We start from the raw sequence: 230,686 nt of genomic DNA, 5'->3' as shown, positions 1-230,686 counted from the left end.
TTCGCTCTGGTCATCGACGGTGTCGGTGTCGGAATCGGGACCCGAGTCGGGCCCGTTGTCGTCACTCTGCTCACCGCGACCACGACCACGTCCACGGCGGCCCCTGCGGCGCCGGCGCGCGGCGGGACGATCCGCCTGCTCGTCGTCGCTGTCGGAATCGGCATCGATGGTGTCGTCATCGTCGCCGTCGTCTTCGTCTTCGTCGTCATCCTCATCGACGTGCACTGGCACGAAGCTGACGGGCTGCGGCGCCACGAACAGCGGCAGGTAATCGGCACGCTCGGTGTGCGCCTCCCGCACCGAGGGAATGTTCGCCGTCTCCAGGATCAACCGGGACTCGGGTTCGTCGCCGACCAGGACGGCCTCGGCGTCGGCCTGCGGGGCATCGACCGCAACGGGTTCAGATTCAGCCGGAGCAGCCTGCGGAGCCTCGGCCGAACTCTCGACCGGAGCCGCGACGGACTCGGCCTCGGTGACGGCCTCGACCTGTTCTGCCGGCACAACCTCTGCCTGCGCAACAGGAGCAGCGTCGGTCGACCCTGCGGCCAGTGCGTCACGGACCCGCTCTGCGTCGACCTTGTCGATCGTGGAATGCGCACTGCGCCGACGCCCGTCGAACTCCGCCAGGGCATCGAGCACGCGCCTGCTGGTGGTGCCGAGTACCCGCGCCAGGGAGTGGACTCTCAGCCGCTCGGGCAGTCCCTCCTGTTGCGGAGTCTGGGTTGATAGGTCGTCATTCTGGGCATCTTCGGCCACGAATTCTCCTCAAGCCCCCGGGCGCGTCGTATCGACGCGGCCACGCGAGGGCTTCCGCTATTGGCCCGGGACACTTTCCCCGGACTTGTTGTGGTCTCGCTCCGGGCGGTTCGCTACCGAACCCACCCGGTGCCTGGCTGAATGATGGCTGGACGGCCCGCGCCGCACCGGATTGCGGTGGTCGCGCTCGTCGAAGTCTTCATTCGGGTGTTCAGCCCCGGTTGAGGCTGGCTACCCGCAACCAGTATCCCACATCACTGACGCGGTACTGACCAGACTGCGAGAAGGTTTATCGACCGGAGGCTTCGCCAGGGAACCACAGGGCGATCTCGCGGGCCGCCGACTCCGGCGAATCCGACCCGTGCACGAGGTTGTCCTGGGTCACAAGCGCCAGGTCACCACGGATGGTGCCGGGCACAGCCTTCTCCACCGGGTCGGTGCCGCCGGCGATCTGACGGAACGCCGCGATGGCGCGCGGTCCCTCCACGATGGCCGCGACAACAGGTCCGGAGGTGATGAACTCCAGCAGCGAATCGAAGAACGGCTTGCCGTCATGCTCGGCGTAGTGCTGCTTGGCCAGCTCAACGCTGACGTTCTTCAGTTCCAGCGCCGCCAGGGTCAGGCCCTTGCGCTCGATCCGGCCGAGGATCTCCCCGACCAGGTGGCGCTGCACGCCGTCGGGCTTGATCAGGACAAGGGTCTGCTCAGTCACGGCTGAGAGCGTACCGGTCGGTAACAGCGCCCCGCCATCGCGGGGCCCCGACCGAGCCCGCACTGTGGCCCAGCTATCACCGCGCTATTCGCTGGGCGGTTGCTGGCCAGGCAGGAGGCCACGATCCTGCCTGCGTTTGACCTCACCCCGCAGATACACGATCAGCAGCCAGACCACGGCGAAGATCACGCCGATGAAGCCGATTGCCCCATGAATGAGCGCACCGGCGATCACCACCAGCTGGATGCCCAGGTTCGCCCAGATGGCCCAGGGCCTGCCCTGGATCCCCGACATCAGGATCAGCACGATGGCCAGCCCGACCACGAATCCGCCCGAGGTCCAGGTCAGCCCGGCGCCGCTGACACCCACCACCGGCAGGGCCAGCAATACGACGATGGCTTCGAGGATCAGCGTCCCCGCCATCACCCCGCGGAAACTCTTCCACGGGTCCGGGGGTGCCGGCTTGTCACCTGGCGTCTGATCATCAGGGGTCTGATTGCTCACTGTGGGTCCCGTCCGAACAGGGTCCGGGCCTCGCCGGCGGTCACCACCGAACCGGTGATCACCATGCCGGACCCGGACAGTCCTTCGTCGGCCCCGGACTCCTCGACCAGGGCGGTGGCGGTCTCGATGGCATCCGGCAGCGTCACGGCGGTGATCACGCGATCCTGCCCGAAACGCTCTTCGGCCAGCGATGCCAGCGACTCGACGTCCATCGCCCGCGGTGAACCGTTATGGGTGACCACGATCTGATCGAACACGGGCTCCAGGGCGGTCAGGATGCCGCCGGCGTCCTTGTCCCCCATCACCGACACCACTCCGACCAGGTAGCGGAAGTCGAACTCCTGCTGCAGGGTCTGCGCCAGCGCCGCGGCTCCGGCCGGATTATGTGCTGCATCAATGAAAACCGTTGGTGCACTTCGCATACGCTCCATGCGGCCCGGGCTGCTCACTGCCGCGAAGCCGGCCCGGATCGCGTCGACATCGAGCTGCCGGTCCGCTCCCGCACCGAAGAACGCCTCGACCGCGGCCAGGGCGAGAACGGCGTTGTGGGCCTGATGTTCACCGTGCAGCGGCAGGAAGATTTCGGGGTACACGCCGCTCAGGCCCTGCAGCTCCAGCACCTGGCCGCCGATGGCGACCTGCCTGCTGAGCACCGCGAACTCGGAGTCCTCGCGGGCCACCGCCGCGTCGGCGCGCACCGCCTCCGCCAGCAGGACCTCCATGGCCTCGGGAGCCTGCTTCCCGATGACCGCAACGGTGTCGGTTTGCACCAGGTCCTCGGGCTGCCGGGTGATGATGCCCGCCTTCTCCCCCGCGATCTCGGCGATCGTGTCACCGAGATAGTCGGTGTGGTCGATGCCGACCGGGGTGATCACCGCGACCGGGGCGTTGACGACGTTGGTGGCGTCCCAGCGTCCACCCATCCCCACCTCGATTACCGCGACGTCGATGGGCACGTCGGCGAAGGCTGCGAAGGCCATCGCGGTGAGGACCTCGAACTTGCTCATCTTCGGCCCACCGGCAGCCTCGGACTGCCGGTCCACCAGTTCCACGAACGGTTCGATCTCGGTATACGTATTCACGTATTGCGCTGGCGTGACGGGCTTTCCGTCAATCGAGATGCGCTCCACCGCGGACTGCAGATGCGGGCTGGTGGTGCGTCCCGTCCGCCGGTGCAGGGCGATCAGCAACGCGTCGATGATGCGCGCCACCGACGTCTTGCCGTTGGTCCCCGCGACATGGATGGACGGGTAGGCCCGCTGCGGTGAGCCCAACAGCTCCAGTAGGGCGGAGATCCGCGCCGTGCTGGGGTCCAGCTTGGTCTCGGGCCATCGCTGATCGAGCAGGTGCTCGACCTGCAGCAGTGCGGCGATCTCGTCCGGGGAGGGAATCGGGTTGTTCACCTGGATTCTCGGCTCTTCGCGCAAGCGCTCATCACAGCGCTGCCAGGCGTGCGGTGATGCGCTCGACCTCTTCGCCGGCCAACTGCTGACGACCGCGGATCTTGTCGACGACGTTCTCGGGCGCCTTGGCCAGGAAAGCCTCGTTGCCGAGCTTGGCCGTCGTGGTGGCCAGCTCCTTTTGCGCCGCGGCCAGATCCTTCTCCAGCCGGCGCCGCTCGGCCGCGACATCGACGGTGCCCGAGGTGTCCACCTCGACGAGGACCGTCGCCTGCGTCAGACGCACCTCGACCGAGGCCGACGGGGTGAACCCGTCACCGGCGTCCGTCAGCCAGGCCAGCGCGGTAACCGCGGGCAGCTGTTCGGTCAGACCGGCCTCGGTGACCGCGGACAACCGGGCCGGAACCCGCTGCCGGTCGGCCAGGCCCTGGTCGCTGCGGAAGCGGCGCACCTCGGTGATCAGCTTCTGCATGTCGGCAATGTGTTGTGCCGCAATCTGATCCAGCGCGATGCCGGATGCCTGCGGCCAATGCGCGATGACGATCGACTCGCCGTTGGTCAGCGCCTTCCACAGCGTCTCGGTGACGAACGGCATCACCGGATGCAGCAACTTGAGCAGAGCGTCGAGGACGAAGGCCAGCACTCCCGTGGTGTGAGCCACACCCTCGCCGAGCTGAACCTTGGCCAATTCCACGTACCAGTCGCAGAACTCGTCCCAGGCGAAGTGGTACAGCGATTCGCAGGCCCGGCTGAACTCATAGCTGTCGAGTGCCGCATCCACTTCGGCGCGAACCTCTTCGAGGCGGCCGAGGATCCAGCGGTCGGCGTCGGTGAGTTCGGCCGCGGCGGGCAGCGGGGCGGGGGCCGCACCGTTCATCAGCGCGAAGCGGGTCGCGTTGAACAGCTTGGTGGCGAAGTTACGCGAGGCCCTGGCGTGGTCCTCACCGATGGACAGGTCACCGCCGGGGCTGGCGCCGCGCGCCAACGTAAATCGCAGCGCGTCGGCACCGAACTTCTCCACCCAGTCCAACGGATCGATGCCGTTGCCGCGCGACTTGCTCATCTTTCGGCCGAACTCGTCGCGGATCAGGCCGTGCAGGAAGACGTTTTTGAAGGGAACCTGCGGACCGCGGGCGCCGTCGAACGTGATCGCCGGATCGTCGCCGACGAAGGTACCGAACATCATCATCCGCGCCACCCAGAAGAACAGGATGTCGTAGCCGGTGACCAGGACCGAGGTCGGATAGAACTTCGCCAGGTCCGGAGTGTGGTCGGGCCAGCCCATGGTGGAGAACGGCCACAGTGCCGAGGAGAACCAGGTGTCGAGGACGTCGGAGTCCTGCTCCCAACCGGCCGGCGGGGTCTCGTCGGGACCGACGCACACCGTCTCGCCGCCCGGACCGTGCCAGATCGGGATCCGGTGGCCCCACCACAGCTGCCGGGAAATGCACCAGTCGTGCATGTTGTCCACCCAGTCGAACCACCGCGGCTCCAGGCTCGGCGGGTGAATCACGGTGTCGCCGTTGCGCACCGCATCACCGGCGGCCTTGGCCAGGCCGTCCACCTTGACCCACCACTGTAGGGACAGGCGCGGCTCGATGGGCTCGCCACTGCGCTCGGAGTGCCCGACGCTGTGCAGGTAGGGCCGCTTCTCGGCGACGATCCGGCCCTGCTCGGCCAGCGCCTCCCGCACCTTGACCCGGGCCTCGAACCGGTCCATGCCGTCGAATTGCGTTCCGGTTTCGGCGATCCGACCCTTGGTGTCCATGATCGTGGGCATCGGAAGCTGATGACGCAGCCCGATCTCGAAGTCGTTCGGGTCGTGCGCGGGCGTGACTTTGACTGCGCCGGTACCGAATTCGGGGTCGACGTGAGTGTCGGCGACGATGATCATCTCGTGCTCGACGAACGGGTGCGGCAGCGTTGTGCCGACCAGGTGGCGGTATCGCTCGTCGTCGGGATGCACCGCGATCGCGGTGTCACCCAGCATGGTCTCCACCCGGGTGGTGGCCACGATGATGTGGGGCTCGTCGTCCTTCATCGAGCCGTAGCGGAACGAGACCAGCTCGCCTTCGACGTCCTCGTATTTGACCTCGAGGTCGCTGATCGCGGTCTCCAGCACCGGTGACCAGTTGACCAGCCGCTCGGCCTGGTAGATCAGGCCCGCATCGAAGAGTCGCTTGAAGATGGTGCGCACCGCCCGCGACAGGCCCTCGTCCATGGTGAAGCGGTCGCGGCTCCAGTCCACGCCGTCACCGAGGCGGCGCATCTGCCCGCCGATGGTGCCGCCGGATTCGCGCTTCCAGTCCCACACCTTCTCGACGAACAGCTCGCGACCGAAGTCTTCCTTGGTCTTGCCGTCGACGGCGAGCTGCTTTTCCACCACGGTCTGGGTGGCGATGCCGGCGTGGTCCATACCGGGCAGCCACAGCACCTCATAGCCCTGCATGCGCTTGCGGCGGGTGAGGGCGTCCATCAGGGTGTGGTCGAGCGCGTGGCCCATGTGCAGGCTGCCGGTCACGTTGGGCGGGGGCAGCACGATCGAGTACGGCGGCTTTTCGCTGGCCGGATCGGCGGTGAAGTATCCGGCATCCACCCAGCCCTGGTACAGGTCGGCTTCTACCGCAGCGGGATCCCAGGATTTGGGGAGGGCATCGGCGCGATTGTCAGGGGTGGGGGTCACCGAGCCATTCTAAGAAGGACGTGCCCGAATACGCGAAAGCCCCCGATGCCCGGTGCGTTCGCTGGGCGTCGGAGGCTTTCGAGCAGGGGTATGCGGGGAGCTACTTCTTGCCGCCGAGCAGGCCGCCGAGGATCTCGCCGATGGCATTGCCCTGGCTGCCACCGCCGCCGAGCACGCTGCCCAGAATGCTGCCCAGCGGGTTGTTGGCGGCAGCACCGCCACCTGCCGCGCCGCCGAGGATGCTGCCGAGGATGTCCCCGAGCCCGCCGCCTCCGGAAGCCTGAGCCTGGGCCTCGCCCGCGGGTGCGGCGTTCTTCTGGGCGAACTGCTTGCCGATGTAGGCCAGCACGATCGGCGCCAGGATCGGCAGCAGCTTCTTGACCAGATCACCGCCACCGGCGCCCGTCCCCGCCAACGCCGAGGCGACCTGATTGCTGTCGTTGCCGCCGAAGATCTTCGCGACGTACTGGTTGCCCTCGCTCGGGTCGACCTGGTCGACGCTCACGCCACCGTCGAGCAGGCCGCTGGCGCCCTGCGCCGCGACCGCGGACTCGAGGTCACTCGAATCGATGTTGTCCGCTTGTACGTTCTCCGCCACACCGCCGACCAGGGCCGGAACCAGGGTCTTGATGGCGGCGTTCACCTCGCCTTCATCTGCGCCGAGCTTGCTTGCGATATCCGCCACCGGGATCTGCGCGAACAGATCATCGAGACCGGCCATTTTCATCCCACCTTCGTTGCTGGCGTACTGGAAGTCCTCGGCATCGACACTAGTCGAATCTGATCTTGTCCCACAGGTGTTCGACGCACGCCGATCGACTCATGCCACGCCGGCTCAGCTCAGGGCGGTGGTTTCCAGCGACACCCCGGCAGCTGGTAGCCGGGTGAGCAGTACATCCCCCATCGCGGCCACCGGTGTCAGCACGCCGCGTCGTTCCGACAGCGCGTCACGGTCGGTTGCCAGCGCGAGCCCGCACTCGCCGAGCAATACCGCGGTCGACTTGTATCCGGGATCGCCTTGCTGGGCCATGCTTGTCACGTACCGCGCGCCTGTTGTCGTGGTGGTGTACGTCTCGACGCGGTAGTGCCCCCGCTCGCGGGCTCGCTCGCTGGGGCCGGTTCCCGGCTTTGGGGCCAACTTCGCTACCAGGCCGCCGGGCAGCCGGTTGAAATAGCGGCCGCCGACACCGAGCGTGAAGGCGTTGACTCCGGTCACCGCGGCTGCCGCCAACGGCGCCGCGGGCGAGCGGCCCAGGCTCATCTGCTCGGCGTACTCGAAGCGCCGTCCATAGGCGTAGTTCAGTAATGCGTTGCTGCGCCGCACGATTCGAGTGTTCGGCGCGGCCATGGCAAACGCGCCGGTCCAGAGGCCGGCCAGCTCGGGAGCGATCTCACCGCCGCGGCGCCACCGCACGTCGGGCTGAGCGCCGAGTTCGGGCTCGGCCCCGCGGTCGGGGCTGAGCGTGTACGGATCGTTCATCAGTGCTCGTGCCTCTGGATCCGAGGACAGCGTGTCCAGCAGTTCCAGCATCGAGGCGACGGTGCCGCCAGACACGCCACCGGCGAAACTGCGCACCACCAGGTTGGTGTCACCGAGTTCCCCGGCGCCGTCTGCGAGCGCCCGCTGGTACAGCGCGTACACCGTGAGATCGGATGGCACCGAATCGAATCCGCACGAATGTACGATCCGCGCACCGGTGTCGACCGCCTGCTTGTGGTGCAGGTCGATGCTGTCCCGGATGAATGTCGTCTCACCCGTGAGGTCGGCGTAGTCGGTGCCTGCCGCGGCACACGCCGCGACCAACGGCATGCCGTAGCGGGCGTAGGGACCCACCGTCGTCACCACCACCTGGGTGCGTGCGGCCATCGCATCGAGAGAGGTCGGGGCGGTGGCGTCAGCGGTCACCAGCGGCCACGACTGCGCGCCGGGCGCCAGACCGTCACGAATGGCCCGCAAGCGCTCCTCGGAACGACCGGCCAGGGCGATCCGGGCCGATCCCCCGGCCCTGGCCAAGTACTCGGCAGTCAGTTTTCCGGCGAATCCCGTCGCGCCGTACAGCACCAGATCGAACTCACGCTGCGTCACGATCTCGACGCTACCCGAGCAGTTCGGGCAACTGCACCGGTTCGCCTCGCAGGTGATCTCCCAGGAATGCCGTGACCACCTGGTACCAGATCTTGGCGTGCTGCGGCGACAGCACCCAGTGGTTCTCCGTCGGGTAGTACAGGAACCGGTGCGGGCTTTCGCCGTTCGCGTCGGCGGGCAGCCCCGAATCGCTGAGTAGCTCGTACCACAGCCGCAGCGCCTCGCCGATCGGTACGCGATAGTCCTTGTCGCCGTGGATGACCAACATCGGGGTGGCGATGTCGGCGACGAACCGGTGTGGTGAATTGCGCTGGGCCATCTCGGGCGTCATCTCCCGGGCCCACCAGTACGCACCGTCGGTGGTGGGGCCGAACTGGTCCAGCGCCCACAGGCTGGCATGCGTGACGATGGCGCCGAACCGATCGGTGTGCCCGGCGATCCAATTGGCCATGTAGCCGCCGAACGACCCGCCCATCGCAGCGGTGCGCGAGGCATCGACGCGTGGATGCGCGCATGCGGCATCTGTCGCCGCCATCAGGTCGGTGTACGGATCGCCGCCCCAGGCGCCCCAACCGCGTGCGATGAAGTCCTGGCCGTAGCCGGTGGACAGCCCCGGGTCCGGCATCAACACGGCATACCCGCGGGCCGTGAGCAGCCACGGGTTCCACCGCCAGTGCCAGCTGTTCCAGCTGCCCAACGGGCCGCCGTGAATCCACAGCACGAGCGGGGCCGGCTCGTCACCTTCGGGCAGGGTGAGCCAGGACCGGATCGGCGTGCCGTCGGCGGCGGTCGCCGTCACCTCTGTCACCGTGCCGGGCAGTTCGGGTGCCTCGAGGCACGGCAGCGCGGTGACGGTGCCGTCCCGGTCGATCCGGACCGGATGCGGCGGCGCGGCATACGAGCTGCGCAACGCATAGATCACCCCGCCGGGCACGGGACACACATCGGTGTAGGTGAAGTCATCGTCGGTCAGCTGGGTGACCGCACCGGATACGGGGTCGACGGAGAAGATCGGGCCACGGCCGCCGTCGTCGGCCGTCACGATCAGCGCCGACGAATCCGGTGCCCAGGCCACCGAGGACGGCCAGCGGTCCCAGTCGCCGGTCAACTCCACGGGATCCTCACCGAACTGCATGCAGCACAACGTGATCCGCGGCGGCGCGGCGGGAGTGGAATGGGTTTCCCTGGTGAAGGCCACCGCGCTGCCGTCCGGAGCGATCGCGGGGCGTTCCAGGTCCGCGCCGGGTTCCTGGACGATGGTGGTGCGTTCGCCGGTGACCCGGTCGATGCGCACCAAGACCACCCGCAGGGCGGTGCCCGGGCCCGGCTCCTGCCAGGACGTCACCACGAATCCGCCGTCGGCGCTGAGATCGAAGGTCGTCTCGCGCAGCGCCGCGCCCGGGTCGGCGGTCAGGTCCTGTTGTCCGTCGGCGTCGAAGAGGTGGGGTTGGTCCGGGCCGAGGTCGTGATCCCAGTGCCGGACCGGGTAGCCGGTGTGCAGGATCGCCGACACCTTGGTGTCCTTGCGCGCGTCGCGCTTGGCCTTGTCGTCGTCGACTCCGGCCGACGACGGCAACAGGGGTGCGGACACCACGGTGGCGTCGGCTGCCCGGGCGCTTGCCGCGCCCGCGACACCACCGGGCATCGTCAGCACCTCGTATGCCTCACCGCCGGTCGCGGGAAGGCGCCACAGTGCCGCCGGCGGTTTGTCCTCGCCGTCCCCGGGGCGCACCGCGAGGAACAACACGTCGCCCCCAGCGGTGAACACCGGCGCGGACTCCCCCTTGACCCCATGGGTCAGCCGGCGCGCAGGTTGGGCTCCGGTGGGATCCAATTCCCATATGGCGCTGAGGAATTCGGTTTTCTTCTCGTTGAGAGTGCTGACCGTCGTGACCAGCCGCGAGCCGTCGGGCGAAACCGCGAGACCAGATACCCGGGGCAAGGCGAGGTAGTCGTCGAGATCGTCAAACACCGTCATGGCTCCCCACCGTAACGGCGCAGCCCGTACCGGAGTCCGGTACGGGCCGCTTGTTCTGCTCATCCCAGTCTGGTTCAGGACACCTTGATGACCTGGCCGGTGACGTCGGTGCGTACCTGCTTGCTGCTGCGCTCACCCTTGACGTTGATGAAGATGACGACGTTCGCGTCGAACGGGATGTTGCGCTTGATGCTCACCGTCTGGACCTCACCATCCTTGATCTCGCTTGCCGCCACCGCGCCGTCGATCGCCGTGGCGATCGCGCTCGTGGGCACGTCGGTGATGGCGAACAGATTCTGCTGCAGCGCCTCGGTGTCCTCGTCGTAGTCGATCGGCCGAGACGGCCCGACCGTACCGGAGGTGTAGCTCCACTGATTGAGTTCGGTCGGGGCATTCGGGTCGATGGCCTCGACGCTGAGCACACCCGGCGCGATGCTGACCTCGACGACCTGCATCGGGTTCGCACCGACCTTGTCCGCGATCGCCGCATACGCGTTGTCGATGCCCTCGGCGGTGAACAGGTTGCCCGACACCGCTTCGGTGATCTTCTCCGTGCCCGAGGTGACCACCTTCTCGGCCGCACCGGCGGCCGCATCCCTGATCTCGGTGACCTTCGAGCAACCGCTCAATGCGGACACGGCAAAGACCGCTGCGCCCAGCGCGATACCGAAGCGGTTGAGTTTCATGGGACCTCTCATTCATTCCATCCGGGCACCTTCGGCACCGGGAACCTGTGCAAAGACTGTGCAGACGCTGGAAGGCTACCGATCCCAACTCCGATCACGGCGAGCCACCTCACCTGGCCCCGGCTAGATTCGAGCGATGGCACAGTCCGTCCTCGTCATCGGCGCGGGTATCACCGGCCTGGCTACCGCAGTCGCATTGCAGCAGCAAGGGTTCGACGTCCGCGTGGCCGAGGCACGCCGGGACGTCACCCCCGGTGCGGGAATCAGCCTCTGGCCCAACGCGTTGGCCGCACTCGATGAGATCGGGCTCGGCGATCAGGTGCGCGATGCGGGCGGCCGGGTGACCACGGGAGCGCTGCGTCGGTCCGGCGGAGCCTGGTTGCGCCGGCCGGCGGCGCAACGGTTCACCCGGGCGCTGGGCGAACCGCTGGTGGTGATCAGACGCGCAGCCCTGACCGAGATCCTCGCCGGCGCGCTGGCTCCGGGCACGGTCCATTACGAGCTCACCGCCGACACGATCGACATCGGCGGCTCGGACGTGCGGGTCACGTTCACCGACGGCACGGTCCGCGAGGCGGCCGGTCTGGTCGGCGCCGACGGTGTCGACTCCGTGGTGGCCCGACATCTGAATGGGCCTCTGCCCCGTCGCTACACCGGCTACACCGCGTGGCGCGCGGTGGCCGCCTGCCCGCTCGATCCCGATCTGTCAGGCGAAACACTGGGCGCCGGCTCACAGGTCGGGCACGTGCCGCTCGGCGACGACCACACGTATTGGTTCGCCACCCAGCGCGTACCACGCGGACAGACCACACCCGATGGGGAGTTGGCCCACCTGAAACGGCACTTCTCATCATGGTCGGAGCCGATCCCGACGCTACTGGCCACGACCGATGCCGATCAGGTGCTCCGAAACGACCTCTACGACCGCGCCCCCGCCCGCACCTGGGCCCGCGGTCCCGTAGTGATCGCCGGGGACGCCGCCCATCCGATGCGCCCACATCTGGGCCAGGGCGGCTGCCAGGGACTCGAAGACGCGGCCATCCTGTCCGCCCTCGCGGCCAGAGGCCCGGATCTGGGGCGCGCGTTCTCCCGGTTCGCGGCCCTGCGCCGCAAGAGGGTCATGACGATCGTGCGGGAGGCACAGTTGGTCGGCCGGGTGGTGAACCTACGTCCGCCGGCACTCGGTGCCGCGGCCACCCGGGCTTCCGTACTGGTGCCCGAGTACGTGTTGACCCGGCACCTGGCCTCGATCGCCGGGCGCGGGGCTTTCACCCCGGTGCGCTGAGCTCAGTGCGGCACGCCGAAGGCTCCCAGCGGGTCCAGGAAGGTCGTGCAGATCCGGCGTAGGTCGAAAATGCCCAGCACCGCGCCGGGACGTACGGCCTGGCAACCGGTCGGTGCACCGGGCGCCGCCCAACCTGCCGGCATCCCACCTCGGACGCCGCACTTGGGCCAGGCCCCGATCCCCTGGGTGGCCAGGACGTTCTCGGCCACCCGTATCTGCTCCTCACGGGAGGCCGAGGCGGGCGATCCGATGCCGCCGTGCGAGGCCCAGGTGGTGGGCTTGAACTGAAGACCGCCGTACTGGCCGTTGCCGGTATCGGTGGACCAGTTGCCACCCGATTCGCAGTCCGCGATCGCATCCCAGTTCACCGTGTCCGCACCGGCGGTCGCCGTGACGGCGAACGTGGGTGCCAGCATGAGGCCCGCCGACGTCGCAGCAAGCCAGAAAGCCCTGGTTAACGCCATTCGTATGGTCATCTCACGGCCCTTCCCCGACCTTTGACACCAAGGACCACTGCAGATGCCGATCACGTTCATGCAACTGTGCGGTCACTAATGGGTTCGTGTGACCAACGTCACCCGTTACAGGGGAGGCTGAAGTTTTTTCGGAGGTTGTCGGGGCGGGAGTAACCGGAGGGCCTTCTGATGAAACAGAAGCGGTGCCGGGCAGAGGCCCGGCACCGCTTCGTATCAAGTTGTCAATCGCTCACATGGTGAGCAGCCCGGTACTAGCCGCGCTTGCCGCACACCGGCCAGGCACCGATGCCCTGGCTGCGCAGCACGTTCTCGGCAACCCGGATCTGCTCCGAGCGCGAGGCCTGATGCGGCGAACCCGAGCCGCCGTTGGCGCGCCAGGTGCCCATGTTGAACTGCAGGCCACCGTAGTACCCGTTACCGGTGTTGATCGCCCAGTTGCCACCCGACTCGCAGGCTGCGACGGCGTCCCAGTTAACGCTGTCCGCATTGGCGGTACCGGCACCCAGTGCCACGGGAGCCACAGCCAGTGCTCCAGCAATGATGCCCAGCCCAAACGTCTTGCGGATGTTCTTCACTTGATTCCTCTCGCCAAGCGCGCACCATCAACACCCGCAGAGGCGGGTGCGGAAGCCTGAATCCAGGCTGGAGGGGTTGGTTCGCGCCGTCTCGGTCAGGCACGAAAGGGAGGGCCACAGTGCCCGGCCCGGGATCAGACCCAGGCCCCCGCGTCGGGCGTAATCGCCACCGCGGCCCCACTCACACGCAGGTTCTTGGTGTTGAAATTATTTGCTCCGTGTCGGAGACGCTTTGGACCGTACAAAGGTCTCGAAGAGAAGTCATCCCGATGTAGAAGCGATCGCGGAAAGATCACGGACAGATAACGAGACACTGAACGAATCGTTTGTGCAGGTCAACGCCGGGCTACCACCGTTACCGTTTCGTGATCGGCATAAACGGAACGTGAGCGAGATCACGCATTTTTTGTGAGCTGGCCCACTTGATTTGGGTACAGCAACACCGTCACCAATGGTCGGCGATGACAAAAAGCGCTGGTAGATGCCATCGGCGAGTGTCATCAGCACCGCAGCGCGCGAATCCGTTCGCTACAGTTCCCCGCCGCCCCGAAACCAGAACATGCTCCAAATACACTGGAATACAACGACTATCGCGCATGTCAGGCGCTGCAACCAGGCTGGGCCGCAGTGGGTCCAACGCCTACGATGTCGACGCGGCGGAGTCCAAAATGACTCCGCCACAACCAATCTCACCAGGCCGCCGAGAAGCGTCAGACCGCCCAGCCAACCCGGCTCCGTCTCAGGTAGTCCATAGGTTTCGGCAAAGCATGCGGTCAGGGGAATTTCGTCGGGAATTCAGCACGGCCGGGCGCACGCATCAGCGAATAGCGCGCAGCATTTCGACATCCGATGCGAGACCGAATCATCCTGGACACCAGTGGATTTCGCGCGCCAGTCGGGCTCCTCCATCGCTGACGGTTCCCCAATTCACCCCGCTTCCAGGGCCTTGAATAGGGGGAAATAATCGATCAATTATCTCGAAACGAGAAATTTGGCTCAGTTCGCGCGTTAATTCACAATTTGCTGTGCCCGAGATGACCGAATAGGCCGGCGCTCAAGGCAGGTCGGCCGCGGTGTTGATGTTGGTCAGTGCGCGCTGCGGCGCCACCACGATCCGTTGCGTGTCGACAGACTCGGCCAGCGACCGCATGCTGCGCCGGCCGTCGCGCACCAGGGCGGCAATCCGTTCAGTGAGCGAGCTGCGGTAGATCCCCGCCAGATAGTGGTCCCTACCGTCCCACGGCAGCACGATATCGGCAGGTAACCGCTCTGCGGAGGCCGCCAGGGTGTCGATCAGATCCGCCGACAGATACGGCATGTCCACCGCGCACACGAAGGCGCGGTCGAGGCCGGCCTCCGCGACGGCACGCAGCCCGCGACCCGTCGCCACCAGCGGCCCGACACCAAGCACCTCGTCGCGCAGTATCTCGGCGCTCAGTGCGGGTAGCGGCTGACCGGGCGCGGCGATGACGAAAACCGGTGAGCAGCGCGTGCTCACCGCGGCGACCACATGCTCGACCATCGTCGAGCCTTCGAACGGCAGCGTCGCCTTGTCACGCCCCATACGACGCGAAGCCCCGCCCGCCAGAACTACCGCGGCGAGCGGGGCTGTACTCAGGTTGCTTCTGTGAGCAGGGTCAGTGCGATTAGCGCAACTAGTCGACGGTCCACGTGTCTTTGCCACGCAGCAAGGATTGCAGAGCTGCGGTGTCGTGGGGCTTGGATTCGATGGCCGTGTTGACCTGCTGACGCGCGGCGTCGTCGTAGGTGGGTCGGCTGACCTTGCGGAAGATACCCATCACCATGTGATCGAGGTTCTGCTCGCTCAACCGCGACAGCGCGAATGCGTAGGCAGGGTCATCGATCTCGGCGTTGTGCACCACGATGTCGTCGGCCGCGACGTCTGCGGTCTTGGCGACCTCCAGGCCGTACCCGGACTTGACCACGCAGTACTCGCCATCGACACCGAACTTGATCGGCTCCCCGTGGCTGACGTTGATCAGCCGCTCCTCGGCGCCTTCCTTGCGGAGCGCGTCGAACGATCCGTCGTTGAAGATCGGGCAGTCCTGCATGATCTCCACCAGTGCGGCACCGCGGTGCTCGGCTGCGCCGCGCAGCACCTCGGACAGACCCTTGCGGTCGGAGTCCAGCGCACGGCCGACGAACGTGGCCTCGGCACCCAGCGCCAGCGACACCGGGTTGAACGGGTAGTCCAGTGAGCCCATCGGGGTCGACTTGGTGACCTTGCCGACCTCGGAGGTGGGCGAGTACTGACCCTTCGTCAGGCCGTAGATCCGGTTGTTGAACAGCAGGATCGTGATGTTGATGTTGCGGCGCAGCGCGTGGATCAGGTGGTTGCCACCGATCGACAGCGAGTCACCGTCACCGGTGACGACCCACACCGACAGGTCCGGACGGGCCAGCGCGAGTCCGGTGGCGATGGTCGGGGCGCGACCGTGGATCGAGTGGAAGCCGTAGGTCTCCAGGTAGTAGGGGAACCGGCTGGAGCAGCCGATGCCGCTGATGAACGCGATGTTCTCGCGCTTGAGACCCAACTCCGGCAGGAAGTTGCGGATGGTGTTGAGGATGACGTAGTCACCGCAACCCGGGCACCAGCGGACCTCCTGGTCACTGGTGAAGTCCTTGCCCTTCTGCGGCTGGTCGGTGGTGGGGACCAGGGCGTTCTTGGTCAGAGGAGTCAGGCCCAGGTCTTGATGGTCTGTGCCGATCAGATCAGTCATGCGTTCGCTCCCACACCGCTCGCGTCAGATGCTTCAACCTCGATGGTGGCCGCCGCCAACCGGGCGAATTTGGCCTTGTCGTTTTCCTTCTCACCGAGCGTGCCGTCAAGGGCCGCGTCGATGATGCCCTCCACCTCGTCGGCGAGGAAGGCCATGCCCTCCACCTTGGTCACCGACTGAACGTCGACCAGGTACATGCCGCGCAGCAGCAGCGCCAACTGTCCGAGGTTCATCTCCGGTACCACCACCTTCGGGTAGCGGCGCAGCACCTCCCCGAGGTTGGCCGGGAAGGGGTTGAGGTGGCGCAGATGGGCCTGGGCGACCTTGATGCCCTTGCGCCGGGCCCGCCGGCAAGCCTCACCGATCGGTCCGTAGCTGCTACCCCAACCCAGCATCAGCAGTTCGGCATCGCCGTTGGGGTCGTCGACCTCCAGATCGGGCACCTTGATACCGCCGATCTTCTCCTGGCGCAGCCGCACCATGAGGTCGTGGTTCTTGGGCTCGTAGGAGATGTTGCCCGAACCGTTGGCGGCCTCAAGGCCACCGATCCGGTGCTCCAGGCCCGGCGTGCCGGGCACCGCGAACTGGCGGGCCAGGGTCTCGGGATCGCGCGCGTAGGGAGCGAACGGCTCGCCGGACTTGGCGAACTTGTGCTCGATCGGCGGGTAGGTGCTGATGTCCGGGATCTGCCAGGGCTCAGAGCCGTTCGCGACCGCACCGTCGGACAGGATGATGACCGGGGTGTGGTAATCGACCGCGATGCGCGAGGCCTCCACGGCGATGTCGAAGCAGTCCGACGGCGACTTCGGCGCCAGGATCGCGACCGGTGACTCGCCGTTGCGGCCGAACAGCGCCTGCAACAGGTCGGCCTGCTCGGTCTTGGTCGGCAGACCAGTCGACGGGCCGCCACGCTGCACGTCGATGATGAGCAGCGGCAACTCGGTCATCACCGCCAGGCCGATGGCCTCGGACTTGAGCGAGACACCGGGACCGGAGGTGCTGGTGACGCCCAGCGCGCCGCCGTAGGAGGCGCCGATAGCCGCGCCGATACCGGCGATCTCGTCCTCGGCCTGGAAGGTCAGGACGTTAAAGTTCTTGTGCTTGGACAGCTCGTGGAGGATGTCCGACGCCGGGGTGATCGGGTAGGTACCCAGCACCACCTGGATCTGGGCCAGATGTCCGGCGGCCACGATGCCGTAGGCCAGCGCGGTGTTACCCGAGATCTGACGGTATTCACCCGACTTCAGCTTGGCCGGCGACACCTCGTAGGTGGTGGCGAATGCCTCGGTGGTCTCGCCGTAGTTCCAGCCGGCCTTGAGCGCCAGGACGTTGGCCTCGGCCACGTCGGGCTTGCGGGAGAACTTCTCCCGGATGAACGCCTCGCTGTGCTCGAGCTCGCGGCCGTACATCCACGAGAGCAGACCGAGGGCGAACATGTTCTTGGCGCGCTGGCCGTCCTTCTTGGTGGCACCGATCGCCTCGACGGCGCCCAGGGTCAGCGTCGTCATCGCGACGGACGTCACCACGTAGTCGGACAACGTGTCATCCTCTAGCGGATTGTTGTCGTATCCGACCTTGGCGAGGTTGCGCTTGGTGAACTCATCGGAGTTGGCGATGATCAGACCGCCGCGGGGCAGATCCGAGACGTTGGCCTTGAGCGCTGCCGGGTTCATCGCCACGAGCACGTCGGGACGGTCACCGGCGGTGAGGATGTCGTAGTCGGCGATCTGGATCTGGAACGACGAGACCCCGGGCAGGGTGCCCTGTGGCGCGCGGATCTCGGCGGGATAGTTCGGCTGGGTAGCCAGGTCGTTGCCGAACAGCGCAGCTTCAGAAGTGAAGCGGTCGCCGGTCAACTGCATACCGTCGCCGGAGTCGCCGGCGAAGCGGATGACTACCTTCTCGAGCTTCTGCCGCGGCGCGGCGCCATTGCCGTTGCCGTTCTCACCCACGGCTACCGCCTTTCACACGTACTTTGACCACGTCTTTCCGGGCCGCTGCCATGTGACGCGCTGCCGGATCGAACGTCCACCGAATTTTGATGTCACTACCAGTACCGATTATTGCACTGCTCTTAGGCTGCACTTCACCGCGCCGTCCCTCGACACGCGGGTGGGTTCTCGATGAAGGTGCTGTTCGTGGGCGTGAAGAAGCCCCTTTTGAGACAAAACTGTGGTTTTCGTCACGTTTAGGAGAACGTCATTCTCTAAGGAAAATGCTACCGGCCGGTAGCTCTCTGCTAGCACCGGCAAGCGCGTACTTGACACTTGTCGAGTTTAGGCCCCGACGTGCGCTTACGCCCGGTCGGGTGTCCCGGCGTGAACCCGCTTGTCCAATTCCCTGGCTACCAGTTCGCTGGCCGATTCCGCGGCGCGGTGCGGATCGCGGCCTGCCGCACGGTGCGCGACATAGCAGGCGGTGAACATGTCCCCCGCCCCGGTGGTCTGGACATCCAGAACCCGCCAGGCGGCCGGCACGCGCTCCACCGCACCCTCGATATATATGTCGCACCCCTCTGAGCCGTAGGTCACCAGGATCTCCGCGACGCCGAGTCGCTCCGCCGTCGACGCGTCGAACGCGCCGTCGGCCACGATCACTGCCTCGTCCTCGGCAAGCTTGAGGATGTCGACATCGGCCAGCAGGTCCGCGGGAAAGTGACGATCCTCGACCAGCGGCCCCAAGCGGTCGGCGCGCACCAGCCCCTGCCCGTCGTAGGCGACCCGGTGACCTCGTGCCGACAGCGCGGCCAGCGTGCCGGCCGGGAAATCGGTGCGCAGCAACGGGGCCAGGTGCACCCACGTCGTCGCCGGATCAGCAGCTTCGACGTCCGCGGCGGTCCACACCGGGCCGATCGCCTGCACCCCCATGTGCCGGTGATCAGTGTCGTCGTAGTCGAGGCTGAACGAACTCGTCACGTCCGAGGGCAGGATCTGCACCAGCGACCCGAACCGCGCGCGCAGCCCGTCGAACAGGGCGTGATCGCGTTCGGCGCCCATCGCGATGATCCGACCGGGCCCGCCCGCCGCCTGCAGCGCCACTCCGGCGAACGACGCGCATCCCCCCGGGCTCGGCGGCGCCCCGTTGATGATGTCGATCGCGAGGTTGCCGAGCACGGTTACCCCAGGGACTAGCTCTCGTGGCATGGATGAAGTCTCCCGGTCTGGGCGATCGCCGCGCGCCCCGACCCCGCCCGATCCCGCACCCGTCATCTAAATGTGATGCATGTCACACATCGATATGTGGAATGCCACGGCCCGGATCCGCCTTCAAATCACATAGATAGTCAATGTTGTGACGAAGGGTTTTGCGAAATGCGTGTGGATTCGAGAACGAGACTTCTCCTCTGTACCGCCGGCTCGGCAGCCGCGGCAATCATGGCGGTACTGGGGCTCCAAACGAACCAGATCGACAACACACTCGACATGTCCGTGCCCGCGGCCGAACCCACCATGCACTTCGGCGAGACCGTGACCCAATCCGCACCGCCATCACAGCCCGATACTCCTGCTGCCACACCGCCGGTCAAGGCCACGCCGGCCCCCACCGCCGAGCCCGGATAAACCGAAGTGCTCACGCCGGCAGGTTGTACGGCGTGATCACCTGAATGGGTACGGGGCGGACCGGCTCCCCCGGCAATGCACCGTGCTGCTGCAGGATCAACCGCATGGCGAGTCGCGCGTCGGCCCGCAGGTCGTTGTGCAGCACCACCGAGATCCTGCCTTCCCGCAGCAATCTGCGGTTGTCGGCATCGAGATCGTGGGCGACGAAGACCCGACACTGTCGTCCGAGTTTCTCGAACGCCGCGACCGTGGCCGCGTTGCCGCCGCCTGGCGAATAGACCGCCTCCACCGACGGGTGACGCTCCAGCGCGTCGAGCACCAGCCGTTCGTTGGTCGCGTCGATGCCGTCGCTGTCGGTGACCTCGACGACCACACGGCCCGAGCCGCGCAGCCTCGACCGGAATCCGACCTCGCGCTCGCCCTCACCACGAAACACCGTGCGGCTCAGGGTGATCAATACCGCCGAGGGGGTGGGGCCCAACCATTGCTCGATCAGGTAGGCCGCGGTCGCACCGGCTCCGTGGTTGTCGATACCGACGTACGCACTGCGGGCGCTGGCGGGAATGTCGGTCGTGTAGGTCACCACCGGAACCCCGGCGGCGACGAGGTGGTCCACAGCCTCGGCCACCTCGGGTTCGTCGGCCGCCTTGAGCACCACCCCGTGGCTGCCGCGAATGCCCGCCAAGGTGTCGACCATCTGAGCGGTCGACCCGGATTCCCAGAGGTGGAAGCGGGCCCGCAACATGGCCGGCGCGAACGTGGGCAACTCGGCCTCGACAGCCGCCCGGAACGCGTCGGAGAACCGCCGGGGGGTCTGCATGACCACGTCGATCAGATAGCGACGCCCGTTGAGCCGCAACTGTGCCCGTTGCTTGTCCAGGTCGGCGATCGCTTGGCGCACCTCGGCTCGGGTGTTCTCACGCACACCCGGGCGGTCGTTGAGCACCCGGTCCACCGTGGCCTCACTCAAGCCACACTGCTGAGCGATCTCACGGACCTTGTATCGGTGCGCCACCTGCGACCTCCCGCGCCTGCTGATGGTTTTTTGATGGCTTTTTGCCGTTGATTGTGCCACAAGACACAGCAAGACTAGCTGCCATGACCACGACATTGCGGACATCGCGCACCGGGCACCGGGCCTGGATCGAGGAGGCGGACTGCTCACTCGACGACTTCCGCGCCCGGGTGTCCCGCACCACCGACCCCGCCGACTACCCGCTGGCCGCTGATATCCGGCACAACGTCCCGGTGTACTCGGCCGCGACCATCGCCGACGCCGACCGCCGTGGGCTGCAGGCCGAGTTGATCAGCGTGTTGGCCGACGGCCCGGGCGTCGTGGTGTTCGAGGGTGCCTTCGATGAGGACGTCGTCGACCGGGCCGGCGCCGCGTTCGCCGCGCTGATCCAAGCCCAACGCGCCGAAGGCGCCGCCGCAGGCGACCATTTCGGCAAGGCCGGCGCCAACGACCGCATCTGGAACGCCGCCCAGAAGCTGGCCCTGCACTCCCCCGACGTGTACGCCCACTACTACGCCAACGACGCGCTCGCACTCGTCTCACAGGCCTGGCTGGGCCCGCGCTACCAGGTCACCTCCCAGGTCAACGTCGTCAATCCCGGTGGCGCCGCGCAAGTTCCGCACCGCGACTACCATCTCGGTTTCGTCACCCTGGACCAGCTGGCCGACTACCCCGCACACCTGCACCGGCTGTCGCCGGCGATGACGCTGCAGGGCGCGGTCGCGCACTGTGACATGCCGCCGGCCAGTGGGCCGACCATGCTGTTGCCCTACTCGCAGACGTTCGAGGCCGGGTACATCGCGTTCTACCGGCCGGAGTTCATCGAGTTCTTCGCCACTCACCAGGTTCAGGTGCCGCTGGCCAAGGGTGACGCGGTCTTCTTCAATCCGGCGCTCTATCACGGCGCGGGCACCAACACCTCGACCGATATCCGGCGGATGGCCAACCTGCTGCAGATCTCCTCGCCGTTCGGACGCGCGATGGAAGCACTCGACCGCACCTCCATGGTTCGCGCCGTGTACCCCGCCCTCCTGGCGATGAAGGCCGCGGGCCGCTCCGAGCGAGAGCTGGCCAACGCCGTCAACGCCACCGCCGAGGGTTACGCGTTCCCGACGAATCTCGACCGGGACCAACCCATCGGCAGCCTGGCCCCGCCCAGCCAGGTCGACACCGTGCTGGCCGCACTGGCCGGCGACCTGACCCCCGAACAACTCGACACCATCCTCGATCAGCAGCAAGAACGGAGAACCCCATGACCACACTCGGCGTTATCGGACTGGGCCGCATCGGCGCGTTCCACACCGAAACACTTTCCGCCCTCGATGGTTTGGACGGGCTGGTGATCACCGACGAGCGCACTGACGTAGCCGCCGCGGTGGCCGCCAAGCACGGCGCCAAGGCCGTCGACACCGTCGAGGAACTGTTGTCCTCGGGCGTGGACGGAGTGGTGGTGGCCGCCGCCACACCGGCGCACGCCGAGCTGACATTGGCCGCCGTCGAGCGCGGCATCCCGACCTTCTGCGAAAAGCCGATCGCCTCCACCGCCGTGGAGAGCGCGCGGGTGGCCGAGACCATCGCGCGATCCGGTGTGCCCGTGCAGGTCGGATACCAGCGCCGCTTCGATGCCGCCTTCGCCGCGGCCAAGCGTGCGGTCGACGACGGGTCGCTGGGCATCCTGCACACGGTGCGCAGCACCACGATGGACCCGGCTCCCCCGCCGCTGGACTACATCAAGGGCTCCGGCGGAATCTTCCGTGACTGCGCCGTACACGATTTCGACATCATTCGCTGGATCACCGGCCAGAACGCGGTCGAGGTGTACGCCACCGGATCCGTTCAGGGCGACCCCCTGTTCGCCGAGTACGGCGACGTCGACACCGCCGCGGTGATCGTGCGGTTCGACGGGGGCGCACTGGGCGTCGTGTCGAATGCCCGCTACAACGCCCGCGGATACGACTGCCGCCTTGAGGTGCACGGGTTCAACGACAGTGTGGCCGCCGGCTGGGACCAGGGTGTGCCGATCCGAAATGTGGATCCGGCCAACACATTCCCGGCCGGTCCCGCGCACAATTTCTTCATGGACCGCTTCACCGAAGCGTTCCGCACGGAGCTGGCCGGCTTCGTGGAAGTAGCCAAGGGCGCACCGGTCGCCGGCGCCACCGTGGCCGACGCCGTCGAGGTGGCCTGGCTGGCCGAGGCCGCCACCGAGTCCCTGCGCCGGGGCGCCCCGGTGCGCATCGAGGAGGTTCGCAACGCATGAGCGCCACCATCAAAATCGCCGGAGCGCCGATCTCGTGGGGCGTGTGCGAGGTTCCCGGCTGGGGTCATCAACTCGATCCCGAACGCGTGCTCACCGAGATGCGCGACACCGGCCTGACCGCCACCGAACTGGGCCCGGAGGGCTTCCTGCCCGCCGACACCGCCGAACTTCAATCCGTGCTGACCCGGCACGGGCTGGCCTGCGTGGGCGGGTTCGTCCCGGTGGTGCTGCACAACGCCGATCACGATCCCGCCGATGACCTTGCCGGACCGCTGGATTCGCTGGTGGCGGCCGGCGCCGGGGTCGTGGTGCTGGCCGCGGCCACCGGATCCGACGGCTACGACTCCCGGCCAGTGCTCGACGATGACCAGTGGGCGATACTGCTGTCCAACCTGGACCGGCTGGCCGCGATCGTCGCCGCGCGCGGCCTGCTCGCGGTGCTGCATCCGCATGTGGGAACCATGGTCGAAACCCGCGACGACGTCGACCGGGTGCTGGCCGGCTCGGCGATCCCACTGTGTCTGGACACCGGGCACCTGTTGATCGGCGGCACCGATCCGCTCGAGCTGGCCAAGGCCGTGCCGAACCGGATCAAGCACACCCACCTGAAGGACGTGGATGCCGTCCTCGCCGCGAAGGTGCAGTCCGGTGAGATCAGCTACACCGATGCCGTAAGGGCCGGGATGTACACGCCCTTGGGCACTGGCGATGTTGACATCGCGGGCATCGTCTCGGTATTGCGGGACAACGGTTTCGACGGATGGTTCGTGATGGAGCAGGACACCATCCTGGATGGCGCACCGGCCGGTGATGGTCCGGTCGCCGACGTGCGCACCAGCGTGGCGTACCTGAAGTCTGTGACCTCGTGACCGGATTGCGCATCGGTGTTCTGGGCGCTTCCCGGATCGCCGAGAAGGCCATCGTCGGACCGGCGTACGAACTCGGCCATCGCTTGGTGGCCGTGGCCGCCCGTGATCCGCAGCGCGCGGCGGCTTTTGCCGAGAAGTACGGCGTGGAACGCGCCGTGGACTCTTACACCGACGTGATCGACGATGCCGAAGTGGACGTCGTCTACAACCCCCTGGCCAACGGATTGCATGCACCGTGGAATCTGGCGGCGATCGCGGCGGGGAAGCCTGTGCTCAGCGAGAAACCTTTCGCGCGCAACAGATCCGAGGCTGCCACGGTTGCCCGGGCCGCCGAAACCGCAGGGGTCACGGTCCTGGAGGGGTTTCATTACTTCTTCCACCCGGTGACACAGCGGGCCTTCAGACTGGCCGCCAGCGGCGAGATCGGCCGACTCACCCGGGTCGAGGTGCGGATGGCGATGCCCGCCCCGGACGACGATGACCCCCGCTGGTCACTGGAACTGGCCGGCGGCGCCCTGATGGACCTCGGCTGCTACGGCATGCACGTCCTGCGGTCGCTGGGCCGTCTGGACGTCGACGGGCTTCGCGGTGCACCGTCCATCCTCGCTGCCCGCGCCGAGCAACGCTCGGCCGATGTCGATGCGACGTGCGATGTGGAGGTGGACTACCCGGGTGGCGCGACCGGGTTGAGCACCAATTCGATGGTGGCACCAGAGTATTCGTTCACCATCAGAATCGTCGGCAGTGAGGGTGAGGTGCTGGTTCACGACTTCATCCGGCCCAACGACGACGACCGGGTCACTGTGCGGACGGCCGCCGGTGAACGCGTCGAGCGACTCGGCACCCGGGCCAGCTACACGTATCAGCTGGAGGCGTTCACCGACCACGTGCAGAACGGCGCGGCACTGCCATTCGGGCTCACCGATGCGGTGACCAACATGGCCTATGTCGACGCCGCGTACCAGGCCGCGGGACTACCGACGCGTTAGTGCCGCGGCGCCGACCGCATTGGTTTTGTCAGACCTGGAACGTTCTAGTGAATCAGGAGTCCTCATGTCGGATCAGCTGATCTGCGGCCACATCGGCACCGGTGCACCGGTCTCGCTCGCGGATGCGGTGCGGTCATGACCTTCGAACTGGCAGTGTGTGCCGAGATGGTGTTCACGGACCTCGACATCATCGAGCGGGCCCGATGCATCTCCGATCTGGGCTTCTCGGTGGAGATCTGGAGTTTTCACGATAAGGACCTCGGTGCACTGGCCGCCACCGGAGCCCGGTTCTCGTCGATGACCGGATACCTGCATGGCGACCTCTACGCTCCCGACGGTGCCCGCGAGGTGGTGCGTACCGCACAGGAGGCCATCAAAGCGGCTGAGATCCTTGGTGTTCCGCGGCTGGTCGTGCATCCCGGCGAGCTGGTCGACGGCCAGGCAGCCCGCCCGCAGTACCGGGCCACCGGCGAGATGTGGTTCTCGGCGATGCGGGGTCTGGAGGCTCTGGGCGAACTCGGCGCCGAGGCCGGCGTCACGTTCTGCCTGGAGAACCTCAACACCATCGTCGACCATCCCGGGGTGCCGCTGGCCCGCGCCAAGGACACCCTGGCACTGATCGAGGCAGTGGGGCATCCCAACGTGAAGATGATGCTCGACCTCTACCACGCCCAGATCGGTGAAGGGAACCTGGTCGAGCTGGTGCGCCGAGCCGGATCGGCGATCGGTGAGATCCAGGTCGCCGATGTTCCCGGCCGCTGCGAGCCCGGCACCGGCGAGATCCACTATCCGGCGGTGGCAAAGGCATTGCGGGACAGCGGCTACACCGGACCGATCGGTATGGAGGCGTACGCCGCCGGCGACAGTGTGGCCGCGCTGGAGGCCTTCCGCGCCGCATTTTCCTGACGCCCCCTCACCAGCTCACCAGCACCGCGAGCGCGCGTGTCGGTTTTGGCGATGCGCCGCATTCCCGGGTGCGCCGTGCGCACAATTGCGGCATGTCCGAGGCATCCTTTCCACACGGCAACTGGGGGCGTGACGACGTCTCATCGTTGTTCAAGCCGGTGTTCGCGTTCGCCGCATCCTCATTCGGCTCCAAGGTGATCCGCGCGATGGTGCCACTCGACAGGCGGGTGGTCGACCGCACCAAGGGCCGCTTCTCGTTGTTCGGTCCGCTGTCGATGCCCGAACTGCTGTTGACAGCGAAGGGCCGAAGATCAGGCCTGCCGCGCACCTCCGTGCTCAGCTATGTGCACGAAGGTGACCGCCTACTGGTGATGGGCAGCAACTTCGGCCAGCAGCACCATCCCTCGTGGTCGACCAATCTCGTCGCCGAACCGCAGGCTTCGATATCGATGGCAGGCCAGGACATCCCGGTCGTCGCGGCCGTGCTCTCCGGCGTCGAGCGCGACGCCGCTCTGCAGCGGTTTCTGGCCTACCCGATGTACCGGGCCTACCGGACGCGCACCAACCGGGACATGCGGGTGTTCGCACTGACCCGTAGATAGCGCAGTGCCCCGCCGGCCGGACAGCCGACGGGGCACTGCTGCACTGATCAGCGGCGGAGTTCGTGGCTGAGCGCCTCCAGCTCGTTACCGCCGGCCATCTCCTGGGTGAGATGTTCCAGCGTGATCTCGTCGTAGGTGCAGTCCAACTTCTGCCGCCCGCGGTTCAGCAGCACGAAATGGTCACCGACCATGTGCGCGTGGTGCGGGTTGTGGGTGATGAAGATGACCCCGAACCCCTGTTCCTTGGCGGCCGTGATGTAGCGCAGCACCATGCCGGACTGCTTGACGCCGAGCGCCGCCGTCGGCTCATCGAGGATCAGCACGCGGGCGCCGAAGAAGATCGCCCGCGCGATCGCCACACACTGGCGCTGACCACCCGACAGCGAGCCGATCGGCGCGTCGACATCGGGCAGGTCGATACCCATCTTGTTCAGCTCGGAAATGGTGGTCGCGCGCATCGCGGAAATGTCCAGCGACGGCAGGATGCCCTTCTTGCGCAACTCGTTGCCGAGAAAGAAGTTGCGCCACACCGGCATCAGCGAGACCACCGCGAGGTCCTGGTACACGGTCGCGATTCCGGCCTTGAGCGAATCCTTGGGTGAGTTGAACACCGTCGGCGTGCCGTCAATCAGCAACTCACCCTCGGTGGGCTTGTGCAGGCCGGCGATGATCTTGATCAAGGTGGACTTGCCTGCACCGTTGTCACCCAGCACGCCGGTCACCTCGCCGGCACCCACCCGAAGGTTGATGTCCTTGAGCGCGATGATGTTTCCGTAGCTCTTGCCGACGTGTTTGAGTTCGACCAGCGGCACCGCGCCGCCCGACGGTGTCTCCGCGATCGGGGCTTCAGCAGTTGTGCTCATCTACTTACCTTTTCGCTGCGTAGTTACGGACGACGTTGTTGGCGATCACCGCGAACAGCAGCATCCCGCCGAGGAAGAACTTGAACCAGTCGGGGTTCCACCCGGCATAGACGATGCCCTGGTTGGTCATGCCGAAGATGAAGGCACCGATCAGCGTGCCGACCGCGGTGCCGTAGCCGCCGGTGAGCAGGCAGCCGCCGACGACCGCGGCGATGATGTAGAAGAACTCGTTGCCGATGCCCTGACCGGACTGCACGGTGTTGAACGCGAACAACAGGTGCATGCCGACGAACCAGGCGCAGAAGCTCACCACCATGAAGAGGCCGATCTTCACCTTCGTGACCGGCACACCGACCGCACGGGCGCTGTCCTGGTTGCCTCCGACGGCGAAGATCCAGTTGCCGATCTTGGTCTTGAACAGCACGTAGGTGGCGATGAGGACGAACAGGATCCACCACAACACGGTGACGCGAACCGACACCCCGAAAATGCTGAACGACGAGGCGAATACGGCTCGGCCGGAATCGAATCCCTCCATATCCGACACGCTCGGGGTCGCGACCTGGCCGGACAGCAGCTTGGTCACCGCCAGGTTGATGCCGGCGAGCATGAAGAAGGTGCTCAGCGTGATCAGGAACGACGGGATCTTGGTCTTCATCACCATGTAGCCGTTGAAGAAGCCGATCGCCAGGGCCATCACCAGCGCCAGGACCGCGCCCGTCCACAGATTCAGATGCAGGTTGTACGACAACATCGATGCCGCCAAAGAAGCGGTGGTGACTGCGACACCCGACGACAGATCGAACTCACCGCCGATCATCAGCACGCCCACCCCGACAGCCATGATGCCGATCGTCGAACTGGCATAGAGCACCGTGGCCAGGGCCTCCGGCGTCCGGAACGGCGGAGCCACGATCAGGAACAGCACGAAGATGCCGATCGCACCGATCGCCGCACCCATCTCGGGGCGGATCAGTAAGCGCTGCAGCTTGTTCTGTTCCTTGACCCGCTCGTCCCGGACGACTTTGTGCGTTTCGAGATTGAGGTCTGCCTGGGTACTCATGTCTAGCGCGTTCCGTTCTTCGCGTACTCGGCGATCGCATCGATGTTCGTCTTGTCGATGAACGACGGACCGGTCAGCGTCGGCTGATTGCCGCCGATGACGTTGCCGTTGTTGAGGTAGAGCCACAGTGAGTCGACGGCGAGGTAACCCTGCAGGAACGGTTGCTGATCGACGGCCCATTGGACGTCGCCGTTCTTGATCGCGTCGACGAGTGCGGCGTTCGTGTCGAACGTGCCCACCTTGGCAGAGCTACCGGAATTGCGTACGGACTGCACGGCGGTCGGCGCGAACGGCGCACCGAGCGTCACCACGTAGTCGATCGACCGGTCCTGCTGCAGCTTGGCGGTGATGGTCGACTCGACCGACGGCATGTCCTTGCCGTTGACGTTGAGCGTCTCGGTCGCGGGGAAGGTGTTCTTGACGCCGGCGCAGCGGGCCTCGAGGTCGACGTGGCCTTGTTCCTGGATGACGCACAGAACCTTCTTGGCGCCTTCCTCGGTGAGCCGCCGGCCGGCCTCCTGTCCCGCGATGTATCCGTCCTGACCGAAGTACTCCTTGACACCGACCTTCTGCCAGGAATCGAGACCGGCGTTGAACGCGACCGTGGGAATGCCCTTGCCCGTGGCATTTTCGATGGCGGCCTTCATGGCGTCCGGCTTGGCCAGCGTTACCGCGATGCCCTGCACGCCGCTGTCCACGGCGGTCTGTACCAGGTTGGCCTGATTGGGCGCCTCCGGGTCCGAGGAGTACCGCAGTTCGATGTTGTCTTTCTTGGCAGCGGTCTCGGCGCCCTTGCGCACCAGATCCCAGAAGGAGTCACCCGGCACCTCGTGGGTGATCATCGCGATGGTGGCCCGCGGGGTGTCGACGGTTCCGGCGCCCATTCCGCCACCATTGCTCTGCGGCTTTCCGCCGGTGCTGGAGCACGCGCCGGCGCCCATTACCAGCACACCCGCCGCAGCTACCGCCGCGAGCCGACTGAACCTCATTGCTTCTCCTTGCCATCGACGTCACCGCGGTGCTTGTACGTCTGGTGACAAGCGACACGGCCTCGCAGTCGATGTAATACCGCTCACATCCGAATGTCAAGACTTTGTTCGGACATTAGGACTGCATATCAAACGTCCGGCAGCATCGCGGCGACACCCATACGACGGGACAAGTGCCACGGCAAGCCACCGAAACCTGCAGGGAGAAAATACTTTTGGGAGCGCTAACGATCCACGAGGGTGGTATCGAAGTAATACCGCGACGCGCGGTAGGCATGGCTCCCGTACTCGACTACGCGTCCGGAATCGTCGAACGCCGTCCGCTCCATCACCAGCAGCGGGGCCTTCGGCTTCTCGTCGAGCAGTTTGGCCTCATCTCGCTCGGCAGCCCTGGCGCCGATGCGCTGCTGGGCCAACCGAATGTGCACCCCGCGGGCGCGCAACGACTGATACAGGCCGATACGCTCGAGGTCATCGCGATCCGGTGCGATCGCCGCAGGAAGATAGTTCGTCATCAACGCCAACGGCTGACCGCCGGACGTACGCAGCCGGCGCATCATCACCACCTCACTGCCCGCTTCCAGGTTGAGCCGTTCGGCAATCTCGCCGGACGCCGGACCCAGCGCGTACTCCAGAACTCTGGTGCCCGGCTCCTGACCGGCCCGTGCAAGATCGTCGAACAGACTGGTGAGCTTGACGGGGCGATGGACCGGGGTCTGCACCACCTGAGTGCCCACACCGCGTTTGCGGACCAGCAGCCCCTTGTCGACCAGTTCCTGAATCGCACGGCGCGTTGTCGGCCGAGACAGACTGAGCCGGCTCGCCAGCGCCAACTCGTTCTCGAAACGGTCCCCCGGCTTGAGTTGCCCGTCCAGGATTGCCTTTTCGAAGACCTGCGCCACCTGGAAATACAGCGGAACCGGACTCGAACGATCGAGCTCCACGGACAACGTCGGGGTCACGCGCACTCCAATCCTCGTGTCCTCCGCGCGCAGTTCGCCGGGAGTGATTGTTCAGAATACCTGCTTATGACTGAAAGTAAGAATGTCCGAACAAAGTCTTGACAGCACATGGTGACGGGGAGCACAGTCGACACCGACACCAGGCGCGCTCGTCGTCGCCGGAACGCACATACGCACATCGCACTCGGGAGTCAGTCGTGACCGATAACGCCAGCCAGCCATTCGACGTCATCGCTATCGGACGTAGCGGCGTCGACGTGTACCCGCTGCAGGTCGGGGTGGGGCTTGACCAGGTGGAATCGTTCGGAAAATTCCTCGGCGGCAGCGCCGCCAACGTGGCCGTCGCCGCGGCGCGCCTGGGCAATCGCACCGCGCTGATCTCCGGGGCCGGCGACGACCCCTTCGGCCGGTTCGTCCGCGACGAGCTCGCCCGGCTCGGTGTCGACAACCGCTTTGTCCGCACCCACGGCGAGTATCCGACTCCCGTGACATTCTGCGAGATATTCCCACCCGACGATTTCCCGCTGTACTTCTACCGCAAGCCGTCAGCGCCGGATCTGCAGATCAGTCCTGCCGAACTGGACCTGGACGCCATCCGCGCCGCGCGCCTGTACTGGTCGACGGTGACGGGCCTGTCCGAGGAGCCCAGCCGCAGTGCGCATTTTGCTGCGTGGGGGGCCCGCTCGGGAGCCCCTTTGACGGTTCTCGATCTCGACTACCGGCCGATGTTCTGGGAAACCCCGGCAGCGGCCACCGAACAGGTGCAACGCGCCCTGCAGCATGTCACCGTCGCCGTGGGCAACCGTGAGGAATGCGAGATCGCCGTCGGCGAGTCCAACCCGCACAAGGCCGCCGACGCCCTGCTCGAGCTCGGAGTCGAGTTGGCGATCGTCAAACAGGGTCCACGCGGCGTGCTGGGCAAGACCAAGCACAGCTCGGTCACCGTTCCGCCCAACGAGGTTGACGTGGTCAACGGGCTCGGTGCCGGAGATGCCTTCGGCGGCAGCCTGATTCACGGCCTGCTGCACGACTGGCCGTTGGAGAAGACCCTGCGCTACGCCAATGCGGCGGGAGCCATCGTCGCAGGCCGTCTCGAATGCTCGACCGCCATGCCGACCGCCGCCGAGGTCTCCGATCTCGCCGAACAGACCGCTGTGGAGGCTGCAAATGTCTAGCGCACTTGGCTCGAACTCCGCGATGTGCAAAACCTATGCGGAGATCACCGAACTGCGGGCCGGCGAACCCGCAGCGGTCGCGACGGCCTGGCGCAACCGGACCACCCGTCCGACGGTGCGCGGAGACGGCAAGCTGATGATCGTCGCCGCCGACCATCCCGCCCGCGGCGCGCTGGCCGTCGGATCACGGCCGACCGCGATGAACAATCGCATCGATCTGCTGGACCGGCTGCGCACGGCACTCGCCGATCCAGGGGTGGACGGGGTGCTGGCGACCGCCGACATCCTCGACGACCTTGTCCTGCTCGGCGCACTGGACGACAAGGTGGTGTTCTCGTCGTTCAACCGGGGCGGGCTGGCCGGCTCGTCGTTCGAGCTCGACGACCGGATGACCGGCGCCACCGCGGCTTCGACCGCGGCCGCGCGGATGAACGGCGGGAAGATGCTGTGCCGCATCGATCTTGGCGATCCGGGTACGGTGTCCACCCTCGCCGCGTGCGCGCGGGCCGTCGATGAACTCGCCGCCAACGGGCTGATCGCCATGCTGGAGCCGTTCCTGTCCACCCGCGTCGACGGCAAGGTCCGCAACGACCTGTCCCCCGATGCCGTGATCAAGTCTGTGCACATCAGCCAGGGACTGGGCTCGACGTCGGCCTACACCTGGATGAAGCTGCCCGTCGTCGCTGAGATGGACCGGGTGATGGAGTCCACCACGATGCCGACGTTGCTGCTCGGCGGTGATCCGACCGATCCCGACGAGGCGTTCGCGTCGTGGGCGAAGGCGCTGGCATTGCCATCGGTGCGGGGCCTGATCGTGGGCCGCACTCTGTTGTACCCCGGCGATGACGATGTGGCCTCGGCCGTCGCGACCGCCGTGAAGTTGGTGAGGTGACAGTGAACAGCAAGTGGTACATCCCCGCGCACAGTGCCAAGGCGCCCTACACCGTTGACATCACCCCGGAATCCGCAGGCTGGGCGGAGTCGTCGCTGCAGGTGGTCGAGCTCGGTACGTCCGGCTCTGTGACCCGGCAGACCGGCGAGACGGAGGTGATGATCCTGCCGCTGGCCGGCGGCGGGACTGTCGAAGCCGGCGACGAGACCTTCGAATTGTCGCCGCGCGCATCGGTGTTCGACGGTCCGGCCGACATGGTCTACCTCGGAATCAACCAGGAATACACGCTGACGGGCCACGGCCGTATCGCAATCTGCGGCGCACGCGCAAACCGGAGCTTTCCCAACCGCCGCGTCGCCGCCGCCGATGTCGCCGTCGAACTGCGCGGGGCCGGCAACTGCAGCCGGCAGGTGCACAACTTCGGCACCGCGACGGCCTTCGAGGCCGACTCGCTGATCGCCTGCGAGGTCATCACCCCGGGCGGCAACTGGTCGAGCTACCCCGCGCACAAGCATGACGAGAACACCGAGGTGGAGACCCAGCTGGAGGAGATCTACTACTTCGAGATCGATGACAGCCCCGCTGGGACACCGGGATTCGGCTACCACCGGGTCTACGGCACCCCACAGCGTCCGATCGAGGTGCTCGAGGAGGTGCGCAGCGGTGATGCGGTGCTGGTGCCGCACGGCTACCACGGCCCATCCATCGCCGCTCCGGGACACCACATGTACTACCTCAACGTGATGGCGGGCTCAGGGCCGAACCGAGCCTGGCTGATCTGCGACGACCCGAACCACACCTGGCTGCGCGACAGCTGGGAACACCAGGCCGTCGATCCGCGACTGCCCCTGCACCAGAGCCGAGGAGCCTGACCGATGGTTTCCACCGCACCGAAGTCGACCGAGAAGCTCGTCGACACCGAGTCCACTGTGCGACTCACGGTGGCACAGGCCACCATTCGGTTCCTGGCCAACCAGTACGTCGAGCGTGACGGCGAGCGCCACAAGTTCTTCGCCGGCTGCTTCGGCATCTTCGGCCACGGCAACGTGGCGGGTCTGGGTCAGGCCTTGCTGCAGGACGAGGTTGAGGCTTCGAACGCCCCAGAAGGGCACAGGGAACCCGGGCTCAAATACGTCCTGGGCCGCAACGAACAGGCCATGGTGCACAGCGCGGTGGCCTACGCACGGCAGAAGGATCGGCTGCAAGCGTGGGCGGTCACCACCAGCGTCGGCCCCGGCGCCACCAACATGCTCACGGGCGCCGCGCTGGCCACCATCAACCGGCTGCCGGTGCTGCTGCTGCCCGCCGACACGTTCGCCACCCGGGTCAGTTCACCCGTATTGCAGGAGCTGGAACTGCCGTCCTCCGGCGACGTCACCGTCAACGACGCGTTCAAGCCGCTGTCCCGCTACTTCGATCGGGTCTGGCGGCCCGAACAACTGCCCGCGGCACTGCTGGGGGCCATGCGGGTGCTCACCGACCCGGTTGAGACCGGTGCGGCGACAGTCGCGATCCCGCAGGACGTCCAGGCCGAGGCCCACGACTGGCCGGAATCGCTGTTCGCCGAGCGCACCTGGCATGTGGCCCGGCCGTTGCCCGAACGGTCGGTGATCGCGCGCGCGGCCGAGATCATCGCGTCGGCCCGCAAGCCACTGATCATCGCGGGGGGCGGGGTGCACTACTCCGGTGCCGAAGGAGCTTTGGCCGCATTGGCGTCTGGTACCGGTATCCCGGTCGCCGAGAGCCAGGCCGGCAAAGGTTCGCTGCGGTTCGACCATCCGCAGGCGGTCGGGGCGATCGGTTCCACCGGCACCACGGCCGCGAACGCGCTGGCGTCGGAGGCCGACGTCGTCATCGGGATCGGTACCCGGTACAGCGATTTCACCAGCGCCTCACGGACCGCGTTCAACAACCCCGACGTCCGGTTCGTCAACATCAACGTGGCGTCACTGGATTCGGTGAAGCAGGGTGGCGTCAGCGTGGTCGCCGACGCGCGTGAGGCACTCGAGGCACTGAGCGCCGCGTTGGTCGACTACGCCGTCAGCGACGAATACCGCTCCCGAACAGCCGAACTCGCCAAGGAGTGGGACGACACGGTGTCGGCGGTGTACGCCATATCGGACGATTGCGCCGCGCTGAACCAGAACCAGGTGATCGGCCTGGTCAATACCCGGTCCGAGCCGCGTGATGTGGTGGTCTGCGCAGCCGGGTCGATGCCCGGCGACCTGCACAAGCTGTGGCGCACCCGGGACCGCAAGGGCTACCACGTCGAATACGGATACTCCTGCATGGGATACGAGATCGCCGGCGGTATCGGCGTGAAGATGGCCGACCCGGACCGTGACGTGTTCATCATGGTGGGCGACGGCTCCTACTTGATGATGGCAACCGAACTGGTCACCGCCGTCCAGGAGGGCATCAAGGTGATCCCGGTGCTGGTGCAGAATCACGGATTCGCCTCCATCGGCGGGCTTTCGGAGTCAGTCGGCTCGCAGCGGTTCGGCACCGCTTACCGGTACCGCAGCGCCGATGGCCGCCTCGATGGTGCGAAGCTACCGGTGGATCTGGCCGCCAACGCGGCCAGCCTGGGCGCCGACGTCATCAAGGTCAGCAATGCCGCAGAATTCACCGACGCGGTCAAGGTCGCCAAAGCTGCCGAGAACACCACCGTCATCCATGTGGAAACTGACCCGCTGGTGTTCGCCCCGGACAGTCAGTCCTGGTGGGATGTTCCGGTATCGGAGGTCTCCACGCTGGAGTCCACCCAGAGCGCCTACGAGAGATACGCGGACTGGAAGAAAGTCCAACGCCCCCTGATCAATCCGTCCGACCGCTGAAAGAGATCCATGAGCACCATTCTCGTTGGTTCCGCGCCCGACTCCTGGGGCGTCTGGTTCCCGGATGACCCGCGGCAGACTCCGTACACCCGGTTCCTCGACGAAGTGGCCGCATCGGGTTACCAATGGATCGAACTGGGCCCCTACGGCTACCTGCCGACCGACCCCGAACAGCTGCTGGACGAACTCGGGTCCCGAAACCTGAAACTGTCCGCCGGGACCGTGTTCGAGCATCTGCACCAGTCCGAGGCTCCTGGGGACGACTCATGGAACTCAGTCTGGAAGCAGGTCGAGGATGTCGCGAAACTCACTGCGGCCGTGGGCGGTAAGCACGTTGTCGTCATCCCGGAGATGTGGCGCGACCCCGCCACCGGGGCGGTGCTGGAGGACCGCACTCTCACACCCGAGCAGTGGCGCAAGAAGACTCAGAGCATGAATGAGCTGGGCAAGGCGATGTTCGAGAAGTACGGGGTGCGTGCCCAGTACCATCCCCACGCCGACAGCCACGTCGACACCGAGGAGAACGTCTACCGATTCCTGGACGGCACCGACGGTGAGTTCGTCAACCTCTGCCTGGATACCGGGCATATCTCCTACTGCGGTGGGGACAACATCGCCATCATCGAGCGCGCGCCGGACCGCATCGGCTACCTGCACCTCAAGCAGGTCGACCCGGAGGTGCGGGCCAAGGTCGAGGCCGAGGACCTGCCGTTCGGCGAGGCAGTCAAGCTCGGCGCGATGACAGAACCTCCGCGCGGAATCCCGGATATGCCACCGCTTCTCGCTGCGATCGAGAAGCTCGGCATCGATGTGTTCGCGATCGTCGAGCAGGATATGTACCCCTGCGAGGTCGATGCTCCCCTGCCCATCGCCCAGCGCACCCAGAAGTACCTGGGGTCCTGCGGTGTCCCGTCCGTTCGTTTCAGCTAGGAGCAGCATGCCCAATTCAACAGCGACGGACGACCTTCGCGTCGCCGTCCTCGGCGTCGGCATCATGGGCGCCGACCACGTCGCACGCCTGACAAGCCGGATCTCCGGCGCCCGCGTCGTCGTGGTGAACGATTTCCTCACCGAGAAGGCCGAGGCGATCGCCGCAGGCATCCCGGGCTGCCGGGCCGTTACCGATCCGCTCGACGCCATCGCCGACCCGGAGGTCGATGCCGTCGTACTCGCCACGCCTGGGCCGACCCACGACAAGCAACTGTTGGCCTGTCTGGAGCACGGTAAGCCGGTGCTGTGCGAGAAGCCGCTGACCACCGATGTCGAGTCGTCCCTTGAGGTGGTCAAACGCGAGGCCGAGCTCGGAAAGCGGCTCATCCAGGTCGGTTTCATGCGCCGCTTCGACGAGGAGTACATGCAGCTGAAGGCCCTGCTGGATGCCGGTGAGTTCGGCCGCGCGCTGGTGCTGCACTGCGTGCACCGCAACCCGGCCGTCCCGCCGAGCTTCGACAGCTCCATGATCGTCAAGGATTCCCTGGTCCATGAGGTCGATGTGACCCGATTCCTGTTCGGCGAGGAGATCGCCTCGATCCAGATCGTGAAGCCGGCGGTCAATCCCGGTGCCCCCGAGGGCATCCAGGACCCACAGATCGCCATCATGCGCACCGTGTCCGGCAAGCACGTCGACGTTGAATTGTTCGTCACCACCGGGGTGGCCTATGAGGTGCGCACCGAACTGGTCGGCGAAAAGGGTTCGGCCTTCATCGGACTCGATGTCGGGCTGATCCGCAAAGGTGCACCAGGCACCTGGGGAGGCACCATCGCCCCAGGTTTCCGGGAGCGCTTCGGCCGGGCCTACGACATCGAGTTCCAGCGGTGGGTCGACGCAGTTCAGCGCGGCACCACGACCGGGGATTTCACCGATGGCCCCACCGCGTGGGACGGCTACGCCGCGGCCGCAGTGTGTGCGGCGGGTGTCGAGGCACTGCAGACCGGCCTGCCGGTGGAGGTGAAGATGGTGTCCCGCGAGTCGATCCCGGGAGCGTGAGCGTGAAGATCGCGCTGGATCCGACGCCGTTCCACCACGACCATGGTCTGCTCGAATTTCCGCGCCTGGTAGCCGAACTCGGCTACGAGTATCTGCAGCTCACCCCGCACCGGGACTTCATCCCGTTCTTCAACCATCCTCGCGCCGACGATGATCTGGTGTCCAGGTTCCGCAAGGCCTGTGCCGACGCCGGCGTCGGGATCGCCTCGGTGCTGCCGGTATTGCGTTGGTCCGGACCGGACGAGGACGCACGGGAAGCCGCGGTGCGCAACTGGAAACGCGTCATCCAGATCACCGTCGACCTCGGCGTCAACGTCATCAACACCGAATTCTCGGGTCGCCCAGAGAAAGCCGAGGAATCCTGGGTCCACGGTCGTCGATGGCGTGGCTGGTCAAGAGTCGCTATGTTGCGTGTTTTGCTTCGGCCATCCCCAGTTCTTACGCGCATTCGCGAGCCTCAATTGAACCAGCTCTTCGCAGACGCGCGGGGCGTTCGCCGGGTCGGCGAACAGCTGCTCTATAGGAGCCAAGTTCCCCGTGAGCCATGCCGCCAACTCGACGGCTGAGCCTTGAGTGCTGTCATCCCCGCCCTCAAGGTATTGACGCAGCAGCGAAAGCCAGAAGTGATTGTCCTCGTTCGCGTACCGGAGCGGGGTGACAGTAATCTCAATCAGCCCACGATCGTTCGTGATATCCCAGCGCAACGATTCACCCGATAGAGTGATCGACGCATCGATGTCGGCGATACCGCGAGAACTTGAATCCGTGAACCGATACGCAGGGTTCAAATAAAGCACCTGCAGATAGCGGACGACAAATTCAAGAAGTGCTCTCACAATTAACCTCCAGCCTTCGGGGGTTTGAGCGACCGACCGTGGCTCGCAATCTCGTATCCATGCGCCTGTAGAATGGCGTTGACCCGCGACTCGATCTGATCAGGTGGTACGCCCTGCTGCCGCAAGAGGTTCCGAGCCTGGGTCTTGAACTGTTCGACCTGCTGCGGGCTGATCTGAGGCGCCGTGGTGGGCTTCGGTTCTGCCCCTGCGGTCGCAGGATCGTTGACGCCCAGCAGGTCTCCCAATTCGCCCCCGACGTCACCGGTAGTAGCGGGCTTGCCCTCAGGTTTCTTCGCCGCGTCCTCGACCGACTTAGGCACGGCGAACGGACCGATCTGACCAGGCGCCTGCGCGGGAACCTCAGGCTTTTTCTCGCCCGGCTGGTCCTTCCCCTCGACGTCGTGCTTGACCTTGTTGTCGACGAATTACACCCGGCCAGACGACCTGTCCGGCCCTCGCCTTCGCCGTCGAACCGGATCTCCTCCAGTTCGGCGGCTTTGTCCTTCAATCGTTGACCGACGAACGGTTCGGCCTGAGCAAGCCGCTCGGCATACCAGCGAATGTCCTCAGAGTGCTCCTTAGCAGCCTTGTTCCGCTCAACGACCGTATTGATGTCGTGACGGCCGTTCTCGGCAACCTCGGCGGCCTCACGCAGAACACTGGCCTGGCGGCCAACCACCACGACATCCCCAGTCACCCTATCCAGCGCGGCGTCCTTCGCCTCACCCTCCCAGGTGGTGCCACCCGGTGAGGCAATGTTCTGCCGGTGCTGATCGAACGCGTCCTCAGATCGGGTCGCCGCCAGCCTCCACGCCGTCGCCGCGGCGTCCAGGTAGGAGGTATCCCAGTGCTCGATCTCTGAACGGGTCAGCCCTGCCCCGTCACCGGGGGTCGCTGGGCTCACACGGTCACCGTGATGGCATCTCCACCGTCGAAGTCGGTGCTTTCATAACGGGCACTACTGACCGAAAGGTCGCCGACCTGACCGCTCATCCGCGCCGACTGGCGACCCTGCACCGCGGTGAGGGCCGCGTTGACCGCAGCCACTCCTGCCGCGCTGGAGTGCGAGGATGACGGCCCATCGAGCCCAGCGCCGTTCAGCGTCGTCACAGCGCCTTCGCTACTGGCGATGGCCACTCTCAACCCGCTCGCGTCGACGTTCAGTTCGTTTGCCATGCCAATCCCCCCACTGGCCAACACACTGGTAGTGAGGCTACCTCAGGCATTGCCGCACACCCCCGAGTAGCACTCACGATCACAGCGTTCCGACCACGCCTCACCCACAGAACGCCCTGAGAAATGGATCGCCAGACTGAGCTACCGGGAATAGCAGGTCGATTAAGCAATCGTCAGTGACATGGCCCTGGCCTGCGGCCCCGACAACCGCCTCGTGCACACAGACGGCGGCTACACCACCACCATCAACGGCCGCGGCGAAGTCGAATGGCACCCACCCCCAGACCTCGACCACGGCCAACACCGCATCAACTACCACCACCGCCCCGAACTCCTCCTGACCCCACCCGACCAAGAACCCGAACCCGAACCGGAACGGGAGCTGGAACCGGTGCCGGAGTGGAACTTGAAGTACGACCCGCAATGGGACCTGTACTGGGACAACGACTTCGACCAACCCACACCCAACACACCCAATGTCGAACACCTCTGGAACCCCGAACCATCCGCCCCAGAACCCCTCGACCCCGGACTTCCACCCGGCTGGACACTGCTCAACAACAACCACGCCCTCAGCGGCAAAGCAGTCCGCGGTCCCTGACGCTCTACGCAAGCCCGGGGCTTGCGGGCCCCGTCGCGTCCCAGCCGTCGATGCGGCTGCCGAGGTCGAGATCGGCAGCCACCTCGACGAGCGCGGCGGCCACGATCGACGCGGGCTCACGGTCGAGCACCACCAGGCCGATCGCCGGGCGCGGACCGTGCTGCACCATCGGCCGCGCAGCAAAGCCCGGAGGCACACCGAGCAGTGGCAGCCATGCAGTGGATGCGATGGTCGCGCGCGGCGAATTCGTCAGGTGCGCATACAGCGCGTCGACCGAATCCGCCTCCACCACTGGGCGGTAGCGCACCCCTTCGGCGGCCATGTTGGCATCGAGGATGCGCCGGTTGCGCATCGTGGTGGTCAGCAAGCAGAGTTCCAGTCCGGCCGCATCCGACCACGCGATCTCCGGTTGACACATCAGTGCATCATCGGCCGGAGCCACCAGGACATAGCGCTCCCGGTACATCTCCACCGACCTGGTTCCGGGCGGGGCTTCGTCATCGAGATAGGTCAACCCGGCGTCGATCTCGAAGTCGGCCAGCCGGCGCGCGATCTCTCGCGATGACAGCGCCTCGAAGCGCACCGACGCCGCCGGATTGCGGCGCAGGAACTCGGTGGTGATGAACGGGCCGGTGGGCACCGCCGTCGGGATCGCCCCGATCCGGGCCGTGACGGTCAACCGCCCGCGCATGCGGTCGATATCGGCGAGCATCTCATCGCGCTCCGCGACGATCCGCTGGGCCCACGTCACGACCCGCTGCCCCTCTTCGGTGAATCCTTCGAACCGATGTCCCCGCTGCACGATGACGATGCCCAATTCGCGCTCCAAGCGGCGGATCCCCACCGACAGCGTCGGCTGACTCACGTGGCACCGCGCGGCCGCCCTGCCGAAGTGCCGCTCGGACGCGAGCGCCAGCAGGTAGTCGAGTTGCTGTAGCAGCACATCGCTCGCCATGGATCCCGCATTCGTCGCAGTTCGATAGAAATCATCTATCACTGCATGTGAAATATCGAATGTCGACGCCCGCCAAGCGGCGTGTCTCGTGATTTTCGGGTATTAGATTGAATTTCATGACTCGCGCCCAGGACATCGATGCCGACTACGACGAGTACAAAATCATCAGCACGGGCGCCAAAGACGAGGCCGCAGGTGTCAAGGCGGTCCTGGTCAGCATGCAGCGCGGACTCGAGCAGATGGGCCCGCTGCGCACCGCCGCCGCATTGACCAGGCTCAACCAGCGGCACGGCTTCGACTGCCCGGGTTGCGCGTGGCCCGAGGAGCACGGTGGCCGCAAGCTGGCCGAGTTCTGCGAGAACGGCGCCAAGGCTGTCGCGGAGGAAGCCACCAAACGCGTCGTGACACCGGATTTCTTCGCCCGCCACAGCGTCGCCGAACTCGAGGCCAAGCCCGAGTACTGGCTGTCTCAGCAGGGCCGGCTGACCCAGCCGATGGTGCTCACACCCGGCGAGGAGCACTACCGGCCTATCGAATGGGATGACGCGTACCGCCTCATCGCCGTACACCTCAATGCGCTGGACTCCCCCGACGAGGCACTGTTCTACACCTCCGGGCGCACCAGCAACGAGGCGGCGTTCCTCTATCAGCTGATGGTCCGCAGCTTCGGCACCAACAACCTGCCGGACTGCTCGAACATGTGCCACGAATCCTCGGGCACCGCGCTGACCGAATCGATCGGCATCGGCAAGGGCTCCGTCACCGTCGAGGACGTCACCGAGGCCGACCTGATCCTGATCGCCGGGCAGAATCCGGGCACCAACCACCCGCGCATGTTGTCGGTGCTGGAGAAGGCAAAAGCCAACGGCGCCAAGATCGTTGCGATCAACCCCCTGCCCGAGGCCGGGCTCATCCGGTTCAAGGATCCGCAGAAGGTGCACGGTGTTGTCGGGCACGGCGTGCCGATCGCCGACGAGTTCGTCCAGATCCGGCTCGGTGGGGACATGGCACTGTTCGCCGGCCTGGGCCGGTTGCTGCTGGAGGCGGAGGACGCCGCCCCGGGCACGGTGTTGGACCGGGAGTTCATCGAGGCCCATTGCGCGGGCTTCGACGACTATGCCCGCCAGACGCGGGCGGTCGACCTGGCCACTGTGACCGAGGCCAGCGGTATCGACGAGACCCAGCTGCGCCGCGTCGCCGACATGCTGATCGCCTCGCAGCGCACGGTGATCTGCTGGGCGATGGGCCTGACCCAACACCGCCACGCGGTGGCGACGATCGGCGAGGCGACCAACCTGCTGTTCATGCGCGGCATGATCGGCAAGCCGGGTGCGGGCGTGTGCCCGGTGCGCGGGCATTCCAACGTCCAGGGCGATCGGACCATGGGCATCTGGGAGAAGATGCCCGAGAAGTTCCTGGATGCGCTCGACAACAGGTTCGGCATCGCCAGCCCGCGCAAGCACGGCTACGACACCGTCGATGCGATCCGCGCCATGCGCGATGGCCGTGCCAAGGTCTTCATCGGGATGGGAGGCAACTTCGTCTCCGCCACCCCAGACACCGAGGTCACCGAGGCCGGTTTGCGCAGTTGCGCTCTGACCGTTCAGATTTCGACGAAGCTGAACCGCAGTCACCTGGTTCACGGTCGCACCGCGCTCATCCTGCCTACCCTCGGACGCACCGACAAAGATTTCCAGGCCGGCGCAAAACAGATGGTGTCCGTTGAGGATTCGATGTCGATGGTGCACCTGTCCCGCGGCGGCCTGACGCCGCCGAGCGAGCACTTACGCAGTGAGGTCGCGATCGTCTGTCAGCTGGCTCGCGCACTACTGGGCCCTGGCCATCCGGTGCCGTGGGAGCAGTTCAACGCCGACTATGACCGCATCCGCGACGCCATCGCCGACGTGGTACCCGGCTGCGAGAACTACAACACCAAGGTGCGTCAGCCCGACGGGTTCCAGCTGCCTCATCCACCCCGCGATTCCCGCGAATTCCGCACCACCACAGGTAAGGCCAACTTCTCGGTGTATCCGCTGGAATGGGTGGAGGTACCGCAAGGACGCCTGGTGCTGCAGACGCTGCGCAGCCACGACCAGTACAACACCACCATCTACGGCCTGGACGACCGCTACCGCGGCGTGAAGGGTGGCCGCCGCGTGGTGTTCGTCAACCCCGCAGACATCGAAGCCATGGGCTTGGCCGACGGAGACCGCGTGGACCTCGTGTCGGAATTCGACGGGCAGGAGCGCCGCGCGAAGGACTTCCTGATCGTCGCCTACTCCACCCCGAGAGGCAACGCCGCGGCGTACTACCCGGAAACCAATCCGCTGGTGCCGCTTGATCACACGGCCAAGAAATCGAACACGCCGGTGTCGAAGGCCGTCGTAATCCGGTTGGAGGGGGCCTAGTGGGCCGGGTCACCGCCCGCCGACGCGCCCACCACCTGACCGGCGCCACGGCCGAGGCCCGCCCGGAAACGCTGGTGGTCGAGGAGCCGCTGGAGATCCGCGTCGACGGCACGCCCATCACTGTCACGATGCGCACCCCGGGCGCCGATGTCGAGCTGGCCCAAGGGTTTCTGCTGACCGAGGGCTTGATCGCGCAGCGTGAGGACCTGGTGTCGGTGCGTTACTGCCGGGGTGCCAACGAGGACGGAATCAACACCTACAACGTGTTGGACGCCACCTTGGCCCCTGACGTGCCCAAGCCCGATGTTGACGTGACCCGCAACTTCTACACCACTTCGTCGTGCGGGGTGTGCGGCAAGGCCTCATTGGAGGCGGTGCGGTTGAGCAGCAAGCACTGTCCCGGCGATGACCCGTCGACGGTTCCCGCCACGCTGCTCTCGGCGATGCCCCGGCAACTTCGGGCTGCGCAGAAGGTCTTCGCCAGCACCGGCGGCCTGCACGCCGCAGCGCTGTTCACCGTCGACGGTGACATGCTCGTCGTCCGTGAGGACATCGGCAGGCACAACGCCGTCGACAAGGTGATCGGCTGGGCGCTGGAGCACAACCGGATTCCGTTGAGCGCCACGGTCCTTCTGGTCAGCGGCCGGGCCTCGTTCGAGCTCACCCAGAAGGCCGTGATGGCGGGCATCCCGATCCTGGCCGCGGTGTCCGCGCCGTCCTCGCTGGCCGTCGATCTGGCCGGCCAATCCGGCCTGACCCTGGTGGCCTTCCTGCGGGGCGATTCGATGAACGTCTACACCCGCCCTGACCGCGTGCAGCAGTGATGGCAAAGAAATTCCGGTTCGCGCAGCGGCTGTTGCGTTCGGTGACGCCGGTCTAGCGGCTTACCGACCGAACCCCGGCGAAAATGCACTCAGGGTCGTGATCCGGCTGGGATCACGACCCTGAGTGCAATGTGGGCGTATCGGACTATGCGGTCTTGTCGCGACGCTCAGAGCGCGACGGCTTGCGCGGCACGATGGTCGGCAGCACGTTGTCCTGCACGGTCTCCTTGGTGACGACCACCTTGGCGACGTCGTCGCGGCTGGGGATGTCGTACATCACCGGCAGCAGGACTTCCTCCATGATGGCGCGCAGGCCGCGGGCACCGGTGCCGCGGTGGATGGCCTGATCGGCGATCGCCTCCAGCGCCTCTTCGGTGAACTCCAACTCCACGCCGTCCATCTCGAACAGCCGGACATACTGCTTCACCAGAGCGTTCTTCGGCTCGGAGAGGATCTTGACCAAGGACTCCTTGTCCAGGTTGGTCACCGAGGCCACGACCGGCAGGCGGCCGATGAACTCGGGGATCAGACCGAACTTGATCAGGTCCTCGGGCATCACCTCGGCGAAGTGGTCCTGGGTGTCGATCTCGGCCTTGGACCGCACCTCGGCACCGAAGCCCAGACCGCGCTTGCCGACCCGGTCGGAGACGATCTTCTCCAGGCCCGCGAACGCACCCGCCACGATGAACAGCACGTTGGTGGTGTCGATCTGGATGAATTCCTGGTGCGGATGCTTACGGCCACCCTGCGGTGGAACCGAGGCCTGCGTGCCTTCCAGGATCTTCAGCAGGGCCTGCTGCACACCCTCGCCGGAGACGTCGCGGGTGATCGACGGGTTCTCGCTCTTGCGGGCGATCTTGTCGACCTCGTCGATGTAGATGATGCCGGTCTCGGCGCGCTTGACGTCGTAGTCGGCGGCCTGAATCAGCTTGAGCAGAATGTTCTCGACGTCCTCGCCCACGTACCCGGCCTCGGTCAGCGCGGTCGCATCGGCGATGGCGAACGGCACGTTGAGCATCTTGGCCAGCGTCTGGGCCAGGTAGGTCTTACCGCAGCCGGTGGGGCCCAGCATGAGGATGTTGGACTTGGTGAGCTCGACCGGCTCGGAGCGCGAATCGCGGGACTTCTCCTGGGCCTGGATGCGCTTGTAGTGGTTGTAGACAGCCACGGCCAGCGTGCGCTTCGCGGTGTCCTGACCGATGACGTAGCCCTCGAGGAAGTCACGGATCTCCGCGGGTTTGGGCAGCTCGTCGAGCTTGACGTCGTCAGCGTCGGCGAGTTCCTCCTCGATGATCTCGTTGCACAGATCGATGCACTCGTCGCAGATGTACACGCCCGGACCGGCAATGAGCTTTTTGACCTGCTTTTGACTCTTGCCGCAGAACGAGCACTTCAGCAGGTCACCGCCGTCTCCAATGCGCGCCATGTGGGGGGGTCCTACTTCCTGTTTGCAGTCGGTCGTTACGCCAGTTGCTGGGTCACCTCGGGCGTAAACCCGACGCTACCCGTTCGTTCCGTCGCGGTGCGACCGATAAGGCCGAATCGCTCCGGTGGTATTTGTTCACGTGCAGGAGAACATATCTCTCCTTGCGGCCCGTCACCCGTCGGCACGCTGACTGTGTCCTTGGCGTGTCGTTGTGGAGCGGGGACGAGTAGTCGAACGACCTGGTCCTTGTGCGGCATTCGCCGTGGTCGAGGGTACCGGCACCACCCCGACGCCTACGGAAGCGCAGGTCAGCGGATCTTTCAGACTCCCCCACGACGACGCACGCCCCGCACCGGAGGTAACCGGGCAGGGCGTGTGTCATCAGGCTGGGGGTTGCCGCTGTACTACTAGGCCTGAGCGGACAGCTTGCGGTACTCCAGGACCGTGTCGATGATCCCGTAGTCCTTGGCATCGGCCGCGGTGAGGATCTTGTCGCGGTCGGTGTCCTTGCGGATGACCTCGGGATCCTTACCGGTGTGGCGGGCGAGCGTGCTCTCCATCAGGGTGCGCATCCGCTCGATCTCGGCGGCCTGGATCTCCAGGTCCGAGAACTGCCCCTGGATCACTCCGGACAGCGACGGCTGGTGGATCAGCACCCGGGCGTTGGGCAGCGCCAGGCGCTTGCCGGGGGTACCGGCGGCCAGCAGCACCGCGGCGGCCGAGGCGGCCTGCCCGAGGCACACCGTCTGGATGTCGGCACGCACGTACTGCATGGTGTCGTAGATCGCCATCAGCGAGGTGAACGAGCCACCGGGCGAGTTGATGTACATGGTGATGTCGCGGTCGGGATCCAGCGACTCCAGCACGAGCAGCTGGGCCATGATGTCGTTGGCCGACGCGTCGTCCACCTGCACGCCGAGGAAGATGATGCGTTCCTCGAACAGCTTGTTGTACGGGTTGGATTCCTTGACGCCGAAGCTCGAGTGCTCGATGAACGACGGCAGGATGTAGCGAGCCTGCGGCTGAAGGCGGGGATCAGTGTGGTCGGTCATTTGTCCAGTCCTGCTCCCGGTCCGGTGCCGTTGATGTTGGCGCTGGTGATGATGTGGTCGACGAACCCGTATTCCAGAGCTTCCGGCGCGGTGAACCAGCGGTCGCGGTCGGAGTCGGCCTCGATCTGCTCGACGGACTTGCCGGTGAACTCTGCGTTCAGCCGGAACATTTCCTTCTTGATGACGTGGAACTGCTCAGCCTGGATGGCGATGTCCGCGGCACTGCCGGTGACACCACCGAGCGGCTGGTGCATCAGCACCCGGGCGTGCGGCAGGGCGTGACGCTTGCCCTTGGTGCCCGCAGCGAGCAGGAACTCACCCATCGAGGCGGCCATGCCCATCGCGTAGGTGGCGATGTCACACGGCGCCAGGACCATCGTGTCGTAGATGGCCATGCCGGCGCTGATCGAGCCGCCGGGCGAGTTGATGTAGAGGTGGATGTCCTTGGTCGGATCCTCCGCCGACAGCAACAGGATCTGCGCGCACAGCTTGTTGGCGATGTCGTCGTCCACTTGGGAACCCAGGAAGATGATCCGCTCGGCAAGCAAGCGCTCATAGACGGAGTCGACGAGGCTGAACCCGCTCCCGTTCGAACGCATGTCAGTCACGACTGGATACCTGCTTTCTCTTACGCATTGGTACTGACGACACTAACGAAACTGGGGCGCCACGCACTCCCGTACGGGGCTGCGTTCGCTCACAGCGTCACTCGGCGGCGTCAGCGTCCTTGTCGTCGGCCTCGTCAGCAGCCTCGTCGTCGGCGCCCTCGACCTGCGCAGCCTCGGCCGGACCGAAGAACTCCGTGGTGTCGATCACGGTGCCGTCGGTATCGGTCACGGTGGCGGCGTGCACCACAGCGGCGATGGTCAGTCCACGGCGCACGTCGGCGAACATGGCCGGCAGCTGGTTGTTCTGCTGCAGGATCTGGATCAGCTGCTGGGGCTCGATGCCGTACTGACGCGACATCAGCACGAGACGCTCGGTGAGGTCGTTCTGACCGACCTGAATGTCGAGCTTGTCGGCGACGGCATCCATCAGCAGCTGGGTCTTGACGGCCTTTTCGGCGTTCGACTTGTTGTCGGCGTCGAATTCCTCACGGCTGCTGCCCTGTTCGGTCAGCTGCTCGGCGAACTTGTCCTCGTCGTGGTCGAGGCCGTGGATCGCATTGTGCAGGGAGTCGTCGATCTGGGCCTGAACGACCTTCTCCGGCAACGGAACCTCGGTCTGCTCCAGCAGGACCTCGATGGCCTTGTCGCGGATCTGCTCGGCCTGCTGCACGCTCTTGACCCGGCGCACCTGGTCGGTGAGGCTCTCCTTGAGCTCATCGATGGTGTCGAATTCGCTTGCCAGCTGGGCGAAGTCGTCGTCGGCCTCAGGCAGCTCGCGCTCCTTGACCGACTTCACGGTCACAGTCACGTCGGCGTCCTGGCCGGCGTATTCGCCGGCCGCCAGCTTGGTGGTGAAGACCTTGGACTCGCCGACCTTCAGGCCGGTGATCGCCTCGTCGAGGCCCTCGATCAGCTGACCGGAACCGACCTCGTGCGACAGGCCCTCGGTCGCGGCCTCGGGCACCTCGGTGCCGTCGACGGTGGCCGACAGGTCGATGGAGACGAAGTCGCCTTCCTGGGCGCCGCGCTCGACGCCGGTCAGGGTGCCGAAACGGGCCCGCAGCGACTGCAGCTCGGCGTCGACCGCCTCATCGTCGACCTCGATCGGATCGACAGTGATCTTGAGCGAGTCGAACTCGGGCAGGGTGATCTCGGGACGCACGTCGACCTCGGCGGTGAACGCCAGTTCCTGGCCGTCCTCCAGCTTGGTCACCTCGATCTCGGGCTGACCCAGCGGCTTGACGTCGGAAGCCGTGACGGCCTCGCTGTAGCGGCTCGGCAGCGCGTCGTTGACGACCTGCTCCAGCACCGCGCCGCGGCCGACGCGGGCCTCCAGCAACTTGCGCGGGGCCTTGCCCGGGCGGAAGCCGGGCAGGCGGACCTGCTGGGCCAGCGCCTTGAACGCGCGATCGAAATCAGGCTCAAGCTCGGTGAAGGGCACCTCCACATTGATGCGCACCCGGGTGGGGCTCAACTGCTCGACTGTGCTCTTCACTCTTCCTGCTCCTAGATAGTCCTGGTCGTACTGGCGGGTGAGTCGGGGTGACAGGATTTGAACCTGCGGCCTTCCGCTCCCAAAGCGGATGCGCTACCAAGCTGCGCTACACCCCGTGGTGGTGGTCGATCCGCTGCGGCAAAACCCGCGAACGGACCACGCGAGATACTACGTGCTGACGGCACGGAGCATTCAATTGGCTTTGATCGGGGGCACACCGGTACAGTGCTGATGCTGCACATGCGGGCGTAGCTCAATGGTAGAGCCCTAGTCTTCCAAACTAGCTACGCGGGTTCGATTCCCGTCGCCCGCTCCACAAGGACCGCCCTGATGGGGCGGTTTTTTGTTTGTCGGGCCGGTAGTTACCCCTCCGACGCCGTACCCCGGCTGTACCCCGTCCGGTCACACCGCCAAGTTCGCCGTGCCGCCGATGCGGCGTTTGATCAAGGAATCACAAGCGTGTCACTCGCACGTGTGATACTTGAACCGGGAGGTTCGCACATGGTCCCTGAGAGGCTCGCGTGGGCTGGCGGCGTCGTCATGTCCTGCATCGGCATCTACTTGTCTTTCGTGCCACTCGCGGGTCAACTGGGCCGCTGGATGGTCGTTGCGCTGGCAGGACTGGTAATCCTCGCGGCCATCCTGATGTTCCCATGGCGGCGGAGGCCGGACGGATCAGCCGCTCGCCTGGTAAGCGGCCTACAGCTATCGGGAAGCAACAACCGAGTGCAGATTGCGGGCGACCACGCTAATCAGGTGATGGGCAATCCCCGAATTCGAGGAGGCATCGGGGATCGCAACGGTGAGTGACATCCAGCGGGCGAGGGACAACGCCCTGCAACAGCAGTACAAGGCAGCAGTCCAGAATTTCTACGAGACGCACAACCATCAAATAGATGGCCAGGATGCCAAAGACTACCTACTAGAGCTGTTCCGAGAGAATTTTCCGGCACTGCACGCCGAGGCGATGGAAGCGGCGACTGCGTGCGCCGAAGATTTGGCCGTCGAAATCGTCGTGGAGATAGCCCAGAATAATCCCTCCCTCCTATCAAATCTTCGAAAGCCCCGGCTTCAGGCTGCGTTTGTATCGGCGCAGAAAAGTTATGCGGAGACTGGCGATCCCGACACCAAGACAGGTGATGTCAGTCTGGGTCGAGTCCTAGCAAAGCTCGTCAGTCAACTCGCCGCCGAGGAGACCGACGGGTTCGGCGAAATTGTGTTGCGCCAAGCTATTGAGATTGCGCCCAAACTCACTCGTCGCCAGATGAATTTCCTCAGTGTCACCGTTCTTTTTTCAAGTCTCCAGTGGCCGCCACTTTCAAGTGTGCAGGAAGTTGCAGCCATGCTCCATAACGCCTTCAACCCCTACTATCAGCAGATTCCCGCCAATTATCTTGAATATAGCTATATGACCGCTTCCGGGGTAGGGACGCTCTTATTCGGCAAGAGCCCGTACCAAGAAATTCTTGACAAGAACGCGGGAGCGACGCGAAAGTGGTTCGCAACCAACGACCTACCCCCAGAAACATCACCGGAATCACTTGCTGCAATCATCGAGCCCGATCCGGACTCCAATGAACGGTGGCGACTGCACGAAGACGTCGGCGCATTACTCAACGAAACGTTGAAAGGTCTCACATTCAAAACAAAGCAGGACGTTCGTAAATTCGTCGCTGCTCAATACCTTTCAATCGACGAATTAAAAGCAGCCTTCGCCGAAGAGATACCCAATCTCGCCGAATTTCTCGGCCACCTCGAATCGACGAAAGCACTCGGGTTTATCCCCAATGCAGTCGGCTATCTGCTTGCCAAAGAAGAGTTGTCCCTGCGCTTTCCTGGAACGCCATTCGTCGAGAGCCTCGCAGCAGATCTCAAGAAAAACTTCGCAAGCGAATGACATTTTCCCGTGGGCCGTGGCGGCTGCCATCGCATCCAGGCCACCCACCGCCTCGGCGTGGCGTCGGAGTTGAACAGGTGCGCGTAAACCGCCAGCGTGGTGGCGACCTTGGCGTGTCCCATGAACCCAGGCGATCTCTAACGGTGGCGGCCCCGACGCGATGCACAGGGACGCGTAGGTACGCCCGCAGTGCGGTCGTGCGAATTGTGAGCGAACCCCGCGCCGAATGCTCTTGGTCTTGGGCGGCATCGCAACCAGCTTCCCACCGACCGATGCCACCAACTGCAGCCCCCTTGCGCAGCACCCCCGAGGTTGAACCGTTGTGTTCGGGTTCAGAGCCGGCTTCGACAGGAACACATCACTCCACGCAGACCCACATGCGTGGCAGCTCGCAAGCTGCTCCACTCGTTATCGACTGGCTCGAAGTTGTCCGTCGCGTGCATAGGGTAATTTCCGGCCGGGAACTGCTCGGCTGCGACTCCACGCCGGCGAAAATAGACCTTCCATCGACGCGAGCGTCCAAACAGGTTGTGTAGCAGTAGATTAGAGCGCTTGCAGCGCCTGTCTGCACCGGGCTGCACGGTCCGGTGCGCGACAGAACCCCGACGCATCAATGGGATTTCCGCTATGTGCATGTGCAATCAGGGTCGCCAGAGACGCGCAGTCAGGCCGGTTATCCCACGTCGAAGATTAGAGAAGTTCGCACGATAGCCCCTGAGAGATCCTGAGCGGAGCTGTGGTCACATCGGCGAGCATGCGGCAAACAGATGTGCCAACTGCCAGTGGCACAATTGACCGCGTGGATCCCCAGCGGAAGATCGCGATTATCCAGAAGCAGGTCGACGCCGTCACCGACACTGGCGAGATCGCGAATGTCGATTTATGGCAGCACCAAAATGAGATCGCCCTACGCACTACGCTGGGGACGGACAACCCCACATACCAAAAGCTCCTGAAGGTACCGTTCACAGCGAGAGTCGCCGTCGTCGGCGGGTCAGGACTTCGGCCGGTCGATGCCGCACGCCAAAAAGGAATCCGCAGCTCTGTAGCCCTACTGGAGGCCGCGATCAGCGAGATCCTGCTGTGCAGCGAACACAGCCAGGCGAGCGAATCTTCATCACTCGCAGCAAGTTCAACCGCGCCGCCGACTACCGAAGCGACCGTGACTGCAAATAAGATCGAAATTGTCATTCACGATGACATCTACGATCATATCGAGCAGTACCTCGGGATCGGAAATTACTATCATGCCGTTGAAGAATCTTACAAAGTTGTACGCGAGAAGCTGAGAGAGTTAACAGGAAAGGAAAGGGCAACTGAAGTCTTCAACGATAATGCCCAAAGCGACAAGTTTTATGGCAGGCTGTTTGGCAAGCCTAAGCCCGACGATGAAGCGCAGAGAGACTTTTTCAAAGGTATTGGCTACCTACACCTAGGTGTTCAATTCCTTCGAAACGAGAAGGTGCACACGCCAGCACGTCCTCTTGACCGTAATCTTGCCGTGCACTATATCGCCCTCGCGAGCCTCGCATACGACCTGATTTCTCAGTATGTAAGCGACGAGACAATTCAGGAGATCGAACGATTTGTAGATTCCAAGCGTCGCAGCTACCCAACCGCCACGTCTTTCTATAACGATTTCAAAGACGGACACTGGTTGGAAGGTCTTACACCGCCAAACACTTTGAAACTGCGGTCCGTTCGAAAAGTGCTGAAGTCCAAGTGGCTCAACGAATTGGATTTCACATACAATTACGACCATAGCAACATCATGGCCATGCGCCTCGAATTGATAGCCGAGGACCTCACCCCACTCGAGGTAGAGGGATTGCTGGATCAACCCACCGAAAACACGTACGGAAATACTCAAGAGGCCGGGATGATACTGGAAATCATGCTGTTCATGAAGAAGCGATATCCAGATCGTGTAACACAGAATATCCATGCCTGGATCTCAGATAAGCTGCAGATTGACTCCTGAACAGGGCGGTTGACCTTCCACTAGTAGTCGCTCCAACCCTTCGCTGCTTGGCGTCCTGCCGCCCATGTCCGCCGGAGATGACGCAAACGGCACTCGGAATCGAGACACACACGACGCCGCGGTAGCGCTGGAATCGACCCGTAGGGTGCATTTTGTTTGTAGCCCATGGGCCAAACATCTTCCCGCTAGAGGTATTTCGAATGGCGGCGTTGCCGCACGAGTCAAAACCTGTTCGAGTAATGTTCCGGCGTCGGTTTGTCATTGCTCCAGCAGCCACCGTGCAGAACGCCCCTACCAGCACGAATGCGCAAAGTGATCTCTTCCAAACTAGCGACGCGGGTTCGATTCCCGTCGCCCGCTCCACAAGGACCGCCCTGATGGGGCGGTTTTTTGTTTGTCGGGCCCCGATCACTGCGTCGGACCCGATGGTGGATCGATGGGTATCAGCGATATCGGCAGCCAGTGGGTTCCCGGTCCCTCACCTGGGCATCCGACTCCCCCGATGACCAGGGTGCGCTCCCCGAAGTAGCTGCCGTCAGGGTTCGGGATCCAGTAGTCCGAGCGCTGGGCCTGCACGGCGCTGCCGGGGTCGTTGCGATCGCAGAAGTAGGGATACTCACCGCTCGTTTCCCAGCGGTCGTTGTTCCATCTGTACTCGTAGGCCACCGGTGCGCCCGGGTTGCGGGCGTGGTCGTCCGTATTGTCCATGCGCGCAAGACATCCGTTCGCGTCGCACTTGGTGGTGAATTCGGCAGACACCGTTATCGGATTCATCGGTGTCGGCATTCCGTTGAACGTCTGCTTCGAGAAGTCGATGAACAGGTTGTAGTGCCCGTACAGCGGCGGTGGTTCGGCTCGATCCGCATGAGTGACCGGAGCCACGATCAATACGGCGCTTGCCGCGAGGGCTACTCCCAGCATGGTTTTCATAGCGTTAGTCGTCCTCGTCATCATCGCGGTGCGCCGCCTCGATCACCTCGGGCGGCACCGGCTTTTGGAGCCAGGCACGAATGCGCAATAGCCCACCGGCGACGACGCCAACGGCGAATATCGCGACGAGTACCCACAGCACGGTGGTCATGGCCCCGAATTATCCCGCCCCACCGCGCGCTGCGGCCGATTACCCACGAGTAGGCCACTGCCGGGTATCGCGCACATCTCAATACTGGCCGACTCCCGAAAATCGGAGGAAAGTGATGTGTATCACACCGCTTGCAAGAAGTCGGTTCGCACGAAAGGCAACGAGATGATCGGAGCAATTATCACCGCAGTCGTCGTCGGTGCGATTATCGGCGCACTCGCGCGACTCATCATGCCCGGTCGGCAGAATGTCAGCACACTCATGACGGTCGTGCTCGGCATTGCCGGAGCCCTTATCGGGTCCTGGCTCACCGCTGTCGTCGGATACACCAACTCGAACGGCGGATTCGCAATCGTCCCGTTCGTGGTCGGTGTCGTGGTCGCGATTGTGTTGATCGCCATCTACACGGCCCTGTCAGGCCGACGCGGCACGCCCGTCGGGCACTGAGCAGGACAGCCGCCGGCTCCGCCGATCCCCTGTCCTCATGATCGGCGGAGCCCATTATTGGCGCCGTCACCGATTGAACATGCTCCTGGCGCCACGACCAAGGCATTGCGGAATGTATGCACATCGTGGCGCTCAATTATCGCGGTGATTTATTTCGTTTCCGTCTGGAATACCAGCAAATCCCATGCCCAAATTGGCGCGCCTGCCCGGCAAATACGTTCATCAACAACGTCCGGATTTCGCGATACGTGGATCGCGTGAGTCGACCGGGTATGCCCCGAATTGGCCGGGCTGCTTAGATCTTGTTGGCTGAGTATGGCTTTCGAGCGACGGGGGTGCGAATGATCAGTGTCCGCGCCCTGGCCCACCGGGAACGCCGGGAATTCGCCGATCTGCTCGACGGCCTGGCTCCGCACGAATGGCAGGCACCGAGCTTGTGTGCGGGCTGGAATGTCCGCGACGTCGTCGCCCACACGGTCGCCTATCTGGACCAGACCCGGCTGCGGCTCACTGGAGCGATGCTGGCAGCGCGGGGGCAGGTGGACCGGATCAACGAGTCGGCGCTGGTCCACCATGCCGCGCTGGAGCCCGACGAACTGCGCATCCTGATGCGGGCCGGCACCGATCCGTCGGGTGCGGGCGCGCTCTACGGCTGCCGGGTGGCCCTGATCGAATGCCTGATCCACCAGCAGGACATCCGGCGCCCGCTCGGGCAGTCACGCAGCATTCCGGCCGACGCACTGCTTGCCTCCCTGGCGTTTGCGCGGATCAGCCCGGTGATCGGCGGAGGCCGCCGCACCCGGGGGCTGCGATTGATCGCCGACGATCTCGGCTGGTCGGCCGGCCGCGGGCCTGAGATTCGTGGACCAGGCGAGGCGCTGTTGCTGGCGATGACGGGACGCGTTCAGGCGGTCGCCGACCAGCTGCGAGGTCCGGGCCTGGCCCACCTGCGCAGACCATGAAACATCCGGTCTCGATCCGGCGTCGAATCGGCGCAGGCCCGACGCCAACCTCGTAACGATCCGACTGCGCCCATCGATTCAGTTAACGGGCCGCCCCTAGCATCGGGCAGTGACGTGTATCGGCATTCTGCCGAGTTATCGCCCACATCCGTTGCCACCGCTGGAGGACCGTTGAGAAGTCAGCCGATCGATGCGATCGACGGCTTCTGCACGTCCGAATTCTCCCGGGTGCGCGATGCCTTCGCGGACAACTTCGCCCACCACAAAGAGGTCGGCGCTGCCGTCGCGGTCTGGGTCGAAGGCGACCTGGTGGTCAACCTGTGGGGCGGATCGGCCGACGCGGCAGGCACCAGGCCATGGCAGCAGGACACCCTGGCCAGTGTGTATTCCGGATCCAAGGGGCTGCTGAGCACCTGCATCCATCTGTTGGCCGACCGCGGCGAGATCGACCTGGATGCGCCGGTGGCCCGCTATTGGCCCGAGTTCGGCCAGGCCGGAAAGCAGGACATCACCATCGCCATGGTGCTGGGCCACCGCTCCGGCGTGATCGGCCCGCGCGAACCGATGAGCTGGCAGCAGGTGACCGACTGGGACGCGGTGTGCGCCCGGATCGCCGCCGCGACGCCGTGGTGGCCCCCAGGCACCGCGCAGGGCTACCACGTGGTGACCTTCGGCTTCATCCTCGGCGAAGTCGTGCGCCGGGTCACGGGCCGCACCCTGGGCCAGTACCTACGCACCGAGATCGCCGAACCGCTGGGCGCCGACATCCACATCGGCCTGCCTGCCTGGCACCATCACCGGTGCGCGGAGATGGTGAACAAGCCGTCGGTGCGCAGTCTGCTGGCCGACAACCTGGTCAACGAACCGCCGGCCTCCCTCGACGACCATCCGATGGCCGGCTGGGCGGTGTCGATGGACTTCGTGCCGGATGACGAACTGGGCGTGCAAGCCCTGGACACCTGGCGCTCGGCCGAGTTCCCGAGCACCAACGCGCACGTCACCGCGCTCGGCATGGCGACCTTCTACAACGCACTGGCCCAGGAGAAACTGCTGACCCGCGACCACATGGAGCGCTGCCGGGTCTCCCAGGGCGGATTCGACGCCGACATGGTGCTGGGCGCGCGAGTCGCCGATCACGGCTGGGGTCTGGGCTACATGCTCAACCAGCGCGGCGTGGCCGGGCCGAACACGGGCATCTTCGGGCACGGTGGATCGGGTGGTTCGTTCGCCTTCGTCGACCTGGAGCACCGGATCGGCTACGCGTACGTGATGAACTACTTCGACGCCACCAAGTGCAATGCCGACCCGCGCACGGTCGCGCTGTCCAACGAGGTGTACTCCGCTCTCGGCGTAATTTGAGTTCTCTTCGAGGACCCGGAAACGCCGATTTCCGTCGGTACGCTGGACGCCATGAACAGCGTTTTGCTGGTACTCATCGTTCTTGTCATCGCCGCGATCGCGTTCGCTGTCTACAGCTCGTCGCAGGCCAACGGCCGTCGCTCCGCGGAGTCACTGGCCGATGCCAAGGCTGACGCCCGCCGGCTGATCGAGCGTCTCGGCGGGCAGGTGCTCAACCTGACCGGCTCCGACGACGCCTCCAAGCAGGCGCTGGCCGACGCCTCCGAGCGGTACACCGCCGCGTCCTCACAGATCGATCAGGCCACCACCGCCAAGCAGGCCGTGCTGGCCAAGGAGAGCGCGATCGAGGGGCTCTACTACGTGCGCGCGGCCCGTACCACGATGGGCATGGACCCGGGTCCCGAGTTGGAGTCGTTGACCGGACAACGTGCGGCGGGCGCGGTGACCGAGGACCGCCGAATCAACTTCGAGGGCCGCGAGATCGAGGCCTCCCCGACTCCGTCGCAGCGCACCCCGAACTACTACCCCGGCGGCCGGGTGGCCGGACGCCCGGTGCCCGCCGGCTGGTACTCCGAACCGTGGTGGAAGCCGGCCCTGGTGGCCGGCGCCTGGGGCCTGGGTTCGGTGCTGCTGTTCGACGCGATGTTCTCCGGTATGCACGGAGTCAACTACGGCGCACAGGGATTCGAAAGCGGTTACGGTGACGGCTATTCCGACGGTTTCGCCGCGGGCCAGGACACCGGGGGCGACGCCGGGGCGTTGGATGGCGGTGACGCCGGCGGTGGCGACTGGGGCGGAACGGACGCCAGCGGCTGGGACGGCGGCGGATTCGACGGTGGCGGCTTCGGCGACTTCGGCGGTGATTTCGGGGGCTTCTGACCCCGCCCAGCAGACTCCTGACTTCCCGAGTGCCTAGTCGACCGGGTGGCTGTTGAGCCAGTCGAGCACCTGCTGGGCATGCGTGTCCGTCGGGAATATCGGATAGAACACGTGCTCGATCCGACCGTCCCGAACCACCAGGGTGAGACGCGTGTAGAGACGCGGGTGCCCGGCGGCCGCGAACGTGGGCAAGTTCAGCGCGTCCGCCAGGACGAACGCCTCATCCGAAAGCATCCCGAACGGCAAGTCCAGCCGCCGAACAACTTCCGCCTGATAGTCGGCGTCCTGGCTGGACAATCCCCACACCTGCTGCGCGCCGGCAGCGCGCAGTTCCGCATAGTGATCGCGGAATCCGCACGCCTCTGGTGTACATCCGCGCGCGCCGGGAATCGCGTCCCAGCCCTCGGGGAGGTCAACTCCCGGACGACCGGTGAGCGGGTACAGGTAGACGATCGTGCGTCCCGCGGGCAGGCTCTCGAGCCCGATGTCCTCACCGCCACTGCCGGCCAAGGTGATGTCGGGAATCGGCCGGCCCACCAAATGGTCTGCGGCCCCGTCGTCAACGGGTGCGGGCAGGTCGGCGGGAAGAGACGTGAACTCGGTCAACGGTCGGTGCTCCTCATCGAATGCTCGACACGCGGCCTCGGTCAGCCGCGCCGTGAGGACTTGGCGCTTACGCGTCAACGACGCGATGGTCTCATCGAGTACCGCGATGCTGTCCCGGTATGCCGCAAGCGATTCGGGACACTCGTCACTGTGCTCGTGACCGTGGCGAAGGCAGTCGACGAATGGGCCGGCCTTCGACGGGGAGATACCGATCGCGGCGAGTGCGCGGATCTCTTCCACGATCTGCACATGCTCATCGGAGTAGTTCCGGTATCCGTTGCCCAGGCGTGCCGGAGTCAGCAGGCCGAGGTGTTCGTAGTAACGCACGGCCTTGGTCGACGTGCCCGTCCGGCGGGCCAGTTCAGAAATCTGCATGTCAAGTCCTCGCCCAGACTGTAAACATTGCCACCTAGGGCAAGGTCAAGCCGAAACCCGACACAAATCTAGAGGCGGCTCTCCAGACGCGCCGACACACCGGCCTCCTGTAGGTCCAGACGCTCCAGCATGGCTCGCACCGCCTCGTCCTCGATGCGACCTTCGTCACGCTCGGTGATGAGCGCACCGCGTTGCGCGGCAAGCACATCGCGGTAGAGGCCCGAGAACACCGCGGCCCGTTTGGTGAGCGCCTCGGGATCGGGCATTTCGTCCGCGTCCTGTGAATGCCGGGCGATGACCGCGCGGATCTCGGTCACCACACGGGGATCCAGACCTTCTGGAGGATCCACCTCGAACGCGTCGAGCACCTCGTCGGCCGCATCGTGCACCACGCGCTCGGCCTTGAGTTCTTCTTCCCGGTCGGCGGCGTGATCGTCGCAGAACCGGGACAGGTTCAGCCGGCGGATCAACAGGGGCAGTGTCCAACCCTGGATCAGCAACGTGCCAACACTCACCGCGAACGCGATGGCCTGGATGGTGGCGCGCTCCGGGAAGGGTTCGCCCGCAGCTGTGGTGACCGGGATCGCGGCGGCCGCGGCCAATGTCACCACGCCCCGCATCCCGGTCCAGGACACGACGACGTTCTCTCGCCAGCTCAGTGAGCGGCGGTCGATGATCCGGCGCCACCGCGCCTCAGGCTTTCGCTCACGCCGGCCGAGGGCACCGCGGGCGCCGTCGGGCACCGGCACGCTGAACTTGCTCTCCACGTGCCGTGACAGCTTGTTCCGGCCGAACATCAAGAACACCGACAGCGGGCGGATCACCAGCACGATCAGCAACACGATCACCGAGGCGACGGCGACGACGGTCAGCGACTCGTGGGCTTCGTTGAGGTCCTGCAGCACGAACCGCAGATGCAACCCGATGTAGGCGAATACGAACGCCTCGAGCAGAACGTCCACCGAATTCCAGACGTAGCGCTCCTGCAGTCGGGTCTGGTACCCCGCACCCATCGCACCGTTGCCGACCACGAAGCCGGCGACCACCACCGCCAGCACACCGGAGGCGTGCAGTTCCTCGGCGGTGATGAAGGCCGCGAACGGAACCACCAGGCCCTGCACCGTTTCCAGGCCAGGGTTGTCCAGGTGCTTTCGAATCCACAGCGTCACGTAGCCCAGCAGTGCCCCGACCACCGGGCCGACCGTGGCGCTGTATCCGAACAGCAGGAAGGGGTTCTCGATGAAGGTGTGGCTGCCCGCCACCTGGGCCACCGCGATGGAGAACAGGGTCAGCGCCGCCGCGTCGTTGATCAAACTCTCGCCGGTGAGGATCGCCATCACCCGTTTTGGCAGGCCGAGCTTGCGGCCCACCGCGACGGCCGTGACGGCGTCCGGCGGCGCGACGATCGCGCCGAGCACGAGGGCCAGCCCGAAGGTCAGCGGCACCAGCACCAGCCAGGACGACACCGCGGCCACCGTGAAAGCCGTCACCACGACCAGCCCGACACCAAGGCCGAGGATCGGGCGGATGTTGCGGAAGAACGTCGGGAAGGAGAAGTCCAGGGCTGCCGAGTACAGCAGCGGCGGCAGCACCACCGTCAGCAGAATGTGCGAATCCAGCTCGGGGGGTTCGAACCCCGGAAGGAACGACACCGCGCTGCCGATCACCACGATGATCAGGGCGGGTTCCATCCCACGGCGGTGCGCGATTGCTGTGACGAGGATGGCTCCGACGACGACGAGGATCAATTCCACCCGGGAATTGTCCCGTGCCCGCGCCGGCGCCGCGCGCTCACACCTGGCAGTCGGAGCACCAGAAGAGGTTGCGGCCCTCCAGTTCTGCGGTGCGCACTCCTGCGCCGCACACCCGGCAGGCCTCCCCCGCCCGGCGATACACGTAGGTGCGGGGCCGGCCCGGACCGTAGGACGGGGCACCGTGATCGTGCTCGGGCCGGACGACGACGATCTTGCCCCGACGCACGCCGACCTTCATCAGTTCGACGAGATCGGTCCACATGTCGCTGAATTCGGCCTGGCCCATCTGGGTGCCCGGCCGGTACGGATCGATGTGATGACGGAACAGCAGCTCACTGCGGTACACGTTGCCGACGCCGGCGATCACCGACTGGTCCATCAACAACGCACCGATTGACCTGCGCGACTTACTGATTCGTGCCCAGGCCAGGGCGGGATCGGCGTCCTTGCGCAGCGGGTCGGGACCGAGCCGCGCCACCACGTCGGCGATCTCGGGCTCCGCGATCACCTCGCACACGGTGGGGCCACGCAGGTCGGTGCCGTACTCGGCGCCCACGATCCGCATCCGCACCTGGCCGACCGGCAGCCCCAGCGGGACGAGAGCCTCGGTGAACGTGCCGTACAGGCCGAGGTGGATGTGCACGACCCGGCCACCGTCGTAGTGGTGGAACAGGTGCTTGCCCCAGGCGTCGGCCTGTTTGAACACCTGGCCGTTGACCGCGGCGGCACCATCGGCGAATCGGCCCTGCGGGCTGGACACCATCACCGGTGCCCGGCCGAACCGCTTCTGGTGCAGCCGGGCCAGCCGGTGCAGGGTGTGCCCTTCGGGCATGGGTCAGGCGGGCGCGCCGGGAACCGGCGGGGCCACGTGGTCCTTCTCGTACTCGGCCAGGATGTCGATGCGGCGCTGATGGCGCTCGGCTTCCGACCACGGCGTCGACAGGAACGCGTCGACGATGGCCAGCGCCTCCTCCTCGGTGTGCATGCGACCGCCCAGGCCCATCAGCTGCGCGTTGTTGTGCTCGCGGGCCAGCTTGGCAGTCTCGACGCTCCAGGCCAGGGCACAGCGGGCGCCGGGCACCTTGTTCGCGGCGATCTGCTCGCCGTTGCCCGAGCCGCCGAGCACGATACCCAGGCTGCCGGGATCGGCGACTGTCCTGACTGCCGCGTCGATGCAGAACGCCGGGTAGTCGTCATCGGCGTCGTAGCTGTAGGCACCGCAGTCGATCGGCTCGTGGCCGGTCTTCTTGAGGTGCTCGATGATGGTCTGCTTGAACTCGAATCCGGCGTGGTCGGCACCGATGTAAACGCGCATGTCGGTAACCCTAACTGGTCAGTAACGCCGCTTGGCCATAGCGCAGGATGACGGTATGGAGATGAGCGGTTGGCTCCGTCGGCGGCGAGACGCGGCACCCTCGACGATCGATGTCGATCAGATCTACCCATACCTGGTTCCCGAGGACTATCCCGACGCGCTGTCGACCGGCGCGCAGTCTCAGCGCCGGATCGGTCACGGGCTCTCGGTGGCTCTGGTGACACCGACGGGCCCGGCTGATGCGCAGATCCTCGGCGCGGTGGGAGCCGCCGGCCTGGCCGGCGCCGGGATCGACCTGGCCACGGCCTACGGCCACGCCGATCGGGCGCTGTCCGCCGCCTTGTCGGCGGGCCAGATCGCGCTGGAGTTCTTCGATCGGGGGCCGTCCGGAGCACCGACCGTTGTCGCGAGCGGAAGTTGGCTGGCAGCAACCACACTGGTGGCTCCCGGGCTCTACGAGCGCATGACCCGGTTTCTCGGCGAGGACATCGTGGCTGCGGTGCCACACCGCGAGCTGCTCTTTCTGTTCGGTGCGGACGCCACCGGGGCGATGGCCGAGATTGTGGCGACCGAACATCGCGGCGCCCGGAAACCGTTGACGACGGGGTTCTTCACCCTCGACCCCGCCGGCCCGACGCCCAGGTCGTAGCACGTCAGCCGATGGTGATGGCGTCCAGGCGTTCCTTGATGAAGGCCGACGACGTCACGGGCTCCAGGCCGCCGATCTTGCCGATGGGGGGTTCCAGCGGCGCGACCAGCGCATCGTGGTTGGCCTCGTAGAAGTAGATCAGCGAGACCAGGTCCTCTTCCGGGGCGTGCGCCTGCGGCGGCAGGACGCGGTGCCGGCCCGAGGGCCAACGGCGGCCACTCCAGTACTCCAGCAGGTCACCGATGTTCACGGTGAGCGATCCCGGCTCCCACGGCGCGTCCTCCCAGCCCTCCTGCTCGGAGTAGACCTGCAGTCCGCCCGCGCCCGGCTCGCGGTCGAGGATGGTCACCGTGCCGAAGTCGGTGTGCGGGCCGATCCGGAACTGGCCCGGCTCTGGCTCCCCCACCACGCTGACCGGCGGATAGTGGTTGATGTTCATGGTCCAGGTCGGCCGATCCGCCAGGGCGACAAAGGGGTTGGCCGCCAGCCCGAGGGCGTGGGCGAACAAGGCCAGCAGGTCGTCGGAGACCTTCCGCATCGCGGCGGTGTACTCGTCGACCAGCGTCTGCAGCGCAGGCACCTCGGCCGGCCACACGTTGGGTGCGAACCAGATCCGGTCCACCTCAGGGTCACCGGTCGCGGTCTCGGCGCCCAGGCTGAAGCTCTCCTTCAGATCGGGCGGGGTCTCGGTGCCCTCGGCGTAGCCGTTGGCCTCGGCGCCCGGCCCGATCCAGCCGTGCCCGCCGACCGGTACCGAGTAGCCCTGCTTGACGTCGTCGGGTAGCGCGAAGAACTCGCGGCTGGCCGCGCGGACCTTGGCCGCCAGGGCGGTGTCCACACCGTGGCCGGTGACGACGATGAAGCCGGCGCGCTGCAGCCCGGCGTCGACCTCGGCGGCGACCGCGTCGGCCGCTGCCCCGCCGGCGTACCACCGGGACATGTCAATCGTTGCTATCGCGCTCATTCGCCGATGTCCTCCGCCCACAGGTCCGGCCGCTCGGCGATGAAGTCCTCCATCATCGCCACGCAGCGTTCATCGTCGAGCAGGGTAACCGCCACCCCGTGCTCGGCCAGCCAGTCATGGCCACCGGTGAAGGTCCGGCTTTCACCGATCACCACCGCGCCGATGTTGAACTGGCGGACCAGGCCGCTGCAGTACCAGCACGGCGAGAGCGTCGTCACCATGATCGTGGACCGGTAGCCGCGCTGGCGCCCGGCGGCCCGGAAGGCGTCCGTCTCGGCGTGGATCGACGGGTCGTCGTTCTGCACGCGACGGTTGTGGCCGGCGCCCAGCAGCGTCCCGTCCGAGCTGAACAAGGCGGCACCGATCGGAATACCGCCTTCGGCCAATCCTTTTCGTGCTTCCTCGACAGCGACGTCGAGCATCTGCTCCGGGGTCATGCCGGCACCATCCGTTCCGCGGTGAGTTTGGACCGGCACAACACTAGATAGCACGCACCGGCGATGAGAAACCCGACGAAGAACGTGATGTCACCCAACTGCGGAACAGCCCGCACGACAAATCCGTGGAAGTGCTCCTGGTTGCAGAACAACGCCACCGACGCGACCAGACCGATCAGGAACGACAACAGGCCGGGCCAGTTCGTGTAGGACCGGTCGTAGAGGAGATGCGCGACGGTTTGGTCCCCGCGCAGGTACTGGTCGGCGAACACCACCCCGAGCCACGGGCCGATCCAGTACGCGATGATCAACAGGAACGCCTCGTAGCTTGCGGCAGCGTCGGCCAGCGCCCACCAGGCGATGAGAAATCCGACGATGCCGAAGAACGCGGTCGCCAAGGCCCGGGCGATGTGATGCGGGAGCTTGATCCCGATGGTCACGAAAGCCATTGCACCCGAATAGATGTTGATCGCGTTGGCGGCCACGGCCCCGATCGCGATCGCCAGCAGGGTCAGGCTCGCCAGCCACGGGGCCAACTCCGAGGTGAACGCCGTGGTCGGATTGTCCGAGACCGCGGGGCCGATGGTCACCGACGCCGCGCCCACCGCCTGCAGCAGCATGCACGACACGAACAGTCCTGCGGCAGCGAAGAATCCGGTACGCGGGCCGGCCTCGGACCGGGGCAGGTACCGCGTGTAGTCGGCGGCATACGGAGCCCACCCGGCGACATAGCCGAATGCGGTGCCCACGGTCAGCAGGAAGCCACCCGTGCCACCGACACCACCGGTGACCGCGGGCGCGCCCAGATCCGCCTTGCTCAGGATCACCACCGAGGTGATCGCGAAAATGACCGCGAGCACCGGGAATGCCCACCGTTCGAAGGCCTGCACCAGGTTGTGCCCGAAGATCGCCAGCGCCGTCTGCACCACGACGACGAGCACCAGCGCCAGCACCGGCGCGATGCCGATCAGGGTGGAGAGTGCGAACGCACCGCTGACGCTGTTGGTGGCGAACCACCCGATGCCCGCGGTCACCGTCATCAGCAGTGAGGGCACGGCATTGCCCTTGAAGCCGAACGCCAGCCGGCCCAGCACCATCTGCGGGACGCCGTGCAAGGGCCCACGCTTGGACAGGAAGTAATGCGCCAGCGCCCCCAGGCCGGTGCCGATCGCCAGGCCGGCCACCGCCTGCCAGAACGTCATGCCGTAGACGGAGACCGCCAGCACGCCCAGGAAGATCGTGGCGAATTCGAGGTTCGGCGAGGTCCATGTCCAGAACAACTGGCTGGGCTTGCCGTGCCGATCGGCCTCGGCGATGTGCTCGTTACCGCCCGGCTCGACAGCTGCGATCCGGTCGCGGTAGGAACCGTCGGTACTGGGCTCAGCCGCTGTCATGCGTACACCGTGGCGTGAACGGTGGCCCAACGCAAGCTGAACGCGGAGATTGGTTGGCGTTCAGTCGGGCTCGGCGACGGAAAGCAACTCGCGGGCGCTGACGACGATGTGGTCATGGAGCGCTGAGCGGCGCACCTCCGGCCCGCCGGTCTTGATCGCGTGCAGTAGAGCGCGGTGCTCTTCGGGGATCGCGAACGGGCTGTCGTGGCGCCTGGCGAGCCGGTGGATCTGCATCCGGATGCGCGGTTGCACACTGGCCCACAGTTGCATCGCGTGTTCAGAGTGAGCGCTTTTGACGACCGTCTCGTGAAACAGCACATCGAGTTCGTTGAGCAGATCCAGGTCGTCGACCGCCGCGGCATCGTCCATGAGCGCCACGAGCCGTTGCAGCTCGGCCAGCACGGCCGGATCGACGCTTGCCTTCTCCACGGCGAACTGCTCGATCGACAACCGCACCGGAAGCAACACCCCCAGCAGTTCGTCGGCGCTCACTGTCGCCACGAATGCCCCGCGGTTGGGGATGTGATGCACCAAGCCTTCGCTTTCCAGCTGTCGCAGGGCTTCGCGCACGGGACCGGGGCTGGTGCTCAGGTGCGCGGCCAGCACATCTTGCTTGAGCTGCGCACCGGGTGCCAGGCCGCCTTTCACGATCTGCTCGCGCAGCCAGTCCGCGATCTGATGCCGTCGCGACGCGGGCAACGGGGCGACTGCGGCCAGTGGTTCCAGCGCCTCCGTCAATGGTCGTTCTCCTTTACAAAGGTCGCCAAGGTTGCCCCGTGGCGTCAATCCTATGCAGCCGCCTGCGCCCATTCGGGCACAGACATTGCCGCCTTCCACTGTTGCGCAGATTACAGATTATAGATAATCTCTGATTTATCCAAACGAGGCGCCGCGGTTACGGACCTCGACCCGAAAAAATCTTCTGAACAAAGGACATTCATGCGTAGAGCCCTCCGCGCCGTGTTCGTTGCCCTTGCCGCCACCACCGCGCTGGTGCTAGCCGGCTGTACGTCGTCGGGTCAGACCGGCACCGCCCAGAGCAGCGTCCTGACCAAGGTGCTGACCTCCAAGAAGATCACCATCGGAGTCTTCGCGGATGCCCCTCCGTATGGCGTGATGAACGGCGCCGGCGAGTACGAAGGCTTCGACATCGACAAGGCCAGAGCACTCGCCGACTCACTCGGCGCCGGCGTGGAATTCGTCAGCGCCACCAATGCCAGCCGAATTCCCATGCTGGAGACCGGAAAAGCCGACGTCATCATCGCCGCGCTGACCAACCTCGACGAGCGGGCCCAGGTGGTCGCGCTCACCCGGCCGTATGCGTCAGAGGGACAGCTGGTCGTGGTGCCCGCGGACAGTCCGATTCGGCGCTATGACGACCTTGCCGGCCGCACCGTGGCCTCGACCCGCGGAAGTGTGCCCGCCTCCATCTTGGAAGCCGAGTTCCCGCAGGCCAAGCCCAGCCTGTTCGAAGCCGTTGCCGACTCCATCCAAGCCCTGCGCAGCGGAAAGGTGGACGCACTGATGGAGAGCACGGCGGTGGTCGCCGGTGTACGCGCCAGCCAGGGTGATGCGGTACGGGTGCTCGATGCGCCCCCACTGGCGCCATCGTTCGTGTCCTTCGGCATCAAGATGGGCGACCAGGTCTGGCTCAACTACCTGAACAACTTCATCATGAACTACAACATCAGCAAGGCCGCCGATGAGTCCTACAACAAGTGGCTCGGCATGGACGTCCCCGCGCTCATCAAGTAACTCGCTGCATCCCAACATTTCTCAGGACAACACATGCAGCTCTACTACGGGGACCTGATCCCCTATCTCGTTCCCCTACTCAAAGGCCTCGCGGTCAGCATCGGGGTGAGCCTGGTCGCAGCGGTAGTCGGCGGCGCATTCGGAATCCTGCTCTACTCCGGGCGCACGTCCAAGGTGAGCATCTGGCGCGTCGCGTCATCGACCTACATCGAGGTCATCCGCAACACTCCATTGCTGTTGCAGCTCTACCTCGTCTACTTCGCACTGCCGCAGGCCGGTGTCAACCTCGACCCGGTCGCCGCGGGCATCCTCGCGCTCAGTATCAACAACGCCGCGTACATGGCCGAGATCTTCCGCGCTGGCTTTCAGTCCGTGCCGGCCGGCCTGCGCGAAGCGGGCGCGGCACTCGGGCTCAGTCCGCGCGACACCTTCTGGCGGGTGCTGTTCCCACCGGCGATGCGAAATGTCCTGCCGGCCATGACCAATCAGACCATTCTGTTGTTCCTCGCCTCGTCGATCACGTCGGTCGTATCCCTGCCCGACCTGATGCACGTGATGATGGGAATCACCTCGACCACGTTCCGCACCATCGAGGCGTTCACCGTCGGCGGCCTGCTCTACTTCGCGGTCGCGTTCCTCATCGCGAGCCTGTCGCGAATCGTCGAAACCTGGTTCATCAAGTGGAAGGTGGCGTGATGTTCGAAGGACTCGGCACCCAACATCTCTCGTTGATCTGGCACGGGGCCCTCGTGACTCTCCAGATATGCACGTTGTCAGTGCTTTTCGGCGGCGTACTCGGAATCGTCATCGGCCTGATGTCCACCGGGACAATCCGCGCCCTGCGGTGGGTGGCCGCTCTCTACGTCGCGTTGATCCGCGGCATCCCGGTGTTGCTGATCATCTTCTTCGTCTACTTCGGTATACCGCTGTTGGCCCCGGGCAGCAGCCTCTCGGAGTACTGGGCCGGGGTGATCGCGCTGTCGGTGTTCGCGTCGGCCTACATCGGCGAGCTCGTGCGCGGCAGCATCCAGGCCGTCCCCCGCGGACAGTTCGAGGCCGCCGACGCACTCGGGCTGTCCTACGCCCATCGCATGCGCTGGGTCATCCTGCCGCAGGCCGCGCGGGTGATCGTGCCACCCGGTGTCGGTTTCCTGGTGGTGCTGATCAAAGACAGCTCGCTGGTCGCAGTCATCGGTCTCATCGAACTGACCCGCGCGGGCAATGTGGTCAGCTCGCTGACGGCCGATCCGATCACCACCTACCTCATCGTCGGTGCCGGCTACTTCGTCATCTGCTACGCGCTTTCGTCGCTGGGCCGCCGATACGAACAACGGCTCGGCGTTCACGTCAAGGCACCCGATGTCGGCGACACCCTCACTCTCACTACAGGAGCGAACAAATGATCAAGGTCGACGGACTACGGCTGAGCTTCGGTGACACCGAAGTGCTGCACGGCGTTTCGTGCCGGGTGGCCGAGCGTGAAGTGGTGTGCATCATCGGCGCGTCGGGCTCGGGCAAGAGCACGCTGCTGCGCTGCATGAACGGTTTGGAACGGCCGTCGCACGGCACGATCGTGATCAACGAACACACGCTAGGGCCCCAGGAGAAGACCGCCGACCTTGCCGTGGTACGCCGCGACGTCGGCATGGTGTTCCAGCATTTCAACCTCTTTCCGCACATGACCGTCATCGAGAACATTGTGCTGGCGCCGCGGCGGGTACTGGGTCGCACCAGGATCGAGGCCGAGGAACGGGCCCGCACTCTACTGGGGCGAGTTGGTCTGGCAGACAAGGCCGACGTCTATCCCGATTCGCTGTCGGGCGGCCAGAAACAACGCGTGGCCATCGCCCGTGCGCTGGCCATGGATCCAAAGATCATGCTGTTCGACGAGCCCACGTCAGCGCTGGACCCCGAGATCGTCGGCGAGGTGCTGGCGGTGATGAAAGACCTCGCCGCCGAGGGCATGACGATGGTCGTGGTGACCCACGAGATGGGCTTTGCCCGCGAGGTCTCCGACCGGGTGATCTACATGGACAAGGGCACCATCGTCGAAACCGCCAGCCCGACATCGATGTTCACCTGCCCGCAGGAGACCCGCACGCGGGAGTTCCTGAGCAAGGTGCTCTGAGATGCCGGTACTGGACTACTTGCTGACGGGCGCAGAAGTCGTCGACGGTACCGGGACGCCCGCGCGACGAGCCGATGTCGGTCTGCGCGGGAACCGCATCGCATTCGTCGGGTTGTCGCCCGACGTCCGAGCGGTCACCACCCTCGACTGCACCGGCATGACCATCACCCCCGGGCTGATCGATCCGCACAGCCACAGCGACTGGTCAGTGCTGGGCAATCCCGACGCGTTCAGCACGATCCACCAGGGCGTCACCACCGAGGTGGTCGGCAACTGTGGCCTCACCTATGCCCCGATCGGAGAGGACGATGTCGACACGACCGCAAGTGCCCTGCGCGCCATGGGCTACGACGGTCCGGTCGACTGGCGCAGCTTCGGTGAGCTCGTGCAGCGAGTGCACTCGGGTCCGACAGCGCAGAACCTCATGTGGTTCGTGGGGCACACTGCGATTCGCTGCGCCGCGCGGTCATCCACCGACCAACTGCGCGCGCAGATACGCCTGCTCGAGGAGGCGATGGAGGCCGGCGCGATCGGCTTCTCCAGCGGACTGGAGTACGGCTCAGGACGCTTCGCGGCCACCGAGGAACTCGTGACGCTCGCCCAGGCGGCAGGCCGGCGTGACGGCATGTATGCCAGCCACATCCGAAACCGCGACGCCGATCTCGACAGCGCCGTGGACGAGTTCTTCGCCGTCGTCGACGGAGGGCAGGTGCGGGCTCAACTTTCGCACCTGAACGTGCGTCATGACACCGGCGCCGAATCCGGCGCCTGGGAGCGCGCGGCCGAGCGCGTTGTCACCGAACGACAGCGTGGAACCGATGTGTTGGCCGACATGACCCCCTACCCCCACGGTATCGGCATGGCCACCGGGTTACTCCCCGCCTGGTTGGCAGAACGTCCCGGCGTCGAGGCCGCCGAGCTGCTCAAGGACCGGGAAGTTCGCGAGCAAGTGCGCCGGGACAGCGACCGCTACTGGCGGTTCGTCCACCGCGGCCAGTGGCACCGCGTGCGGCTCGGAGTCAGCCCGACCCACCCCGACTGGGAAGGACTGCCCTTCACCGAGATCGCCGAGCAGCACGGCGCCGACGAGTGGGAGTGCCTGTTCGACATCCTCACCGCGGCAGGCGCCGACATGGGCAGTGTGCAGCTGATCGGTGAATTGTTCACGGCGGGCCACCTCGACGAGGCAATCGCGCACGACCACTTCCTGCTCGGGGTCGACGCCTTCACCACCTGCCGACACGGCGCCCTCGACGGCCGCACCCGCAATCCGCTGTTCTACCACGGACATACGCATTACCTGGCTCACCACGTGCGGATGGGAACCCTGTCGCTGGAGACGGCCATCCACAAGATGACCGGCATGGTCGCCGAACACTTCGGCATGCGCGACCGGGGTGAACTGCGCGAGGGAGCTTTCGCCGATGTCGTCGCGTTCGACCCCGCGATCATCGGCCGCACCGACACCTGGACGCTGCCGCGCCGATATGCCGACGCGGCGCGACATGTCTGGGTGAACGGCGTGCCCGTCGTCACCGACGCCACCCACACGGGCCGCAGGCCCGGACTCATGCTCACCCGCCGGCCGTGACCACACGACCGCATCATCCCGAGGAGCTCCGAAACACATGAAAATCACCGACATTCAGACGTGCGGGCTGCGCGGCGCCACCCCGGAGGGGGGCTGGTCCAACGAGCTGCGGCCCGACGACGTCGTGCACACCCTGGTCGCCGTCCACACCGACAGCGGCCAGGTCGGCATCGGCAGCGCCTTCACGACCGAAGGTTTGGTCGCCGCCGCCGTGGATGTGCTTGCGCCGCAACTGATCGGTCAGAGCGCAATCGAGGCCGAACGGCTGACGGAGACGCTGCACCAGAGTGCGTTCTGGATGGGCCGCGGCGGCTCCCTCACCCACGCCACCAGCGCCATCGACATCGCGCTGTGGGATCTGGCCGGCCAGGCGCTCGGTCAACCGGTAGGGCGGCTGCTCGGTGGCCGCTACCGGGAGCGGGTGAGGCCCTACGCCTCAGTGCTCATGGACGAGGCGCCGGTTATGACCGAAAACCTTGCTGAATTGGTGGATCAGGGATTCACGGCGTTCAAGATCGGCTGGTGGAAATTCGGCCGCGTGGACAGCAAGACCGACGAGCGTACCGTGGCCGCGGCCCGCGAAGCCGTCGGCGACCACGTGCTGGCCGTCGACGCCGGTGGTTCTGAGGCGTTCTTCCCTGGTGGGCTGTCGTGGGCCAAGCGCACGGCCGACATGCTGGCCGAGTACGGCATTGCTTGGTTCGAAGAGGCGTTGGCCCCCGACGATGTCAACGGTTTCGTCGAGTTGAGGCGCCATTCCAAGGTGCCCATCAGCGGCGGCGAGGTGCTGACCCGTCGCCAGACGTTCCTGCCATTCCTCGATGCCGGGGCATTCGACATCGTCCAGCCCGACAGCACCAAGGGTGGTGGTTTGAGCGAGTCACGCCGTATCGGGTGGGCCGCCCAGGACCGCGGGGTGCGGCTGATCCCGCACGGTTGGAACACCGCGATCGGGTTGGCCGCCGATCTGCATCTGGCGTCGGCCCTGGCGGCGACCGACCTCGTCGAATACAAGACCGGATCGGCCTATATCGACGAACTCGTCAGCGGCGGATGGGATCTCGACAGCGACGGCATGCTCGCGGTGCCGGACGGGCCCGGGCTCGGCGTCACCCTGGACCGAACCGCACTGGAGCGCTACGGCACCCGCCCGACGTTCGCCGACGCCCGATGAACGCGGTGTTCGAGCACCGCGTGATCCCGCTGGCGACCGTACGGGATCCGGGTCACATCGACGCGATCGGCGACGGGCTAGTCGACGGCGGTCTGCCGGTGGTCGAGGTGGCGTTGCGCGGCGAGCACGGCCTCGCCGCGATTCGCCGGCTCGCCGCCCGCGGCGATCTTCTGGTCGGCGCGGGCACCGTCCGCTCGAGCGCGCAAGCCCGCGATGCTATCGAGGCGGGCGCGCGATTCGTGGTCTCCCCCGGGCTGGACGCGGAGGTGGTGCGATGCGTCGAGCAAGCCGGCCTGGCAGTCATCCCGGGTGTGCTGACGCCAACCGAGGTGGGCGCCGCGGCCCGCCTCGGCCTGCACCGGGTCAAATTGTTTCCGGCCGCCGCCGTCGACACGTCTGCCCTGTTGTCGGCCTACGCGGCGGTGTTCCCGGAAATGATGTTCATGCCGTCAGCCGGTGTCACCACCGTGACCATGCCTGAATTCCTCACTCAGCAGACAGTTTTCGCCGTCAGCGGCAGCTGGATCACCGCCCGGGCCGGCGCCGGTGCCGATGCCGTCGCTGACGCGGCCCGCGCAGCCGTCGCGGTTGCGGCACAGGCGCCGCGATGAGCCCGACCTTCGACGTCGTCACCGTCGGCGAAAGCCTCGGCCTGCTTACGGCGCCGCAGTCCGGGCGCCTGCACCACAACCCGACGCTGCAGCTGAGATTCGGCGGTGCCGAGAGCAATGTGGCCATCGGGGTCGCCCGGCTCGGCGGCGCGGCGGCCTGGATCGGCCGGCTCGGCGCGGATAGCCTCGGCGAATTGATTCTGCGTGAACTACGGGCCGAAGGTGTTCATCCGTACCCGGTGCTCGATCACGACGCCGCGACGGCGCTCATGCTCAAAGAACGTCCGCACCCCGGGACCGCCCGTGTCAGTTATTACCGCCGCGGGCAAGCCGGCAGCCGGCTGCGACCGGCCGATGTCCCGATCGCTGTGGTCACTGACACGAGAATCCTTCATGTCACCGGCATTTCGGCCGGATTGGGTGAATCCGCCCGGACCGCGGCACATGCGGCGGTGGACGCAGCGACATCGGCCGGAGTGACGGTCTCGTTCGATGTCAACCATCGCAGCGCCCTGTGGAGTGACCGGCAGACGGCAGCGACGGCCTATCTCGAACTTGCCCGGCGGGCCCACATCGTGTTCGCCGGGGAAGACGAGGCGGAGCTGCTCACCGGAGCCGATTCCCCGCAGCGGCAACTCGACGCTCTCCTGGACCTTGGCATCGGTTGCGCGGTGGTCAAGCGCGGCGCCGACGGGGCGATGGTCGCCACGGCCGAGGGCCGGTTGTCGGCTCCGGCCGTCGCGGTCCCGGTTATCGACACCGTGGGTGCCGGGGACGCCTTCGTCGCCGGCTGGCTGGCCGACCTCGCCCGCGGTGCGACGTTGCGCCAGTGCCTCGACACCGCGCTGGCGTGCGGTGCGTTCGCGTGCACCGGCGAAGGTGACTGGGAGTTGGCTCCAAGCCGCGACGACCTGCGGTGGCTGCGTCGCGGCCCGGTCGATCCGGTTTCGCGCTAGTCGAACTCGGGCGCCTCCGTGCGGGAGCGCTTCAGCTCCCAGAAATGCGGGTACGACGCGAACGTCACCGACGCGTCCCAGAGCTTGCCGGCCCCTTCACCGCGCGGGATCTTCGAGAGCACCGGGCCGAAGAATGCGACACCGTTGACGTGGATGGTCGGGGTTCCGACGTCCTCACCGACGGCATCCATGCCGGCATGGTGGCTCTTGCGCAGCTCCTCGTCGTACTTGTCGGTGGTGGCGGCCTCGGCCAGTTCGGCGGGCAGACCGACCTCGTCGAGTGCCTGCGCGATGACCTGGTCGAGGTCCTTGTTGTTCTGGTTGTGAATCCGGAAGCCCATCGCGGTGTAGAGCGGGGCGAGGATCTCCGGGCCCTTGAGTTGCTCGGCGGCGATGGCGACCCGGACCGGGCCCCACGCCTTCTTCATCAGTTCCTGATAGTTCTCGGGCAGGTCGCGGCCCTCGTTGAGGACGGCGAGGCTCATGACGTGGAACTGCACGTCGATGTCACGGACCTTCTCGACTTCGAGGATCCAGCGCGAGGTGATCCAGCACCACGGGCACAGCGGGTCGAACCAGAAACCGGCGGTGTCTTTTTGGTCTGCGGCCTTCTGATCCTTGGGGGCCATCTATGCGTCCTCTCGATGTGGTTCAGGGCACAACTGCAATCTGCACAACTCTGCACCCGCATTGAGATGTTCCCGATCCGAGTAACTATCCGGGGAGCAATTGCGACAACCTTGGTGACTGGCATGTCCGACATGCATGCTGAAGTCACGGCAGCAGCACAGGAAACGCATAGTGGGCGAACCTTTATGGAAACGTGTTGTTCCTGTGACCCTGGTAAACCACTGTTGCCCAAGTGAGCAGAGCGAAGTAAGGGTTCTGCGTGATAGCTGAGGAGCTCAATATGGCCGCTCGTGCCTTCCTGGCGACAGTCGGTGCCGTCGCCGCCGCCCTCGCGTTTGCGGCCCCTGCGCAAGCCGATCCGGTCCCGGCCCCGTCCGATCCGACCGACAATTCGTTCCTGAACGCCCTGAACAACGCCGGGGTGGGCTACGGCGACCCCAACACCGCTGTCCAGATGGGCCAGGACGTGTGCCCGATGCTGGTCGAGCCGGGCAAGGACTTCGCATCGGTGGCCTCCCAGATGCGCGGCGACGGCGGCATGTCCCCACAGATGGCGTCGTTCTTCACCGGAATCGCCATCCAGATGTACTGCCCGCAGATGATGTCGTCGATCGGCGACGGTTCGATCCTGAACAACCTGGGCGCGCTGAACGGACTCGCCGGGATCGCCGGCTTCCCCCAGTAGCCCGGGTCCCGCAGAGGTCCAGCCACTAGGTTGGACGGGTGGCACTTCCCAATCTCACTCGCGAACAGGCCATCGAGCGCGCCGCTCTGGTCACCGTCGACAACTACCGCGTCGTCCTCGACCTCACCGACGGCAACGGCAAACCGGGCGAACGCACCTTCCGGTCCACTACGACTGTGACGTTCGACGCACTCGCCGGCGCCGACACCTTCATCGACCTGGCGGCCGAAACCGTCCGCAGTGCGACGCTGAACGGCATCGCACTGGACGTGTCCGGTTACGACGAATCCACGGGCATCGCGCTGCCCGGCCTGGCCGAGCACAACACCCTGGTGGTCGATGCCGACTGCCTGTACTCCAACACCGGCGAGGGCCTGCACCGCTTCGTCGACCCGGTCGACGACGAGGTCTACCTCTACTCGCAGTTCGAGACCGCCGACGCCAAGCGGATGCTCGCCTGCTTCGATCAGCCCGACCTGAAGGCCACGTTCGACGTGCAGGTCACCGCGCCCTCGCATTGGCAGGTGATCTCCAACGGCGCCACCACCAGCGCCGAGCCCGACGGGTCCGGGACCGTGCACACCTTCGCCACCACTCCGAAGATGAGCACCTACCTGGCGGCGTTGATCGCCGGACCGTACGCGGTGTGGCGCGACTCCTACTCCGACTCCCACGGCGAGATCCCGCTGGGCATCTTCTGCCGGGCCTCGCTGGCCGAGTTCATGGACGCCGACCGGCTTTTCACCGAGACCAAGCAGGGTTTCGGCTTCTACCACAAGAACTTCGGCACGCCGTACGCCTTCGGCAAGTACGACCAGCTGTTCGTGCCCGAGTTCAACGCAGGCGCCATGGAGAACGCCGGCGCGGTGACCTTCCTCGAGGATTATGTCTTCCGGTCCAAGGTGACCCGGGCCTCCTACGAGCGTCGCGCCGAGACCGTGCTGCACGAGATGGCGCACATGTGGTTCGGCGATCTGGTCACCATGCAGTGGTGGGATGACCTGTGGCTCAACGAGTCCTTCGCGACGTTCGCGTCGGTGCTGTGCCAGGCCGAGGCCACCGAATACGTCACGGCGTGGACCACTTTCGCCAATGTGGAGAAGTCCTGGGCCTACCGGCAGGATCAGCTGCCCTCGACCCATCCGGTCGCCGCCGACATCCCGGACCTGGCCGCCGTCGAGGTCAACTTCGACGGCATCACCTACGCCAAGGGCGCCTCGGTGCTCAAGCAGCTGGTGGCCTACGTCGGGCTCGAAGAGTTCCTCTCCGGGCTGCGTGACTACTTCCGCGACCACGCCTTCGCGAACGCCACGTTCGGCGATCTGCTGGGTGCGCTGGAGAAGTCCTCGGGACGCGACCTGTCCGGCTGGGGCCAGCAATGGCTCAAGACAACGGGTTTGAACACGTTGCGGGCCGACTTCGATGTGGACGGCTCAGGTGCGTTCACCCGGTTCGCGATCGCCCAGTCGGGTGCGGCCCCGGGAGCCGGCGAGACCCGGGTGCACCGGCTCGCCGTCGGCATTTACGACGACGACGGCTCGGGCAAGCTTGTGCGCGTGCACCGCGAGGAGCTCGACGTCGAAGGCCCGATCACGGAAGTTCCTGCCCTGGTCGGTGTTTCGCGCGGGAAGCTGATCCTGGTCAACGACGACGATCTGACCTACTGCTCGCTGCGGCTCGACCCGGCCTCGCTGTCGACCGTGCTGTCACGGATCGCCGACATCGCCGATCCGCTCCCCCGGACGCTGGCCTGGTCGGCAGCCTGGGAGATGACCCGCGAGGCCGAGATGAAGGCTCGCGACTTCGTCGCCCTGGTGATGAGCGGAGTGCCCGCCGAGACCGAGGTCGGTGTCGCGCAGCGGCTGCTGATGCAGGCGCAGACCGCCCTGAGCTCTTACGCCGATCCCGCCTGGGCCACCGAAATCGGCTGGCCGGCGTTCGGGGATGCACTGCTCGATCTGGCGCGAGAGTCCGCGCCGGGTTCCGATCACCAACTCGCGTTCGTGAACGCGCTGTGCACCTCGGTGCTGTCGCCGAACCATGTCGCCGTGCTGTCGACCCTGCTCGACAACGAACCAGCCGCGGTGAACATGACCGGCCTGGTGATCGACACCGATCTGCGCTGGCGGATCGTCACCGCGCTGGCCCGCACCGGCGACGTCGACGCCGACGGACCCGAGGCGCCGTTCATCGATGCCGAGGCCGAGAACGACCCGACCGCGGCCGGCAAGCGTCAGGCCGCGGCGGCCTCGGCCGCCCGCCCGCAGGACGTGGTGAAGTCCGCGGCGTGGGAGCAGGTCATCGAGGACGACACGCTCGCCAACATCACCACCCGCGCGATCGTCGGCGGATTCGTGCAGCCCGGTCAGTCCGAGTTCCTCGCACCGTTCACGACGCGATACTTCGCGGCGATCTCCGGGGTGTGGGAGCGGCGGTCCAGCGAGGTCGCCCAGACCGTGGTGATCGGGCTGTACCCGTCGTGGGACATCAGCCAGAACGGCCTGGACGCTGCGGACGCGTTCCTGTCCGATCCCGAGGTGCCGCCCGCGCTGCGCCGGCTGGTGATCGAGGGCCGGGCCGGAGTGGAACGTTCCCTGCGCGCTCGCGCCTTCGACGTGAGCTAGTTCCCACTTGCACCGCGAGCGGGCGTGTCTGCTGCCTGACACGTCCGCTCGCGGTCATACGCTGTGCCGATGGCGGTCAGTCGAACCCGCGCGGCACGGGCTGCCCGCAAACGTAAGCGTCGGATGGACCTCGTGGTCCACGACTTGACCGACGAGCAGTGGGAGGCCATCAAGGCAGCGTGGGGCGGGTGCGCCTACTGCCACAGCCCCACGGGTCCGTTCCAGAAGGACTGTGTGATGGCGATTTCACGGGGCGGGCGCTACACCGTGGACAACGTGGTGCCGGCGTGCGCGTCGTGCAACGCCAGCAAGTGCAACTTCGAGGTCAGCACCTGGATGCGGCGCAAACGGCTCGATGAGCGTGCGTTCTTGACGCGATTTGTGGAGATCCGCACTGAGCTGGTGGGTTAACCGACCCCACAAATGCAGCGAGCGTGCGTGATTGTCGACAGACAACCACGCACGCTCACGGTGCCAGGTACGAAAAATCAGGCGGGAGAAACGCCGGCCGACAGCACGCGCACGGCGCTGATCAGACCGTCGATCAAGTTGCCTTCCTTGAATGAGGCGGCAGCTGCCGAGACGCCCAGCGGGGCGGCCTCTTCGATGCCACGGCCCTTGACGTCGGCGCCGTAGACCACCTCGATGGCGTGCTGGTCGGGTGAGACCGCGAGCAGCACCGCGTTGTTGGGGGTGGGCACCTTGGCCAGGATCTCGCGTGCCGTGGCGGCGGTGTCCGCGCCGAGGTCACCGATGTAGACGGCGAACCGGGCCTTGGCAGCGCGGGAGCCGTACTTCAGCGCGTCGTCGAGGACGACGAGGTCCATCGTCGGGAAGGGGTAGTGCACCGACAGCTCACCGGGCTCGGTGACCCCGGAGATCCGGCCGCTGTAGGTCAGGGCGTAGCCGTACGGCAGGTCGACGTCCTTCGTCGCGGTCGCAATTTCACCACTTGCCACTTGCGCCGCCTCCGATCGTCACACCGTGTGAATCATGCCCGCCGTGTCCGTGATCCTGCGGCTCCTCGGCGGCCCACAGAATGGGCTCGTGGGTCCACGGATCGGACATCTTGTAGGTAGCCGGATGCGGTCCCTTTTGGGGCAGGTAGATCAACGCAAGGACCACGAACAACACCAGCGGAACCCCTCCGAGGAGGGAATGGGTAAGTGCTGTGCTCACGCGCAAACCGTATCAGCCGCAATGCGACGATGCGCCGAGAGTGCCCAGCAAGTCGGGCATCAGGCCGCGCCCTCGCCCAGATAGCGCACCCAGGCCGGGTCGAGCTCCTTGATCGTCGACAACAGCCTCCAGTGCTGCCCCTTCGGCGGCATCGGCACGCACCGCAGTGACCAGCCGAGTTCGGCCAGCAGACGGTCGGCCTTGCGGTGGTTGCACGGCGCGCACGCCGCCACACAGTTCTCCCACGAGTGCTCGCCACCGCGGCTACGCGGGATCACATGGTCGACGGTGTCGGCCCGGCCGCCGCAGTACGCGCAGCGGAATCGGTCACGGTGCATGAGCGCCGCCCGGGTCATCGGGATGCGGGCCCGGTAGGGCACCCGCACGAAGGTGCGCAGCCGGATCACCGAGGGCACCACGATGGTCCGGGTGGCCGAGTGGATGACCGGCCCCGACGGGTCGTCGTGCACGACGTCGGCCTTGCCACACATCACCATGATCACCGCGCGCCGCAGTGGCAGCGCGGTCAGCGGTTCGTAGGTGGAGTTGAGCAGCAGCACCCGGCGACGCCCCCACAGGGAGGCGTCAGGGTTGGTCGTCGGCAGTGCCTCGACGCTGTGCAGGGGGCGATTTGGCACATGGGGTCCCGATGGGCCGGGAATGTGGCCGGTCCGTCGCATATGGCTTTTTTTGCTGTGCGCCATGGAGCCTCCGAGGAGACAGTCCACCATGGATCCTGCGGATACGCACGAAAATTCTTTGTGTGTTCGCAGGTCAGTCCAATGAACACCAGGTGACCACGGTGCCGTGACCGGCGCCGACGTGCCGTCAGGCCACAATGGACCACAATGAACGACGTGACGCAGGTGCAGCGATCTTTCTACGACGAAGTCGGTGGGCACGAGACTTTCGCGACGATCGTGTCGCGGTTCTACCAACTGGTGCGCGAGGACGAGATCCTGCTGCCGTTGTATCCCGAGGACGACATCGACGGCGCCGAAGAGCGGCTGCGGATGTTCCTCGAGCAGTACTGGGGCGGGCCGCGGACCTACTCCGATCAGCGCGGCCACCCCCGGCTGCGGATGCGGCACGCCCCGTTCCGGATCGGGTACCTCGAGCGGGACGCCTGGTTGCGCTGCATGCACACCGCGGTGGCCTCGATCGACTCGGCGACGCTGGACGAGCCGCACCGGCGCGCGTTGCTGGACTATCTGAACATGGCCGCAGATTCGATGGTGAACTCGGCGTTCTGACATGCGCCGGTGGTGGGTAGACGCGGTTTTCTACCAGGTCTATCCCCGCTCATTCGCCGACAGCAATGGCGATGGGGTCGGTGACCTCGACGGGGTGAGCGCCGGGCTGGACTATCTGGCGGCGCTCGGCGTCGACGCCCTGTGGCTCAACCCGGTGATGGTGTCGCCGATGGCCGACCACGGCTATGACGTCGCCGACCCGCGCGACGTCGACCCGCTGTTCGGCGGTATCGACGCCCTGGACCGTTTGCTCGACGCCGCTCATGCCCGCGGGATCCGGGTCACCATGGACCTGGTGCCCAACCACACCAGTTCGGCGCACCCGTGGTTCGTCCAGGCTCTGGCCGATCCGCGCCGTCGCGACCGCTACATCTTCCGGGACGGCCGCGGCCCACACGGTGACGCGCCGCCCAACAACTGGGTGTCGGTGTTCGGCGGCCCGGCATGGACCCGCGTCACCGAACCCGACGGCGCACCGGGCCAGTGGTATCTGCACCTGTTCGACCCCGCCCAGCCCGACCTGAACTGGAACCACCCCGCGGTGTTCGAGGATCTGGAGAAGACGCTGCGGTTCTGGCTCGACCGCGGGGTCGACGGGTTCCGTATCGATGTGGCCCATGGCATGGCCAAGCCACCCGAGCTGCCCGACATGGCGGTCACCGACACCGCGCTGCTCCGAAACAGTGACGACGACCCGCGGTTCGACAACGACAGCGTGCACGACATCCACCGCTTCATCCGCACGGTGCTCGACGACTATCCCGACGCCGTGGCGGTCGGCGAGGTCTGGGTGCACGGCAACGAGCGCTTCGCCAAGTACCTGCGCCCCGACGAGCTGCACCTGGGCTTCAATTTCCGTCTGGTGCAAGCCGATTTCGACGCCCGCGAAGTCCACGACGCGATCGACAACGCGATCACCGCGGCCGACCTCGCCGGGGCGACACCGACGTGGACGCTGTCCAACCACGACGTGGAACGTGAGGTCACCCGCTACGGCGGCGGTGCCCGAGGGTTGGCGCGGGCACGGGCGATGGCCCTGGTGATGCTGGCACTGCCGGGTGCGGTGTTCGTCTACAACGGCGAGGAACTCGGGCTGCCCAATGTCGATCTGCCCGACGAGGTGCTCCAGGATCCGGTGTGGGAGCGCTCGGGTCACACCGAACGCGGACGTGACGGGTGCCGGGTCCCGATGCCGTGGTCGGGCGATGCCCCACCGTTCGGGTTTTCGTCGGACTCCGATACCTGGTTGCCGATGCCCGCCGAGTGGGCACCGTTGACGGTGCAGCGTCAGCAGGCCGATCCGTCGTCGACGCTGCAGTTCTACCGGCGGGCCATCCAATTACGCTCCAGCCGTGACGAATTCACCGGCGACCGGATCGAGCTGAACAGCGCAGGCGACGTTCTGACGCTGCGGCGCGAAAGTGGCCTGGTGTGTGTCCTCAACACGGGTGCCGAGCCGGTGCCGTTGCCGCCCGGCGAGGTGCTGCTGAGCAGTGGTGAGCCGGCGGATGATCTGCTGCCCGCCGACACCGCCGCCTGGCTGATCTGAAGGTGGGCCGTCAGCGCTGCGCCCTCAGGGCATCGTCCAAGGTCGTCATCAGCTGGGCCACCCGGCTTTTGCCGGTCGGCGCGGGCGGATAGCGACGGAGAACGTCGATCAACACCGGTGAGGCACGCTGCCGAACTCGCTGCAGCACCATGTCGGCCGCCGCGGGATCACCGTCGCCATTGATCTCGGCGATGCGGGCCGCGCTCGCCGCGGCCCGTAGGATGTGGCCGACCTGATGGGCTTTCGCGATCGGATGCAGGTAGGCCGCTGAGGCGGCGTCACCGGCCGCCTGCGCCGCCAGACGTGCGGCTTCGGTGCCGGCACCCTTCGCTGCCCGGTGGGCGTCCAGCGAGGCGACCCGCTGCGCCTGGGATCTGGGCGCACCGTCGACGAACCGCCACGCGGCGGTGATGGCGGCTCGCGGCCGACGGTCATCGGGATGGACACCCTCGAATACGCCGAGGACCTCTTCCGCCGTCTCCGTCACGTATCGAGCGACGACCCGCAGCTCGTCCATGGTCAGCTCGAAGTCACCAGATGACACGTTGCGCCCGCTGGTCAACCCAGGATCAGTGCGGCGCTGCCGCGGCGGCGGTACACCGAGCCGAATCGGGCGTCGATGCGCAACCAAGACGGGTGTGCGCGGACCCGCACGATCTCCTGCTCGCTGACCTCGTTGCCCGTCTGCGGCAGAAATCCCATGGCCGTCAACGCGAAGACGCAGCGCATCGGGATGCCGATGCGGTATTCGCCCGCGCTGACCGCGATGACCTCCTGGTCGAGCAGCGAGGCCGGCGGCCCGTGGGCACTGCCGTGCTCGCGGGCCAGCGCACCGCCCTGCTGGGCCAGGTCGAGCATCACCCGGGCGGGGATGTCATCGAGGTGGACGAATCCGTCCTCGGGCGGCAAGCCACCGCGCCAGGCGGAGTCCATCGGGAAGCCTGGGTCGACGTATCCGTCTGCGGCAGTGGACAATCCGGCCACCAGCGCGTCGGCGCCCGCGGACAGGTCCGACGGACGCACCCGCCCGGCCACGACCCGGCTGGCCAGCACCTCCAACCCGGTCGCCACCCAGGCCACGGCTGTGCCGCCACTCCCCTGCCCGGCGGTCCGCTCCCGCAGCCGCACCACCGCGGCACCGTCCAGCCGCAAAGCACGGTCGAGGAACGTCGCGAAGTCGTCGCGGTCCCGCGGATCGTCGATCCACAGCCCGCGCTCGGTGGCGGTCATCGCAGATGGCTCTCCAGGTAGCCGCGCTGCTCGGCCGTCAGACGTTCCAGTCGTTGCTCGGCGATGTGTACCGCGGCCAGTTGGGTCTCGCCGATCACCGACGGCTTGGAGTCCGGGGCGGCATTCAGCGAGCGCACCTCGTAGCCGATGGTGAAGTCGACGGCCCGCACCCGCTTGGACCACATGGTCACCTGCAGCGGTGAGTCCACGAGCCGGAGCTGCCCCTTGTAGACGATTTTGACCTCGGCGATCAGCAGGCCGATCGTCTCGATCGTGGCGCCGAACGGCTCACGCAGAAAAGGTATCCGGGCCTCTTCGAGAAGAGTCACCATGGTGGCGTGATTGATGTGCTGGTACATGTCGATGTCCGACCAGCGCACGTGCACCGGCGTTGTAAAGCTCACGCAGTTGTTCCCGTTCCACTCGTTCGTGTCATGCTGCGGATCTGCCGCGCCGCCACCGACAGCGTTGCCAGATCCTGCTCACCATCTTGGTATATCTCGGTCAGCGTGCGACGGGCGCGGGTCACCCGGGAGCTGTTGGTCAGCTCCCACTCGGCGATCTTCTCCTCGCCGGTCTCGTCGGGTTCGCCGACCGCGAGCACGTCGAAGCACAGGGCCCGAAGTGAACCGTAGATGTCGTCGCGAATCGCCAACCGCGCCAAGGAATGCCACCGGTCGTCGCGGCCCAGCCGGGACACCGCGGTGAGCAGGCCATCGGCTCCGAGGCGATCCATCAGCGCGAAGTAGGTGTCGGCCACCTCGGCGGGCTCGCGATCCACGATGTCGGAGATGTCGATCACGTCGAGCAGGCTGTACTGGTACAGCCCGGTCGCCACCGCATACGCCAGTTCGTCGGAAACCCCTTGCGCGGAGAACTCCCCGGCCTCTTTCTCGACGATGGCCTTGTCGTCACCACGTAGCCATTGCGGCATGTGTGGGCGCAGGGCGGACACCTTCGCGGCGAACCGGTTGATCTCGGCACCGACCGCCAGCGGCTGCGGACGGTAGTTGAGCAGCCAGCGCCCGGCCCGGTCGACCAGCCGGCGCAGATCCAGCGTCATCCGGTCGGTGACGGACACCGGGACCCCGTCATCACCGGCAGCCCGGATCTCGCGCCACACCTTGCCGATCCCGAAGATGGCGTCGGTGGCTACGTAGCTGCGCAGCGCGTCGACGGGGCCGACGCCGACATCCTCGGTGATGCGGTACGCGTAGCTGATCCCGCTGGTGTCGACGAGATCGTTGACCAGCATGGTGGTGGCGATCTCCCGGCGCAGTTGGTGCGACCGGATCTCGCTGGTGAACGGCTCCCGCAGCTTCTTCGGGAAGTACCGCGGCAGCCGGGAGGCGAACACCTCCTGATCGGGCAGGTCGCTGGCCAGCACATCGTCTTTGAGATTGAGCTTGACGTGGGCCATCAGGGTGGCCAATTCCGGTGAGGTCAAACCGATTCCGGCGTCAACGCGGCGCCGGATCTCCTTCTCCGAGGGCAACGCCTCCAGCTCGCGGTTCAGCCCACGGTTGGCCACGAACTCCTTGATCATCCGGGCGTGGACCGAGAGCATGCTCGCGGCGTTGGCCCGGCTGGTCCCCATCAGGTCGTTCTGGTCCTTGTTGTCGGTCAGCACCAGGGCACCGACCTCGTCGGTCATCGACAACAGCAACTCGGTGCGTTCCTCGGGACTGACCTTGCCGGCGGTGACCAGCGAGTCGATCAGGATCTTGATGTTGACCTCGTGGTCGGAACAGTCCACGCCCGCGGAGTTGTCCAGTGCATCGGTGTTGATCCGGCCGCCGGCCAGGTCGAATTCGATGCGCCCCAGGGACGTCACGCCGAGGTTGCCGCCCTCGCCGATAACCTTGGCCCGCACTTCGTTTCCGCACACCCGGATCTGGTCGTTGGCGCGATCACCGACATCGGCCTCGGTCTCGGCCTTGACGTAGGTGCCGATACCGCCGTTCCACAGCAGGTCCACCGGTGCCTTGAGAATGGCCTTCATCAGGGCGGGCGGCGTGAGTTCCTCTATGTCGCCCTCGATCCCGAGTGCGGCGCGCGCCTGGGGGCTGATCGGGATGGACTTCTGCTGACGGCTGAAAACACCGCCGCCCTCGCTGATCAGCTTGGCGTCGTAGTCCTCCCAGCTGGACCGCGGCAGCTCGAACAGGCGCTTGCGTTCCACCCACGACACCGCCGCGTCGGGATTGGGATCGACGAAGATGTGCCGGTGGTCGAAGGCGGCGATGAGCCTGATGTGCTTCGACAGCAGCATGCCGTTGCCGAACACGTCACCGCTCATGTCGCCGACGCCGACAACGGTGAAGTCCTGGCTCTGGGTGTCCACCCCCATCTCCCGGAAGTGGCGCTTCACCGACTCCCACGCGCCCTTGGCGGTGATGCCCATGGCCTTGTGGTCGTAGCCGATGGAACCGCCCGAGGCGAACGCGTCGCCCAGCCAGAACCCGTAGGACTTCGCGACCTCGTTGGCGATGTCGGAGAACGTGGCCGTGCCCTTGTCGGCCGCCACCACCAGATAGGCGTCCTCTCCGTCGCGCCGCACCACGTCCGGTGGGGTGACGACGGCACCGGTTCCCTTGTCGACGTTGTCGGTCACGTCGAGCAGTCCGGAGATGAAAAGTTGGTAGCACGCAACGCCTTCGGCGCGCGTCGCCTCACGGTCGACGGCGGCGTCGCCGGTCGGCTCGGGCGGCCGTTTCACCACGAACCCGCCCTTGGCCCCGACCGGAACGATGACCGCGTTCTTCACCGCCTGAGCCTTGACGAGGCCGAGGATCTCGGTGCGGAAGTCCTCACGGCGGTCCGACCAGCGCAGCCCGCCGCGGGCCACGAACCCGAACCGCAGGTGCACGCCTTCCACCCGGGGTGAGTACACGAAGATCTCGAACTTGGGCCGCGGCAACGGCAACTCGTTGATCAGGCCGGGGTTCAGCTTCATCGCCACCACACCGCGTTGCCGCGCCGAATTCGGCTGCTGCACAAAGTAGTTGGTCCGCAGCGTGGCCTGGATCAGGGTGGCGAAGGCCCGCAGCACCCGGTCGGTGTCCAGGCTGACCAGGGCGTCGATGTCGGCGGCCACGGCAGCGGCCGCACCCTGGGCGTCCCGGGTACCCGCGGTGTCCTCGGTCGGGTCGAAGAGTGCCTCGAACAGTTGCACCAATGACCGGGTGGTGTGTGGGTTCTCGTTGACCACAGACTCGATGTGCGACTGGCTGTACGGGAAACCCGCCTGACGCAGGTACTTCGCGTAGGCGCGCAGGATCACCACCTGCTGCCAGGTCAGGTCGGCGCGCAGCACCAGTTCGTTGAACCGGTCCACCTCGACCCAGCCGTGCCAGATCGCGGTCACGGCGTCGGCGAACCGCTGGGCGGTGGCCTCCCGCGATGCCGCATCGGGCGCCTTGGGGATGCTGCGCTGCCTGGCCACCTTGAACTGATAGATCCACACCGGCAGGCCGTCGGCCCGGCGCACGGTGTAGGGACGCTCTTCGAGCACCACCACACCCATCGACTGCAGCATCGGCAGCAGTTCGCTCAGTGAGGCCGACTGTCCCCCGAGGTACCAGGTGAGCTGGGCCAGCCCGTCGTCCCCACCCTCGTCGAACACCAGCTTGACCGAATTGTCCTGCAGCCCTTCGATGATCGCGATATCTGCGATGGCATCCGCCGGGGCGACGGCTTGTTTGTAGTCTTCCGGGAACGCCGTCGCGTAGTGCTCGACGGCGGCCGGGCTGAGCGCCGCGTGCGCGGCGGCGCTGGTCATGCGGTCACCCCAGTTGCGGGTGGCCTCGGTCAGCAGGTTCTGGATCCGGCTCTCGTTCTCGGCCGAGGTGTCCACGGTGTGCGAGGCCGTGCCGTCGGGCAGCCGGACCGTGAAATGCACCACCGCCCACGGTGATTCGCTGACCCTGGCGGAGTAGTCGATGCTCTCCCCGCCGAGCTCGCGTACGAGGATGTCCTGCATCTCCAGCCGCACCGCGGTGGTGTAGCGGTCACGTGGCAGGTACACCAGGCAGGACACGAAGTGCGCCAGTTGGTCTGCGCGCAGGAACAGCAGGGTGCGGCGCCGTGACCCCAGGTCCACCACGGTCAGCGCCATGTCCAGCAGCTGCTTCGAGCTCAGCGCGAACAGTTCGGGGCGCGGGATGGTCTGGAAGATGTCGCGCAGCAGCTGCCCGGGATGGCTGGGGTCGCGGCGCGCCATGGCCAGCGCCTCCTCGACCCGCCGCGAGATCAACGGGATCTCCAGCACGTTGGCGTTCATCGCAGCCACCGTGAACAGGCCGACGAAGCGATGCTCGACGACCCGCTCGCCGCTCTCGCGTACGACGACGATGTACGGGTAGGCGCCGTAGCGCACATAGCTCGGCATCGTGGCCTGCGCCAGCACCATCAGGTCGTCAGGAGCGGTCAGCGGCGGGAGTACGTCGTCGCGCAGCTTGAGCACGCCGAGCCGGCTGGCGGGATCGACCGAGGCCTGCCCGTCGCTGATCGCGCACTGCTGATAACCGAGCAGCACGAAATGTCCGTCGGACAACCAACGCAGCAGAGCGGCGACATCCCTGCGGTCGGTGTTGGGAAACCGGCCCTCCACATCGGTGGCCACGTCGTTGGCCAGGGCGTGCAGCGCGGCGCCCATGGCCGCGGCGTCCAACCCGATCTGGCGCGCCTCGGCCAGGACGCCGGGCACCAGTGCGACCACCTCGGTCAGTGCCGGGCCGTCGGCCGCCCCGTTGACCGGAACGAGGATCCAGCATTCGTCGACGCCGTCGACCCCGGTGGCCTCGGCGGCGGGCTGGAAGTCCAGCAGCACCCCGTTGGCGTCGCGGCGCACCCGGAAGACCGGGTTCATGATGGCCGGGTAGGCGATGCCGTGGCGGTGCAGCAGCACCGTCACGGAATCCACGAGCATCGCCGCCTGCTCGGTGACGATCTGCAGGGCAGGGCCGGAGTCACTGTCCCCCGGATACACCATGACCTTGGTTTCGCCCGGCGCCCGTTGGCCGCCCAACGCGTAGTGGGCGGCCAGCGTGGCATCGGAGACCAGTCGCTCGGCCACGGCGACCTGAGGACCGGTGGCCGCGACCCCAGGCGCATCGGCCTGCGGAGCCCGATAGGTGGACAGGAAAGCCACCGCGAGCCGGTGGATCACCTCAGGCGGTGCCTGTGAGCGATCCCGGTCGCTAATTCCCTGTCCCCGAAGAGCTCCCGGCTCGGCCGTCATACGGATCACTCCCTACTCACGCCCATACACCGGCATTGGTGCATAGCTGCGACATTAGTAGCGTCACTGAGCCCGCTGCGCCGTTTATCCCGTCACGGCTCAGTCGCGGGTCAGTCTCCGGTGGGTCACCCGGTGCGGGCGTGCCGCCTCGGCACCGAGACGTTGGATCTTGTTCTCCTCGTAGGCACCGAAGTTGCCCTCGAACCAGAACCACTTGGCCTCGTTGGCGTCGTCGCCCTCCCACGCGAGGATGTGCGTGCAGGTGCGGTCCAGGAACCACCGGTCGTGGCTGATCACCACGGCGCAGCCGGGGAACTGCTCGAGCGCGTTCTCCAGCGACGACAGCGTCTCGACGTCGAGGTCGTTGGTCGGCTCGTCGAGCAGGATCAGGTTGCCGCCCTCTTTGAGGGTCAGTGCCAGGTTCAGCCGGTTGCGCTCACCACCGGACAGCACACCCGCCGGCTTCTGCTGATCCGGTCCCTTGAAACCGAACGCCGACACGTAGGCGCGCGACGGGATCTCGTTCTGGCCGACCTCGATGTAGTCCAGTCCATCGGAGACGACCTGCCAGACGTTCTTCTTCGGGTCGATGCCGGCGCGGCTCTGGTCGACATAGCTCAGCTTGACCGTCTCGCCGACCTTGACCTCACCACTGTCGGGCTGCTCGAGCCCGACGATGGTCTTGAACAGCGTGGTCTTGCCGACACCGTTGGGACCGATGACGCCGACGATGCCGTTGCGCGGCAGCGTGAAGGACAGGTCCTTGATCAGGGTGCGGCCCTCGAAGCCCTTGTCCAGGTGCTCGACCTCGACCACGACACTGCCCAGTCGCGGCGGGGTCGGAATCTGGATCTCTTCGAAGTCGAGCTTCCTCGTCTTCTCGGCTTCGGCGACCATCTCCTCGTACCGGCCGAGCCGGGCCTTGTTCTTGGCCTGACGGGCCTTGGCGCCCGAGCGGACCCAGGCCAGCTCGTCCTTGAGCCGCTTCTGCAGCTTCTGGTCCTTCTTGCCCTGGACCTCGAGGCGCTCGGCCTTCTTCTCCAGGTACGTCGAGTAGTTGCCCTCGTACGGGTAGGCCCGGCCGCGGTCGAGTTCGAGGATCCACTCGGCGACGTTGTCGAGGAAGTACCGGTCGTGGGTGACCGCCAGGATGGCGCCCTTGTAGCTGGCCAGGTGCTGCTCGAGCCACAGCACGCTCTCGGCGTCGAGGTGGTTGGTCGGCTCGTCGAGCAGCAGCAGGTCCGGCTTGCTCAGCAGCAGCTTGCACAGTGCGACACGGCGGCGCTCACCACCGGAGAGGTGGGTGACCGGCTCGTCCGGCGGCGGGCAGCGCAGCGCGTCCATGGCCTGCTCGAGCTGGGAGTCGATGTCCCAGGCGTCGGCCGCGTCCAGTTCCTCCTGCAGATGGCCCATCTCTTCCATGAGCTCATCGGTGTAGTCGGTGGCCATCAGCTCGGCGACCTCGTTGTACCGGTTGAGCTTGGCCTTGATGGCCACGCCGGCCTCGACGTTCTCGCGGACCGTCTTGGTTTCGTCGAGCTGCGGTTCCTGCATCAGGATGCCGACGCTGGCGCCGGGTGCGAGCAGCGCGTCGCCGTTGTTGGCATGGTCGATGCCGGCCATGATCTTCAGCACACTCGACTTACCAGCCCCGTTGGGACCGACGACGCCGATCTTCGCGCCGGGCAGGAAGTTCAGGCTGACGTCGTCAAGGATGACCTTGTCGCCGTGCGCCTTGCGAACCTTGCGCATCGTGTAGATGAATTCGGCCATGCCGTGATGTGCCTTTCTGAAGCTTCTCGGGAACGTCGGATGGGCGCTTGCGCGGAGGGTCGCGTCAAGCCCAACTCACTCGCGCCCATCCTAGGCGTGACCGAAACCGGCTAGGCCGACAGTGGCAGGTCATCCTCGTCGGGCTCGGTTTCGGCGGTGGCGTCCGCCGCCTCGTCGGTCACGCCGCCGGGCTCGGGTTCCGGGCCGGCTGACGGCTTCGGTAAGGGTGCCACCTTGGCCGTGCAACGCGACAGATCCGGACCGACGGCGGTGGCCCGCACCTCCACCGACGACCGGCGCACGCCCTCCTTGTCGTCGTATTCGCTGGTGTAGAGGTGCCCGACCACCACGACGGCATCGCCGCGTCCCAGCGAGGCACTCACGCCCGTGGCCAGATTTCCCCAGCAGTTGACGGTCACATACAACGAGTTGCCGTGCTCCCACCTGCCCTCGGGGGTGCGCCGTCGCGAGTTGCTGGCCACCCGGAACTTGTACAACTCCTGATCACCGAACCGCAGCCGGACCGGGTTGGTGACGATGTTGCCGACGATGTTGAACGGGGTCTCGAACATTTTTCTGGTTCCTTTCGCTTCACTCTGGCTCCGGCGGCCGGTGCGGAAGCGTCGACCGCCTTACGCAGCCATTGACCGTCGGCGGTCCGACGCCGGAACCCGCGGCGGACCCGATGCACCCGTAGGCTGGGGATGAAACTCAGGCTGGGGATAACTCCGGTATCAGCCGGAAGGATGGTCGCGCCGGGCCATCTCGGCGAGCATGGCGTTGTAGGCCGCCAGATCGGCGCCGTCATCGCGGTCGGCAGCCCGGTCCAGCCGCTTGGCGGTGCGCTGATCGCTGCGCCGCCACTGGATGAGCAGTGCCAGCATCACGATGACCAGCGGGACTTCTCCGGCCGCCCAGGCGATGGCGCCGCCGAGGTGCTGGTCGCCGAGCAGGTCGGTGTGCCACGGCAATTGCAATGACCGGTAGAAGCTCGCGCCGAGCACGGTCTGCATGCCCATCATCACCACACCGAAGAACGCGTGCAGTGGCAGCGAGGAGAACACCATCCCGATCTTGACCAGATGCGGGACGGGTCTCGGGGTCGGGTCCACCCCGATGACCACCCAGTAGAACAGGTAGCCCGAGAGCAGGAAGTGGACGTTCATCAGGATGTGTGCGGCGTGGTTGCTCACCGCGACGTCGAAGATGCCGCCGAAGTACAGGCCATAGAAGCCGGCGACGAACATGACGGTCGCGACGATCGGATGGGTCAGGAACTGCGACACCTTCGAATGCAATGCCGCCAGCAGCCATTCCCTGGGGCCCGGTGGCGCACCGCGTCCCGCGGTGGGCAGCGCCCGCAGGGCCAGGGTCACCGGGGCACCCAGCACCAAGAGCACCGGAACCAGCATGGACAGCAGCATGTGAGCGATCATGTGCATGCTGAACATCGCCGGCATGTAGCGACCCATCCCCGACGAGGTCGTGAACAGCAGGACCGCGCAACCCAGCAGCCAGGCGAATGTGCGGCCGACCGGCCAGGCATCGCCGCGGCGGCGCAGCCGGTACACGGCGGCCAGGTACATCGCCGCACCGACGATCGCGGCGGTCCCGAACAGCAGATCGAAACGCCAGTCGAACAACACCCGAGCGACCGTCGGAGGCCCGGCGAAGTCGTATCCGATCGCGACCTCGGTGGCGCTGGGGATCCTCGGCTCGGGCGGCGGCGGGGTGCGTCCCAGCCCGACGGCGATACCGAACGTCACGCCGAACAGCGCCGCCTCCGTCAGCGCCAGCCGGATCAACGGTCTGCGCGCACCGGGGTCGGCGGCCAGGGCGGTCAGGCTGACCTGGCGCTGCCGCCAGCCCAGCACGCCGAGCAGGCTGAGTGCGACGAGCTTGGCCACCAGCAACCAGCCGTAGTTGGTGCGCACCAGATCGGGCAGCTGGATCCGTACCAACGCGTTGAGCACACCGCTGATCGCCATGGCGATGAAGCACCACAGCGCCAGCGCCGAGAAGCGGCGTGCCGCCAGCACGGTGTTCGGGCCGTCAGCCCCGACCCCGGTGCCGGCCCGGATCGCGTGCGCCAGCAATGCGAGCAACCCGCCGGCCCACAACGCGGCAGCCACCAGGTGGATGAACAGGCTGTTGGTGGCCAGATCGTGGGCGCCGCCGGCCGAGGAGTGTCCGGTCAGAACCAGCGGCATCAACGTCAGCAGTGACCCGGCCAGCAGCACCGGCGTCCACCCCCACCGCAGCACCGGGAGGCTCGCGATGGTGACGGCCGCGGCCAGGATCGCCGTCCAGCGCCAAGCGACGGCGACATCGACCAAGCTGGCCGCCGACCACACGTCGACCGGCCCGAGATGATCGAGCAACGGCTGCCCGGACACATCGGAGATCGTCAGTGGCACCAGCAGCGCCGCGCACACCGTCCACACGCCCGAGGCGGCCGAGCCGAGCCGCAGCGCCCGGTAACCGGCGACATCGAGTACGCCGTTGGTCTGGGGTGCCGCCAGGAACGCCGCGAACAGGAAAGACCCGACCGCGATGACGGCGGCGATCTCGCCGGCGGCCCGCACGAACGGCAGTCCATAGGTGGTGACCGGGCCGGGATCGGGCAGACCCGTGGCGGTCAGCGCGTCGGCCAGCGACAGCGCGCCGATGCCCGCGGCCACTGCCCCGGCCAGCAGCCCCACGCCGACCAGCACAGGCCACACCACGCTGTTGCGCACGCTGGACGCGGCCACCTGGCCGGCAGAAGTCATGGTGCAAGGGTATGGCGTGGGCTCCACCACACCCCCGGCCGCCGGACAAATCCGTGTCGGCAGCCCGGCCGTCTCCTAGCCCTGTAGGAATCGCTGGGCGCGACGCTGCTGCTCCCGGACGTAGAACTGCTCACGCGCGATCTCGTCGACCTTGTCCATGTCGGCGACGATCCCGCGCAGTTCGTCGCGGAAGGCGTTGCGGCGCGCCTGCAGATCGGGGCCGTCGACCAGCAGGTTCTGATCGGCCGCCACCTGACGCGCGGTGGCGAACAGCAACGCCGAAACCGACTCGTTGCTGCCTACCCGGCCCTGAGCGACATACTGGCGCCCCACACCCAGCGCCCGCTTGGTCAGGTCCCGCTCCCCGATCTCCGCCGGTGCATCGCGCAGCACATCGGCGACGATCGCGTAGGCCTCGAAGAACGGGCGCAGCATGGCGCCCACCAACAGCGGTCGCTTGCCGCGCAACATCTGATAGATCTCGTCGCCCCCGGCCGCGACCTTCTCTTCCCAGTTCTCGTACCAAGACATCTCTTCGGCGACGTTATCGCGGAAGGAGGCCGAATCGGCGAAATAGAAATCGAACTTGAGCAGATCGCGCAGCCGCATCACCTGGTCCCAGAACGCCTGCAGCGGGTCGCCGGCATGAGCGGCATGGGCCAGGGCCAGCTCGACGATCGAGGTCTCCTGGAACGCGTGGATCAGCGAGTTGCGGTAGAACGCCGCCTCCAGTTCGTCCTCGGGTGCGATCCGCCACACCGGTTCGCGGCCGCTGTCCACCATCGTCACGGGGTGTCCCCCGGAGAGGGCATCGACGGCCGAGCGCACCCCCTCGGCGGTACGCAGGCGCAGTGCGCTGTTGGTCACCGGAGTGTTCTTGCGTTCCAGGTAATCCAGTGAGTCCTGCAGCGTGTGGTGTAACTGATCGAGGGTCAGCGCGATCCCCCGGGCGCCCAACAGCAGCGCCGAGACCAGGTTGGTCGCGCTGACCGGGGTGACCCGCAGAATCCGCCAGGCCACCTCGAACGCCATCTTCTGCATCGCCAGGCGTTTGGCCGCCTCATCGTGGGCCATGTCGCCGCCCGGCTCACCGAGATGCTCACGCATCGAAACCGCTTCGGGGAAGCGGACATAGATCTTGCCGTAATTGCGTTCGCCCTGTGCCTTGATGAAGTTGTACAGCCAGCTCAGACCCTCGGGCGTCTTCTCGCCACCGCGGGCGTACGCGGCGTACTCGGCCGTCTCGTGCAGCTGGTCGAAACTGATGGACACCGGCTGCAGCAGGATGTCCTCACTGCGGCCGTCGAGGTATGCATTGGCGACATAGGCGAGCAGTCCGAGCTTGGGCGGCAACATCTTTCCGGTCCGCGACCGGGTGCCTTCGATGGACCAGTTCAGGTTGAACCGCTTCTCCACGATGTAGCCGACATATTGCCGCAGCACATACTTGTACAGCGGGTCATCGAGTTTGCGGCGCAGGAAGATGACTCCGGAATGCCGGAACAGCGGCCCCATCAGGCCGAACGACAGGTTGATCCCGGCGAACGTGTAGACCGGCGGAAGCCGGTTCTCCTGCATGGCTACCGGGACGATGACCCCGTCGAGATACGAACGGTGGGAGAACAGCAGCACCGCCGGATGTTGTTCCAGAGCATGGCGCATCGACTCGATCTCGGAGCGGTCATAGTCGATCCGCGGATCGAATCCACGGCTGAAGATGGCCCGGCCCAAAGTCGGGATCAGGTCCACCGAGAACCGGCTCCATCCGGTGGAGAGCTCGTCGAGCATCTCACCGGCCTTCTCCACCGTCGCCCCGGGAATCTGCTCCAGGCCTTGACGGAAGCGTGCCGAGTCGAGCATCTCCGGCTTGACCAGCCGCGGCGACTTGTACTCCGGGCCCAGTAGACGAAGCTCCACCCGCTCGATCGCCAGTACCGCCCGACGAAGGACGAATCGTGCGAATTCCCTGGGGTTTTCCGCGACAGTGGTCTCACTCCACTGCTTACGCAGCTCCGACACCTTGGCCGGTTCACCGGCGACGACCCGTGCGCGCGTCGGGTTCTTACGCAGGATGCGCCGCTGCAGGATCTCCGGCGGTCGGTAGGTGTCGCGGCCCGAGATCAACCCGACCACTTTCAATCGGGTGGGTAATCCGGCAGGCACCCAGAACACCCGGACCGGAACCACCAGCCGGTCCTCGTCCGATTCCAACTCCTCGACCAACCGGGCGACCGCTCCGGGCGTGGGTTCGTCGGTGGCGGGCAACTGCAGTACCTCGACCGTGGAATCGGGGTGTTCGCGTCGCTGCGTTTTGAGCCACTCGTTGAGCAGCTCGAGTTCGGCCGGTGACGACACCGACGCGAGCACGAGCGCATCGCCAGTGGGGCTGAAGCTGGGGAACTCATCGAGCCCCGCAGTCACGGCCGGCCCTTGGGGGTCGACTGCGATGACGCGTTATCCGGTTCGGGCCCAGACTTTTTCGCCGGCGCCTTCTTCGCCGGTGCTTTCTTGGCCGCCCGGCGCGGAGCGGCCTTCTTCGCGGGTGTGCGGGTGTAGATGTCGAAAGTGGGCAGTTCGTCCTGCGGCCAGGAGCCGAGGGTGTCGAGGTAGATCTGGCGGATCTCGGCGATGCGGTCGGCCAGGTTGTCGACCGTCCAGTCCTCTACCGATATCGGCGGGTACACCGCGACGTCCACCTTGCCGGGGTTGAACGTGCTGGAATCGCGGGCCGCGATCACCTCGGCGTTTCGGATCACGATCGGCACGATCGGAACGCCCGCGGCCATGGCGATGCGGAACGGGCCCTTCTTGAACTCGCCGACCTCGGTGGTGTCCAGGCGGGTGCCCTCGGGCGCGATCAGGATCGACAAACCTTTGCGGGCAAGCTCTTCCACCCTGTGCAGGCTTTCGACGGCCTTCTCCGGATCGTCACGGTCGATGAACGCCGCGTCCATGACCTTGCCCAGTGGACCCATCAACGGGTTGCGCTCGAGCTCCTTTTTCCCGACGCCGGTGAAGTCCACCCCGACCAGCCGGCCCGCGATCATCGGGTCGGCCTGATTGCGGTGATTGAAGATGAACACCGCAGGGCGCTGCGCGGTCAGGTTCTCCTCGCCGAGGACGTTGAGTTCGATGCCGGTGGTCAGCATCAGCAACTTGCTCCAGTTCGAGGTGAAGAAATTGACCCCGGTGCGCTTGTTGCGCGTGAGCAATCCGAGTCCGATCGCCCCGGCGGCGACGGTCGGAATGGTGGCCAGGCTGGCGAGCGTGCGCAGTTGCGCGACCGGGCTGCTGCCACTGCGGCTGCTGAACTTCAGTACGGGCCAGCCGCGTTTGGCGGCGACGGCGGCCAGCTTGCCGGCCGGATTCGTCGGCCGCGGATTGCCCACCAGGTACATCAGGGCGACGTCCTCGTCACCGTCGGCGTAGAAGTAACTCTTGGTCAGGTCCACCCCGTTGGCCGCCGAGAAGTTCTGCACCGCACGGGCTTTGCCGGGCCCCCAGATGACCGGTCTCATCACTTCCCCGGTGATCAGGCCGTCCTCGTCGGTCTCGAACTTGTTGCACAGCACGTTGTCGATGCCGAGAAAGCGTGCCACCGGCTCCACCTGAACCGTCAGCGCCGAGGAGCTCAGCACCACGGTGTGGCCACGGGCCATGTGGGCGCGCACCATGGCGCGCATCTCCGGGTACATGCGGCCCTTCACGTGCTGGACGAACAGCCGCTCGCCCAGCTCGTCGAGATCGCTGAGCGAGTTGCCGCGCAGCATCCGGGCGCCCTTGCCGATCAGGTCCTCGAACTCGGAACGCCCCAGCTGGTGGTTGAGCCCGGCCTGCACCATCCCGATGAACTCGCCGACGCCCATCTGGCCGCGGCGCAACCGGTCCCGGGTCATGATCACCCCGGTGAACCCGGCCACGAGTGTTCCGTCCAGGTCGAAGAACGCGCCGATCTCCGGGCCCTCCGGGCTCCCCTCGATCTCCGCCAGGGTGCCGGGCAGCCGCATCTGGTTGGTTCCGCGGGGCCCTGAATCGTTCGAAGTCACTGTGCAGCACTCCCGTTCGTCGCCGACGTGTCGCTGCTGAAGGAGGCCGGCTCCGCTCGGCCGTCGCCGCCGAGCGCCAGCACCTCGTCGAAGCCGGCCAGCAGGCACTGGGCGAACAGCTTCTCGTCGGTGATGGCAGCCCGGTCGTAGCGCGCGGTGACGGTGATGTGTCCCGATCTCGAGATCAACACCACCATCATCGCCACCCCGGGCAGAGGGCCTATTCCGTAGTGGCGCATGATCTTTGCCCCGGCGATGAAGGTGTCCCCCGGATACACCGGGACGTTGCTGGCTTGCACGTCGGAGTTCACCACCGACCCGGCCACCGTCTCCAGCACGGCATCGGGCAACAGGCTCAGCACGGGCGCGATCGCGCCGACCACGTCGATGGCACGCTCCTCACGCTTGCTCATCATCTGCGACCGGACGGCTTTGATCCGGGTCTCCGGGTCGACGATTCCCACAGGCGCGGCGAGGTTGACCCCGGCGAAGCGGTTGCCGCCGGCCGGATCATCCTCGGAACGCAGGTTGACCGGCACCGCCATCGGCAACGTCTCGATCGATATGCCCTTGGCGTCGTGGTAGAGGCGCAGTGCGCCGCACAGCCCGGCCAGGTAGGCGTCATTGATCGAACCGCCGGCGGCCTTGGCCGCCCGGTGCAGGTCGGAAAACGGAATGTCGATCGCTTCCGAGCGCGACGACAGGCTCCGGCGGCGCAGCAGCGGCGAGTGGTGCGCAGCCGGCCCCATCACCCGGGCACCGGACATCGCGTAGTCGACCGCGCCGCTGACCGCGGAGACCGGGTCGCGCACCACCTTGGTCACCGTGCGGGCCGCCTGCCCGAGCACACCGAGCACACCGCCCGCGATCGATCCGGGGAGTCGGTTGATGCCCTCACGCATCAGGTCGTTGGGCGAGAGGTCCTGTGGGATGGGCAGCGGCGCCTCAGCGGTCGGTTCGGGATCGCGTTCGAGGTCGTAGATGTTGGCGAACATCTCGACCATGCCGACGCCGTCGGACACCGCGTGGCTCAGGTGCAGGATGGTTGCCGCGCGCCCGTCGGCCAGCCCTTCGACCAGGGTGGCGTTCCACAGCGGACGGGTGATGTCCATCGGGGACTGCAAGGCGACCTCGGCCAGATCGAACACGTCGCGCAACGTGCCCGGCGCCGGAACCCGCACCCGCCGCACGTGATAGTCGAGGTTGAAGTCAGGGTCGACGACCCAGCGCGGAGCGGCCGTGGGCAGCGTGGGCATGACGACCTTCTGGCGCAGCCGCAGAACCTTGCGCGACGCGTGGTCCAGACGGGCCCGGAATCGTTCCCAATCCGGTGTGGTGTCGAGGATCTCGACGCCCAGGATCCCGGACCGGGTGCGCGGGTTTGCCTCTCCCCGATGCAACAGCTGATCGACTGCGCTCAGCTCTTCAGGCAGTCCGGCCGCATCCAACTCCGGCACGTCGCTCATAGCGTGGTCCCTCTCCCCTCCCCTGGCCACCAAGTGCAGCGTCCACGCTAGTCCGCGACCGGCCCCGCGGGTCGGCTTTGCCGGTGACACGGTTTGCGTGGTGTTGAGCACAGGCGCGATAGACTCTGCGGGCGTTGGCCTCCGTAGCTCAGTGGATAGAGCAGCCGCCTTCTAAGCGGCTGGTCGCAGGTTCGATCCCTGCCGGGGGCGCTGTTTGTTTGTATTACCTCGGGTGATGCTTGACACGGCGCGAAGCCGAAACTCCATCGGCGGAAGATTGACGTACGTTAATGTCCTGTTTGTCCTGGTAAGCGACAGTTCGGAGACGACATGGGCACCTATCGGACGATTGTTGTCGGGACCGACGGGTCCGACTCGTCGTTACGTGCGGTCGACCGCGCCGCCTTGGTCGCCGCGCAGGAGAACGCGAAGCTGATCGTCGCGAGTGCTCATCCACCCGTGGCCGAAAAGGGCGGCTGGTCGCGACCGCCGTCGCCCGATCATGTGGTCGATACCCGTGCGGAGGACAGCCTCAAGAGCGAGGGCTACAGGATGCACGGCGCCGCCCCGGTCTACGAGATCCTCCAGGTGGCGCGCGACCGGGCCAAGGCCGCCGGCGCCTCGGATGTCGTCGAGCGGGCGGTCGAAGGCGCTCCGGTCGACGCCCTGGTGAAACTCGCCAAAGAGGTCGATGCGGATCTGATCGTCGTCGGCGACATCGGGCTGGACTCCGTCGCCGGCCGCCTGCTGGGTTCGGTGCCTGCCACCATCGCCCGCCGCGTCAAGATCGACATCCTCATCGTCCACACCGCGGACTGAGACGCTCGCGGTCTAGACCGACACCCAGATCAGCCTGTCGTCGTCGGAGACGACCGTGCCGGCGGCCGGGGCCGCGAAATGCGTTCCGAACAACAGTGCCTGCTCGTCGACGATGCCCTGCAGCAGCCGGGTGCGGGTCACCGCGGCCGCGGCCGGATCGTCATCGGGTAGGGCCTGGACCTCGGGGTGGGTGATCTGGATCGGATGGTGGATCACGTCCCCGCTGATGATCGCCACTTCCCCGTCGGACTCGATTCGTATCGCGGTATGTCCCGACGTGTGACCGGGCGTGGCCATGAGCCGAATCTCGTCGGTGATCGCGTGGTCCATCTCGGTCAGCCGCAGAACATCGTGTGCGACAAGAGGTTCGACGGTCTCGGGAGCGGCGCGGTTCGGCGCCGAGGACTGCCGCCATGACGTGTACTCGTCGGCGGTGAGCAGGTACGTCGCGTTGGGGTAGGTGGGGACCCAGGCACCGTCGCGCTGGGAGGTGTTGCGCCCGGCATGGTCGAGGTGAAGGTGGGTGCAGACCACTGTGGTCACGTCGTCGGGCGTGAATCCGGCCGCGGCCAACGACTGTCGGTACTGGTCGGGGTCCATGGGGATCTGATAGGGCAGGTCGTGACCTTCCCCGAAGCAGCAGTCCACGACCACGAGCTCGTCACCGGATTCGATGAGGAACGACTGGATGGCCACCAGCAGATTGCCCGCGTCATCGACGTAGTGCGGCTGAAGCCACCTCGGGAGCTCGGGCGGAAGCCCGCGAAACAGCCGGTCAGGCCGGGTCGGCACGACAGTCTCGAGGACGGAGTGAATCGTCAACGCGCCGATCGTCCACTTCTGCATGGCTCACCGTATGAGACAAATCATTTGGATACAAGGCTCGGCACGACCCCCTCAATGGCGGAGCATCTGGCACACTCGATGCGTGGCGCAGCCAAACGTCCGGTTCCAGCGACTTGCCGAACAGGTCGCCGACCAGTTGCGGCGCCGGATCCTGACCGGCGAACTGCCCGACGGCACGATCCTGCCCAAGGAAGACGAACTTCTCGTCGAATACCCGATCAGCAAACCGTCCCTGCGCGAGGCGATGCGCATCCTCGAGGCCGAGGGGCTGTTGACGGTCCGGCGCGGCAAGCTCGGCGGCGCGGTGGTCCACCGACCCGATGCAGCAAACCTTGCCTACACCATGGGGCTGGTACTGGGCGCCGGACAGGTCGGACTCGCCGACGTGGGCACCGCACTCCTGCAGGTCGAGCCGGCGTGTGCCGCGCTCTGCGCCCAGCGGCCGGACCGGAAGCGCACTGTTGTACCCATTCTCCGTGAATTGCACGAAGAATCGGTCAGATCGGTTTCCGATCTGCTGCAGGCCACCTCGGCGAGTCGCCGGTATCACGAGGCGCTGGTGCGCCACTGCGGCAACGAGACGATGATCATCCTGGCGGGCGCGCTGGAGGCGCTGTGGTCAGCCCACGAGCAAAACTGGTCGGCTCAGGTGACTGATCACTCGACCGTGCCCGTCGAGGAGCGCCGGGCCGTTCTGGAAGACCACCGCCAGGTGATCGACGCGATCGACATGGGTGATGCACAGCGAGCCCGCGATCTGGCCGCGGCCCATCTGGTCAACGCCCAGCAGTACCCCGGCGTCGACGGGGTCGTCGACCCGACGATGGTGCGTGCGTGGGCGCAGTCCGGTCCCCGACGACCGTGATCCACGAGCGACAACAGTGTGACCGTTGACACAGGTGCTTATTTTCATATGATTTGGTGATGAAGGTCGGCGACGCCGCAGTTGACGCTGCAGAAGCGGCCCACTACCGGTCGGCCGGATGGTGGTCGGACCGCACGATCTCGCAGACCGTGCGGGAACACGCCCTCACCCATCCCGACAAGCCGGCCTATATCGACTACCCCGGAACCACGTTCACCTGGAACGAACTCGACTGCGCCGCATCGCTACTCGCCGCCCAGTTGGCGGGGCTGGGTGTCCGACCAGGCGATCGCGTCGCGGTGTGGCACGGCGACACCGCGGCCATCCATGTGCTGTTCGTGGCCATCGAGCGCTGCGGCGCCGTGGTGGTGGGGATCGGTGCCCGCGCCGGAACGCGCGAGGCCACTCAGATCCTGCGGACCACCGATCCGCGCCTGCTGATCAGCGACGCGGCGCGGCACGCGGCGGCACAAACCACAGTTGCGGGACTCACGCCCGAGATCAGCGCGCTGGTGTTGGACGGTTTGTCCCTCGACACTGACACCCCATCGCGGCCACCGGCCGCGGGTGTCGGAGCCGACGACGTGTTCCTGATCAACTCGACCTCGGGAACCACGGGCCTACCCAAATGTGTTGTGCACACGCAGAACCGTTGGCATTACTTTCATCAGCAGGCAGTCGCCAACGGGGCGCTGAGTTCCGATGACGTCTTCCTGCCCGTCATCCCGGCCCCGTTCGGATTCGGCATCTGGACCGCCCACACCACCCCGATCCACCTCGGTGTCACCACGATCCTGCTCGAGCGGTTCGACGCGGCGGCCGCGTGCGAGGCGATCGCCCGCCACCGCGTCAGCGTGTTGTGCTGTGTCAGTACCCAATTGATGATGATCATGGCCGACCGGGCATCGCGCGAGAACGACCTGAGCTCGCTGCGCGTGGTCTTCACCGGCGGCGAGGCGTTGCCGTATCAGCGGGCCGCCGACTTCGAGGAACTCACCGGCGCCACCATCCTGCAGTTCTACGGCTCCAACGAAACCGGCTTGCTGAGCGGAACGACGCTGCAGGATTCCAGGGAACGCAGGCTGCGCACCGCCGGAAGGCTGGTGCCGGAGATGGCGGTGCGCCTGTTCGACGGCGATGACGACGTGACCTCAACGGGCCGTGGGCAACCGGCCTGCCGCGGACCGGCCACCAGCCTGGGCTACCTCGGCGGTGTAGACCACGACAAGCTCTACACACCTGACGGTTGGATGCGGATGGGCGACGTGTGCGAGGTCGACGCCGACGGCTACCTGTCCGTCACCGGCCGCACCTCGGACTTCATCGTGCGCGGGGGCAAAAACATCAGTGCCGGAGAGGTCGAGGATGCGGTGACGACACATCCCGGGGTGGCCGTCGCGGCCGCGGTGGCGATGCCCGACCCGGTCTTCGGCGAAAAGGTCTGCATCTACGTAGAACCGGTGGCCCACGCCAACAGCCAAACGATCGATCTGCCCGGGCTCGTCGAGCACCTGCTGGCCCAGGGCATGTCGAAGGAACTTCTTCCCGAGCGGCTCATCGTCCTCGATGAGCTGCCCCGGTCTTCGGGCGGGAAGATCGCGAAAGGGCAACTCCGCGAAGATATCCGGACGCGGTTGGGAGACGGCTATGAACGTCGGTGAGATGCGTCAGGGCGGGCTGAAGGTGTGGTCACCGTCGGTCACCCCGCCGATCGGTGTCGATCTGTCCGAGGAACAGTCGCTGGCCGTGGCGTTCCGGCACCTGGCGGCCATCGGATTCGCCGAGAACATGGCCGGCCACATCACCTGGCAGCCGGAAGGCCGCACCGAGATGCTGGTCAATCCGTGGGGCCTGTGGTGGCAGGAACTCACCGCATCCGACATCTGTGTGGTCGACGAGAACGCCACGGTGGTACGCGGCCGCTGGGATGTCACCCCGGCCATCCACATCCACACCGAACTGCACCGCATGCGCGACGATGCCCGCGTCGTCATCCACAACCACCCCTACTACGTGAGCCTCATCGCGGCGTTGGGAAAGTTGCCGGATCTGGTGCATCAGACCGGATCGCTGTTCCTCGACGACATGTGCTTCGTCGAAACCTATGACGGCGAGGTCGATTCGGCGCCACGCGCCCGCGAGCTCGCCGAACGGATCGGCACGGCCAATCTCACCATCCTGGCCAACCACGGCGTCATCACCACCGGAGGCACCGTGGCCGAGGCCGTGTACCGGGCCGCGTCGATCGACCGGGTGTGCAAACTGGCCTACCAGGTGATGCTCACCGGCCGGGAGCCGACCGCGATGAACCGCTCCGACATGTACGGCATGAAGGCCTCGCTCATCGAGCGGGCCGCCGACGTGTACTGGGCCGGGGCCGCCCGGATGACCATCAAGGCCGACCCCGACGTCCTGACCTAGAAGGAGACTGGCCCATGAAGTCCATCGACGAACTCGCCGGCAATCTCGACTTCACCACCGCGCACAAGGGCGCCGAACGCACGGTCACGTTTCTGCCCGAACCGCAGCGGGCCGAACGTCTCTACACCGTGATCTCGGTCGACGATCACATCGTCGAGCCACCGGACACGTTCACCGGCCGGGTGCCTCGCAAGTTCGCTGACCGTGCCCCGAAGGTCGTCGACACCGAGAACGGCGGGCAGACCTGGATGTACGACGGGCAATCGCTGCCCAACGTCGGCTTCAACGCCGTGGTCGGCCGCCCGGTCTCCGAATACGGTTTCGAGCCGGCGCGATTCGACGAAATGCGCCGCGGCGCCTGGGACATTCACGAACGCGTCAAGGACATGGATCTCAACGGTGTGTACGCGTCGCTCAACTTCCCGTCGTTCCTCCCCGGATTCGCCGGCCAGCGGCTCCAACAGGTGACCAGAGATCGGGAGCTCGCGATGGCCTCGGTGCGGGCCTGGAACGACTGGCACCTCGAAGCGTGGGCCGGCGCCTACCCTGGCCGGATCATCCCGTGCCAGCTGCCGTGGCTGCTGGACCCCGAGGTCGGCGCCCAGATGATCTACGAGAACGCCGAACGCGGTTTCCACGCCGTGACATTCAGCGAGAACCCCGCCATGCTCGGGCTGCCGACCATCCACTCCGGTTACTGGGAGCCGATGATGGCGGCGTGTGCCGAGACGGGCACCGTGGTCAACCTGCACATCGGATCCTCGGGCTCGGCGCCGTCCACCACCGACGACGCCCCGCCGGACGTTCAGGGTGTGCTGTTCTTCGCCTACGCCATCACCGCGGCGGTCGACTGGCTGTACTCCGGCCTGCCCAGCCGGTACCCGGACCTCAAGATCTGTCTGTCCGAAGGCGGAATCGGCTGGGTGGCAGGCCTACTGGATCGACTGGACCACATGCTGAGCTACCACCAGATGTACGGAACCTGGAAGGCTATGGGCGAGAGCCTCTCCCCCGCCGAGGTGTTCACCAGGAACTTCTGGTTCTGCGCGGTCGAGGACCAGTCCTCGTTCGTGCAGCACGAACGGATCGGCACCGGCAACATCCTGCTCGAAGCCGACTACCCGCACTGCGACTCGACGTGGCCGCACACCCAGCACACCATTCACGAACAGATCCAGGGCCTGCCCTCCGAGGTGATCCGGAAGATCACCTGGGAGAACGCATCTCAGCTCTACCAGCATCCGGTACCCCTCGCGGTGCAGAACGATCCGAACGCCTACTGATCGATGACCGCACCGCTGCGCATCGCCGTCCTCGACGACTACCAGGGAATCGCCGACACCGTCGACTGGTCACCGATCCCCCGCCCCGCCCAGATCATGGCACTACGCGAGCACATCGCGCCGGGTACGGCCCTGGTCGAGTCGCTGGCCGGCTGCGAGGTCGTCGTCGCGATGCGGGAACGCACCCCGATCGACGCTGCGCTGCTCGGCCAACTGCCCGATCTGAAGCTCCTCGTGACAACGGGACCGTTCAACGCCGCGATCGACGTGGCCGCCGCGCACCGCCTCGGCATCACCGTGTCGGGCACCGGCGGAGCGATCACCCCGACGGTCGAACACACCTGGGCACTGATCCTGGGGCTGCAGCGACACCTCGTCCTCGAGGATCAGCGCATCCGTAACGGGCTGTGGCAGAGCACCATCGGCAGCGACCTGCATGGAGCGACCCTGGGGCTGGTCGGGGTGGGCCGGATCGGCAGCCGGGTCGCCACGATCGGCAAGGCGTTCGGCATGAACGTGATCGCGTGGAGCCCCAACCTCACTGACGAGCGTGCGGCCAAGGCCGGCGTCGTCCGGGTCGAGCGGGAGGCATTGTTCGCCGACGCCGATGTCGTATCGCTGCACATGGTGCTCGCCGAGAGCACACGTGGCCTGATCGGCGCCGCCGAGCTGGCCGCGATGAAACCTTCGGCGATCCTGGTGAACACCTCGCGCGGTGGCCTCATCGACGAGGATGCGCTCGTGCAAGCCCTGCGCGGCAAGCAGATTCGTGGCGCAGCGCTGGATGTCTATCGACAGGAGCCTCTTCCCCCGGGGCATCCGTTGGCCACCCTGCCCAACACCTTGCTGACCCCGCACCTCGGCTACGTCACCGAGGGCGTGATGACGATCTTCTACCGCGACATCGTCGAGGACATCGCGGCCTACTGCACGGGATCCCCGCTGCGTCTGCTCACCGCGTAGGTCACTAAAAAATTCCAGTTCGCAAACAACTGTGAGGTATCTCAATATCCCTTAATGGAACGTTGAGCATCCACTAAAGGCCTGTTACGTTCAGCCGATCAAAACGCGGTCGGATGGGGCTTCCGTCGGCATGCGCCGAACCGGAGAGGTGGATTTTGCCGTGGCTACGCTATTTCGGCTCGCCAAACGCTTCTGGATTCCCATGGTGCTGGTGGCTGCCCTTGCCGTCAGCGGGTTGGCAATGAACCGGATGCACGGGATCTTCGGCACTCACATCAACACCGACCCGGGACAGTCCGCCGGCGACGACATCGTGGAGTTCAACCCGAAGCGCGTCGTCTACGAGATCGACGGGCCGAGTGGCACCAGCGGGCACGTCAGCTTTCTGGATGCCGACGCCCAACCCCACACCGAGAGTTTCAGCTCGCTGCCGTGGCGGCACGAGGTTGTCACCACCCTGCCGACGGTGTTCGCCAATGTGGTTGCCCAAGGAGATAGCGAAGTGATCAGCTGCCGGATCGTCGTCAACGGCGAAGTCCGAGACGAGCAGACCGTGAACCAGCACGACGCCCAGGCCTTCTGCTTGGACAAGGCCGCCTGATGGGTAACCACCGAGGAGCCGAAGGCGGATCGCGCATCAGCACGGTCGCCGCTACCCCTGAACACAAGGGCATCGCCCGCGTCATCCGCGTCGCCGCGATCCCGATCATCCTGGCGTGGGTCGTGCTCGTCGTCGTCCTGAACGCGCTCGTCCCCCAACTCGAGGTCGTCGGGCACGAGCACGCCGTCTCACTGTCACCCCAGGACGCACCGGCACTGGTGGCGATGAAGAAGATCGGCGAGCGCTTCGATCAATTCGACTCCGACACGATCGCCATGGTCGTGCTCGAGGGCGACCAGCCGCTGGGTACCGAGGCTCATCACTACTACGACGAACTGGTCCGCACGCTGCAGGCCGATACCAAACACGTTCAGCACGTTCAGAATTACTGGGGCGACCTGATCACCGCGGCGGGATCCCAGAGCACCGACGGCAAGGCCGCCTACGTTCAGGTCAACCTCGCAGGCAACCAGGGCGAGACGCTGGCCAACGAATCGGTCGGCGCGGTCCGCAAGATCATCGAGGAATCGAATCCGCCCGCAGGCGTGAAAGCCTATGTCACCGGCCAAGGTCCGCTCACCACGGACATGAACGAAGCCGGCGACAAGAGCATGATCAAGATCACCTTCGTCACGATCGCCGTGATCGCGGTGATGCTGATCGTCGTCTACCGGTCGATCGCCACGATGTTGTTGATGCTCATCGTGGTGCTGCTGGAGATGTCGGCGGCCCGCGGAGTCGTGGCGGCCATCGGCCACGCCGGCCTGCTCGGCCTGTCGACGTTCTCGGTGAGCCTGCTGACCTCGTTGGCCATCGCGGCCGGAACCGATTACGCGATCTTCCTCGTCGGCCGATATCAGGAAGCGCGACAGAAAGGTCAGGAACGAGAGGACGCCTATTACACCGCATTCCACGGTGTCGGGCATGTCATCCTCGGCTCCGGCCTCACGGTCGCCGGCGCCATGCTGTGCCTTCACTTCACCCGGTTGAACTACTTCAGCTCCATGGGTATCCCGAGCGCCATCGGCATGTCCGTGGTGGTGCTGGCCTCGCTCACACTTGCGCCGGCAATGCTGGCTGTGGGCAGTCGGTTCGGCTTGCTCGACGCCAAGCGCGAGATCCGCTCTCGCGGTTGGCGCAGGCTCGGCACCTCGGTGGTGCGCTGGCCCGTTCCGATCCTGGCGGCGGCCATCGCGGTGGCACTAGTCGGACTCCTGGCTCTGCCCGGCTACAAGACCTCCTACAACGAGCGGCTCTACATCCCCAAGGATCTGCCGTCCAACGTCGGATACGCAGCTGCCGAGCGACATTTCACCGCCGCGCGGATGAACCCCGACCTCCTGCTGGTGGATGCGGGCCGCGACCTGCGCAACCCTGCCGACATGATCGTGCTGGACAAGATCGCCCGCGAGCTGATCCGCGTACCCGGTGTCGCGCGCGTGCAGAGCATCACCCGTCCACTGGGCCGCCCCATCGCGCACAGCTCCGTGCCGTTCCAGGTGAGCATGCAATCGGTGTCGATGACCGAGAACCTGCAGTTCCTGCGGGAACGCATGGGCGACATGAATACGCTCACCGACGATCTCGGCCGGATGATCACGATCATGGAGAACATGCTGGGCCTGATGAACCGGATGACCGGCATCACCCACGAACTGACCGCCAGCATGAACGACATGCAGGCGAGTACCAACGAAATGCGGGATCACATGGCTGATTTCGACGATTTCATGCGGCCGATGCGGAACTATCTGTACTGGGAACCGCACTGCTACGACATCCCGATGTGCCAATCCATGCGCTCGTTGTTCGACGGGCTCGACGGCATCGACACCATGACCGAAACCCTCTCGGATTCGGTGAAGAACATGAACGAGATGGATCAGCTGATGCCGCAGTTGGTGGCGCAACTGCCACCGATGATCGCCATCTCGAAGTCCATGCAGGGCACGATGAAAACGATGTTCAGCACGTTCAACGGGCTCGTCGACCAGATCGCCAAGATGACCGACACGGCGTCGGTGATGGGGCAGGCGTTCGACGACGCCCGCAACGACGACTCGTTCTATCTGCCACCCGAGGCGTTCGACAACCCGGACTTCAAGCGCGGGTTGGCGCTGATGGTGTCGCCGGACGGTCAGGCCGCGCAGTTCATCATCACCCACGACGTGGATCCGGCTACCTCCGAGGGTATTTCGCATGTCGACCCGATCTTGAAGACGGCCCGGGAGGCGATCAAGACGACGCCGCTGGCCGACGCCAAGATCTATCTCGGCGGCACCGCGGCCACCTACAAGGACATCCAGGTGGGCGCCCAGTGGGATCTGCTGATCTCAGCCTGCGGCGCGATCACGTTGATCTTCATCGTGATGCTGTTGATCACCCGCGCCCTGATCGCGTCGTTCGTCATCGTCGGCACCGTGATCCTGTCCCTGGCCGCATCGTTCGGCCTGTCGGTCCTGGTGTGGCAGTACCTGCTCGGGATCGATCTGCACTGGATGACATTGGCGTTCTCGGTCATCATCCTGCTGGCGGTCGGATCGGACTACAACCTGCTGGTGGTCTCGCGGATGAAGGAAGAGATCGGCGCGGGCATCAACACGGGCATCATCCGGGCCATGGGCGCCACCGGCGGCGTGGTCACCGCGGCCGGCCTGGTGTTCGCATTCACGATGGCGTCGATGGCCACGAGCGATCTGATTGCGATCGGGCAGGGCGGCACGACCATCGGCCTGGGTCTGTTGTTCGACACCCTCGTCGTTCGCTCGCTGATGACACCGACGATTGCCGCGATCCTCGGCCGCTGGTTCTGGTGGCCGCTGCCCGTGCGCCAGCGTCCAGCGCGTTTCCTCTCTGATCGGACAACACCGATACCGGTGGCGAGAATGTCGTGACCCGCGTCGATACCATCGACGCATGAGCACAGGCGAGCTCTCGGCCACCCAGTCGCGCACCCGTGGTGCGATCATCGAGGCCGCCGCCGCAGTCCTAGCTGACGACCGGACCGCGACGTTGCCCGATATCGCGAAGGCGGCCGGGGTCGGCCGCACCACGGTGCACCGTTACTTTCCCGACCGGGAATGCCTGATCAACGCCACAATTATCGACTCGGTGCAGGTCCTGACCAACGCCGTGGCCGCTGCCGCGCCTGAGGACGGCTGCGCGATCGAGGCGATGCGGCGCGTCATCAACGCCATGATCTCGGTCGGTAACCGGCTCCTGTTTCTCTTCGACGACCCCACCGTTATTCGCGGCCTGCCACCCGAGGCGGTGCCCGACAACAGCTATCTCACCAGTCTGATCGAACGCGGCCAGGCCGAAGGTGTGTTCGATCCGGAATCGAGCACACAATGGCTCGAACACGCGCTCTACGGTCTGGTCATGTGGGCCTGCCAGGACTCCAAGAACGGCCTCATGCCGCAGCACGCGGCCGCCCCCGCCGTCATCCGCACCTTCGAGCGCGGGGTGCGTACCCGCGATTGAGGTACGCACTCACCGTGCTCAAGCGGGCTCAGCGACGCCAGAACAGATGATGAGTGACCGCGCCGCCGGGGCTGGGTACCACGTCGTGGTGAAAACGGTCGTTCAACTCATCTGGTGATCCCCAGAGCCGAGTCCCGCTGCCCAACTCGACCGGCGACACCGCCACATGCAGGGTGTCGACCAGGTCGGCGTCCAGGAACTCCCGGATGGTGCTCGCTCCCCCGCCCAACCGCACATCCTTGCCCTGCGCCGCGGCCCGGGCCTGCTCCAGCGCGGTCGCCGGATCGGCGTCGATGAAGTGGAACGTGGTGTCGGACAAAGTGAACGACGGACGCTCATGGTGGGTAAGAACGAAGACTGGGGTGTGGAACGGCGGCTCGTCGCCCCACCAGCCCTGCCAGTCGTGATCTTCCCAGGCGCCACGGTAGGGACTGAACTTGTTACGGCCCATGATCTCCGCGCCGATGTTGTTGTGGAAATCCCGGGTGAGGTAGTCATCGAGGCCCCGACTGCCGCCGGGCTCGGTGCGGTTGGGCCAACTTGCCGTGGCGCCGGCCCAGGCGAACATCGTCCCGGGGTCGGCGTGGCCGAACGGGCGCTCGAAGCTCTGGTTCTCTCCGGCGCCGAATCCGTCGCCGGAGACGTTGAAGTTCTGGACTTTGAGCAGCTGGGCCACGTGTTCTCTCCCGATCGGTCACCAATGGATGCTGTTTGGACTCGGGACGAGGGTAAAACTCATCGCGCGGACCTGACGGCTACCGCGCCGACTCCAGTTGGCGACGGACCTCGAGTCGCCGGAGTTTCCCTGACGATGTGCGTGGCAGCGATCCCGGCGACATGAGCACGACGTCGGCAGGCGTGACACCGCACACCGACACGACCCGCCGGATCACGGCGCTGCGAGTGGTGTCCTGCTCGGTCCCGATGAACTCCGCTGCCACCAGCAGTCGCGATTGCGCGGCGCCAGATGCCGTACCGACCGCGACGACGGCCCCCTCTCGGACGCCGTCCACCTCGCCGACAACCTGCTCGATCTCGGTGGGGAAGATGTTGCGTCCGGCGATCGTGATGATCTCTTTCGAGCGCCCGCAGATCACCAGCGCGTCGTCGACCAGGTAGCCGATGTCGCCCGTCGGGAACCACGTGCCGTTGCTGCCCGCGTCGACGGGTGCATCCCCCAGGTACGACGTCATCATCGACGAGCCGCGGATCTCGACTTCGCCGGCCGTACCGGATTCGTCATGCGCAGAAGGGACGATGCGAATCTCCATGCCCGGCACCGGACGACCCAGCAAGGCGTAGCGGCGGGCGGTGTCCGCAGCGTCCGGGATGTCGATGCGCAGGCCTTCCCCGGGTGCGGGGATCGTCACCGCGCACGTCGACTCGGCCATCCCGTAGGCGGGCGCAATCGCTGCAGCATCGAAACCGAACCTGCTCATTCCGACGGCGAACCGATCGACACCGGCACAGTCGACGGGCTCTCCCCCGTTGATCGCGATCCGCAGCGCGCCCAGATCGACATCGGATACGCGATTGGCGAATCGTCCGAGCACCGAGTAGCCGAAATTCGGCCCGGCGGTGAGGGTGGCGCCGGATTCGGAGAGCCAATCGGCCCACCGCAGTGGCGCGGCCGAGAACGCGCCCGTCGGCGCCAGCCACAATGACCCGCCCGACATCGTCGATGTCAACACCATCGCCAGGCCCATGTCGTGGTAGATCGGCAACCACGAACACCCGACATCGTTGTGGCCCAGGGACAATCGCCGGGTGACCGCCAGAATGTTGTTCAGCACGGCCTCCGGTGCCAGCACCGCGGTGCGCGGAGTACCGGTGGATCCGGCCGTTCCCTGCAGGATGGCCACGTCAGCATGGTCGGGGTACTGCAGGTTCCCGGACGTGGATGTGCGTGCCGCATCGGCGATGTCACGCACCGCCAGCGAAGACCCCGCATCCCGGAGCAGCTGCAGGGTGGCGCCGTAGCTGAACACCGTGGTCACGCCGATGCTACTGAATCGGGACAACGTCGCGTGCGCCCACTCCGACGGTTCGGCGCCGCGCTGGGGACGCGGAAGGATAGACACCCCGGCACCCGCCAGCCATGAACCCTGAATGGCGGCAATCAATTCCACCGTCGGTTCGCCCACCAGTCCTACCGCACCGGGTTGGTCCCGGCCCAGCAGGTAGGCCGCAATACTCTCGGCGATTCCGTGCACCTCGGGCCACGGACGCCGCTGCCAGGTATCGGTCTCGCGATCCAGGACCACCAGGTCGTGCGGTGAGCCGACCATTGCCTCCCGCAGGGCTCCTGCGAGCGGGTTCATGCTGCGCTCCTGCGGTCGATCACCGACTGCAGATCGCCGACGGTCCGGCAGGTGATGAGGTCTTCCTCGCTGAGCTGCACACCGAACTTCTCCTCGATGGTCACCAGGCCCACCGCGAACGACACCGAGTCCATCCCGAGGTCATCGACGAGACGTGTACTGGCACTGAGTGATTTACATGGGAGTTCGAGATCGTCACGCAGGACGGAGACCAGCCCGTCGGTCACAACGGGCGATGTCGATGAATTGGTATCGGTCATATGTGAGTATCCGGCTGGTCGATGAGACCAAGCCTCACCTTTCGTTTACGGTACGGATCAATTGATTTGGAACCGACTGTCGGGCAGCCGGATTGAACAGTCTGGTGTCAAGCCATCCATTTCCGGGCAGTGTCCCGGTCGAGTTGGTAGAGCGCCATCCTGCGGTTGGACATCTCGTGCTCGCCGAGGAACCGGCACCCGGCGAACTCACACAACCCCCGAACCGTTGCGTTGCGGTGATCCGGGTCGAACATGATCCGATCACAGTCGGGATCGGCGGCCAGGACGCTTGCGACGATTTTGGGCAGCAGCATCGGGCCGAGCCCCCGGTTTACCAATTCCTCGTCGGCAATCGCGCCGTGCAGCCCCAGATCGTGCGGCTCACTGTCGTACCGATCGGCGATGGAATCTTTGGCGGCACGGTAGATTTCGAGGTAGCCACGGTCCACCCCACGGATGCTCAGGATGAGCGGTAGTGAATAGTCGCCCTCGACCTGCGCTTTCAGATGATTGCGCCAGCGCTCGATCGGCCAGTCATATTCCCAGGCCTCGGCCAGGTGCGGCCGATTCATCCACTCGGCGATCAGGGTCGCGTCGTCGTCGGTGGCGACCCGAATCGCGCTCGGCCGCAACAGTTGCGGAACTGGAGGAGCCGGGGTGCGCCGTACAGCGTCGGAAACGTTCTTGAGTTCTCGAGGAAGCACGGGGCAGTCCGGCGGATATCCAGCGGGCCGCATCGGAGATTCGGCCGTGGAGCCGCGCTGCGTTCGAGAATGCACATCACCAGTTGCGCTGTGCTGCAGCACTTCATCACACGTCAAATGCCCATCCCCCTGTCTCCGGCGCTGATCGGGGGCGCCACATACGTGTGCGCGCCACGCCCAGACCCGCAGCCTCCTTAGACCAGCGAGGTGAGACTAACCAAAACTTCTCCGGCGGTGGGGCGTCCCTTTGAGCGCGTGCGCCGGCCCTCGATCGGGCTGGCAGTCACCGTCAATTTTTCGAAGCGAACTTTAAACATGCTGAACAACAGGCTTTTCCAGATAATCAGCAACGGTGACGCACTGGCCGGCCAGGCGCCGGCCCTCGACCTTGGCACCGAGAGCCGCCATGCTGCTGGTGGACGCTGCCGGCGAACGCCACGGCGGAGAACATCGGCAGGTTGTGGTCGACTTTCTCCACCAGCACAGCATCTCAGCCAATTCCAGGCTGTGCGGTCAGCCCCAGATCGCCTGCAACATTGCGATGGTGTCCAACGTCTCGACGACATCATGAACTCGGATGACATCGACACCCGCCGACCACGCGGGCGCGACAACGGCCAGCGATCCCGCCAGGCGTCCGTCCACTGCGCGTCCAGTGACGTTGCCGACGAAAGATTTTCGGCTCACCCCGAGCAGCACCGGAAACCCGTGACTGCAGAGCTCCGGAAGCCGGCGCAGCAATTCGAGGTTGTGCCGAGGCGATTTGCCGAATCCGATGCCTGGATCGATCCACACCGGAGCGGCGCCGCCGGCAGCAGCCGTCTGCGCGACGCCGGTGACGGAACATGTCACCTCGCCGACCACATCCTCGTACTCCGGGAATCCGCTCGCGAGGACGGGAACTGTGTGGGCGTGCATGCTCACGTACCCGACACCGAGCCGACCCGCAACGTCGTAGAGCTTGCCCGAGACGTCATTGATGATGCCGGCACCGGCCAGTACCGCCTCTTCGGCCAGCTCTCGATTGCGCGTGTCCACGGACACCGTGCCCAGCTGGGCAAGTGCAGCGACGACCGGAAGCACGCGGTCGCGCTCTTCGTCGATCGACACTGGTGTGGCCCCCGGGCGAGTGGATTCCCCACCCACGTCCACCGCCCACGCCCCGGCTTCGAACATCCTTCGCCCCGCCGCGATCGCCAATGCGGTGACATCGAATCTGCTGTCGACCCAGAAGGAGTCGGGAGTGGCGTTCAGGACCCCCATCACTTTCATCTTTCCGGGTTTGGACCGTGCGTTCATCGCGGTCCGATCAGGACGCCTGTTTCGGTGACCAGTACGCCAGCATCTCGACGAATGCCTCGAACGCCGGCCGGGAGGCGCCATAGGGCGCTTCGAAATGCAGGCTCAGCGGAAACCCCAGGTCGGCCACCCCGTCGATCACCCTCTTGTAGAGATCAACCAATTGCCGCCGTTTCACGGCGGGCTCACCAGCGGCCAGGGATCTGACGAATGCCTGCTCCTGTGCAACAACGTCATTGCCGGGGTCCTGGATCAGCCAATCGATGAGGCCGACCCTGTTCTCCATCTTCGGCACGAAACCGAACGACAGCAGAACCTCTGGCCTGTGGTCGCTCTCCAGGGCGAACTGCTGCAGAAACCCGACCACCGCATCCGAGTACAGCAGCTGCGTCATGGCGAACGTGGCGCCCTTGTCGCATTTGAAGGTGAAGCGACTCTGCTCGGCATCGCGGGTCGGGATCAGGATCACCCCGCGGTTCTCGACGAGACCGTCGAATTTGGACAACGCGTCAGCCGGTGCGACGCCGTCACCTTCGCCGTCGCTCATCGTGCGCGGTACACCGACGAAGATCACGCCGTCGAAACCCGCCGCGCTCAAATCGGTCAGCCGATCGCGCAGCACCGCTTCTTCGGAGAACGACGTGACCTGCGTGCACAGGCCACGCACGCCCGGAAGCTCGGTTCGGATGGCCCGCCAGTAGTCGAGGACGTCCATCTTGGGCTTCATCTCTATGGGGCGGTCACCATCCTCGGCGATCATCGCCGGGATCATGACGTGGCCGAGCCGTCCTGCTACACCGCATTCCGTGGCCAGCCGCGCCACCTTCTGCGCTTCCTCCACCGCGTAACCTGCTCCGCGATCGACATTGGGCGGCACCAACTCAAGCGCGACGGTGTTCAGGGACACGAATACCTCCAATTGCGGCTGCAGATTCTCTGGCCGCACAGGGCCGAATTGGTCAGCGCACTAACTGACGACGACGAGGAGGTCATTGCCCTCCACCTGAGCAGTCCGCGCGACCGCGATCCTGGTGACGGTTCCAGATGCGGGCGCGGTGATGGCCGCCTCCATCTTCATCGCCTCGATCGTCGCGATCGACTGGCCGGCTTCGACGACCTGGCCCTCAACAACGTTGACTGAAACCACACCAGCGAAGGGAGCACCGACATGGGCGACATTGGTCCGGTCGGCCTTCTCGGCAACCGGGACCTCGCCGGCGATGCTGCGGTCGCGCACCACGATCGGCCTCAGTTGCCCGTTGAGGATGCACATCACGGTGCGCATGCCGCGCTCGTCGGCTTCGGAGATCGCCTCGAGCCCGATCAACAATTCGACCCCGGGATCCAGTTTGACCCGGTGTTCTTCGCCGTGGCGCAGACCGTAGAAGAACTGATTGGCGCTCAATCGTGAGGTGTCACCGTACTCGTCGCGATGAGCTTCGAACTCCGCGGTGGGCCCGGGGAACAACAACCGGTTGAGCGCCGCCTGCCGCTTGGGCCCCGGTGCGGCCAACAAGGTTTCATCCTCAGCGGACAAATCTGGTACAGGTTTGGCCGGGCCCCGACCATCGAGCGCCTTGGTGCGCAGAGGCTCCGGCCACCCGCCCGGAGGGTCTCCGAGTTCACCACGCAGAAAGCCGATCGCGCTGTCCGGAATGTCGTAGCGAGCCGGGTCCGCGGCGAATTCCTCGGCACCCACACCCGCTCCGACGAAGGCCAGTGCGAGGTCGCCCACCACTTTGCTCGACGGCGTGACCTTCACCAACCGACCCAACATCCGGTCAGCGGCAGCGTAATTCGCCTCAATGTCTTCGAACCGGTCACCCAGTCCCAATGCGATGGCCTGCTGGCGCAGATTGCTCAGCTGGCCGCCGGGGATCTGATGGGTGTAGACGCGCCCCGTCGGGAACGAAGGACCCGACGCCGCAACATCAAAGGGCGCGTAGACGCGGCGCAATGCCTCCCAGTACGGCTCAAGGTCGCAGACCGCATCCAGCGACACACCGGTGTCGAATCGGCTGTGTGCGGCAGCGGCCACGATTGATGACAGCGAAGGCTGACTTGTGGTGCCGGCCAACGGCGCTGCGGCACCGTCGACGGCATCGGCTCCGGCATTCCACGCCGCGACATAGGTGGCCAGTTGGCCGCCGGGAGTGTCGTGGGTATGCACGTGGACTGGAAGGTCGAACCGTGACTTCAGGGCAGACACCAACGTCGCGGCGGCCGGCGCCCGCAGCAGCCCGGCCATGTCCTTGATCGCCAGCACGTGGGCTCCGGCGTCGACGATCTGCTCGGCCAAGCGCAGGTAATAGTCCAGGGTGTAAAGGTTCTCGCCCGGGTCGGAGAGGTCACCGGTGTACGACATCGCGACTTCAGCGACAGTCGTGCCGGTACGCCGGACCGCGTCGATGGCCGGACGCATCGAATCCACATTGTTGAGCGCGTCGAAGATCCGGAAGATATCAACACCAGTCGCCGTGGCTTCCTCCACGAACGCACGCGTCACCGTCTCCGGATAGGGCGTGTAGCCCACCGTGTTCCGGCCCCGCAACAACATCTGCAGACAGATGTTGGGCAACGCTTCGCGCAACGCCGCCAACCGCTCCCACGGATCCTGCTTGAGGAATCGTAGTGAGACGTCGTAGGTCGCGCCGCCCCAGCATTCGACGGACAGCAACTGCGGCATCATCCGCGCGATGTAGGGGGCGACACGTAGCAGTCCGCTCGTGCGCACCCGGGTAGCCAACAGCGATTGATGTGCATCGCGAAAGGTGGTGTCGGTGACGCCGACAGCGTCGGTGTCGTGTAGCCAGGCGGCGAAGCCTTCCGGCCCCAACTCCGTCAGGCGCTGCTTGGACCCAGGGGGTGCAGGCACGCTCAGATCACAGGCGGGCAGCTTGTCGCGTGGATAGACCGCAGACGGCCGCGGGCCGTGCGGCTGATTGACCGTCACATCGGCCAGGTAGTTCAGGATGCGGGTGCCACGATCGGCACTACCGCGCGCGGTGAGCAGCTGCGGTCGTTGTTCGATGTACGACGTCGTCACCCGGCCGGCGACGAAGTCGGGATCGTCCAGAACCGCTGCCAGGAAAGGAATGTTGGTGGCCACTCCGCGAATCCGGAACTCCGCCACGGCGCGTCGCGCCCGGGCCACAGCCGTCGGGAAATCGCGGCCGCGGCAGGTCAGCTTCACCAGCATCGAATCGAAATATGCGCCCACCTCGGCGCCGAGATTGGTGCCGCCATCGAGGCGGACGCCGGCACCACCCGGTGACCGATACCCGGTGATGCGACCGGTGTCGGGGCGAAACCCGTTGGCCGGGTCCTCGGTCGTGATCCTGCACTGCAGGGCAGCACCCCGGATACGTAGGGCGTCCTGGGCGAGTCCGAGATCGGACAGGGATTCCCCGGCGGCGATCCGCAACTGGCTCGATACCAGGTCGACATCGGTGACCTCTTCGGTCACCGTGTGCTCCACCTGGATCCTGGGGTTCATTTCGATGAACACGTGATCGCCGCGTTCGTCGAGCAGGAACTCCACCGTGCCCGCGCAGGTGTAGCCGATCTGGCGGGCAAAGGCCACCGCATCCGCGCAAATACGTTCCCGCAGAATCGGATCGAGATTCGGTGCCGGCGCCAGCTCGATCACCTTCTGATGGCGCCGCTGCAAGCTGCAGTCGCGTTCGAAAAGATGAATGACGTTGCCCTGGGTGTCCGCCAGAATCTGCACCTCGATGTGGCGCGGGTTGATCACCGCCTGCTCAAGGAACACCGTGGGATCGCCGAACGCGGACTGTGCTTCTCGACTGGCGGCCTCGATCGCTTCCCGCAGGTCGGCCGAGTCTTTGACGCGACGCATCCCGCGGCCTCCGCCGCCGGCAACAGCTTTCACGAACACCGGGAAGCTCATCGATTCCGCTGCGGCCAGCAGTTCTGCGACCGAACTCGACGGAGCCGACGATGCCAGCACAGGCAGGCCCGCCTTGCGCGCCTCGGCAATGGCTCTGGCCTTGTTCCCGGTCAGCTCCAGCACATCAGCCGACGGCCCCACAAAGGTGATCCCCGCCTGCGCGCATGCCCTGGCCAGTTCCGGATTCTCCGAAAGGAACCCGTAGCCCGGATAGACCGCATCGGCGCCTGCGTGCCGGGCCACCCGGATGATCTCGTCCACCGACAGATAGGCACGGACCGGATGGCCCTTGGCACCTATCTGATACGACTCATCGGCCTTCAGCCGATGCTGAGAGTTACGGTCCTCGTGCGGATAGACGGCAACCGTCGAGAGCCCGAGTTCATACGCCGCGCGGAATGCACGGATGGCGATCTCTCCCCGGTTGGCGACCAGAACCTTGTCGACCACTGTTTCCTTTCAACGCTTCCGCGTGCTACGCCAAGGCCCGTTGCGGATGCCCGCTGTAATCACTGAGCGGCCGGATCAGAGAGTTCGACGCGGCCTGCTCCATGATGTGTGCGGTCCAGCCGGTGATCCGGCTCATCACGAAGATCGGTGTGAAGCAAGGGATGTCGAATCCCATCAGGTAATAGGCGGGGCCGGTCGGAAAGTCCAGGTTCGGCTTGATCTTTGTAGCCGCGAACATCGCGCTCTCCAGCACGTTGTAGATGTCCAGCCAGCGCTGTCCGTCACGAACCTCGGACACACTGGCCAGCGCGGCCTTCATGGTGGGCACGCGGGAGTCACCGTTTTTGTAGACCCGGTGACCGAAGCCCATCACCTTGTCCTTGCGCGACAGCTTGCCGTGCAACCATTCCGGGGCGCGGCCGGCCGACCCGATCTCGAGCATGTCGTGCATGACGACTTCGTTGGCGCCGCCGTGCAAGGAGCCCTTCAGGGCCCCGATGGCGGCGGTGACGGCGCTGTAGATATCGGACTGGGTCGAGGTGACAACCCGCGCCGCGAACGTCGACGCGTTGAAGCTGTGCTCGGCGTAGAGCACCATCGACTGCTCGAAAGCTTTGACGATCACCGGGTCCGGTACTTCGCCGAAGCACATGTTGAGGAAGTTCTCCGAATAGCCCATGTGGCTGTGGGGCGCGATCGGTTCCAGCCCGCGCCGCCGACGCATATCGGCAGCGACGATGGTCGGCAGCACCGCGAACATCCGCAGCGACTTGGCGAAGTTGGCTGAGGGGCTGCTGTCGTCTTCCTCAGGGTCCTCGGCGCCCAGGTAGCTGATCGCGGTACGCACCACATCCATCGGATGGCAGTTGTCCGGCAGCTTGGCCAGCAGCGACTGCATCGACCGGTCGATCCGACGCGAGGCCCGCTCGCGCTGGGTGAACAGGGCCAGCTCCTGATCAGTCGGCAGCTCACCGTGCCACAGGAGGCAGGCGACCTGCTCGAAGCTGCAGTGTGCGGCCAGGTCCTGCACGGGGTAACCGCGATAGGTCAGCGTGTTGGTCTCGGGCACCACCTTGGAGATGGCGGTGGTGTCGACCACCACCCCGGCCAGGCCTTTGTGGATACTCGGTTTGGCTGTGTCGTTCTCGGTAACGGTCATGGCGTCGCCCCTTGCAGCGAGAAATTGAAGATGTCCGAGTCGAACTGGTTGTAGTCGTTGTAACGCAGGAGTTCGTAGAGCCGGCTTCGGTGTTGCATCTGATCGAGAAGGCCGGATTGCGTACCTGCCGAGGACATTTCGTGCAGACCGACCTCAACGGCATGCATGGCCAGGCGCAGGGTGGTGACCGGGTAGATCACCACGTTGTAGCCGATCTCAGACAACTGTCGGGTCGTCAGCAGTTCGGACTTTCCGAATTCGGTCATGTTGGCCAGCAATGGGACGTCCACCGCCTCCCGGAACTGTTCGAAATCCGCAGGGGTGTGTAGTGCCTCGGTGAAGATGAGATCCGCGCCGGCGTCGGCGTAGGCCTTGGCCCGGTCGATGGCCGCGGAGATCCCCTCGATCCCCGCGGCATCGGTACGGGCACAGATGACGAATTCGGGATCCCGGCGCGCCGAGACGGCGGCCCGCAGCCGCTTGACCATCTCGGCCGTCTCGACCACCGCCTTGCCGTCGAGATGTCCGCACCGCTTGGGATTCACCTGGTCCTCCAGGTGAAGTCCGGCCAGGCCGGCATCTTCGAGCACCGTCACAGTACGGGCTGCGCTCATCGGTTCACCGAACCCGGTATCGGCATCAATGAACGTCGGAAGATCTGTGGCCGAGGCGATCTGGGCACCGCGCCCCGCGACCTCGGTCAACGTGGTCAACCCGATGTCCGGCAGACCCAGGTCCGCGGACAGGACCGCGCCTGAGACGTAGACGCCGTCGAAGCCGATCTCGGCAACGAGCTTGGCCACGAGCGGGGAGAACGCGCCCGGGAAGCGCAGGAGCCGGCCGGACTCCAACCCGCGGCGGAACTTTCGCCGCTTCTCTGATGCCGGGATCTCGGAGCCGAGTAACCCGCTCACTTGAAGATCCCCGAGGGGACCGTCGGCGCCTTGTCCAGCACCCGCGGATCGACCCGGACGTTGAGTGCCCCGAGCCCACCGGACTTGGTTGCCGAAACGTTCTCGACCGCACTCAGGAACCGTTGCTGCTCTTCGGCTTCGACGACACCGTCGGCCAGCTCGGCGAACTTGGCGACATACTGCTCACGCCCGAACGGGCGCGCCCCCAGCGGGTGAGCATCGGCCACCGCGAGTTCGTCGACGATCGTCTCACCGCTCTTGAGGGTGACGACGGCCTTGGCGCCGAACGCCTTCTCCGCCGGGTCGTTCGAGTGGTAGCGCCGGGTCCATTCCGGATCCTCGACTGTGGAGATCTTGCGCCACAACTCGATGGTGTCGGGCCGGTGTGCCCGCTCCGGCGCATAGGACCGCTCGTGGTGCCAGGTGCCGTCCTGCAACGCGACCGCGAAGATGTACATCACCGAGTGGTCCAGCGTTTCACGGGACGCATCGGGATCGAATTTCTGCGGATCGTTGGACCCGGTACCGATCACGACGTGGGTGTGGTTGCTGGTGTGCAGCACGATCGTGGCGATCTGGTCGAGGTCGCCGATGCGCTCGCGCATCCGCCGGGCCAGGTCGATCGGCGCCTGGCTCTGGTACTCCGCCGAGTGTTCCTTGGTGTAGGTGTCCAGGATGGCGCGTTTGGGTTCGCCCGGTCCGGGCAGCGGCACCTGGTAGGTGTGCTCGGGGCCGGCGAGCAGCCAGGCAATCACACCGTCCTCGCCCTCCCAGATCGGGGCGGGAGAGCCCTCGCCGCGCATCGCCCGGTCGACGGCCTCGATGGCCACCTTTCCCGCCCACGCCGGCGCGTAGGCCTTCCAGCTGGAGATCAGCCCCTTGCGCGACTGGCGGGTGGCGGTGGTCAGGTGCAACGCCTGACCGATTGCGGCATAGATGGTTTCGGGATCCAGGCGCAGCATGGTGCCCAGACCGGCGGCGACCGACGGCCCGAGGTGGGCGACATGATCGATCTTGTGTCGGTGCAGGCAGATTCCCTTGACCAGGTCGACCTGCACCTCGTAGGCGGTGGCGATGCCGCGGATGAGGTCAGCGCCGTTCACGCCGAGCTGCTGGGCCACAGCGACGAGCGCGGGGATGTTGTCACCCGGGTGGGAGTATTCGGCGGCCAGGAACGTGTCGTGGAAGTCCAGTTCGCGGACTGCGACGCCGTTGGCCCAGGCTGCCCATTCGGGCGAAACCGTGCCGTCGACGCCGAACACGGTGGCACCCCGCGGTGTCTTGTGCGCGAGCGCCTGGGCACGGGCCACCGTCACCGGCCGGCGGATCACCGACGCTGCCGACACCGCGGCGTTGTCGATAATCCGGTTGATCACCATCGCCTCGGTCTCGGGCGGTACGGCTACCGGGTCGGCGGCGATCGTGGCGATCTTCCAGGCCAAGTGTTCGCTGCGCGGGAAGTCCTCGGCGCTGCGCCGGGTTCTGACGTCATGTTCAAGCATGTTCCGCACGGTACGCAGCGGCGATCACCAGGGAAACCACCTGTAAATGCGTATTTTTGTGTCCTTTGGTAAGCAAATTTGCGAATGTTGCGAACGCGGATGGGCGTAACCTCGGCAGCGGTGGCGAGAACATTCGCGGGTGCCCGCCTGAGGCGGCTACGAGATGAGAGAGGCCTCACGCAGGTCGCGCTGGCGCGTGCGCTGGGACTGTCGACGAGCTACGTCAACCAACTCGAGAACGACCAGCGGCCGATCACCGTCCCGGTGTTGTTGGCACTGTCCGATCGCTTCGACCTGCCGACCCAGTACTTCGCCCCCGATGCCGACGCGCGACTGGTGTCGGATCTCCGCGAAGTCCTGGCCGACGGTGCCACCACCGCTCAGATCGAAGAGCTTGTCGCCCGCATGCCGGAGGTCGGCCAGACCCTCGTGAGCATGCATCGCCGTCTGCACGATGCCACCGCGGAGCTTGAGGCCGTGCACGGTCGGGCCAACCTGGATGCGCAGGCCGGCGCGCAACAACCCATGCCGTTCGAAGAGGTCCGCGACTTCTTCTACGACCGCCGCAATTACGTCGACGCGCTCGACCGCGCCGCCGAGGACCTCTTCGCCCGCCACCGTCTACAGATCGGCGGGCTCGACCGGCAACTGGCCGAGCTGCTGTCCTCGGAGTACGGCATCTCGGTGATCGTGGACGACGGAGATGTGCTGGGCCCCAGCATGAAACGCCGGTACCTGCCCGAGGCCGGCACGCTGTACGTCGCGCGGTGGTTGTTACCCGGCCAGCGCGCATTTCAGCTCGCCACCCAGATCGCCTTGCTGATGCACTCCGAACTGATCAGCACCATCGTCACCACCGACGACCAATTGAGCTCAGAGGCAAGGGATGTGGCGCGCATCGGGCTCGCGAACTACTTCGCCGGCGCCCTCCTGCTCCCCTACCGGATGTTCCTGTCCGCCGCCGAGAACCTGCGGTACGACATCGATCAGCTGGCCCGTCGCTTCGAGGTCGGATTCGAGACCATCTGTCATCGACTGTCTACCCTGCAGCGCCCGGATGCGCGCGGAGTACCGTTCATCTTCGTCCGCACCGACAGTGCGGGGAACATCTCGAAACGTCAGTCCGCCACGGCGTTTCACTTCTCCCGGGTAGGCGGGAACTGCCCGCTGTGGGTGGTGCACCATGCGTTCTCCCGCCCTGGCGAGTTCCTCACCCAGGTGGCGCAGATGCCCGACGGCCGCAGCTACTTCTGGATCGCGAAGACATCCACCTCGACCCCCAGCCGGTACCTGGGGACGCCCAAGAGTTTCGCCATCGGGCTCGGCTGCGATGTCGGCCACGCCGACAAGCTGGTTTATTCGGTCGGCATCGATCTGGGCGATCCCGAAGCCACGGTGCCCATCGGCGCGGGTTGCCGGATCTGCGACCGGCCGACCTGCCCGCAACGCGCTTTCCCGTATGTCGGCAGGCCGGTCCACGTCGACCCGGAGACCAGCAGCAACCTGCCCTACTCACCGACAGTTTGAGCGGCATTTCCGAAGGTTGCGGCCGCAGAGCCGAGCAGGTGTGCAATCGCCGAGGTCAATGCGGGACAATGGCCCGGTGGACTGCGTGGTAGCACGAGAGGCGCTTTCGGCGCGCCTCGACGGGGAGCGTGAGCCGGTCCCCTCTGCGCGCGTCGACGAACATCTGCGCGATTGCCGTGACTGCGCCGCCTGGTACGACAAGGCGGGAACCCTGGCCCTGCAGCTGCGCGATCTGGCCAACGCCGGGTTGATGGGCGCGGTGAACGGACGCCCCGACCGCAGGAAAGGCACGCTGGGTGGCTTCGGGCACTGGCTGAACCGGCAGCTGCTGACCGTCGCAATCGTCGTCATCGGGGTTGCCCAGGTGGTTTTGGCGGTCGCCCAGGCCGTCGGAATGAATTTCGGAATGGTTGCCGCACATCACGGATCGGCCAGCGGAGCTCATCTGCTGAACGAGTCCACTGCGTGGTCGGCGGCGCTCGGAATCGCGACCGTGGCAATGGCTTTCCGCCATCGCATCGCCCCGGGTCTGGCCTGCGTGCTGGTGATCTACTGCGGATTCCTCGCCTATTACGTGGTGTCGGATGCGATTGCCGGCCAGGTGACACCGGTCCGGATCCTGAGCCATCTGCCGGTGGCTGTGGCTGCGGTCCTTTCTGTCTTGGCGTCGCGCGCAACTCGCCCGCAGGACCCGTCTCCCCGGGCACACGGCGAGGATGACGAATCGGGCCCGGCCACGCCCACCCGTCGTCATCTCCGCGCAGCCGACGACCCCGCCGCCTGAACTGCTACAACATGACGCCGAACATGATCGCCATGCCGGCAGCCATCATCGCCCGGCACAACGTGCCGAAATGCGAGAACGGCGACGTTTCGGACTGCTGACGCGCCGCAAAGTAGCGGTACAGCCAGACAGCGGCGGCGATCACGAAACCGATCGTCAACAGCCAGTTGATCGCCGGGATCCAGAGCGGCTGCACCGACATGGGTTCCATGGCCATCGCCGTGCCGCCGGCATGGTGTCCCGTCGTGTGCATCGCATGCATGTCGTGGCCACCCTCGGCCATCGTTTCGGTAGGGCGCGCAAGCACATTGCCGTTCATGGCGGCATACATCCAGGCCATCGCCAGCATCATCGCGGCGTGATAGCCGTCGTCCAGGCGGCTTTGGGTCGTGCCGGCGCGCAGGATGCCTGCCACGAACCAGACGGCGGCGGCCAAGAAGAAGAACATAGGGGCCACTGTCGGCAGCTCCGCACCGCGCGGCCAGGCCATCACCAACATCGCGACGGCCATTGTCAGGTGGAACACCTGGCTCACCGCATCGGTCAGACGGCCACGAGAGCGCACCAAGGCGTAGGTGCACTCGGCAGCACTCAGGGCAAACAACATCGTCACAACCCACCGGAGCGCAAGATCGGCGATCATTCCAAGTCCTGTCTTCGAGCGTCGGCCATCCTCCGTTGGTCGCAGGCGGCGGCACCAAAGTTCCCACACCATCAGTACTACGACACGTTGTCGTAGACTCACATGGCCGCGACGTTTCGTTGGTTTCCGCGGCGGAAGGCCGGTTCGACTATGTCGCGTGTGCAGATGCCCGGTGGGGCCAGCGTGCGGTGGGGACGCTCGACGCTGTTCGGCACCGTCGTGGGTTGCGCCGTGGTGCTGGTCATGTGTTCGTTGCAGCTGGGCGCACAACGGCTGGCTGCCGCGGGGATCGCTGACCCGGGAACGTTCACCAGCGCCGCCCGACTGCTCGGACACTGGGCCGCCACCTTGGCCGGTGCCGTCTGCGCCGGAGCGCTTGTCTGGATTGTGACGACCGCAACACCGCGTGACGACGGGCGAATCGACGCGGGATCCTTTCCAGCGCATCTGCTGGTCGAACGCGCCGCGATCGTCTGGGCCGGCTGCGCCACCGCGATGGTGGTCGTCTCTGCGTCCGCTGACGCGGGATTCCCCGTCGACCGGCTCGTCGCCGGTCCCGGCCTGGGTAGCGCCATCGCGGCGTCAGAGGTCGCGCGGGGGTGGTGCGCGGCGGCGATCTGCGCGCTGGTGTTGGCCGTCGGCATACGATTCACCCTCCGCTGGATCGGACACTGCGTGGCGCTGCTGCCTGCCCTGATCGGGGTGATCGCAGTACCTGTCACCGGCAACGCCGGGCAGGGTCCGGACCATGACATCGCCACGAGCGCGGTGATCGTCTTCGCCGTGGCGATCGCGGTGTGGGCCGGAACCAAGATCGCCGCCGCCGGATTACGCGACGTCGTGGTTCGACGCCGGGTCCAGGTGCTGCAGCTGGCGTGCGGGGCGGTCACCATCGTCTACGGCGCCCTCCTGGCCACACTGATGTTGGGCGGGTTGCCGATCCTGGGGTCGACCTACGGGCTGGCCGTGCTCGTCGCCGGGGTGCTGCTGATGCTGGTGTGGGTGGGCGACGGCGCACTTCTGCTGACGCGCCGCACCCCGTCGCGACTGGCGAACACCGTGTCCGCGGCCGCGATGATCGTCGTCACCGCCGCGGTGGCGCTCGCCGCGAACAGTGTGCCGCCCCGGTTCACGGTGCACGAGTTCTCAACGTGGGACGTCTTTTTGGGCTACCAACTCGATGCACCCCCGAGTCCGGTCAGCTTGATCACCGTATGGCGGTTCGATCCGCTGATCGGTACGGCAGCCATCGTGCTCGCACTGGGCTATCTCGTCGCCGCGGCGCGTCTGCGGCGACGCGGTGACCACTGGCCGGTCGGACGCACCATCGCCTGGACCCTGGGTTGCGCGGCCTTGCTGATCACCACGAGTTCCGGCGTACGTGCCTACGGATCGGCGATGTTCAGCGTGCACATGGGTGAACACATGGCGCTGAACATGTTCGTCCCGGTGCTTCTGGTCCTCGGTGCACCCGTCACGCTCGCCCTACGTGTGCTGCCCAGCGCGTCGAAAGGTGCGGCACCTGGGCCTCGCGAGTGGCTGGTGTGGTTCGTGCATGCACCTGTGACGCGATTCCTGTCGCACCCGGTGACGGCGTTCGTCTTGTTCGTCGGGTCGCTCTACCTCGTCTACTTCACGCCCCTGTTCGACACCTTGATCCGGTATCACTGGGGCCACGAGTTCATGACGGTGCACTTCCTGCTGACCGGCTACCTGTATTACTGGGGAATCATCGGCATCGACCCCGGGCCGCGGCGACTCCCCTTCCTGGGGCGGCTCGGGCTGCTGTTCGCCGTGATGCCGTTCCATGCCTTCTTCGGCATCGCCACGATGACGATGACCTCATCCCTCGGGGAGAGTTTCTACCGATCCGTCAATCTGCCCTGGCTGCAGAGCATCTCGGATGACCAACACCTGGGCGGCGCCATCGCGTGGGGATCGAGCGAGGTACCCGTGATCATCGTGGTGGTCGCCCTGGTCGCCCAGTGGGCACGCCAGGACCGCCGAGCCGGAGCCCGCGAGGACCGCCACAGCGACCGCGGGTACGACGACGAACTCGACGCCTACAACGCGATGCTTCACGAGCTTTCTCGCACCCGGCGCTGAGTTGCACCCGGTCGTACCGATCCGGCCCGGACAGCAGCCGGTTCCTAAGTCATTCGGCGGTGTCGGAACCGCAGGTGCAGTTGCTCCCGCAGGTGCAGTTTTCGCACGTACAGTTCGGGTTGTCGCACTTCGTCGATCCGGCTGTTTCATTGCTGGTCATGCATGTGAGATTACGCCCAGTGCCTGCTGATCAGGCCGCAACGGAACTAATCTCGTCGTGCCACCGACCAATGGGTAGGGCCATCGAGATACACATTGGCTGACCGTCCCTGGATCCCAGATGTCACCGATCGGCAGAACTACGAGATGTAGAGGATGTGTCGCGCATGCATGAGTCACAACACGTGCCCGTGCCCGGAGACATGGCTGCGGCGGTCGAGACCGAATTGAGGGCGATCGAACGGCGGGTGTTCGAGGATGTGTGGATCAGCCCGGCGCGCGCCCGTGTCCTGGCGGCCACGGCAACGACGCTGGCGGCGATGGCCGTGGCATTGCGAGCGAGCGGCGAAGCTGCTTCTGCGGGTACTCGTGGTGGGCAGTGGATATCACTGGTGGCACTGGCCCTGTTCGCCCTGGCGGCATCGATGTCGGCATTCGCGTTGGCGCGTCGTCGATTTCGATGGTGCTGCATGGCGACCTGCGTGTCAGCGCTGGCCACCGTTGACGGCGCCGGGGCGTTCTGGTGGCATCACACCGCACACACCGCCTCCTGGCTTCCGGCGGCACTCGGCACCGTGACCGCCGCAGCGCTGACCGCAACATGGCTGGGCGTCTGCTTGGCCCCGCTGAATTCGTCTCAGCCGGATATGCGCGCCGGCGCCGGCGATTGAGAATCGCTGAAGGTATTCGGTTGGACCGTGCCGTAGTTGCGCAACCGCAGGCTGTTCGACACGACCAGGAATGACGACACCGCCATCGCCCCACCTGCGATCAACGGGTTGAGCAGGCCTGCCGCGGCGATCGGAATCGCCGCGACGTTATAGCCGAAGGCCCAGATCATGTTGACCCGGATGGTCCGCATGGTCGCGCGGGCCAGGCCCAGGGCCTGCGGGACCGAATCGAGGTTGTCACGGACCAGGATGATGTCGGCCGCGCCGATGGCGACGTCGGTCCCCCGGCCGATGGCAAGGCCCAGGTCGGCACAGGCCAAAGCGGGACCATCGTTGATCCCGTCGCCGACCATGGCCACCACCCGGCCCTGATCTCGCAGTTTCTCGATCGCGCCGACCTTGTCCTCGGGCAGTACCTCGGCGACCACATCATCGATGCCCACGGCCGCCCCGATCGCGGCGGCCGTCGCGGCATTGTCACCGGTCAAGAGCATGGTTTTCATGCCCTCCGCGTGGAGGCGTGCGATGGCACCGGCCGCCGACTCCTTGACGGCGTCGGCGATGCAGATGGCGCCGCAGACGGTATCGCCGTGCGCGACGAATACGACTGTCTGGCCCTGCGACTCGCCCGTCTTGCGCGCAGCCGCAAGGTTGGCAGGTACCACCCGATCGCGGGTTACCCAGGCGGGACGTCCGACGACCACGGCCATGCCGTCCACCGAGCCGGCCACACCGTGGCCCGCGAACGACTGGAAGTCCTCGACCGGGGCGACGTCGCGACCCGCGCGGGCAGTGACGATCGCGTGTGCCATGGGATGTTCGGATGCCGACTCGACTGCTGCCGCATGTCCGAGGACCTCGTCCTCGGTCCACCCCTCGGCCACCGCGACGGTGATGACCTGAGGTTGTCCGGTGGTCAGGGTGCCGGTTTTGTCGAACACGACGGTGTCGACCGCGCGGATCGCTTCCAGGGCGCGATGGCCTTTGAGGAAGATGCCCAGCTGGGCGCCGCGCCCCGAGGCCACCATCATCGCGGTCGGGGTCGCCAGTCCCAGCGCGCACGGGCAGGCGATCACCAGGACCGCCAGGGCAGCTGATACCGCTCGGTTGACATCGCCGTCGACCAACAGCCAACCGATGGCGGTGGCCGCGGCGATCACGAGCACACACGGCACGAACACCGCGGCGATGCGGTCGGCCAACCTCTGCGCGTCGGCCTTCTGGGCCTGTGCCTGCTCGACCAGGCGGACCATCCCGGCGAACCGGGTGTCCGGTCCCACCGCGGCGGCCTCGACGATCAAGCGGCCGTCGAGGACGACGGTGCCGCCCACGACACTCGAACCTTCTTGTGTCTGTACCGGTTTCGACTCTCCGGTCATCGCGCTGACGTCCACTGCGGCCGCCCCGCTCACCACAAGACCATCGGCCGCGATGGCCTCACCGGGACGAACGACGAAACGCTGGCCTTCCTTGAGCTCGTCCGCGGGCAGCACGAGCTCGCTGCCGTCGGCGAGCAGCACCGTCACCGACTTGGCACCGAGCGCGGCAAGTGCCCGCAGGGCTCCTCCGGCGCGCGAGCGGGCCCGCGCCTCGAAGTAACGGCCCGCGAGCACGAAAACCGTTACGCCCGCGGCAACCTCGAGGTAAATGGCATCGCTTCCCAGCAGCGCCTGCCAGACGCCCGCAGCATGGTAGGTCTGGTGGTCGAAGAAGATCGTGTACATGGACCACACGGTGGCGGCGGTGACGCCGATGGAGATCAAGGTCTCCATGGTTGAGGTTCCGTGCCGGGCATTGCGAAGCGCACTGCGATGGAACGGCCATGCGGCCCACGTGACGATCGGTGCCGCCAACGCGGTGAGCACCCACTGCCACCCGGCGAACCGGGTGTCGGGCACCACGGCAAACATCACCGACAGATCGGCGAGCGGGATGAACAAAACGGCAGCGATCGCCAGGCGCCGGAGCAGGCTGCGGGCATGGTCGGCATCGGGGTCGACGTCGGTCGTGGAGCGTTCGGTGCGGGGGGCGGCCTGGTATCCGGCCCGCTCGATCACCGCGCACAACTGCTCGACGCCGACGTCCGGGGTGGCTTCCACGGTGGCGACGCGTGTGGCGAAGTTCACTGACGCGCGTACCCCGTCGACCTTGTTGAGTTTGTTCTCCACGCGGGCAGCGCAGGCCCCACACGACATTCCTGTGACGTCGAGCGCAATGCGCTGGGTCGCCTCACTGTCGGGGACGGTTGCTGTTGTCACCACTACTCCCAATTGCTCACTCACCACCTCGGTGGCATACGTCACCGAATATGTAGTCGCTCCGGCCCGATGCGGAGTTCCCGGGCGACATCGAATAATGTCGAGGGCTGTGACTACCGAACGCGGCGAGGACCACGTTACGCGGCTGGCCTTCGCCGCCGGCCGCGGTGATTCCGCGGCGCTCGAGCAATTCATCAGGGCCACCCAGACCGACGTCTGGCGAACCGTCGCCTACCTCGGCGATGCCGGATCGGCCGACGACCTGACGCAAGAGACCTTCATCCGCGCCATCACCGCGCTCCCCCGATTCAGCGGCCGGTCGTCTGCCCGTACCTGGCTGCTGTCGATCGCTCGGCGCGTGGTGGTCGACCAGATTCGGCACAAGCAAAGCCGGCCACGCACCCAGCACGGAGTGGACGTCGAGCAGGTCCTCGACAGCTACCGCCCGGTCGGTGGGTTCGAGAAGATGGTGGAGATCCGCCTCTTGCTGGACGGCCTGGACCCCGACCGGCGGCACGCTCTGCTGCTGACCCAGGTCCTCGGCTTGTCCTATGCGGAAGCCGCCGAGGTGTGCGGTTGCCCGGTCGGCACCATCCGTTCACGGGTGGCACGCGCACGCGAAGATCTCATTGCAGCGGCCGAACGGGACGATCTGACCGGCTAGGGCAGGCGACACCGGCGACGGTGTTCTCGCCATCGCACCGCCACGTCGGCAGCTCCCGGCAGATATTCAGCCGCCCATGTGCCCGACGGTCACCCAGCGGATGGCCCTGGCCACCACCGAGGAGCGTTTCTCCGGCGGCCCGTCAGGCGCGGACACCGCGTCGCCGTCGGCGCCGGCGGTGCGCTCTTCGGCGTGGTAACCGGCCTGCTCAACGGCGTCACAGAGGTCGGCGACACTGATGTCACGCCGGGCGTCGATCGTCGCGATCTTTGTGGAGATGGCGACCGAGGCCTGCACTCCGTCGATCTTGTTCAGCTTGTTCTCGACCCGGCGCGAGCACGCTCCGCAGGACATTCCGGTCACGTCGAGTCGGATCCGTCTGGTATCTGATGTCTCGGTATGTTGTGCGGCTACGTCAGTCACTGCCATTCCTCACTGTCTCGTGGCGTCTGGTTGATTGGTCGTCGGACCACCGCGTTGAGTTCCCGAACATCCCTGGGCGAGCAGTGCCTGTAACGACGGCGGTGTCGCCACGAGCTCACCGACGGTGCGGGTTCTCAGCGGGAGAGCCGGGTACTCGGCCAGGTACTCCGCATAGGAACGTCCAGCGAGCCTCAATCCCAGGCTGATCCATGCGTCGATCACCGACCAACGCCGTGGATTGGCCTTCGCCCAAGCACTTTCATCGAGCCGGCGCTTCCATTCATGAACGTCGACCTCTTCGGCGGCCACAGCACCGAGCACCTCCCGGTACGCCATTGCCTGCCCGCGCATCACGTCGACCCCGCAGCCCAGCTCGTCGGATGCGCCGAACCCCGGCAACCTGCGCAGAATGGCCCTCGCCGCTGCGTGTCCGGTCGTCACTTCCTCGGTCAATTCCACTGCAGGACAGGCCTGTAGCGCGTGACAGGCATCGACGATCGAAACCAGGATGTCGGCGGACCCCCGTACCTGTTCGGGTGTGCCGAGGACCCGGGGCAGGCGCACGATCGTGAAGTCGAGCTCCCCGCCGGCCCCCGCCACTGACAATTCCGCGAGCGCCTTGGCTGCGGCATACGGGTACGGAGCCTGACGCGGGTCGACAACTTGTGGCGCCGTGACAGCCGAATTGACGACATACGTCGACAGGTGCACAAATCTGGCGCCGGTAGCCGTGCACGCCTCGGTCATGTTCGCCACCGATTCCACGTTGGCCGAACGGAGTTCGCGGTACGGAACCACCACGTTCGTGTTGCCGATGCAGTTGACCAGGGTTCGCGTTCCGGTCTCGCGGATCAGCGTCTCCAGCTCCGCCGAACCGGAGCCGGGACTGAGGTGTTCGATGCGTACGCCCGGCGCGCTGCGAAGCTCTGCCCAGATCCCGTGGCCGGGTGGGACCGACCTCATGGCCAGAACCACATCAGGGCGGTGTTCGCCCGACCGCGCCAGGTCCACAATCGCCTCGGCGAATCCGGTCCCCAGAATTCCTGACGCGCCCACCACCAGGATCGGCTCGGTGCCGTGGTGGGGTGATGATCGCCGTGGGTTGGACACCCCGCGGGGGTGGCGCGTCGCCAGGGCGGCGAAGTCACGTTCGATCTCGGCAGCGGTGTCGCCGTCCATCCAGCTGTCGCTCGTCGACACGTCGTCGACCAGGTTCGCCGCGGTATCGGCACCGATCAGATCAAGAATCGAAACCTGCCTGCCGAGATACCTGCGCGTATCGGGCAGGATTCGGACGAGATCCAACGACCCGATGCCCTCACTCAGCAGCGACGTGTCGGGGGTGATCAACCTGTCGAGGTGTGCGCTCCACATTCCGGCGAGTCCGGCCGCCCGGTCAGCGGAGTCCGTGTCGGCTTGCCGGCGTTGTCCGGCAGCGACTGAAGTGTGCAGCCTTGCGGTGTCGGTCTTCCCGTTGGGTTTTCGGGGAATGCGCGCGACGCCCGAAACGACGAACGAAGACACCCGCGAATCCACGAGGACGCTCCTGATCCGCGCGGCCGCAGCAGGGTCCTCGCCGCCGTGGCGGGTCCGCCGGGTCTCGAACCACACCGAAAGACCGCCGTTGCGAAGTTCCACGGCGACATCGACGACCGCCGGGTCCGCCGCGACGCGCCTGGTGATCCCGGCGGTGTCGACCCGCTTGCCCGAGATCTTGACGACCGCGTCTTTGCGCCCCGCGAACATCGGGAAGCCGGCGCCATCGACAGTTACCCGGTCGCCAGTCGCATAGGCGCGTCGCCGTGCGCCGCAGGTGGTGGCCACCGACCCGAAATCGGCACTGTCCAAACCCAGATAGCCATCGGTCACCATCTCCCCCACCACCACGACTTCGCCGAATGCGACCACTACCGAGTTCGCGACGACAGGTGGCCCCAGTCGCGAACGCGCACCGTGCTCGACCACTCGGCCGCCGTCAACGATCGGCAGGTAGGTCACCACAACCGTGGTCTCTGTCGGGCCATAACTCGACACCAGCGAGATGTTCTCGGCGCCGGCGGTATTGATCCACTTGTCGACAGCGCCCGGCAGGATGGGCTCACCGCCGATGACGACCTGCCGCAGATGAGAACGGCCGATGCCGGAGATCGTGTCGACGTCCTCACACCACAGATGCCACAGGGCGGTGGGCAGATCCACGATTGTCGCCCCGCATGCCAGCAGGTCTCTGGTGAGCGCCTGCAGATCACCGGCTTTCATCGCGGCCGAACGGATGAGTGCCGCCCCGCTCAACGCGGCACCGAAGACCTCTTCAACGCTGATATCGGATGTCAGCGGTGCACATTGGAGGATGGTGTCGTCCGGTCCCCAACCGTAGGCCCGTGTCACCCCGGCGCAGAACGTCGCGAGCGAACCATGGCTGACATGCACGAGTTTGGGCTCACCGGTCGATCCGGAGGTGGGCATGACATAGGCGGTCCTGGTGGCGAGCCGCGGGTCGTTCACTATCTGTTCGACGCGAGCGTCTACCAGGCGACGACGCTCGTCACCGCGGAATCGGGAGACATTCACCGACTCGACGTCGACGGCATGCACGGAGATGCCGTTGCCGTGTTCGCTGATGGCTTCGGCCCGCGGTACCACCTCATCGCTGCTCTCGCACACGCTGTAACCGCAGCCGGCCAGGTGACATGCGATCATGAGGTCGATCACCGTGTCGGTATCGTCGTCGGTGAAAACCATCACATCGCCTGGCCCGGCACCGATCTGGAGCAGCCAGGCGATCCACGGATCGACATGGTCGCGCTGTCGCCGACATTCACCGACCGATTCGCGGCGAGCGAGGAACCACGCGGGGATCGCCGGCTCCTCAGGTTCATGCTCGTGCGAACCCGAACGCAGCCGCCCGTCGCCGTCGACCCCGCGCCACTCACCGACGGCGGCCGCGATGGGGAGATCCCACATCGTTGTCATGGATTTCAGTGCGGACGCCACCCGGGCTGCCACGTCACCGGCCTTCTGCCGCGGCAGATCAGCTCTGTTCCAGACGTTGACGGTGAGCCTGCGTCGTTGCTCGTCGAGCACGCCCGCCACAGTGATGCCCTCGATCGGGCCGATGTCCGACGTCTCCGGTGCGTCGGCCAGGAACGGCGCCAGCGCGGGCGCACAGGGCTCCCGCAGAAAATTGAGCGTCAGCGCCTCCACGGAGGTTGTCCGATTGATCGCCAGATACATTCGGCGGTAGTGCTCTTCACGCAACCAGCGGTGCCGGCCAGCCTTGACATAGCCCCGATCCACGGTGCGCACTACGTCTGCCACCGATGCATGGGGCGGGAACCGAACCGGCTGCGCGATCGAGTTGACCAGGCACGTCGCGACACCGAGATCAGGATCACCGAAGCGGTTGTCCACCGCGTGTACCAGAAGGCCATCGGTGGCTTGACGAACACTCGCGTCCACGGTCGTCGCCGCCGCCGCGACAAGCACGTTGAGCGGGACATTCTCGCGGTCGGCCAAGGCGAGGACTTCGTCGTAGTCCGCTCCCCCGATCACGACGGACTCCGTGAGAATTCCCTTGGCCGCGGATGCGGGAACATCGTCGGCGGTGTGCCCATACGCGCCCCGCCCGGCGGCCGCACTGAGCTCACGCTGCACGACAGTGGTGAGCCGCTGCAGCGATTCGTCGATACGGCTCGCCTCCCGGCCGTGTGCGGCAGCGACGTCGGCCAGACCGTCACGGACACAGGCGGTATGGGCCGTGCCACCGGTCGCGAGGGCATGTCCCAGGTCAGCCTCGATGATTCCGATCGCGCCGCCGTCGAGCAAGATGTGGTGCGCACGGGCAGCGAGGCCACGCACCAGGCCGTTGCCGTCGACGTACACGGTGTAGCGCGCCAATGGCTTTGCGAGAATGCCCGATCCCCACTCGTGTGCCAGTCCGTCCTCGCCGGTCACGGCCCCTTCGTCAGCGCTGCCGCACACGCGCACAACGTCATCGATGTCGAGTCGGGGCACGAGCTCCGGGTATCCGCCGGACTCGGACTGCGCCTCCAATACGCACAAATGAACGGGGTTGGCGAGAATCGTCCGCGCCAACGCGGCCAGGAATTCCGCCGACGGCATCGGCTGGAACCGGTAGCGCCTACCGATCAGATACAGATGGGGATCAGCGTCCTGCACCACTCCGTTGTAGATGTTCTGCTGTGAGCGGCTCAACGGAATACGTTGCGCATACGCGCTTTCAGACAGATTCACCCAGCTTCTCCAACTCCCGGACCCAGCCCGCGATCGACAGGTTATCCGCCAGTCGCCGCGGTACGTCTGATTCCCGATCGATGCCGAGGTGCTTCATCAACAGCACGAATCGAACCGAGTCCAGCCCGAGATCCCTCAGGTCTGTGGCATCACCGTCGACGAGATCTGTTTCGTCGACGTAGAGCACCTCCGAGAGCGCAGCGAGAATATCGCGTCGCAGCGTCTCAGCCACCGGCAACCACACCCAGTGCCGCACGCACGATCTTGCCGGACTGGGTTCGTGGAATCTCTTGCACGAACCTGATTGTCGACGGTCTGGCCATCGGCTCGGACTCCTTCCGGAAGCGCGCCGCAATGGCGTGTTTGAGCTTCCTGGCGCCTGATTCATCCAGATTTGCCGATGCGACCACCGCCAGACCCACCAGCGCACCGAACTCCTCGTCGGGGATTTCGTAACAGGCTGCCTGGCTGACGCCGGCAACACCTTCGGCGATGCGGTCCACCTCATCGGGCGCGATGTTGACGCCTCCGGAGATGATCATCTCCGATGACCTTCCCCTGATATAGAAGAAGCCGTCATCGTGCCGGTCCAGGACATCGCCGGTGTTCACCCACCCGTCGACCAGAGTTTCGGCGGTCCGCTCGGGATTTTCCCAGTACCCCAGCATGTTCGCCGGAGACTTGATCCACAGGGTGCCTGAGGCAGCAGAATCAGCACCCGAACGTGTGGGCGGTCCGCTGCCGTCGCCATCCAGGTGCACGTCCACGCCGGGATAGGGCCGGCCTACGGCACCGGCTTCGATTCTGGCGATCGACCCGTCATCGGTGGGAAGACACAGTGCGGTACAACCGGTTTCGCTGAGACCGTAGACCTGTGCGGTACGAACACCGGCCGCCTCCACAAAGCTGACGTCGGAAGCGATGGCGCGGGAACCGCCATATCCGACCATCCGTAGTGACGGCGGGACCGGTGCGCCGGTGGACCGCAGCTCGGACACCAGTCGGGTCAACAGGGTGGGAACCAGGCAGGTCGTCGCAACATCGTTCGTGGCGAGAAGCTCCCCGATGGACATCCCGTTCTCACCGCCGGTGATACACAGCCCGCCGTGCATCAGGCAGTTGAGGATCCACCACAGTCCGCCGATGTGCGTCGCGGGCAACGGTGAGTACGTGGTTTCGCCGACGATCCAGTCAACCCACGTCAATGCCTCCCGCTGCAGGATGTCGGCGACGGAATAGAAGGTTCGATTCGCCAGCAGTACGGCCTTCGGCGTGCCCGTCGTACCACTGGTGAAGATCATCGCCAGCGGATGGTCGGCTCCCCCGACGGGTGCCTCATCTGAACCCGGATCTCCGACGCACTCGGTTGCGCCGGCGGAGATGTCGACGGCGAAGGCAGGCACCGACCGGAGCGATCCGAGCTCGGCGGTCCGCAGCCGGCATCCCGGTGTGATGAGAACCGCACCGGGGGTGGCGATCTCGCCGAACCGGTCGATGGTCGCCGGGGGCAGGCCGCCGTCCACCATGACAGCGATCGCACCGACCTTCGCGCACGCCAATACCGACAGGTAAGTCTCGGGACCGTTGTCGGATACGACGAACACACGAGTGCCCCGCGAGACCGATCGAGACCCGAGATCGGTTGCAAGCCTGTCTACTTCGGCCATGAGGTCGCGGTAGCGCAACACGCTGGTTCCGTCGCAGCGACGTAACGCGATCGCCTCGGGCTGCTGTCGTGCCCTCTCGCCGATGCGTGCCAGAACCGTGGATGGTGGGTATGTCATAGCTGTGTCAAGCCGCTTTCGTACCGATGTCAGGGGATGTTGAGCGCCGCCAGCTCGACTTCGCCGGACGCGGACCCGCCGTCCTCATCCCAGAACTCGACCGTGCACGGAATCTTGAGATAACGAATCGTTCGATCGACGACCTCGAAGTCCTTGCACAGCAGGCGCGCCGAGAATTTGTGAGATTTGATCGGGCGCCTGAAACGTGACGCCGTGGTCTTGATCAGCATGCTGGGGAGCTGGTAGTTGAAGTAGTCCTCCATCGACCAGCCCCGGAATTCGGGTATCTGCTCGTTGAGGATGGCCGGGGCGAAGGCGCTGTAGGCGAGCTGGTTGAAGCACAGCACCCATTCCGCAGCGTTGAAGTGCCCGGTGTCGCGAATGTACGCGGGCTCTTTGATGCTGAAGTTCCCAACCGCGAGCACGGAGGTCTCGGTGGCTTCGTACTCCGCGTCGAGTAGATAGCGACACCCTTTGTAGGAATAGGGTTCCAGCACCTTGACCAGAAGATCTTCCGGGATCGGCGCCATGTCGGAGGTGTCGTACCCACCAGTCGTCATCGATAGTGTCTCGGCGGTGCTCATGCTCATACCCCATATCCCGGTGTCTTGAGGCCGTCCAACATGGTCAGCCGATGAGTCGTCAAAGTGCCTGGTGTGGTGCCGTGTTTCGCCCGGTGCATCAGAACCCGGTTGTCCCACAACACAACATCGCCGACCTCATAGTGTTGGGTGTGGATGAACGGCGATGTGAAATCCGCGTCGAGTTGCCCGGTGGCCGTCATGAGTTCCTGCAGAACGGCGGGCTCCAGGACGTGTCCGTGCTCATCCTCGATCTTCGTGGTGCCCGATGCGCAGATGTAGAGGATCTCCTGCCCGGTCTTCGGGTGCCTGATCACCGTCGGCCATTTGATCGGCGGCGTGGTCTTGGATATCTCGTCCCAGACTTCGCCGATCGGCTTGTAGACGTCATGCGGGCGAATCTTGATGTGGCGCCGGGGATCATGGGTCGCGAATGTTCCGCGAACCGGGTCCCGCACGGTGTCCGGCACGGATTCCCACACCTTGTTGAGATCGATGAAGTAGGTCCCCCGATCCTCACCGGGGACGGCCAGCGGAAGCACCATGGAGAATGCGAAGGGCTCGGGCATGAACATGTAGTCGATGTGCCAGAACGCACCGGTCCTGGGTACGCCGTGGCCCTGCTCGGTCGAGGAGACGAAGATCTCCGGGTGGTCCTTGTGGTGATAGATCGGCTCGTAGTACGTGACGATGTCGCCGACGATGCGCCCCAGTTCGAGGAACTCTTCAGGAGTCGGATGAAGGTCTTTCAGAATGACCAGCTTGTTCTGATAGACGATCTCACGGATCTCTTCCCTCGTGATGCCGTCGAGATTCTTGGGGTCGATTCCCGTGACTTGCGCCCCGAGCCCCGCCCCTTTCACGTTCAGCGTCAACTCTTCTCCTCGTTCAGCTCTGCGCTGCGCCGGTGGTGCGGCGCTATCGGATAGGTCGCGTCAAACCGATTGAAAGTTCCCGCTATTCGCGATCCGGACTGCCAACCCACGTCGCGGGAAGCATCGGGACCGACTCTCCGGCACTGTCGAATGACCGCTGGACCATCCCGGCGGCGGGGGTACTCGTGGCCACCGGCGCGACACCGGCGAAGCCGAGGGTGCCTGCACCCGTCCCGCTGGACGTGGGTGGTACGGGCCGGCCGAGGACCGGGTCTTCGGCCGCGGCCTCCGCAGTGTCGGTGGCGGCCAGAAACTCGTGGCGATAACTCCGGGCCCGGTCTCGTTTCCGGCTGGTCTGTTTTCGACGGCTGCGGTCGATGGCGGCTGCTCGCGCCGCGGCTACGGCGGTCAGGATATCTGCCATGCTGTCAGGGGATTCGGTGCCGGATTTCGGCCCCGATGCCACGGCGGGCGGATCCAGACCGGGGACGGCATAGGTCACGATCGGTGATGCCGCCGAGCCGCTCGCACTGGTTGTGGTGGGCCCGCTGGGACCGGAACTACTGGTCTGCGGAACCGCGCTGGAGACTCCGGACGGGGTCAATGCCAGGCCCGCGTGGGCGCTCGGCGCAGCGCGGTGGCCGGCGGCGACCTCGACGGGAGCCGGTAACACGCTCGCCGGCGGCGCCTTGTTCTGCAGGAGCGCCAGCGCACCCAGCGCGCTCAATGCGCTGAGTGCGGGCGCGAAGAACGGCAGCAGCAGAAGCGAATACGAGGCGTAGTACGGATACCAGAGCATGTCGTACAGCACCAGCGCGATCGCCGCGAGTATGGCGGCCTCGGCCGGGTTGAACCCCAGTTTCCCGAAGAGCTGCTGAAACGTCTCAAGCAGTTTTTCGGGATTGCCCGCACCCGCGATGAGGTCGGAGATCAGTCGCCAGATGTCGTTCAGCGGCTGGTTGTCCGACGCTGAACCGGACGTACGCTGCTGCTCACTCCGTGCCTCACCACCCGGCGCGAGGATCGAAGGGGCCAGCCGCGGTGGTGGAACAGCAGAATAGGCGCTCGCCGCAACCGCCTCATAGGTCATCATCACCTCGGCCGCCTGCAGCCACATCCGCACGTAATCGGCTTCGTTGAGGGCAATCGGAATGGTGTTGACGCCGAAGAAGTTGGTGGCCGACAGCACGCCGTGGGCGACGTGGTTGGCAGCGAGTTCCGCCGGCGTTGGCATGATCGCCAGGGCGCTGCTGTAGGCAGCTGCAACCATCTCGTGCTGTGTACCGGTGATGGCACTGTCGGCTGAGGCCTGTTCCAGCCACGCCAGGTAGGGGCCATGAGCAGCCACATACTGCGCCGCGCTGGGACCTTCCCAGCTACCGGCTTGCACCTCGGCCAGGATCTGCGTCAGTTCGGCTGCTACCGCGCTGTATTGAGCGCTCAGCGCATGCCACTGCCCGGCTGCGGCGAGAAGTGATCCGGGACCGGGGCCCGTGCTCAACAACGCGGAATGCACCTCTGGGGGCACCGCCAGCCAATGTGGGCCAGTCACGTCATCACCTCCTTGCACAAGCGTCGACCGGCAGCGCGAACCTGCACGAGTTCGCCTTGTCCTTCACTAGTCGGTGACGGGAACCAGAAAGTTCCCGCGGTGTGTGGCAGTGACCTGTGAACCAGGGCAACGACTCTCGACGGCGCTGCGCACGTGCACGCGCTCAGGGGCCGACGGGTACGGTCGTGCCATGCCAGTGATCGACGCGCGTCATCTGACCGCGGTATCGGAAACCGCGCTACTGACTCTGCACCAGAGGGCGACGGAGGCCGCCCGGCCTGACGGCGTCATCGAGGACCCGATGGCGATCACACTGCGTGACGGCCTCGGCTACGACTATCACCATTTCGGCCGGACCCACCAGGCCACCGCCCTGCGCGCCCTGGCGTTCGACGTCGCTTCGCGGCGATACCTGCAGACGCACCGCCGCGCCAGTGTGGTCGCCCTGGCCGAGGGGCTGCAGACCAGCTTCTGGCGTCTCGACAACGGTGAAATGACCTGGCTTTCGGTGGACTTGGAGCCGATCGTGCGGCTGCGTCAGCAACTACTCCCGGCTTCGGACCGGCTCCGGTACCTGGCGCAGTCGGCACTCGACCATTCCTGGATGGATCAGGTGGACGCAACCAACGGCGTGCTCATCACCGCCGAGGGATTGTTCCAATACCTGGAGCATGACGCGGTATTCGATCTCATCGCAGCCTGTGCCGCCCGATTTCCCGGAGGACAGCTGATCTTCGACAGCGTCCCGCGGTTTCTGAGCTGGTACTCGCAACGACGTGGCATCAGGCTCAGCAAGCAGTACACCGCGCCACCGATGCCGTTCTCATTCACTGCAGACCGGTACGACGAGTTACGCTCCATCCCAGGCGTTCTCGCTGTGTACGAGCTCGATATGCCGGCGGGCCGGGGCAAGGTCCTGTCCCGTGCCGCGGGCCTCGTCTACCGGTCCAGGCGGCTCGAGCGCTTCCGGGCACCGACCAATGTCGTCGAGTTCGGTTAGCCGAACGAGCGTGGGTCTCGTGCACGGGAATCGACGCGATTGCGTGCACAAGACCCACGGTCGGCCAGACAAGCGACGCTATCCTGCACGCACTTTCGCTGCAGCGCGGACCATATGCCTGAGCGACTCGGTCACCTCATCGGTGGTTCGCGTCTTCAGGCCGCAGTCGGGGTTGACCCAGAGCCGTTCGGCGGGAACCGATTCGAGTGCCTCGCGCAGTGCCGTCGTGATCTCCTCCACGCCAGGCACCCTCGGCGAATGGATGTCATAGACACCCGGGCCGACGCTGTTGGAGAATCCGGCGGCATTGAGATCTCCGAGAACCTCCATGTGCGAACGGGCCGCCTCGATCGACGTGACATCCGCATCCAGGTCCGCGATCGCCCCGATCACCTCACCGAACTCCGAATAGCAGAGGTGGGTGTGGATCTGCGTGGAGTCGGCGACGCCTGAGGTGGACAGCCGGAACGCATCGACCGCCCACCGCAGGTAGGCGTTCTTGTCCTTCGAACGCAGCGGCAACAGCTCGCGGAGTGCCGGCTCATCGACCTGGATGATCGCGATACCCGCCGACTGCAGGTCGACCGTCTCATCCCGGATCGCCAGGGCCACTTGAAATGCCGTGTCCGCCAACGGCTGATCGTCGCGGACGAACGACCAGGCCAGGATGGTGACCGGCCCGGTGAGCATGCCCTTGACCGGCTTGTCCGTGAGTGACTGGGCATAGCTGATCCACTCGACCGTCATCGGCTCCGGCCGGACCACGTCCCCGTAGAGGATCGGCGGCCGCACGCACCGGCTGCCGTAGGACTGCACCCAGCCGTTCTGGGTCGCGAAGAACCCGTCGAGTTGTTCGGCGAAGTACTGCACCATGTCATTGCGTTCGGGCTCTCCGTGCACGAGCACGTCCAGCCCCAGCTGTTCCTGCAACGCGATGACGTCGGCGATCTCGGCCTTCATCCGTCGCTGGTATTCCGCGGCGTCGATATTGCCGGACCGGAGGTCGGCGCGAGCGATACGAATGGCCGTTGTCTGCGGGTAGGACCCGATCGTGGTGGTGGGCAGGGCGGGCAGCTTCAGCCGGTCCTGTTGGGCGGTGCGACGCCGATCGGCCTGCCCACGCTCGGCGCCGGAGGCCACGATCGCCGAGATCCGCGCCCGGACCTGGCCGTTGTTCAGCCGTGGATCGGATGTGCGGGAGGCAATGGTGGCGTTGGATTCCGTGATCTCGGCCGAGATCGCGTCGCGCCCCTGCCTGAGACCTCGCGCCAAGACCGCGACCTCATCGACCTTCTCAGCCCCGAAGGCCAGCCAACTACGCAGTACCGCATCGATATCCGCTTCAGCGTCGAGCGCGTACGGGACATGCAGCGTCGAGCAGGACGTCGACACTGCCACCGCTCCCGCGTTCCCCAGGAGCGCGCCCAGTGAGTCCAGGGCCCGTTCCAGGTCGGTGCGCCAAATGTTGCGGCCGTCGACCACACCGGCCACCAGGAGCTTGTCCTTCAGCTCGGGCACGGCGGCCAGAGCGGCAGCAGAACCGGCCACCAGATCGATGCCGATGGCCTCGACCGCGGTCCGGGCCAGGGCCGGGAGCGCATCCGTCAGCTCGCCGAAGTAGGTCGCGACGAAAATCGCGGGCCGCTTGGTCAGCGCGCCCAGCCGGCCGTAGGCACGGGTGGCCAGTTCGGCGGCGTTGTCGACCATGTCGGTCACCAACACCGGCTCGTCGATCTGGACCCACTCGACATCCCGATCTGCCAACACGCCCAGCAGTTCGGCGTACACCTCGACGAGCTCGTCGAGCCGCGAGGCCGGCGCGCCCGCTCCGTCGACGGCCTTGGACAAAGACAGGAACGTGACGGGCCCGATGATCACCGGCCGGGCCGGAACCCCCTGTGCGCGCGCCTCTTCCAGCTCACCCAGCACCTTGGCCGCGTTCAGGGAGAAGGTCGTGTCCGGGCGCAGTTCCGGAACCAGGTAGTGGTAGTTGGTGTCGAACCACTTGGTCATCTCCAGGGGCGCGATTTCGTCGTTCCCGCGGGCGGCGGCGAAGTAGCGGTCGAGATCATCGGCGATCCCACTGACCCGCGTCGGCAGCGCACCGACCAGAACTGCGGTATCGAGCATCTGGTCGTAGTAGGAGAAGGTGTTGATCGGGACCGAATCGAGTCCGGCCGCGACGAGCGACGCCCAGGTGTCGCGTCGCAAGGTGGCGGCCACTGATTCGAGTTCTGTTCGGTCGATACGACCCGACCAGTACTTCTCGACGGCGCGCTTGAGCTCGCGGTTGGGCCCGATTCGAGGTGACCCGAGGATGGTGGCGGTGAAAGGTGCTGCGGTTGTGCTCATGACGACGTCCTTCAACATGCGGGGATGGCCACCGCCAGGAGACATCGAACCGAACGCAGCCACCCACCACGAGTGAACCGCTTTCGGCCACTGCCCATTCCGCGAGGCGATGAACCACCGGACGCGGCGCGCCCGGTACGGCTGGCAGGTCTTCGGACTCACAGGCACGCACGGAATCCGTGCACCTACTGGCCGTCGCTTCCCAGCCGCAGATTCCTGCGGGCCAGTGCTGATGACGGCGGTCGTTCCTGCATACCGCTGCGGGACAGTCCCGGATTCTCACCGGGTTCCCTCTCACGTCGCATCTCAATCAGCATGCGACGCTCGATGTCGGCACCGCAAACCTCCGGTGCCGACAAACCAGCTGCGCGGCTCAGACTACCCCCGCACGGTGGCGGGTACCGATCAGCGCGGCATCGCGGCTTTGATCTTGTCCACCACATCGGCTGCCTGAGTTACCGACGAACCCGCCGGCTTACACGCCTGGATATCCATGACGAGATTGGCGGCCACGGCGAGCGCACGCTGGCAATCCCGGGTCTGATCCCCGTTGACGCGGGTGAAGGGCAGCGTGAGCTCGGAATCGGTCTTTGTCAGATCGCCACTCGTCCACTTGGGCAGGCGCTCACCATTGAGGGTGATGTTCACGTGGTGGTTGGTGCACTTGGACCAACGGTCCGCCGATTGGTTCAAGAAGTCGGTGGCATCCTGCGCGGACGGGAAGATGACGACCGACTGCACCAGCAGGTTGTCCCAGTCATCGTTGTCCGGCGCGCGCAGCAGCACCTGGCGCATGGCGGTCCAGCGATCCCCGTAGATGGCCGCCTCATCGACCTGCCAAGCACCGAGGCAGTTCAGATTGGGCAGCAGATTGCGATGATCGCCCATCTCGGTGACAGGCGGGTGTGCCGTCATCCCCTCGGTCCCCATCAGGGTGTTGACCTCGTCGGTACTGAGCAGCAGTCCCTCGAGCGCCGACTTGGGCACGTCTTTCGGCGGCCCCTGGGCTTTGTCACCATTGCCGGCACAACTGGTCGCCAACAGCACGAGCATGAGCAGCGAGATCGCAAGCCGGATCACGGTAATCCTTTACTGACGGCACGGTTCACCGCGCGGTGGGGGACGGATTCTCAGAGGTGACGCGAACCGGGGCGCTGCGCGATTACCCAATCAGGACAACGAGTTTGTGTTTGCCGTCACGCGTGGGTGCCGGCGGCGGCGCAGGCCATCTGGGCGTTGTTGGCGTCGGTGTTGAGCTGGGTGGCCGTGTCATTGAGTGACTGACCGCCGGTACGCAGCCCCATCTTCAGGAGCAGCTTGGTGGCGCCGAAGGACCATGACCGCATCGGGTTGGCGATCTCGGGCGAGAGTCCGGGAGTGCCGGCGGCGTTCATCGCCGACGCGGCGGCCTCACGCAGCGCGGTCCGGCCACTGGTGTTGGTGGTGCTGATCGTCGGGTCGCCGTAGTCGGGGCGCTCCACACCTTCAATGGAATCCGCGAAATCACCGTAGAACGTCGACGCGGAGTCAAGCGCACTCGCGAACGTGGAGCAGGCAGCAACCGCCGGCACGCCGGGATCATCCGTGCTGGCGACCGGCACGGGCACCGGACCCGCAGCCGGCACTCCGGCTGTCACCGGGGGCAACTCCGGCACGGCAGGCGCTGCCGGCCCCGGAGCACCTGACTCGTCGCCCGGCTCGGCAACTGCCATGGGCATGGCAGCGAAGCCGATGCCGACCGCAATGAGCAGCGATGCAAACCCTCGCTCGTACACCTGAGACGACCTCAACGATTCCTCCGTCAATCGGTAGCAATTCGGCGCTGCGCGCCACAGTTCACGTCCGCGCCCCCTCGACGCATCGGCCGTACCCCCCCCGGATGCCCCTCACGGTCGGGGTTGCACATGTCCAAAAAGTGAACAGACGGCCAACCGACCACCTCCAAGGGTCGTCCATTGCGTGCCGGCAGTCGCTGCTGTTTCCTCATATATGTAATGCGCTGCGGCGCATGCCCTTTCCCAGCAACTTCACAGGTTCCGGGAATCCAGCTGGACGGGAATGCGGCGGCAGTTGTTGGGGCGTTGTTCACCGAATCGAAACGCAACCGGTTAATGATTCGTCGCGACAGATTCCTTGGGCCCGTTGGGTTCAGACGACCATGGCGTGTCGCTGAACGGCAGGGCCCAAAACCACGAGAGGCGCAAGTTCACGCATGTTGAGTCGTTTTGCCCCCCTGGCTGCAGTCTGCATGTTGGCCCCTGTAGCGATTGCGCCCCTTGCATCCGCGGATCCCCCGCCCCCGCCGGACCCCGCAGCGCCCGTCGCGGCCGCCGCGCCGGCCGGCCCGCCGCCGGACACCGGCGCCGTGCCGTCCTCACCCCCAGGAGTCCTGGACACCCCCGACGGCTGGCACGTGAGCGTGGCCGGCTCCAACGAGACCCTGCTGCCGGTCGCACCACTGACCACCGCGGTGTCCTCACGCGAATACCTCGTCGGCGGCACCTTCACCGGCAAGGTCTCCGGCGGCGGCAAGACCAAGCTCACCGGCGGCACGCTGGAAGCCGGCGCCCAGATCGGTTGCGGCATCATCACCGATGAGACCGAAATCAACCCCGGCGTCAGCTTCACCCCCGGCATCAGGATTCCGTTCACCGGCTCCGCAGGCGATGTCAACGGCGGTACCGGTATCAGCTTGCAGGGCAAGGTCTATCTCAAGCCGGGCACCGTCACCATCGTCCCGATCGACAAGAAGTCGTTCAAGGGCACCGGAACCCGCGTGACCATCACCGGTGTGCGGATCAAGTTCGATCAGTGCGCGGGCCAATCGTTCATTCGCACCTACGCGACCCTGACCAGCTCCACCGACAACACCGACGACGTCATCACCTACCTCGGCGTCACCAAAGCCGTCTGAGCGCGGCCCGGAAACGACACCGACCATGATCCGCTCTGATCACAACGCCGACCCCTCGGATTCGAAACCCATGAGAGGCACAAGTTCCCGCATGATGAATCGCTTCGCCACCTTGGCCGCCGTTTGCCTCTTGGCCCCGGTTGCGTTGGCGCCCCTGGCGTCGGCCGACCCGCCACCGCCGCCGCCGGCAGACCCCGCCGCACAACCTGTTGATGCCGGGCCGCCGCCCGACAACGGACTGGTCGCCTCCGCCGAACCAGGTGTCGTCACCACCCCCGACGGCTGGAAGCTCACCGTTTCCGCCAAAGACGAGAGCCAGCTGCCGGTCGCACCACTGACCACCGCCGCCTCCTCACGCGAATACCTCGTCGCCGGCACCTTCACCGGCACCGTCACCGGCGGCGGGTCCACCTCGCTGACCGGCGGCACACTCGACACCGGCTACCAGATCGGCTGCGGTATCGAACTCGGCCAGGTCCGCCTCATCGGGTCGATCGGTCTGAGCACCTCGGGCTCCACCCTGGCCGGCATCATCCCGACCGGCGTGAGCATGCCGATGTCGGGGACGCTGGAGATCCACCCCAAGCCCGGCACCGTCACCAACGTCTCGGTGAACAAGAAGTCGTTCAAGGCCGCCCCGGTGCGCGTCACCCTCAAAGACGTTCACATCAAGGTCGACGGCTGCGTCGGTCAGTCCTTCCTGCGCTCCTACGCCACCCTGACCAGCTCCACCACCGACACCGATGATGTGGTGGCTTACTACGGCGTCACCAAGTCGGTCTGACAGGCTGATGTGAAAGCGAAACACGAAGGCATGAGCGAGAACCCGGACAGCACATTGCCGACCAGGAACGTGGTGGCCAATCTCGCCGCGGCCGGGCTGTTCGCAGTCGGCGTGGCGGTTGCCTGCTCGGCAACCGCCGCAGCCGACCCGGCACCGCCGGAGGTCCCAGGTGCTCCCGCGGTCGCCGCCCCAGCGCCCGCTGTGGAGCCGCCTCCCCCACCAGGACCCGAGGTACCCCTGATGGGCGCACCACTCGGGCCGAACGGGTTGTCGGTTCTGGGGCAGACCGGAACCGATACGGGACCTGGCAGGTTGGGCGTCCCGAACGGGGTCGACATGAGTCCCGGTGCGCTCCTCGGGCAGTACTCGGTGCCGTCCGCGCCGGGCGCCCCACCACCGACCGAGGCACCCAACCTCAGGGCGTTCAACAACGGAAACTTCTTCCCGCAGAACGAGAAACCTTCGGCACCCGGTCAGGGCACCGTGGTCGGGGTCGCGCCAGGTCAGGAGAACGCGGATATCTCCGGGCTCGACTGGATGCGGAACATGCGCGACATGTACCGCAACGGGAACCTGCGTGGCGCGATGCTGGGCCAGCTGCCCAAAGAGCAACTCGGTGAACCACTTCCGGGGACCGCTCCCCCGCCGGGAACGAATATTCCGCAGGGTCTCGGTGAGAATCTCCCGGATCCGGCAGCACCGCCGCCGGCACCGGGAGTCCCGGTACCGCCCGCGGGTCCCGCTCCCGCTCCGCCTGCTCCCTAGCTCTACAGATCGACATTCGGGCAGCGTCCGGCACTTCCCCGGACGCTGCCCGAACTATTTGTACCCGCCGAACCTTCTGCGCCCTGCCGGCCCGCTAGCCGGACAGAACGCGCCGAGAGCGTCAGCCAGACACTGTTTGGTAAGTTCCTGTTAACTTTCTGTACATCAGGAATACACTTACGGGCAGCGGTCGGGGCTACCGGTCAGAGCGACAGCATGAGATCCGACCGCCGGGAGGTCGAGATGCTGATGCGAACACGGAATTCGACAATCACCGGGCTGGCCGTGATGATCCCGGCCCTTGCGATCGGGGGCGCGCCGTTGGCGGCGGCGGAACCGACTGCAGGCAGCGGCCAGCGGGCTGACGAGACCATCTCAGCCCTGAACGCCGAGGGCTACAACGTGGCTATCAACTGGGTCGGCGGTACCAGCACACTGTCGCTGTCGCTGTGCCGGGTCAATTCGATCCACAACCCCAACCGTGGGTCGCCGGCCCTGCCCAAGTCAGAAGTGACGGTCTACGTCGACGTGCAGTGCCCCGACGAGGGCTCGAATTCCTGATCTCCCACGGACCCATCCGGCGGAATAGACTGGCAAAGTCGGTCCGACCGCTGGGAGGATCATCATGCCGCGGGAGTCGAGTCGCGCGAAGATACTCGCATCCTTCGGTGTGCTGTGTGCGGTGATCTTCCTGGCCCCACCTGCCGGAGCAGACCCGACCGCCGGCACCAGATCGGCGGCCGACACGATCAACGATCTCACCGCCAAGGGCTACAACGTCCAGATCAATTGGGTCAGCGGGGTCAGTAGCGAACCGCTCACACGCTGCAGGGCGACGGCCGTTCACAATCCCGATCGGTCGCCCGGCACCGACCCGGCGAATACCACTGTCTACGTGGATGTGTCGTGCCCCAACGAACCCGACGACGGCGTCTGGGGCGGAATCGGGATCGGTTTCGGTTGACCTTCGGTTCGAGCGATCGGGTCGGCTTGCATCAGAACGCTGCCCCATTGGGCACCGACGTGGTGGCGTAGGGATTCGACATCGTCGTGGTCGGCGGCGCGGTGGTCTCCACCGGGACTTCCGGCGGTGGCGCACTTGGCGTTCCGATGCCTTCGCTGGTGCTCACCGGTGACCGCGTGCTGGTGGTGGCTGTCGCCGACCGCGACGGCATCGACTTCGTCGGCGTCACCGGTGTGAGCCGCTCGGGTTGGGTAGGCAGCACTGAGTGGTGCGACGTCGTCAGGATCGCGAACACCAGCACACCGATGGCCACCAGGCCGCCCACACCGGCAACGACGATCGCCGCGGTGGTCTCGTACCAAGGAGTGGCCGGCGGGCTTTCTACTGAACCGACCCAGCGCTCCTGATCAACTTCCGGCATGCGGCCCTGAGGTCCGAGCCGCGCCGTTGAACGGAAAACCCGACAGCGACAACGCAATCAACCAGACCACGCCCGCCAACACGGCGATGTCCGCCACGTTGAACACCGGCATCGGGCCGACCGCCAGGAAATCAACCACATGCCCGCGCAGCGGGCCGGGAGCGCGGAACAGCCGGTCGACGAGGTTGCCCGTGGCGCCGCCGAGGATCGTCCCGAGGCCGAGAGCCCACCACGGCGAGCGCACATGGGCACCGATCCAGGCGATCGCACCGGCCACGGACAGAACGACGAGGGTCAGCATCACGGTACGGTCCGCGGCCATCGACAAGGCCGCACCAGAGTTACGGGTGAGTTCGCATACCAGCCAGTTGCCGAGCAATGGGACGGTGCGGCCGGGCTGGAGCATGCCCACGGCAAGCGTCTTGGTACCCACGTCGATCAGAAACACCGACCCGGCAGCCAACAACAGCAGACGACGCCGCGTCGGCTGCACCGACCCGGCTCCCGGGGCGCCAGAAAAACCGGCGATGTCGGCCGTCACCGGATCATTGTCCGCTCGCGGGGGCCGGACCGCCGGGCACCGCGACTGACGTTTCGATGAACTTTTGTGGTCACCCACGCCTGAGCGCGCGGACGGCACGGAGGGCTAGGGTGACCTCGTGCCGGATTCCGTGTTGGTCAGCGTCGACGATCACATCGCAGTCATCACCGTCAACGACCCCGATCGCCGCAATGCGGTGACCTTCGAGATGTCGGCGGCCCTGCGCGCCGCGGTCGAGGCCGCCGAGGCCAACCCCGACGTACACGCCGTGATCGTCACCGGTGCAGGCAAGGCGTTCTGCGCCGGTGCCGACCTCACCGCGCTGGGCGAGGCCACCGAAGACGGACTGCGCAAGATCTACGACGGCTTCCTGGCGGTCGCCAATTGCACGCTCCCCACCATCGCCGCGGTCAACGGCGCCGCCGTCGGCGCAGGCCTCAACCTGGCGCTGGCCGCCGACGTTCGGATCGCCGGCCCGAGCGCGCTGTTCGATCCGCGGTTCCAGAAGCTGGGTATCCATCCCGGCGGCGGCGCCACCTGGATGCTGCAGCGAGGCGTCGGCCCGCAGGTGGCCCGAGCGGCGCTGTTGTTCGGCATGCGCTTCGACGCCGAGTCCGCGGTACGCCACGGGTTGGCGCTGTCGATCGCCGAGGATCCGGTGGGCGCTGCACGTATGCTCGCCGCCGGACCCGCAAGCGCCCCACGTGACGTGGTGATCGCCACCAAGGCCTCGATGCGGGCCACCGCCAATCCGGGGACAGTCGACATCGACCAGCACGGGACCGCCGTCGACATCGAACTCGGTCCACAGGCGCGCTCCATCGAATCCCCGGAATTCGCAGAGCGTTTGGCCGCGGCCAAGCGCAAATAGCCGCTTCGACTCTCCGCTACAGTTCGATCAGCGCCAATTCGGGCGCCTCGATCAGTGAACGCAGGTCACGCAGGAACGCGGCGGCCTGGGCACCGTCGACGACGCGATGGTCGAAGGCACAGGTCAACGACATCGTGGGGTGAGCCACCACGGCCCCGTCAACCACGACCGGCCGCGGTTTCATCGATCCCATCCCGAGAATCGCGGCCTCCGGATAGTTGATCACCGGCACGCCGTCGTCCAGGCCGAGTGCTCCGAAGTTCGACACCGTGAACGTCGACCCGCTCAGCTCGGCCGGGCTGAGCGTTCCGGCTCTCGCCTGCTCGACCAGCCGGGCCACCGCTGCGGCCAACTCTCGCGTCGTCATCGATTGCGCGTCCCGGATCACCGGGACCAGCAGTCCGCGGGGCGCGGCCACTCCGAAACCCAGGTGTACGGCCGGATGCCGGTGAATCTGTGGCCCTTCGGCGGTTTCGAGCCAGGTGGAGTTCAGCATCGGATGCCGCCTCAGCGCCAGAACCAGTAGCCTTAGCGTCAGCACGAACGGTGTGGCGGGGACTTCGGCATCCGCGACCTTGATGCGGTCCCGCAGCTGTGACAACGCAGTACAGTCCACGTCCACCCGGGCGTGCGCATCGGGTATCTCTTTACGTGACAACGACATCCGCCGTGCCATCGCGGCCTGCACGCCACCGACGTCGATGATGTCCGCACTGCCCGCTGCGGCCAGGACGTCGTCGCGCGTGACGATCCCCTCGGGCCCGGATCCCGGCGCCACCTTCTGGAGGTCGACGTGCAGGTCCGCCGCCAGTTTGCGCACCGGAGGTTTGGCCCGCGCCCGCGGGCTCTCCGAACTCGGCGCCCGCCTACTGACATCCATGGTGTCGTCGGTGCCATACCCGACCAGCACCGACTTACGGGGTGTCGCACCATTTTTCACGGACCCGATTGGTGCTTCGGCCAGCTCATCGGTGTCTATCCGGGCCAACAGTGACCCAACGGTCAAGGTATCCCCCGCCTTGCCACCGAGCTCGAGCACCTGCCCGGCGAACGGGCTGGGTATCTCCACCTCGGCCTTGTTGGTCTCGACCGTGCACAACGTCTGATTGAGCTCGACGGTGTCGCCCACCGCAACGCTCCAGCTGGTGATCGTGGCGTCCTGCAACCCCTCACCGAGATCGGGGACCAGGAACTCCCGGTTCACGGCTGCACCATCGCGCGCTCGACGCAGTCGAGCAGGCGGTCGACGCCGGGCAGCCACACCTTCTCCAGCCGGGCCGGCGGATAGGGCGTGTCAAAACCGGTGGCACGCAAGACCGGTGCCTCAAGATCGTAGAAGCACTCCTCGGAGATCCGGGCAGCCAGTTCGGCCCCGAAGCCGAGGGTACGGGGCCCCTCATGCATGACGACGGCTCGGCCGGTTCGCCGCACCGACGCCGCAACCGTGTCGAAGTCGAGGGGGTTCAGTGAGCGCAGATCGACAATCTCGAGGCTCCAGCCCTGCTCTGCGGCCAGCTCCGCGGCGTTGAGCGCAGTGGCCACCAATCCGCCGTAGGTGATGACGGTGACGTCGGTTCCGTTGCGCCGCACCATCGCCCGGCCGATGGGTGGAGCGGGCGCGCTGGTGTCGACGAGTTCGCGTGCCCAGTAACGTCGCTTGGGCTCCAGGAAGATCACCGGGTCGGCGCTGCTGATCGAATACCGCAGCAGCCAGTACGCGTCCGACGGCGTGGACGGTACGACCACCTTGAGACCCGCCGTGTGCAACCAGTACGACTCGGTGGACTCCGAATGGTGTTCAACCGCACCGATGCCGCCGAACGACGGAATCCGCACCGTCACCCCCAGGTTGATGTCGCCGTGGGTGCGCATCCGGTATTTGGCCAGATGACTGGCGATCTGATCGAAGGCCGGATAGCTGAACCCGTCGAACTGGATCTCCGGTACCGGGGTGAACCCGCGGATCGCCAGGCCGACTGCCACACCGATGATCGCCGATTCGGCCAGCGGAGTGTCGAAACACCTTTCGGCGCCGAAGGTCTCGGACAGTCCCTCGGTGACTCGGAAGACCCCACCGAGGGTAGCGACATCCTCGCCGAACACCAGCACACGGTCGTCGGCGTCCATCGCGTCGCGCAGCGCTTGGTTGATGGCCGCCACCATGGTCAGTTCGGCGGGCCGCGCCGTCGACGCCGGCGGTGCCGGCATTCTGACCGGAGCCAGCATCGGCTCCCACGGCTCCGGCGAATCACCCTGAGCGGCAGGACGATCGATGATCTGGGTCATGAGTCTTACGCCTCCTTCGCCAGTTCGGCCAACAGCGCATCGCGTTGGCGTGCCAGATCCGGGGTGATCTCGGCGTATACGGTGTCGAACAGTTCGGCAGGATCGGGGTCGGCCGCCCCGACGAGAGAGTCGCGCAATTCTGCGCACAGCCGCCGCGAGCGTGTGGCCACGCGCTGCTCGAGTCGTTCGTCGAGCACGCCGGCGTTCTGCAGATAGGTGCGGTACCGCGCGATCGGGTCGCGGGCAAGCCACTCGTCGACCTCGTCGGCCGACCGATAGCGGGTCGGATCGTCGGAGGTGGTGTGCGGACCCATCCGGTAGGTGACGGCCTCGATGAGCGTGGGGCCTGCGCCCGCACGGGCGCGTTCGGCGGCCTCGGCCATCACCGCATAGCAGGCCAGCACATCGTTGCCGTCGACGCGGATACCCGGCATGCCGTAGCCGATGGCCCGGTGTGCGATCGACGGCCCGGCCTGCTGCTTGCTCACCGGCACCGAGATCGCCCACTGGTTGTTCTGCACGAAGAACACGCACGGCGCGCGGAACACCGACGCCAGGTTGAGCGCCTCGTGCACATCGCCCTCACTGGTGGCGCCGTCGCCGAGGAACGCGACCGTCACCGAGTCCTCGCCGAGACGCTGCGCGGCCATCGCAGCGCCGACCGCATGCAGTCCGTGGGTGCCGATCGGAATCGCGATCGGGGCGACGCAGCGGCTGGTGAACTCGCGACCGCCGTGCCATTGCCCCCGCCAGGTCGCACCCATCTGGCCCGGGGTGATCCCGCGCAGCAGGAACGCCCCGATCTCCCGGTACTGCGGAAATAGCCAGTCGGTCTTGCGGAGGCAGGCGGTCGCCCCGATCTGGGCGGCCTCCTGGCCGCGGCAGGACGCATACAGCGCCAGCTCACCCTGGCGCTGCAGGTTGACGAATTCGACGTCCAGGTCACGAGTCACGACCATCGATTCGTAGAGCCAGGCCAGTGTCTCGTGGGGCAGATCGCGGCTGTAGCGCGTTTCGCTGGTGGGCGACCCTTCTGCGTCGACCAGACGCACCGGATCCAGATCGACACTCAGTGCCGGATAGCGCTCAGCCATACCGCCTCCTTCTCGGGTGACGGCATGTCGCGCCGCCAGTCCATGAGGTGCTCAGGGCAGCGGCGGTACGGGCAAAACCCCTGGTGAGAGGCCTCCGGCTAGATGCCTGGGTGTGGCGCTAGCTGGACGATCCGCTCGGCCCGTCGCAGCACTGGGGCATATCGCCATTATGCGCCCGAATCGAATCCGGCCACGCGCATCACGGGTAACGGATTGGAGGCGTGTCGGACAAGGACCGGCCGGTGATCAGCTCCGCGGTGCCAGCGCGACGATCCGCTCGGCACGCCGCAGAACCGGAGCGTCGACCATCAGGCCGTCGTGCTGGAAGACACCACGTTCGCCTGCCACCCGATCGAGCACTGCTCGCGCCCAGGCGATCTGCTCATCGGTCGGGGCATAGGCGGACCGGATGACGGCGACCTGCGTGGGGTGGATCGCCACCTTGGCGTCGAATCCGACGGCGACGGCGTCGTCGGACTCCGCCCGCAGGCCGTCGAGATCCTTGATGTCGAGGTACACCGAATCCAGTGCCAGCTTCCCGTAGGCCTTGGCGGCCAGCAGAGTCTGCGACCGCACGTGCTGGGCGACGTCGCGGTACGTGCCGTCAGGCCAGCGGTTGGCGGTGCCACCGGTGACCGCGAACAGATCCTCCGCCCCCCACATCACCGCGAAGGCGTTGTCGGGCTGCACCAGCTCCACCACGTTCAGCGCGGCCAACGGTGTCTCGATCAGCACCACGACGTCCAACGGCGCCAGGGCGCGCACCTGATCGGCATGCTCGGTCTTGGCCAGCATCACGGTGGTGTAGTCGGTGGCCGCGACCGCCTTCAGGTCGAGTTCGTGGTCGGCGGTGCTGGTCGGGTTGACCCGCACCACGGTGCGCGCCGGATCCAGCGGGGTGTCGATCAACGCCTGACGCGCGGCCGGTCGGTCCTTGGCCGCGCACCCGTCTTCGAGGTCGAGGATCACCACATCGGCTGCGGCCGCGGCCTTTTCGAACCGCTCGGGACGGTCGGCCGGGCAGAACAGCCAACCCGGGCCCGGTGCCTGGACCGTCATCAGGAATCTCCCTCCGGGCGCATGCGCACCATGGTCTTGCGCGACGCCGTCGCCACGATGTCACCGTGCTGGTTGCGGCCCGTGTGCGCGAACGTCACGATGCCCTCCCCCGGCCGGCTCTTGGACGCCCGCTTCTCGGTGATCTCGGTTTCGGCGTAGAGCGTGTCACCGTGGAAAAGTGGCTTCGGGAAAGCGATCTCGGAGAACCCGAGGTTGCCGACGATGGTGCCCTGGGTCAGCTGGGCCACCGACAGCCCGACGAGCGTCGACAACGTGAACATCGAGTTGACCAACCGGGCGTTGAACGGCGGCAGGGCGTCGGAGAACGCGGCATCCAGGTGCAGTGCCTGGGTGTTCATGGTGAGCGTGGTGAACAGGACGTTGTCGGCCTCGGTGATCGTGCGACCGGGACGGTGCAGGTAACGCACACCGATCTCGAACTCCTCGAACCACAGCCCGCGCTGCTCGATTACTTTCTTGGCTTCGCTCACAAGCCCGCCTCCCGCGCGATCAGCATCAGCTGCACTTCGGTTGTCCCCTCGCCGATTTCGAGGATCTTGCTGTCCCGGTAATGCCGCGCCACCGGGTATTCGTTCATGAATCCGTAGCCGCCGAAGATCTGGGTGGCGTCGCGGGAGTTGTCCATCGCGGCCTCGCTGGACACCAGCTTGGCCACCGAGGCGGCCTTCTTGAACGGCTTGCCGGACAGCATCAGCGCGGCCGCGTCGTAGTACGCCGCGCGGGCCGCGTGGGCTCGGGCCTCCATCCGGGCGATCTTGAAGGCGATGGCCTGGTACGTGCCGATGGCTGCGCCGAAAGCCTGACGTTCCTTGGCGTACTTCACACATTCATCCACGCAGCCCTGCGCGACACCGACCGACAGCGCCGCGATGGCGATGCGGCCCTCATCCAGGATGCGCAGGAAGTTGGCGTAGCCGCGGCCACGGTCGCCGAGCAGGTTCTCGGCCGGCACCCGGACGTCGTCGAAGCTCAACGGGTGGGTGTCCGAGGCGTTCCAGCCCACCTTGTTGTAGGCGGGTTCGGCGGTGAATCCCTCGATGGGCACCGGCACCAGGATCGAGGAGATCTCCTTCTTGCCGCCCTCACGCTCCCCGGTCACCGCGGTCACGGTGACCAGCTTGGTGATGTCGGTGCCGGAGTTGGTGATGAACTGCTTGGAGCCGTTGATAATCCAGTGGCCGTCGTCCATCTTGGCGGTGGTCTTGGTGGCGCCGGCGTCGCTGCCACCGCCCGCCTCGGTCAGGCCGAACGCACCCAGTGCCTTGCCACTGGACAGTAGCGGCAGCCACTCCTGCTTCTGCGCGTCGTTGCCGAAGCGGTAGACCGGCATGGCGCCCAGCGAGACTCCGGCCTCCAGCGTGATGGCCACGCTCTGGTCGACCTTGCCGAGTTCCTCCAGGGCCAGGCACAGTGCGAAGTAATCGCCGCCCATGCCGCCGTACTCCTCGGGGAACGGCAGACCGAACAGGCCCATGTCGGCCATGCCGTCCACGACCTCGTAGGGGAACGAATGTTCCTCATCGTGCTTGGCGGCCACGGGGGCGACCACGCTCTGGGCGAAGTCGCGGACGGTCTTGGCCAGTTCCGCGTAGTGATCCGGCAGCGTGCCGGTCGACAGAAAGTCGCTCATTGCTCGTTCTCCTGTGTGTGAGCGGTGATTCGGGCCAGTGGCTGACCCACCTTGACCTGGTCGCCGACGGCGACGAGTAGTTCGGCCACACCGTCGATCGGTGCGGTCAGGGCGTGCTCCATCTTCATCGCCTCCACGGTGACCACCGTGGTGCCGGCCGTCACCTCAGCGCCGTTCGTAACACCCACGGCCACAACCGACCCCGGCATGGGGCTGACGAGTTCGGCGTCGCCGCTGTGCTCGTCATCGGGCCGCACCGGCGCCTCACGTACTTCCTCGACGACGTAGCTGCGTCCACCGCCCGAAAGCCAGAGCTGACCGACGCCTCCGCTCAGCTGCGTGGCGACCAGATACTCGGTACGCATGCCATCGAGGGTGACGGTGAACTGGTCGCCAGCGAAAGCGGCACTCAGAGTGTGGGTTTCGCCGTTCTCGACCGACGCGGTGGCCCGGCTCGGGACACCGGTGAGGTACACGTGGTCCGTGCGCTCGGCGGCCCGCAGCCGGAATGCGGCCGGGGCACGCTCCCCCACCCGCCAGCCGGTCGGCCGGGCCCACAGCTCGTCGCCGGCCTGCACCCAGTTGCTGATCCACTGGTAGGCCGCCGCCGCGATCAGCTCTGCATCGCCGAGGGCCTGGGGCGCGAAATCGGGTGCGCGACGGTCCAGCAGGCCGGTGTCCAACCGGCCCGCGGCCACATCGGGATCCGCCAGCAGGAAGCGCAGGAACTCTGTGTTGGTGGTCAGGCCCAGCACCGCGGTATCGGCCAGCGCCCGGTCCAGCTTGTGCAACGCCGCGGTCCGGTCGGCGCCGTGGGCGATGACCTTCGAGAGCATCGGGTCGTAGTCACTGCCGACCACGGTGCCTGCGGCCAGGCCGGAATCCACCCGCACGCCCGGCCCACTGGGCTCCCGCAGCCCGAGCACCGGGCCGCCGGTGGGCAGGAAGCTGTTGGCCGGGTCCTCGGCGTAGACCCGCGCTTCTACGGCATGGCCGGTCATCACGATGTCGTCCTGGCCGATCGCGAGCTTGTCGCCTGCGGCGATCCGGACCTGCTGCTCCACCAGGTCAACTCCGGTGACCATCTCGGTGACCGGATGTTCGACCTGCAACCGGGTGTTCATCTCCATGAAGAAGAACTCGTCGGGCGCATCGGCGGACACGATGAATTCCACGGTGCCTGCACCCGTGTAATCGACACTACGCGCGGTATCGCAGGCGGCCTGCCCGATGCGCGCCCGGGTGGCCGGGTCCAGCAGCGGTGACGGCGCCTCCTCGATGACCTTCTGGTGCCGGCGCTGCAAGCTGCATTCGCGCTCGCCGAGGTGAATCACGTTGCCATGGCCGTCGGCCAGTACCTGCACCTCGATGTGCCGGGGCCGCAACACAAATCGTTCGAGGAACAGGGTGTCGTCGCCGAAGGCGGCGGCGGCCTCGCGGCGGGCGCTGGTCAACGCGGCAGGAAGATCGGCAGCCTGTTCGACCACCCGCATGCCCTTGCCGCCACCACCTGCCGACGGCTTGACCAGGACGGGGAAGCCGACCTCGGGCGCCCCCGCGATCAGATCCTCATCGGTCAGGCCGGGACGCGATATACCCGGCACGACGGGGACACCGAACGCCGACACCGCGGCCTTGGCCGCGATCTTGTCCCCCATCGTGGCGATCGCCGAAGCCGGCGGTCCGATGAAAGCGATGCCCGCGGCCTGCAGTGCGGCGGCGAACTCGGCGTTCTCGGAGAGGAATCCGTAGCCGGGGTGTACCGCCTGCGCACCGGTGCGCTGCGCAGCCGCGACCACGGCGTCGATGTTCAGGTAACTCTGGCGCGCCGCGGCAGGGCCGATATGGACAGCCACGTCAGCCTCGAGGACGTGGCGCGCCGCCGCGTCGGCGTCGCTGAAGACCGCCACCGATCGGATGCCCATGGTCCGCAGGGTGCGGATGACCCGCACCGCGATTTCGCCGCGATTGGCGACGAGGACTGTGTCAAACAATGAACTTGAGGTCATCATCACATCCGGAATACGCCGTAGGAGACCGGCTCCAGCGGAGCCTGGCCGACAACCGAAAGGGCAAGTCCGAGCACGGTTCTGGTGTCCGCCGGGTCGATCACCCCGTCATCCCAGAGCCGGGCGGTCGAGTAGTACGGATTGCCCTGGTGCTCGTACTGGGCCCGGATCGGCGCCTTGAACTGTTCTTCCTCCTCGGCGCTCATCTCGCCGCGCACGGTGGCCAGAACCGAAGCGGCCTGCTCGCCGCCCATCACCGAGATGCGCGCGTTGGGCCACATCCACAGGAACCGGGGCGAATAGGCGCGCCCGCACATCGAGTAGTTGCCCGCGCCGTAGGAGCCGCCGATCACCACGGTCAGCTTCGGCACCCGGGCACAGGCCACCGCGGTGACCATCTTGGCACCGTGCTTGGCGATGCCCGACGCCTCGTAGTCGCGGCCGACCATGAACCCGGAGATGTTCTGCAGGAACAACAACGGCGTCTTGCGCTTGTCGCACAGCTCGATGAAATGCGCTCCCTTGAGCGCGGATTCGCCGAACAGCACACCGTTGTTGGCGACGATGCCGACCGGGTGGCCGTGGATGCGGGCGAACCCGGTGACCAGGGTGGTGCCGTACTCGGCCTTGAATTCGTTGAACTCGCCGCCGTCGACGATGCGCGTGATCACCTCGTGCACGTCGTAGGGCACGCGGGCGTCGACCGGAACCACGTCGTAGAGCTCGGTCTGGTCGGCGACGGCGTCCACGGTGGGCGCCACCGCCCACGGCGGCGCTTCGGCCGGCCCCAGGGTGGCGACGATGTTGCGCACGATCCGCAGAGCGTCACGGTCGTCGTGGGCCAGGTGGTCGGTGACGCCCGAGGTCTTGGAGTGCAGGTCCCCGCCGCCGAGGTCCTCGGCGGTGACGATCTCACCGGTGGCCGCCTTCACCAGCGGCGGACCGCCGAGGAAGATCGTGCCCTGATTGCGCACGATGACGGCCTCGTCGCTCATCGCAGGCACATACGCCCCGCCCGCGGTGCACGAGCCGAGCACGGCGGCGATCTGCGCGATGCCCTGTGCGCTCATGGTGGCCTGGTTGTAGAAGATGCGACCGAAGTGCTCGCGGTCTGGGAACACCTCGTCCTGGCGTGGCAGGAACGCACCGCCCGAGTCGACCAGGTAGATGCACGGCAGCTTGTTCTGTAGGGCGATCTCCTGCGCGCGCAGGTGCTTCTTGACCGTGACCGGGTAGTACGTGCCGCCCTTGACGGTGGCGTCGTTGGCGACGATCAGGCATTCCCGGCCGGAGACCCGGCCGATGCCGGCGATCATTCCGGCGCCCGGACATTCGTCGTCGTACATCCCGTCGGCCGCCAGCGCGGCGATCTCCAGGAACGGGCTGCCCGGGTCCAGCAGGCCGTCGACGCGGTCGCGGGGCAGCAATTTGCCCCGGTCGACGTGACGTTGACGGGCCCGCTCGGGGCCGCCGAGGGCGGCGGTGGCGAGCTTGGCGCGCAGCTGGTCGACCAGCGCCAGATGCTCGTCGCGGTGCGATGACAAGGCAGCTCCCATTTCGGTTAATGACAACTAACTCGTGATAGGTTAGTTTTCATTAACTGAGTTGTCTACCCTCCCGGAGGCGCCATGCCCGACAGCGCCGTCACTCGTCGCAGTAAGGCCAAATCCGATCGCCGTAGCCAGCTGATCGCTGCCGCCGAGCGGCTGGTGGCCGAACGCGGCTATCTCGCGGTGCGCCTGGAGGACATCGGCTCGGCGGTCGGAATCAGCGGACCTGCCATCTACCGGCATTTCCCCAACAAGGAAGCCCTGCTGGTCGAACTGCTCGTCGGGATCAGTACCCGCCTGCTTGCCGGGGCACAGGAAGTCACCGCGCGGACCGACGACCCCGCAGAGTCGCTGGACGCCCTGGTGGACTTCCACCTCGACTTCGTCTTCGGTGAATCCGACCTGATCCGCATCCAGGACCGCGACCTGGCCCACCTTCCCGATACGGCCAGACGACAGGTGCGCCGCGCCCAGCGTCAGTATGTGGAGATCTGGGTGACGGTCCTGACGCGGCTCGACCCGGACCTGACCGAGGACGATGCCCGGGTGATGGCCCATGCCGCGTTCGGCCTGCTGAACTCCACCCCGTACAGCGTGAGACCCGCTGCACCCAAGACACATTCACGCGCGGTACTGCGCCGGATGACACTGGCGGCGCTCACCGCAAGCGGCTAGACGCCGAACGCCTTGGCCAACCAACGGGTCGCGGCATCGACCAGCACGGCACGGTTCTCCCGCTTGGCGATCTCGTGCCCGTCGTCCTCGAAGATGAGGAGTTCGGCGGTACGCCCCAGCACAGTGAGCGCGTCATACATCTGACGCGACTCGTCAGGCGGCACGTTGGTGTCGTTGCCGCCGTGCACCAGCAACAGTGGCGCGATCACCTGATCTGCCTTCGGCAGCGGCGAAAGCCGTTCCAGCAGATCATGATCCGCAACCGGATGGCCGTATTCGGGATAGGACGCCGCCGCGATCCACGGCTCGGTGGTGCGATAGAAGGTGTTCAGGTCGCTCATCCCGCAGATGCTGATGCCCGCGGCGAACAACTCTGGATGAAAAGCCAATGCCGCCTGGGTCAGATAGCCGCCGTACGACCATCCGGTACAGGCCAGCCGGTCGGCCGGCGCGATCCCCAGGTCGAGCAGATACCGGGCGCAATCGGCGACGTCGTCGATCGCGGCGAACCGCAACTCCTTGTCGTCGGCGTGCACGAATGCCCGGCCGAATCCGCCCGAGCCGCGCACATTCGGCGTCAGCACCGCGATACCGGCATCGAGCAGCGCCGGGAAGATCTCGTTGTATTCGGGCCGCGCCTGCCCCTCCGGGCCGCCGTGCAGAAACATCGCCGCGCCCACCACCTCGCCGTGCGGCCGGTACAACCACCCGGTGAGCTCCAACCCGTCGCGCGCGGTTATCCGCTCCAGCGTCGGCGCCGAGGTCAACGGTCCGCTGCTCGGCTCCCGGTCGATCCGCTCCCATTCCAGTGAACGTGGATCGACGAGTTCGACCGTGCGCGGCAGCGACGGCCCCTGCACCGTCACCGCCACCATCGAGCCGCCCGCGCTGATACTCAGCTCACCGGCAACCGGACCGGGCAGCGGAATCGGTGCCGACAGCGTCTCGTCGGCATACTCCAGGATCTGCAGCTCGGAGCGGCCGTCGATGTTCCACAACAACGCGACCGTGGACAGATCGTCACTGACCACGAACTCGTCGAGCTCATAGCCGGCCCGCTCCGCGACGACGTGATACGTCACCCCCTCGGCGGTGACGGTGACCTCCAGCAGACGCGCATGCGCGGCGCCGTTGTCACTGCGGATCAGTGCCCGCACGAATCCCTCGGTGCTGTTGGGCCCGTACGTGCCGGCCGGGTGGTACAGCGTGGTCTCGCCGTCGATACCACTGCGGAGCCGGCGCGGGGTGTGATCGTCGAGGATCACACCGAAATCGGTGACCGAGCCGGGATCCGATGGCAGCAGCGCAATTTCGGTGAGCCCCCACAACATGATGAGCTCCTGGTATCCGCGCGGGCCGACCCGCACCAGCGAGGCGCCCGCCCACGCGTCCACGAGCCGACCGCCCGAGCGCCGGTCGAGCACGAGGGTGTCCCCGGTGGCCGGATCGATCAGGCACGAACTGCCGACGCCGTCCTCCCCGGTGAGGATCGCCGCGACCTGGGTGCCGTCCCAGCTGATGAGTTCCGCGGTGCCTTCGGCGTCGGCCGGCCAGTAGTCGATCCTGCGCGCGTCACGGTCGTCGGGATCGGTGGTCACCACCCAGATCTGGCTGCGGGTCCCGCCTTCGGGGGCCACCTGGCAGGCCAGCCAGTGGCCGTCGGCGGAATGGATGACCTTCGTCACGGGCCCGACCACGGGCAGCTCGACGTCGCGTGACGAGCTGGCCCGCCAGCCGCGCAGGAACCGCTGCACCGCGCGCGGGTAGCCGCCGTCGTCGACCAAGTGGGCAAAAGCCGTCGCATCCGGTGACAACGACGCGCCGTAGTTCACCCGCACGTGCCGATCTGCGGCCACCTCGCGTCCTCCCGTCAGTTCTGCGGTCCACTCCAGCATGTCCCCGCAACTCGCTCGCCGCGACCTCGGCCGCAGCGGACTGAGCATCCGCACAGGTACCCTCGCAGCCATGAGGTGGGCATGACCGATTCACCACGCCGCGACGGATCCGAGCCGACCCAATCGTTCGGTAGCGGCTACCCCGTGGACTATCCCGATCCGGCGTACTCGAACCAGCCGCCGTATCAGGGCTCGTACCCGGCTGTACCCAATCCGGCGCCACCGGCTGGATCCTCGGCGCCGAATCCCACCCAACAGCTGCCGTCCTACCCTCCCTACGGATACGACGCAGGCGCAACCGGCCAATACGGGGCCGGTTCCCCACCGCCGGGCACCCCTGCCCCGCCGGAGCCCGACAACCACGAACCCCGGCTCTGGCTGTGGATCCTGGCGGCGGTCGCGATCCTGGTGGTCCTGGGCCTCGTCATCGCGCTGGTGATCGCCAACGGGTCAAGCCAGGAGACCGTGGTCGCACCGCAGCCGATCACCCCGCAACCAAGCTTCAGCGTGTCGCCGACGGCGCCCACCACGACCTCGCGCGCTCCGCGCACGATCCCGGCGCCCACCACCGCGCCGCCCACGGCGACCACCCCTGGTGGGCCCACCGAGAGCGTCACCTACGAGGTCACCGGCGAGGGCCGGGCCATCAACATCACCTACCTGGACACCGGCAACATGCTCCAGACCGAGTTCAACGTCCCGCTGCCGTGGAGCAAGCAGGTCGAGCTCGCCGCACCCGCGACCGAAACCGCCAGTGTGAGCGTCGTGAACTTCGGCCCTGACGTCGCCTGCTCCGTGACCGTCAACGGTGTGCAAACCCAGCACCGCACCGGCTCGGGAATCACGATCTGCGTCGGCACTCCCTGAACCGTGAGCCGACGGAGTCGGTAAGTCTCCGTGGGCTCACGGTGTCGGTACGGCGGGACCGGGCTGCCGTGCGGGCACCCGCACGGCCAGCATGCCCGCCAGTCCCACGACCAACACCAGGACCAGACCGCCCATCCCGGCGCGGTCGGCGCCGAAGAAGTCGATGAAGGTGAAGAACAGCCACGGGGCCAGGAACGAGGCCGCGCGTCCGACGGTCGTGTAGAGCCCGAACGCCACGCCTTCCTTGCCGTCCGCGGTGATCCGCAGCATCAAGGTGCGCGCCGAGGACAGCGTCGGCCCGATGAACAGGCACAGCAGCAGGCCACACACCCAGAAGGCCACCGGTCCTGACAGCATGAGCAGGGACAGCGCCACCACGATCAGGCAGACCAGAGATCCGACGATGACGGGCTTGGAGCCCACCCGATCATCGAGCAGGCCACCGCTGACAGCCCCGACTGCCGCGATCACGCAGGCACTGATCCCGAACAACAACACGTCCGCCTGCGAGATGCCATAGACGTTGACACCCAGCACCGCTCCGAACGCGAAGACCCCGGCCAACCCGTCGCGGAACACCGCGCTCGCCACCAGGTAGTAGACGACATTGCGGTCGCGCTGCCATTCACTGCGGATCTCGGCCCACAACTTGCGGTAGGCACCGAAGAAGCCGATGCGTTCGACCGGGACTGCGTCGGTCACCCGCGGCACCACGATGAAGATCGGCAGCGCGAACAACACGAACCAGACCGCGGTGAGCAGCATCACCGCCCGCACGTTCTGCCCGTCTGCGGCCGGAATGCCCAGCAGGCCACGGGTGTCCCCGTCACCGGCGATGAACCCGACGTAGGCCAGCAGCAACAGCACGACGCTGCCGGCATAGCCCAACGCCAGGCCCAGCCCGGAGGTCCGGCCGGACGTCTCGGGAGTGGACAGCTGTCGCAGCATGGCGTTGTAGGGCACGGTGGCCAGCTCGTTGCAGGCTGCGGTGCAGGCCAGCAGGATGAGGCCGGGCATCAGGTAGCGGTGATCGTCACGGATCAGGCTCATCGCCGCCGTCAACATCACGGCCGCACCGGTCATCACGGCCAGCACCCCGCGCCGCCGCTGCGGCGCGTCGACCCAGATACCCGTCACGGGGGCCAGCAGGGCCACCATGAGACCGGCGACCGTCATGGCCCGGCCCAGCCAGCTGGCCGGCGTGGTGTCCCCGGGGAGATCCGCGCCGACGCTGCCGGTCAGGTACACCGAGAACACGAAGGTGACGACGATGGCGTTGAGGCCCGTCGCGCCGCAGTCCCACAATGCCCACGCGAGCACCCTCGCTCGCCCTGGGTTCGTCATGCCCGCCACCTTATGGCCTCCCGCTCCTCTTAGGATTGGCCGCATGCCAGTACCCGCACCCAGTCCGGATGCCCGTGCCGTGGTCACCGGCGCCTCGCAGAACATCGGCGAAGCGTTGGCCACCGAACTCGCCGCCCGCGGCCACAACCTCATCATCACCGCGCGACGGGAGGACGTGCTGACGTCACTGGCGCAACGTCTCACCGAGCGCTACGGCGTGATCGTCGAGGTGCGTGCCGTCGACCTCGTCGACCCCACGGCCCGAGGCGTCCTGTGCGACGAACTGGCCCAGCGCGAAATCTCGATCCTGTGCGCCAATGCGGGCACCGCGACCTTCGGCCCGGTCGTCGACCTCGATCCGGCCGGCGAGAAGGCGCAGGTGCAGCTGAACGTGCTCGGCGTGCACGATCTGGTCTTGGCAGTGTTGCCCGGAATGGTCAAGCGCGGCTCCGGCGGCATCCTGACCTCCGGATCGGCGGCAGGCAACTCACCGATCCCCAACAACGCCACCTACGCGGCGTCCAAGGCGTTCGCCAACACGTTCAGCGAGTCGCTGCGCGGCGAGCTCAAGGGCGCGGGCGTGCACGTCACCGTGCTGGCGCCGGGCCCGGTCCGCACCGAGCTGCCCGACGCGTCCGAGCAGTCCCTGGTCGAACGACTGATCCCCGACTTCCTGTGGATCTCAACCGAATACACCGCCAAGCTCTCATTGGACGGCCTCGACAAGAACAAGATGCGCGTGGTTCCCGGCGTCACGTCCAAGGCCATGTCGATGGCCAGCGGCTACGCGCCGCGCGGCATCGTCACGCCGATCGTCGGCGCTGTCTACAAGAAGCTCGGCGGCGGCTAGTTTTCTTGCGCTTCTCGGCTTCTCAACTTCTCGCCTTCTCGCGCTTCTCGGCGCCGTTTTCTACGCCAGGGCTGCTGATCCTCACGGACCACGACCCTGACGTGGAAAGCGGTGCTGCGCTCAGCTGCGCATGATTCGCCGCTCAGCGGCGGCGGCCGGTCCCGAAGATGCTGCGGGTGATCTCGCGGCCGATGACGGTGCCCGCCGAACGCATGGCGCTCTTGAACGCCGAACTCTTGATCACCTGCTCGAGCATCCCCGGCTCTTGGGGCTGTGCGGGGGCGGGCATCGCCTCGATCTCACCTGAGGCCTCGACCCCGGCGAAGCCGCCCGGATCCTCGGCCGACGGCGGCGGGGCCAGTTTGGCGGCCAGCCGCTCGTACGCCGAATCACGGTCCACGGTCTGGCCATAGGTGGCCTGCAGCGGGCTGGCCTTGGCGGCCGCTGTGATCGCGTCTGTGCCAATCGTGTCCATCAACGACCGCGGCGCCCGCATCCGAGTCCAGGCCACCGGCGTCGGCGCACCCTTCTCCGAGAGCACGGTGACGACCGCCTCGCCGATACCCAACGACGTCAGTGCGTTCTCCAGGTCGTAGACATCGGTCTTGGGGTAGGTGCGCACCGTCTTCGACAGGGCCTTCTGGTCATCAGGGGTGAAGGCGCGCAACGCATGCTGCACCCGGGCGCCCAGCTGGGACAGCACGTTGTTGGGGATGTCGGTGGGCAGCTGGGTGCAGAAAAACACGCCGACGCCCTTGGAGCGGATCAGCTTGACCGTCTGCTCCACCTGATCGAGGAAAGCCTTGGAGGCGTCGTTGAACAGCAGATGCGCCTCGTCGAAGAAGAACACCAACTTGGGTTTGTCGACATCGCCGATCTCGGGCAACGTGGTGAACAGGTCGGCCAGCACCCACATCAGGAAGGTGGAGAACATCACCGGCCGCGCCGCCTGGGCGCCCAATTCCAGCAGCGTGATGATGCCGCGGCCCTGGGCATCGGTCCTCAGCAGATCCTTGGGTTCCAGCTCCGGCTCCCCGAAGAAGGTGTCGGCACCCTCGGCCTCGAGGTTGACCAGCGCGCGCAGGATGACCCCCGCGGTGGTCGGCGACACCGCGCCGAGCGCTTTGAGCTCGGGTTTACCCTCGTCGCTGGTGAGGTACTGGATTACCGAACGCAGATCCTTGATATCCAGCAGCGGCAGACCCTTCTGGTCGGCCCAGTGGAAGATCAACCCCAGGGTGGACTCCTGAGTAGCGTTGAGCCCCAATACCTTTGACAGCAAGATCGGGCCGAAGCTGGTGATGGTGGCCCGGACCGGAACCCCGATGCCCTCGGTGCCCAGCGACAGGAACTCCACCGGGAACGCCGTCGGCGTCCAGCTGTCACCGGTGTCCTTGGCGCGCTGATCGGTCTTGTCGTTGGCGGTTCCGGGGCGGGCCAGGCCGGACAAGTCGCCCTTGACGTCGGCCATCAGCACCGGAACGCCGGCCGCCGAGAGCTGCTCGGCGATCACCTGCAACGTCTTGGTCTTACCGGTACCGGTGGCACCCGCGATCAACCCGTGCCGGTTGACCGTGGCCAACGGGATGCGGACCTGCGCGGCCGGGTCGACGGCGCCGTCGACGACTACCGTTCCCAATTCCAATGCCTGGCCTTCGACTGCGTAACCCGCAGCGATCTGCTGCGCGGGGGTAGCTGTCGATTCGGTGGTCATGCCGCGGTCCTCCCAGTTTGCGCGAACGAGCCAATCGGGGTCTGACACTACTTGCCGGGCGGCGCGCGTGGTGGGTGTGGCAACCCCTCGCCCGGTATGGGAATACTGTGGATCTTCGTGCGAGACGAACTGGTATGGATCGATTGTGAGATGACCGGCCTGGACCTCAAGTCCGATCGGCTGATCGAGATCGCGGTTCTGGTCACCGATGCAGACCTGAACATCCTCGGTGACGGCCTGGACGTGGTCATTCACACCGACGACGAGGCGCTGTCTTCCATGGTCGACGTGGTCAAACAGATGCACACTCGGTCCGGGCTGATCGAAGAAGTCCGGCGGTCGACCGTCGATGTGGCCACCGCCGAAGAGATGGTGCTCGATTACATCCGCGGCCACGTCAAGACGGCCAAGGCCGCTCCCCTGGCCGGCAACTCCATCGCCACCGACCGCGGCTTCATCGCCCGCGACATGGCCAAACTCGACGATTACCTGCACTACCGCATGATCGACGTCAGCTCGATCAAGGAACTGTGCCGCCGCTGGTACCCCCGGATCTACTTCGGCCAGCCCGAAAAAGGCCTCGCCCACCGCGCCCTGGCCGATATCCACGAGTCGATCCGCGAACTCAAGTACTACCGCTCGACCGCGTTCGTCGCCCAGCCCGGGCCGTCTACCAGCGATATTGCTGCGATCGCGGCCGAGCTCGGCCCGCCGAAGGACGACGCGCCAGAAACCGATTCGGCGCTACAGCACCCGAGCAGTTAGTATCTACGAGCCGCATATGCCGAAAGGCTGACCGGCGATGGTGGCTGTAGTTCAGTTGGTAGAGCACCAGGTTGTGATCCTGGCTGTCGCGGGTTCGAGTCCCGTCAGCCACCCCGATATCGGGAACGCCGTCTGCGCAAGCAGGCGGCGTTTCTGTTTCATTGCCGGCGTTCATTGCCCGCGCCACTCAGCTCGGACGTGGAACCCACTCCCACGGATGCAGAAACAGCCAGGCACCAAATCCCAGCGTCGTCACGACGAACACCAGCACCGGTAGCCGGCTGACCAGCTTGCGCCGCAATGCGGCCACGACCGCCACGATCATCAATGTCGCCTGCAACCAGACCGTCGCGGTCAACGGCCAGCCGTCATCGAAGATCCAGGCCGCCGGGCAGTAGAGCAGCAGGGCGAAGAACGCCACGTACAGCGCCACGACGGCTGCGACGACAGTCAATCCACCGATCAGCAGAATGTTGGCCGCGAGTTGCAGACGCGGGGCATCGGACCTTGTGAGGCGCAACAGCCAGCCCACAAGTGCGCATGACATCGCCGTCAGAAAAAGCCAGTCCCATTGCACGCACCGAGTGTTGCAGCTATCAGCGGGACCAGACGACAAGCATGACTCGTCTCACCGCCTACGGCGCGCACTCAATCCTTCGCGTCTGGATCCCAGGTCGACGGCAACATCGGCGCGCTCGGACCGTCCCCGAACCCCCCATCGCCCAACGTCGTCAACCCCGTCGTCGTCGTTTCTGCCTTGTCGAGCACACCGGAAAAGCCCATCGGCCCCGCACCGCGATCCGACACCGTCTGCGCCGCCCCCGGGGAGGCGCTCTCCTGCGGATCGGCCTGGAGGTCCATGTACTCGTTGCCATGGCCTCGGTCCCGCATCCCGGCTCGTCGACGCCGACGGGCCCGCGCCTCTCGGGCTGATTCCCCGGCAACGGCCGCAGCGATATCGGGTTCGGAGGCTTTCTTCTTGGCGATGGCCGAGGAATTGGCTCGTGCCGCGGCGGGGACGCCGACACCGGGCGCGCCGATCAGGTACGGCGGGAAGAACCCCGGCCCACCGCCCGGGGCGGCGGATGGCGCCGGCGCGGAGGTGGCGGTTGTGGTTGCCGACGCCCCGGCCGAGGGGGCCGCCGGAGCGGAGGGCGTAGTCGGAACCGGCGAGCTGCTCGGAACCGACGATGTTCCGCCGGCCGCCGGCCAGGACCCCGGTTCTGCGCCGTGCGGAATCTCGGCGACACCGGATACGGGCGGCTGGATTGCGGCCAAGCCTGCGATGGCCCACCCCAGGTTCGCGGTCACGATGCTCAGAGCCGGCTGAATCAGCGCCGGGGACAGCTGGACAACCACCTGCAACAGCTGCGCCGCGTGGAAAGCCATGTCGGCCAACACCATGGGCAGGTTGGTCAACAGCGCAGCGGGGTCATTCAGCAGATTGTCGATCAGCAAGTGAATGTTCTCGATCTGCTCCTGGCCGACTTCCAGCCACCATCGCGGGTCGAGCGGGCTCAGGTCTCCGTGGCCGTGGTCATCGTCGTGGTCATGGTCATGGTCATGGTCATGGTCATGGTCGTCGTCGTCGTGGTCATGCTCGCCGTGCAGGATCCTTGGCGCCGCCGGGGTAGACGGGGTGGATGCCACCGCGGCCTCAGAGACGCCTTGATAGACGGTCATCGTGGTGGCAGCGAGGATCCACATCCGCACGTAGTCAGCCTCGTTCAAGGCGATCGGAATGGTGTTGATACCAAAGAAATTGGTGGACAACAGGACTGCGTTCCTTGCATGGTTGGCGGCCAACTCGACCAGAGTGGGCATCCCCGCCAATGCACTGGCATAGGCCGCGGCTGCGGCTTCATGCCGGGCAGCGACCGCAGCGCTGTCGGCGTCGGCCTGGTACAGCCACGCCAGATACGGAAGATGAGCTGCCACATACCGTTCCGCGCTCGGACCTTGCCACGCACCAGCGTGTACCCCGCCGAGCACCGTGGCGAGTTCTTCTGCGATCGCGGCATATTCGACGCTCAACGATGACCACGCGCCGGCGGCGGCCAACAGCGCTCCCGGGCCGGGGCCGCTGCTCAACAACGCGGAATGCACCTCCGGCGGCGAGGCCATCCATACCGCGGCCATGAGAACCCTCCTTGTAGACCGTCTACTCGAAGCGTCCAAGTTATTGAATATGATTGTCATTATCAATGAATCTCTTGAAACTCATAGAAACGCCGGCCGGAAGCAGCTTCGGGGTCTGCAAGATCGCCCCAGCAGCGCGCCGAGAAGGAGCAGTGACAGTTATTGCCGCCCAGGGCATCTGGTGACGTTTGGCAACCAAGAACCGCGCTCACAGGCGGATGCAGAGTCATGCAGAGAGGAACTCCGACGTGTCAGCCACGCTCAAAGACATAAGCCGACAACAGCGGTCACCTACGGTCCACCGCCAACAGCAGGCAGTAAAAAATGCGCCTGGCCGGATACGGGCCCATCCGCTACGGCGGACGGGAAATGATCGAGCCGGGCCACCCCGGCCGACCGCTACTTCGTCGCGTCGACCGCGCCGGCCTTCTTCTTGATCCGCGGCGCCAGCTGCACGACCTCGGGCACCACGGTCGGATTCTCGTACGCGGTGGTCACCAGCGACACCAGGGTGTTGGCGACGTCGCGCAGGGCCGACATCCGGGCGGGCAGAGCACCTTGGGCCACCCACGTCGTGACCAACTGGTCCAGCAGGTCGCGGTCGGCGCCGCGAAGGATCTCGGTGTCATCGGTGGGGCCGACCCCGACCCGGATCAGCGACAGCTCGGGATGCTCGATGCGCCAGGAGTGCAGGATCTCGTCGAGGGCGGCCTTGCTGGCGCTGTACGCCGCCACACCGGCCCGCGGGCGGCCCACGTCGTAGCTGGACGCCACCAGGACCACACCGTTCTCGGCCAGTCGGGGTGCCGCAGCACGCAGCACGTTGTTGGCGCCGACGGTGTTGACGCTGAATGCGTGCAACCAGGTGGCGACGTCGGTGTCCTCGATGTAGGCGAACGGGATCACCGTGCTGGTGAACACCACAGCGTCCAGGCCGCCCAGGGCGTCCGCCGCGTCGTTGACCACTCGGCTGATCGCCGCGGAGTCCTCGACGTCGAGTTCGAAGGCGTGCCCGCCGGTCGCCTCCGCCAGGGAATTCAGCAGGTCGATGCGCCGTGCCGCCACCGCGACCTTGGCACCGCGTTCGGTGGCACTGACCGCAACAGCGTGGCCGATGCCCGACGAGGCACCGACGACGAGGAGACGCAGCCCGGCTGCATCGGCTCGTTGACCGCTCATTCTGGATCAACCTCCATGGTTCATCTCGAGGTGTTAGGCCACCCTTCGCTCGTCGGACATTACCGGGTGCGATGAGTTCCGGACGCGCGGTGGGTCCACTTAAGAGAACGAGATTCTCCGAACAGCAATCAGGAGCCCTTCATGACGACAGGAAAACCTCCGATAGTCGACCAGCACGCCTGGCGCACCGCGCTCGACGACCTACGTCGTCGCGAGAAGGCCGCCACCCGGGAACTGGACGCGATCGCCGCGGCACGACGACGGCTGCCGATGGTGGCGCTACCGGACTACACGCTCATGGGCGCGGACGGCCCGGTGCGGCTGGCCGACATATTCGACGGTCGCACCCAGTTGATCACCTACCACCACATGTGGACCGACGGCGCCGAATGGCAGTGCGGCGGCTGCACGGGGTTCACGTCGCAGTTCACCCGACTCGACTTCCTGAACAACTACGACGCCCGATTCGTCATCGTCACCAACGGACCGATCGACGACGCACTGGCCTACCGCGACAAGGTCGGTAACCGGATGGACTGGTACTCGGCGTCGGAGAGCTCGTTCGGTACCGACGTCGACGCCGCGCCGGGCGGCGGATTCGCGGTCAACGTGTTCCTGCGTGACGGCGACACCGTGTACCGCACCTGGCACACCAACGGCCGCGGCACCGAACAGCTCAGCCACTCCTTCGCGCTGATCGACCTGCTGCCGTACGGCCGGCAGGAGGAATGGCTCGATTCCCCAGAAGGGTGGCCATCGCAACCCACATACTCGGGCTGGCTGGACAGCCCGGATGTCGCCCGCCTGTACGGAAAGGACTCTCGATGACCGCATCAACCGACCAGGAACGCTACGTCGTCAACCGGACCATCTCCGCGTCCCCGGCCCAGGTGTTCGCCGTGCTGTCCGACCCGGCCCGGCATTGCGACACCGAACCCGGCGACTGGGTGCGCGACGCGATCGACCCCAAGCCGATCACCGGGACCGGCCAGATGTTCGCGATCAACATGTTCCTGCCGGCCGCCGGGGGCCATTACGTCATGCACAACCTGGTGACCGCGTTCGACAAGGACCGGACCATCGCCTGGCTGCCCGGCCAGCTCGACGAGGCCGGCCACCATGCACCGGGCGGCTGGAGCTGGCGCTACGACCTGGCCCCCAACGGCGACCGGACCGACGTCACCATCACCTACGACTGGACCGACACCCCGCAGAGCTTCCGCGACCAGATCGGCGGGATGCCGCCGTTCGACAGCGACTTCCTCACCGAATCGCTTGCGGCACTGGACCGCGCTGTGAAGTAGTCAGGCGGGCACCCGGTCCAGGAACCCGAGCACGGTCTGTATCCGTCCTTCGGGGTCGGTGGACAGCACGTCGAAGCCGACCACCAACGGCTCGGCATCGCGCGGACCGAGACCCCACTGAAAACGCGCCTGCTGGTGGTGGGCGTCCGGTCCGCTGACGAGTGTGAACACATAGCCCGGGAACTGGGCCTGGACGGACTCGATGGCGCCGGAGATACCGTCGTGCCCGCTCACCTCAGCCAGCGGATCGGTGTAGGTGACGCTCGGCGCCCAATGCTGTTCCAGCAGCGCCCGCCGCTCGACGGTATCGGTGGCATTCCAGGTGCGCAGGTATGCGGTGACGGTGTCGTCGATCTCGGCCATATCGCCTCTTTCACGGTAATCAACTGGGACTCAGTCAGATTCACCGATTGGAGACGCGTTGTCGATTACCGCGCAGGTAATCGGGCGGTGCCGAGAATCAGGTGCTGGCGTTGCCGGTGCGCCACTGGTCCCAGGGAATGTTCCAGTCCCCCAGGCCCTCGGTGCCCGGCAACACCGAGCCCACGGTGTTGGTCACCTCGACGATGTCGCCGCGTTTGGTGTTCTCGTAGAACCAGCGGGCATTGGCGGTGCTGACATTGAGGCAGCCGTGGCTGACATTGCTGTAGCCCTGGCTGCCCACCGACCACGGGGCCCCGTGGACGTAGATACCGCTGTAGGACATCTGAGTCGCGAAGTCGACCTCGGTGCGATAACCGTTGGGCGAGTTGACCGGTACCCCGTAGGTCGACGAATCCATGACCATATGGTCGAAGCGATCACCGATGATGTAGACGCCGTTGTTGGTCGGAGAGCTGTTCTTGCCCATCGAAATCGGCATGGCCTTGATGACCTCGCCATTGCGCCGGATGGTCAGCGTCTTCGTGCTGTCATCGGCGGACGCGATCACCTCGTCGCCCACCGTGAAGTGGGTGGTGACGTTGCCCTGGCCGAACAACCCGTCGCCCAACGCGACGCCATAGGTGTTGACAGACACGTCCACCGAGGTGCCGGGCTTCCAGTATTTGGCCGGACGCCAACGCACTTCGCGGTTGTTGAGCCAATAGAAGGCGCCTTCGACCCGTGGAGTGGTCTTGACCGTGATGGCCCGTTGAGCCGCCACCCGGTCGGTGATGTTCTCGTCGAAGCGGACGGCGATGGGCTGCCCCACCCCGACCACTTCCCCGTCGTTGGGCAGGACGTAGGGCATCGTCAGGTTCGCCGGCGAGTGCGTCTCGAATCGCAGCCGGCGGTTGGCGACACCACCCAGCCCCAGCGACTGCGCATTGAGGGTGTACTGCTCGTTGTAGTCCAGCCGGTCGGTGGTCGACCACGTCAGCCCGTCGGCACTGAACTTCCCTGCGACGCTGACACCGTCTTCGTTGGTCATGGTGACACCGCCGAGCACACCGTTCTCGGCGCTCACCGTGACCGGCGCATCGACAGTCACCCCGACCGCGCCGTCGGTCACCGAGGCATTGACCCTGGGCACCAGCAGATCGCCGTAAGGAGTGCCCTTGTCGGTGATCACCGGCTGCGGCCCCTGCGGATCTTCGCCCCCGCATGCCGTCAGGCCCAGCATCATCGCCGGCACCATGGCAACCACCGCTCGCCGGAACACACCCCGATACGGACGGGTCACCGTCTGGGCCTGCGCCATGTTCGTCCTACCCCTCGCACGGTCGACGGCAAATTCTTGGCAATAGTCTAAGGGTCCCGCGGAACCCTGGCTCACCGGAACCACGTCCCAGGCCCGCCACCAGCGGATTTCACTGTTGAGCGAAACTCCTGTTAGTCTCTCTCACGCGCGCCGTTAGCTCAGTTGGTAGAGCAGCTGACTCTTAATCAGCGGGTCCGGGGTTCGAAACCCTGACGGCGCACCAACCAAAAACCCTGCCTCGGCAGGGTTTTTGCGTTTCAGGGGTTGAGAGTTACTGCGGCGGTACATCTATTGTCTGGCTCGATACCGATCGGCGAGCCTGTCGCCGATGCTGGGTTCAGCCTCTTCCAACAACATCTCCACCGCACCTGCCAGATGCGCGGCGGCATAGCCGCTATCCCGGTGCTGCTCGGTTTTGAAGCGGTCGAGTTCCCGGCGTAGATCGCCGAGGGTTTCATCGCTCACATGCGCCATATGGGTACCTCCAGTCGGTGTGACCACGGCCCACATCCCCACCGAGAGGTTCGACATGAGCCATCGGGTGTTGTCAGCGAATCCCGACGATGAGTCCGTCGGGATCAGCTGCACCGGCGAAGGCACATGCAGCAATCCTGGCAAACGGAAAATAAGTTAGCTGCAACGCAATACCCCCTTGTCAAACGTTCGGTCCGCGTTGCGGCCGAGATGAAGACCCAGGCCCGACTCCCCTATCCTGACCCGAAGTCGACCTTAGCTGGACACCTATGCACTGGCAACCGGTTCCACGAGAAAGAGCCGTTCCCGCCCTGCGATGCAGCGGATTTCAGCTACCGCGGCAGATCAGCGCCGAGTTGCGCGGAACCCCTCGGGCTACCAGACGAGCCCACGTTTGCCAATCGTTTTCTCCACCAAATCACGGCAGAGGAGCCAATGCCGCGCCACACGACGTCACACGACGCCACAGCCACAGCAAACTTTCGGCGAATCCGCCGACATCAGCGGATGCGTCGGCGGCCGACCCTACGACTGCCGCCCAAACCTCCGAATTACTTTGCGGTGAGCGACCCTGGCGACGCGGAAAACCACTCCGCTGACGCCTGCCGACAATGTGCTGATAACTGCGTCGCAACATGACCGGCCGCCGGGCAAGTCAGATGTTGACGTCGCCGTAAGTTACTGTCTAGTATTCAATACCAGCGCTTTCGCTGGTCAGACGCAAGAAGCCGTGTTAATCTCAAGTTAGCTGATTCGTTGTGGTTCGGTACCCCGTGGCGGTTGCGCCAAGATAAGAGGTGTTAGCTGATGGCTACCGATGGTGGCGTCGACCCCACAGCTGCATCAACCTCGGCATTTGTTGCTGCGAATCAGCCCGTCATGGTGTATAGCTGCAATCGGCTCGGACGCGTCGCCAATCCCCCGAGTTTCTCGTTGGCGGACTGGCTCCTGTTCCGCCGCCGCTGAGCGGCACAAATAGGCCTGAGCCGCTGAGCGGCGTATCAAACCACAGAGCCGCTGAGGCGGCGTATCAAAACGTCGCCCAGCGGCCCGTGTATCACGTCAGGGCGCACAGCGCGCGCCCCGCAAATCAGCTCAGCGCCGCTTGATCCGTCTAACGACCACGAACACCACCAGCACGCCCGCACCGGCCAAAGACGCAGTCACGGCTGGCTTCTTGATGAAGCCGATCACCGCCGACTTGAAATCGTCGGCCAGACGCTGGGGGTTGGCCCGCTCGGCCAGGGAGTCGACCGTCACCGCCAGTTGATCGCGAGCCTGATCGATGTCCCGCTTGATGCTCTCCGGGTCCCGGTTCGCCACTGTTTGCTCCTCCAAGCCGCTCCACGTCGTGCTGCCCTGCCGCACTACCCTAGATCAGCCGGCGCCGTGACAACGGAACCGGTCGACAAGAAGGGATACACGCATGCCGCCAACCCCGCGCCTCGAGGTGGGAGACACCGCCCCGGCTTTCAGCCTGCCCGACGCCGACGGCAACGTCGTCAAGCTCTCCGACTACAAGGGCCGCAAGGTCATCGTGTACTTCTACCCCGCCGCCTCGACGCCCGGCTGCACCAAGCAGGCGTGCGATTTCCGCGACAGCCTCGCCGAACTCAGCGGCGCCGGACTCGACGTCGTCGGCATCTCCCCCGACAAGCCGGAGAAACTCGCCAAGTTCCGCGACAAGGAAGAGCTGACCTTCCCGTTGCTGTCCGATCCGGGTCGTGAGGTGCTGACGGCCTGGGGTGCATTCGGCGAAAAGACCATGTACGGCAAGACCGTTCAGGGCGTCATCCGCTCGACGTTCGTCGTCGACGAAAAGGGCAAGATCGCCGTCGCGCAGTACAACGTGCGTGCCACCGGTCATGTCGCCAAGTTGCGCCGCGATCTGTCCATCTGATCCGCGAGGCCGCCAGGATGGACGACATGGACACTGAGGCTGGCCCGCCGCGGCGCTCGGTGTGCTCGGCGGACTCTCGATGCTGGTCGGAGTCGTTCTCGGCATCCCCGCCGTGGCATCCGGGTCGGGCGGTACCGGACTACTGACGCTGATCTTCGCGACTTACCTGATCTACGGCATTCTGCTGTTGATCGGGGCGGTTCAACTGCTCCGCCGTAAGATCCCCGGTCTGTACATCCTGGCCGGGGTTTCGTCGGTGATGGCGTTACAAACGCTGGCAGTGCTGGTCCTTGTCCCCGGCACTGCCGGGGATTTCCTGGCCCGCTTCATCCTCGCCGCGCTGACCGCAGTGCTGTCGCTCCTGCCGAGCACTTTCCATTGGTGCCGGCACGTGCCCTACGGCGTCTGAATCACCGACGGCTTAACGGCCCAGCGCTTCGAGCAACAGCGCCTCGGCCGTCGCCGCTTTCTCCAGCACGCCCAGGTGCAGGCTTTCGTTCACGCTGTGCGCCTGGGTGCCGGGGTCCTCGACGCCGGTCACCAGAATCGTCGCGGCCGGGAATGCTTCGGCGAATTCGGCGATGAACGGGATCGATCCGCCCATGCCCATGTCCACCGGATCGGTTCCCCAGGCGGTGCGGAACGCCGAACGGGCCGCGTCATACACCGACCCCGAGGCCTCGATCGCGTACGGCTGGCCGACGTCGCCGGGCGTGACGGTGACCTGAGCGCCCCACGGGACATGGGCTTCGAGGTGACGGGTCAACGCCTCCAGATGTGAGTGGGCGTCGCCGCCGGGCGCGACCCGCATGCTGATCTTGGCGCGGGCGCGTGGAATCAGGGTGTTCGACGACTTGTCGATGGATGTGGTGTCGATGCCGATGACGGTGATGGCGGGCTTCGCCCACATGCGTTGCACCACTGAGCCGGAACCGATTTCGGACACCCCGTCCAACAGGCCGGACTCCTGGCGGACCCAGTGCGCACCGCGGTCCACGTCGGCCGCGGTCGCTTGGTGCAAGCCGGAGACCGCGACATTGCCGTCGTCGTCGTGCAGGCTGGCCAGCAGTCGCACCAGCACGCTCAACGCGTCGGGCACGACGCCGCCCCACAGGCCCGAATGCAGGCCGTGATCCAGGGTGGCCACCTCGACCACGCAGTCGGCCAGACCACGCAGCGTCACGGTCAACGCCGGGATCTCGGTGCTCCAGTTGTCGGAGTCGGCGATGATGATGACGTCGGCGGCCAAAGCGTCTTTGTGCGCAGCCAGCAATGCCCCCAGTGACGGCGAACCGGACTCCTCCTCGCCTTCGACGAACACCGTGACGCCTACCGGAGGCTTTCCGTCGAAGGCCCTTACCGCGGCCAGATGTGTTGCGATACCAGCTTTGTCGTCGGCGGTGCCGCGACCGTAGAGCCGGCCGTTACGTTCGGTGGGCTCGAACGGTGCGGAGTCCCACTGGGCCGGATCCCCTTCGGGCTGCACGTCATGATGGGCGTACAGCAAGACCGTGGGCGCTCCCGCCGGTGCCGGGTAGTGCGCGATGACCGCAGGTGCACCGCCTTCGCTGACGATGCGAACGTCGGGAAAGCCCGCTTCCGACAACAGCTTTGCGACCGCCTCGGCACTGCGGTGCACTTCGTCACGCCGGGCCGGGTCGGCCCACACCGATTGGATGCGGACCAGGTCCTCCAGGTCGGACCGAACCGACGGCAACACCTGCTGCACCCGCTGCACGACATCAGCCATGCTGACGACACTAGACCGTCACCACCCCCGCGCGAGCAGACGCTCCGGTACCCGAAATCGGGGCGATCCGGGTACCTAGGCGTCTGTTCGCGGAGGAAGGGTCAGAGCTCCTCGATGATGGCCACCGCGGCGGCGGTATCGGCCTCATGGGTGAGCGAGACGTGAATGGTCACCGTCTCAAGGTGCTTGGCGATCTCACCGGACAGCCGCACCTTGGGCCGGCCCCACATGTCGGTGACCACCTCGATATCGCGGTGGATCCCCTCCGGCAGGGCCGGCCGCTTGGAGAACCGTGAACTCGACCAGGCCTTGATCACAGCTTCCTTGGCCGCCCACCGGGCCGCCAGGTGCCGGGCCGCCGACGAACTCTTGTCCGCGGCGTCCCGGCGCTCACCTGGCGTGAACGTCTCGGCGAATACGGTTCCCGGCCGGTCTACCTGCTCGGCGAACTCAGGTATGGAAACCAGATCGATGCCTACTCCCACAATCGCCATGGAAGCGAACCTAGCTCACCTCTCCGTGCACGCACTCACCGCACATAGAGATCGTCGTCACCGAGTCGAGCGTCGGCATTCAGCAACATCGCTGCTTCCTGACGCTTCTCCGGCACGTCGTGGTCGAACCGGCGATCGGCGGGCTTCTCGTACATCGGACGCCCACCGGCGATCGCCCCGGCCAACCGACGCTGACCGGCGAGCGTGCGCTGCTCGGCCCGCTTGCGGTAGTCGTCGCGCTCGGCCGGATCCAACGCTGCGATGAACGCCTCCGGGTGCACCAGGGCAACCAGGCCCGACACGTGACCGAACCCGAGGCTGGTGACCAGACCGGCCTTGAGCGGGAACTTGCCGCGCAGGTCGAGGGTTTCGCGCACCCAGACGAAGTGGCCGGAGGTGGCCAGCTCGTCGTCGACGCAGTCCAGGCTGCGGTTCGGCGGGATGACGCCGTCGCGCAGGATCTGGCACAGACCCATCATCTGGAACACCGCCGCGCCGCCCTTGGCGTGCCCGGTCAGCGTCTTCTGGCTGACGATGAACAGCGGAGCACCCTGTGAGCGACCCATCGAGTCGGCCAGCCGCTCGTGCAGCTCGGTCTCGTTGGGATCGTTGGCCAGCGTCGAGGTGTCGTGCTTGGAGATCACCGCGATGTCGTCGGCGCCGACGCCCAGCTTGGCCAGCGAGCGGGCCAGCTGCGAATCCTTGCCGCCACGCCCGGCGCCCAGGGCACCCAGGCCCGGAGCCGGGATCGAGGTGTGCACACCGTCGGCGAAGCTCTGCGCGTAACCGACGACGGCCAGCACCGGCAGGCCCATCTTGACGGCGAGATCACCGCGGGCCAGCAGGATGGTGCCACCGCCCTGGGCTTCCAGGAAGCCGAGACGACGACGGTCGTTGGCGCGAGAGAACTTCGAGTCGCTGATGCCCTTGGCCCGCATCATCTCGGTGTCGGCGGTGGCCGCCATGTCACCGAAGCCGATGATGGCTTCCAGGGTCAGATCGTCGAAGCCGCCGGCCACCACCAGGTCGGCCTTGCCGAGACGGATCTTGTCGACCCCCTCCTCGACCGAGACCGCCGCGGTGGCGCACGCGCCGACCGGGTGGACCATCGCGCCGTAGCCGCCGACGTAGGACTGCATGACGTGTGCCGCAACGACGTTCGGCAGCACCTCCTGCAGGATGTCGTTCGGCTTGGACTTACCCAGCAGGTTGCCGTGGTACATGGTCTGCATCGAGGTCATGCCGCCCATGCCGGTGCCCTGGGTGGAGGCCACCAGGCTCGGGTGCACCCAACGCATCAGCTCGGTCGGGGTGAAACCCGAGGACAGGAACGCGTCCACTGTCGCCACGATGTTCCACAGCGCCACCCGGTCGATCGAGCTGGCCATGTCCGGGGTGATGCCCCACACCGTCGGGTCGAACCCGGTGGGGATCTGGGCACCGACCGTGCGCGACAGCTTGGTCTTGCGCGGAACCCGAATCTCGGTGCCCGCCTTGCGGATCACCTGCCAGTCACCGGAATCCGGCACCGGCAAGGCCACAGTGTGCTCGGGGTCGAAGGACACGAACGCCCGGGCGTCGGCCTCGCTGGACACCACGAAGCTGAAGTCCTTGTCCAGGAACACACTGACCAGCAGCGGCGAGGCGTGATCGGGATCGATCGCACCGTCGTCGACGAACTCGCGGATGCCGCAGCGCTCCACCACGGCGTCGTGGTAGCGCTCCACGATCTCCGATTCGGGAACCAGCTCACCGGTCTGGGTGTCGTACCAGCCGGCCTTGGGATCGTCTTCCCACTTGACCAGACCGGTCGTCCAGGCCAGTTCCAGCACGCCGGCCGCCGACAGCTCGCCGGAGACCTCCATCTCGAAGCGGGTGCGCGACGAGCCGTACGGCCCGAGTTCGGCACCGCCGACGATGACCACCAGGTCGGCCGGGTCGACGTCGAGATCGGCCCACTCCGGCGCGGGGGCCGGGTTGTGTCCACGCGGCGGGGACGGCAGTGCGGCGATCGCGCCTTCGTCCTCGTCGTCCTCGGATCCGCCTGCGGCACTGGACATGTCTTCACGGGCCTTGGCAGCCAGCTCGGCCATGTCGATCTTGATGTCGCCCAGTCCGCCGGTCAGATCCGCCTTGACCGGGGCGTTGGCCGCGGCCACCTTCGCGTCCACCGTGCACAGGTTCAGCAGCATGGCTGCCATCTCGGCGGTGGTGTAGGTGGTGACGCCGGCCTCCTCGACCGCGCTGACGATGGCATCGTTGTGCCCCATCAGCCCGGTGCCCTTGGTCCAGCCGATCAGCGCGTGCGCCAGGCTGACCCGGTCAGCCCACGAAGCTTCGGCGCTCCAGCGGTTCACCAACGCGTCGAGCGCGGACTTGGATTCGCCGTAAGCGCCGTCGCCGCCGAACATGCCGCGGTTGGGCGAGCCCGGCAGCACCACGTGCAGCCGTGAGGCGATGTCGCGCTCGGCACCGATCGTCGACAGCCCGCCGATGAGCCGCTGCACGGCCCACAACAGCACCTTCATCTCCATCTCGGAGCGTGAACCCGCCTCCGACAGATCCCCGGCCACGCGCGGTGCGGCGAACGGGAACAGCAGCGTCGGGGTCTGCGCATCCTTGAGGTGGATCGATTGCGGCCCAAGGCTTTCGATCTGCTCGCTACCGACCCACTCGACCAGCTTGTCGATGTCGGCGTAGGACGCCATGTTGGCCGGGACCACCCACAGGGTGGCACCGAAGCGGGCGTTCTCGCGGTAGAGCTCCTTGTAGAACGCCAACCGGTCGTCGTCCAGACGCGAGGTGGTGGCGATGACCGTGGCGCCGCCGTCGAGCAGCTGCCCGGCGACCGACGAGGCGATCGAGCCCTTCGACGCACCGGTCACCACGGCGACCTCATCGCTGTAGCGGCCCTTGCCCGGGTTCTCCGCGCCGGCCGCGATGCGACCGAACAGCGAGGCGTGGATGGTACGGCCGGCGGCCAGCGCCTTGCCCTGCCACCAATTCGCCTGCGTGGCAACGACATGTCCGGCACCCTCGAAGCGCTCCGACAGGCGCGGCCACTCGGCGTCGATCTCGCCCTCGTCAGCCAGCCACAGCTTGACCAGGTCCTCACGGGCGCTGGCCCAGCGGTCGTCGAACACGACAGCCTTCTTGGCGTCGAACGCCGGAGCCACCAATCGCGGCCAGTCCGAACCGAGTTCGGTGGTGACCAGGTCGATCAGCTCGGCGTCGGTGGCAGCCTCGGGGGCACCGACCGGAGCGTCCAGGCCGAGCTGGCCCAGCACCAGGCGGGCGGCCGAGGCCAGCACGCCGTCGGGACCCGTGACCTTCTCGGCGAACTCGTTCAGCGCGGCCGAATCCACCACACCGCCGCCACCGGCACCGCCGGCCGAGGGCAGGCTCACCGGCACGCCCTGGCGGGCGCCCACCGCGACGACCGCGGCGTCGATGACCTTGTCGACGTCGGCGGCAGTCGCCAGCGCGCCCGGGTGCAGAGCACCCAGATCGCCGCCGCGAACGCTGCTGCCCTCACGGGTGCCCAGCGCCACCTCGACGGTGACGTGCTTGGCCCAGCCCGGACCCAGCTCCCAGGTCTTGGTGACGCGCTCGGCGATGTAGGCCGGGCGCTTGCCCGACGGGCCGAACACGGTGCGCAGCTGATCGTTGATGGCGTCCGAGAGCACCGGGCCGAACGGCTTGTAGGTGCGGGCCAGCTTGCTGACCTGTCCCTTGAGCGCGCCCAGGTCCGCCTCGGCGGCACCGTCGATGGCACCCAGGTTCAGCTCGGAGCCCAGGTCCACCAGCAGCTGATTGCGGCGCGAGGACGCACCGTCGGTGATGGACTCGATCGAGTCCAGCCCCTCGATCTGGTCGATGCGCATCTTGGCGCTCAGCGCGATCAGACCCACGGTGGCGTCGGCCGCGTCGAACGTGATGTCGTCGGGCCGTGGGCCACCGGACGGAGCAGCCGGGGCGGCTGCCGGGGCCGGGGCGGCCTCAGCAGCAGGAGCGGCCTCGGAAGCCGCCGCCGGGGCCGCTTCTTCGACCTCAGGCTCCGGTTCCGGGTCGGTGTCGCTGGCGAACAGCACCGCGGCATCGCGCTCGGCGTTGAGCACCTCGACGGTGCTGTGGGCGTACTCGGGCAGCTTCAGCGTGTTGGTGGCCAGTCCGGCGACCGTCGGCGCGTTCTTCACGCCGATCTCGACGAACCGCTCGACGCCGAGGCCTCCCGCAGCTTCTTCGATGAACAGCAGGTCCTGGGTTTCGATCCAGCGCACCGGGCTGGCGAACTGCCAGGCGAGCAGCTCGATGACGACCTTGCGCATCAACTCGCTGGGCTTCTCGTTACGCCAGGTGTCGTAGTCCGCGAGGATCTCGTCGAGCGGCTCTGCCGGCACCAGGTCGCGGATCTCCTGGATGAAATCGCGGTCCAGCGTGAACGGGCGGGGCACCAGGTTCGGGACGTAGCGCCCGACCACCAATTCCGGATCGCGGTCGCGCGGCAGGACGCGTTCCAGGCTGCGCCGGAAGTCGTCCACGCCCACCCGCAGCACGCTGGAGTGGAACGGCACGTCGATGCCGGGCACCAGGATGAAGGACCGCTTGCCGCCGCTGATCTCACGGCGCCGCTCGACCTCTTCCTCCAGCGCTTCCAGGCCCCGCACGGTTCCGGCGATCGCGTACTGCGAACCGCGGAGGTTGAAGTTCACGATCTGCAGGAATTCACCTGTGCGCTCGCCGATCTCGGCGACGAAGCTCTCGACATCCTCGTCGGCGAGGTCGATCTGCGACGGCCGGATCGCAGCCAGCCGGTAGTTGGACCGGCCCCGCTCATCCCGCGGCACGATGTCGTGCATCTTGGAGCCACGGTGGAACACCGCCTCCAGCAGACCTTCGAGCTCGATGACGCCGGACACGCAGGCCAGCGCGGTGTACTCGCCGACGGAGTGACCGCAGGCGATCGCGCCCTCGACGAACGCGCCCTGCTCACGCATCTCGGCGACCTGGGCCGCAGCCGTCGTGGCCATCGCGACCTGGGTGAACTGGGTCAGGTACAGCACACCTTCGGGGTGCTCGTAGTGCACACCGGAGGCGATCAGCGACGTCGGGTTGTCGCGGACCACGTGCAGCACCGAGAAGCCCAGCGTGTCACGGGTGAACTTGTCGGCCTTGTCCCACACCTTGCGGGCGGCCTTGGACCGGGCCCGGACCTCCATGCCCATGCCCTTGGACTGAATGCCCTGGCCGGGGAACGCATAGACGGTCTTGGGCGCCGCGAGCCGCGCGGTCGCGGCCATCACCAGCTCCGAGCCGATGCGGGCCTGAACCTCGACAACCTCTGCGCCGACGTCGATTCCGACCCGGTCGACGCGGAAGTCGACCTCGTCGCCCGGCTTGACCATGCCCAGGAAGCGGGCGGTCCAGCCGACCAGGTTGGCCGGCGGGATCGGCTTGCCGTCGGTGGCGGTGACGACGTGCTGCGCCGCGGCCGACAGCCACATGCCGTGCACGATCGGCGATTCCAGACCAGCGAGCAGCGCGGCTGCCCGGTCGGTGTGGATGGGGTTGTGGTCACCGGACACCACGGCGAACGGCCGCATGTCCACGGGTGCACCGACCGTGACGTCGCGCCGGCGACGACGCGGGGTGTCGGTGGCGTTGCCCGAGATCGCACCGCCGGCCCGGACCGGGTCGGTCAGCTCGGCCTCGCCGGTACGGCCGCGGATGGCGAACCGCTCCTCCAGCTTGGCCAGCTCGGTGCCGTCGGAGCTGCGCACGGTCACCGAAACCGGCACAACTCGGCCGACCTCGGTGTCGTAGGCGGCCGAAGCCGTTGCGGTGACGGCCAATTCGGCGGGCTCGGCAGGCAGCGCAGCCAGCAGGTGCGCGGCGTGGTCAAGGTGCACCAGGCTCAGCAGACCTTCGACGACCGGGAATCCGGAGTCGGTGACAGCCGACCCGATCGCGGCGAACACCGCGGGCCAGCAACGGCCGACCAGGGCATCCGGGACGACGGTGAGCGTCGGCGCCAGCGGCGCACCGAAGGTGGCGGTGACGCCGGTGTGATCGGCGACCTGCTCGGGGTTCCAGGCGACGGTGACCTTGGCGGTCCCGTCGACGACGGGAGGCAGCGCGTCCGGTCCGTCGACGCCCGCGGCGATGGCGAGCACGGAACGCATCGCGGTCGCGGCGTCGGCGACCTCGACGACGGGTGCGCCACCGCTGCGGATGGCCTCGGTCAGGGTGAACCGGATGTCGATCCAGGTTCCCGACAGCGGCACCGACAGCACCACGTGCTGATCATCGGCGACCTCAAGGCGGGCTCCGGTGGAAGCATTTGTGGCGGAACGGTTCTCGCGGACCTGCCACTCGGCAGCCGGGGCGATCCGGTGCACCGGGTTGACCGAGGTGCGACCGGCCCACAACACGTCGGGGGCGTCGAGCAGCACGGCCAGCGGACCGGTCACATCGCCGCGGCCCTGACGGCGCGACAGCACGGCCTGCGGCTGGGCGCCGGCGGCCAGCGCCTCGTCGACGGCGGCCTGCTCGAAGCGGTCCAGCAATTCACCGACGGGCTCGTCGACCCGGGTGATGCCGGCCACCGCGGCGGTGCCGGGGATGACGCACACCTGATCGGCGTCGTAGCGCGCATCGTGGGCCTGCCACAGCGAGTCGCTGCGCCACCACCGGCGCACGTCCTTGTCGATCACCGGGACGAAGTTGACCGGCTTGCCCAGCGTCTTGCACAGCTCGACGAAGAACGGCACATCGGCCGGGTGAAGCTGCACCGAAGCGGCGTCCGGGTAGGCCGAGACCAGCGCGGCCAGCGCGGCCTTCGGGTCCTCCAGCAGCGCCCGGCCGTCGCCGTCGGCATCGAACAGCGTCTCGATCGAACCGAAATCCTGTGCGTGCAAACGTGCTTCGGCGCGCTTGAGCATCTGCTCGAAGCGGTCGCGCCAGGTGATGTCCAGCCACGGCGAGTCGTCACGCTTGGTGTCGGCGGTGCTGTTGCCCTCGCCGATGGACAGCTCGATGTAGCGGCGCAGCCACTGCAGGTAGGTCATGTCGGCGACATCACCGAAGTACGGCTTGGCGGTGTCGGCCATCGCGGCGATGATCTCGTCGCGGCGCGCGGCCACGGCGTCGGCGTCACCGGCCACCTCGTCGAGCAGCCGGCCGCAGCGCGACGCGGTGTTGTCGATCTCGTGGATGTCGGCGCCGAGCTGGCTGCGGCCGGAGGCCATGCCGCCCGAGGCCTTGCCCGCGCCGACCCATGCCTCGGTGCCCTTGGTGTCCACCAGCAGCTGCTTGACCTGCGGGCTGGTGGTGGCCTCAAGGGCGGCCATGGCGGCGGTGCCGACCAGGATGCCGTCGATCGGCATCAGCGGGTAGCCGTGGGTGGCCGACCAGCGGCCGGACAGGTATTCCGCGGACCGCTCGGGGGTGCCGATGCCACCGCCGACGCAGATGGTGATGTTGGACCGGCTGCGCAGCTCGGAGTAGGTGGCCAGCAGCAGGTCGTCGAGGTCCTCCCACGAGTGGTGGCCACCGGCGCGGCCGCCCTCGATGTGCACGATCACCGGCTTGGTGGGCACCTCGGCCGCGATCCGGATGACCGAGCGGATCTGCTCGACGGTGCCCGGCTTGAACACCACGTGGCTGATGCCGAGGTCATTGAGTTCGCCGATCAGGTCGACGGCCTCTTCCAGGTCCGGGATGCCGGCACTGACCACGACACCGTCGATCGGCGCACCGGACTGGCGGGCGCGCTGCACCAGCCGCTTGCCGCCGACCTGCAGCTTCCACAGGTACGGATCGAGGAACAAGGTGTTGAACTGGATGGCCCGGCCGGGCTCCAGCAGCTCGCCCAATTCGGCGATGCGATCGTTGAAGATCGGCTCGGTGACCTGCCCGCCGCCGGCGAGCTCGGCCCAGTGGCCGGCGTTTGCTGCGGCCGCGACGATCTTGGCGTCCACTGTGGTGGGCGTCATACCGGCCAGCAGGATCGGCGAGCGTCCGGTGAGCCGGGTGAATTTGGTCGAAAGCTTGACCGATCCGTCGGGCAGGCTCACCACGGTCGGGGCGTAGCTCGACCACGGCCGGGCCACCTCGGGCACCGCACCGATGGTGAACAGATTGCGCTGGCCACCGCGGGTCGCGGCGGGCACGATCCCGATGCCGAGCCCGCGGACCACCGGGGCGGTCAGGCGGGTCAGGATGTCGCCGGGGCCGAGGTCCAGAATCCAGCGGGCGCCGGCCTCGTGCAGTTCGGTGATCTCGTCGACCCAGTCCACCTGGCTGACGAGGATGGCTTCGGCCATCTCGCGGGCGAGCTTGACGTCGATTCCGACGGCCTCGGCCCAACGGGCGACGATCTCGACGCCGTCGGCCAGACGCGGGGTGTGGAAACCGACTTCGACCTGCACCGGGTCGAAGACCGGAGCGAAGACCGCGCCGCCGCGGACTTTGCTCTTGCGCTCGGCCTCTTCCTTCTCAGCGATCTGGTTGCAGTAGAGCTCGAACCGCGACAGCTGCTCAGGTGTGCCGGTGATCACAACGGAGCGCCGACCGTTGCGGATGGACAGCACCGGGGGCAGCACGGTGCGGACGTCCTGGCTGAACTCTTCGAGCAGTTCGTAGATGCGCTCGGGCTCGGCATTGGTGACCGACACCATCGGCGGACGGTCACCCAGCACGGTGATCCCGCGGCGACGGGCCACCAGGGTGCCTGCCGCGCCGATCAGCTGCGCCAGCGCCAGCAGCTGCACATCCCTGGCGCCCTTGGCGGCCAGGGCCTCGACGGCCAGCACGCCCTGGGAATGCCCGGCGACGGCCACCGGCGGGGTGGCGGCCAGGTCCATGCCCTGACGGGCCAGTGCGCGCACCGCGGCGATCTGGGTGAGCAGGACACCGGGCACCGACACGGCAGCAGAGGTCAGCTGCTTGTCGGACGGCACCGGCTCCTCGGCGGCCAGCGCGCGAACCCACTGCAGCGGCTCGAACCCGATAGGCCGCACCACGACGAGTTCGGCGGCCACCGGCTCGAGCAGCAACTCGGCCTCGCCGGCCAGGGTCGCCAGTTCGGCCTCGATACCGGCCGAGGACACCAATTCCTCAAGAGTCTCCAGCCAGGCGCTGCCCTGGCCGCCAAAGGCGACGGCGTAGGGCTCTCCGGCGCTCAGCCGGTCGACGAGGGCGTGCGTGGAGTCAGCCTGCCGACCGTCGGATCCTGAGTCGTCGTTGCGACCGGCGGACACCCGGTCGTGTTCGTAGATCGTCACTGGCGCTATCTCCTCGGTGCTGCTGTGGTTCTGCGGTGAATGGTGTCGCGTGTGGCTGTCGCGGTGCGGTGCTCGGTGTCTGTCTGCATGTCTGGGGCGGTGTGGGCTGCCCGGGCGACAGGCCAACGGCGATTCAGCGTCGAATCAGGCTGGAATGCCGGCCGCCGGAGCTCTCCGGACGGTGTCACTCACATTCCCGCCGCACTAAGAGTGTCATAAGAGGGGGTAGGCGTTTTCCGCCCAGATTGGTTACTGGCGAGTTCTACGCATGGGTAACCGCCGGTAACGTAACGCAGCACAGACTGGCGGCCAAAGCCATTCGGGACAAACGTCCTGCTGGCAGGTGGTTACGGTCGAGTAGCCATAACTGTGCAGATCAAGGCAGTATTGTTATCGAATCGTTACCTAAATTTTCCGTTGCATCCGAGGCTCCCGAGCAGCCGCGATCCAGCAGACAATCGGGCCGATTCTGTCCAGCGAATCTCGCGCATCCGAGCAAAAAGTTTGCTGAAATATCTTACTCGTCGGTAACTATTTCAGTCCCACTGACCAAATCGCGGCTTGAGGATGTGGTTGATGTCCACGCCGATCCCGCCGACGTTGCGCTTGTCGATCTCGACCTGATGCAGGTGTGCGGCAGAGTGGGCGACCCGGCCCGGCGAGCCCCAGTTGTGCTGCCAGAAGTACGAGCCCAGCCCGTCCTGCAGAGCCCATTCGATCGTCTTGGAGTTGGCGTACACGCCGACCCGCTGGTGCCCCAGCACGGCCTCCCAGCCGCGTAGATACGGCGCTACCTGCTGCTTGTACTGCTCATAGCTCGGATCATCGTCGATCGACGCGTAGATCGGCGCCCCCACCGATCCGCCCGCAGAGGAGTGCAACTGCCAGCCGCGCTTGGCGTGCTGAATCCCGGCGTTCTGCCCGCCCAGCCAGTCGGCGGTGTGCTCCTTGCCGTACTGATAGCAGGACACGATCTTGAGGCCGTTCTGGTACAGATCCCGGGTTTCGGGCAACTGAATCGGCTTACCGAGCATCCACGCACCGCCGGGCCTGCGGTCGGAGACGTAGCGAATTGCCCCGATGGCTCCTGACGTGCGGATATCGGCAGCAGGGATGACGCCGGCGGCGTAATCGAGCAGGACACCCAGCGGCGCAGCGCCGGCCGGAGGGGCGGTCACTCCGGCGCCGACGGACGCCAGGCCGGTACCCAGCCCGATCAGCGCGGGTGCAGCCGCCGCGTATTTGAGCAGGTCGCGTCGGGATATCGACACGTGCCTCAGATTACGACAAGTTCCTCAATATTCACTTCGACGCCACCGACCACAGGTACATCAAGGTTCACACCTGCCCCGATCGGGTCTGAACAGGCCTTATTCAGCGGTTGCCAAACGGGTCCGCAGGGCCCGCTCCAATCCAACCGAGACCACGGCCTGGGCCAGCTCCCGCAAGTCGGTATCGGACGAGACGCCCCGGCATGCGGCGAGCGCCGCGACAGCCGACTCGGCCACCTGATCGATCGCGGCATCGGTCGACTTGGCGAGGTGGGCAATGATCCGGATGGAGCGCCGCTGGTCCTCGGCGCCGGTGACCAGCGCGGCCAATGCCGGGTCGACCACCTCCGCGGGGGCCTCGACGCGCTCTGGGCCCTCCAGGCCCTCCACGATGTCCAGCAATCCGAACTCCACGAGCGTGCGGACATCCTCGTCGGCCGGATCCACGTTCAGTGTCAGTGTTTTCGGCCGGCACCAGTCCGAGGCCTGGATTCCCAGAGCACCGGGCAGATCCTTGCCGCCACGCAAGCCCGCGAAGAACTCGGCGATGTGCGCCGAGTTGAAACCTTTGGCCAGTAGCTGGCTGATCGCCGTCAACTGAGCCAGGTGCCGCTCGCCGTAGTACGCCGAGCGCCCGACGCGCCGCGGCGAATCCAGCAGTCCGCGCTCACGATAAGCGCGGATATTGCGAGCGCTGACGCCGGAAATACGCGCCAGGTCTTCCAGACGATACTCAACCAAGCCGACGTCCTCCGCGTCGGATTGAACAGCGATTCATGCCGACACCCTACTCCCCGATTAATACTGCGAGCGAATTCACGGCTGAGCGACCCCGCCGCCCTCCATGTACATAAGCAGCCCGGTTATCTGCACATATGCCGCACCACCTGTTCCCAGTTACACGTGAGAGTGCATTTTCAGCCAACTCTATGAATCGCGGCAGAGCGGGCCTCGAGACGAAATTCACAGCCGCGACAATCAACTCCGGTCGCTTGGCCACCCATGAGTGCGAGAGCATGTATGCCTGCCCCGAGAAACACATTTGACGAAAGGTGCCCGCGTGCGTCCCTGGATCGTTTGGGCCACCGGACTACTCGCGTACATCATCGCCGTGCTCGACCGCACGACCCTCGGCGTCTCCGGCCTGCAGGCCGCCGACAGATTTGCCGCGAGCCCTGGCGTGCTGTCCACGTTCGTCGTGCTGCAGGTGATCGTCTATGCCGCGGCCCAGGTACCAGCCGGACTGCTGCTGGACCGGTTCGGCTCCCGTGTGCTCATCGTCTGTGGGGCCGCGCTGATGACCGCCGGCCAACTCGTGCTCGCACTCAGCGAGTCGCTACCCGCGGCGATCGGTGCGCGGGCCATCGTCGGCCTGGGCGACGCATTGACCTTCATCTCGGTACTTCGCTTGGTGCCGTACTGGTTCGAGCCGGCGCGCGTTCCGTTGGTGGCACAGCTGACCGGGATCTGCGGTCAGCTCGGTCAGGTCCTGTCTGCGGTCCCGTTCCTCGCGATCCTCACCGGGTCGGGGTGGACACCGGCATACCTGTCGGTCGCAGCGTTCGGAATCGTGGTGATCGTGTTGGCGCTGGCCCTGATCCGCAACACTCCGCACGGCACGGCGCTCACGTCCGAGCCGATCTCCCTGCACGCCAGCCTGTCCCGTATCAAGACCGTCTGGCTGCGACCCGGCACCAGGCTCGGATTCTTCACCCATATGGGCACCCAGTTCTCGGTCACGGTGTTCGCGCTGATGTGGGGAGTGCCCTACCTGACGGTGGCGCAGGGACTTTCGGAGACCGCAGCAGGCTCGCTACTGACTGTCTCAGTGGTGGCCGCGATCTCGGCCGGGATCATGATCGGCGTATTCACGGGCCGGCATCCGCACCGCAGATCACGTCTGGTGCTCTGGATCATCGCCAGTAACGCCCTGGTGTGGACCGTGGTGCTGGCCTTGCCCGGCCCGGCGCCGGTGTGGTTGTTGGTGGTGCTCATCGTCGTCATCTCGGTGGGCGGTCCCGGTTCGATGGTCGGATTCGACTTCGCCCGCACCTTCAATCCGAGCCACACGCTCGGGACCGCCCAGGGCATGGTGAACATGGGTGGCTTCCTGGCGGCACTGCTGGTGATGCAGGCGATGGGCCTGATCCTGTCCGGCGCCGACAGCTACTCTTTCGCATCGTTCCGGCTGGCCTGGTCAGTGCAGTACGCGGTCTGGATTCTGGCCACGATCGGAATCCTGATCACCCGCCACAAGACGCGCCGCCTGCTGGCGGCCGAGCAGGAACGAATGTTGTTGGAAAGCTTCGAGACTCACCCTGGCCGGTGAGCGTCCAGGCGCCGACCGACGATCTCGGCGGCGTGCCGGTGCCCGACCGCCTCGAACCCGACGACCACCACCAGCGGTGCCGCGGTAACGACCAACAGACACGCCGCCATCGACGTCCCGTTTGCGGCCAGCGCCACCGCGGCCACGAGCACCCCTGCGGCCAGCGCCAGCAACAGCGCGTGCAGCAGGTCGAAATCCCCCACAAGAAGTGAGTAGATGACGAACATCGCCGCCAGGTAGACGCCAACCGGAATCGCCACTGCCAGCACGGTACCGACCGAACTCAGCTTCGATTGACCGTCGACGTAGTACGCCGCCACGTGCAAGCCGGCGCCGGTGGCCACGATCGCCGCGTACACCGCCAGGTGCAGATATCCGTACCAGAACGAGAGTGAGCGCTGGGCGTGCAGCAATGCGCCGGCCGGAACCAGGAAGTACACCCACCACATCCCGAAGGTCAGCCCGATTCCGGAAGCGACGAGCAGGATGGCGTCGGTGGACCAGCCGTGCTCCCCCACCGCCGCGGTCAGGGACGCCACCGTACCGACCACTCCTTCACCCAACGCGATGATCGCCAGCAGCCCGTAGCGCTCGGCGACGTGATGGGCGTGCCACGGGGTGCCACCCATCCACCGCTCGGCCAGGATCGGTCCGCTGATCTCGACGACCATCAGCATCAGGGCGGTGACGAAGAAGACCGTCAGCGAGGTCTGTACGAAGATCTGCACCACCCACCCGATCTGCGCGACGACGACCGCACACGCATAGGTCAGGCACGCGGACCGGCGTGGCGGATCCTGCGCAGCGGCCCGTAACCACTGCCCCACCATCGCGATTCGCATCACCACATAGCCCGCCACCATCACCACGTTGTCGACGTGCCCGCCGTGTTCGATGGAGGTGAACACCGGCGGTATGCCCAGCGCCAGGATGATGACGCCGACCATCTGGAGCATCGTCATCACCCGGTAGATCCAGTCGTCGGTGTCGTAGGCGGAGGCGAACCAGGTGAAGTTCATCCACGCCCACCAGATCGCGAACGCGGCGAACCCAAAACCCGCCAACCCGGCCGACACGTGCCCCTCGGCCATCAGATGCGCGAATTGTGCGGCGGCCACCCCGAAGGCGATTACAAATGTCAGGTCGAACAGCAATTCCAGCGGAGTCGCCACCCGGTGCTGCTCGTGCGGATCGCGTCCGGCCATCCGGCTCAGCCGGTGGGTTTGAACCGGACTAGGCCTGACTTCGTTCACCCTGGTATGCCCCTTCTTCGCCACGTGTCACCGCAATTCCATCGCATCTGGACGCCGGAGCGAGGATTCGCGGCGGCGTGGTCGCAGAAACTCGCCGAAAAAACTCGAAATACGAGTAGTGCACTACTGATGTCAGAGCCGCGGCCACGCTCGAGGATGATGTTGTGTCCAAGCAATTCACGCTGAACGTCCTCGGCGAGTTCGCCGTCTACCGCGACATGGAGCCGGTGGTCTTGCCGCCGTCCTGTCGCCGGTTGGTGGCGTTGGCCGCTGTGAAGCGCCGCGAGCTGCACCGCAGCTGGGTATGCGACCTGCTGTGGCCGGGCAGCCCGCCACACAAGGCGGTGTCCTCGTTGCGATCCGCGCTGTGGCGATTGCGACCGTTGGGCGCAGACGCCCTGCTCGTGGTGCGGCACCAGTACGTCAGCCTGGCCCCCGAGGTGAAGGTTGACTGGCACGAAGCGCTCGCATTGCACGAGGCAATGGCGGTGATCGACGGACGACCGGCACCTTCGGTCACCCATCCCGCCCTGCACCGGCTGGTCCGAAGCCGCGACCTGCTCGAAGGTTGGCCCGACTCCTGGTGTGCCGCTGAGCGCGATCGTTACCAGGCCATCAAGCGGTCTGTCCTGGACACGCCCGACGGCGCCGCACCGAGGCAGGTAACGCACTACGTGGTCCCAGGCTCACCGCACCGTCCCGGGTTGCACGTGAGCCGCCAACACAACGGCAACGCGGGGTGCCGGCCATGAGTGCGCTATTGCTGGGCCTCGCTGTCTTCAGCGCAGTGATCACCGCGCTGGCGGTGCACGAACTACAGACGTGGCTGGAGCGATGGGCGTACGAGCGTCACGCTCAGGACTGACGCCCCCTCGCTGGTAGCGCCGTTACACCGGGTCGAACGACGAGATCAACCAGTTGCCGTTGATCTTGCTCATCCCGACTTTGACGGCGCTGGCCGTGAAACTCCCGTTGGGGTTCTCGGCGCTCGTCGTGGCCTGGTTCACGAACACCAGCACCACCGCTGAATCGGGGTGGATCTCCGAGACGGCCGAACGCACGACCGCCGCAGTGGTCTTGACCGACTTCTGCTTGGCGGCGGGGGCGACGATCTCCTGCGTGAACTGGGTGTAGTACGAGAGAAAATCTCCGGTCAGATGTGACTTTGCGGCCGTGAAATCGCGGTCGAGACTGTCCGGCGCGTAGGTCAGGAGCGCCGTCGTGCCTTCGCTGGCCGCCTTGAGCACAGTCGCCGACGCTGCCGGACCGGTCTGCTGGTCAACGCGGAACTGCGCGAAGTACAGCCATCCGGCCAGGGCGGCCGACGCGATCAGCGCCACCACAAGTGCCAGCGGGAACCACAGCATCTTCAGCCGCTGCCGCCAACCTCCCGGTGGCTCAGAAGCAGCCGTGTCGCTGTCGTCGGCCGCATCGGTCTCGGCCTGCTCCTCGGCGCCCTCTTCGATCTCGACTGCCGTCTCGGTGTCGGCTTTCTCGGTCTCTTTGATGTCCTGGTCCAGGGTCACGGCACGAACTCGACTTTCGACAGCTTGATCTGGTCACCTTCGCGGACCATGTTGACGGCCACTCGCCACGGCCGCGGTTGCTTGTTGGCCCCGGTGGTGTTGGTCACCTTGGTGTTCACTGCGACCAGCACAACGGCGTTGTTGTCGCTCATGGTGTCCACCGCGGCGCCCGTCACGTTCGCCTCGGTCACCACCTTTGCGTCCTGGGCCAGCTTGACGAAGTCCTTCGACTGCGCCTCGAAGTCCTCCCGGAACTCGCCCGTCGAGTTGTCGAGGATGTTCTTGACGGCATCTTGAGCGTGGTTGAAGTCCAGCGACATGAGGGTGACGACGGTCTGGCGGGCGGCAGCGGTGTACTCGGCCGCCAACTGCTGGCGATGCTCGGCTTGGCGGTTGTGCCAGATCATCCAGCCGCTGAATCCGAGCAGTCCAGCGATGACGATGAGCGTCAGGCAGGTCGCGAGCACCTTCCAGAACAGACCCGAAACCCGCACCCGCGGGAGTCGGCGGGCCGACGTGCCCTCGGCGGCCTCTGGCTCTGCCTTTTCAAGCGGTTCGGCCTCAACGGCCCCTGCCTCTGCGTCGACGCCGGCGGTGTCGGTGATCTCAGGGGTATCGGACTCGCCGGCATCGGGGACGTCGGCAGGCTCGGTTGTCGGCACTTCGTCAACCGGACCGTCGGCCACGGTCGCGTCCGCGGCGTCCTTGTCGGCGTCGGCCTGGTTACGCAGCCGAATGGCGCGGGCCCTGGCCCGCGCGGCGGCCGCAACGGCCTCGGCCTCTGCGGCCTCCGCTTCGGCCTGTTCAGCCAGTTTCAGTGCGTCGCTCGGTGACGCGTCATCTTCGCTAGTATCGATTACCGGCGACGAAGGCTTGCGGGACGGCATGCCGACCTCCTGTCCGTTCAGCAGCCTGCTTAACGAGAATTACGTTATCAGTTTGCGGTAGTGACCCGAGAGTACATCATCGACAGCAGGCGCATAAATGCGCATTTACCTGCGGAAATGATGTTTACGCACTGTGTGCTCACTTAGCCCGGACTCGCCGTTACCCGCGCCTCAAGCTCATTCTTCATCACCTTGCCGGTGGCATTGAGTGGTAGTTCGTCGAGAAACTCGACATACCGGGGCACCTTGTAGCCAGCCATGCGCTCGCGGCTCCAGGCGATCAATTCCTCCGCAGCGATCGCCGCGCCGGGCTCGTCCCGCAGCACCACGAACGCCTTGCCGACCTGCCCCATCCGCTCGTCGGCGACGCCGATGACGGCAACCTGGGCAATCGCCGGATGCTCGAGCAGGAATCCCTCGATCTCGGCCGGGTAGGCGTTGAAGCCTCCGACGATGAACATGTCTTTCTTACGGCCGACGATCCGCAGCCGTCCGGACTCGGTGAACTCGCCGAGATCTCCGGTGTGCAGCCAGCCGTCGGGATCGATCGCCTCGGCAGTGGCCGCCGGATCGTCCAGGTAGCCCTGCATCACGTTGTAGCCGCGCACCAGCACCTCGGTGTCGTCAGCGATGCGCACGTCCATCCCCTCGCACGGCAGCCCGGCGGTGGTGGCCACATCCTCGGCCGAATCACCCGGACGTGACAGCGTGACGTTGCCCGCCTCGGTGAGGCCGTAGCCGGTCATCAACGTCTGGAACGGCAGCTCTTCGCGGATACGACGCACCAGTTCCACCGGGATGTCAGCGGCACCGGTCACCCCTGCCCGCAGCGTCGCCAGCCGGTCACGGTCCGCTACGGCCAGCAGCGAGTGGTAGAGCGTGGGCGGGCCCGGCAGCATCGTGATGCGTTCGCGCTCAATCAGTTCCACTACGTTGTCGACGTCGAACACCGCCACCGGCAGCATCGTCGCACCGCGCAGGAAGGACGCCACCAACCCGGCCTTCAACCCGAAGGTGTGGAAGTACGGGTTGATCATCAGATAGCGATCGCCCTCGCGCAGATCCGCCAGGGTGGCCCACTCCTCGTAGGCCCGCAGCGTCTGGCGATGGTTCATCATCGCGCCCTTGGGCCTACCGGTGGTGCCCGAGGTGAAGATGACATCGGCGATGTCGGTGGGCTCCACATCGCGCGTGTACGGGCTTCCACTACTCAGGAAGTCGGACTTCAGATCGATGGTCGGAACATCGAGATCAGTCTCTGAGAAAGTGAAATCCTGTCCGAGGAAACCTTTTTGGACCAATACCGCCTTGGCACCGCTGCGCGCCACCACGTCGGCGGCCTCTTCGGCCTTGAACCGGGTGTTGACCGGAACCAGCACGCCGCCGGCGACCATGATCCCGAACGCGGCGATGATCCACTCGGCGGAGTTGGGGGCCCAGACCGCGACCCGGTCCCCCTTGGCGATGCCGAACTCGACGAACGCACCCGAGGCCTTCCGGATGCGCTCGACCAGTTCGGTGAAGGACAGACGCAGCGGACCGTCGGCCCCGGCCGGATTGTCGCCATAGTCGACGACCGCGTCCGTGTCGCCGAAACGGTCCGCTGCACTCAAGACCATCGCGGGGATGGTCTGCCACTGATTGATGTGTCGGCCCCTTAGAGCGTGACCAGGCGGCCCAAATTGCCGCCCATGATCTTGGCCTGATCCTCGACGGCCAGGTGCTCGAGCGCGGTCACGTAGTGGGTCGGCTCGGCCAGGCCCTCCGGGTGCGGCCAGTCGGAGCCGTAGAGCACCTGGTCCACGCCGATCAGGTTGATCAGGTCGTCGATGCCCTCTTCGTAGAACGGGCTGACGTAGATGCGGTTCTTGATCTCCTCGATGGGGTTGCCCAAGAAGGCCTCCGGGGCCTTCTTGTAGACCTCGGCCATCGAATCCAGCAGCGGGAACATCCATTTCGACCCGGCCTCGACGATGCCCACCTTGAGCTTCGGGAAGCGGAACAGGGCACCGTGGATCACCCAGGAGGCCACCGCATCCTGGATCGGGCGCCACTCGTTGAGGATCGACATGGCATTGGTCTGGAACGGCAGCATCTCCTGCACCGTGCCGTCCCATTCCGAGGTGTAGCGCGAGTAGCCGCTGTCCGAGGAGTGCATGCCGACGAACACGTCGTACTCGACGCAGCGCTCCCAGAAGGGGTCGAACTCGGGCAGCGCGAACGAACGCGGGCCACGGAAGCCGGGCACCGGGGCCGGGCGGATCAGGATGGCGCGGGCGCCTCGCTTGACTGCCCACTCCAGCTCTTCGATCGCCTTCTCGACGATCGGCAGGGTGATGACCGGGGTGGTGAAGATGCGGTTCTGGTAGTTGAAGCCCCAGACCTCGTCCAGCCACTGGTTGAGCGAGTGGACGATGACGTGGATGGCGACCGGATTGTCGCGCAAGCGCTCCTCGATGAGGCTGGCCAGCGTCGGGAACATCAGGCTGCGGTCGACGCCGAGTTCGTTCATCAGCTCCAGACGCGGCTCCGGCTCGAAGAACGCCGGGATGGACCGCATCGGCTCACCGAACAGCTCGCGCTTGCTCTTGCCGTCCGGGTTGCCGAACTTGAAGTACTCCTCCCAGGCACCCGGCTTGGCGACATGCGAGAACGTGGGGTTCGGGATGTAGTTGCTGATGTGGCCGTCAATAGCGATCTTGGTGCGGCCGTTGACCTCGACGTACTGGACGATGTCCTTGTACTCCTTGGGGAGGTACTTGGTCATCGCCTCCGGCGGCTCGTAGAGGTGGTTGTCCGCGTCGAACAGCGGAAACGGAATGTCGACCCTATGCGACAGTTGTCCCATGGAAAACTCCTTTGCAATTCGAGAGAATCATATTCTCACTTGATAACTGCCGCAATGCCCAGCTCGGCCCGAGGGCTGCTCACCGGGCGATTGCAGCAATCTCCTGACGGATGACGAACTTCTGAACCTTGCCGCTGGCCGTGCGGGGAAAATCCTCGGCCTGATGTAGCTCTTCCGGCCATTTCTGCCGGGCCATCCCACAGGACTCGAAATGCGCCCGCACCTGATCGAGGGTGGGCATCCTGCCGCCGTCGCGCACCCGAAGGACCGCGGCCACCCTCTCGCCCAGCCGCGCGTCCGGTGCGGCCACCACGATCGCCTCGATCACATCGGGCAGGCCCAGCAGCACCTCCTCCACCTCGAGCGCGCTGATGTTCTCGCCGCCCCGGATGATGAGGTCGGTGGTGCGGTCGGTGATGGTCAGGTACCCGTCCTCGTCGAGCACTCCGATGTCACCCGTGCGATACCAGCCGTCGGAGTCGAAATGCTTTGCAGTGAGGGCATCGTCGGTATAGCCGAGGCACAGATCCGGTCCACGGCTGAAGATTTCGCCGTCCGACCCGAGCCGGATCTCCACACCGGGACGCACATTGCCATCGGTGTAGAGGCGCTTGGCCTCCGGCGCCCCTGCGCCGGATCCGGTTATCGACGGATGTTCGGTGCTGCCATAGGAACGGAAGACGAACAGGCCCAGATCGGCCAGTCGCCGGGTGACGGCCGCGGGCACCGTCGAGCCGCCCAGGCCGACAGTGGTGAACCGGGCCAGATGGCGTTCGTTGAACTGCGGATGGTCCATCAGGCTGGTGACGAAATACGGTGGCCCGCCGCCGATCGACAATCCGTCCCGCTCGATCAACTCCAGCACCTTGCCCGGATCCCAGACGTCGCACAGATCGATCGGGGCACCCTCCAGCACCGGGATCAGGAACGCGCCGAGCATGCCGATGAAATGCCCGACGGGCGTGGCGGTGAGCTGACGACCCCGGTCCGGTGGATAGTTCTCCAGCAACTGGCGGGTTTCGAAGCCCAGCGTCTGATGGCTGTGGATAACGCCTTTGGGCTCGCGGGTGGTTCCGGAGGTGAAGGCGATCAGGGCCGGGGCCGCGGGATCCGCGGTCAGGGTGCCGTTCATCGGCTCGTCGGCCAGCAAGTCAGTGTACGCGTGAACATGCTGCTCGCGCGAGCGCTCGTCGGACAGGCCGACCAGGCCGACGATCGGGACATCGGCACACAGATCGGGCTCGAACTTCATCCGGCCGAACTGCTCGGTGGTGATGAACACCTTCGGTTTCGCCGTGGCCATGATGTGGCCGAGTTCCTTGCGTCCGTAGAAGTGCACGATCGGCACGGTCACGGCACCGAGGAATGCCGAGGCCCAGAATGCGACCGCGGCCTCCATCCAGTTCGGCAGTTGTAGGGCCACGACGTCACCGGGTCCGACTCCGCGATCGCGAAGCCCGGCGGCCAGGCGCCGGGCGGAGCGCTCGACCTCGCCGAAGGTGCCCTCGTACGGACGGGTCGCGGAGTGCACGTAGAACCCGGCATCGGGGCTGGCGGCCAAACCGTCGGCCAGCATCTGCCCCAGGGTTTCCGGCCGCCACCAGCCTTCTTCGACGTACCGTTTGGTCAGCTCAACGGGGATGTCGCGCACAACGGTGATGCTATTCTCATCAAACGAGAATGCCAATCCCGGAACTGGAGAACGTTTGATGGTCGACCTCGAAATCGACGGCGAACTGGCGGTCATCACGATCGACCGACCGCAGGCACGCAATGCCATCTCGCTGGACACCATGGATGCGCTGAACAAGGCGCTCGACGGAGCAGCCGGCGCGTCCGCCCTGGTGATCACCGGCGGCGGCGACCGCGCCTTCGTCTCCGGGGGCGACCTCAAGGAACTGGCAGCACTGCGCACCGAACTCGAGGCTTCCGAGATGGCCTGGCGGATGCGCACGATCTGCGACCGCATCGCCGGTTTCGACGGGCCGGTCATCGCGGCGCTCAACGGCCACGCCCTGGGCGGTGGGGCCGAGGTCGCCGTCGCGGCAGACATCCGAATCGCCGCCGATGACATCAAGATCGGCTTCAACCAGGTGGCCCTGGCGATCATGCCCGCCTGGGGCGGGGCCGAACGACTCGCCACCCTGGTCGGTCGCAGCCGGGCGCTGTTGCTGGCCGGAACCGGTCGCATCCTCGGCGCACGCGAGGCCGAGCAGGTCGGCCTGATCGACCAGGTCGTCCCCCGGGCCGAGTTCGCCGAGACCTGGCGGTCGACGGCGCAGCTTCTGGCCCGACATCAGGCCGGTGAGGTCAAGCGGGTGATCAACGGGGTGTCGACCACCGAGGCGGTCGCGGCCTTCGCCCGGCTGTGGTGCTCGGACGAGCACTGGGCTGCCGCGGACAAGGTGATGAACAAAGGCAAATAAGCGCGCCGTTGGCGACCGCCTGTCGAATGGCCGGTTCCGACACGGCCGTTGCGAGAAAATGTGTCACAACTGGCCGCTCGGCCGACGTCAGCCGCCCAACTCCCGAACCGGATCGCTGCCGTCCCAGTCGGCGGCCTGCGCGCGTACGAAGGCGGCCATGCCGGCCGAGGCGTCGGTCAGCTCCATGACCTCGATGATCGAGGCACCTGTCGGCGGCTCGAAGTACGCGAAGCGCACCCCCTCCCCTTCCCCGCCCGACCACACCTGGGGCCAGCCCTCCTCGCCGAGCTTGTCCATCGCCGCATCGAAATCGTCTGCCCAGTAGGCAAGTTGGTGAAAGCCTCCCGCGCCGGAGCCGCCGAGGAACTCGGTGAAGATGCTGGGCGTGTCATCGAGTTGTTGGATCAACTCGACCTGAAGGTCACCGCTGTTGGACAGCGCGAGGGACAGTTTCACCTCGCACGGCGCACCCCGGTAGGTCACCCGCTGCGGCAGGTCGCGGATCACGAACCACGGACCGACACCCATCTTCAGCCAGCCCTCTATTGCATCGTCCAGGTCGGTGACCACGTACCCGATCTGGCGGACCTCTCCCGGTAGAACCTCGCTCACGCCGCCTCCATCTGTCCATGCCGTCTCAACTGCATCGAGGAGCCTACCGAGAGTCGGTTCTCACTAGACGAGAATTGCATTTCCAGTTATCGTCAGCGACGTGTCAACTCAGAAGGCTCTGGCGCCCGAGATCTCGACCTGGCCCGATGCCGAACCCCAGCTGATCGGCAGCCGCTGCACCGACTGCACGGCCACCACGTTCCCCGCCCAGGCCCGCTGCCCCAAATGCTCCGGCGGCAACACCGAACAAGCCCTGCTGCCCCGACGCGGCACCGTCATCGCCTGGACCACCCAGGGCTTCCCACCCGGCGCCCCCTACAAAGGCCCCACCGGAAAAGCCTTCGTCCCCTTCGGCGTCGGCCTCGTCGAACTCACCGACGACACCGGCCCCGTCATCCGCGTCGAAGGCCGCCTCACCGAAAACGACCCCGCCAAACTCCAATTCGGCATGGACGTCGAACTCACCATGATCCCGTTCACCACCGACGAAGACGGCAACGACGTTGTCACCTTCGCCTTCCAGCCCGTCCAGAAAGGCCGCGCACATGACCAATGACGTAGCCATCATCGGCGTCGGCCTGCACCCGTTCGGCCGCTTCGACAAGACCGCGATGCAAATGGGCGCCGAGGCAATCCAATTCGCACTGGAGGATGCCGGCCTGGAATGGAAGGACATCCAGTTCGGGTTCGGCGGCAGCTATGAGGTGTCGAATCCCGATGCGGTCACCCGACTGGTCGGGCTGACCGGCATCACGTTCACCAACGTGTTCAACGCATGTGCCACCGCGGCCAGCGCGATCCAACAGACCGCCGACACGATCCGGCTGGGTAAGTACGACATCGGCATCGCGATCGGCCTGGACAAGCACCCGCGCGGCGCCTTCACCGACGACCCGGCCAAACTCGCGCTGCCGCAGTGGTATGCCGAGAACGGCCAGTTCGTCACCACCAAGTTCTTCGGGATGAAGGCCAACCACTACATCCACAAGCACAACATCTCCGAGGAGACGCTGGCGCGGGTGGCCAACAAGAACTTCCGCAACGGTGAGAAGAACCCGAATGCGTTCCGGCGCAAGGAGATCTCGGTCGAGGAGATCATGGCCTCCCCGGTGCTGAACTACCCGCTGCGGCAGTACATGTTCTGCGCACCCGACGAAGGCGCGGCCGCGGTGATCATGTGTCGTGCCGACATCGCCCACAAATACACCGACAAGCCGGTGTACGTGCGGGCCAGCGAGATCCGGACCCGGACCTTCGGCGCCTACGAGGTACACGGAACGTCGGCGCCGCTCGATGAGGACCCCTCGCCGACCGTGTTCGCGGCGAAGGCCGCCTACGAGGCCGCGGGCATCGGACCCGAAGACGTGGACGTCGCCCAGCTGCAGGACACCGATGCCGGCGCCGAGGTGATCCACATGGCCGAGACCGGGTTGTGTGCCGATGGCGAGCAGGAGAAGCTGCTGGCCGACGGCGCCACCGAAATCGGCGGGTCGATCCCGGTCAACACCGACGGCGGCCTGATCGCCAACGGCGAGCCCATCGGCGCCTCGGGTCTACGGCAGATGCACGAGCTGGTGCGTCAGCTCCGTGGTGAAGCAGGCGAACGCCAGGTACCGGGCAACCCCCGCGTCGGCCTGGCCCAGGTCTACGGCGCACCGGGCACGGCCTCGGCCACCATCCTCTCGCTCTAGTTCCCCGGCGATCCGACGTGAATGTCCCCCGCAACCATCGGTTCGGGGGACATTCGCGGCTGCCCGCACAAGGGCAGGCCTCAGGCCGGCAGTTCCATCGGCTGCGGCTCGCCTTCGAGACGCCTCAGCCAGTCCTCGCAGAACTGCAGCACCTCGGCGTGGCCTGCCGTCATTCCGAGAGCCTGCTCCATGACCATCACCCGCGACACACTGGCTGCGATGAATGTCCACACGATCGGCGGCACCTCCGACGAGTCGACGCCGTAGCGCCGCAGTGCCCCGTCGATCGCCTTGGTTTCCGCGTCGCGGAACATCTCGGCGTAGCGGCCGATCTCAGCCCGCAGCGCCGGTCGGTGGTTGGCAAGCCCCGTCATCTCCATCGTCAAGCGCGTCGCGCTCGGATCGGTGCCGAACCGCCACAGCGCCCACAGCGGCTGCGGGGAGTTCAGGGCTTCGGCCTGCGCAGCCAACCCCTCGTCGGCACGTCGCACGAACACCGCCAGGAACAGGTCGTCCATGGTGCGGAAGTAGTAGTGCACCAACTGGGGCTTGAGACCGGCCCGCTCAGCCACCCGGCGGGACGTGACCGCGACGTATCCCTCCTCGATCATCAGTGCCTCGGCAGCGTCGAGCAGCACGATCCGGTTCTTTGCGTCGGGCGCTCCGATCCTCCGCTCCGATGCCATACCCGATCCTCCTCTCGCCCCGCCCCCAACAACGTCCGGCTGATCGTAACTTTCGCCCAGCCACGCGATCTTGACCACGACTCTACCGCCATGCTAAGCAGGTGCTCAGCAATTTTCGATAATTCTTCGCGCGGTGCAGCCCGTCGCGAAACCACCGCAGCGCATATCGATTTCGGGAGGCAGCGCACATCATGAGCGATTCCGGCACGACCAATTACGACACTGTCGACTACTTCACCGACCAGTCGCTGGTACCCGACCCGCACCCGTACTTCGACCACCTGCGCAGCAAGTGTCCGGTGGTGAAGGAACCGAATTACGGCGTCATGGCGATCACCGGGTTCGAAGAGGCCACTACGGTCCTCAAGGACTCCGATCTCTTCTCGTCGTGCATCGCGGTGGCCGGCCCGTTCCCGCCGCTGCCCTTCACCCCTGAAGGTTCGGACATCACCGAGCAGATTGCGGCGCATCGCTCCCAGATGCCGATGTTCGAACACATGGTCACGATGGACCCACCCGACCACACCAACGCCCGTTCCCTGCTCAATCGGCTGCTGACACCGCGCCGGTTGAAGGAGAACGAGGACTTCATGTGGCGGCTGGCCGACCAGTGTCTCGACGATTTCATCGCCGACGGCAAGTGTGAGTTCCTCAGCGCCTACGCCAAGCCTTTCTCACTCCTGGTGATCGCCGACATGCTGGGCGTACCGGAAGAAGACCACGAAGAGTTCCGCACCGTGCTGGGCGCGCCCCGACCCGGGGCGCAGGTCGGCTCCCTCGACGGCGACCTCGTTTCCAGCAATCCGTTGGAATGGCTCGACGAGAAGTTCATCGGTTACCTCGAAGACCGCCGGAAAGAACCCCGCGACGACGTGCTGACGGCCCTCGCCACAGCGAACTACCCGGACGGTTCCGTACCGCCCATCATCGAGGTGGTTCGATCCGCCACCTTCCTTTTCGCCGCCGGCCAGGAGACCACCACCAAGCTCCTCTCGGCGTCGCTGCGGGTGCTCGGCGACCGCCCGGACATCCAGCAGGCCCTGCGCGACGACCGCAGCCGCATCCCGACCTTCGTCGAGGAAGCCTTGCGGATGGACGCCCCGGTCAAGAGCCAGTTCCGGCTGGCCAAGAAGGACACCAAGCTCGGCGACATCGATGTACCCGCCGGCACCACGCTCATGGTGTGCCCGGGCGCGGTGAACCGCGACCCGGTCCGCTTCGAGGATCCACACACGTTCAGCCTCGATCGCAAGAACGTGCGCGAGCACATCGCATTCGGCCGTGGCGTGCACAGCTGCCCCGGCGGCCCACTGGCCCGCGTCGAAGGCCGGGTGTCGCTGGAGCGGATCCTGGACCGGATGGCCGACATCGGTATCGACGAGGATTTTCACGGCCCCGCCGACGATCGTCGCTACACCTACGAGCCGACGTTCATCCTGCGCGGCCTGACCGATCTGCACATCACGTTCAACCCGGTGCGCTGACCCCACCGCTCGACAGACGATTCCGCGGATCTCGCCTTCGCCCGTATTTGTTATTCTCCTATTGCGAGAATGACAATCTCGCTGGCGAAGACGAGATTCCGGTTTCGGCACGGTGAAGCTCGATCTCGTTCTATAGTCAGCCGACCAGTGCTGATCCGTGGAGGTGCCCGTGAAATCCAGCTTGATCCGTATGGCGATGAGCGCCGCGCTCGGGTTGGGGACAGCAATCGCATTGGCACCGCCGTCGCAGGCCATGTATTTCGGCAACTACAGCCTCAACATGCCCGACCGCAGGGATTTCCACACGTGGTTGTGGTCAGCGATCACGCCGTGCCGCGAACCCGGGTCCGACGTCAGGCAGAAGGACTGCGTCACCATCGTGACCATCCCCCAGCCGGTCGCCAAGGCGGTCTCAAACCGTGGCGACGCGAGGCTGGTCGACGGTCGCTACACCTTGACGATCGACGAGTTCTACGGCTTGCGGTGCGGGGACATCTACTACGGGCCGACGATCCCGACCCACGACGTCTACACGTGGGACGCGAACACACTCGCAGGCGAGATGGTCTCCACGTTCGACGCCGGCTGCGACGGCGCTCCCGGTGGCTCCTTCACCTACCCGTTCACCCTGACGAGGATGTGATCGATGCGCTACCCGACGAGCCGAGCCCTGAACATCGCGACGGCTGCCACCCTGGCGGCCGGCGCAATCGCCACGGCCGCACCGGCATTCGCCGACGATCCCGAGCTGGCCGGCCCGCCGCTGCACCACGTGCAGTACACCGTGACCGCCGATGCCCCCTACTGGGCTCACATCTACTACCGCGACAGCGATCCCGCACAGTTCTCGGATTACAGCCACAATCCGTACGAGTTCAGCCCGCGGGCCGATGTGGACATCGCACCGGACAGGCCATGGGTTTTCGACGCGATGCTTGCCGATCCGGACCTGTGGGCCATGGTCCTCGTGCAGAGCGGTGAATCGCCCAATTTTCCGACCCCCGGATTCAACTGCAAACTGGCAGTCGACGGCGTGGTGGTCAAGACCAACAGCGGCCCCAAGGGCGCACTGTGTTCGATCCGGAACTGGTAGACCTCGCAACCGAAACATCAAAATGCTTGAGGGCGACGCGAACCGCGTCGCCCTCAAGCGTCTTCAAGCATTTGACCCAGTCCGTTGGATCAGGCGTCGCCGCGGAGCCAGCGCTGTTCGCCATTCATCGGAACACAGCTCAGGAACAGCCCGTCCGGGGCTTGGGCCACCGAGTCGAGTTCGTTGATGCAGAGGCTGTTCTCGTCGCGGATGCCCACCATGGGTGGCGACCGGAACCACCGCGGCTCGTAGCGCCGTGGTGAGCCGCAGAACAACAGGCGCCCCCATCCGTTGCGTGCGTCGACCCCGAACACGTAGTAGGAGGTGTTGTCGCACGGAGCGCCGAGCACTGCGTTCGGGTTGATACCCGGTGTGCAGAACGCGTCATTACATGTCTGCGGTCCCGCGTTTGCCTGCGGAGCAGCCAGCATCCCGGCGACAATCACTGAAGCGGTCGCCATCACCGTCACACGCACGTTGCTACTTTCGCATAGCTGGAAATTAAACTCTCAGTTTTGGAGAATATTACTACGATCGACACGCCGCTGGTCCACAGGCCGGTAGCGCGGTGGGGTGGCCTGGTCAAATCGAACGTGGACAACCTGCTGATAGTGATATTCTCCGAAACTGAGAACATGGCTACCGCCTCGACAGGTTGGGCAGAAGGAGCGTTCATGTCAGTCTCCCGGGTAAGTGCTGGCGTGGTGGCCGTCGCCACCGCGGCAGTGGTCGGCCTGAGCGGCGCCGCCCCCGCCGCCGCCGAGCAGTGGGGTATCAACGGCACGTTCGCCACATCGTCCAATGGCGAATGGGCCAAGATCAACGACCGCTACGAGAACCAGCCCTCGGTACGTAGCAACTGGACCATCTCGACCCAGTGCATCTCGCCCACCGAGTGCAACGGCACGGTGACCAGCGACGCCGGCTGGTCGGCACCGATCTACACGACGAACGGCCTCTGGTACATCAAGCGGGTCGTACCCAACTGGCGGTTCTGCGCCGACGGCACCCCCATCGAGGGCATGCAGATCTACAAGATCTACCCGGTGGGCTTCGACGGCCACGTGGACCTTGCCTCAAGCGAATACACCGGCGAGGACGTGACCACCGGCCCCAGTGGCTCGTGCGGGCGCAATCAGTGGCCAACCGTCCGGATGCCGTTCTACATGCGGCCCGCGTAGCCGCACCGACGGGGCAGCGGCTGACGCAGAACGCGAAAACCGAAGACAGACAAAGAAACCGGCCACGGGCGATTGCCCGTGGCCGGTTCTTTCCGTGCTCGCACTATGTCGGCATCAGGTCCTGCCACGACTTGGGCTGGGACACCAGATCCGTCTGCTTGTACAGGTTGCCGTCGCTACCCATGTACTCCCCCGTGCGCGGGTTGTACTTGGCGATCGCCACCGACGGCCCATGGCCGCCCCCGCCGTTGAACGCACTCGGCGCCACACTGGATTGCGTGGGCATCGGAAGCTCGGGCGCATCCGGGAAAACCCCTTGTCCGTGCGGGACGGGCGGAATCTCGGTGGCTTGCGGCTGGTCCACCGCAGGCACGGGCACCGCGTTGGGATCGCCTGGGGGTGGCGGTGGCACGCCAGGGACCGGTGGCTCGAGGTACATCGGTTGCCCCGGCAGCAGCGGACCCGGTCCGGTTCCGGCGAAGTTCGGTGCCGGCTGCGGTTCGGGCGCTGCACCCGGTGGCGGAGCGGTCACCCCCGGCGGCAGCGGGGTGCCGCCGAGCGGTCCGAAGATCTTCTCGTCCGGCAGTACCCGGGTATCCGGGGGCACGCCCTGGGCGATCAGGCTCGGGTCGATCGGGTACGGGCCGAGCGCGTGTTGGCGCTGGGCGATCGGCTGGAATCCCTTGGGATCGTTACACAATTCGACCGTGGGAGCCCGCTTACCCGGATGCCCCATGCACGGGTAGTTTCGCGCACCGCGGACACCGATCGGGGAATCCTGCGGCAACTTGCAGTAGATGTTGTCCGGAGTATCGATGACGGAGGTGTCGGCCGGGGAGCGCCATGCCGACGGCGGCAGGAATCCCACCGTGCAGGTCGGTGGATCACCGAGACCCAGCGAGAAGTCGGCCATCGGCAGACCGCTCGTGTTGTTGGTCGGCGCGTACGTCTGCAGCTGAGCGACGTACGGCGGCAACAACACCAACAGCTGCTCGATCGACGGATTGTAGGTGACCGCGATCTGGCCGAACGTGGTCAGGTTCGCCAGCAGGATCGGCAAGGTCGGCTTGATCTGCTCGAGCAGTTTCGTGGTCTCCTGGGCGAAACCCGGACCGTTGCGCAGCAGCGACCGCACCTCGGGATCATTGTCGGCAACCTGACCGGTGATACCCGCCAGGCTGGCCGCCCAGGTTCTGATCGAATCGGTGGTCTGCGCTTGCGCGTCGAGGAACGGCTTGGCGTCATCGATCAATCCACGCGTCTGGTCCGAGACCGCATTGGAGTCCCTGGTGATGGTCGAAGCCGAGTCGAGTAGCGAACCGAAGTCATAGCCGGTGCCGTTGAACGCGTTGTAGGACTCGTCCAGCAGCTGGCTCAGCTTGTCCTTCGGAATGGTGTCCACGAGTGCGCTGAGCTGATCCAGCATCGGACCGACCTGCTGCGGAATCTTGGTGTTCGACACCGCGATCACTGAGCCGTTGTCGAGGTAGGGCCCGGAGGAGGTTCGCGGCAACAACTCGACGTACTGCTCCCCGACCGCCGACATGCTCCGGACCTCGGCTGCCAGATCGGCAGGCACCTTCGGAGAGCGGTCCAGGGACAGCGTCGCTTCGGCGCCCTTCTCGGTCAGCTCCACCGAAGTGACCTTGCCGATCTGGGACCCGCGATACGTGACATTGCTGAACTGGTACAGACCTCCGGTCGCCGGCAGTTCCATCTTCACCGTGATACGTCCGATGCCGAGCAGCGTCGGCAACTGCATGTAGGCGAACAGCATGACCGCCACGCCGACGACCGAGGCAACGGTGAACAGAATCAACTGAGTCCGGATGAAGCGGGTGAGCATTTATCCGCCACCCCCTGTCGGTGGAGTAGGTGCGGGCAGTTGATCGTTGGGGGCCGAACCACCTTGAGGCGCATACGGTCCCGCGAAAATCGACGTCGACCCGGCGGCCGGGGCCACCGGTTGAGGCATACCCCCGGGCATGGTCAGCGGCGCCGGTGGCACCACCGGCAATACCGGACCTGAATAAGTGGGAGCCGGGAGACCCGGTGCGGGTGGTGCTTCCGGAGCCGGCGGGAACGCATCCGGCGGCGGTGGGGCGACCCCGGTCTTGAGCGGGTCATAGGTGTAGTTCAGATAACCCGGATCCCCAGGTACCGGAACGTTTTGGGCGTCTCCCTGCTCCCAACGGGTTCCCATCATCAGGCTGCGCTTGAGGTGCGGGATGGTGAGATCGAAGTACGCGAACAGGTTGTAGTAGTCACCTCGGATCACCCGGTCCATGAAGCTCTGGGTGAAGGGGAAGTGCGGGGCATATTCGAGCACCGAAGTCAGGTCCGGCCCGATGTTGGCCAGCGCCTTCAGCGCGGGCTCCAAGTTCTTCAGGTTCCTGACCAGATCAGCCTGCGAATCGTTGACGAACTGGTTGGCGGTAGCGCTGAAGGTACCCAGCTTCTGCAGTGCGGTCGTGAATCTCGGCCGTTCCTTGATCAGCACGTCGAGAGCCGGCGGAATCTTCTCCAGCGCACGGGTGATGACATCGCGTTGCCCGGCGAATGTCGAGGCCAGGCGGTTCAAGCCCTCGATGGACGCAACGATGTTGTCGCGCTGGGCATCCAGTGCTCCGACGAACGTATCCAGCCGGGTCAGCAGGTCACGGAAATCAGTTTCCCGGCCGTTGATCGCGGCACTGAAATTGTGGATGATGTCGCCCATTTGCCCCAGTCCTCCGCCATTCACCACCGCGGCCAGTGAAGACAGGGTCTGCTCCGTCGTCGGATACGTCGACGAGTTGTTGAGCTGAATCGTCGCTCCCGGAGGGAGTTTTCCGTTGGGAGCCTGACCCGCGGGCGGGTTGATCGCCAGATGCATCGAGCCCAGAAGGCTGGTCTGCCCAACACTGGCCACCACGTTGGCCGGCACCACAACACCGGGCTTCACCGAGAACTCGACGTCCGCGTGCCAGTCCTTCACCGACAGGCTGCGCACACTACCGACGACGACATCATTCATCATCACCGGTGAATTCGGTTCCAGTGTAGCCACATTCGCGATCTCGACGTGATAGACGCTGGAGTCCGCGCCCCGGCCCACCGCCCCGGGCAGGGGAAGTGAGTTGACGCCCTGGAATGCGCACCCACTGGTGGTCAGCGCAACGCAGGATCCGACGGCGATCGCCAGTCGCACCGGCTTTCCCCTGATCATGCTGGTGGCGTCCCTTCTGCTGGTGACGGTGCCGCGGGCGCCGGGGCTTCGGCGGCCAGAGGACCGGGCGGCGGCCCTGGCGGCGGACCCGGTTGCCCGCCGGTCGGATTGAGCATGTCCGACACCGTGTTCGGCATGTTGGGCGGGTAGTACTCGCCACCCGGCAACAGCTGCTGGGCCCCTGGCGGCGGCACTCCGGGTTCCCGTCCGGTGAACGGCGGAGGCGGCTCGGGACCAGGGTTGTAGGCCGAGATTGACGGCGGAATCTCGGGCGCCATGGGCGATCCACCACTGCCGCCGGGTTCCAGACTCGGTTCGGAGTACTCGAGCTGCTCGGGGCTGGCCGACGGCATCAGATACGGCGAGATCGGGAACGGCAGGTAATTGAAGTTGAGCAGCCGCAACGCCGGCCCGAGATACTGCGAGCAGAGTTTCGCGGTCTCCGGTGCGGTGGTGTTCTCGACGGCACCGATAGCGCCGCAGATGAACTCGACCGGATTGGAGAAGTTGTTCATCACGAACTGCCCGACCGCGCTGCCCGAGTCCGGGTTGTAGATGTTGTAGCCGTTCATGAACGCGTTGGGCGCGACGTGAAGCAGATTCTCGATGTTCATCTTGTTGTCGACCAGGTTCTGGGTGACATTGGCCAGCCGCTGCACCTGCTCGGAGGTCTGATCGCGAGATCCCGCGACGAACCGCTGCACGTCGACCACCGCCACCGACAGGTTCGTCAGCGCGGCATCCAGGTCCGACCGGCTGCCGTCGACCACGCTGGTCAGGGTGGCCAACCGGTTCTGGAACGACACCACCTGCTGGTTGCTGTCCCGCAAAGCGGTGACGAACGTCTGCAGGTTCTTGATGATGTCGACGATGTTGCCGCTGCCCTCGGCCAGGACCCGGGCAACGCCGGACAGCTGGGAAATCGTCTGGCGCAGTTTGTCACCGTTGCCGGCCATCGCGTCTGCCGTGCTGTTGATGAACCGGGAAACCGACGTCCCGTTGACACCGCTCTGCGGTCCGAGGTCGGTGGACAGCCGCATCAGCTGTTCCTTGACCTGATCCCACTCCACCGGAACGGCGGTGCGGTCCAAGCCGATTACCGCGTTGTCGGGCAGCGTGGGACCACTGGACCGGTAGGCGGGTGCGAGCTGCACATAGCGCGCGGCAACCAGGTTCTGGGCCACGATCACCGCTTTCGCGTCCGCGGGGATCGGCACGTCGTGGTCGACCTTGAGGGTCACCCGGGTTTGGGTGCCCTCGGGTTTGATGGAGTCGATGGTGCCGACCTTGACACCGGAGACCCGGACATCGTCACCTGGGTAGACGCCGGTGGCCGAGGTGAACAGTGCCGAGATGGTCTTCGGCCCGAAGACGGTCTGACGCAGCAGGACTGCCGCGCCGACCACGAGCAGCGCCACCAACGCCACGGCAAGCCACTTACCGAAACGACTGCGGTTCATCAGCGTGAACCTCCGGGAATTCCGTTGTAGGGCAGCGGCAATTCGGCCCGCGGGCCGGCATTGTCCGGTGGCTGACCGGCGTTCGTCCCGCGCCGGAACCCGAACGCGTAGTCGAAGAACGGCTGTAGCAACTGTGCGGGCTGCAGGTTCGGGACATAGGCGTTGTAGTACGCGCCGTTCGCCAGGGTCTCGGCCTGGGACAGCTGGAACTTGTTCAAGTTCGGCAACGCCTTGCTGATGTTGTCGCGGTTGCGTTCCAGCATCGCCGTCACCGAGTTGAGCCGCTTGAGCGTCGGCGCCAACTGCGCCTCGTTGTCGGCGACGAGTCCACTGAGCTGCTGCGAGACCGCCGCGGTGTTCGCCAGCAGATCGACGATGGCCTGACGCCGGTCGTTGAGCACGCCGAGCAGATCATTCGCGTTGAGGATCAACGTGTTCAGCTGATCGCTGCGCTGTGACAGCACCACGGTCACATCGCTGGCGCTCTTGAGCAGGCTGGCCAAGCTCTCGTTACGCCCGTTGATCGATTTCGACAGCCGGCTCAGTCCGTCGAATGTCGGCCCGAGCTTCGGTGCGACCTGATCGATGGTCGCCGAAAGCGTGTCCAGGGACTGGTTCAGCGACGCCGTGTCGGTCCCCGCCGAATTGGTGGTCAGGTCACCGACCACGTCGGTCAGTGAGTACGGCGACGACGTGCGCGAGGTAGGGATCACGTCAGTGGTGCGCAGCGTGCCGGCGCCATCGGACTCCAACGTCAGCACCCGTTCACCCAGCAGTGAACCGGTGCGGATGTGCGCGGTGGTCAGCGACCCCAACGGGTACTTGCCCTCGGTGGTGAAGGTGACCAACGCGTCGCCGTTCTGCAGCGACACATCGGTGACCGAACCGATCTTGATTCCGGACAAGGTCACGTCGTTGCCGGTGGCGATCCCGCCGGCCTCGGTGAACAGTGCCTGATGACGCACCGAGGAGGCCCACTGCTGCAGCCGTTCGGGCTGTAGCCCGACGGCGATGATGAGCATCATCAGCACGACGCCGATGAAACCTGCCTTGATCAGGTTTGATTCGCGGTACTTAAGCATCAGGGCTCCGCGCACCTCCCGCCTTCTTGTTTGATCATCGGGAAGGACGCGGTCCGGCCCTGCAGATCGGTGACACGGATACCAAGTCCGCAGATGTAATACATGATCCAGCTGCCATAGGAGCCCAGCCGAGCGAGCTTGCGGAAGTTGTCGGGGGCCTTCTGCAAACCACGGTCCAAGACGATCTGGTGGTCATCGAGCAGCGGGGCGAGCCGGTTGAGCTGATCGACCGTGCCCTTGAGCGGCGGCCGCGCCTCAGTGAGAAGGCTTGCCAGCGAGGCGGTCCCGTTGTCCAGCTGGGTGACCGCCGTACCGAGCGGGTCACGGTCCTGCGACAGGCCGCTGATCAACTGCTCGAGACGGTCGACCGTTCCGTCGAACTTCTTACCGTCCTTGGCCAGGGTTCCGACCACCGAGTTCAGGTTGTCGATCAACTGCTGGATGACCTGATCGTTGTTGGCCAGCGTATTCGAGAACGACGAGGTCTTGCTCAGCAGTGAATCCAGAGTGTCGCCCTGCCCCTGGAAGATCTGAATCAGCGAGGACGTCAACGCATTGACGTCCTGGGGGTTGAGCCCCTGGATCACCGGGCGCAGGCCGCCGAGCAACAGATCGAGGTCGAGCGCGCTTGCGGTGCGGTCCTTGGGAATCTGTGATCCGGCGGGCAGCAGTTTCGTCGATCCGGGGCTGTCGATCAGCTCCAGGTAACGGTCCCCGACCAGGTTCAGATAGCGAACCGCGACCTTGGTACTGGTGGTCAGCGCAATACTGCGGTCGGTGTCGAAGTCAACCTTCACCGACTTGTCCGGTTGCAGCGAAACACTTTTCACCGTTCCCACCCGGACCCCGGCAACCCGCACCGAGTCTCCGGCCTTAAGGCGTGACGCGTCACCGAAGACCGCCGAGTAACCCGAGTAGGTACCACCGCGGTACTCCGAGAACGTCATGAACAGGAAGGCCGTGAGGACGGCCATCACCACCGCGAAGGACGCGAACTTGATGAATGTCGTTCTGCCCCGTTTCATCCCGGTTGTCCGATCTGTGCGGTGTTACGTGGCGGGCCGTCCAGCGGACCGAACAGGATCTGCTTGAGTCCGTCGGAGTTCAACAGGATGCCCTGGTTGCCGTACTTGAACGGGTTGGCGTTGGTGTCGGTGACGAGGTACTTGGCCTTGTTACCAAATCCGATGTACGGCAAGCCCATGCAGTGCGGGCCGCCCTTGGCTGCCACCTTGGGCAGGTTCTGCGGGTAGCGGTAGCGCTCGATGCCCAACGTGAAGGCCACGTTGACGACGACGCCTGGGTCCGGCTGCGGCGGCTGGTGGTAGAGGTACAGCATGCCCTTGAGGCCACACTCGATTCCGGGCGCGTACTCGTTGAGCAGATCGGTGGTGGGCGCCAACAGGTTCAGTGTGGTGCTGAGCGCCTGCCGGTTGCCACCGATGACGTCGTTTCCGGCGTCGGCCAGGCCGATGGAGCTGACCAGGAAGTTGTCGAGATTCTTCTGCTCGTCCACGATGCTGTCGCTGAGCCGGTTGGTGTTGTCGATGGTCTTGAGCAGGTCCGGCGCCGCGTCACCGTAGGCCTTCGACACGGCGGCCATGCTCTCGATGTCGCCCGTGAGATTGGGCAGGCTGGGCTCGATCTTCTTCAGCACCGCATCGAAGTCTGACAACGACTGCCCCATCGCCTCGCCACGCCCGGCGAACGCCGAGGACAGCGCGCCGAGCGTCTCGTTGAGCTTGGCCGGGTCGATCTTGTTGAGGACATTGGTGAGTTGTTGGAAGACCGTGTTGATCTCGACGGTGACATGGTCGCCCTGCAGGGTCTGGCCGGGACGCAGCTTCTCGGCGGACGGGTTCGGCGGCGCGACGAGTTGGACGTACTTCGCGCCGAACACGGTGGTCGAGGCGATGTCAGCCTGAACATTGCCGGGGATCAGGCGCAGCTGCGAGGGATTCATCGCCAGGTGCAGCACGGCCTTGCCGTCGGCGCGGTGTTCGATCGAGCTGACGGTGCCGACCTGCACGCCACGCATCTTCACCTTGGCGTCTGGGTTCATCACCAGGCCGGCACGGTCGGAGATCAGGGTGAGCGGCTCGGTCTTGGTGAAGCTGCCGCGGAACAGCGCGACCGCCAGGCCGAAGATCAGGCCTATCGCGACCACGGTCGCCAGACCGGCCAGTGGCCGCGCGGAGCTCCGCGCGCCGAAGCTGCGTCCGGGGCGGGCTGCCACCGGCGCGGCGCTACTTGTCGTTTCGGACCGGTGGGCTGGACCCGGACCTACGTTGCGTGTCAAGTCTTCTCCCTAACCCGACAGGTTGAAGTTGCCGTTGGAGCCGTAGACGGACAGTGACACCAGCAGGGTCACCGAGACCACGACGATGAGCGATGTGCGTACGGCGTTGCCGACCGCCACCCCGACTCCGGACGGGCCGCCGGAGGCGAAGTAGCCGAAGTAGGTGTGGATCAGCAGGATGGTGATGGCCATCAGGACGGCCTGCAGGAACGACCACAGCAGGTCGATCGGATTGAGGAACGTCGTGAAGTAGTGGTCATACAAACCGCCGGACTGGCCCAGCAGAACCACGGTGGTGAACTGGGAGGCCAGAAACGACAGGATCACGGCGATCGCGTACAGCGGGGTGATGGCGATCATCCCGGCCACGATCCGGGTCGACACCAGGTATTCGACCGGCCGGATCGCCATCGCTTCCAGCGCGTCGATCTCCTCATTGATCCGCATCGCCCCGAGCTGGGCGGTCACGCCGGCGCCGAAGGTCGCGGCCAGGCCGATACCCGCCACCACCGGCGCGGCGATACGCACGTTGATGAACGCCGCCAAGAATCCGGTCAGGGCCTCGATGCCGATGTTCCCCAGCGACGAATAGCCCTGGATGGCGAGCACACCACCGGTGGCCAGGGTCAAAAACCCCACGATCACCACGGTGCCGCCGATCATGGCCAAGGTGCCCGCGCCCATCGAGATCTCGGCGATCAGCCGGACCAGTTCCTTGCGGTAATGCATGGCCGCGTGCGGAGTGCCGGCCAGTGCCTTGAGGTAGAACAGCGTGTGATCGCCGATCCGGCTCAGCGTCGAGACCGGTTTGTTGAACTGCCGGGTCACCCGCGGATACGTCGACCGCAGGATCGTCATGGTTCCCATTGCGTCCCCTGCCTCAGTGCGCCGTCATGCGGATACCGATGGCGGTGACCACCACGTTGATCACGAACAGCGCCATGAACGCGTAGACCACGGTCTCGTTCACCGCGTTGCCCACCGCCTTGGCGCCGCCGCCGCTGATCGTCAGCCCGCGGTAGCAGGCCACCAGCCCGGCGATCAACCCGAACAGCGCGGCCTTGACACACGAGATGATCACCTCGGGCACCCCGGTCAACAGCGTGATGCCGGCCGCGAACGCACCGGGGTTCACGTCCTGGATGAACACCGAGAACACGTAGCCGCCCAGGATGCCGATGATCACCACCAGACTGTTCAGCAGCAACGCCACCAAACCCGACGCCAGCATTCGCGGAGTCACCAGGCGCTGGATCGGGTTGATGCCCAGCACCTCCATCGCGTCGATCTCCTCACGGATCGTGCGCGAACCCAGATCCGCACACATCGCCGTCGCCCCGGCTCCGGCCACGATCAGCACCGTCACCATCGGCCCCAGCTGGGTCACCGCACCGAACGCCGCACCCGCCCCCGACAGATCAGCCGCACCCAGCTCGCGAAGGAGGATGTTGAGGGTGAAGCTCACCAGAACGGTGAACGGGATCGCCACCAACAACGTCGGCGCCATCGACACCCGCGCCACGAACCAGCACTGCTCCAGAAACTCCCGGCCTTGAAACGGCCGCTTGAAGATGAACCGGAAGGCGTCCAAGGACATCGCGAACAACGCACCGACAGCCTGCATCGGACCCGAGAGATTACGTAGCGATACGCCCGTCGACCATTTATCCGCCATGCGTACTCCTGTCCCGGCTGATGGCTGCGGACACCGCAGTCGGTGCGCCGATGTTAGGTGCTGCACCGCGCCGGTGCCCGATTAGCTCTACTACGTACGGTGCGGCCTGCGGCCCCAGCGGGGTCATGCCGCAACCTCAGACCCGGCGCATGCCAACCGGCCGGTCGGGAGCCTGGCCTCAACCGAATCCGCCTGAGGAACAAGGCCTTTCATGCGCGGATCCATGCACGAGCCGTCCGGCTCGACATTGGCCGGCAAATGCGCGGTGCGCTCGTACATTTGACGCACCTCCTGGTTCCCGCGGATCTTGTTGACTTCACCGGACCTACCGGTGAAGCCGGACAGATCCGTCCCCACGACCGCTCCCCGAGTGCCTGATGCTATCGGACCCGTTATCTGCCGCGAGGGCAAATAACGTAGAACTTGCTCCGGTAGTTGACAATTGGGGCGGTGGTCGACGAGCGGTTGCACAACACGGCCGTCGTTGTCGTGGGCCGCAATGGCGGCCGCCCACGACAGACGGATTGCGATGGTGGCGATCAAGGGCATTCCGACAGCGGCCTAGGTAACGGCGCCGGCGGTCTTGAGTTCGATGATGCGATCCCAGTCCAGACCGAGTTCGCCCAGGATGTCATCGGTCTGTTCGGCGAATCCCGGCGCCGGCCCGGTGCTCGGCGCCGTGACGTCGAATTGCACTGGGTTGGCCACCAACTCGAGCTCGCCCGCCCGCACGAGGTACTCGTTGGCCCGGATCTGGGCGTCCTTGGCGGCCTGCAAGGTGTCCTGCACGGGAGCCCACGGACCGGCCAGCGTGGCGAATCGCTCGCTCCACTCTGGCAAAGCCCGCTTCTTCATCGCCTCGGTGAGGATCTCGACCGCGTCGGGCGTGTTCTCCGCGAACGATTCAGCAGTGGCGAACCTCGGGTCGTCGATGTAGCCCTCCAGGTCCATGTGCCGGCAGACGTCGGCCCAGAACTTGGTCGGCTGCATCATCACGAACGAGATGTAACGGTCGTCCGCTGTGCCGTACAGCCCGACGAGCGGGTTGATGGGAGACCCGTGTACGCCCGGTGGCGGCGTCACCATCAGTTGGTTCAAGTGCTGGGTGAGCGCCACGGTGTGGCCCATCGACCACAGTCCGCTGCCCAGGAGCGATACGTCCACTACTGACGGCTCACCGGTGCGCTCCCGCTTGAACAACGCTGCGGCGATGCCGCCGGCCAGGTTGGTGCCCGAGATGGTGTCACCGTAGGCAGGCCCGGGTGGCGCGATCATGCCCGCCATCCCGGCCGGCGTGATCGTGGCGGCGGTGCCGGCCCGGCACCAGAACGCGGTCATGTCGTAGCCGCCCTTGACCGCCTCCTCGCCGCGAGGGCCGAGAGCGCTACCTCGGGCGTAGATGATCTTCGGGTTGACCGCACGGATGTCGTCGACGTCGATGCCGAACTTCTGCCGGTGCCCGGGCAGGAAGCTGGTGAGGAACACATCGGCCCTCTTCGCCAGCTCGAGCAGAATCTCGCGCCCTTCCGGCACCGACATGTCCAGCCCGATGCTGCGCTTGCCGCGGTTGGCGTGCTCGATGTTCGGGTTGGGGTCGCCCTCGACGCGCAGCGGCCCGGTCTGACGCAGACCGCGCTGCGGGTCGCCGGTGACGGCGTGCTCGACCTTGATGACGTCGGCACCCCACTCCCCCAGCACAGCGCCGGCCGAGGGGACGAAGCCGTACATCGCGACCTCGAGAACCCGGACTCCCTGCAGGGGCCCGCTCATGACAGCACCCGGGCGAACGTCTTGGCTTCCATGAACTCCTCGAGGCCGGCGGTCCCCATCTCCCGGCCGATGCCCGACTGCTTGTACCCGCCGAACGGGCTGTCGGGACTGAAGTAGTTGCCGCCGTTGATGGAGAAGGTGCCGGTGCGGATCCGCCGGGCCACGCCGAGCGCGCGGTCCTCGCTGCCGAACACGGCTCCGGACAGCCCGTAGATCGAGTTGTTGGCGATGCGCACCGCGTCGTCGTCATCTTCGTAGGCGATGACGGCCAGCACCGGCCCGAACACCTCCTCCTGGGCGATCTCGCTGTCCGGGTCGACATCGGCCAGCAGCGTGGGCGTGTAGAAGAAGCCGGGATTTACCTTCTCGCCGCCGGTGACCAGGGTGGCGCCGGCCTCGACGGCCCGCTTGACCATGCCGTCGACCTTGTCGCGCTGCTTCTCGCTGATCAACGGACCCATGTAGGTCTTGGGGTCGGCCGGATCTCCGTACCGCACCAGGCCGAAGTTGTTCTTGATGAGCTCGACGATCTCGTCCTTGTGCTTGGCCGGCACCAGCAGCCGCGAGGTCAGCGCGCAACCCTGACCGGCGTGGGTGACCATGCTGAACGCCGAGAACAGTGCGGCGGTGTTGAAGTCGGCATCGTCGAGGACGATCGCGGCGGACTTGCCGCCGAGTTCGAGGAACACCTTCTTCAAGGTCTCGCTGGCCGCGGCCATGATGCGCCGGCCGGTGGGCGTGGAACCCGTGAAGGTGACCATGTCGACGTCGGGGCTCGTGGTGAGCACGGCGCCCACCTCGGGGTCCGCGCCTGACAGGACGTTGACGACGCCGGCCGGGATGTCGGTGTGGTTGGCGATCAGCTCGCCGAGCGCCAGCGTGATCAGCGGGGTGTCCGGGGCCGACTTGAGCACCACGGTGCAGCCCGCGGCCAGCGCGGGTGCCAGCTTGGCCAGGGCCAGCTGGTTCGGGTAGTTGTAGGCGATGATCGCGGCGACGACACCGCCCGCTTCCTTCTCCACCCACCGGTGGTGCTGCATGCCGCGGCTCTCGATGTTTCCGAGATCTTCGGTCAGCGGGTAGGTCTTGAGCAGCTCGCCGTAGTACCGCACGATGTCGATCGGCTGGTCGAGCTGCGCACCGGCGCACAGCGCCGCAGTGGCGCCCACCTCGGTGGTGGTCAGTGCGGCCAGCTCGTCACGATGGTCGGTCAGGGCCTGGTGTAGTTGTTCCAGACAACGGATCCGCAGTTCGGTGTTGGTGGACCAGTCGGTGTTGTCGAATGCCTGCCGGGCAGCGGCGACCGCAGCCTCGGCATCGGCGACCGTGGCGTCGGGCGCGTAGCCGAACACCTCGCCGGTAGCTGGATTGACCGAAGGAAACGTCCGCGGCGTCTCGCGCAGCTCTCCGCCGATCAACAACTTCCGGTCAGCCCGCTGTTCTTGCGCGACGGTCGGCGCTTCCTGCTGCATCATCCTCCTCAGGCGATTCCCTACTGTGATGGAAACTGCATTCTCATCACCGGCGAATCATACATTCGCTCGATGAGAACTCAAGTGAAAGCTAGATCAGCTAGTCATGCCCTATTCGCTGCCGATCCGCCATCCGCGCAGGCGGCGCGCGGGTTCCGCTCAGATCTTGCGGTGCACACTGCTCCGAGAGTACGGTTCTCATAATCGGAAGGATGATTCTTGACCCCTGAGAAAGCCCGGCTTCGCCCGGCGGCCGGAGAACTGTCATGAAGAATGCCGTTGTCACCGGAGGAGGTTCGGGCATCGGGGCGGCCATCGTCGCCCGGTTGCGCGCCGACGGCCTCAACGTCGCGATACTCGACCTACAGCCATCGGACGACGATTTCGCGCATGTCGCGGACGTGACCGACCGCGCCGCCGTCGACACCGCACTCAATGCGGTTCGCGCCCAACTCGGCCCGATCTCGGTGCTGGTCAACGCCGCCGGCCTGGACTGCTTCAAGCGCTTCAGCGATGTCTCGTTCGAGAAGTGGCAGCAGATCATCGACGTCAACCTGAACGGCGTATTCCACTGCATCCAGGCGGTACTGCCCGACATGCTCGAGGCCGGCTGGGGTCGCATCGTCAACATCTCGTCGTCGAGCACGCATTCGGGCCAGCCCTTCATGTCGCCCTATGTCGCGGCGAAGTCCGCGGTGAACGGCCTGACCAAGAGCTTGGCGCTGGAACTCGGCCCGAACGGCATCACGGTCAATGCCGTGCCGCCGGGATTCATCGACACTCCCATGCTGCGCAAGGCCGAAGGCAAGGGCTTCCTCGGGGACACCGACAAGCAGATCGAGCAGACCCCGGTGCGGCGAATGGGCAAGCCGGAGGACATCGCCGCCGCCTGCGCCTTCTTCGTCTCCGAAGAGGCGAGCTACATCACCGGCCAGATCCTCGGCGTCAACGGCGGCCGCAACACCTGACGCGCATGTCGCGCACCCGAAACATCATCAGCGAAAGGACAATTGTGGGAAACAGCGCAGAAGGCAGGGTTGCCGGGAAAGTCGCATTCATCACCGGCGCGGCACGCGGCCAGGGCCGCAGCCACGCGATCCGGCTCGCCGAAGAGGGCGCCGACATCATCGCGGTCGACATCTGTAAGAACTATGACACCGTCGGCTATGCGATGGCCACGCCAGAGGACCTCGAAGAGACCAAGAACTACGTCGAGAAGACCGGGCGCCGGATCGTCACCGCTCAGGCCGATGTCCGCAACGAAGCCGAGTTGCGGGGTGCGCTGGAAGCGGGGCTCGCGGAGTTCGGCAGGCTCGACATCGTCGTGGCGCAGGCCGGAATCGCCGCGATGAAGGGCGAGCCCGCGATGCAAGCCTGGACCGACGGCATCAACACCAACTTCGTGGGCACGATAAACGCCATCCAGGTCGCGCTGCCGCACCTCACCCAGGGCGCTTCGATCATCGCGACCGCATCGGCCGCCGCTCTGATGGACGCCCACAGCAAGCCCAACCCGGGCGCCGATCCGGGCGGCATGGGCTACATGATCTCCAAGCGGCTCATCTCCGAATACGTACACGCGCTGGCCACCGAACTGGCGGTGCGCGGCATCCGCGCCAACGTCATTCACCCCACCAACTGCAATACCAACATGCTGCAGAGCGAGCCGATGTACCGCTCGTTCCGACCGGATCTGGAGAACCCGACCCGTGCCGACGCCGAGCCCGTGTTCGGTGTGCAGCAGGCCATGAAGGTCAACTTCATCGAGCCCGAGGACATCAGCAACGCGGTGCTGTGGCTGGCGTCCGACGAGTCACGCTTCGTCACCGGCATGCAGCTGCGGGTCGACGCCGGTGGCTACCTCAAGTGGTACGACTACCACGTGTGATTCCGCATCCACAGATTCGAAAGGAATTGGCGTAGTGAAAGTTTCGGTCGATGCCAGTCGCTGCCAGGGCCACACCCTGTGCGCGATGATCGCACCCGACTCGTTCGTCCTCGACGACGTCGACGGCCACTCGTCACCGGTTTCCGATGTGGTGCCCGCTGATCAGGAGGACGCGGTCCGCGAGGCCGCACACTCCTGCCCCGAGCAAGCCATTGTCATCGAAGATTGATGTCGACCCGAATACCAAGGGAGCCAACGCCGTGAGCACCGATGAGCAGCTTGCTCGAAGAGCATCCAGCACTGACGATGTTGCGACTGACGACGACCGCAAGCAGAACAACTATCACTTCGACCGGCACACACCGGAATACCGGTTGCAGTTCGAGAAGATCACCGAGGAGATGCAGTCCCGCTGCCCGATGGCGTGGACCGACGTCTACAACGGGCACTGGGTGGCCGCGGGCAGCAAGGAGGTCTTCGAGCTGGCCCGCTGCCCCGTGGTGTCCAACCACCACGATCTGAGCGGTGAGACCCCGTATCAAGGCATCACCATCCCCAAGGCGCAGCGAGCCACCGTCGTTCGCGGCGGCATCCTGGAGATGGACGAACCGGAGCACAGCCTCTACCGCGGGGCACTGAATCCGTACCTGTCCCCCGCCGCGATCAAACGCTGGAAACCGTTCGTCGACGAGATCGTCCGGGCGGCCCTCGACGAGAAGATCGAAAGCGGTCGTATCGATTTCGTCGATGACCTGGCCAACATCGTGCCGGCCGTGCTGACCCTGGCGATGATGGGCATCAAGCTCGACAAATGGATGATCTACAGCGAGCCGGCCCACCTGTCGGTGTCCACACCGGAACACTCACCCGACGCCGCACGCGTCGCGGAGATGAACCGGCAGATGGGCATCGACATGATCAACACAATGATGGAGGTCCGGGAGAACCCGCGGCCGGGTCTGGTCAACGCCCTGCTGCAGCTGCGGATCGACGGTGAACCCGCTCCGGATCTGGAGATCCTGGGCAATCTCGGGTTGATCATCGGCGGCGGCTTCGACACCACCACGGCCCTCACCGCGCACTCACTGGAATGGCTCTCGCAGAACCCGGCGGAGCGCGAACGCCTCAGCACGGAGCGCGACGCCCTGCTCGACGCTGCCACCGAGGAATTCCTGCGCTTCTACACGCCGGCACCCGGTGACGGACGCACCTTCTCCGGCGACACCGAGTTCGAGGGCACCCAGTTCAAGGAGGGCGAGCGGCTCTGGATCTCCTGGGCAATGGCCAATCGCGATCCGTCGGTCTTCGAGCAGCCCAACGAGCTCATCATGGACCGCAAGGGCAATCGGCACTTCAGCTTCGGCATCGGCGTCCACCGGTGCGTGGGCTCCAACGTGGCACGAACGGTTTTCAAGTCGATGCTCACCGCTGTGCTGGACCGGATGCCGGACTACCGCTGTGACCCCGAGGGCACTGAACACTACGAGACCATCGGTGTCATCCAGGGTATGAAGCACTTACCTGCAACGTTCACCCCGGGCAAGAGACTGGGACCGGGTCTGGACGAGACCCTGGAGAAGCTGCAACGCATCTGCGACGAACAGCTTCCGGCCCGGCCGATCACCGAGCACAAGGACGCCGTCGTCATCGACTAGCGCAACCGGCACCGCATTTCCGAGGACGCCTTGTACGTCTGCCGCCTGTTAACCTCGAATGAGGCCGGGTCCGGCAAACGTGCAAGGCGTCGCCTTTTTGGGCGAACAACATGGGGGTTCCAACAGGTGATCAAGTCTTCTTTCAAGTACATCGCGGCCGCTCTCGGCGGACTGGCGCTGTCCGTTCCGCTGTCAGCGGGGCTGGCGTCCGCCCAACCCGATTTCAGCGGCGTCGTCAACACGACATGTAGCTACGAGCAGGTGATGGCGGCGCTCAACGCTCAGCGTCCCGACCTGGCCCAGCAGTTCAACGCTTCTCCGTTCGCCCAGGGTGCGTTGCGTAACTTCCTGGCCTCGGGACCGGTCGAGCGCCAGCAGACAGTGGCCCAACTGCAGGGCAGCCCGGCGGCCGCGCAGTACTTCGGGCCGATCAACTCGATCGCGGGCAGCTGCAACAACTACTGACCTGGCCCGCTGATCGTTCATGCATTGTCACGCTGGAGTGGCTCCGGATCTCTACCGCCACTCCGGCGTGACGACTGCACGCCGGGACGGGCCGGCTATTTCGGCTGATTCGGCACCCCGGGGAACAACTGCTCGGTCGGTCCCACGGTCACCCACCCACCCAGTTTGGTGACCAGGTGCGGCGCGAAGACCGAGGCGTAGACCGCGTGCCCGACCACGATGACGGCGATCACCGACAGCACCGCTGACTGCAGCCGCGCCGTGGAGACCTTGTCGGCCCACATCTCGATGACGTTGCGGCCCTCGGCATCGGTTCGGCCGAGCAGGTAGGTGAACACCATCATCTGGACACCCATCGCGATGGCGTCGTAGATCGGGTACTGGTGTTTGGTCCCCTCCCAGAGGCCCAGTCCCTCGATCACGTAGCCGTAGTAGAACAGGCCGAGCCGCGCGCCGATGATCGCGTTGAAGAACAAGGCCCAGCAGAACCCGACCGCGAAGCCCACCAGCAACAGCGTCTGCGGCCGACGCCAGTTCCACTTCCCGGCCGCCCAACGCCCCAGCGCCGCACCGATGATGGCCGGCAACACGAAGTACCCCATGTAGCCGACGGGTACCGCCGAGGGAAGCCCGCCCCAGGTCATGTTGAGCGGCCACCACGACGGCATCCGCGGCAGCGCTGGCGGAAACTGCGCGTACATCGCCCAGTCGTAGGGCGCCTCGATCCAAGAGAACGACAGCGCCGAGATACAGAGCAACAGCAACGGATGCAGGCGCCCGCGCCGGTAACTCAGGTAGATCCCGACGGCCAGGAAACCCAGACCGGTGATGTACGCGAATGCCACCCCGGCCTTGATCAGGAAGTCGATGCTCACGGCTCGACCTCCCGATCGGGGTGGCGCCGCGCCTCAGGGTCGAAGTACAGCACCAGGCCGACGATGAGGGCAATCAGGACGAACAGGCTGCCGAGCATGATGAGGGCGCCCACTACCACCTCCTTCTGATGCGATGCCCGGTGTTAACGGCCAGGTCCGTTGGGCCACTTGAGCAATGAGCCGCCATCGACGCGGATCTGCTGTCCGGTGATGTAGCGGCTGTCGTCGCTGGCCAGGAACACACCGAGGTTGGCCATGTCCTCGGGTTCGATGTACGGGATCGGCATCGCCTGGAAGATCGTGAACAACGGCTCGGCATCCTCACGGGTGGCCTTCTTGCCCTCGGCGGTCAGATCGGGCCGGAACATCGAGTACATGCCGTCGTTCTGCAGCAGGTGGGTATTGCAGTTGGTGGGGTGAATGGCGTTGACCCGGATCATCTTCGGAGCCAGGTGCAGACTCATCTCCTCGACGTACTCGATGACGACGCGCTTGCTCCATCCGTAGCCCGCCCCGCCGGGGCCCATGTTGGGGTTGTCAGTGGTGCCCCGGATCATGCCGGCGGTCGATCCGGTGACGATGATCGACGAACCGTCGGGCAGGTGCGGGACGGTGACCGCGACGGTGTTCATCACCCCGACCAGGTCGACGTCGGAGGCGTCGACGAACTGCATGGGATCCGGCCTGCCCATCGCCATCGGAAGGATGCCGGCGTTGGCGACCACGATGTCGATCCTCCCGAGATCGGCGATTCCGGCCTCCACCGCGTCGCGCAGCTCGTGGCGCTCTCGCACATCGGCGACGCGGGCGACGACGCGCCGGCCGAGTTCCTTGACCGCCCTTTCGGTTTCGGCGAGGTCATCGGGCGTGGCCAACGGATAGGGATTGGACGGGATGTCGCGGCAAATGTCGACCGCGATGATGTCGGCACCTTCGGCGGCCATCGCGATCGCATGTGCCCGCCCTTGTCCGCGGGCCGCACCGGTGATGAAAGCGACCTTGCCATCGAGCTTTCCGGTCATCTGGGCTCCTATGTGTGTTGGCCGGTCAGGCGGCCGGTTTGAATTCGATGTGAAGCTCGCTGAGCCCTCGCATGATGAACGTCGGCTCGTAGGTGTACCGGCGGTCCTCGGCGGGGCCATGGTGCTCGGTGGAGATCGTGATGTCGGACATCCGGTCCAGGATCCGGTTCAGCGATATCCGGCCTTCCGCGCGCGCCAGTGGCGCGCCCGGGCAGGAGTGCACTCCCCGGATGAACGCGATCTGTTCGCGCACGTTCGCACGATCCGGCTGGAAGGTGTTGGGATCGATGAATTTACGTTCGTCACGGTTGCACGCCCCCGGCAGCACCATGACGGTGGTTCCGGCGGGCACCTCGACGTCACCGATACTGGTGGTCTTGCTGGCCATCCGGAAGTGAGATTTGACCGGGCTCTCCAGCCGCAGCGTCTCTTCGAGGAACGACGGGATCCTGGCCCGGTCGTCGCGCAGCATCGTCTCGAATCCCGGGTTGTCCGCGATGAACCGGACCGCCGAGCTGACCAGCTTCGTCGTGGTCTCCGTACCCGCCGCGAACAGGAACGTCGACAGGTTCATGACGTCCTCGATGTCGGGCGTCGATCCGTCCTCGTACTTGGCCAGCGCCAGGCCGGTCAGCACGTCCTCGCGCGGTGCGCGCCTGCGGTCCTCGATGTAGGCGTAGAACCTGTCGTTGAGCCACTGCAGGGGGTTGTGCGTTGTCGGCGCCTCCTTGCCGAGCTCGCCTACCGTCTCCAGCGCGAACGCCGCCTTGAACTCCTCGTGGTCCTCGCCGGGGACGCCCAGGAGATCGGCAATGACCAAGAGCGAGAACGGCTTGGCGTAGTCGGCCAGGAACTCTGCCGATCCGCGGTCGACGAACGTGTCGAGTTGCTGATCGGCCAGCCGCCACATGAAGTCCTCGTTCTCCTTGAGGCGCTTGGGAGTGATCAGCTTGTTCATCAGACCGCGGGTCCGGGTGTGCAGCGGGGGATCCTGCGAGGTGATGTGCTCGCCCATCGGCACCGCGAGCCGGTGCTGCTCGATCAACTCCGAGACGTCGTCGCTCTCCCCCGGCCCGAACGGCAGACCGGAGAACGGCCCCGCCACCGACACGCACGACGAGAACGCCGGATCCTTGTAGACGGCCAGCGCCTCGTCATAGCCGGTGACGGCCAGCACGTCGAACGGAGTCGCATGGGCGACAGGACACTTGGACCGCAGGTGGTCGAAGTAGGGGTAAGGATCCGGTACCAGTGATGCGTCGGTGAAGAAATCCACTTCTTCGAATTCGGAACGGATTTCGGTCATTGTTTCGCCTCCTGTACGGGTCGGCCGGCAACTACTTCCAAGACCTGACCGGTGCTGAGATCCATGATCTTGCTGAGGTTTTCCGCGATGTCCTCCGCCGTCAACGGGGTCTGGTTGATGCCCTGCGAGGCCACCACGGCGATCCTGGCGACTCCTCCGAGCCCGACCCGCAGGATCTCCCCGGACAGCCGGCAGGAGTCGTGTGCCAGGAATGCCGCAGCGGGTGCGCACAGGTCAGGCGGCATCGCGGCGTTGATCTGATCCATGAGTTCTGTCGAGATGCCGTGGTTGGCGGCGATCTTGTCGGATTGCGCAGCCGACATCCTGGTGAACGCGCGCGGCGCGATCGCGTTCACCAGGATTCCGTGTTCCAGGCCCTCGCCGGCCAGGGTGCGGGTCAACCCGAAGACCGCGCCCTTGGCGCCGCCGTAGCTGGTGTGTTCGGGTATCCCGCCCAGCATGGCCTCGGACACGGTGTTCACGACCCTGCCGTAGCCGGCTTGAACCAGATGTGGCCAGGCGGCCCTGGTCACGAAAAGTGTTCCGAAATAATGGACGTCGAGCATCGAACGGAACTGATCGGTGCTGAGGTCGAGTAGTGTGCCCGCGACGTGGATACCCGCGTTGTTGATCACGGCGTCGAGGCGTCCGTAGGTCCGCAGGGCGGTGTCGACGATCGCGGCGGCGCCGGCCTCGTCGGCCACCGACGCGACGCAGGGCACCGCCTCGCCGCCTGCCGCCTTGATCTCCGCGACCACTTCGGTGGCCGGTTCGGCTGAACAGCCGTCACCGTCGATGCCCACGCCGTAGTCGGCGACGACGACGCGCGCGCCCTTCGAGGCGAGCAGCAGGGCGTGACTACGTCCGACGCCCCTGCCGCCGCCTGTCACGATCGCCACCCGATCGTCGTAACGGAGTTCGGTCATCGAGCGCCGGCCGCGTCGAAGAGAACCGGCAGCGACGTCGGCGACCGGAAGACCTGACCACGGATGTGCGGGTCGTCTCCATCCGGGTCCAGCCGCAGGTTGGGCAGTCGGTCCAGCAGAAGGTTGATGGCAGTGCGCATTTCGAGCCGGGCAAGGTGCATGCCCAGACACACATGGACCCCGTGCCCCCAGCCGAGATTTCCCTTGGACGTACGGAAGATGTCGAACTCGTCCGGGTCGGCCCACCGATCTTCCTGCCGATTCGCCGAACCGAGCATCGGCATCACCGAACACCCTTCCGGAATGTGAACCCCTCCGAGTTCGGTGTCACAGGTTGTGGTGCGCGTGATGGTCAGCAGCGGCGGGTTCCAGCGCACCGCTTCCTCGATGGCCTGCGGCAGCAACGACCGGTCGGTACGGACCGCATCCAGCTGCGTTGTGTCCGAGAGCAACCCGAACAGCAGGTTGCCCAGTGACCGATAGGTGGTCTCCACCCCGGCGGGCAGCAGCAGTCGCAGGAACGAGAAGATCTCTTCGTCGGTGAGCTTCTCGCCGTCGATCTCGGCCTCGGCGAGAAGACTGATCATGTCTTCCTTGGGCGCGGTGCGACGGGCCTGCAGGATCGGGGCGAAGTACTCGCACAGCGCGGCCGACGCCGCCAGCCCGCGCTCCGGGTTCATGATCCAACTCAGTAGTGAGATGGACCATCGCTGGAATTGCGGATAGTCCTCTTCCGGCAGTCCCAACAAACCCGCGATGATCCGGCTCGGGTAGTCGAACGTGAATGCCTTCACCAGGTCGACCTTGCCGTCGGCCGCGAACTTGTCGATGAGCTCGTTCGCGACCCTACCGACCAGCTCGTCTTCCCAACGCGCCAAGGCCTTTTGCGAGAACGCCTTCGACACCAGCGAGCGCAGCCGACCGTGCACCGGTTCGTCCATACCCAGCATCACGCGCTCACCGAGAACCGGGCCGAACGCTGCGATGACGCCGGACGACGAGAACGTCAGATTGTCGCGCAGCATCTGCTGGGCATCCTCGTAGCGGTACACGATGAAGACAGGCTTGCCCTGCTCCCCCGGCATCGCGGACATGTCGATCCGCTGGATCGGTTCCTCGCGCCGTAGCCTGGCAAGCTCCGGGTAGGGGTCGCGAACGTCACCCGAGACGGCATCGTCGAAGGAGCCGAAGTCCTCGAGGTCGTCAAAAAGCTGTTCCACTACTACTCCTTCAGGCTGCCAGCGCTATTGAGCCGGGTAGGCGACGGACTTGATCTCGGTGTACTGCTCGAATCCGGCTATGCCGTTCTGGCGCCCGACGCCGCTGTTCTTGTAGCCGCCGAACGGTGTGTCCGCGCCATAACCCGCGGTCCCGTTGAGGCCGATGAACCCGGCGCGCAGCCGGCGCGCGACGGCAAGTGAACGATCCAGAGAGCTCGACATGACGTTGCCGGCGAGTCCGTACGGGCTGTCGTTTGCTATCCGGACGGCGTCGTCTTCGTCCTCGTAGGGAATGACGACGAGAACCGGTCCGAAGATCTCTTCCTGGGCGATGGTCATCGAGTTGTCCACGTCGGTGAACAGTGTTGGGCTGACCCAGAATCCCCTGTCGAACTGATTCGGTGGCTCGGCGCTGCCGACGAGCATGGTGGCGCCTTCGTCGACGCCTTTGCGGATGTAGCCGAGGATTCGCGACTGCTGCTTGGCCGAGATGACCGGCCCGCAGAGGGTTGCGGGGTCCTGTGGGTCACCGGGGACGACGTTTTCGTAGATGGCTTTCAGGATCGCAACGCCCTCGTCGTAGCGGGAACGCGGCAACAGCATCCGGGTGGGAGCGGCGCAGCCCTGCCCGGCATGCAACAAGGGACCGATGCCGATCAGGCAGGCGGTGTTGAAATCGGCATCTTCCAAGACGATCGTGGCCGATTTGCCGCCGAGTTCGAGAAAGAGCCGCTTCATCGTCGCGGCCCCTTTTTCCATGATCCGCTTGCCCACGGCCGTAGAGCCGGTGAACGAGATCATGTCGACCTTGGGCGACAGGGTCAGTTCTTCGCCGACGAGATGGTCCGATGCCGTCACGACATTGACCACGCCCGCGGGAATGTCGGTGTGCTCGGCGACGAGCCGGCCGAGCCGTGTGGCGTTGAACGGCGTGTCCGGGGCCGGCTTGAGCACCATGGTGTTGCCCGCGGCCAGCGCCTGGCCCAGCTTGTTGATGGCGACCTCGAACGGAAAGTTCCACGGCACGATGGCGCCGACCACTCCGACCGGTTCATGCCACACCTTGCGCGTGGTGTTCACGCCGGTGACCGATACCACGGTGTCGCCGAGATCGGTTTCCCACGGGAAGGTTTCGATGAGCCTGGCCGGGTACCTGAGTCCATCGGCGAGCGGGGCATCGAGCTGCGGTCCGTGTGTCACGGCTCGCGGAGCACCGACCTCCGAGATGAGTTCTTCGCGCAACTCCTCCAACTCGCCCTCGATCGCCTCGTGCAGCTGTTCGAGACATCGCTTGCGGAGTTGGTGGTTGGTCGACCAGTCGGTCTCGTCGAATGATCGGCGGGCCGCGTCGATGGCCCGGTTCATGTCGGCCTTCGAGGCGTCCGAGACCTCTCCGAGTATCTCTTCATTTGCCGGGTTGACGT

At 65.9% G+C, this 230,686-nt stretch carries 203 protein-coding genes, 5 tRNA genes, 3 pseudogenes and 1 riboswitch (2 of these 212 only partly in view); of the genes and pseudogenes, 86 read left to right on the top strand and 125 right to left on the bottom strand.

Annotated features, from left to right (window positions below; genetic code table 11):
• The 9 genes from rne to ACZYZ7_RS22755 form a co-directional block, all read right to left on the bottom strand.
• Window positions 1-756: the 5' portion of a ribonuclease E gene (gene rne, locus ACZYZ7_RS22795; protein ID WP_463741877.1), read on the bottom strand. Its footprint begins 2,313 nt before the window's first position; only the first 756 of its 3,069 coding nucleotides appear in the window; the start codon lies at window positions 754-756; its stop codon lies off the left edge, out of view.
• 289 nt (window positions 757-1,045) lie between these two features.
• Entirely contained in the window at window positions 1,046-1,468 is a 423-nt protein-coding gene (ndk, locus tag ACZYZ7_RS22790; protein ID WP_135456325.1) for a nucleoside-diphosphate kinase, read from the bottom strand.
• An 84-nt stretch (window positions 1,469-1,552) separates the two neighbouring features.
• Window positions 1,553-1,891 (bottom strand): DUF4233 domain-containing protein, encoded by a 339-nt coding sequence (locus ACZYZ7_RS22785; protein ID WP_286175313.1) that lies wholly within the window; start codon window positions 1,889-1,891, stop codon window positions 1,553-1,555.
• A gap of 77 nt (window positions 1,892-1,968) precedes the next feature.
• Window positions 1,969-3,399, bottom strand: a complete 1,431-nt coding sequence (gene folC / locus ACZYZ7_RS22780) for a bifunctional tetrahydrofolate synthase/dihydrofolate synthase (protein ID WP_210115545.1) — start codon at window positions 3,397-3,399, stop codon at window positions 1,969-1,971.
• A 7-nt stretch (window positions 3,400-3,406) separates the two neighbouring features.
• Window positions 3,407-6,055, bottom strand: coding sequence for a valine--tRNA ligase (locus tag ACZYZ7_RS22775; protein ID WP_463741876.1), 2,649 nt, complete (start codon window positions 6,053-6,055; stop codon window positions 3,407-3,409).
• A 100-nt stretch (window positions 6,056-6,155) separates the two neighbouring features.
• Window positions 6,156-6,776: a DUF937 domain-containing protein gene (locus ACZYZ7_RS22770; RefSeq protein WP_135456331.1), complete on the bottom strand. Its 621-nt coding sequence runs from the start codon at window positions 6,774-6,776 to the stop codon at window positions 6,156-6,158.
• A gap of 114 nt (window positions 6,777-6,890) precedes the next feature.
• Complete coding sequence (locus ACZYZ7_RS22765; RefSeq protein ID WP_463741875.1) at window positions 6,891-8,141, bottom strand: saccharopine dehydrogenase family protein; 1,251 nt, start codon at window positions 8,139-8,141, stop codon at window positions 6,891-6,893.
• A gap of 10 nt (window positions 8,142-8,151) precedes the next feature.
• A complete protein-coding gene (locus tag ACZYZ7_RS22760) occupies window positions 8,152-10,119 on the bottom strand; it encodes a S9 family peptidase (RefSeq protein ID WP_463741874.1) in 1,968 nt (655 codons plus the stop codon).
• A gap of 74 nt (window positions 10,120-10,193) precedes the next feature.
• Window positions 10,194-10,805 (bottom strand): hypothetical protein, encoded by a 612-nt coding sequence (locus ACZYZ7_RS22755; RefSeq protein WP_135456337.1) that lies wholly within the window; start codon window positions 10,803-10,805, stop codon window positions 10,194-10,196.
• Window positions 10,806-10,941: 136 nt separating this feature from the next.
• Between ACZYZ7_RS22755 and ACZYZ7_RS22750 the strand changes: the two genes are divergently transcribed.
• Window positions 10,942-12,090, top strand: coding sequence for an FAD-dependent oxidoreductase (locus ACZYZ7_RS22750; protein WP_463741873.1), 1,149 nt, complete (start codon window positions 10,942-10,944; stop codon window positions 12,088-12,090).
• Window positions 12,091-12,092: 2 nt separating this feature from the next.
• On the opposite strand, the gene ACZYZ7_RS22745 is transcribed toward ACZYZ7_RS22750, so the two are convergent.
• From ACZYZ7_RS22745 to ACZYZ7_RS22720, 6 genes and pseudogenes are all read right to left on the bottom strand, one after another.
• Window positions 12,093-12,566 carry a transglycosylase family protein gene (locus tag ACZYZ7_RS22745; protein WP_167857907.1) on the bottom strand — a complete coding sequence of 158 codons (474 nt, stop codon included), beginning with the start codon at window positions 12,564-12,566 and terminating at the stop codon, window positions 12,093-12,095.
• A 251-nt stretch (window positions 12,567-12,817) separates the two neighbouring features.
• A pseudogene (locus tag ACZYZ7_RS22740) lies at window positions 12,818-13,051 on the bottom strand (transglycosylase family protein); the annotation flags it as partial.
• 1,144 nt (window positions 13,052-14,195) lie between these two features.
• Window positions 14,196-14,759 carry a molybdenum cofactor guanylyltransferase gene (gene mobA, locus ACZYZ7_RS22735; RefSeq protein WP_463741946.1) on the bottom strand — a complete coding sequence of 188 codons (564 nt, stop codon included), beginning with the start codon at window positions 14,757-14,759 and terminating at the stop codon, window positions 14,196-14,198.
• Window positions 14,760-14,796: 37 nt separating this feature from the next.
• The gene (locus ACZYZ7_RS22730; protein WP_450072101.1) at window positions 14,797-15,882 is read right to left on the bottom strand and encodes a 2-oxoacid:ferredoxin oxidoreductase subunit beta; all 1,086 of its coding nucleotides are present in this window, start codon (window positions 15,880-15,882) and stop codon (window positions 14,797-14,799) included.
• Complete coding sequence (locus ACZYZ7_RS22725; RefSeq protein WP_135456345.1) at window positions 15,879-17,834, bottom strand: 2-oxoacid:acceptor oxidoreductase subunit alpha; 1,956 nt, start codon at window positions 17,832-17,834, stop codon at window positions 15,879-15,881. The genes ACZYZ7_RS22730 and ACZYZ7_RS22725 overlap by 4 nt, the downstream gene beginning before the upstream one ends.
• 342 nt (window positions 17,835-18,176) lie before the next feature.
• Window positions 18,177-19,025, bottom strand: a complete 849-nt coding sequence (locus ACZYZ7_RS22720; RefSeq protein ID WP_450072100.1) for a PfkB family carbohydrate kinase — start codon at window positions 19,023-19,025, stop codon at window positions 18,177-18,179.
• A gap of 279 nt (window positions 19,026-19,304) precedes the next feature.
• Here ACZYZ7_RS22720 and ACZYZ7_RS22715 point away from each other — a divergent pair, with 279 nt between their 5' ends.
• The gene (locus ACZYZ7_RS22715) at window positions 19,305-19,442 is read left to right on the top strand and encodes a hypothetical protein (RefSeq protein WP_463741872.1); all 138 of its coding nucleotides are present in this window, start codon (window positions 19,305-19,307) and stop codon (window positions 19,440-19,442) included.
• Window positions 19,443-19,452: 10 nt separating this feature from the next.
• Here ACZYZ7_RS22715 and ACZYZ7_RS22710 read toward each other — a convergent pair whose 3' ends face one another.
• Entirely contained in the window at window positions 19,453-20,457 is a 1,005-nt protein-coding gene (locus tag ACZYZ7_RS22710; RefSeq protein WP_463741871.1) for a LacI family DNA-binding transcriptional regulator, read from the bottom strand.
• Window positions 20,458-20,540: 83 nt separating this feature from the next.
• Here ACZYZ7_RS22710 and ACZYZ7_RS22705 point away from each other — a divergent pair, with 83 nt between their 5' ends.
• The 6 genes from ACZYZ7_RS22705 (at window position 20,541) to ACZYZ7_RS22680 (ending at window position 26,083) form a co-directional block, all read left to right on the top strand.
• Window positions 20,541-21,713 (top strand): phytanoyl-CoA dioxygenase family protein, encoded by a 1,173-nt coding sequence (locus tag ACZYZ7_RS22705; protein WP_450072098.1) that lies wholly within the window; start codon window positions 20,541-20,543, stop codon window positions 21,711-21,713.
• Window positions 21,710-22,717, top strand: a complete 1,008-nt coding sequence (locus tag ACZYZ7_RS22700; protein WP_450072097.1) for a Gfo/Idh/MocA family protein — start codon at window positions 21,710-21,712, stop codon at window positions 22,715-22,717. Before ACZYZ7_RS22705 ends, ACZYZ7_RS22700 begins: the two co-directional genes overlap by 4 nt.
• On the top strand, window positions 22,714-23,586 hold the full coding sequence (locus ACZYZ7_RS22695; RefSeq protein WP_450072096.1) for a sugar phosphate isomerase/epimerase family protein: 873 nt from the start codon (window positions 22,714-22,716) through the stop codon (window positions 23,584-23,586). The genes ACZYZ7_RS22700 and ACZYZ7_RS22695 overlap by 4 nt, the downstream gene beginning before the upstream one ends.
• Window positions 23,583-24,575, top strand: coding sequence for a Gfo/Idh/MocA family protein (locus ACZYZ7_RS22690; RefSeq protein WP_450072095.1), 993 nt, complete (start codon window positions 23,583-23,585; stop codon window positions 24,573-24,575). Before ACZYZ7_RS22695 ends, ACZYZ7_RS22690 begins: the two co-directional genes overlap by 4 nt.
• 135 nt (window positions 24,576-24,710) lie before the next feature.
• The gene (locus ACZYZ7_RS22685; RefSeq protein WP_135456361.1) at window positions 24,711-25,481 is read left to right on the top strand and encodes a TIM barrel protein; all 771 of its coding nucleotides are present in this window, start codon (window positions 24,711-24,713) and stop codon (window positions 25,479-25,481) included.
• A 92-nt stretch (window positions 25,482-25,573) separates the two neighbouring features.
• Entirely contained in the window at window positions 25,574-26,083 is a 510-nt protein-coding gene (locus ACZYZ7_RS22680; RefSeq protein ID WP_450072094.1) for a nitroreductase family deazaflavin-dependent oxidoreductase, read from the top strand.
• A gap of 47 nt (window positions 26,084-26,130) precedes the next feature.
• Here ACZYZ7_RS22680 and ACZYZ7_RS22675 read toward each other — a convergent pair whose 3' ends face one another.
• The 4 genes from ACZYZ7_RS22675 to ACZYZ7_RS22660 all read right to left on the bottom strand — a co-directional run bounded on the left by ACZYZ7_RS22675 (window position 26,131) and on the right by ACZYZ7_RS22660 (window position 29,960).
• Window positions 26,131-26,946: an ATP-binding cassette domain-containing protein gene (locus ACZYZ7_RS22675; protein ID WP_135456365.1), complete on the bottom strand. Its 816-nt coding sequence runs from the start codon at window positions 26,944-26,946 to the stop codon at window positions 26,131-26,133.
• A gap of 4 nt (window positions 26,947-26,950) precedes the next feature.
• On the bottom strand, window positions 26,951-28,009 hold the full coding sequence (locus ACZYZ7_RS22670; protein ID WP_450072093.1) for an ABC transporter permease: 1,059 nt from the start codon (window positions 28,007-28,009) through the stop codon (window positions 26,951-26,953).
• A 2-nt stretch (window positions 28,010-28,011) separates the two neighbouring features.
• Complete coding sequence (locus tag ACZYZ7_RS22665) at window positions 28,012-28,998, bottom strand: substrate-binding domain-containing protein (RefSeq protein ID WP_135456369.1); 987 nt, start codon at window positions 28,996-28,998, stop codon at window positions 28,012-28,014.
• Between the two features lie 224 nt (window positions 28,999-29,222).
• Window positions 29,223-29,960, bottom strand: a complete 738-nt coding sequence (locus tag ACZYZ7_RS22660; protein ID WP_135456372.1) for a GntR family transcriptional regulator — start codon at window positions 29,958-29,960, stop codon at window positions 29,223-29,225.
• A gap of 197 nt (window positions 29,961-30,157) precedes the next feature.
• On the opposite strand from ACZYZ7_RS22660, the gene iolC reads away from it, so the two are divergent.
• The 8 genes and pseudogenes from iolC to ACZYZ7_RS22620 all read left to right on the top strand — a co-directional run bounded on the left by iolC (window position 30,158) and on the right by ACZYZ7_RS22620 (window position 38,438).
• Window positions 30,158-31,135: a 5-dehydro-2-deoxygluconokinase gene (gene iolC, locus ACZYZ7_RS22655; RefSeq protein ID WP_463741870.1), complete on the top strand. Its 978-nt coding sequence runs from the start codon at window positions 30,158-30,160 to the stop codon at window positions 31,133-31,135.
• The gene (locus tag ACZYZ7_RS22650; protein WP_463741869.1) at window positions 31,128-32,027 is read left to right on the top strand and encodes a Cgl0159 family (beta/alpha)8-fold protein; all 900 of its coding nucleotides are present in this window, start codon (window positions 31,128-31,130) and stop codon (window positions 32,025-32,027) included. The genes iolC and ACZYZ7_RS22650 overlap by 8 nt, the downstream gene beginning before the upstream one ends.
• A 2-nt stretch (window positions 32,028-32,029) precedes the next feature.
• Complete coding sequence (iolB, locus tag ACZYZ7_RS22645; RefSeq protein ID WP_135460155.1) at window positions 32,030-32,899, top strand: 5-deoxy-glucuronate isomerase; 870 nt, start codon at window positions 32,030-32,032, stop codon at window positions 32,897-32,899.
• A gap of 3 nt (window positions 32,900-32,902) precedes the next feature.
• Window positions 32,903-34,864, top strand: coding sequence for a 3D-(3,5/4)-trihydroxycyclohexane-1,2-dione acylhydrolase (decyclizing) (gene iolD / locus ACZYZ7_RS22640; protein WP_463741868.1), 1,962 nt, complete (start codon window positions 32,903-32,905; stop codon window positions 34,862-34,864).
• A 9-nt stretch (window positions 34,865-34,873) separates the two neighbouring features.
• On the top strand, window positions 34,874-35,794 hold the full coding sequence (locus ACZYZ7_RS22635; protein ID WP_463741867.1) for a sugar phosphate isomerase/epimerase family protein: 921 nt from the start codon (window positions 34,874-34,876) through the stop codon (window positions 35,792-35,794).
• 7 nt (window positions 35,795-35,801) lie between these two features.
• Window positions 35,802-36,851: a Gfo/Idh/MocA family protein gene (locus ACZYZ7_RS22630; RefSeq protein ID WP_463741866.1), complete on the top strand. Its 1,050-nt coding sequence runs from the start codon at window positions 35,802-35,804 to the stop codon at window positions 36,849-36,851.
• A 2-nt stretch (window positions 36,852-36,853) separates the two neighbouring features.
• A pseudogene (locus tag ACZYZ7_RS22625) lies at window positions 36,854-37,213 on the top strand (sugar phosphate isomerase/epimerase family protein); the annotation flags it as partial.
• Window positions 37,214-38,198: 985 nt separating this feature from the next.
• Window positions 38,199-38,438: a hypothetical protein gene (locus ACZYZ7_RS22620; RefSeq protein WP_463741865.1), complete on the top strand. Its 240-nt coding sequence runs from the start codon at window positions 38,199-38,201 to the stop codon at window positions 38,436-38,438.
• 149 nt (window positions 38,439-38,587) lie between these two features.
• Here the strand turns inward: ACZYZ7_RS22620 and ACZYZ7_RS22615 are convergent, their stop codons facing one another.
• Window positions 38,588-38,863 (bottom strand): hypothetical protein, encoded by a 276-nt coding sequence (locus tag ACZYZ7_RS22615; RefSeq protein ID WP_463741864.1) that lies wholly within the window; start codon window positions 38,861-38,863, stop codon window positions 38,588-38,590.
• A 181-nt stretch (window positions 38,864-39,044) separates the two neighbouring features.
• Between ACZYZ7_RS22615 and ACZYZ7_RS22610 the strand changes: the two genes are divergently transcribed.
• A complete protein-coding gene (locus ACZYZ7_RS22610) occupies window positions 39,045-39,464 on the top strand; it encodes a hypothetical protein (protein ID WP_463741863.1) in 420 nt (139 codons plus the stop codon).
• A gap of 4 nt (window positions 39,465-39,468) precedes the next feature.
• Here the strand turns inward: ACZYZ7_RS22610 and ACZYZ7_RS22605 are convergent, their stop codons facing one another.
• Window positions 39,469-40,419 (bottom strand): LysR family transcriptional regulator, encoded by a 951-nt coding sequence (locus ACZYZ7_RS22605; RefSeq protein ID WP_463741862.1) that lies wholly within the window; start codon window positions 40,417-40,419, stop codon window positions 39,469-39,471.
• A 116-nt stretch (window positions 40,420-40,535) separates the two neighbouring features.
• Between ACZYZ7_RS22605 and ACZYZ7_RS22600 the strand changes: the two genes are divergently transcribed.
• Complete coding sequence (locus ACZYZ7_RS22600) at window positions 40,536-42,827, top strand: FdhF/YdeP family oxidoreductase (protein ID WP_135456387.1); 2,292 nt, start codon at window positions 40,536-40,538, stop codon at window positions 42,825-42,827.
• The gene (gene fdhD, locus ACZYZ7_RS22595; RefSeq protein ID WP_135456389.1) at window positions 42,827-43,651 is read left to right on the top strand and encodes a formate dehydrogenase accessory sulfurtransferase FdhD; all 825 of its coding nucleotides are present in this window, start codon (window positions 42,827-42,829) and stop codon (window positions 43,649-43,651) included. Before ACZYZ7_RS22600 ends, fdhD begins: the two co-directional genes overlap by 1 nt.
• A gap of 145 nt (window positions 43,652-43,796) precedes the next feature.
• Here the strand turns inward: fdhD and clpX are convergent, their stop codons facing one another.
• The 5 genes from clpX to ACZYZ7_RS22570 form a co-directional block, all read right to left on the bottom strand.
• Window positions 43,797-45,077: an ATP-dependent Clp protease ATP-binding subunit ClpX gene (gene clpX / locus ACZYZ7_RS22590; protein ID WP_135456391.1), complete on the bottom strand. Its 1,281-nt coding sequence runs from the start codon at window positions 45,075-45,077 to the stop codon at window positions 43,797-43,799.
• 407 nt (window positions 45,078-45,484) lie between these two features.
• Window positions 45,485-46,129, bottom strand: a complete 645-nt coding sequence (gene clpP2 / locus ACZYZ7_RS22585; protein WP_135456393.1) for an ATP-dependent CLP protease proteolytic subunit ClpP2 — start codon at window positions 46,127-46,129, stop codon at window positions 45,485-45,487.
• Entirely contained in the window at window positions 46,126-46,728 is a 603-nt protein-coding gene (locus ACZYZ7_RS22580; RefSeq protein ID WP_463741945.1) for an ATP-dependent Clp protease proteolytic subunit, read from the bottom strand. Before ACZYZ7_RS22580 ends, clpP2 begins: the two co-directional genes overlap by 4 nt.
• A 106-nt stretch (window positions 46,729-46,834) precedes the next feature.
• On the bottom strand, window positions 46,835-48,232 hold the full coding sequence (gene tig / locus ACZYZ7_RS22575; RefSeq protein ID WP_463741861.1) for a trigger factor: 1,398 nt from the start codon (window positions 48,230-48,232) through the stop codon (window positions 46,835-46,837).
• Window positions 48,233-48,274: 42 nt separating this feature from the next.
• Window positions 48,275-48,348 (bottom strand) — tRNA-Pro (locus ACZYZ7_RS22570).
• Window positions 48,349-48,474: 126 nt separating this feature from the next.
• On the opposite strand from ACZYZ7_RS22570, the gene ACZYZ7_RS22565 reads away from it, so the two are divergent.
• From ACZYZ7_RS22565 to ACZYZ7_RS22555, 3 genes are all read left to right on the top strand, one after another.
• Window positions 48,475-48,548 (top strand) — tRNA-Gly (locus ACZYZ7_RS22565).
• 486 nt (window positions 48,549-49,034) lie between these two features.
• The gene (locus tag ACZYZ7_RS22560) at window positions 49,035-50,129 is read left to right on the top strand and encodes an LPO_1073/Vpar_1526 family protein (protein WP_463741860.1); all 1,095 of its coding nucleotides are present in this window, start codon (window positions 49,035-49,037) and stop codon (window positions 50,127-50,129) included.
• A gap of 799 nt (window positions 50,130-50,928) precedes the next feature.
• The gene (locus ACZYZ7_RS22555; protein ID WP_463741859.1) at window positions 50,929-52,110 is read left to right on the top strand and encodes a TIGR02391 family protein; all 1,182 of its coding nucleotides are present in this window, start codon (window positions 50,929-50,931) and stop codon (window positions 52,108-52,110) included.
• Window positions 52,111-52,518: 408 nt separating this feature from the next.
• Here the strand turns inward: ACZYZ7_RS22555 and ACZYZ7_RS22550 are convergent, their stop codons facing one another.
• Window positions 52,519-53,040, bottom strand: coding sequence for an MBOE_33420 family protein (locus tag ACZYZ7_RS22550; protein ID WP_463741858.1), 522 nt, complete (start codon window positions 53,038-53,040; stop codon window positions 52,519-52,521).
• A gap of 4 nt (window positions 53,041-53,044) precedes the next feature.
• On the bottom strand, window positions 53,045-53,191 hold the full coding sequence (locus ACZYZ7_RS22545) for a hypothetical protein (protein WP_463741857.1): 147 nt from the start codon (window positions 53,189-53,191) through the stop codon (window positions 53,045-53,047).
• Window positions 53,192-53,356: 165 nt separating this feature from the next.
• Between ACZYZ7_RS22545 and ACZYZ7_RS22540 the strand changes: the two genes are divergently transcribed.
• The 4 genes from ACZYZ7_RS22540 to ACZYZ7_RS22525 all read left to right on the top strand — a co-directional run bounded on the left by ACZYZ7_RS22540 (window position 53,357) and on the right by ACZYZ7_RS22525 (window position 56,838).
• On the top strand, window positions 53,357-53,638 hold the full coding sequence (locus ACZYZ7_RS22540) for a GlsB/YeaQ/YmgE family stress response membrane protein (protein ID WP_090431823.1): 282 nt from the start codon (window positions 53,357-53,359) through the stop codon (window positions 53,636-53,638).
• 341 nt (window positions 53,639-53,979) lie between these two features.
• Complete coding sequence (locus tag ACZYZ7_RS22535) at window positions 53,980-54,600, top strand: maleylpyruvate isomerase family mycothiol-dependent enzyme (RefSeq protein WP_463741856.1); 621 nt, start codon at window positions 53,980-53,982, stop codon at window positions 54,598-54,600.
• A 171-nt stretch (window positions 54,601-54,771) separates the two neighbouring features.
• Window positions 54,772-55,959, top strand: a complete 1,188-nt coding sequence (locus ACZYZ7_RS22530; RefSeq protein WP_463741855.1) for a serine hydrolase domain-containing protein — start codon at window positions 54,772-54,774, stop codon at window positions 55,957-55,959.
• A gap of 51 nt (window positions 55,960-56,010) precedes the next feature.
• Complete coding sequence (locus ACZYZ7_RS22525; protein WP_463741854.1) at window positions 56,011-56,838, top strand: DUF1542 domain-containing protein; 828 nt, start codon at window positions 56,011-56,013, stop codon at window positions 56,836-56,838.
• Window positions 56,839-56,871: 33 nt separating this feature from the next.
• On the opposite strand, the gene ACZYZ7_RS22520 is transcribed toward ACZYZ7_RS22525, so the two are convergent.
• The 4 genes from ACZYZ7_RS22520 to ACZYZ7_RS22505 form a co-directional block, all read right to left on the bottom strand.
• Window positions 56,872-57,819 (bottom strand): MerR family transcriptional regulator, encoded by a 948-nt coding sequence (locus ACZYZ7_RS22520; RefSeq protein ID WP_463741853.1) that lies wholly within the window; start codon window positions 57,817-57,819, stop codon window positions 56,872-56,874.
• 68 nt (window positions 57,820-57,887) lie between these two features.
• Window positions 57,888-59,573 carry a cation:proton antiporter gene (locus ACZYZ7_RS22515; protein WP_135456405.1) on the bottom strand — a complete coding sequence of 562 codons (1,686 nt, stop codon included), beginning with the start codon at window positions 59,571-59,573 and terminating at the stop codon, window positions 57,888-57,890.
• A gap of 37 nt (window positions 59,574-59,610) precedes the next feature.
• A complete protein-coding gene (locus ACZYZ7_RS22510) occupies window positions 59,611-60,405 on the bottom strand; it encodes an Fpg/Nei family DNA glycosylase (RefSeq protein ID WP_463741852.1) in 795 nt (264 codons plus the stop codon).
• A gap of 3 nt (window positions 60,406-60,408) precedes the next feature.
• The gene (locus tag ACZYZ7_RS22505) at window positions 60,409-60,888 is read right to left on the bottom strand and encodes a ribose-5-phosphate isomerase (protein WP_135456410.1); all 480 of its coding nucleotides are present in this window, start codon (window positions 60,886-60,888) and stop codon (window positions 60,409-60,411) included.
• A gap of 61 nt (window positions 60,889-60,949) precedes the next feature.
• Here ACZYZ7_RS22505 and ACZYZ7_RS22500 point away from each other — a divergent pair, with 61 nt between their 5' ends.
• Window positions 60,950-61,537: a hypothetical protein gene (locus ACZYZ7_RS22500; protein ID WP_135456413.1), complete on the top strand. Its 588-nt coding sequence runs from the start codon at window positions 60,950-60,952 to the stop codon at window positions 61,535-61,537.
• 4 nt (window positions 61,538-61,541) lie between these two features.
• Here ACZYZ7_RS22500 and ACZYZ7_RS22495 read toward each other — a convergent pair whose 3' ends face one another.
• Genes ACZYZ7_RS22495 through ACZYZ7_RS22480 form a run of 4 tightly spaced genes read right to left on the bottom strand, consistent with a single transcriptional unit; the run spans window position 61,542 to window position 65,070 of the window.
• Complete coding sequence (locus ACZYZ7_RS22495) at window positions 61,542-62,501, bottom strand: isopenicillin N synthase family dioxygenase (RefSeq protein ID WP_463741851.1); 960 nt, start codon at window positions 62,499-62,501, stop codon at window positions 61,542-61,544.
• A complete protein-coding gene (locus ACZYZ7_RS22490; RefSeq protein WP_135456417.1) occupies window positions 62,498-62,938 on the bottom strand; it encodes a nucleoside deaminase in 441 nt (146 codons plus the stop codon). Before ACZYZ7_RS22490 ends, ACZYZ7_RS22495 begins: the two co-directional genes overlap by 4 nt.
• The gene (locus tag ACZYZ7_RS22485; protein ID WP_135456419.1) at window positions 62,935-64,332 is read right to left on the bottom strand and encodes a purine-cytosine permease family protein; all 1,398 of its coding nucleotides are present in this window, start codon (window positions 64,330-64,332) and stop codon (window positions 62,935-62,937) included. Before ACZYZ7_RS22485 ends, ACZYZ7_RS22490 begins: the two co-directional genes overlap by 4 nt.
• 60 nt (window positions 64,333-64,392) lie before the next feature.
• On the bottom strand, window positions 64,393-65,070 hold the full coding sequence (locus ACZYZ7_RS22480; protein WP_135456421.1) for a GntR family transcriptional regulator: 678 nt from the start codon (window positions 65,068-65,070) through the stop codon (window positions 64,393-64,395).
• A gap of 201 nt (window positions 65,071-65,271) precedes the next feature.
• Between ACZYZ7_RS22480 and ACZYZ7_RS22475 the strand changes: the two genes are divergently transcribed.
• The 8 genes from ACZYZ7_RS22475 to ACZYZ7_RS22440 are packed head-to-tail and all read left to right on the top strand — an operon-like array spanning window position 65,272 to window position 72,547.
• The gene (locus ACZYZ7_RS22475) at window positions 65,272-66,087 is read left to right on the top strand and encodes a transporter substrate-binding domain-containing protein (RefSeq protein ID WP_463741850.1); all 816 of its coding nucleotides are present in this window, start codon (window positions 65,272-65,274) and stop codon (window positions 66,085-66,087) included.
• Between the two features lie 33 nt (window positions 66,088-66,120).
• Window positions 66,121-66,783, top strand: a complete 663-nt coding sequence (locus ACZYZ7_RS22470; protein ID WP_135456424.1) for an amino acid ABC transporter permease — start codon at window positions 66,121-66,123, stop codon at window positions 66,781-66,783.
• Complete coding sequence (locus tag ACZYZ7_RS22465) at window positions 66,783-67,490, top strand: amino acid ABC transporter permease (RefSeq protein WP_463741849.1); 708 nt, start codon at window positions 66,783-66,785, stop codon at window positions 67,488-67,490. Before ACZYZ7_RS22470 ends, ACZYZ7_RS22465 begins: the two co-directional genes overlap by 1 nt.
• Window positions 67,487-68,215 (top strand): amino acid ABC transporter ATP-binding protein, encoded by a 729-nt coding sequence (locus ACZYZ7_RS22460; protein ID WP_463741848.1) that lies wholly within the window; start codon window positions 67,487-67,489, stop codon window positions 68,213-68,215. Before ACZYZ7_RS22465 ends, ACZYZ7_RS22460 begins: the two co-directional genes overlap by 4 nt.
• A 1-nt stretch (window position 68,216) precedes the next feature.
• Window positions 68,217-69,806, top strand: coding sequence for an N-acyl-D-amino-acid deacylase family protein (locus ACZYZ7_RS22455; RefSeq protein ID WP_463741847.1), 1,590 nt, complete (start codon window positions 68,217-68,219; stop codon window positions 69,804-69,806).
• A gap of 37 nt (window positions 69,807-69,843) precedes the next feature.
• Entirely contained in the window at window positions 69,844-70,980 is a 1,137-nt protein-coding gene (locus tag ACZYZ7_RS22450) for a mandelate racemase/muconate lactonizing enzyme family protein (RefSeq protein ID WP_463741846.1), read from the top strand.
• Complete coding sequence (locus ACZYZ7_RS22445; RefSeq protein WP_463741845.1) at window positions 70,977-71,591, top strand: bifunctional 4-hydroxy-2-oxoglutarate aldolase/2-dehydro-3-deoxy-phosphogluconate aldolase; 615 nt, start codon at window positions 70,977-70,979, stop codon at window positions 71,589-71,591. The genes ACZYZ7_RS22450 and ACZYZ7_RS22445 overlap by 4 nt, the downstream gene beginning before the upstream one ends.
• The gene (locus ACZYZ7_RS22440; protein ID WP_135456438.1) at window positions 71,588-72,547 is read left to right on the top strand and encodes a sugar kinase; all 960 of its coding nucleotides are present in this window, start codon (window positions 71,588-71,590) and stop codon (window positions 72,545-72,547) included. The genes ACZYZ7_RS22445 and ACZYZ7_RS22440 overlap by 4 nt, the downstream gene beginning before the upstream one ends.
• On the opposite strand, the gene ACZYZ7_RS22435 is transcribed toward ACZYZ7_RS22440, so the two are convergent.
• Window positions 72,544-73,176 (bottom strand): mycothiol-dependent nitroreductase Rv2466c family protein, encoded by a 633-nt coding sequence (locus ACZYZ7_RS22435; RefSeq protein ID WP_463741844.1) that lies wholly within the window; start codon window positions 73,174-73,176, stop codon window positions 72,544-72,546. The genes ACZYZ7_RS22440 and ACZYZ7_RS22435 overlap by 4 nt on opposite strands.
• Before the next feature lie 281 nt (window positions 73,177-73,457).
• Here ACZYZ7_RS22435 and ACZYZ7_RS22430 point away from each other — a divergent pair, with 281 nt between their 5' ends.
• The 3 genes from ACZYZ7_RS22430 (at window position 73,458) to ACZYZ7_RS22420 (ending at window position 76,897) form a co-directional block, all read left to right on the top strand.
• Complete coding sequence (locus ACZYZ7_RS22430) at window positions 73,458-73,862, top strand: DUF732 domain-containing protein (RefSeq protein ID WP_135456442.1); 405 nt, start codon at window positions 73,458-73,460, stop codon at window positions 73,860-73,862.
• Between the two features lie 38 nt (window positions 73,863-73,900).
• Window positions 73,901-76,486, top strand: coding sequence for an aminopeptidase N (gene pepN, locus ACZYZ7_RS22425; RefSeq protein ID WP_463741843.1), 2,586 nt, complete (start codon window positions 73,901-73,903; stop codon window positions 76,484-76,486).
• Between the two features lie 69 nt (window positions 76,487-76,555).
• Window positions 76,556-76,897 carry an HNH endonuclease gene (locus ACZYZ7_RS22420; protein WP_450072733.1) on the top strand — a complete coding sequence of 114 codons (342 nt, stop codon included), beginning with the start codon at window positions 76,556-76,558 and terminating at the stop codon, window positions 76,895-76,897.
• A gap of 77 nt (window positions 76,898-76,974) precedes the next feature.
• On the opposite strand, the gene ACZYZ7_RS22415 is transcribed toward ACZYZ7_RS22420, so the two are convergent.
• Genes ACZYZ7_RS22415 through ACZYZ7_RS22405 form a run of 3 tightly spaced genes read right to left on the bottom strand, consistent with a single transcriptional unit; the run spans window position 76,975 to window position 78,369 of the window.
• Window positions 76,975-77,445, bottom strand: coding sequence for a DUF5130 domain-containing protein (locus ACZYZ7_RS22415; protein WP_450072734.1), 471 nt, complete (start codon window positions 77,443-77,445; stop codon window positions 76,975-76,977).
• Complete coding sequence (gene ctaJ, locus ACZYZ7_RS22410; RefSeq protein WP_135456450.1) at window positions 77,432-77,665, bottom strand: aa3-type cytochrome oxidase subunit CtaJ; 234 nt, start codon at window positions 77,663-77,665, stop codon at window positions 77,432-77,434. The genes ACZYZ7_RS22415 and ctaJ overlap by 14 nt, the downstream gene beginning before the upstream one ends.
• Window positions 77,666-77,724: 59 nt before the next feature.
• Window positions 77,725-78,369: an HNH endonuclease gene (locus ACZYZ7_RS22405; protein WP_167857910.1), complete on the bottom strand. Its 645-nt coding sequence runs from the start codon at window positions 78,367-78,369 to the stop codon at window positions 77,725-77,727.
• A gap of 162 nt (window positions 78,370-78,531) precedes the next feature.
• Between ACZYZ7_RS22405 and ACZYZ7_RS22400 the strand changes: the two genes are divergently transcribed.
• Together ACZYZ7_RS22400 and ACZYZ7_RS22395 are read left to right on the top strand one after the other, a co-directional pair.
• Complete coding sequence (locus ACZYZ7_RS22400; RefSeq protein ID WP_167858160.1) at window positions 78,532-78,918, top strand: globin; 387 nt, start codon at window positions 78,532-78,534, stop codon at window positions 78,916-78,918.
• 1 nt (window position 78,919) lies between these two features.
• Window positions 78,920-80,467, top strand: coding sequence for a glycoside hydrolase family 13 protein (locus tag ACZYZ7_RS22395; protein WP_450072735.1), 1,548 nt, complete (start codon window positions 78,920-78,922; stop codon window positions 80,465-80,467).
• Window positions 80,468-80,477: 10 nt separating this feature from the next.
• Here the strand turns inward: ACZYZ7_RS22395 and ACZYZ7_RS22390 are convergent, their stop codons facing one another.
• From ACZYZ7_RS22390 to ACZYZ7_RS22345, 10 genes are all read right to left on the bottom strand, one after another.
• Complete coding sequence (locus ACZYZ7_RS22390; protein WP_450072802.1) at window positions 80,478-80,984, bottom strand: putative immunity protein; 507 nt, start codon at window positions 80,982-80,984, stop codon at window positions 80,478-80,480.
• Window positions 80,985-81,025: 41 nt separating this feature from the next.
• The gene (locus tag ACZYZ7_RS22385) at window positions 81,026-81,697 is read right to left on the bottom strand and encodes a hypothetical protein (protein ID WP_450072736.1); all 672 of its coding nucleotides are present in this window, start codon (window positions 81,695-81,697) and stop codon (window positions 81,026-81,028) included.
• On the bottom strand, window positions 81,694-82,101 hold the full coding sequence (locus ACZYZ7_RS22380; RefSeq protein WP_135456460.1) for an acyl-CoA thioesterase: 408 nt from the start codon (window positions 82,099-82,101) through the stop codon (window positions 81,694-81,696). The genes ACZYZ7_RS22385 and ACZYZ7_RS22380 overlap by 4 nt, the downstream gene beginning before the upstream one ends.
• A complete protein-coding gene (locus tag ACZYZ7_RS22375) occupies window positions 82,098-86,939 on the bottom strand; it encodes an NAD-glutamate dehydrogenase (protein WP_450072737.1) in 4,842 nt (1,613 codons plus the stop codon). The genes ACZYZ7_RS22380 and ACZYZ7_RS22375 overlap by 4 nt, the downstream gene beginning before the upstream one ends.
• A 99-nt stretch (window positions 86,940-87,038) precedes the next feature.
• Window positions 87,039-88,712 carry an energy-dependent translational throttle protein EttA gene (gene ettA / locus ACZYZ7_RS22370; protein WP_450072738.1) on the bottom strand — a complete coding sequence of 558 codons (1,674 nt, stop codon included), beginning with the start codon at window positions 88,710-88,712 and terminating at the stop codon, window positions 87,039-87,041.
• A 110-nt stretch (window positions 88,713-88,822) separates the two neighbouring features.
• Entirely contained in the window at window positions 88,823-89,284 is a 462-nt protein-coding gene (locus ACZYZ7_RS22365) for a single-stranded DNA-binding protein (protein WP_463741842.1), read from the bottom strand.
• Window positions 89,285-89,446: 162 nt separating this feature from the next.
• The gene (locus tag ACZYZ7_RS22360) at window positions 89,447-91,483 is read right to left on the bottom strand and encodes a bifunctional copper resistance protein CopD/cytochrome c oxidase assembly protein (RefSeq protein ID WP_463741841.1); all 2,037 of its coding nucleotides are present in this window, start codon (window positions 91,481-91,483) and stop codon (window positions 89,447-89,449) included.
• A 75-nt stretch (window positions 91,484-91,558) separates the two neighbouring features.
• Window positions 91,559-93,904: a glycerol-3-phosphate 1-O-acyltransferase gene (locus ACZYZ7_RS22355; RefSeq protein ID WP_463741840.1), complete on the bottom strand. Its 2,346-nt coding sequence runs from the start codon at window positions 93,902-93,904 to the stop codon at window positions 91,559-91,561.
• Window positions 93,901-95,490 (bottom strand): HAD-IB family hydrolase, encoded by a 1,590-nt coding sequence (locus tag ACZYZ7_RS22350; protein ID WP_463741944.1) that lies wholly within the window; start codon window positions 95,488-95,490, stop codon window positions 93,901-93,903. The genes ACZYZ7_RS22355 and ACZYZ7_RS22350 overlap by 4 nt, the downstream gene beginning before the upstream one ends.
• A 35-nt stretch (window positions 95,491-95,525) precedes the next feature.
• The gene (locus ACZYZ7_RS22345) at window positions 95,526-96,995 is read right to left on the bottom strand and encodes a wax ester/triacylglycerol synthase family O-acyltransferase (RefSeq protein WP_450072742.1); all 1,470 of its coding nucleotides are present in this window, start codon (window positions 96,993-96,995) and stop codon (window positions 95,526-95,528) included.
• 137 nt (window positions 96,996-97,132) lie between these two features.
• Here ACZYZ7_RS22345 and ACZYZ7_RS22340 point away from each other — a divergent pair.
• Together ACZYZ7_RS22340 and ACZYZ7_RS22335 are read left to right on the top strand one after the other, a co-directional pair.
• Window positions 97,133-97,205, top strand: a tRNA-Arg gene (locus ACZYZ7_RS22340).
• A 120-nt stretch (window positions 97,206-97,325) separates the two neighbouring features.
• Complete coding sequence (locus ACZYZ7_RS22335) at window positions 97,326-97,814, top strand: universal stress protein (RefSeq protein ID WP_463741839.1); 489 nt, start codon at window positions 97,326-97,328, stop codon at window positions 97,812-97,814.
• 12 nt (window positions 97,815-97,826) lie between these two features.
• Here ACZYZ7_RS22335 and ACZYZ7_RS22330 read toward each other — a convergent pair whose 3' ends face one another.
• The gene (locus ACZYZ7_RS22330) at window positions 97,827-98,660 is read right to left on the bottom strand and encodes an MBL fold metallo-hydrolase (protein ID WP_450072744.1); all 834 of its coding nucleotides are present in this window, start codon (window positions 98,658-98,660) and stop codon (window positions 97,827-97,829) included.
• An 82-nt stretch (window positions 98,661-98,742) separates the two neighbouring features.
• Here ACZYZ7_RS22330 and ACZYZ7_RS22325 point away from each other — a divergent pair, with 82 nt between their 5' ends.
• The 8 genes from ACZYZ7_RS22325 to ACZYZ7_RS22290 all read left to right on the top strand — a co-directional run bounded on the left by ACZYZ7_RS22325 (window position 98,743) and on the right by ACZYZ7_RS22290 (window position 108,276).
• Complete coding sequence (locus ACZYZ7_RS22325) at window positions 98,743-99,525, top strand: FadR/GntR family transcriptional regulator (RefSeq protein WP_135456476.1); 783 nt, start codon at window positions 98,743-98,745, stop codon at window positions 99,523-99,525.
• A 59-nt stretch (window positions 99,526-99,584) separates the two neighbouring features.
• Window positions 99,585-101,186, top strand: a complete 1,602-nt coding sequence (locus ACZYZ7_RS22320; RefSeq protein WP_463741838.1) for a class I adenylate-forming enzyme family protein — start codon at window positions 99,585-99,587, stop codon at window positions 101,184-101,186.
• Window positions 101,173-101,946: a class II aldolase/adducin family protein gene (locus ACZYZ7_RS22315; RefSeq protein WP_463741837.1), complete on the top strand. Its 774-nt coding sequence runs from the start codon at window positions 101,173-101,175 to the stop codon at window positions 101,944-101,946. Before ACZYZ7_RS22320 ends, ACZYZ7_RS22315 begins: the two co-directional genes overlap by 14 nt.
• Before the next feature lie 14 nt (window positions 101,947-101,960).
• On the top strand, window positions 101,961-103,229 hold the full coding sequence (locus ACZYZ7_RS22310; protein ID WP_463741836.1) for an amidohydrolase family protein: 1,269 nt from the start codon (window positions 101,961-101,963) through the stop codon (window positions 103,227-103,229).
• A gap of 3 nt (window positions 103,230-103,232) precedes the next feature.
• Complete coding sequence (locus ACZYZ7_RS22305) at window positions 103,233-104,192, top strand: D-2-hydroxyacid dehydrogenase family protein (RefSeq protein ID WP_463741835.1); 960 nt, start codon at window positions 103,233-103,235, stop codon at window positions 104,190-104,192.
• 160 nt (window positions 104,193-104,352) lie between these two features.
• Entirely contained in the window at window positions 104,353-104,793 is a 441-nt protein-coding gene (locus ACZYZ7_RS22300) for an MmpS family transport accessory protein (RefSeq protein WP_450072749.1), read from the top strand.
• Complete coding sequence (locus ACZYZ7_RS22295; RefSeq protein ID WP_463741834.1) at window positions 104,793-107,687, top strand: MMPL/RND family transporter; 2,895 nt, start codon at window positions 104,793-104,795, stop codon at window positions 107,685-107,687. Before ACZYZ7_RS22300 ends, ACZYZ7_RS22295 begins: the two co-directional genes overlap by 1 nt.
• Window positions 107,688-107,709: 22 nt before the next feature.
• Window positions 107,710-108,276 (top strand): TetR/AcrR family transcriptional regulator, encoded by a 567-nt coding sequence (locus tag ACZYZ7_RS22290; RefSeq protein WP_463741833.1) that lies wholly within the window; start codon window positions 107,710-107,712, stop codon window positions 108,274-108,276.
• Between the two features lie 28 nt (window positions 108,277-108,304).
• Here ACZYZ7_RS22290 and ACZYZ7_RS22285 read toward each other — a convergent pair whose 3' ends face one another.
• From ACZYZ7_RS22285 to prpD, 10 genes and pseudogenes are all read right to left on the bottom strand, one after another.
• Window positions 108,305-108,952, bottom strand: coding sequence for a dihydrofolate reductase family protein (locus ACZYZ7_RS22285; RefSeq protein ID WP_463741832.1), 648 nt, complete (start codon window positions 108,950-108,952; stop codon window positions 108,305-108,307).
• Window positions 108,953-109,031: 79 nt separating this feature from the next.
• On the bottom strand, window positions 109,032-110,597 hold the full coding sequence (gene mbtM, locus ACZYZ7_RS22280) for a long-chain-fatty acid--ACP ligase MbtM (protein ID WP_463741831.1): 1,566 nt from the start codon (window positions 110,595-110,597) through the stop codon (window positions 109,032-109,034).
• A pseudogene (locus ACZYZ7_RS22275) lies at window positions 110,594-110,863 on the bottom strand (acyl carrier protein); the annotation flags it as partial. The gene mbtM and the pseudogene ACZYZ7_RS22275, both read right to left, overlap by 4 nt.
• A 101-nt stretch (window positions 110,864-110,964) precedes the next feature.
• Window positions 110,965-111,594, bottom strand: a complete 630-nt coding sequence (locus tag ACZYZ7_RS22270; protein WP_463741830.1) for a GNAT family N-acetyltransferase — start codon at window positions 111,592-111,594, stop codon at window positions 110,965-110,967.
• A 480-nt stretch (window positions 111,595-112,074) separates the two neighbouring features.
• The gene (gene folP, locus ACZYZ7_RS22265) at window positions 112,075-112,824 is read right to left on the bottom strand and encodes a dihydropteroate synthase (protein WP_463741829.1); all 750 of its coding nucleotides are present in this window, start codon (window positions 112,822-112,824) and stop codon (window positions 112,075-112,077) included.
• A gap of 46 nt (window positions 112,825-112,870) precedes the next feature.
• A complete protein-coding gene (locus ACZYZ7_RS22260; protein WP_463741943.1) occupies window positions 112,871-113,761 on the bottom strand; it encodes a mycobacterial-type methylenetetrahydrofolate reductase in 891 nt (296 codons plus the stop codon).
• A 66-nt stretch (window positions 113,762-113,827) separates the two neighbouring features.
• Window positions 113,828-117,220 (bottom strand): pyruvate carboxylase, encoded by a 3,393-nt coding sequence (locus ACZYZ7_RS22255; protein WP_463741828.1) that lies wholly within the window; start codon window positions 117,218-117,220, stop codon window positions 113,828-113,830.
• A gap of 25 nt (window positions 117,221-117,245) precedes the next feature.
• On the bottom strand, window positions 117,246-118,379 hold the full coding sequence (locus ACZYZ7_RS22250) for a bifunctional 2-methylcitrate synthase/citrate synthase (RefSeq protein ID WP_463741827.1): 1,134 nt from the start codon (window positions 118,377-118,379) through the stop codon (window positions 117,246-117,248).
• A complete protein-coding gene (prpB, locus tag ACZYZ7_RS22245) occupies window positions 118,376-119,293 on the bottom strand; it encodes a methylisocitrate lyase (protein ID WP_463741826.1) in 918 nt (305 codons plus the stop codon). The genes ACZYZ7_RS22250 and prpB overlap by 4 nt, the downstream gene beginning before the upstream one ends.
• Entirely contained in the window at window positions 119,290-120,795 is a 1,506-nt protein-coding gene (gene prpD, locus ACZYZ7_RS22240) for a 2-methylcitrate dehydratase PrpD (RefSeq protein ID WP_463741825.1), read from the bottom strand. The genes prpB and prpD overlap by 4 nt, the downstream gene beginning before the upstream one ends.
• A gap of 84 nt (window positions 120,796-120,879) precedes the next feature.
• Here prpD and ACZYZ7_RS22235 point away from each other — a divergent pair, with 84 nt between their 5' ends.
• Together ACZYZ7_RS22235 and ACZYZ7_RS22230 are read left to right on the top strand one after the other, a co-directional pair.
• Complete coding sequence (locus tag ACZYZ7_RS22235) at window positions 120,880-122,322, top strand: short-chain fatty acyl-CoA regulator family protein (protein ID WP_463741824.1); 1,443 nt, start codon at window positions 120,880-120,882, stop codon at window positions 122,320-122,322.
• 76 nt (window positions 122,323-122,398) lie between these two features.
• Window positions 122,399-123,106, top strand: a complete 708-nt coding sequence (locus tag ACZYZ7_RS22230; protein ID WP_463741823.1) for a zf-HC2 domain-containing protein — start codon at window positions 122,399-122,401, stop codon at window positions 123,104-123,106.
• A 4-nt stretch (window positions 123,107-123,110) separates the two neighbouring features.
• On the opposite strand, the gene ACZYZ7_RS22225 is transcribed toward ACZYZ7_RS22230, so the two are convergent.
• Window positions 123,111-123,749: a DUF5134 domain-containing protein gene (locus tag ACZYZ7_RS22225; protein ID WP_450072805.1), complete on the bottom strand. Its 639-nt coding sequence runs from the start codon at window positions 123,747-123,749 to the stop codon at window positions 123,111-123,113.
• A 150-nt stretch (window positions 123,750-123,899) separates the two neighbouring features.
• Here ACZYZ7_RS22225 and ACZYZ7_RS22220 point away from each other — a divergent pair, with 150 nt between their 5' ends.
• Together ACZYZ7_RS22220 and ACZYZ7_RS22215 are read left to right on the top strand one after the other, a co-directional pair.
• On the top strand, window positions 123,900-125,855 hold the full coding sequence (locus ACZYZ7_RS22220; RefSeq protein ID WP_450072761.1) for a cytochrome c oxidase assembly protein: 1,956 nt from the start codon (window positions 123,900-123,902) through the stop codon (window positions 125,853-125,855).
• Window positions 125,856-126,181: 326 nt separating this feature from the next.
• On the top strand, window positions 126,182-126,685 hold the full coding sequence (locus tag ACZYZ7_RS22215; protein WP_135456515.1) for a hypothetical protein: 504 nt from the start codon (window positions 126,182-126,184) through the stop codon (window positions 126,683-126,685).
• Here the strand turns inward: ACZYZ7_RS22215 and ACZYZ7_RS22210 are convergent.
• Window positions 126,652-128,943, bottom strand: a complete 2,292-nt coding sequence (locus ACZYZ7_RS22210; protein WP_463741822.1) for a heavy metal translocating P-type ATPase — start codon at window positions 128,941-128,943, stop codon at window positions 126,652-126,654. The two genes, ACZYZ7_RS22215 and ACZYZ7_RS22210, sit on opposite strands and share 34 nt — an antisense overlap.
• A gap of 97 nt (window positions 128,944-129,040) precedes the next feature.
• Here ACZYZ7_RS22210 and sigC point away from each other — a divergent pair, with 97 nt between their 5' ends.
• Window positions 129,041-129,607, top strand: coding sequence for an RNA polymerase sigma factor SigC (gene sigC / locus ACZYZ7_RS22205; protein ID WP_450072763.1), 567 nt, complete (start codon window positions 129,041-129,043; stop codon window positions 129,605-129,607).
• A 66-nt stretch (window positions 129,608-129,673) separates the two neighbouring features.
• Here sigC and ACZYZ7_RS22200 read toward each other — a convergent pair whose 3' ends face one another.
• From ACZYZ7_RS22200 to ACZYZ7_RS22170, 7 genes are all read right to left on the bottom strand, one after another.
• Window positions 129,674-130,030, bottom strand: coding sequence for a cation transporter (locus ACZYZ7_RS22200; protein ID WP_463741821.1), 357 nt, complete (start codon window positions 130,028-130,030; stop codon window positions 129,674-129,676).
• A 9-nt stretch (window positions 130,031-130,039) separates the two neighbouring features.
• Window positions 130,040-134,284 (bottom strand): AMP-binding protein, encoded by a 4,245-nt coding sequence (locus ACZYZ7_RS22195; protein ID WP_463741820.1) that lies wholly within the window; start codon window positions 134,282-134,284, stop codon window positions 130,040-130,042.
• Window positions 134,271-134,504, bottom strand: coding sequence for an acyl carrier protein (locus ACZYZ7_RS22190; RefSeq protein WP_135460166.1), 234 nt, complete (start codon window positions 134,502-134,504; stop codon window positions 134,271-134,273). Before ACZYZ7_RS22190 ends, ACZYZ7_RS22195 begins: the two co-directional genes overlap by 14 nt.
• A gap of 4 nt (window positions 134,505-134,508) precedes the next feature.
• On the bottom strand, window positions 134,509-136,068 hold the full coding sequence (gene fadD10 / locus ACZYZ7_RS22185) for a fatty acid--CoA ligase FadD10 (RefSeq protein WP_450072766.1): 1,560 nt from the start codon (window positions 136,066-136,068) through the stop codon (window positions 134,509-134,511).
• A gap of 29 nt (window positions 136,069-136,097) precedes the next feature.
• On the bottom strand, window positions 136,098-136,652 hold the full coding sequence (locus ACZYZ7_RS22180; protein ID WP_450072767.1) for an FcoT family thioesterase: 555 nt from the start codon (window positions 136,650-136,652) through the stop codon (window positions 136,098-136,100).
• Window positions 136,653-136,654: 2 nt separating this feature from the next.
• Window positions 136,655-137,524, bottom strand: a complete 870-nt coding sequence (scoE, locus tag ACZYZ7_RS22175) for a (3R)-3-[(carboxymethyl)amino]fatty acid oxygenase/decarboxylase (RefSeq protein WP_450072768.1) — start codon at window positions 137,522-137,524, stop codon at window positions 136,655-136,657.
• Window positions 137,525-137,606: 82 nt separating this feature from the next.
• Window positions 137,607-139,076 (bottom strand): PPE domain-containing protein, encoded by a 1,470-nt coding sequence (locus ACZYZ7_RS22170; protein WP_450072769.1) that lies wholly within the window; start codon window positions 139,074-139,076, stop codon window positions 137,607-137,609.
• 190 nt (window positions 139,077-139,266) lie between these two features.
• On the opposite strand from ACZYZ7_RS22170, the gene ACZYZ7_RS22165 reads away from it, so the two are divergent.
• The gene (locus tag ACZYZ7_RS22165) at window positions 139,267-140,076 is read left to right on the top strand and encodes a class I SAM-dependent methyltransferase (RefSeq protein WP_450072770.1); all 810 of its coding nucleotides are present in this window, start codon (window positions 139,267-139,269) and stop codon (window positions 140,074-140,076) included.
• A gap of 78 nt (window positions 140,077-140,154) precedes the next feature.
• Here the strand turns inward: ACZYZ7_RS22165 and metE are convergent, their stop codons facing one another.
• The 3 genes from metE to ACZYZ7_RS22150 form a co-directional block, all read right to left on the bottom strand.
• Window positions 140,155-142,428, bottom strand: coding sequence for a 5-methyltetrahydropteroyltriglutamate--homocysteine S-methyltransferase (gene metE, locus ACZYZ7_RS22160; RefSeq protein WP_463741819.1), 2,274 nt, complete (start codon window positions 142,426-142,428; stop codon window positions 140,155-140,157).
• 126 nt (window positions 142,429-142,554) lie between these two features.
• A riboswitch (cobalamin riboswitch) is annotated at window positions 142,555-142,791 on the bottom strand.
• A 42-nt stretch (window positions 142,792-142,833) separates the two neighbouring features.
• Complete coding sequence (locus ACZYZ7_RS22155) at window positions 142,834-143,508, bottom strand: sensor domain-containing protein (RefSeq protein ID WP_450072772.1); 675 nt, start codon at window positions 143,506-143,508, stop codon at window positions 142,834-142,836.
• Window positions 143,509-143,624: 116 nt separating this feature from the next.
• On the bottom strand, window positions 143,625-144,146 hold the full coding sequence (locus ACZYZ7_RS22150; RefSeq protein ID WP_450072773.1) for a hypothetical protein: 522 nt from the start codon (window positions 144,144-144,146) through the stop codon (window positions 143,625-143,627).
• 494 nt (window positions 144,147-144,640) lie between these two features.
• Between ACZYZ7_RS22150 and ACZYZ7_RS22145 the strand changes: the two genes are divergently transcribed.
• The 5 genes from ACZYZ7_RS22145 (at window position 144,641) to ACZYZ7_RS22125 (ending at window position 147,855) form a co-directional block, all read left to right on the top strand.
• The gene (locus tag ACZYZ7_RS22145) at window positions 144,641-145,342 is read left to right on the top strand and encodes an MspA family porin (protein ID WP_450072774.1); all 702 of its coding nucleotides are present in this window, start codon (window positions 144,641-144,643) and stop codon (window positions 145,340-145,342) included.
• Window positions 145,343-145,433: 91 nt separating this feature from the next.
• Window positions 145,434-146,126, top strand: a complete 693-nt coding sequence (locus tag ACZYZ7_RS22140) for an MspA family porin (RefSeq protein WP_450072775.1) — start codon at window positions 145,434-145,436, stop codon at window positions 146,124-146,126.
• Between the two features lie 30 nt (window positions 146,127-146,156).
• The gene (locus ACZYZ7_RS22135; protein WP_463741818.1) at window positions 146,157-146,891 is read left to right on the top strand and encodes a hypothetical protein; all 735 of its coding nucleotides are present in this window, start codon (window positions 146,157-146,159) and stop codon (window positions 146,889-146,891) included.
• 249 nt (window positions 146,892-147,140) lie between these two features.
• Entirely contained in the window at window positions 147,141-147,452 is a 312-nt protein-coding gene (locus tag ACZYZ7_RS22130) for a hypothetical protein (RefSeq protein ID WP_135460168.1), read from the top strand.
• Window positions 147,453-147,516: 64 nt separating this feature from the next.
• The gene (locus ACZYZ7_RS22125; protein WP_450072777.1) at window positions 147,517-147,855 is read left to right on the top strand and encodes a hypothetical protein; all 339 of its coding nucleotides are present in this window, start codon (window positions 147,517-147,519) and stop codon (window positions 147,853-147,855) included.
• Window positions 147,856-147,886: 31 nt separating this feature from the next.
• On the opposite strand, the gene ACZYZ7_RS22120 is transcribed toward ACZYZ7_RS22125, so the two are convergent.
• Together ACZYZ7_RS22120 and ACZYZ7_RS22115 are read right to left on the bottom strand one after the other, a co-directional pair.
• Window positions 147,887-148,276, bottom strand: a complete 390-nt coding sequence (locus tag ACZYZ7_RS22120) for a hypothetical protein (RefSeq protein WP_450072778.1) — start codon at window positions 148,274-148,276, stop codon at window positions 147,887-147,889.
• Entirely contained in the window at window positions 148,263-148,817 is a 555-nt protein-coding gene (locus tag ACZYZ7_RS22115) for a signal peptidase II (RefSeq protein ID WP_135456544.1), read from the bottom strand. The genes ACZYZ7_RS22120 and ACZYZ7_RS22115 overlap by 14 nt, the downstream gene beginning before the upstream one ends.
• A 118-nt stretch (window positions 148,818-148,935) precedes the next feature.
• Here ACZYZ7_RS22115 and ACZYZ7_RS22110 point away from each other — a divergent pair, with 118 nt between their 5' ends.
• Window positions 148,936-149,688 carry an enoyl-CoA hydratase gene (locus ACZYZ7_RS22110; RefSeq protein ID WP_135456546.1) on the top strand — a complete coding sequence of 251 codons (753 nt, stop codon included), beginning with the start codon at window positions 148,936-148,938 and terminating at the stop codon, window positions 149,686-149,688.
• A gap of 16 nt (window positions 149,689-149,704) precedes the next feature.
• Here the strand turns inward: ACZYZ7_RS22110 and ACZYZ7_RS22105 are convergent, their stop codons facing one another.
• The 8 genes from ACZYZ7_RS22105 to ACZYZ7_RS22070 all read right to left on the bottom strand — a co-directional run bounded on the left by ACZYZ7_RS22105 (window position 149,705) and on the right by ACZYZ7_RS22070 (window position 159,343).
• Window positions 149,705-150,892: a dihydrolipoamide acetyltransferase family protein gene (locus tag ACZYZ7_RS22105; RefSeq protein WP_463741817.1), complete on the bottom strand. Its 1,188-nt coding sequence runs from the start codon at window positions 150,890-150,892 to the stop codon at window positions 149,705-149,707.
• The gene (locus ACZYZ7_RS22100; RefSeq protein WP_463741942.1) at window positions 150,889-151,914 is read right to left on the bottom strand and encodes an alpha-ketoacid dehydrogenase subunit beta; all 1,026 of its coding nucleotides are present in this window, start codon (window positions 151,912-151,914) and stop codon (window positions 150,889-150,891) included. Before ACZYZ7_RS22100 ends, ACZYZ7_RS22105 begins: the two co-directional genes overlap by 4 nt.
• A 65-nt stretch (window positions 151,915-151,979) precedes the next feature.
• Window positions 151,980-153,068, bottom strand: coding sequence for a pyruvate dehydrogenase (acetyl-transferring) E1 component subunit alpha (gene pdhA, locus ACZYZ7_RS22095; RefSeq protein ID WP_135456552.1), 1,089 nt, complete (start codon window positions 153,066-153,068; stop codon window positions 151,980-151,982).
• 246 nt (window positions 153,069-153,314) lie between these two features.
• Window positions 153,315-154,127 carry an HpcH/HpaI aldolase/citrate lyase family protein gene (locus tag ACZYZ7_RS22090; protein ID WP_450072781.1) on the bottom strand — a complete coding sequence of 271 codons (813 nt, stop codon included), beginning with the start codon at window positions 154,125-154,127 and terminating at the stop codon, window positions 153,315-153,317.
• Window positions 154,127-154,618 (bottom strand): MaoC family dehydratase, encoded by a 492-nt coding sequence (locus ACZYZ7_RS22085; protein ID WP_135456556.1) that lies wholly within the window; start codon window positions 154,616-154,618, stop codon window positions 154,127-154,129. The genes ACZYZ7_RS22090 and ACZYZ7_RS22085 overlap by 1 nt, the downstream gene beginning before the upstream one ends.
• The gene (locus tag ACZYZ7_RS22080; RefSeq protein WP_135456558.1) at window positions 154,615-155,778 is read right to left on the bottom strand and encodes an acyl-CoA dehydrogenase family protein; all 1,164 of its coding nucleotides are present in this window, start codon (window positions 155,776-155,778) and stop codon (window positions 154,615-154,617) included. Before ACZYZ7_RS22080 ends, ACZYZ7_RS22085 begins: the two co-directional genes overlap by 4 nt.
• Window positions 155,775-157,772, bottom strand: a complete 1,998-nt coding sequence (locus tag ACZYZ7_RS22075; RefSeq protein WP_463741941.1) for an acetyl/propionyl/methylcrotonyl-CoA carboxylase subunit alpha — start codon at window positions 157,770-157,772, stop codon at window positions 155,775-155,777. Before ACZYZ7_RS22075 ends, ACZYZ7_RS22080 begins: the two co-directional genes overlap by 4 nt.
• 17 nt (window positions 157,773-157,789) lie before the next feature.
• Window positions 157,790-159,343, bottom strand: a complete 1,554-nt coding sequence (locus ACZYZ7_RS22070; protein ID WP_135456562.1) for a carboxyl transferase domain-containing protein — start codon at window positions 159,341-159,343, stop codon at window positions 157,790-157,792.
• A 72-nt stretch (window positions 159,344-159,415) separates the two neighbouring features.
• Here ACZYZ7_RS22070 and ACZYZ7_RS22065 point away from each other — a divergent pair, with 72 nt between their 5' ends.
• Window positions 159,416-160,012 carry an SACE_7040 family transcriptional regulator gene (locus tag ACZYZ7_RS22065; RefSeq protein WP_135456564.1) on the top strand — a complete coding sequence of 199 codons (597 nt, stop codon included), beginning with the start codon at window positions 159,416-159,418 and terminating at the stop codon, window positions 160,010-160,012.
• Here ACZYZ7_RS22065 and ACZYZ7_RS22060 read toward each other — a convergent pair.
• Complete coding sequence (locus ACZYZ7_RS22060) at window positions 160,009-161,907, bottom strand: alpha/beta hydrolase family protein (RefSeq protein WP_450072782.1); 1,899 nt, start codon at window positions 161,905-161,907, stop codon at window positions 160,009-160,011. The two genes, ACZYZ7_RS22065 and ACZYZ7_RS22060, sit on opposite strands and share 4 nt — an antisense overlap.
• Window positions 161,908-161,988: 81 nt before the next feature.
• On the opposite strand from ACZYZ7_RS22060, the gene ACZYZ7_RS22055 reads away from it, so the two are divergent.
• A complete protein-coding gene (locus ACZYZ7_RS22055) occupies window positions 161,989-162,774 on the top strand; it encodes an MmpS family transport accessory protein (RefSeq protein ID WP_450072783.1) in 786 nt (261 codons plus the stop codon).
• A gap of 36 nt (window positions 162,775-162,810) precedes the next feature.
• Here the strand turns inward: ACZYZ7_RS22055 and ACZYZ7_RS22050 are convergent, their stop codons facing one another.
• A complete protein-coding gene (locus ACZYZ7_RS22050) occupies window positions 162,811-164,118 on the bottom strand; it encodes an MFS transporter (RefSeq protein ID WP_450072784.1) in 1,308 nt (435 codons plus the stop codon).
• A gap of 43 nt (window positions 164,119-164,161) precedes the next feature.
• Between ACZYZ7_RS22050 and cmrA the strand changes: the two genes are divergently transcribed.
• A complete protein-coding gene (gene cmrA, locus ACZYZ7_RS22045) occupies window positions 164,162-164,968 on the top strand; it encodes a mycolate reductase (RefSeq protein ID WP_135456570.1) in 807 nt (268 codons plus the stop codon).
• A gap of 142 nt (window positions 164,969-165,110) precedes the next feature.
• Here cmrA and ACZYZ7_RS22040 read toward each other — a convergent pair whose 3' ends face one another.
• Window positions 165,111-166,682 carry a helicase HerA-like domain-containing protein gene (locus ACZYZ7_RS22040; protein WP_450072785.1) on the bottom strand — a complete coding sequence of 524 codons (1,572 nt, stop codon included), beginning with the start codon at window positions 166,680-166,682 and terminating at the stop codon, window positions 165,111-165,113.
• Between the two features lie 117 nt (window positions 166,683-166,799).
• On the opposite strand from ACZYZ7_RS22040, the gene orn reads away from it, so the two are divergent.
• Together orn and ACZYZ7_RS22030 are read left to right on the top strand one after the other, a co-directional pair.
• Window positions 166,800-167,447, top strand: coding sequence for an oligoribonuclease (orn, locus tag ACZYZ7_RS22035; RefSeq protein ID WP_167857916.1), 648 nt, complete (start codon window positions 166,800-166,802; stop codon window positions 167,445-167,447).
• Window positions 167,448-167,487: 40 nt separating this feature from the next.
• Window positions 167,488-167,560 (top strand) — tRNA-His (locus tag ACZYZ7_RS22030).
• 74 nt (window positions 167,561-167,634) lie between these two features.
• On the opposite strand, the gene ACZYZ7_RS22025 is transcribed toward ACZYZ7_RS22030, so the two are convergent.
• The 3 genes from ACZYZ7_RS22025 to ACZYZ7_RS22015 all read right to left on the bottom strand — a co-directional run bounded on the left by ACZYZ7_RS22025 (window position 167,635) and on the right by ACZYZ7_RS22015 (window position 170,765).
• Window positions 167,635-167,994, bottom strand: coding sequence for a hypothetical protein (locus ACZYZ7_RS22025; RefSeq protein ID WP_135456576.1), 360 nt, complete (start codon window positions 167,992-167,994; stop codon window positions 167,635-167,637).
• A 101-nt stretch (window positions 167,995-168,095) separates the two neighbouring features.
• Complete coding sequence (locus tag ACZYZ7_RS22020; RefSeq protein ID WP_463741816.1) at window positions 168,096-169,586, bottom strand: PPE domain-containing protein; 1,491 nt, start codon at window positions 169,584-169,586, stop codon at window positions 168,096-168,098.
• Window positions 169,587-169,985: 399 nt separating this feature from the next.
• Entirely contained in the window at window positions 169,986-170,765 is a 780-nt protein-coding gene (locus ACZYZ7_RS22015; protein ID WP_450072787.1) for an SDR family oxidoreductase, read from the bottom strand.
• Between the two features lie 141 nt (window positions 170,766-170,906).
• On the opposite strand from ACZYZ7_RS22015, the gene ACZYZ7_RS22010 reads away from it, so the two are divergent.
• Both ACZYZ7_RS22010 and ACZYZ7_RS22005 read left to right on the top strand, forming a co-directional pair.
• On the top strand, window positions 170,907-171,593 hold the full coding sequence (locus ACZYZ7_RS22010) for a DUF899 domain-containing protein (RefSeq protein WP_463741815.1): 687 nt from the start codon (window positions 170,907-170,909) through the stop codon (window positions 171,591-171,593).
• A complete protein-coding gene (locus tag ACZYZ7_RS22005) occupies window positions 171,590-172,069 on the top strand; it encodes an SRPBCC family protein (RefSeq protein ID WP_463741814.1) in 480 nt (159 codons plus the stop codon). Before ACZYZ7_RS22010 ends, ACZYZ7_RS22005 begins: the two co-directional genes overlap by 4 nt.
• Here the strand turns inward: ACZYZ7_RS22005 and ACZYZ7_RS22000 are convergent, their stop codons facing one another.
• Window positions 172,070-172,432, bottom strand: coding sequence for a nuclear transport factor 2 family protein (locus tag ACZYZ7_RS22000; RefSeq protein WP_135456586.1), 363 nt, complete (start codon window positions 172,430-172,432; stop codon window positions 172,070-172,072).
• Window positions 172,433-172,529: 97 nt separating this feature from the next.
• On the bottom strand, window positions 172,530-173,750 hold the full coding sequence (locus ACZYZ7_RS21995) for a L,D-transpeptidase (protein WP_463741813.1): 1,221 nt from the start codon (window positions 173,748-173,750) through the stop codon (window positions 172,530-172,532).
• A gap of 147 nt (window positions 173,751-173,897) precedes the next feature.
• Between ACZYZ7_RS21995 and ACZYZ7_RS21990 the strand changes: the two genes are divergently transcribed.
• Window positions 173,898-173,973, top strand: a tRNA-Lys gene (locus ACZYZ7_RS21990).
• Window positions 173,974-174,038: 65 nt separating this feature from the next.
• On the opposite strand, the gene ACZYZ7_RS21985 is transcribed toward ACZYZ7_RS21990, so the two are convergent.
• Window positions 174,039-174,224, bottom strand: a complete 186-nt coding sequence (locus ACZYZ7_RS21985) for a hypothetical protein (protein WP_167857918.1) — start codon at window positions 174,222-174,224, stop codon at window positions 174,039-174,041.
• A 1,095-nt stretch (window positions 174,225-175,319) separates the two neighbouring features.
• Window positions 175,320-175,547 carry a DUF3618 domain-containing protein gene (locus tag ACZYZ7_RS21980; RefSeq protein ID WP_044524135.1) on the bottom strand — a complete coding sequence of 76 codons (228 nt, stop codon included), beginning with the start codon at window positions 175,545-175,547 and terminating at the stop codon, window positions 175,320-175,322.
• Window positions 175,548-175,650: 103 nt separating this feature from the next.
• Between ACZYZ7_RS21980 and bcp the strand changes: the two genes are divergently transcribed.
• On the top strand, window positions 175,651-176,124 hold the full coding sequence (gene bcp / locus ACZYZ7_RS21975; RefSeq protein WP_135456588.1) for a thioredoxin-dependent thiol peroxidase: 474 nt from the start codon (window positions 175,651-175,653) through the stop codon (window positions 176,122-176,124).
• Between the two features lie 79 nt (window positions 176,125-176,203).
• Window positions 176,204-176,533: a hypothetical protein gene (locus ACZYZ7_RS21970; protein ID WP_463741812.1), complete on the top strand. Its 330-nt coding sequence runs from the start codon at window positions 176,204-176,206 to the stop codon at window positions 176,531-176,533.
• A 12-nt stretch (window positions 176,534-176,545) separates the two neighbouring features.
• On the opposite strand, the gene ACZYZ7_RS21965 is transcribed toward ACZYZ7_RS21970, so the two are convergent.
• From ACZYZ7_RS21965 to ACZYZ7_RS21945, 5 genes are all read right to left on the bottom strand, one after another.
• Complete coding sequence (locus tag ACZYZ7_RS21965; RefSeq protein ID WP_463741811.1) at window positions 176,546-177,874, bottom strand: M20/M25/M40 family metallo-hydrolase; 1,329 nt, start codon at window positions 177,872-177,874, stop codon at window positions 176,546-176,548.
• 101 nt (window positions 177,875-177,975) lie between these two features.
• Complete coding sequence (acpS, locus tag ACZYZ7_RS21960) at window positions 177,976-178,368, bottom strand: holo-ACP synthase AcpS (RefSeq protein WP_029110067.1); 393 nt, start codon at window positions 178,366-178,368, stop codon at window positions 177,976-177,978.
• A gap of 35 nt (window positions 178,369-178,403) precedes the next feature.
• Complete coding sequence (locus ACZYZ7_RS21955) at window positions 178,404-187,652, bottom strand: fatty acid synthase subunit beta domain-containing protein (protein WP_463741810.1); 9,249 nt, start codon at window positions 187,650-187,652, stop codon at window positions 178,404-178,406.
• A 536-nt stretch (window positions 187,653-188,188) separates the two neighbouring features.
• Window positions 188,189-188,923 carry a DUF1906 domain-containing protein gene (locus tag ACZYZ7_RS21950; protein WP_463741809.1) on the bottom strand — a complete coding sequence of 245 codons (735 nt, stop codon included), beginning with the start codon at window positions 188,921-188,923 and terminating at the stop codon, window positions 188,189-188,191.
• A gap of 99 nt (window positions 188,924-189,022) precedes the next feature.
• A complete protein-coding gene (locus ACZYZ7_RS21945) occupies window positions 189,023-189,664 on the bottom strand; it encodes a MerR family transcriptional regulator (RefSeq protein WP_450072795.1) in 642 nt (213 codons plus the stop codon).
• A 319-nt stretch (window positions 189,665-189,983) separates the two neighbouring features.
• On the opposite strand from ACZYZ7_RS21945, the gene ACZYZ7_RS21940 reads away from it, so the two are divergent.
• Window positions 189,984-191,252, top strand: a complete 1,269-nt coding sequence (locus ACZYZ7_RS21940) for an MFS transporter (RefSeq protein WP_135456598.1) — start codon at window positions 189,984-189,986, stop codon at window positions 191,250-191,252.
• On the opposite strand, the gene ACZYZ7_RS21935 is transcribed toward ACZYZ7_RS21940, so the two are convergent.
• Entirely contained in the window at window positions 191,237-192,457 is a 1,221-nt protein-coding gene (locus tag ACZYZ7_RS21935) for a low temperature requirement protein A (protein WP_463741808.1), read from the bottom strand. The genes ACZYZ7_RS21940 and ACZYZ7_RS21935 overlap by 16 nt on opposite strands.
• A gap of 212 nt (window positions 192,458-192,669) precedes the next feature.
• Here ACZYZ7_RS21935 and ACZYZ7_RS21930 point away from each other — a divergent pair, with 212 nt between their 5' ends.
• Window positions 192,670-193,257 (top strand): AfsR/SARP family transcriptional regulator, encoded by a 588-nt coding sequence (locus ACZYZ7_RS21930; RefSeq protein ID WP_135456602.1) that lies wholly within the window; start codon window positions 192,670-192,672, stop codon window positions 193,255-193,257.
• Between the two features lie 135 nt (window positions 193,258-193,392).
• On the opposite strand, the gene ACZYZ7_RS21925 is transcribed toward ACZYZ7_RS21930, so the two are convergent.
• The 5 genes from ACZYZ7_RS21925 to ACZYZ7_RS21905 all read right to left on the bottom strand — a co-directional run bounded on the left by ACZYZ7_RS21925 (window position 193,393) and on the right by ACZYZ7_RS21905 (window position 199,417).
• Window positions 193,393-194,031 (bottom strand): twin-arginine translocation pathway signal, encoded by a 639-nt coding sequence (locus tag ACZYZ7_RS21925; protein WP_450072797.1) that lies wholly within the window; start codon window positions 194,029-194,031, stop codon window positions 193,393-193,395.
• On the bottom strand, window positions 194,028-194,918 hold the full coding sequence (locus ACZYZ7_RS21920; protein WP_463741807.1) for a tetratricopeptide repeat protein: 891 nt from the start codon (window positions 194,916-194,918) through the stop codon (window positions 194,028-194,030). The genes ACZYZ7_RS21925 and ACZYZ7_RS21920 overlap by 4 nt, the downstream gene beginning before the upstream one ends.
• A gap of 143 nt (window positions 194,919-195,061) precedes the next feature.
• The gene (locus ACZYZ7_RS21915) at window positions 195,062-196,564 is read right to left on the bottom strand and encodes a FadD3 family acyl-CoA ligase (RefSeq protein WP_463741940.1); all 1,503 of its coding nucleotides are present in this window, start codon (window positions 196,562-196,564) and stop codon (window positions 195,062-195,064) included.
• A gap of 11 nt (window positions 196,565-196,575) precedes the next feature.
• Window positions 196,576-197,766: an amidohydrolase family protein gene (locus ACZYZ7_RS21910; RefSeq protein ID WP_135456609.1), complete on the bottom strand. Its 1,191-nt coding sequence runs from the start codon at window positions 197,764-197,766 to the stop codon at window positions 196,576-196,578.
• Between the two features lie 79 nt (window positions 197,767-197,845).
• Window positions 197,846-199,417 carry an AMP-binding protein gene (locus tag ACZYZ7_RS21905; protein WP_463741806.1) on the bottom strand — a complete coding sequence of 524 codons (1,572 nt, stop codon included), beginning with the start codon at window positions 199,415-199,417 and terminating at the stop codon, window positions 197,846-197,848.
• Window positions 199,418-199,475: 58 nt separating this feature from the next.
• Between ACZYZ7_RS21905 and ACZYZ7_RS21900 the strand changes: the two genes are divergently transcribed.
• Window positions 199,476-200,192, top strand: coding sequence for an enoyl-CoA hydratase/isomerase family protein (locus tag ACZYZ7_RS21900; RefSeq protein WP_463741805.1), 717 nt, complete (start codon window positions 199,476-199,478; stop codon window positions 200,190-200,192).
• Window positions 200,193-200,279: 87 nt separating this feature from the next.
• Here ACZYZ7_RS21900 and ACZYZ7_RS21895 read toward each other — a convergent pair whose 3' ends face one another.
• Window positions 200,280-200,804, bottom strand: a complete 525-nt coding sequence (locus tag ACZYZ7_RS21895) for a VOC family protein (protein WP_463741804.1) — start codon at window positions 200,802-200,804, stop codon at window positions 200,280-200,282.
• Between the two features lie 88 nt (window positions 200,805-200,892).
• On the opposite strand from ACZYZ7_RS21895, the gene ACZYZ7_RS21890 reads away from it, so the two are divergent.
• On the top strand, window positions 200,893-201,360 hold the full coding sequence (locus ACZYZ7_RS21890; protein WP_463741939.1) for a Zn-ribbon domain-containing OB-fold protein: 468 nt from the start codon (window positions 200,893-200,895) through the stop codon (window positions 201,358-201,360).
• Entirely contained in the window at window positions 201,350-202,495 is a 1,146-nt protein-coding gene (locus tag ACZYZ7_RS21885) for a thiolase family protein (protein ID WP_450072311.1), read from the top strand. The genes ACZYZ7_RS21890 and ACZYZ7_RS21885 overlap by 11 nt, the downstream gene beginning before the upstream one ends.
• An 80-nt stretch (window positions 202,496-202,575) precedes the next feature.
• On the opposite strand, the gene ACZYZ7_RS21880 is transcribed toward ACZYZ7_RS21885, so the two are convergent.
• A complete protein-coding gene (locus tag ACZYZ7_RS21880; protein WP_135456677.1) occupies window positions 202,576-203,181 on the bottom strand; it encodes a TetR/AcrR family transcriptional regulator in 606 nt (201 codons plus the stop codon).
• A 191-nt stretch (window positions 203,182-203,372) separates the two neighbouring features.
• Between ACZYZ7_RS21880 and ACZYZ7_RS21875 the strand changes: the two genes are divergently transcribed.
• From ACZYZ7_RS21875 to ACZYZ7_RS21865, 3 genes are all read left to right on the top strand, one after another.
• A complete protein-coding gene (locus ACZYZ7_RS21875; RefSeq protein ID WP_450072310.1) occupies window positions 203,373-204,665 on the top strand; it encodes a cytochrome P450 in 1,293 nt (430 codons plus the stop codon).
• A 169-nt stretch (window positions 204,666-204,834) separates the two neighbouring features.
• Window positions 204,835-205,308, top strand: a complete 474-nt coding sequence (locus ACZYZ7_RS21870) for a hypothetical protein (protein ID WP_135456681.1) — start codon at window positions 204,835-204,837, stop codon at window positions 205,306-205,308.
• 3 nt (window positions 205,309-205,311) lie between these two features.
• Window positions 205,312-205,758, top strand: a complete 447-nt coding sequence (locus ACZYZ7_RS21865; protein ID WP_135456683.1) for a hypothetical protein — start codon at window positions 205,312-205,314, stop codon at window positions 205,756-205,758.
• 89 nt (window positions 205,759-205,847) lie between these two features.
• Here the strand turns inward: ACZYZ7_RS21865 and ACZYZ7_RS21860 are convergent, their stop codons facing one another.
• Window positions 205,848-206,219, bottom strand: coding sequence for a hypothetical protein (locus ACZYZ7_RS21860; RefSeq protein WP_036450882.1), 372 nt, complete (start codon window positions 206,217-206,219; stop codon window positions 205,848-205,850).
• A gap of 213 nt (window positions 206,220-206,432) precedes the next feature.
• On the opposite strand from ACZYZ7_RS21860, the gene ACZYZ7_RS21855 reads away from it, so the two are divergent.
• Window positions 206,433-206,939 carry an Rv2253/PknI dimerization domain-containing protein gene (locus tag ACZYZ7_RS21855; protein WP_463741803.1) on the top strand — a complete coding sequence of 169 codons (507 nt, stop codon included), beginning with the start codon at window positions 206,433-206,435 and terminating at the stop codon, window positions 206,937-206,939.
• Between the two features lie 103 nt (window positions 206,940-207,042).
• Here ACZYZ7_RS21855 and ACZYZ7_RS21850 read toward each other — a convergent pair whose 3' ends face one another.
• The 11 genes from ACZYZ7_RS21850 to ACZYZ7_RS21800 all read right to left on the bottom strand — a co-directional run bounded on the left by ACZYZ7_RS21850 (window position 207,043) and on the right by ACZYZ7_RS21800 (window position 219,908).
• Window positions 207,043-208,785: an MCE family protein gene (locus tag ACZYZ7_RS21850; protein ID WP_450072307.1), complete on the bottom strand. Its 1,743-nt coding sequence runs from the start codon at window positions 208,783-208,785 to the stop codon at window positions 207,043-207,045.
• Entirely contained in the window at window positions 208,786-210,147 is a 1,362-nt protein-coding gene (locus ACZYZ7_RS21845) for an MCE family protein (protein ID WP_135456689.1), read from the bottom strand.
• Window positions 210,144-211,607 carry an MCE family protein gene (locus ACZYZ7_RS21840; protein WP_135456691.1) on the bottom strand — a complete coding sequence of 488 codons (1,464 nt, stop codon included), beginning with the start codon at window positions 211,605-211,607 and terminating at the stop codon, window positions 210,144-210,146. The genes ACZYZ7_RS21845 and ACZYZ7_RS21840 overlap by 4 nt, the downstream gene beginning before the upstream one ends.
• A complete protein-coding gene (locus tag ACZYZ7_RS21835; RefSeq protein WP_450072306.1) occupies window positions 211,607-212,689 on the bottom strand; it encodes an MCE family protein in 1,083 nt (360 codons plus the stop codon). Before ACZYZ7_RS21835 ends, ACZYZ7_RS21840 begins: the two co-directional genes overlap by 1 nt.
• On the bottom strand, window positions 212,689-213,714 hold the full coding sequence (locus ACZYZ7_RS21830) for an MCE family protein (RefSeq protein ID WP_463741802.1): 1,026 nt from the start codon (window positions 213,712-213,714) through the stop codon (window positions 212,689-212,691). Before ACZYZ7_RS21830 ends, ACZYZ7_RS21835 begins: the two co-directional genes overlap by 1 nt.
• A complete protein-coding gene (locus ACZYZ7_RS21825) occupies window positions 213,711-214,988 on the bottom strand; it encodes an MCE family protein (RefSeq protein WP_450072304.1) in 1,278 nt (425 codons plus the stop codon). Before ACZYZ7_RS21825 ends, ACZYZ7_RS21830 begins: the two co-directional genes overlap by 4 nt.
• Before the next feature lie 9 nt (window positions 214,989-214,997).
• Window positions 214,998-215,855: an MlaE family ABC transporter permease gene (locus ACZYZ7_RS21820; RefSeq protein WP_036448723.1), complete on the bottom strand. Its 858-nt coding sequence runs from the start codon at window positions 215,853-215,855 to the stop codon at window positions 214,998-215,000.
• 13 nt (window positions 215,856-215,868) lie between these two features.
• Window positions 215,869-216,663: an MlaE family ABC transporter permease gene (locus ACZYZ7_RS21815; RefSeq protein ID WP_075921044.1), complete on the bottom strand. Its 795-nt coding sequence runs from the start codon at window positions 216,661-216,663 to the stop codon at window positions 215,869-215,871.
• A 123-nt stretch (window positions 216,664-216,786) separates the two neighbouring features.
• Window positions 216,787-217,020, bottom strand: coding sequence for a hypothetical protein (locus ACZYZ7_RS21810; protein ID WP_135456699.1), 234 nt, complete (start codon window positions 217,018-217,020; stop codon window positions 216,787-216,789).
• 204 nt (window positions 217,021-217,224) lie between these two features.
• Window positions 217,225-218,433: a CaiB/BaiF CoA transferase family protein gene (locus ACZYZ7_RS21805; RefSeq protein WP_463741801.1), complete on the bottom strand. Its 1,209-nt coding sequence runs from the start codon at window positions 218,431-218,433 to the stop codon at window positions 217,225-217,227.
• Window positions 218,430-219,908 (bottom strand): aldehyde dehydrogenase family protein, encoded by a 1,479-nt coding sequence (locus ACZYZ7_RS21800; protein ID WP_463741800.1) that lies wholly within the window; start codon window positions 219,906-219,908, stop codon window positions 218,430-218,432. The genes ACZYZ7_RS21805 and ACZYZ7_RS21800 overlap by 4 nt, the downstream gene beginning before the upstream one ends.
• Window positions 219,909-220,171: 263 nt before the next feature.
• Between ACZYZ7_RS21800 and ACZYZ7_RS21795 the strand changes: the two genes are divergently transcribed.
• The 5 genes from ACZYZ7_RS21795 to ACZYZ7_RS21775 all read left to right on the top strand — a co-directional run bounded on the left by ACZYZ7_RS21795 (window position 220,172) and on the right by ACZYZ7_RS21775 (window position 223,913).
• Window positions 220,172-220,873: an SDR family NAD(P)-dependent oxidoreductase gene (locus tag ACZYZ7_RS21795; RefSeq protein ID WP_135456705.1), complete on the top strand. Its 702-nt coding sequence runs from the start codon at window positions 220,172-220,174 to the stop codon at window positions 220,871-220,873.
• A 44-nt stretch (window positions 220,874-220,917) separates the two neighbouring features.
• Entirely contained in the window at window positions 220,918-221,793 is an 876-nt protein-coding gene (locus ACZYZ7_RS21790) for a mycofactocin-coupled SDR family oxidoreductase (RefSeq protein ID WP_286175086.1), read from the top strand.
• A gap of 34 nt (window positions 221,794-221,827) precedes the next feature.
• On the top strand, window positions 221,828-222,022 hold the full coding sequence (locus tag ACZYZ7_RS21785; protein WP_135456709.1) for a ferredoxin: 195 nt from the start codon (window positions 221,828-221,830) through the stop codon (window positions 222,020-222,022).
• A 31-nt stretch (window positions 222,023-222,053) separates the two neighbouring features.
• A complete protein-coding gene (locus ACZYZ7_RS21780) occupies window positions 222,054-223,448 on the top strand; it encodes a cytochrome P450 (protein ID WP_450072300.1) in 1,395 nt (464 codons plus the stop codon).
• 126 nt (window positions 223,449-223,574) lie between these two features.
• Window positions 223,575-223,913, top strand: coding sequence for a hemophore-related protein (locus ACZYZ7_RS21775; protein WP_135456712.1), 339 nt, complete (start codon window positions 223,575-223,577; stop codon window positions 223,911-223,913).
• A gap of 95 nt (window positions 223,914-224,008) precedes the next feature.
• Here ACZYZ7_RS21775 and ACZYZ7_RS21770 read toward each other — a convergent pair whose 3' ends face one another.
• The 6 genes from ACZYZ7_RS21770 to ACZYZ7_RS21745 form a co-directional block, all read right to left on the bottom strand.
• On the bottom strand, window positions 224,009-224,788 hold the full coding sequence (locus ACZYZ7_RS21770) for a spirocyclase AveC family protein (protein WP_463741799.1): 780 nt from the start codon (window positions 224,786-224,788) through the stop codon (window positions 224,009-224,011).
• A gap of 143 nt (window positions 224,789-224,931) precedes the next feature.
• Window positions 224,932-225,810, bottom strand: a complete 879-nt coding sequence (locus ACZYZ7_RS21765; protein WP_135456716.1) for a mycofactocin-coupled SDR family oxidoreductase — start codon at window positions 225,808-225,810, stop codon at window positions 224,932-224,934.
• Between the two features lie 25 nt (window positions 225,811-225,835).
• The gene (locus ACZYZ7_RS21760) at window positions 225,836-227,116 is read right to left on the bottom strand and encodes a cytochrome P450 (RefSeq protein WP_463741798.1); all 1,281 of its coding nucleotides are present in this window, start codon (window positions 227,114-227,116) and stop codon (window positions 225,836-225,838) included.
• Window positions 227,113-228,042 (bottom strand): SDR family NAD(P)-dependent oxidoreductase, encoded by a 930-nt coding sequence (locus ACZYZ7_RS21755; RefSeq protein WP_463741797.1) that lies wholly within the window; start codon window positions 228,040-228,042, stop codon window positions 227,113-227,115. Before ACZYZ7_RS21755 ends, ACZYZ7_RS21760 begins: the two co-directional genes overlap by 4 nt.
• A complete protein-coding gene (locus ACZYZ7_RS21750) occupies window positions 228,039-229,262 on the bottom strand; it encodes a cytochrome P450 (RefSeq protein WP_463741796.1) in 1,224 nt (407 codons plus the stop codon). Before ACZYZ7_RS21750 ends, ACZYZ7_RS21755 begins: the two co-directional genes overlap by 4 nt.
• 24 nt (window positions 229,263-229,286) lie before the next feature.
• On the bottom strand, window positions 229,287-230,686 hold the 3' portion of the coding sequence (locus tag ACZYZ7_RS21745; RefSeq protein ID WP_450072295.1) for an aldehyde dehydrogenase family protein. It continues 85 nt past the right edge of the window; the window shows 1,400 of its 1,485 coding nt (coding positions 86-1,485); its start codon lies beyond the right edge, outside the window — the gene reads right to left on this strand; its stop codon occupies window positions 229,287-229,289.

The organism is Mycobacterium sp. IDUB_17, assembly GCF_055419465.1.
Note: the sequence above shows the minus strand (reverse complement) of the source record. Positions and strands in the feature narration are given on the sequence as shown.

Bases quoted from the DNA above. Each gene is read 5' to 3' on its own strand.
- clpP2 (WP_135456393.1), bottom strand. From the start codon at position 46,129: ATGACCGACCACACTGATCCCCGCCTTCAGCCGCAGGCTCGCTACATC.
- ACZYZ7_RS21935 (WP_463741808.1), bottom strand. From the start codon at position 192,457: ATGGCCGGACGCGATCCGCACGAGCAGCACCGGGTGGCGACTCCGCTG.
- ACZYZ7_RS22705 (WP_450072098.1), top strand. From the start codon at position 20,541: ATGACCACGACATTGCGGACATCGCGCACCGGGCACCGGGCCTGGATC.
- ACZYZ7_RS21880 (WP_135456677.1), bottom strand. From the start codon at position 203,181: ATGGCATCGGAGCGGAGGATCGGAGCGCCCGACGCAAAGAACCGGATC.
- ACZYZ7_RS22335 (WP_463741839.1), top strand. From the start codon at position 97,326: ATGGGCACCTATCGGACGATTGTTGTCGGGACCGACGGGTCCGACTCG.
- ACZYZ7_RS21835 (WP_450072306.1), bottom strand. From the start codon at position 212,689: ATGCTTAAGTACCGCGAATCAAACCTGATCAAGGCAGGTTTCATCGGC.
- mbtM (WP_463741831.1), bottom strand. From the start codon at position 110,597: ATGAACCCGCTCGCAGGAGCCCTGCGGGAGGCAATGGTCGGCTCACCG.
- ACZYZ7_RS22580 (WP_463741945.1), bottom strand. From the start codon at position 46,728: ATGCGTTCGAACGGGAGCGGGTTCAGCCTCGTCGACTCCGTCTATGAG.
- ACZYZ7_RS21845 (WP_135456689.1), bottom strand. From the start codon at position 210,147: ATGATCAGGGGAAAGCCGGTGCGACTGGCGATCGCCGTCGGATCCTGC.
- ACZYZ7_RS22650 (WP_463741869.1), top strand. From the start codon at position 31,128: ATGTCTAGCGCACTTGGCTCGAACTCCGCGATGTGCAAAACCTATGCG.
- pdhA (WP_135456552.1), bottom strand. From the start codon at position 153,068: ATGGCTGAGCGCTATCCGGCACTGAGTGTCGATCTGGATCCGGTGCGT.
- ACZYZ7_RS21815 (WP_075921044.1), bottom strand. From the start codon at position 216,663: ATGGCGGATAAATGGTCGACGGGCGTATCGCTACGTAATCTCTCGGGT.
- ACZYZ7_RS22505 (WP_135456410.1), bottom strand. From the start codon at position 60,888: ATGCGCGTTTACATCGGTGCCGACCACGCCGGATTCGAGTTCAAGCAG.
- ACZYZ7_RS22785 (WP_286175313.1), bottom strand. From the start codon at position 1,891: ATGGCGGGGACGCTGATCCTCGAAGCCATCGTCGTATTGCTGGCCCTG.
- ACZYZ7_RS22330 (WP_450072744.1), bottom strand. From the start codon at position 98,660: ATGCAGAAGTGGACGATCGGCGCGTTGACGATTCACTCCGTCCTCGAG.
- ACZYZ7_RS22365 (WP_463741842.1), bottom strand. From the start codon at position 89,284: ATGTTCGAGACCCCGTTCAACATCGTCGGCAACATCGTCACCAACCCG.
- ACZYZ7_RS22070 (WP_135456562.1), bottom strand. From the start codon at position 159,343: ATGGGAGCTGCCTTGTCATCGCACCGCGACGAGCATCTGGCGCTGGTC.
- ACZYZ7_RS22600 (WP_135456387.1), top strand. From the start codon at position 40,536: ATGACTCGCGCCCAGGACATCGATGCCGACTACGACGAGTACAAAATC.
- ACZYZ7_RS22310 (WP_463741836.1), top strand. From the start codon at position 101,961: ATGAAGTCCATCGACGAACTCGCCGGCAATCTCGACTTCACCACCGCG.
- ACZYZ7_RS22395 (WP_450072735.1), top strand. From the start codon at position 78,920: ATGCGCCGGTGGTGGGTAGACGCGGTTTTCTACCAGGTCTATCCCCGC.
- ACZYZ7_RS22745 (WP_167857907.1), bottom strand. From the start codon at position 12,566: ATGACCATACGAATGGCGTTAACCAGGGCTTTCTGGCTTGCTGCGACG.
- ACZYZ7_RS22290 (WP_463741833.1), top strand. From the start codon at position 107,710: ATGAGCACAGGCGAGCTCTCGGCCACCCAGTCGCGCACCCGTGGTGCG.
- ACZYZ7_RS22360 (WP_463741841.1), bottom strand. From the start codon at position 91,483: ATGACTTCTGCCGGCCAGGTGGCCGCGTCCAGCGTGCGCAACAGCGTG.
- acpS (WP_029110067.1), bottom strand. From the start codon at position 178,368: ATGGCGATTGTGGGAGTAGGCATCGATCTGGTTTCCATACCTGAGTTC.
- ACZYZ7_RS22545 (WP_463741857.1), bottom strand. From the start codon at position 53,191: ATGACCACCGTGCTGTGGGTACTCGTCGCGATATTCGCCGTTGGCGTC.
- ACZYZ7_RS22675 (WP_135456365.1), bottom strand. From the start codon at position 26,946: ATGAGCACAACTGCTGAAGCCCCGATCGCGGAGACACCGTCGGGCGGC.
- ACZYZ7_RS22225 (WP_450072805.1), bottom strand. From the start codon at position 123,749: ATGATCGCCGATCTTGCGCTCCGGTGGGTTGTGACGATGTTGTTTGCC.
- ACZYZ7_RS22525 (WP_463741854.1), top strand. From the start codon at position 56,011: ATGAACAGCGTTTTGCTGGTACTCATCGTTCTTGTCATCGCCGCGATC.
- ACZYZ7_RS22040 (WP_450072785.1), bottom strand. From the start codon at position 166,682: ATGACCACCGAATCGACAGCTACCCCCGCGCAGCAGATCGCTGCGGGT.
- ACZYZ7_RS22755 (WP_135456337.1), bottom strand. From the start codon at position 10,805: ATGAAACTCAACCGCTTCGGTATCGCGCTGGGCGCAGCGGTCTTTGCC.
- sigC (WP_450072763.1), top strand. From the start codon at position 129,041: ATGTCGAGGGCTGTGACTACCGAACGCGGCGAGGACCACGTTACGCGG.
- ACZYZ7_RS21995 (WP_463741813.1), bottom strand. From the start codon at position 173,750: ATGGCGCAGGCCCAGACGGTGACCCGTCCGTATCGGGGTGTGTTCCGG.
- ACZYZ7_RS22610 (WP_463741863.1), top strand. From the start codon at position 39,045: ATGGCCCTGGCCTGCGGCCCCGACAACCGCCTCGTGCACACAGACGGC.
- ACZYZ7_RS21885 (WP_450072311.1), top strand. From the start codon at position 201,350: ATGACCAATGACGTAGCCATCATCGGCGTCGGCCTGCACCCGTTCGGC.
- ACZYZ7_RS21920 (WP_463741807.1), bottom strand. From the start codon at position 194,918: ATGCCGTCCCGCAAGCCTTCGTCGCCGGTAATCGATACTAGCGAAGAT.
- ACZYZ7_RS21800 (WP_463741800.1), bottom strand. From the start codon at position 219,908: ATGATGCAGCAGGAAGCGCCGACCGTCGCGCAAGAACAGCGGGCTGAC.
- ACZYZ7_RS22025 (WP_135456576.1), bottom strand. From the start codon at position 167,994: ATGTCATGCGCACTTGTGGGCTGGCTGTTGCGCCTCACAAGGTCCGAT.
- ACZYZ7_RS22750 (WP_463741873.1), top strand. From the start codon at position 10,942: ATGGCACAGTCCGTCCTCGTCATCGGCGCGGGTATCACCGGCCTGGCT.
- ACZYZ7_RS22760 (WP_463741874.1), bottom strand. From the start codon at position 10,119: ATGACGGTGTTTGACGATCTCGACGACTACCTCGCCTTGCCCCGGGTA.
- ACZYZ7_RS22020 (WP_463741816.1), bottom strand. From the start codon at position 169,586: ATGGCCGCGGTATGGATGGCCTCGCCGCCGGAGGTGCATTCCGCGTTG.
- ACZYZ7_RS22450 (WP_463741846.1), top strand. From the start codon at position 69,844: ATGAAAATCACCGACATTCAGACGTGCGGGCTGCGCGGCGCCACCCCG.
- ACZYZ7_RS22315 (WP_463741837.1), top strand. From the start codon at position 101,173: ATGAACGTCGGTGAGATGCGTCAGGGCGGGCTGAAGGTGTGGTCACCG.
- ACZYZ7_RS22485 (WP_135456419.1), bottom strand. From the start codon at position 64,332: ATGACAGCGGCTGAGCCCAGTACCGACGGTTCCTACCGCGACCGGATC.
- ACZYZ7_RS21840 (WP_135456691.1), bottom strand. From the start codon at position 211,607: ATGAACCGCAGTCGTTTCGGTAAGTGGCTTGCCGTGGCGTTGGTGGCG.
- ACZYZ7_RS22050 (WP_450072784.1), bottom strand. From the start codon at position 164,118: ATGACGAACCCAGGGCGAGCGAGGGTGCTCGCGTGGGCATTGTGGGAC.
- ACZYZ7_RS21820 (WP_036448723.1), bottom strand. From the start codon at position 215,855: ATGGGAACCATGACGATCCTGCGGTCGACGTATCCGCGGGTGACCCGG.
- ACZYZ7_RS22630 (WP_463741866.1), top strand. From the start codon at position 35,802: ATGCCCAATTCAACAGCGACGGACGACCTTCGCGTCGCCGTCCTCGGC.
- ACZYZ7_RS21795 (WP_135456705.1), top strand. From the start codon at position 220,172: ATGAAGAATGCCGTTGTCACCGGAGGAGGTTCGGGCATCGGGGCGGCC.
- ACZYZ7_RS22180 (WP_450072767.1), bottom strand. From the start codon at position 136,652: ATGAGCACCGCCGAGACACTATCGATGACGACTGGTGGGTACGACACC.
- ACZYZ7_RS22635 (WP_463741867.1), top strand. From the start codon at position 34,874: ATGAGCACCATTCTCGTTGGTTCCGCGCCCGACTCCTGGGGCGTCTGG.
- ACZYZ7_RS22405 (WP_167857910.1), bottom strand. From the start codon at position 78,369: ATGGCGCACAGCAAAAAAAGCCATATGCGACGGACCGGCCACATTCCC.
- ACZYZ7_RS22350 (WP_463741944.1), bottom strand. From the start codon at position 95,490: ATGCGGCTGCCCGGCACCCTGGCGGAGATCGAGGGGAGCCCGGAGGGC.
- ACZYZ7_RS22445 (WP_463741845.1), top strand. From the start codon at position 70,977: ATGAACGCGGTGTTCGAGCACCGCGTGATCCCGCTGGCGACCGTACGG.
- ACZYZ7_RS22535 (WP_463741856.1), top strand. From the start codon at position 53,980: ATGATCAGTGTCCGCGCCCTGGCCCACCGGGAACGCCGGGAATTCGCC.
- ACZYZ7_RS22520 (WP_463741853.1), bottom strand. From the start codon at position 57,819: ATGCAGATTTCTGAACTGGCCCGCCGGACGGGCACGTCGACCAAGGCC.
- ACZYZ7_RS22010 (WP_463741815.1), top strand. From the start codon at position 170,907: ATGACGACAGGAAAACCTCCGATAGTCGACCAGCACGCCTGGCGCACC.
- ACZYZ7_RS21765 (WP_135456716.1), bottom strand. From the start codon at position 225,810: ATGACCGGAAAGCTCGATGGCAAGGTCGCTTTCATCACCGGTGCGGCC.
- ACZYZ7_RS22490 (WP_135456417.1), bottom strand. From the start codon at position 62,938: ATGACCCCGGAGCAGATGCTCGACGTCGCTGTCGAGGAAGCACGAAAA.
- ACZYZ7_RS22665 (WP_135456369.1), bottom strand. From the start codon at position 28,998: ATGAGGTTCAGTCGGCTCGCGGCGGTAGCTGCGGCGGGTGTGCTGGTA.
- fadD10 (WP_450072766.1), bottom strand. From the start codon at position 136,068: ATGACATACCCACCATCCACGGTTCTGGCACGCATCGGCGAGAGGGCA.
- ACZYZ7_RS22320 (WP_463741838.1), top strand. From the start codon at position 99,585: ATGAAGGTCGGCGACGCCGCAGTTGACGCTGCAGAAGCGGCCCACTAC.
- ACZYZ7_RS22065 (WP_135456564.1), top strand. From the start codon at position 159,416: ATGCCCGACAGCGCCGTCACTCGTCGCAGTAAGGCCAAATCCGATCGC.
- ACZYZ7_RS22120 (WP_450072778.1), bottom strand. From the start codon at position 148,276: ATGCCGGAAGTTGATCAGGAGCGCTGGGTCGGTTCAGTAGAAAGCCCG.
- ACZYZ7_RS22685 (WP_135456361.1), top strand. From the start codon at position 24,711: ATGACCTTCGAACTGGCAGTGTGTGCCGAGATGGTGTTCACGGACCTC.
- ACZYZ7_RS22695 (WP_450072096.1), top strand. From the start codon at position 22,714: ATGAGCGCCACCATCAAAATCGCCGGAGCGCCGATCTCGTGGGGCGTG.
- ACZYZ7_RS22455 (WP_463741847.1), top strand. From the start codon at position 68,217: ATGCCGGTACTGGACTACTTGCTGACGGGCGCAGAAGTCGTCGACGGT.
- iolD (WP_463741868.1), top strand. From the start codon at position 32,903: ATGGTTTCCACCGCACCGAAGTCGACCGAGAAGCTCGTCGACACCGAG.
- ACZYZ7_RS22145 (WP_450072774.1), top strand. From the start codon at position 144,641: ATGTTGAGTCGTTTTGCCCCCCTGGCTGCAGTCTGCATGTTGGCCCCT.
- ACZYZ7_RS22390 (WP_450072802.1), bottom strand. From the start codon at position 80,984: ATGGACGAGCTGCGGGTCGTCGCTCGATACGTGACGGAGACGGCGGAA.
- ACZYZ7_RS21875 (WP_450072310.1), top strand. From the start codon at position 203,373: ATGAGCGATTCCGGCACGACCAATTACGACACTGTCGACTACTTCACC.
- ACZYZ7_RS22295 (WP_463741834.1), top strand. From the start codon at position 104,793: ATGGGTAACCACCGAGGAGCCGAAGGCGGATCGCGCATCAGCACGGTC.
- ACZYZ7_RS22215 (WP_135456515.1), top strand. From the start codon at position 126,182: ATGCATGAGTCACAACACGTGCCCGTGCCCGGAGACATGGCTGCGGCG.
- ACZYZ7_RS22475 (WP_463741850.1), top strand. From the start codon at position 65,272: ATGCGTAGAGCCCTCCGCGCCGTGTTCGTTGCCCTTGCCGCCACCACC.
- ettA (WP_450072738.1), bottom strand. From the start codon at position 88,712: ATGGCCGAATTCATCTACACGATGCGCAAGGTTCGCAAGGCGCACGGC.
- ACZYZ7_RS22220 (WP_450072761.1), top strand. From the start codon at position 123,900: ATGTCGCGTGTGCAGATGCCCGGTGGGGCCAGCGTGCGGTGGGGACGC.
- ACZYZ7_RS21865 (WP_135456683.1), top strand. From the start codon at position 205,312: ATGCGCTACCCGACGAGCCGAGCCCTGAACATCGCGACGGCTGCCACC.
- ACZYZ7_RS21805 (WP_463741801.1), bottom strand. From the start codon at position 218,433: ATGAGCGGGCCCCTGCAGGGAGTCCGGGTTCTCGAGGTCGCGATGTAC.
- ACZYZ7_RS22235 (WP_463741824.1), top strand. From the start codon at position 120,880: ATGTTGCGAACGCGGATGGGCGTAACCTCGGCAGCGGTGGCGAGAACA.
- bcp (WP_135456588.1), top strand. From the start codon at position 175,651: ATGCCGCCAACCCCGCGCCTCGAGGTGGGAGACACCGCCCCGGCTTTC.
- ACZYZ7_RS22055 (WP_450072783.1), top strand. From the start codon at position 161,989: ATGACCGATTCACCACGCCGCGACGGATCCGAGCCGACCCAATCGTTC.
- ACZYZ7_RS22270 (WP_463741830.1), bottom strand. From the start codon at position 111,594: ATGCGGCCCGCTGGATATCCGCCGGACTGCCCCGTGCTTCCTCGAGAA.
- ACZYZ7_RS21910 (WP_135456609.1), bottom strand. From the start codon at position 197,766: ATGGGACAACTGTCGCATAGGGTCGACATTCCGTTTCCGCTGTTCGAC.
- ACZYZ7_RS21970 (WP_463741812.1), top strand. From the start codon at position 176,204: ATGCTGGTCGGAGTCGTTCTCGGCATCCCCGCCGTGGCATCCGGGTCG.
- ACZYZ7_RS22615 (WP_463741864.1), bottom strand. From the start codon at position 38,863: ATGGCAAACGAACTGAACGTCGACGCGAGCGGGTTGAGAGTGGCCATC.
- ACZYZ7_RS22465 (WP_463741849.1), top strand. From the start codon at position 66,783: ATGTTCGAAGGACTCGGCACCCAACATCTCTCGTTGATCTGGCACGGG.
- ACZYZ7_RS22080 (WP_135456558.1), bottom strand. From the start codon at position 155,778: ATGAGCGACTTTCTGTCGACCGGCACGCTGCCGGATCACTACGCGGAA.
- ACZYZ7_RS22700 (WP_450072097.1), top strand. From the start codon at position 21,710: ATGACCACACTCGGCGTTATCGGACTGGGCCGCATCGGCGCGTTCCAC.
- ACZYZ7_RS22440 (WP_135456438.1), top strand. From the start codon at position 71,588: ATGAGCCCGACCTTCGACGTCGTCACCGTCGGCGAAAGCCTCGGCCTG.
- ACZYZ7_RS22550 (WP_463741858.1), bottom strand. From the start codon at position 53,040: ATGAAAACCATGCTGGGAGTAGCCCTCGCGGCAAGCGCCGTATTGATC.
- ACZYZ7_RS22470 (WP_135456424.1), top strand. From the start codon at position 66,121: ATGCAGCTCTACTACGGGGACCTGATCCCCTATCTCGTTCCCCTACTC.
- ACZYZ7_RS22000 (WP_135456586.1), bottom strand. From the start codon at position 172,432: ATGGCCGAGATCGACGACACCGTCACCGCATACCTGCGCACCTGGAAT.
- ACZYZ7_RS22100 (WP_463741942.1), bottom strand. From the start codon at position 151,914: ATGCTGGCTCCGGTCAGAATGCCGGCACCGCCGGCGTCGACGGCGCGG.
- ACZYZ7_RS22165 (WP_450072770.1), top strand. From the start codon at position 139,267: ATGCCAGTGATCGACGCGCGTCATCTGACCGCGGTATCGGAAACCGCG.
- ACZYZ7_RS22140 (WP_450072775.1), top strand. From the start codon at position 145,434: ATGATGAATCGCTTCGCCACCTTGGCCGCCGTTTGCCTCTTGGCCCCG.
- ACZYZ7_RS22005 (WP_463741814.1), top strand. From the start codon at position 171,590: ATGACCGCATCAACCGACCAGGAACGCTACGTCGTCAACCGGACCATC.
- ACZYZ7_RS21760 (WP_463741798.1), bottom strand. From the start codon at position 227,116: ATGACCGAAATCCGTTCCGAATTCGAAGAAGTGGATTTCTTCACCGAC.
- ACZYZ7_RS22670 (WP_450072093.1), bottom strand. From the start codon at position 28,009: ATGAGTACCCAGGCAGACCTCAATCTCGAAACGCACAAAGTCGTCCGG.
- ACZYZ7_RS22385 (WP_450072736.1), bottom strand. From the start codon at position 81,697: ATGACCGCCACCGAGCGCGGGCTGTGGATCGACGATCCGCGGGACCGC.
- prpD (WP_463741825.1), bottom strand. From the start codon at position 120,795: ATGCTTGAACATGACGTCAGAACCCGGCGCAGCGCCGAGGACTTCCCG.
- ACZYZ7_RS22730 (WP_450072101.1), bottom strand. From the start codon at position 15,882: ATGACTGATCTGATCGGCACAGACCATCAAGACCTGGGCCTGACTCCT.
- ACZYZ7_RS22435 (WP_463741844.1), bottom strand. From the start codon at position 73,176: ATGGCCCCCAAGGATCAGAAGGCCGCAGACCAAAAAGACACCGCCGGT.
- ACZYZ7_RS21965 (WP_463741811.1), bottom strand. From the start codon at position 177,874: ATGGCTGATGTCGTGCAGCGGGTGCAGCAGGTGTTGCCGTCGGTTCGG.
- ACZYZ7_RS22130 (WP_135460168.1), top strand. From the start codon at position 147,141: ATGCGAACACGGAATTCGACAATCACCGGGCTGGCCGTGATGATCCCG.
- ACZYZ7_RS21850 (WP_450072307.1), bottom strand. From the start codon at position 208,785: ATGCTCACCCGCTTCATCCGGACTCAGTTGATTCTGTTCACCGTTGCC.
- ACZYZ7_RS21755 (WP_463741797.1), bottom strand. From the start codon at position 228,042: ATGACCGAACTCCGTTACGACGATCGGGTGGCGATCGTGACAGGCGGC.
- ACZYZ7_RS21900 (WP_463741805.1), top strand. From the start codon at position 199,476: ATGGTCGACCTCGAAATCGACGGCGAACTGGCGGTCATCACGATCGAC.
- ACZYZ7_RS22430 (WP_135456442.1), top strand. From the start codon at position 73,458: ATGGCCGCTCGTGCCTTCCTGGCGACAGTCGGTGCCGTCGCCGCCGCC.
- ACZYZ7_RS22150 (WP_450072773.1), bottom strand. From the start codon at position 144,146: ATGCCCATGGCAGTTGCCGAGCCGGGCGACGAGTCAGGTGCTCCGGGG.
- ACZYZ7_RS22770 (WP_135456331.1), bottom strand. From the start codon at position 6,776: ATGGCCGGTCTCGATGATCTGTTCGCGCAGATCCCGGTGGCGGATATC.
- ACZYZ7_RS22305 (WP_463741835.1), top strand. From the start codon at position 103,233: ATGACCGCACCGCTGCGCATCGCCGTCCTCGACGACTACCAGGGAATC.
- folP (WP_463741829.1), bottom strand. From the start codon at position 112,824: ATGGGGGTCCTGAACGCCACTCCCGACTCCTTCTGGGTCGACAGCAGA.
- ACZYZ7_RS22500 (WP_135456413.1), top strand. From the start codon at position 60,950: ATGAGCGGTTGGCTCCGTCGGCGGCGAGACGCGGCACCCTCGACGATC.
- ACZYZ7_RS21985 (WP_167857918.1), bottom strand. From the start codon at position 174,224: ATGGCGCATGTGAGCGATGAAACCCTCGGCGATCTACGCCGGGAACTC.
- ACZYZ7_RS22715 (WP_463741872.1), top strand. From the start codon at position 19,305: ATGTCCGTGCCCGCGGCCGAACCCACCATGCACTTCGGCGAGACCGTG.
- ACZYZ7_RS22135 (WP_463741818.1), top strand. From the start codon at position 146,157: ATGAGCGAGAACCCGGACAGCACATTGCCGACCAGGAACGTGGTGGCC.
- ACZYZ7_RS22375 (WP_450072737.1), bottom strand. From the start codon at position 86,939: ATGACGGCCGAGCCGGGAGCTCTTCGGGGACAGGGAATTAGCGACCGG.
- ACZYZ7_RS22420 (WP_450072733.1), top strand. From the start codon at position 76,556: ATGGCGGTCAGTCGAACCCGCGCGGCACGGGCTGCCCGCAAACGTAAG.
- ACZYZ7_RS22015 (WP_450072787.1), bottom strand. From the start codon at position 170,765: ATGAGCGGTCAACGAGCCGATGCAGCCGGGCTGCGTCTCCTCGTCGTC.
- ACZYZ7_RS22345 (WP_450072742.1), bottom strand. From the start codon at position 96,995: ATGAGCGACGTGCCGGAGTTGGATGCGGCCGGACTGCCTGAAGAGCTG.
- ACZYZ7_RS21855 (WP_463741803.1), top strand. From the start codon at position 206,433: ATGTCAGTCTCCCGGGTAAGTGCTGGCGTGGTGGCCGTCGCCACCGCG.
- ACZYZ7_RS22720 (WP_450072100.1), bottom strand. From the start codon at position 19,025: ATGCCACGAGAGCTAGTCCCTGGGGTAACCGTGCTCGGCAACCTCGCG.
- ACZYZ7_RS22460 (WP_463741848.1), top strand. From the start codon at position 67,487: ATGATCAAGGTCGACGGACTACGGCTGAGCTTCGGTGACACCGAAGTG.
- ACZYZ7_RS22510 (WP_463741852.1), bottom strand. From the start codon at position 60,405: ATGCCCGAAGGGCACACCCTGCACCGGCTGGCCCGGCTGCACCAGAAG.
- ACZYZ7_RS22250 (WP_463741827.1), bottom strand. From the start codon at position 118,379: ATGACCGTTACCGAGAACGACACAGCCAAACCGAGTATCCACAAAGGC.
- ACZYZ7_RS22090 (WP_450072781.1), bottom strand. From the start codon at position 154,127: ATGACGGTCCAGGCACCGGGCCCGGGTTGGCTGTTCTGCCCGGCCGAC.
- ACZYZ7_RS22680 (WP_450072094.1), top strand. From the start codon at position 25,574: ATGTCCGAGGCATCCTTTCCACACGGCAACTGGGGGCGTGACGACGTC.
- cmrA (WP_135456570.1), top strand. From the start codon at position 164,162: ATGCCAGTACCCGCACCCAGTCCGGATGCCCGTGCCGTGGTCACCGGC.
- ACZYZ7_RS22495 (WP_463741851.1), bottom strand. From the start codon at position 62,501: ATGAGCGCGATAGCAACGATTGACATGTCCCGGTGGTACGCCGGCGGG.
- ACZYZ7_RS21830 (WP_463741802.1), bottom strand. From the start codon at position 213,714: ATGAAACGGGGCAGAACGACATTCATCAAGTTCGCGTCCTTCGCGGTG.
- ACZYZ7_RS21860 (WP_036450882.1), bottom strand. From the start codon at position 206,219: ATGGCGACCGCTTCAGTGATTGTCGCCGGGATGCTGGCTGCTCCGCAG.
- clpX (WP_135456391.1), bottom strand. From the start codon at position 45,077: ATGGCGCGCATTGGAGACGGCGGTGACCTGCTGAAGTGCTCGTTCTGC.
- ACZYZ7_RS22125 (WP_450072777.1), top strand. From the start codon at position 147,517: ATGCCGCGGGAGTCGAGTCGCGCGAAGATACTCGCATCCTTCGGTGTG.
- ACZYZ7_RS22540 (WP_090431823.1), top strand. From the start codon at position 53,357: ATGATCGGAGCAATTATCACCGCAGTCGTCGTCGGTGCGATTATCGGC.
- ACZYZ7_RS22060 (WP_450072782.1), bottom strand. From the start codon at position 161,907: ATGCTGGAGTGGACCGCAGAACTGACGGGAGGACGCGAGGTGGCCGCA.
- metE (WP_463741819.1), bottom strand. From the start codon at position 142,428: ATGAGCACAACCGCAGCACCTTTCACCGCCACCATCCTCGGGTCACCT.
- ACZYZ7_RS22605 (WP_463741862.1), bottom strand. From the start codon at position 40,419: ATGGCGAGCGATGTGCTGCTACAGCAACTCGACTACCTGCTGGCGCTC.